Raw genomic sequence first — 230,686 nt, 5'->3', positions numbered from 1 at the left:
TTTCATGCTGGCCGTAGCCCAGGGCGAACAGGCTGGCCACCGCGCCGCCAAGATTGACCACGATCAGGAAAAAGGCCGACAGCGCGTCCAGACGGAAATGCGCGCCCAGCCAGGGCAGGCCAATGGGCAAGGTCAGCGTGACCGGCGTTCGGTCACCCAGCAGATGCGCCAGCGCCGTCCCCAGCAAGAGGATGCAGATGACCAGACTCACCCCGTAGACCTGGCGGGTGCAACCCGTCCGGCGCGATGCGGCGATCGCATGGAGACCGACGGCAAGCAGGGCCATGGCCAAGCCCAATGACAGCGACAACGGCATGGTGACGAATTCCACTCCTTCCGACCCACATCACTACGGACTGATTGAGCGGTTCAGCGCTTCAGCCGAACCCCGCGCCCGCCACCTTCGCTGGCGGCGCCCTCCCCGATCAGCTCCACGCCGGCGGCGTCGAGCGCGGTGATGAGCTTGACCAGGGAATCCACATTGCCGCGAATCGTGCCTTCGCTGGTTTCCATCCGCTGGATGGTCGGCAGGGACAAACCGGCGCTTTCGGCGAGCGTTCGCTGGTCTATACCCAACAGCGCGCGTGCCGCTTTCAACTGAGCCGCTGTGAGCATAATGAAAATCCAGGTTCCAAGACAGGCATTAATTATCACTAACGAAAAGTTTAAATGCAATAATAAATATTGCATATTGATTTATTAAACATTAGCTTCACGACGCCGTTTCAGCAGATGGGAAACCTCGAAACAGGAGATATGGCGCTCCTGTCTGACGGGTGGAATCACCGTGTCGGACCACCCCGGCGCTACGCGCCACCCCTCCTTCTCCAAGGAAGAGAGATTCCATAACCGGGATGGGAGCGCTATATATCGGATTCATGCCGTTGTTTGTTTTGTCGTTATGACAACGCGGGTAGACTTGCGCGCAGACGATGCGGCGCCTAGAGACCGATAAACTTTCAGGATTCATTTCAGTGAACGAAACAACCTTTTTTGCGGCGATTCTCTGGATACTGAACGTTCTGATTCAATTCGCCTTCATCGCGCGGGTGCTACTGAGACCGCATCGGGAGCCCGCCTCGCGCATCGCCTGGATGGTGATCATTCTGGTCCTGCCGGTGCTGGGTATTCTGGCCTATATCCTGTTTGGCGAAGTCAACATCGGCCGACGGCGCGTCGCGCGAATGCAGGCGGTGCTCGCGCAAATGCCGAAGGTGGCCGATGCGGTGGGTCTGGACGCGGCCATCCAGCGGGTCGAGGCGTCGGATCGCTACACGCACCTGTTTCGTGTCGGGCACTCCATCAGCGGTTTCGAACCGGTCGGCGGCAACCACGCCCGCCTGCTGGCGGATTCGAACGCCACCATCGACGCCATGGTGGCCGACATCGATGCCGCCAGCGAGCATGTGCATCTCCTGTTCTATATCTGGCTGCCGGACCACAATGGCCGCAAGATCATCGAGGCGCTAAAGCGCGCCGCCGCGCGCGGCGTCACCTGCCGGGCGATGGCGGACGACCTGGGCTCGCGTCTGCTGATTCATTCCAAATACTGGCCAGACATGGATCGAGCGGGGGTCCGCCTGGCCCGGGCCTTGCCCGTTGGCAATCCGTTGCTGCGGCCTCTCAAGGGGCGGATCGATCTGCGCAACCATCGAAAAATCGTCGTGATCGACGATCTCATCACCTATTGCGGCAGTCAGAACTGTGCTGATCCGGAGTTTCTCATCAAGGCCCAATACGCGCCCTGGGTGGATGCCATGATGCGTTTCGAGGGGCCGATCGCCCGTCAGAATCAACATCTGTTCGCCAGTGACTGGATGGCCCATGTGGACGATGACATCGCGGACCTGCTGCGGCGACCGATCCCACCCGCCCTGTCGGGGCTGCCGGCTCAGGTCATCGGCACGGGGCCGACCGTGCGCTACTCCGCCATGCCCGAGATGTTTGAGTCACTCATGCACACTGCTCGCCATGAGTTGATCATCTCGACCCCTTATTACGTCCCCGATGAGTCCATGCAGGGCGCCTTGTGCGCCAGCGCCCGCCGTGGCGTGGCCACGACCATTGTCTTCCCGGCCAGGAACGACTCGTGGATCGTCGGCGCGGCGAGTCGCAGCTACTACGGCGAGCTGCTCACCGCTGGAGTACGGATCTTCGAATACGTGGGCGGATTGCTACACACCAAATCGCTGACCCTGGACGGTGAAGTGACGCTGATCGGTTCCGCCAACATGGATCGCCGCAGCTTCGAACTGAACTACGAGAACAACATCCTGTTCCACGATCCGGCGCTGACCGCCGATGTCCGGCGGCGCCAGCAGGAATATATCGCCCGGTCGCGCCCGGTCGAGCTGAGCGAAGTGGCCGCTTGGCCGATGACACGTCGCCTCTGGAATAACGCCATCGCCATGCTCGGGCCGGTGCTCTAGAGCGTTGACCGGTTCAGCGTCATGGACGGCCTGGGCGGCGAGGACTTGTGCCCGATCCAGTTCTGAATCGCACAGACCCGCCGGGGGTGGTCAGTAGCACCTGGAGACATTGCCAGCGACCTTCCTGACGGTGAATCTGCTTTACCGCCGCCACCGCGCCAGATCGCGGCGGCGGACCTTGCCGTTGGCGGTGCGCGGCAGGCTATCGACGAAAATAATCTCGCGCGGGCACTTATAGCCCGCCAGATGGGCGTGGGCATGGGCCAGCAAGGGCGCGGCGTCCATCCCGTCCGGTTCGTCGGGATCGCGCGGCACCACGAAGGCGGCGATTACGCTGACGCCCTCGCGCACGGCCAGCTCAGTGACCGCCACCTCCGCCACCGCCGGATGCCGGCTCAGGCAATGTTCCACCTCCAGCGGCGACACCCGGTAGCCCATGGCGTTCATCACGTCGTCGTTGCGACCGTGGTAGATCATGTAGCCATCGGCGTCGAAGTGAACCAGATCGCCGCCGAGGAACCACTCGCCCCGGTAAACCAACTCCTCTTCTTCGGGGCGATTCCAGTAACCCAGCATCAGCCCCGGATCGCCGCGATGCACCGCCAGCAACCCGGTCTCGCCCGGTGGCAGCGGTTCCTCACCGCCTTCGACCGGCAATGCCGCCACGCAACGACCCGGCTGGGCCTTACCCGGACTGCCGGGGTTGACCGGCTCGCCCGGCGCCGAAGAAATGTAGGTCGAGCATTCGCTCATCCCCAACGCCTCGTACAGCGCCTTGCCGGTCGTCGCCCGCCACTGTTCCAGCAAAGCGGTGCTCAGCGCTTCGCCGGCGGTCAGCCCGTGGCGCAGGCTGGACAGGTCATAAGCACCCAGATCATTGTATTTCAGGATCTGTCGGTACAGCCCCGGCACCGCTGCAAACAGAGTGGCCCGGTACTTCTCCATCAGCGCCGGCCAAACCGTGACATCGCGCGGACCGTTGTAGAGTACCGCCGTCGCGCCGTTGGCCCAGGGATCGGTCAACCCCACCCCCAGGGTATAAGTCCAGTTAAATGCCCCGGCGTGCAGAATCACATCGTCCGGGCGGATGCCATACCAGCCCTGGTACATCGGTCGCCGACCCCAGGCCGAGCGCTGGGCGTGCAACACGCCCTTGGGCTGACCGGTGGTACCGGAGGTGTAGATCAGGAACGCTGGATCGTCGGCGGCGGTATCGGCATAGTCCAGCGGCTCGTGACCGGCCCGTAGCGCGGCGACCTCGGCCAAGCCCAACACTTGCACACCCGGCGGTGGCCGGATCGTCAGTTCATCCGCCATGGCCAGCAACCGGGCACCGGAATCGGCCAGCAGGAAAGCGGCCTCCTCCTCGGTCAGTTGCGCCGAGGATGGCAGCGGCACGCAACCGGCGGCGATGGCGCCGAAAAACAGCAGGGCGTAATCGCTGGTGTTGCCCATGCGGATCATCAGCCGCGCGCCTGGCGCCAGACCCAGACGGCGCAGCCCGGCCGCCGTGCGCCGCACCGCCTCATCCAGTTGCGCGTAAGTCCAGTGCTCGGCCGCTCCAACCGGCGCGTCGGCGTCGGAAACCACCACCAGCGCCACCTTGTCCGGCGTGGTCCGCGCCGCCGCCTGAAGACAGTAGCGCGCCAGGTTGAACCGGGCCGGCGGCAACTCGCCGGTGTAGCCTCGCTTTGGATTCATGATCAGCCCTTCCAGAAATCCGGATGGAACAGCAGCAACACCGGGAACACCTCCAGCCGGCCCACCACCATGGCCACCGTCATCAACACGGTGGCGGTATCGCTCAGCGGGCTGAAATTGGAAGCCGTATCGCCCAGACCCACGCCCATGTTATTCAAGCCGGCCGCCGCCGAACCGAACGCCGTCACCAAATCCAGGCCAGTCGCCACCAGTGCCAGCGACAGCGCGCAATAACAAAAGATGTAGAGATAATAAAATCCCCACACCGCCTGCATCACTCGCTCCTGTATGGGCCGGTTGCCCAGTTTGACCGCGATCTGCGCGGTGGGACGGATCAACAGGCGGATTTCGCGCACGCTCTGTTTGTACAGCAGCAGGAATCGAACCGCCTTGATACCGCCGCAGGTCGAGCCGACGCAGCCGCCGAAAAAGCTGCCCAGCAACAGCAGCAAGGGGACGAAAAATGGCCAGTCCGCCGAATAGCCGGCCGCCGTATGACCGTTACTGGTCACGATCGAAAGACTCTGGAAAAAGCCGTGAGTGAGCGACTCCTGGAGCGGAAAGGTGCCGCTGAAGTACAGGTAGGCGCAGGTGAGCGCGACAATCCCGCCGATCACCACCAGAAAAAATTGGAATTCCGCGTCATGGAACACCAGCCAGAGGCTGCGCCGGCGCCACGCCATGAAGTACAGGGCGAAATTGACCGCCGCGATCAGCGTGAAAATGCCCGAGATCAACTCGATGGTCAGACTGTGGAAATAACCGATGCTGGCGTCGTGGGTGGAAAAACCGCCCAGCGCCAAGGTGGAGAAACTGTGACAAACCGCGTCGAAGGGACTCATTCCGGCCGCCCAAAACGCCAGCGCGCAGGCGATATTCAAACCAAAGTAGATCACCCACAGGTTCTTGGCGGTCTCGGTGATGCGCGGAGTCAGCTTCTCATCCTTCATCGGCCCCGGCGTCTCGGCCTTGTAGAGCTGCATCCCACCGACGCCCAGCATCGGCAGCAAGGCCACCGCCAGCACCACCACCCCCATGCCGCCCAACAGGTTCAATTGCGCCCGATAGTAGAGGATCGCCTTGGGCAGGGCGTCCAGGTCGGACAGAATGGTGGCGCCGGTGGTGGTCAGCCCGGAGGCGGTTTCGAACACCGCGTCCACCACCCTCATGTGCGGATGTTCAGCCAGCACGAACGGAATGGCGCCCAACAGGGACAGCAGCACCCAAAACGCCACCACCACCACGAAACCGTCGCGGTTGCGCAGATCGACCTTGAACCGGCAGACCGGCAACCAGCACAGCAAGCCCAGCCCCAGGGTGGCGGCCAGGGTTTCCGCGAACGGCATCACCACCGCCATGCCGTCGTACCACCACGCCACCACGATCGGCGGCAGCAGGGTGGCGCTGAACAGGACCATCAGCACCCCGACCATGTACAGCGTCGTCTTGACCGGCGCCCGTCGCTGACGGGTTTGCCACGGGTTCCAGCCGGTTTCGGGCCGTGGCGGGGCAGGACCGGACTCGTCTTCCTCCCCCACTCGCGGCCGCGGCGTCCGTGGCGCGGTCCCGGCTTCCCGCCAGTCTTCGAGTTCGGCCGTGCCTTCACCCTGGCCCGAAATCAACTCCGACCCCGCCTCCAGGCGATCCGTTCGCTCGCTCATGCTCATTTCCAGAAGTCAGGCAGAAACAGCAACAACAGCGGGAAGATCTCCAGCCGGCCGATCACCATCGATGCCGACAGCAACCAGGTGGCGGCATCGTTCAACGGGCCAAAACCAACCGCCGTCTCGCCCAATCCCACCCCCATGTTGTTCAGGCAACCCGCCACCGAGCCGAATGCCGTCACCAGATCCACACCGGTCGTCGCCAGCGCGAAGGAGAAAAAACAGTAGCTGAGGATGTACAGGAAATAAAACCCCCACACCGCTTGCATCACCCGGTCCGGCATCGGTCGGTTACCGACCTTGACCGCGATTTGCGCGGTGGGCCGGACCAGCAATCGGGCCTCGCGCAGGCTCTGCTTGAACAGCAGCAGAAAACGGAATGCCTTGATGCCGCCACAAGTCGAACCGACGCAACCGCCGAAAAAGCTACCCAGCAACAATAGTAGCGGCACGACGAACGGCCAGTTTTCCGGATAGCCGGTGGTGACGAGACCATTGTCGGTGATGATCGAGGCGGTCTGGAAAAAACCGTGATAAATCGATTCCCACAACGGAAACTTGCCGGAGATATACAGGTAACCGCAGGTGAGCGCGATGATCCCGGCCATGACCACCATGCAGAACTGGAATTCGGCATCGCGAAACACCACTTTCAAGCTACGGGAGCGCCACGCCAGGAAAAACAGGGCGAAGTTGACCGCCGCCACCAGCGAGAAGAAGCCGGCGATCAGTTCGATCGGGGCGCTGTGAAAATAGCCGATGCTGGCGTCGTGAGTAGAAAAACCGCCCAGCGCCAGGGTGGCGAAACTATGGCAGATCGCATCGAAAAAACTCATTCCCGCCGCCCAGAACGCCAGCGTACAAACCACGTTCAGGCCCACGTAGATGAACCAGAGGTTCTTGGCGGTCTCGGTGATGCGTGGGGTCAGCTTCTCGTCCTTCATCGGCCCCGGCGTCTCCGCCTTGTAGAGCTGCATCCCGCCGATCCCCAGCATCGGCAGCAAGGCCACCGCCAGCACCACGATGCCCATGCCGCCCAGAAAATTCAGTTGCGCCCGGTAGTACAAGATCGCCTTGGGCAAGTTGTCCAAGTCGGACAGGATGGTGGCGCCGGTGGTGGTCAGACCGGAGGCGGTTTCGAACACCGCATCCACCAAGCGCATGTGCGGATGCTCCGTCAGCATGAATGGCAGCGCCCCCAGCAACGACAACAACATCCAGAACGCCACCACCACCACGAAGCCGTCGCGGTTGCGCAGATCGACCTTGAACCGGCACACCGGCAGCCAGCAGAGCAAACCCAGCGCCAGCATCGCCCCCAACGCCTTTGCAAACGGCATCACCACCGGCATGCCGTCGTACCACCACGCCACTCCCATCGGCGGCAACAGAGTCGCGCTGAACAGGATCGTCAGCAGTCCGACCATGTACAGCGCCGTTCTGACCGGCGCCCGCCGCTGACCGGCCCACCGCGCCTTTTCAGTCATCGTCAGCGGCGGTTCGCCGACGTACTCCACTTTGTCCATGCCCACTCACTTCCAGAAATCCGGCAGACATAACAGCAACAGTGGAAAGATCTCCAGCCGGCCGACCACCATCGACAGCGCCAGCAAAAAAGTAGCGGTGTCGTTCAACGGACTGAAGTTGGAGGCGGTATCCCCCAACCCCACTCCCATATTGTTCAAGCCGGCCGCCGCTGAACCGAACGCCGTCACCAGATCCACACCGGTCGCGGTCAGCGCCAGCGACAGCGCGCAGTAACAGAAGATGTAGAGATAGTAAAACCCCCACACCGCCTGCATCACTCGATCGGAAATGGGGTGACCCCCCACCTTGACCGCGATTTGCGCGGTGGGCCGGATCAGCAGCCGGGCCTCGCGCAGGCTTTGCTTGTACAGCAGCAGAAATCGGATCGCCTTGATGCCGCCGCAGGTCGAACCGACGCAGCCGCCGAAAAAACTACCCAGCAGCAACAACAACGGCACGAAAGCCGGCCAGTCGGCCGAGTAACCGGCGGTGGTCAAACCGTTACCGGTGATGATCATCACGCTCTGGAAATAGCCGTGCTGAAGTGCTTCCCACAGCGGAAACTTGTCGGTGAAATACAGGTAGGCGCAAGCGATCGCGACGATCGCGACGATCACCGTCATGAAGAAGCGGAATTCGGCGTCCCGAAAAACCATCCAAACGCTGCCTCTGCGCCATGCCAGAAAGTACAGGGCGAAATTGACCGCCGCGATCAGCGCGAAGGTCCCCGCGATCAGCTCGATGGCCGGATTCTGGTAATAGCCGATACTGGCGTCGTGGGTGGAAAAACCGCCCAGCGCGATGGTGGTGAAGGCATGACAGATCGCGTCGAACGGACTCATCCCCGCCGCCCAGAACGCCAACGCGCAGACCACGTTCAGGCCCACGTAGATGACCCAGAGATTCTTGGCGGTCTCGGTGATGCGTGGGGTCAGCTTCTCGTCCTTCATCGGCCCCGGCGTCTCCGCCTTGTACAGCTGCATCCCGCCGATCCCCAGCATCGGCAGCAAGGCCACCGCCAGCACCACGATGCCCATGCCGCCGAAAAAGTGCATTTGCGCCCGGTAGTACAAGATCGCCTTGGGCAGGGCGTCCAGGTCGGACAGGATGGTGGCGCCGGTGGTGGTCAGCCCGGAGGTGGTCTCGAACCAGGCATCCAGGAAAGAAATATCCGGTTGCTCCGCCAGCATGAACGGCAGCGTGCCCAGCAGCGACAGCAGCACCCAGAACGCCACCACCACCACAAAGCCGTCGCGGTTGCGCAGATCGACCTTGAACCGGCACACCGGCAACCAGCACAGCAAGCCCAGCCCCAAGGTGGCGGCCAGGGTCTCGGCGAACGGCATCACGACATGAAGATCGTCGTACCACCACGCCACCACGATCGGCGGCAACATGGTGGTGCTGAACAAAACCAGCAACAAGCCCACCATGTGCAGCGCCGTTCTGAACGGTGCCCGTCGCGGGTAAGCGACCGGTCGTGCGCCGTCGGGAAGTTTCGAAGAGACCGTCGCCACCGGCTGGCCGGTTTTCAGCCCTTCCTCGGCTTCGGTGCCAAGGCCATCGCCTTCCGGGAACGCGCTCCCCGTGAGTTCACCTCGCGCGCTTCGATCGCTCATGGGTCCAATAGACCTCCATCCTCTGGTGCGGAAACCACGGTCAAAACGCCGGATCGGCTCGCCAGTCAAGTACCCGCCTGGGTCGTCGCCACCACGATGGCTTCCGTGGTGGCTTCGCGGCGGAGGCGATCAATTCCATTTGCCGGCATCGCGAATTAACGTGCTATGTTGTATGCGTTATCATAGATCGATAAAAAGCAAACCCATTGCCCGGATCGTTCACGAGCCACGGCAATTCTTTAAGAACGGCGAAGACAGGTCAAGCGAATACCGCTACCTTGACCGGTCGAATGCCAGAGCAATCCCGGCTCCCGATACATCGGTCGCGCCCCTCGCCGCCGACGCGTCGATACCACTCCCGGCCACACTCTGATTGAAGGAAAGAGTGCATGAAACTGACTAGCCCCGTCTTGCGCGATCATCAACCGATCCCCGCCGAGTTCGCCTTCGGCGTTGCCGACCCCCAACAGCACGTCGTGCTTGGGTCCAACACCAACCCACCACTCCAGTGGAGTGATCTGCCGCCGGAAACCCGCTCGCTGGCGCTGGTCTGCCACGACCCGGACGTACCGACCCAGGCGGACGACGTCAACCAGGAAGGGCGGGAGGTTCCGGCCAGTCTGCCGCGTACCGATTTCCATCACTGGATACTGGTGGACCTGCCCCCCGAACCCGCGCAGATTTTGGCCGGCGAGTTCTCCGAGGGCATCGCGCCCGGCGGCAAGCCGGGGCCGGACGGCCCGCGCGGCACCCGCCAGGGCATCAATAACTATCGGGAATGGTTTGCCAGCGACCCGGCGATGGCTGGCCGCTACTTCGGTTACGACGGCCCATGCCCGCCCTGGAACGACAGCATCGTGCATCATTATATCTTCACGCTGTACGCGCTCGATGTGGAGCGCTGTCCGGTGGATGGCGAATTTACCGGCCCCGAGATGCTCGCCGCGATTGCCGGACATGTGCTGGATCAAGCCAGTTTGACGGTTACTTACAGCCTTAATCCAGCCGTACCGGCCTGAAACGCCCGACGATGAACGCCACTCTCGACCAGGCACGGTCTTTTCCTCCAACGACCTGTGCGCTCCGCGGATGCTTACCGCGAGTGGCGCAACGGCATTGCAAACAGGCCAAGAGATCGCCATGAGCCCTCCCGACCCGCCCGGAGCCGAACAGCGTCGGCTCAAACGCTGGTATCTGGTGATGTACCTGCGCGTCTACAATCAGGACGATCAAGTGTTATTGGGCCACATTGTCGATATCAACAAGGAAGGCATGCGACTGGTTAGCGACCGCCCCATCCCGGTCAACCAAATTTTCCGGTTATGGGTGGATGTTCCCAGGGAAGGCAATTCGCGACAACGCATCTCGCTGGAGGCGGAAAGCCTGTGGAGCGGTCGAGACATCAATCCCGATTTCTACGACACCGGCTTCCGCATCCAGAACATCAACATGCAGACGCTGTTGCAGATGCAGTTGTTGATCGACGAGTTCAAATTCTGAAGCCGGCCGGGTTCGCCAGCCATCGCGGATGAGAAGGTGTGGCGATGGGACGACGAGCGAGCGGTGGTGAGTTTCTGGCGCAGGCCAAAGTAAGGTCTCGGCGGGGACATTCGGGTGCAAATGCATGTAGACGGCAACCAGCATAATGGCCACGATCAACAGGTTCGTCAGGTAAAAGATCTTGTCCCCCACCACGCCCGCGAATTTCTTGTCAAAGGCGAAGAATGCCAACAGCAGCAATCCGCAGCAATCCGCTTGAAATTTTACCGGCCTGTCCGACGATGGCAGACAGTCTCGGCCAGGGCAACTGGCTTAGGGCAATCTGGTTCGCGAACAGGGTCGTGAAGGGCTCGAAGAACTTCGTCGTGCCCCCAACAACATGAAGGCGCCCAGGATAACGCCTCCAACCGGGCATTGGGCAGCGGCGTTTCGTGGCGGCGGGCGTGCTCCACATTGACCGTCTGCCAGACCACGGTCAGTTCATCCTTGTCAAAGCTCGAGTTCGCAAAAAGCTCGTGAACCAGCCCGTAGCCCTCCAGCAGTCCGGGCGCTTCGGCCATGACCGCGGGCAGGCCCGGGATCATGCCGTAGGCCTTTTTTGACTGGGATTGGGTGCCGACATGATCCAGGCTGTCGGTCGCTGTGTTTCGAAACCATTCGAGTGCGCGCTTAGCCGGCGTTCTCTCGGGATGGCTCAAGACATTGCAGCATCAAGGCCAGGGTCGGCCAGTGCGCGCACCCGCCTGAATTGAGCCCGGCTGGGGGGAGGCCAGGCTGCCTTTCTCGATAATTTGTAGCAACAGGGCGATATTGTTGAGCAGCATTATTCGGCATTTCCGGATTATCTTTCCATATTCTGTCGAGTTATCCGGCTTTGGCAAGCCGCTATATTTGTCCTATCGCCACTCAAGGAGTTACAGCCATGACCACACTGACCATCATCGCCAACATCCACGCCAACCCCGATCAGATTGACCGGGTCAAGGCCGAGCTGGAAAAGCTGGTTCCGATCACGCGGGCCGAAAAGGGCTGCCTCCAGTATGACTTGCACCGCGACAATGAGGACCCGGCGCATTTCATGTTCTTCGAGAGCTGGGAATCGCGCGAGCTGTGGCAGGCCCACATGAATGCCCCGCACCTCGCCGCCTATATGAAAGCCACGGACGGCGCCGTTGCGGAGTTCATTCTGAATGAAATGACTCCCATTCGTTGACCAACCCCACGGATCAGGAGATACCACAATGAAAGCAGTCGCCCTCACCCATTATCTTCCCATCGATAACCCGAAATCCTTTCTTGACGTGGAGCTGCCCAAGCCCACGGCGTCGGGCCGCGATCTTCTGGTCGCTGTGAAGGCCGTGTCGATCAACCCGGTCGATACCAAGGTCCGCGGCCCAAAAGACACGGTGGAAGAAACCCCTCGCGTTCTTGGCTGGGATGCCAGCGGGATCGTCGAAGCGGTCGGCGAGGACGTCACGCTCTTCAAGCCCGAAGATGAAGTCTATTATGCCGGTGACATTACCCGGTCCGGTTCCAATGCGGAATTTCAACTGGTGGATGAGCGCATTGTCGGATTCAAGCCGAAAAGCCTCGGCTTTGCCGAAGCCGCGGCGCTACCGCTGACCACGATCACCGCCTACGAGGCTTTCTTTGATCGTCTTAACATCGATCGTGATGGCGCCGACCAAGGGCAGTCGGCTCTCATCATCGGCGCGGGTGGCGGTGTCGGTTCGATCGGCATCCAATTGGCCAAGGCGGCCGGGCTGGTTGTCATCGCCACGGCCTCGCGCCCAGAGACGGAAAGCTGGGTCAAAGCGCTGGGCGCGGATCATGTGGTTAATCACCGCCAACCCATGGTTGAGCAGGTGCGTGCGCTCGGGTTTCAATATGTCGATCACATCGCGATCTTCAATGACATGCGCCATTGGGAAACGGCGGTTGAACTGATCCGGCCGCAGGGCGGGATTGTGACAATCGATGATACCCACCTGCCGATGCCGATGGCGGGCATGAAGATGAAGGCCGCCAGCCTGCACTGGGAATTCATGTTCGCCCGCGCCATGTTCGAAACACCGGACATGATCGAGCAGCACCAGTTGCTGAACTATGTGGCCCATGAAATCGACGCTGGACGAATCCGCACGACGCTCGACAAAGTGCTGAGCCCGATCAACGCCGAGAACATCCGGGCCGCCCATGCGCTCATCGAAACCGGGCAGGCCAAAGGCAAGATCGTCGTTCAATCCTTCTGAAGACGATCCCCTCGCCCGGATGGCGGGAGGCGACCTCGTCGAGGCACACCTGCCCGCATGGGCGATTAACGCGGGACGGATCAGGGCATCCAGCTGACCGTCGGCCACCGAGACCGCCTGGGCGTAAGAGTATTCTTGCACGACCATGGCCTGGCGCAGCGGCCGAACCGGCTTGAGGCACCAACCGCTCGCGAACGCTTACCGGTCGGCTTTTCAACCGTCAACCGGTATTCCGCAATCCCGCCGCCAGCGCGTTGATGGACCGCAGCAGGGGCCGCAGCCAGGTCTCCGCCTCGGGCGAATCCGCGCCCTGATCCTTAAGCGCCTGCCGGTAGCGGCGCAGCAGCGTGACCTGGATGTGATTGAGCGGGTTCAGGTAGGGGTCGCGCCGGTCCAGCGATTTGGCCAGCACCGGATTTTCCTCCAATAGCGTCGCGATCCGCGCCACCGTCAGGATCTCCTGGCAGGTCCGTTCGTATTCCACCTGAAACCGCTCGTAGATGCCGGTCCCGGTCCCGGCGTCCTCGCACAGCCGGGCGTATTCGCGGGCGATGTCCGGGTCCGCCTTGCTCAGCGACATTTGGCTATTGTTGAGCAAGGCGTGGAAGAACGGCCATTCCCGATACAGCTTTTGCAACAGCGCCAGCCGCTTGGGATCGTTGCCGCGCCAGGCCGCCAGCGCGCCGCCGATGCCGTACCAGCCGGGCAGGGTATGCCGCGCCAGGCCCCAGCCGAACATCCACGGAATCGCCCGCACCGAATATTTGGAGCGGTCGCCCTGGGCGCGGTGCGAGGGCCGCGAGCCGATGTTGAGCTGGCCGATCTCGGTGACCGGCGTGGCGGTGTAGAAATAATCGATGAAGCCGGGTGTTCGTTCGGTGAGATCGCGATAGGCGGCCTCGCCGTGTAAGGCCAGTTCGGCCATGACCGTTGCCGCTTCCGGCGGGTCGGCCGGCACGTCCTGAATCAGGTGGCGGCTGGCTTTCATCAGGCCGGTGATACCCAGCGTCAGTTCGTAAACGGCGGTTTCCAGATTCTGATACTTGAACGACAGCACTTCGCCCTGTTCAGTGATCTTGATCTGGCCGCGCACCGTGCCGGTCGGCTGGGACAGGATAGCATCGTGGACCGGGCCGCCGCCGCGTCCCACCGTACCGCCACGACCGTGGAACAGGCGGCAGTCGAAGCCGCGCGCCGCCGTCAGGGCCACCGCCTGTTGCTGCGCCTGATACAGCCCCCAGTTGGAGGCCAGGATGCCGCCGTCCTTGCAGGAATCGGAATAACCCACCATGACGTCCTGCACCCCACCAGCCGCCGCCAGCAGTTCCCGGTAGGTCGGCTGGTCCAGCAGCCGGGTCAGCAGGGTCTCGACCCGGTTCAGATCGGCGATGGTTTCGAACAGGGGAGCGACGCGGATGTCGCAGTGCCAGCCGCCGTCGGCGCGGCGTCCGACCAGTCCGGCGAAGCTGGCCAAAAACAGCACCTCCAGCACATGGCTGGCTTCGTGGGTCATGGAAATGACGTAATTGTCAAACGCGCGCGGACTGATTTCCTCGCGCGTCCGCGCCATGGTCTGGAAGACCTCCAGCGTCTCGCGGGTGGCGGGGCTGAGCGAATCGCAGTACAGCAGCGGGGTGCCCGGCCGGGCCAGCAGTTCGCCGAGCGCCCGCAAGCGTTCGTCCTCGGTCAGGGCGGCGTAGTCCGGCAGGTTGGGCGCCATGGTGAAAACTTCCGTCACCGCCGCCGTATGCCGGCCCGACTCCTGCCTCACGTCCAGCGCCGCCAGATAAAAGCCGAAGGTTTCCGCCAGCCGGATCAGATCCTTGAGTTCCCGCTCGGCGACCGCGCCGTCGCCGTGGGCGACCAGCGAATCGCGGATAATATAAAGTTCCTCAAGAAATTCCCGTTCGGAATCGTAGCCCCAGAAAGGAACCGGGATCTTGTCCGGATGGCCGTCGATGCGGGCACGAATGCGGTCGAGGTTGTGCCGCAGCCGGTGGTAAATCAGAAACAGCTTGCGCCGGTACGGTTCCTGGGCGTACTGCCGGGGCGTGTCGTGGAATAGTTCGGCCATGCGCCGCAAGTCCGCGTCCAGGCTGGCGGTGAACGGCGGCGAAGGCGTGACCAGCGAGCCGGAATAGGTCAAGCGCCGGTTCAGATCCTCGATCCGACGCAAATATTCGCGCAGGATCTCCTGCGCTTGCAGGCGCACGGCCAGCGCGGTGGTGTCGGGGGTGACGAAGGGGTTGCCGTCGCGGTCGCCGCCGATCCACGAGCCGAAGCGCAGCAGGCAGGGGATTCGCACCGTCGTCTTGCCGCCCTCGTCGCCATAGACCGCGCTCAGCGCCCGCTCCAGATTGCGGTAGAGCACCGGCAGGGCGTGAAAGATCGATTCTCGAAAGTAGTAGAGCCCGTTCTTGATTTCGTCGCGCACCTGCGGTTTGTAGGCGCGCACCTCGTCGGTATGCCACAAAACCTGAACCTGGCTGCGCAATTCCTCCAGCACTTCGTCCCGCTGGAGCGGGTTGAGCGCCGGATCGTCGAGCTGACCGTTGCTCAGGAAGATGCGGCGCTGCGCGCCGAGCAGCACCCGGCGCTTGGCTTCGGTCGGGTGAGCGGTGAACACCGGCGTGAAGCAGAGCCGGTTCAGCAGTGCCTGCAACTGGGCGGCATCGACGCCGGCGGCGCGCAGGGTGCGCAGCGTCTCGTCGAAGGAACCACGCCACAGCGGCTCGCCACGGCGGACCTGCTCGCGGCGCTGCTGGTGCTGGAACGATTCCTCGGCGATGTTGGCGAGGCTGAAGTAGGCGCTGAAGGCTCGTACCACATGGTTCAGCATCTCCGGGTTCAGCGCGGCGATGAAGCGCATCAGCCGCTCGCGAATTTCCAGCGCGGCGCCGGACTGGCGGCGCAACTCGGTGAAACCCTTGCGCAGGGTTTCCACCGCGTCCAGCACATGACGGCCTTCCCGGTCGCGCAGGGTCTCGCCCAACAAGCGACCTAGCAGTTTGACGCGGTCGCGCAGCGGTTGATCGGAGGAGGTCGGCATGGCGGTTGCTTCCTTCGGGTGAATGGAATGAGTTCGCCGCGGGTCGCGCGGGAGAGCGGGCTTCACAATGCGGTTGTTATACCAATTCTGAATAGGTTTTCGTCATTCCCGCGAATGCGGGAATCCAGGCCGCCGCTGAAAAATGGGATACCCGCTTTCGCGGGTATGACGAACAGGGTGGTTATTGGCCTCCGAAAAGAACAAAACCTATCGGGAAACGATATTAGTAGCGGAACGACGCGAGGGGTTCACTTGCCGCGGTCGCGGGGCCGCGCGATTCAACAGCCGCCCTGGCGAAAACTATAGTAACCCAAGAGTCCCGCCCGCGGCGGCGCGCGTCACCGGCCGTCCCCGACCCACACCTATCGCGAGGTCCTGCGTCAGGCCCCGCGGACCGAGGCGCGGGTCCATGCCGAACTGGCGAATGCCCAACCGCTGGAGGAACAAAGCATCAATATGTTGCAACGCGAACGGCGCTGAATAGTCGAAGCCGGGCTAATTCCATATTTCAATTCCATGGTGAAGCGATAATCCAAGCCCAACTCCAGTGGCGACCCCAAGGCTTGCGCTGGTCAATTCCTCGACCGTCCGCGCCTTCGCCCAGCCCCCTTTGGCCTGCTCCAAAAACTCACCACCGTTCGCTCGTCGCCCCATCGCCACACCTCCTCTGTTATGGAATAACTTATTGGCATCAATAATGCTTCGATCAGTTTGACGCCTATGTGTCAGTCGGCCCGAACACGGGGGTTTCGGGCCGGTTTCGATCACTCAAACCGAGGGGATGCCATCATGTCATTAGCCATTGCAGCCGACAAAACGCTGGTCTGGGACCACCAGCAAACCAGGATGGTGCAGAAAACCCGGGTAGCGGTTCAACTGGTGGGCAACCACGGCGGTATCTATCGCGAAGCGGGGCCGCTGTATGTGGAAACCGCGCAGGAAATCTTCGAGGCCACGCAACTGTTGCGGGAGCGGCTGATCAAGTCGCTGCTCTCGGGAGTCGGCTGAAGCGGGGACGACACCGTCATGATCCACCGTCTCCCCCTTCCGTATGTTCCCTACCGGCATTTCGCCGGCAAACCACCTGGCGCGGCCTGACTCGCTCGGGCCGCCGCCGCCTCGCGCCTCCCAAGCCGCCAATCGTCGCAACTTGCTCCCATAGTCCAAACCCAGCAGGATCGGATCAGTTTGAGCCGGGACCATGGCCCACTCCCAAACTGGATGGCGTTCGTTGCCGCCGCGTTCTATGCTCAAACGCAAGCTGGGCCAGAGCTATCCACCAATCGGCATGGACCCCAACCTCTCGTCTTTCATCTCCTACTTTCACTGCGGAAAAATCCATGACAACGGCAAAAAACGCACTCGGCGGCAGGTTGGAAACCTGCTGCACTTCACCCATGACCGGCTTTACCCGTACCGGCAAATGCGAAACCGGCCTCCAGGACCCAGGCATTCACGCGATCTGCGTCCAAATCAGCGCCGAGTTCCTGGCGTTTAGCCAATCGCGCGGCAACGATCTGAGCACCCCCGTACCGGCGTTCGCCTTCCCCGGCTTGCGCCCCGGCGACCGCTGGTGCCTGTGCGCCGCCCGTTGGCAGGAAGCGCTGGATGCCGGCGTGGCGCCGCGCGTGCTGTTGACGGCGACGCACGAGGCGGCGCTGGAAGTGGTCTCGCTAAAAGATCTCAAGCAATACGCGCTTGATCTGAATTGAGTTCGAACCACCCCGGCGCGCGCCGCCTCTCTTTTCCGAGCAGGGGAACCGTAAAAACCCCTGCCCGCTATTTAGCCAGCCTGATACCCGGCGCCGGCGTTTCTTCGAATATCTCCCGATAGCTGACGTAAACCGCGCAGACGGTGACCGGCCCCAGCACGAGCAAACCCAGCCCAAGCGGAATGACCGCCACCACCGCCAGCACCAGATAGATCAAACCGAACACCAGCAAGGGCAACATGTTGATCCAGCAGGCGGCAACGCTGGCCTGCACGGCGGGCCAGGCATTCTGGCCGGACAGCATGACCAGGGGAACACCGTAGAACAGCGCCATGGCGACCACCAGGCCGATGCTCATCACGACCAACAGGGCAATAAGGCCGGCACCGACGAACAGTCCGCCCATCGCCTCGGGCGGCACGCCCGCGCCCGCGCCGTTCATCATCGCGCCCATCATCATGCCGCCCCCCACGAACATCACCACCACCAGCGTCATCAGCACGTAACCGGCCACGCTGATCAAACCCAGCATCACCAGCGGCCCCATCCGCTCCTGATCCCGAAAGCCCTGGAACAGATGGCCGATTTCCAAAGTCTCGCCCCGCGCCTGCGTCGCCGCCCCATACAACATCCCGCCGACCAGCACCGGACTCAGCAGGGCCTGGGCGATCACCCCCACGAACGGGATCAGTGACAGCACCACGCTGATGGCCAGATAAATCAGCAGCATCACAATCCAGACTCCGGGTGCTTTGACGAACAGCCCCCAACCTTCGACGATCCAGCCCCAACCCCGTCCCGCCTCCACACGTATCGCAGTCATGAACCATCTTCCTCCTGGTTAAGCCATTAGATTCTTGCTGGCCAGCATAGCGCAAAGCCGCCACCGCGAGGTCGGATCAACCACCCGACCCGCCTTGAGCCGGTTACAGCACTTCGAACACCCCCGCCGCGCCCATGCCGGTGCCGATGCACATCGTCACCATGCCGTACTTGCCGCGGCGGCGGCGCATCCCATGCACCAGGGTCGCGGTGCGGATCGCACCGGTCGCGCCCAGCGGATGGCCCAATGCAATCGCCCCGCCCAGCGGGTTGACCTTGGCCGGGTCCAGGTCCAGCTCGCGCATCACCGCCAGACTCTGCGCGGCGAACGCTTCGTTCAGCTCGAACCAGTCGATATCGTCCTTATGCAACCCGGCCAGATCGAGCGCCTTCGGAATGGCGGCGATGGGGCCGATACCCATGATCCGCGCCGGCACACCCGCCACGGCATAGCTGATGAAGCGCGCCAGCGGTTTCAGGTTCAACTGATTGATCAGGCGCTCGCTCATCAGCAGCACCGCCCCGGCGCCGTCGCTCATCTGCGAGCTGTTGCCGGCGGTGACACTGCCTCTGGCCGCAAACGCGGGCTTGAGCTTGGCCAGGGCTTGCACGCTGCCATCGGGGCGCGGACCTTCGTCGTTCTCCACCACCCGCTCGCGGATTTGTACCTGCATGCTCCGATGGTCCGGCACCCGGTCCGCGACCGTGTAGGGCAGGATTTCCCGCCGGAATTCGCCGCCGGCGATGGCGGCGGATGCCCGACGATGGCTCTCCACGGCAAAAGCGTCCTGATCCTCGCGCGAGATTTTCCACTGCTCCGCCACCTTCTCCGCCGTCAAACCCATGCCGTAGGCGATGCTGATGTTCTCGTCTTTCGCGAACACCTCCGGATTGAGGGCGAGCTTGTTGCCACCCATCGGGATCATGGTCATGGTTTCCGTACCGGCGGCCAGCATCACGTCGGCCTCGCCCAGGCGGATGCGGTCGGCGGCCTGCGCCACCGCCTGCACACTGGACGCGCAGAAGCGGTTAATGGTCATGCCCGGCACGCTGTCCGGCAATCCGGCCAGCAGCAGGCCGATACGGGCCACATTCATGCCCTGCTCGCCTTCCGGCATGGCGCAACCGACGATCACGTCGTCAATCAGTTTTGGGTCCAGCCCCGGACATTGATCCACTATCCCGCGCAGCACATGGGCCAGCAGGTCGTCCGGGCGGGTGTTGCGGAACGCGCCGCGCGCCTTGCCGACCGGCGTCCGCGCGGCGGCGACGATATAAGCATCCTGGATTTGCTTGCTCATCGATCACTGCTCCCGTCAATCAGTTGCGCAACGGCTTGCCGGTCTTGAGCGTGTGCTCGATCCGGGCCTGGGTCAGCGGGGTTTGGGCCAGCTCGACGAAGTGCTTGCGCTCCAGCCCGAGCAACCATTCCTCATCCACCAGGGTATTGGCATCGACCTCGCCGCCGCACAGGGCGTGGGCGATGCTCAGTCCCAATCGGTGGTCGTGGGGGGAGATGAATCCGCCGTCGCGCAGGTTGACCAGCACCATCTGACAGGCGGCGATGCCAGCACGGCCCGCCACCCGGATCTTGCGCGGTTGCGGTGGCCGATAACCAGCCTCGGCCAGTGCCCGCGCCTGCGTCTTGGCGACGTACAACAGTTCGTGGGGATTGAACACGATCACATCGGACGCCTTCAGGTGGCCCAGTTGCCTGGCCTCCTCGGCGCTGCGCGAGACCTTGGCCATGGCCATCGCCTCGAAGTACGGACGCAAAAACGGCAATAGATCGCCGCCCTTGGCCTCGGTCATGGCGCGCAGGGCGAACTCCTTGCAGCCGCCGCCGGCCGGGATCAGCCCGACCCCGATCTCGACCAGCCCGATGTGGCTTTCCAGCGCCGCCACCACCCGGTCGCAGTGCATCAGAAACTCGCAACCGCCGCCCAGCGCCAGCCCTTGCACCGCCGCCACCACCGGCAGCGCCGCATGGCGCAGCGCGGCGGTGGTACGTTGAAACTTGGCGACGGCGTTTTCGAAGGTCACGATATCGCCGGCTTGCAGCACCGGCATCGCCTGCGCCAGATCGGCGCCGACACTGAACGGCGCCTCGGTCTGCCACAGCACCAGACCGTCGAAGCGCTGCTCGGCGATCCGCAATGCCTCCAGCACTCCATCCAGGACCTCGTCGCCGATCATGTGCAGCTTGCTCTTGAAGCTCAGCACGCCGATGTCGTCGCCACTGGTCCACAGCCGCACGCCCGCGTTCTCGAACACGGCCTCGCCGTAGCGAGGCGGCGCTTCGCCCAACACCTGCTCGGGATAAAGCTGGCGCCGATAGACCGGCAGGGTCGAACGCGGCTTGTAGGCGTCCTCCGCCGCCGAGTAGGCACCTTCGGGCCGATGCACGCCATCCACCTGCTTGACCCAGACCGGTAGCGGCGTCGGGCTCATGGCCTTACCGGTGGCAATGTCCTCCTCGATCCAGGCCGCCACCTGTTGCCAACCCACCGTCTGCCAGATCTCGAACGGCCCCATGCTCCAGCCGAAACCCCAGCGGATGGCAAAATCCACATCGCGGGCGGTATCGGCGATTTCCGCCAGCAGCACCGCGGCATAGTGGAATACGTCGCGCTGGATCGCCCACAGGAACTGGGCCTGCGGATGCTCGCTGGCGCGCAGGGCGGCAAACTTCTCGGCGGGATTTTTGATCTTGAGGAGGGCTTGCACCGTCTCGTCGGGCTGGGCACCGGCGTCCCGATAGTCGCCGGTGGCCGTATCCAGCACCTGTTTGCCTTTGTCGGCATAGATGCCGGCCCTGCTTTTCTGACCCAGCGCACCTTTTTCGACCAGTGCGCTCAGCCAGTCGGGGACGGTGAAATAGCGCCGCCACGGATCTTGTCGCAACGCCAGCGCCGAACCCCTGATCACATGGTCCATGGTATCCAACCCGACGAGATCGGCGGTGCGGTAGGTGGCGCTCCTGGGCCGGCCGATGGCTGGGCCGGTCAGTGCGTCCACCAAATCCAGCTTCAACCCCAACGCCTGGGTATGGTGCATGGCCGCCACCATGGAAAATACGCCGATGCGATTGGCAACGAAGTTCGGCGTGTCCTTGGCGCGAACCACGCCCTTGCCCAACACGCTGACCAGAAAGGTTTCCAGCAGATCGAGAATGGCCGGATCGGTGGTTTGGCAGGGAATCAGCTCCACCAATGCCATATAGCGAGGTGGATTGAAGAAATGGATGCCACAGAAACGCGGGCGCACATTCTCCGGCACCGACTCGGCCAGCAGGCTCAGCGGCAGACCGGAGGTATTGGTGGCCAGAATCGCCCGCTCGTTGAGATACGGCGTGATCCGCCGGTACAGATCGGCCTTCCAGTCCGGGCGCTCGGCGATGGCTTCGATCAGCAGGTCGCAGCTCCGCAATACCTCCAGGTGCTGATCGTAGTTGGCGGGCTGGATCAGATCAGCCCGTTCCCGGACGGTGAACGGCGCCGGACTGAGCTTGATCATGTTGGCGATGGCCTTGATCACGATCCCGTTGGGATCGCCGTCCTTGACCGGCAGATCGAACAACACCACCGGCACGTCGGCGTTGGCCAGATGAGCGGCAATCTGCGCGCCCATCACGCCCGCGCCCAGAACCGCCACCCGGCGGATCGCTGCCGCGTGACTACTCATAATGCGTTACTCATCATCGTGGATATCCTCTCGGGCTGCTGTCGAAATGCTCCCTGCTCCCAATCGCCGCCGCCATCATGGAAAGAGCGGGGCGAGCGGTCACGCTAAAAACAAAGCCGGGGACGGCAGCCCGGCTGTTTCGAATGGGCGGCATCGTCGCCGGGTCCCGGAGTGATTTGCACGATGATCGGGCACACCCATTCCAAAACGCGCAAAATCCGTTCAATCGGGCTGATGACCGCATAACAGGCGCCGGACCCCAGCCTCATCGAAAGGCCAATCCAGCTCGTTGTCGGTATCCAGGCGACGCAGGACCGGGATGCGGACACCGTAGCGTTCCAGCAACGCCGCATCGTCAACGATCTCGACCGTGTTGACCCCAGCGGTTTGCCGCCGGACCAGCACCTCGGCTTGTTCGCATAGGTGACAGCCGCTGGTCGCATACAGCACCAGGATCGGTTCGACCCGCCGAGATTTCATGCGCCTCCCTCCAAGCCAGCCAGGAAATTATCCCTCCGGCGTTCGCCACCGCGCCGGCTATTATCGTTCATAATTATATTCATCATCCGCCCACGAGATTCATTCACCTATACGCATGGCCAGACTGCTGCACGAACTTATTCTCGAACAGGCGGAACGCGCGCCCACCGCCGTCGCGGTCGTTCACCGGCAGGCCAGCCTGGACTATGCCGCGCTCGCCAGCCTGGTTCAGGCCGCGGCTCGCGGCTTTCTGGCGCTCGACTTGCACCGAGCCGAACGGGTCGCCATCTACCTGCCGAAACGCTTGGAAACCATCGCCGCCCTGTTCGGTACCGTACTGGCCGGCGGCGTGTTCGTGCCGATCAATCCCTTGCTGAAAGCCGAACAGGTAGCCTATATCCTGCGCGACTGCAACGTTCGAATCCTGATCACCGCGCGCGACCGGGTCGATCTACTGGAACCGACCCTGGCCGACTGCCCGGACCTGCACAGCCTGGTGCTGGTCGATGCGGTCCCGTCCGCCAGCCGCCACCTGCATCACACCCAGATCATCGACTGGTCCGAGCTGCTGGACGCCGATGCCCGCCAGCCGGTGGCTCGGGTCATCGACATCGACATGGCGGCCATTCTGTATACCTCGGGCAGTACCGGCAACCCCAAGGGGGTGGTGCTTTCGCATCGCAATATGTTGAGCGGTGCCTTCAGCGTCGCCGAATACCTGGGCAATCGCGCCGATGATCGTATTCTGGCGCTATTACCGTTCAGTTTCGATTATGGCCTCAGCCAGACGACCACTGCTTTCGCCACCGGTGCGCGCATCGTGCTGATGGATTATCTGCTGCCGCGCGACGTAATCAACACGGTCGCCCGCGAAGGTATCACCGGACTGGCCGCGGTGCCGCCGATGTGGGTGCAACTGGCGCTGCTGGAATGGCCGGCGACAGCGGTGAACAGCTTGCGCTATCTCACCAACTCCGGCGGCGCCATGCCGCGCGCCACGCTGGCGGCCCTACGTCGGGCCTTGCCGAAAACCACGCCTTTCCTGATGTACGGCCTGACCGAGGCGTTCCGCTCCACCTATTTGCCCCCGGCGGAAATCGAGCGCCGGCCGGACTCGATCGGCAAGGCCATCCCCAATGCCGAAGTGCTGGTGGTGCGCGAGGATGGCTCGCCCTGCGCGCCCGGCGAGCCGGGCGAACTGGTGCATCGCGGCGCGCTGGTGGCGCTGGGTTACTGGAACGATCCGATCAAAACCGTCGAACGCTTCCGCCCGGCACCCGGCCAGAACCCCGGCCTGCCCTTGACCGAACCGGCGGTCTGGTCCGGCGATACGGTACGTGCCGACGAGGAGGGTTTCCTGTACTTCATCGGCCGCAAGGACGACATGATCAAGACCTCCGGTTATCGGGTCAGTCCCACCGAAGTCGAGGAAGTGCTCTACGGCAGCGGCCAGGTCGTCGAAGCGGCGGCGCTGGGTATTCCGCACCCGATGCTCGGCCAGGCGGTGGTCGCGGTGGTCAAGCCGCTGTGCGACGATTTCAACGAAAGCGAGCTGATCGCCCGCTGCAAACGCTACCTGCCCAATTTCATGGTGCCTTTGCGGGTGATCGTCCGCCGCGGCGATCTACCGCGCAATCCCAACGGCAAGATCGACCGCAAAAGCCTGGTCGAGGAGTTCCGCGCGCTGTTTCCGGAATCAGTGATCTGAGGATCGAAAGGATATGACCGATGGGTAAAACCCGTCCCACGCACTGGCCCATGAGCCAATTTCCGGTCGTCGACGACTGCTTGCGGGTTAGCGGCATGCCGCTGACCCAACTGGCGGCGCGGGTTGGACAAACCCCGTTTTATGCCTACGAGCGCCGGCTGCTGGACCAAAGAGTGGCGCTGCTGCGCGACGCGCTGCCGCCGGCCATCGAACTGCACTACGCGGTCAAGGCCAACCCGATGCCGACGGTGGTCCAGCACATGGCCGGATTGGTGGACGGGCTGGACGTCGCCTCACTGGGCGAATTGCGCGTCGCGCTGGATGCCGGGGCGAACCCGGCCCGGATCAGTTTTGCCGGCCCCGGCAAGCGCCCGCCGGAACTGGCCGCCGCCATCGCCGCCGCCATCACCGTCAACCTGGAATCGCCCAGCGAATTGGAAACGCTGGCGCGGCTCGGGCAAGAACAGGGTCGGCGGCCCAAGGTCGCGGTGCGGATCAATCCGGATTTTGAGTTGAAAGCCTCCGGGATGAAGATGGGCGGAGGACCCAAACCGTTCGGGGTGGACGCCGAGCAGGTTCCGGCCCTGCTGCGACGGATCGGCGAGCTGGAACTGGATTTTCAGGGCTTTCACATCTTCACCGGCTCACAGAATCTGCGCGCCGAGGCCATCGTCGAGGCCCACGACCGCAGCTTCGAGCTGGCCCTGCGGCTGGCGGCCGACGCGCCGGGAGCGATGCGCCTGCTCAACATCGGCGGCGGTTTCGGCATTCCCTACTTCCCCGGCGACCGACCGCTGGATCTGGCGCCAATCGCCGCCAATCTGGAACGCTGGCTGCCGGTGGTCAAGGCGCGGCTACCCCAAGTGCAAGTGGTGCTGGAACTGGGCCGCTATCTGGTCGGCGAAGCCGGTATCTACGTGGCCGAGGTGGTGGACCGCAAAGTGTCGCGCGGCCATACCTTCCTGATCACCAATGGCGGTTTGCATCATCACTTGGCGGCATCCGGCAACTTCGGCCAGGTGATCCGCAAGAATTACCCGGTCGTGGTCGGCAACCGGGTCGTCGGCACCGAACGGGAGACGGTCTCGGTGGTCGGGCCGCTGTGCACACCACTGGATATTCTGGCTGACCGGATGGATCTGGCGAAAGCCGACATCGGTGACCTGATCGTGGTGTTCCAATCCGGTGCTTATGGGCTGACCGCCAGCCCGACCGCGTTTCTCAGTCATCCGCCCTGCCTGGAAGTGCTGGTGTGACGGGTGGCGTAAAAAAACCACGATCATTCGCTTTCCGCCAGTCACAAAGGCCATGATTTCCATCCGCTTAAACACCTTGCCGATTCCGTTGCGCCTCAATCGCTCTTGAGGCGCTCGACCGTGAAACTCCGCGGGATCGCGAGCGGCGGCCGGGCCAACCTCAGTGTGATGGATCGCCCAAGCCCCCGATGTCTTGGCCCAAGGGGCGGGCAAAAGTGTAGTTGGCGGGTTGTACGACGAGTGTCCGCGCGGCTTGTTCGGTGCTGCCATTGATCAAGGTAAGGGGCAGCCCCACCACGAAGATAGCCGTGCCGAGCACCGTCGCCACGAGGCCACCAGGTCTGGCGAGCAGGAGGTCAGCGGTCGTGGCGCCGGCGGTCGCCTCCGGGTTTGAACGATTCTCTCCAGCGCCCGTCAGGCAGGGAGTCAAGCTCAGAGTGGCCGCCAAGATAAGGACGGTGCGGCGTGGAGTGATCACGGAATTCATCGCTTGGAACCTCTCAGTACGGTTACGGGGGTGTGGGGCGCTCAGAGTCCGCCCCAAATAATGTGGCTGGATGGTGACCACGCGCCTCTACCCCACCGAAAAGCGCGGGGCGGTAAGCATAGACCCCATCAGTTACCCGTGGGGCACGGGATCGTTCGCTCAGCAAAGCCTTCTGTCCTCTCGGTTCGGTCAAGCGAGCGGCCAAGACTACCGGCCAAGCACCCACGGGCACATGGTCCCCGTTCCCAGCTAACGGGCCTGATCCCGTCATCGAACCGCTTTAGCGGTGATTATGAATAGAATGGCGAAATAGATCAGATTGCCCCGGCGGATCAATTGCGTCATCTCCTGCCGCTGTTCCGCCGCCGACTCGTCCGTGAGCGCACACAAGCGTTCGTGAACCACGCGCCGACGGTCGACGATCCGCCCCAACCGATTACTCAGGATCGTAATCAGGGTGCCCATGGCGACCAGCAGGAACGCTGGGGCAACCGAGAGCTGAATGACGCGGGTAATGTCGCTGTAACTTCTCAATAAGTCATGGCGGCCTTGGCTGACGATATTCAGTTAGAGTACCCCATCGAGTCTCCCATCCTCACCCTGGAATCACCCCCCGGCATGCCGACTCCCCCGATCCAACTCCCCGACCTCCCCGACGCGGAACGGACCCCGCTGGTCGAGCAGTTGTTGGCATTGATCGAAGCGATGGCCGAGACCATCCATCGTCAAGCAGAGACGATTCAGCAGTTGCGCGATGAGATTGCGGTGCTCAAGGGCGAGAAGCCGAAGCCGACGTTCAAGCCGAGCGGGATGGAGAAGCAAACCGATCCCAACGTGACGGACGGCCGTGACGGTGACGGTGACGGGGAATCGAAGGGCAAACGGCCGGGTTCGGCGAAGCGGCACAAGACCCAGGACTTGATCATCCACGAGGAGTGTCCGATTCCGCCCCGCGACGTGCCGGCGGGCGCCCGCTTTAAAGGGTATCGGGATTTTGTGGTGCAGGATCTGAAGATCGAGCCGCACAATACCCGCTATCGGCTGGAAGTTTGGCGGACCCCCGACGGCGAGTATCTATACGGCGAGCTGCCGCCGGCGCTGCAAGACGGGCATTTTGGTCCGGGGTTATACCGTTTCTCGATAGGTTTTACCTTCCCACACGCCTGCTGGGATTGCGCTACACTTCATCCTGGCCTACCAGTTAAAAAGTCAAAATCTACCGGGAATTGGTATTACGTGCCTACATGCTCTATCAGCACCATCAGTGTCATGTCACCCAGCCGCTGTTGCGCGAACAACTGCTGGAATGGGGCATCGACCTCTCCGCGGGGCAGATCGATGCCCTGCTGAGCGGGCACAACGAGCCGTTCTTTGCCGAAAAGGATCGGCTGCTTGCGGTGGGTCTAGCGGTGAGTTCCTTTATCTCGGTCGATGATTCGGGGGCTCGCCATCAAGGCCGCAACGGCTACGTCACGCAGATTGGCAATGATTTCTTTGCCTGGTTCTCCAGCACCGAGAGCAAGAGCCGGATCAATTTTCTGCAACTTCTACAAGCGGGCACACCGGTCTATCGGCTCAATGACGAGGCGTTGGCGTATTGGCGCGAGCAGGGGTTACCCCAGGCGCTCTGCCAAAACCTGATGGCGCATCCCACGGTGGAGGGGGTCACCACCGCGGCCTGGGAGCAACAGCTCGACGACTGGGGCCTGGTCACCGAACGGCATCGCCGCATCGCCACCGAAGGGGCCCTGGTGGGCGGGCTGTTCGCGAAAGGACTCTCGCACGACTTGGTGATCGTGAGCGACGGTGCCGGGCAGTTCGCCATTCTGCTGCATGCCTTGTGTTGGGTGCATGCTGAACGCCTGATTCACAAACTCATCCCGCTCGATGAGAACCATCGCCAGGACCAGGAACGGGTGCGCGACGAACTCTGGACGCTCTACGCCGACCTCAAGGCGTACCAGCGCGACCCCGATCCAGCGGCGATGGACGCCCTGCGCGCGCGCTTCGAGGCCCTCTTCACTCAGAAGACCTCCTTTGCGACCCTCAATAACACGCTCAAGCGTCTGTATACCCATCAGTCCGAGTTGCTCCTGGTGCTCTTGCGCCCCGACGTCCCGCTGCATACCAATGGCAGCGAGAACGACATCCGGGGGTTTGTGAAATGGCGCAAGGTCAGCGGCGGAACGCGCAGTGACTTGGGGCGACGCTGCCGCGACACCTTTGCCAGCTTGAAAAGACCTGCCGGAAACTCGGGATCTCGTTCTGGGACTACCTGAACGACCGGATCGGGCAGGTTGGTGCGATCCCCCCTTTGCCAGAGATCGTTCGAGAACGGGCGGCGGCGGCAGAGGCCGTGCCGTGAGTTATTGAGAAGTTATACCATTTATGATTAGATTTTGTTATCATACTTATTTAACCTACTTTTATTGATCCAGTCATGAGCCGCTCATTACAAGTCGAAATCCACGAATCCTCCGAAGAACTAAAGCGCATAATGAATGAACAAACTCACGCCAAGTTTCGAGAGCGATTACAAATTCTATATTGGATTAAAAGTGAGATTTTTCATTCTTTACAAGATTTAGCCGATCATTTAGGGCGATCGAAATCCGTCATTGTCAAGTGGCTCAAAGTATATCGTACCCAAGGCTTAATCGGGCTGTTGCAGTGGAATTATCATGGCGGCCGTCGTTCGAGAATTACCGAAGCTATGAGAGAGGCACTCCAGCGCCGTCTGGACGATCCGACTCATGGATTTCATAGTTACGGACAAATCCAGCAGTGGCTTCTCCAGGAATACGAGGTCGATATTCCTTATTCAACAGTGCATCAAGTCGTTCGTTATCAACTCAAAGCAAAACTTAAAGTGGCGCGGCCAACGAGCGTTCATCGCCATGAAGAGGCGGTGGTTTCTTTTAAAAAAACTTCCACGACAACTTGAATTAATTGATATTCTTCAGCAAGTTGAAAATGAAGCAGTCCGGCCTTTACGGTATTGGTGCCAAGATGAAAGTCGCTTTGGATTAAAAACGATCACCCGGCGGGTCATCACCGCACTGGGGATTAAGCCAGTTGGTCCAGTTCAATGGACCTTTCAATCATTTTGGCTCTATGGTGCCATTGAGCCACTGAGTGGCGAAAACTTCTTTTTAGAATTTTCCCATTTAGATGCTGATTGCTTTCAGTGGTTTTTGAATGAATTTTCTAAAACTTATCCGCACAGCCTCAACGTAATTCAATTGGATAACGGTCGCTTTCATTCTGCCAAAAAACTCGTAATCCCCGATAATGTCGTCTTATTATTCCAACCGCCTTACAGTCCCGATGTGAACCCCATTGAGCGTGTTTGGCAATCAATGAAAGATCAATTGTGTTGGATCAATTTAAAAACCCTAGATGAACTACGTAAAAAAGTGGATGAACTCATTCAATCGCTTCTCCCAAGCGAAGTGGTTTCTTTGACCAGTTTTGATTTTATCTTATCCGCACTAAAGTAGTAAAATCTATTAGTAATCGGTATTACATGTCGCTGAGGTGCGGTTCCATCATGCATGGGGCAAGGTCTGAAGTGGGCTCTAGCAGTCCATCACCACTCGGTCTCTCACTACAATCTCGCCTCAATCATCTCCTGACAGGCACCGTTGTTGTTGCCGATCCCGACCATCTCCACGCTTAAAAAATGAGCGTTTTCCGGTCCTTGTGCTTGGGTTTTGATTCAGACGGTGGAGCCTGAGTCGTCACAAGAAATCGGGCGGGTCCTCGACGATCCGCCGGTAGGATTTAGCTGGCTTGGCCAGAGCGACGGCGCTCTGCTCGGCTCGGCGAGGACAAGCGGGCAAGCATTTTTCCAGATACTTCAAGGCGGTTTCCCGCAGGGCTGTTCCCTTTTGCGCCGGATCGGCCAGCGCCGGATCGGTCAGGACCGCCGCCGCCCAGGGATAGAGGGGATCTCGATCAAAGCCGCTGCCCAGCACGAAGGCCAAGGCCAGGTAGCTCATCATGCCGGGTTCGGTGGTGACGCCGTAGTACTTGGCGGCTTCATAACCGGAGCGCACCACAGCGCGCAACGTCCCTTCGCCGAGCGCCTTGTACTTCTCCGGGGCCAGCGTTTGCAGCAGCAACAGTACGCGGTGGCCGAAGCTGGGCGCGTTCGGCAATCCCTCGAACACCTGCGGATGGCGCAACACGCTCAGCGTCTGCCGCAAAAACTCATTGTCCGGCCCCACCGTCCGATCCAGAAACGCCATCGCTTGCTCGTACAACGGCACGATGCGGGTATCCGGTGTTTCCGGCGGAGGCGCGGGCTCGGTTTCCTCGGGTGGCGGCACAGCGGTCGGAGCCGGAGTCGGAACCGCCTCGGCTGGAGGCGCCGCTTGTTGCGGTTCCTCGGCGGGTGGTGGTGGCGCGGGCGGTTGCAGCGGTGGCATCCAGGCGAGTTGCGGGTCCTCGTCGAATGCGCTGCCCAGCATAAACATCAGGGCGAGGTACAGGTACAGGCCGCGTTCGGTTTGCAAGCCCCGGCTTTCGGCCCGCTGCAAGCCGTAGCGCACGACCTTGCCCAACTGGGCGGTACCCAACGCGGCGGCCTGTTCTGGAAAAAAGGCTTGCAGATGAGCCAACAGGCCGGCTTCGAAGCGTTGCACCGCGACCTGCTCGAAAACCTTCATCTGCGACTTGCGTATCACCAGCATCGCTTACCCCTTCCCCGCGCTCTGGCCCGGCCCGCCTACCGCAGACCGCGCCGGCGACTCCAGTTCGACCCGCTCACTACCGAGCTGGCCGTCGGCAACCCAGAACTTCAGCAGCTTGCCTTCCTCATCCTCGCACAGCAGGCGGGAAATCGGGCCGAACAGCGTCCGCAACTCGTCGGCGTCGCAGGTCGGCAGATAAACGCGCAACACCCGGGGATCGTAGTAACGGAAATACAGCGGCTGAAAATCCGGATCGTAAGCCATGACCAACCCGCACAAATGCTCGCGCATCGGCCGCCATTCCGTCGAACTGAGGGCAAAGATGCCCCAATGTCGCCCCCAACCCTGCTGGAGCAGCCAAGCCGTAAAGGGGGACTCCCGCTCCAGGATCACCTGATACGGCGCCACCCGGGCCAGTTCGGGGATCAGCTCGCCGCGATAGAGGCACACCGCCTCCATTCGGTGCTCCCGCAACGCCCGCGGCAAATCGGGGATAGCGGCGCCGTCCAGCACCGCGTAGACCCGCGCGCCGGGATCGGCGAACAAGTGCCGAGTCAAGACATCGAGTGGATTCTGGTTAGCCATGCGTGCTGTCTCCGGCGACGATCAGTCGTTCCGGTCAATACCGGATGGAGCGCGACGCCGGAAATGGCGACGACCGGTCGGCCACCAGCAAAGCAGGGTCATGCCATCAGTCATGCGTGGTTCTCCCCCCTCGCGGCGGGGCCGGCGGCGGCTGGTAAGCCGGCTTGCCACTATCGCTGGCGTTCTGGGCCGTCTGGGCTTGCGCGGCCTGCTGCTGCGCTTGCGGCGATGGCGGCGGCGGGTTGGAGGCAGCGGCGGGCGGTGGCGCGGCCGACGATCCGCTTCCGGCCGGCAGCCCGTCATCCAACAGTTCGACGTCGCCGACGCTGGCCGAATCCAGACTTTGGCTTTGCTGCCGCGCCTGGGGTCCGGCCTGGGCATCGCTGACCTGACCGGATTCGGCGGTGGCCGCTTCCTGGGGTGCCGTGGGCGGTGACGGCGGCGACGGCGCGGCGGGCGAGCACCCGGCGCCGGAACCGGCCGCGCCACCACTGTTGATCATGACCAGCGTGCCTTGAATGAATACACCCGCCGGATTAATGTTGACGAAGTTACCGCCAACCTTGATGGTCAGCGACGCGCCGGCCTCGATCACCACGTTCATGCCGCCCTTGATGTGGACCTCCATCCCAGCGTCCACCGCGCACTTCATGCCGGCCTTCTGCTGCAAATCCATGCCGGCATCGACCGAAATCGTGCCACCGGCCTTGATGTTCTGCCGGCTGCCGACCTTGAGGTGCTGATCGCCGCCGATTTCCTCTTTCTGATCGCCGCCAATCTTCAACGAGGCCGTGCCATCGACCTTGGCTTTCTGGTCGCCATTGACGGTCAGATGTTGATTACCCTCCACTTTTTCCAGTTGGTCGGCCTTGACGATCAGATGCCGTTCGTTGCCGATCCACTCGAAGGCGTCCTTCTTGACCCGGATGTCCTGGTTGCGCTGGGCGTGGATGAACATCTGCTCGCTGTCCTTGGCGTCTTCCAGCCGGATCTCGTTGAAGCCGTTGCCGCCCTTGCTGGAATTGCTCTTGAGCGTGGACATGGTGGCCTTGGCCGGCAGACCGTAGGGCGGCATGTTGATGCCGTTGTAGACCCGACCGGTCACGATCGGCTGGTCGGGATCGCCCTCCAGAAAATCGACGATCACTTCCTGGCCGATACGCGGAATGTTCATCGCGCCCCATTGCTTGCCCGCCCACATTTGCGAGACTCGAATCCAGCAGGAACTGTTCTCGTCGGCCTGACCGTAGCGGTCCCAGTGAAACTGGCATTTCACCCGCCCGTACTGATCGGTGTGGATTTCCTCGCCGCTGGGCCCCACCACGGTGGCGGTTTGCGGCCCCTGCACCACTGGCTTGGGGGTCACGCGCGGCGCGCGATACTGCTGCTTGGCCTCAATGGCGACGATCTCGCTCCGGTGCGGTTTGCCGGAAATCCCGCCTTCCAGGAAGGATTCGAATTCGTCCGACTCGATCTGATGCATGGCGGACACGATCAGATATTCGCGGTTCTGGTCCTCACGCGAGCAGTTGCTCAGACTAAACAGGTAACCGGCCGCCAGTCCGGCGGCGTTACCCTCCCCTCGGGCGACCTCGTGCTGGGCCAGCAATTCCTCCAGCCGGATCTTGGAATAGCTGCTGCCATCGCCAGGGTCGGTATACTCGCCCGGATAATCGTAGATCTCCATGTTCGCCAGGGCGTGGCTCTTGGGCTTATTCAACACCGAGCGCAAGTTCTTGCGCGGGGCGGTAAAATCGTAATCGTTCAGGGCATAGACGCCCGGTTGCACGTTCTGGACGACATGCCATTCGTACAAGTGATCCCGCTCGCGGTGGTCGTGAGTATCCGGCGGAAAATAGGGCACGGTCTCGTATTTCGGGAACTTTTCGTGGGAACCGTAGTTGTCGGCCAGCACCAGTATGTGCTTGCCGTTTTCGTGCTTGAAAAAGCAGTATATGCCCTCCTGTTCCATCAGCCGGCAGACGAAATTGAAATCGGTCTCCCGATACTGCACGCAGTACTCCCACTCGCGGTAACTGCCACCCAGGGCGTCCTTGAAATCGGTGAAACCCTGCTCCCGGAACACGTCCTTGATGATGTCGGGCACTTTCTTGTTCTGGAAAATCCGGCAGTCGGCGGTGCGGGTCAGAAACCACGGCCAAGGGTTGAGGGTGGCGCGATAGGCCCCATAGCGCAGGCCCCGGGTCCCGATATAACTAAAACGGGTCACCAGGCCATTGAAGTAGCGGGTACCCTGTTTGTAGGGCAGTTCCAGGCGGACCGTCATGTTGGTGCCCAACACATCCGCCAGCTTGATGTCGGTTTTCTCGCTGAACAGTTCCAACTCGCACTCGAACAGCCGGCCCATTTGCTCGGTGACGGTCATGCGTCCAAACAACAGCACATCCTCGCCCAGGACGCTGTTGACGGCGATCATCCGGTGTTTTTGCGTGGCGGTAGCCATACCCTCAAACTCCACAAGCCTGCTGCGCGACGCAGCCTTGTCGTTGAGTGTAGCAGCAAAACCGGGGCAAAAAAGCGGCGAGTCACCCATCGCCAAAGCCACCAAGACCGCACTAAACTTAGCAGTATCAGTCACCGCTTCGGAGAGTCCGCGCCATGCCCGGCCGAATGGAATTTCAGTTCGAACTGCCCCGTTCCGCTTCGCGGCCCCACCGCCGCGATTCCGATACCCCGCCGCGCGTGCTGATCATGGCCGATTTCAGCGGACGGGCGCGGCGGGAGAACCCTTCCGCCCTGCTGGATCTGGCCAGCCGGCCATTGTTGGCGGCCAGCGCCGACAATGTCGACGCGGTCATGGCCCGGCTGGCGCCGAAGTTGCGGCTGGCGCTGGAGGGCGGGGCCGGCGGGGCATCACTGACGATCGGCTTCGCCCAGCTTGACGACTTTCATCCCGATGCGCTTTATCAGCGGCTGGAGCTGTTTCAGTCCCTGCGTCGCAGCCGCGCCCGCCTGCTCAATCCGGCCAGCTTCACCCAAGCCGTCGCCGAATTGAGCCCCGCGCCGCTCCAGGAACCCGCCAAACCGGAACCGGCCGCCGCGGAAGACGACTCCGCCCTGCTCGAACGCCTGCTGGGCAAAACCTCCGACCCACCGTCGACGCGGCCGGCGGCCGATGTGGGAACGGCCACCATCAACACCCTGCTGCAAGCGGTGGTCCAACCGCATATCGTGCGGACCGATCCGCGCCAGGAAGCCTGGATCGAGGCGGTGGACGCGGCGATCGGCGAGCAGTTACGGGCGATTCTGCACCAGCCGGCGTTCCAGGCCCTGGAGGCGACCTGGCGCGGCGTGCAGAGCCTGGTCGCCAACCTCGACAGCGATATGCTGCGCGTCGACCTGCTCGACGTCACCAAGCAGGAGCTGCTCGCCGACCTGCGCGCCGCCGGCGGCCAACCACGCGCCACCAGTCTTTACACGCTGCTGATCGACCGGGAAGTCCAGTTGCCCGACAGCCAGCCCTGGTCGCTGCTGGTGGGAGACTACACGTTTGGCGCCACGCCAGACGATATCGCCCTGCTGGCGGCGCTGGGATCGGTGGCCGCCCACGCCGGCGGCCCATTCCTGGCGGCGGCCGATCCCGGCGCACTGGGCTGCGCGTCCGCCGCCGATCTGGCCGACCCCACGCAATGGGCGCCGCTGCCCACCGCCACCGAACAGTACTGGCAGGCACTGCGCCGGACCGAGATCGCACCCTGGCTGGGGCTGGCGCTGCCGCGGATGCTGCTGCGGCTGCCCTACGGCCGCAAGACCGAACCGGTCGAGCAACTGGAGTTCGAGGAGATGCCGCTGGGCCGCGATCCCGATGCCTATCTATGGGGTAATCCGGCCTTCGCCTGCGCGCGGCTGATCGCGGCGGCGTTCGCGGAGAACGGCTGGGATTTCAGCCCCGGCGACGTGCTGGAACTGGAGGACCTGCCGGCACATGTGTATGGAGAAGCCGAGGAACGGCTGATGCAGCCGGGCACCGAAGTTCTATTGGGCGAACGGGCCATGCAAGCGCTGCTCGCCCGGGGCATCATGCCGTTGCTGGGTCACCGTCAGCGCAACGCGGTGCGGCTGGCGCGGTTTCAATCGCTGGCCGATCCCCCGGCGGCGCTGGCGGGAAGATGGCGGGGATAGACCGCGCGTCTCGTGGGAACGGAGGATGGGCGGGACGACCCTGACCCTGTTCGCCGCGAGCCGTCCCGGAGCTTGCCCGCCGCCTCATTGCCCCCTCTCACTACGCCCGCAATGCCTCGATCACCGGTTTCGTCTCCGGCCAGACCCCGCGCCAGAGATGGAACGACTCCGCCGCCTGCTCCACCAGCATCCCCAACCCGTCCAGGGAATGGGCGGCGCCATGCGCCCATCCCCAGCGCACGAAGGCGGTCGGCTCCTTGCCGTACATCAGGTCGTAACACCAGCCATCGGTCGCCAGCACACCGTCCGGCAACGGCGGCACGGCATCGTGCAAACCCGCCGCCGTGGCGTTCAGGATCAGATCGAACCGGCGTCCGGCCAGATCGGCGAAGCCGCCACCGGATACCCGCCCCAGGTCGCTGAAGCGCAAGGACAGTTCCACCGCCTTAGCCGCCGCGCGGTTGGCGATTGCCAGATGTGCCGGCCGTTCGGCCAGCAGCGGCTGCAACACCCCACGCGCCGCGCCGCCCGCCCCCAGTAGCAAAATCTTCTTGTCCGCCAGCGCACAGCCGTGATTGACGGTCAGGTCGCGCACCAGACCCGGTCCATCGGTATTGTCGCCGCGCACCCCGGCCGGATCGAAGATCAGCGTGTTCACCGCCCCGGCCCGTTCGGCGCGCGCGCTGAGCAGGTCGGCGAACACCCAGGCGTCCTGTTTGAACGGTACGGTCACGTTCAGTCCCTTGCCGCCGGCATCCCGGAACGCCCGCGCCGCCGCCGCGAAGCCGTCCGCTTCCGCCAGAATGGCGCGGTATTCGAGATTCTGGCCCGTCTGGGCGGCAAATAGCGCATGAATCCGCGGGGATTGACTGTGGGCGATGGGATTACCCATCACGGCATAGCGGTCCGGTAACGCAGTCATGGTCGTTCCTCGCTCTCCCGGTTATACAGCGGCGTCCGCAACCGTTGCTCGAACTTGGCCGGCGGCACGTATTGCAGCAGCGCCCCGCCATTGTCGCCGAGCAACAGGTCCAATCCCAGCGGCGGGTACAGCCAGTGCATCCCATCCTGAACGGGCAGACGTTCGGCCGGCTCGCCGAAGCGCTTGCGCACCAGATCGGCGTCGAACTTGATCACCGGCAGATAGGTGATGGCGACCACCACCGCGTCCAGCGCCGAATCGTGATCGGCTTCGCTCAGCGAATAGCGGCGGTCACCGCCGGCGGTGGGCTGGCCCGCGCCGGCATGGGCGCGGAAGGCATCCAGCCTCTCCTCGGGCCATTGCGCCGACAGCACCAGTCGGGCATTCAAACCACCGACCACCGCATCCCGAAAATAGGCTTCCAGGCTCAATCCTCGATCCCGCTCCTGAAAAATCCCCATTTCGTAGCGCCGGCCCAGTTTGTGTACCGCATCCCGCAGCGTGCTCTTGCCCAGGGTCAGGCCAAACACGGTCGAGCTTGCGCCGTTCTGGCCGATCTCCACCTGCCAGGGCAAATCCCGTCCGGGCGCGGCGGATGGGTTGCCCGGCGGGCGCATGATCGCCAGAAAAAACCCGCTCATGGCCACGCCCGTCGCAACCAGCAGCAGCATTTTCCAGTGTTTCATGCCGCCCGCAGCCAACCGGCTGCCCGACCGGCGAAATAGCTCAATATTGCGTCGGCCCCAGCCCGCTTGATCGCCAGCAACGACTCCATTGCCGCCGCCTGCTCGTCCAGCCAACCGTTGCGGGCCGCCGCCAGCAGCATGGCGTATTCGCCGCTCACCTGATACACGAAGGTGGGCACGGCGAACTGGTCCTTGACTCGACGCACGATATCCAGATAAGGCAACCCTGGCTTGATCATCACGATATCGGCGCCCTCCTCCAGATCCAGAGCTACTTCGCGCAGCGCCTCGTCGCTGTTGGCCGGGTCCATCTGATAGCTGGTTTTGTCGCCCTTGCCGAGCGCGCCAGCCGAGCCGACCGCATCGCGAAACGGTCCGTAAAAGCTGGAGGCGTACTTGGCGGAATAGGCCAAAATCCGGGTATGGATGAAATCGTTGGACTCCAATGTCTCGCGGATGGCGGCGATACGCCCGTCCATCATATCCGAAGGCGCCACGATGTCCGCGCCCGCCTCGGCGTGCGACAGCGCCTGTCGCACCAGCACCGCCACCGTTTCGTCGTTCAGCACGTAACCGGTTTCGTCCACCAGCCCGTCCTGGCCATGGCTGGTGAATGGATCCAGGGCCACGTCGGTGATCACGCCCAATTCCGGAATCGCCGCCTTGAGCGCGCGCACCACCCGCTGCGCCAGACCTTTCGGGTTATACGCCTCGGCGGCGTCCAGCGACTTGGCCTCGGGCGGCGTTACCGGAAACAACGCCACCGCCGGCACGCCAAGGGCCGCCAGCGTCTCGGCCTCGCGCAACAGTTCGTCGATGCTCAAGCGCTCCACTCCCGGCATCGAGGCGACCGGCTCGCGCCGCTTCTCGCCCTCGATCACGAACAGCGGCTGGATCAGATCGGCGGGAGTGAGAACGGTTTCCCGCACCAACCGGCGAGAGAAGTCGTCGCGACGCATCCGGCGCGGGCGAACGCCGGGAAACTGGCCGGGAATGATCTGAGCAAATCGGGACATGGGAATATCCTTCGGTACGGAGGGTCAAACGACCGTCGTGTTCATGGAGCAGAGTGCGGCATTATAGACCAACCTCACTCCCCCTCATTCTTAACCAAGAGCATGGATATCCAAGGGAGCTTTTCCATGACTGAGCTGCACCACAACGAATCCATCATCCGACTGGGCTGCTTCTTCTCCGTCCTGCTGGCGATGATGCTGTGGGAATGGCGAAAACCGCGCCGCGCCTTGAGTCTGCCGCGAGCGCGGCGCTGGCCCGCCAATCTCGGCATCATCGTGGTGGACAGCATCGTGTTGCGGCTGGTGTTCCCGGTGCTGGCGGTCGGGGCGGCCGAACTGGCGACGGCGCGGGGCTGGGGTTTGTTCCACGGGCTGGATGCGCCGTTCTGGCTGGCGTTGGTCGTTTCCCTGCTGATACTGGATCTGGCGATTTACACCCAGCATGTCGTCTTCCATAAGGTAGCGGTGCTCTGGCGGCTACACCGAATGCATCACACCGACCTGGATTTCGACGTCACCACCGCCCTGCGCTTTCATCCGCTGGAAATCGTGCTGTCGATGCTGATCAAGCTGGTGCTGGTGATGCTGCTGGGTGTGCCACCGGCGGCGGTCATGCTGTTCGAGGTGATTCTGAACGCCACCGCCCTGTTCAATCATGGCAACGTGGGATTGCCGCGACGGCTGGATCGGGCCTTGCGCTGGATCTTGGTTACGCCCGACATGCACCGGGTCCACCACTCGATTCGACCGGAGGAAACCGACAGCAACTTCGGCTTCAACCTGCCCTGGTGGGACCGGCTGTTCGGCACCTACCGCGACCAGCCGCGCGACGGTCATGCCGGCATGCGCATTGGACTGGAATACTTTCGCGACCAGCGGGCGACCCGGCTGTACGGGTTGTTGCTGCAACCGTTTCTGAATCCCGGCCAGCGAACCGAGGGCGAGTTGCCAGTCCGCTAGAACGGCGTCTCCGCCGCGATCGGCTCTCTCAGCCAAACTTCAAGCGGAAACCGGCTTTTTTCAGATAGCGCGCTTCCGCCGCCAGATCGGCCTGGGTCAGCGGATAATCGTCCAGCCAACCCGCCGGGAAACGCAAATCCAGGCGGCTTCGGCCGGCACGCAGTTCCAGCGGCGGCAACGGCTGGCGGCTGCGGCTGCGATGCAGCACCACCGCCAGTCGCAGCACCACGCCCAGGCGCTGGGTCAGTGGCGCCACCTCCTTGGGCAAGTGCTTGAACGCGCTTACCGAAAACCCCCGCCGATGACGACGGACCAGCGCCGCCAGCAGCGTCTGATCGCTGTTTGAAAATCCCGGCAGTTCGGCATGTTGCAGGATATAAGCACCGTGCTTGTGGTGGCGATCATGGGTGAGCAACAGGCCGATCTCATGCAAGCGGGCCGCCCAATCCAGATTGTGCGTCCACTCTTCCGCCGTCAGGCCCCAGCGATCCCGCAGCTGATCGAGCAGCATCCGGGCGGTCGCGCTGACCCGCTCAGCCTGTGCCTGGTCCAGGCCGTAACGGTCGATCACCGCCGCGATGCTGCGATCGCGCACGTCCTCATGGCGGATGCGGCCCAGCAGGTCGTAAATGACCCCTTCCCGCAGCGCGCCGTCGGACACCTCCATGCGGGTCACGCCCAGCGCCTCGCACAAACCGTGCAGCACCACGAAGCCACCGGTGAACACTCGGGCGCGGGCCGGTTCCAGTTGCCAGCGCGCGGCCAAGGCCGCCGTCTGTCCGCTTTCCAGCAGCGCGGCGCGCAAACGGCGCAATGCCTCCAGCGTGATCCCCTCGCGGCTCCATCCTTCCTTCATGATCACTTCGTGGATGGCCTTGATCGAACCCGAGGCGCCGGTCGCCACCTGCCAGCCCAGCGCCCGGAATTCCTCGCAAACCGGTTCCAACTTCAAGCGCACCAGCAACTCCGCCTCGCGCAGGCGGGATTCGCTGATCCGCCCGTCGTCGAAGCAGGCCCGGCTCAGACTGACGCAGCCCATCTTCAAACTGGTCAGGGACCGGGTTGCGAATTTCTCGCCGACGATCAGCTCGGTGCTACCACCACCGATATCCACCACCAGCCGCCGACCGGTGACGTCGGCGACGCTGTGCGCGACCCCCAGATAGATCAGCCGCGCCTCTTCCTGGCCGCTGATGATCTCGATATTGTGCCCCAGTACCTGCTCGGCGCGGCTCAAAAACCCGGCGCTGTTGCGCGCCTGACGCAGGGTGTTGGTCCCGACGATGCGCAATTGTTCGGGAGCAAGATGGCGCAGGCGCTGGCCAAAGCGCGCCAGACAGTCCAAAGCCCGCTGCTGCGATTCCTCGGACAGGCGGTTGCGGTTGTCCAGGCCACTGGCCAGCTGCACCATCTCGCGCAAGCGGTCCAACACCTGCACATGGCCGTTGGCGATCCGGGCGACGATCAGATGAAAGCTGTTGGAACCCAGATCGATGGCAGCGACGACATCGGTGGACATGGCGGTTTTCCTTCAATCCTGCTTGAGACCGCGCAACTGGCCGGCGGTTAACACCCAGTGCAGCACACCCTTGCCGGGCGCGACGCGGCCGGGAAATTCCAGCAGTGCCACCCCACCCTTGCGAAAGGCGATCAGCGGACAAGGTATCCCTGTCAGCAGCAGGCCGGACAACAAACCGAGATGGGGTTCGTGGCCCACCGCCGCCAGCACGGTCTCAGCCGGATACTGCCCCAACCATTCCGTCGCCGCTTCGGGCGGATGGGTGAAATCCAGTTCGGGGCGCTCCAGCACCGGCAGTTCGCCAAAAGCGCGGGCGATGATTCCGGCGGTTTCGCGCGCTCGCAGCCGCGGGCTGCACGCCAGAACATCGATCCTGTCCACTTGGGAACGCAGGCGGTTGGCGCCCTTGCGCATCTTTTTTCGACCGATTTCGGTCAACGGCCGCAGCGCGTCGGCGCCGGCGGCGGACGATTCCGCATCCTCGGCGATGGCATGACGGACCAGCAGTAATTTCATCGGACACTCCTCGGCGAAAACACCGTCAGTTTAACATCGGGCGGCGGCTCCATTGCATGCCGGCGCGACAACGGCCGGCCCCACCCGCAGTTCCCCCGGAAAATCGCAGCTAAACACGCTACCCACGCCCAATTCGCTGGTAATTCGCAACTGGCCGCCATGATTGTGCAGAACGTGCTTGACGATGGATAACCCCAGCCCGGTGCCGCCGCTGCCGCGCGAGCGGTCACGGTTGACCCGGTAGAAGCGCTCGGTCAGTCGCGGAAGGTGCTGAGGGGCAATGCCCTCGCCGTTGTCCTCCACCACCAAGTGCAGGCCGCTGGCGTCGCTAAACCAGCAAATTCGGATCCGCCCGCCCGCCGGAGTATGGCGCACCGCGTTGAACGCCAGATTGGAAAACGCGCTGCGCAATTCCTTCTCGCAACCAAGCAACCACAACGCCAAATCGGCTTCGATCTCGATCCGATGGCCCTGCTCGCCGCTGAGGGCGATGGCGTCCCCGGCGATATCCGCCAGCAGCGCCGGCACCGCGACCGGCTTGCGTGGCGGCCGTTCGCGCTGGGTTTCCAAGCGCGCCAGCATCAACAGGTCCTCGACGATGTGCAACATGCGCCTGGATTGCCGCTGCATGCCCGACAACGGCTGCCGCCATGCCGCCAGTGCCGGGCTTTCGCTGTCGAGCAGCGTCTCCAGATAGCCGCTGATCACCGTCAGCGGCGTGCGCAGTTCGTGCGAAACGTTAGCGACGAAATCGCGCCGCATCTGCTCCAACTGGCGGACCCGACTGATGTCCGCCGCCAGCAGCAGCCGCTGTTTTTTGCCGTAAGGCACGACGCGGGCGCTGAGCAGCACACCGTCATCCACCGGCGCGGGAAATTCCACGCTGTCGCGACAGCGCCGCTGCGTCAAGAACGCCACGAAACCAGGATGGCGCAGCAAGTGCGTGATCGGCAAGCCGACATCCCGGTTCGGCGACAGGCCGAGCAAGGTGTGGGCGGCGCCGTTGCACCATAACATCCGGTCGTCTTCGCTCAGCACCACGGCGGCGTCCGGCAAGGCGGCGGTGGCTTGCTGGAATTGTTTCAGCAGCCGACTGAGCTTGCGTTTGCGCTTGCGGCTCTGCCGACGCAGGCGTGCGACATGGGCGCCGATATCCGCCCACACCAGCCCGCCGAACGGCGCCGGGCCGGCGTCCCGTCCCTCGCGCAGCCAGCGATCCAGTTGCCACAGCTTCCACATCTGCCAAGCCAAACAGCCCAGCGTGGCCAGCAGCAAGGCACCCAGCGGATGACCCACCAGCCAGCCGGCCCACGCGGCGCCCAGCAGGATCGACGCTTGCCGTCGCAGCAGCGACCACCAGGAACGGGACACGCTAGATCCGGGTCGAAAACCGGTAACCGGCGCCGCGCACCGTTTGGATCAGCGCCTCGTAGCCGTAGGGCTCCAGCACCTTGCGCAACCGGCGGATATGCACGTCCACGGTGCGCTCCTCAACATAGACATTGCTGCCCCACACGCGATCCAGCAACTGGCCACGACTGTACACCCGCTCCGGATGGGACATAAAAAACTCCAGCAGCCGGTATTCGGTCGGCCCCACCTCCAGCAGCGCATCGCCGGCACTCACCCGATGGCTGGCCAGATCCAGGGACAGTCCGTTGGCGTGCAGGATTTCGTCCGCCGCCGCCGGTCCGCCCCGCCGCAGCACCGCCCGGATACGCGCCACCAACTCACGCGGAGAAAAAGGCTTGGTAATATAGTCGTCGGTACCGCTTTCCAGGCCCTGCACCTTGTCTTCCTCCTCGGCACGGGCGGTCAACATGATGATCGGCAGTTCGCGCGTCAAATCTTCCTTTTTCAAACGCCGGGCAAAATCGATGCCGCTGATGCCGGGTAGCATCCAGTCCAGCAGGATGAGATCGGGCAGGCGTTCGGAGATGGCGGCCTGCGCCTGGCGGGCGTCGCCGGCTTCCCGCACCTCGTAGCCGACCCCGGCCAAGGCAAAGGAGATCATCTCCCGGATCGGCTGCTCATCCTCCACGATTAAAATGTGCTTTGCGTTCATGAGTCCTCTTGAATTTACTCGAACCGTCCCAAGCTCCTTGCGGAGCGATCACCGCAGCTTCCTTATTAAGGAATCTTTATGACAGGAACGTGACAAGCCCGGCGCGTAAATTAGTAAATATCTATCGATACGTTTGCATGATTCAATTTCCATAATGAGCGATCCTCGCTTAAGCTACATCCCAGTTCATCGTTCCAACCTTCGACAAACCTCAAGGAGCCCTGCATATGAGCGTATTAGTCACCCAGCCCGCCCCGGACTTCACCGCCGCCGCCGCCATGCCGGACGGCTCGATCAAGGAAGATTTCAAGCTGTCCGATCTGCGCGGTAAGTATGTGGTGCTGTTCTTCTGGCCACTGGACTTTACCTTCGTCTGCCCGTCCGAGATCATCGCCCACGATCACCGCATCGCCAAGTTCAAGGAACTCGGGGTGGAAGTCGTGGGGGTCTCCATCGATTCGCAGTTTACGCACTATGCCTGGCGCAATACGCCTCCCGAAAAGGGCGGCATTGGTCCGGTACAGTTCCCCATGGTTGCCGACGTCAAGCATGAAATTACCCAGGCTTACGGCATTGAACATCCGGCCGGCGTCGCCTTGCGCGGTTCCTTCCTGATCGACAAGGCGGGCGTGGTGCAGGCACAGATCGTCAACAACCTGCCGCTCGGCCGCGAAGTGGACGAAATGGTGCGCCTGGTCGAGGCCCTGCAATTCACCGAGGAGTATGGTGAAGTCTGCCCGGCCGGCTGGAAGAAAGGCCAGAAGGGCATGAAGCCCACCGCCGATGGCGTGGCCGCCTACCTGGCCGAGAACGCCTCCGCGCTGTAAATCTCAAGGCTTTACCTCAACCCTCTCCCTCACCGGGAGAGGGTGTTTCACGGGGCAGCAGGGGTCAGGATTACCGCAGTGCCCGCACGCCAGCGCCCGACCCGGACGTTCGCGTTCCGGCATTGTCCGCCACCAACGCACGATGGGGAGACTCACCGATGAGCAGTAAAACACCCAAGCATTGCCGCCTGTTGATTCTGGGCTCCGGCCCGGCTGGCTACTCGGCGGCGGTCTATGCCGCCCGCGCCAACCTGCAACCGGTCATGGTCACCGGCCTGCAAATGGGCGGGCAATTGACCACCACCACCGAAGTGGACAACTGGCCCGGCGACGTCGAGGGCTTGCAGGGACCGGATTTGATGGACCGCATGCGCCGGCACGCCGAGCGCTTCGGCACCGAGATCATTTTCGATCACATCCACACCGCCCGCCTGGAGCAACGGCCGTTCCGGCTGAGCGGCGACGCCGGCGAGTACAGCTGCGACGCCCTGATCATCGCCACCGGCGCCTCGGCCCAGTATCTGGGGCTCCCATCGGAGCAGGCGTTCATGGGCAAGGGTGTGTCTGGCTGCGCCACCTGCGACGGTTTCTTCTACCGCAATCAGAAAGTGGCGGTGGTCGGCGGCGGCAATACCGCGGTCGAGGAAGCGCTATACCTGGCCAACATCGCCAGCGAAGTCACACTGGTGCACCGCCGCCAGCAGTTCCGCGCCGAGAAGATCATGGTCGAAAAGCTGATGGAGAAAGTGAACGCCGGCAAGATCCGGCTGCAACTGGATTGCGTGCTGGATGAAGTGCTCGGCGACGACAGCGGCGTGACCGGAATTCGCGTGCGCGACATCAACACCGACCAGACCAAGGACATCGCCCTGCAAGGACTGTTCGTCGCCATCGGCCACAAGCCGAACACCGACCTCTTTACCGGTCAGCTGGAAATGCGCAACGGCTACCTCCTGGTCAAGGGGGGCTCCGAGGGCGGCGCCACTACCGCCAGCATCCCAGGAGTGTTCGCCGCCGGCGACGTGGCCGACCATGTCTATCGCCAGGCCATCACCTCGGCCGGCAGCGGTTGCATGGCCGCGCTGGACGCCGACAAGTATCTGGACGGACTGGGGCATTAAGCCCATGGCAAGGTGGGTTTCCCCACCTTGCCCGCCTTGCCCGCCTTGCCCGCCTTAGCCACCCGCCAATCAGATCAGCGGCTTGGCCCACTCATTATTGTCGCCGTCCGCAACCGGGACGATCAGCACCGGGCGCTTCGACAGCAGGGTAATCCGACGGGTGGTCGAACCCAGCAAGTCGGCACGCACGCCGGAGCCAGTGTGCGCGCCCATGACGATCAGATCGACGTTGTGCCGGTCGGCCTCGGACAGGATCACCTCGCAAGCCAGGCCGCTGGCCACCCGAACTTCCGCAATCACCTCCGTCTGCGCGAGCGTGGCGCCGAGTTCCTCCGCGCAAAACGCATCCATCCGCTGGTGGATCTTCTCCAGCATGCCCTCGCTGGCCTGACGATGCAGATCCTTCGCCGCGTCCGGCTTCAGATAGGAGTCGATCAGAAACCGCACCGAATTACTCAGCGGCTCAACCACATGCAACAGAATGATTCTGGCCCCAAGCTGCTTGGCCAGCCCCACGGTGAACCGAAATACCGGCCGCGTGTGGCTGCCTAGGGCCGTGGTGTACAAAATGGTCTTGACTTGGGGAATCATACGCTTCGCTCCGCTCACTGAGAGTTGACACGCCTTGCGGCCCGAACCGCCGCCGTATCGGGGTCACGGCCGGTCATCGCGCAAGAGGACAAGGACAGTAGATTACGGAATTAGCGGAAAAAAAACTAATATGAACCTCTTTCTCGCCCTTGAGCGGGAAAAGACAATATAAACTTTACAGGCTTTCGGCCATGTCCCGGTTGCGCTAATCTTTGCCAAATCCTGCGGGCACTCCAAACCCGCGCACACTAAACCTCACAGGAGAACCGTTATGCCCAAATCCGCGCGTCCCCGCCGCAGCGTGCTGTATATGCCAGGCTCCAACGCCCGCGCCCTGGAGAAGGCCCGTGCCCTGCCGGCCGACGGCTTGATTCTCGATCTGGAAGACGCCGTTGCGCCCGATGCCAAGGAACAGGCGCGCAAGCAGGTGTGCGAGGCGGTCGCCGCCGGCGGTTTCGGTATGCGCGAGACCATCATCCGCGTCAATGCCCTGTCCACCCGCTGGGGCTACGAAGACATCGCCATGGCTTCCAAATCGGGCGCCGACGCCCTGCTGTTGCCCAAGGTGGAAAGCGCCGACGCCATTCACCACATGGAAGCGATCATGGTAGCCAACGGCGCGCCGGCCGGCATGACCATCTGGGCGATGATGGAAACCCCGCGCAGCATCCTCGAATCGCAGTGGATCGCCCGCGCCTCGTCGCGCATGGAATGCCTGGTGATGGGTACCTCCGATCTGGCCAAGGAACTGGACTGCGCCCATACCCACGAACGCCTGCCGTTCGTCACCTCGCTCGGGCTGTGTCTGCTGGCCGCCCGTGCCGCCGGGCTGGCCATCCTCGACGGCGTCTATCTCGATCTCAACGACGACGCCGGCTTCGAATTCGCCTGCCGTCAGGGCAGCGAGTTCGGCTTCGACGGCAAGACCCTGATTCATCCCAAGCAGGTGGGTCCCTGCAACGGGGTCTTCACCCCGAAGCCGGAAGATGTGGCCTGGTCGCGACAGATCATCGAAGCCCATGCGGCGGCGGCGGCGCGCGGCGAGGGCGTGGTGGTGGTGAACGGCCGACTGGTCGAAAACCTCCATGTCGAGAGCGCCCGCCGGGTAGTGAGCATGGCCGACGCCATCACCGCGATGGAAGCGGCGGCCAGCGCCTGAACGAGTCCCCCTCCGTAACGACCGGCGGCGCCTGCCTGGTACCGCCGGTCTCGCTCGGCCCACGCGCGCCAGCCCACTGACCTTCATAACGCCATCATGTCGAACCGCCTTTGCAGACCGCCGCGCCATCGGTGGCCAACCTGCGTCTTGCCGTTGCTGGTCGGACTGACGCTGGCCGCCTGCGACAGTGCCCCACCCGACCCCACCGTGCGCCTGACCGGCGCCACCATGGGCACCAGCTACGAAATCAAGCTGGTGCCGGCGCCTGGGCAAGTTGTCCCCACCGACCTTCAGGCACGGGTCGAGGATCTGCTGGTCCGCATCAACCGGCAAATGTCCACCTACGATCCCGATTCGGAACTGTCGCGCTTCAACCAAAATCCCCGTACCGACTGGATCGCGGTTTCTCCCGAATTGCAACAGGTGGTTGCCGAAGGATTGCGGATCAGCGAACTCAGCGGCGGCATTTTCGATCTCACCGTCGGCCCGCTGGTCAATCTCTGGGGCTTCGGACCGGAACCACGCCGCGATGAGGTTCCCTCCGCGGCCACCATCGCCCAGGCCCGCGAGCGGGTCGGCTACTGGCACTTGCACGCCCGCGCCGAGCCGCCGGCGCTAAAAAAGGATCGCGCCGACCTGTACGTCGATCTTTCCGCCATGGCCAAAGGCTACGGCGTGGATCGGATGGCCGCCTTGATCGACGCTACCGGCATCGAAAATTATCTGGCCTCGATCGGCGGCGAAATCCGCGCCCGGGGCCACAACGGTCGCGGCGAACCCTGGACCATCGCCATCGAAAAACCGGTGGCCGGCCAGCGCGCGGTCGAACGATTGATCCGACTCGGCGAGCGCGCGGTCTCCACCTCGGGCGACTACCGCAATTTTTTCGAGCAGAACGGCCAGCGCTACTCGCATGTCATCAATCCCCGCACCGGCTGGCCGGTCCCGCACACCCTGGCTTCGGTGACGGTGATCAGCGACCGCTCCATGGTGGCCGACGCCACCGCCACGACCTTGCTGGCCGCCGGCCCGGAGCTGGGGTTCCAACTGGCCGGCGAACACCATCTGGCGGCTTTTTTTATGCTGATCGGCCCCGACGGCGGCTTTCAGGAACGCTTCACCCCTGAATTCGAGCCGTATCTGCTCCCCCAGCAACTCTGATTTCCCGCCTGACTCCGAACGCACCATGACCGCTCACGCCCTGACCCTGCGCCAGTTGCGCAAGACCTACGCCAACAGCCTTGAAGCCCTGCGCGGCATCGATCTGGAGGTCGCGGAAGGCGAGTTTTTCGCCCTGCTCGGCCCCAATGGCGCCGGCAAATCCACCACCATCGGCATCATTTGCTCGCTGGTGCGCAAATCCGGCGGTTCCGTTCAGATCTTCGGGCACGACCTCGACCACGAACTGAGCGCGGCGAAAGCCTGTATCGGGCTGGTGCCGCAGGAGTTCAACTTCAACCAGTTCGAACCGGTCATCGAGATCGTCATCAACCAGGCCGGCTATTACGGCATCCCGCGCGAACTGGCTTACCAGCGAGCCGCAACCTATCTCAAGCAACTTGGTTTATGGGAAAAGCGGCGGGTGATGGCGCGAGAGCTGTCGGGCGGCATGAAGCGCCGGCTGATGATCGCCCGCGCACTGGTTCACGAGCCGAAGCTGCTGATCCTGGACGAGCCGACCGCCGGAGTGGACATCGAGATCCGCCGCTCGACCTGGGATTTCCTGCGCGCCACCAACGCTCGCGGCACCACCATCATTCTGACCACGCATTATCTGGAAGAGGCGGAAAGTCTGTGCCGGCACATCGCCATCATCGATCAAGGCCGGATCGTTGCGAACGACCGGATGAGCACCCTGATCGGCCGCCTGCATCTGGAAACCTTCGTGCTGAATCTGCGTCAGCCACTGGCCGAACCGCCAGCCGCGCCCGGCTACGTACTGCGGCGGATGGATGAGTGGACTTTGGAGGCCGACGTCTCCAAGGAACGGGGCCTGAACGGTCTGTTTCAGGATCTGTCGGCGCAGGGCATTGAGGTGGTCAGTCTGCGCAATAAGACCAACCGGCTGGAAGAACTGTTCGTGCGGCTGGTGAACAAGGGTGAACAGGCCGCCTGAACCAGCGGCGCGAAAGACTCAAAGGCGCGGTCCCGCCACCACCTTGTCCTCATGCAGCCGGGAAATCTCGGCATCGCTCATGCCGAGAATCCCCGACAGAATTTCGTCGGTGTGTTCGCCCAGCACGGCGGCCCGCTTGGGCGGAGTACGCTCGAACTCGCCGAACTCGAAGGGGGAGCCCGGCACCAGATACTCGCCGATCCCCGGCTGTTCCAGCAGGCTGAACATCGGATGCCGCGCCGACAGGTCGGGCTCCTGCTGGACGGCCTGCTTGAAGCTGCGGAACACCGACCAGGTGACCCCGCTCTCGTCGAAAGCCTGGGCAAACTCCTCCACTTTCCTGGCCCGGAACCAGGGCGCCAGCAGCGCGGTGATCTCGGCGCGGGCCTCGAAGCGATCCCCTTCCCGATGCAGATTCAAACCGAGCTTCTCGCCCAGGGCATCGAATTCCGCCTTCAGGCCGGTGATCTTGCATAGCCCATCCCACTGCCGCCGGGTCAAACCGACCACCATCACCTTGCGGCCATCGGCGGTGTCGAATTCGTTGCCGTAAGCACCGTACAGATAATTGCCGTACTTGGGCCGGTCGAAATCGTTGACCATCACCTCGCCGATGATCCCCAGGTTGCCCAGCATGGCCAGGGCCACATCCTTCAGGGCGATCTCCACCGCCTGACCCTGGCCGGTCAGGCGCCGGTGCCGCTCGGCCGCCAGCAAGCCCAGCGCCGCCATCTGGCCGGTGATGCAATCCCAGGCCGGCAGCACATGGCAAACCGGGTCGCTGGAACCCTCCGGCCCGGTGGCATGGGGAAAACCCACACCGGGGTTGATGGTGTAATCGACCGCCGGGCCGCCTTCGCGGTTGCCCAGCACGGTCAGCATGATCAGGTCTTCGCGGTGCTGCTTCAGGTGCTCGTAATCCATCCAGCCGCGCACTCGGAGATTGGTCAGAAAAATACCCGCTTCCGGCCCGGGGGCGCAGATCAACTGGGTGGCGATCTCCTGCCCGCGCGGCGTGCCCACATCCACGGCCAGGGAACGTTTGCCCTTGTTCAAGCCAGCCCAGAACAGGCTTTTGTTGTCGTGGGTGACCGGCCAGCGGTGATGGTCCAGACCGCCCCGGAGGCGGTCGAACCGGATCACATCCGCACCCATCTGCGCCAGCGTCATACCGGCCAGCGGCGCGGCCACGAAGGCGGTGCCTTCAACCACTCGCAGTCCTTCCAATATTTTCGCCATGGCATATCGTCTCAGTTGAGTAATCCCGCCAGTCTAGCCCTTTCAACCAGGGTGTGGCAGATTCTGAGCGAAGCGACGTCGATCATTTTTCCCTTGACGCTGAGGGCGCCCCGGCCCTCTTGCCGCGCGATCTCGTACTCGCGCAGCACGGTTTGCGCCCATTCAATGTCCTTGGCCGACGGGACAAAAGTATGGTTGACCGTTTCGATCTGGCTCGGGTGAATGCACCATTTGCCATCGAAGCCCATGGCCCGCCCGATTTTGCAGGCTTGCGTCAAGCCTTCGGGATTCTTGATGCCGGCGAAAGGTCCATCAATGGCGCGCTTGTTGTAGGCGCGGGCGGCGGTGACAATCGAATGCATGATGTGATGCCAGCGGTGACCGGGATACGCCGCGTCGTTTTCGTCCAGTTCCCCGATCGATTCCATCGGCATCCGCACCGACGCCGCATAATCGCCGGACCCGTACACGAATCCTTCCAGCCGGGCGGAACAGGCCGCGATTTCCCGGATGTTGACGCAGCCGGCCGCCGTCTCGATCAGCGCCTCGATGCCGATGGGGCGTGAGAATTGCCGGTAGCTCTCGATCTGCGTCAGCAGCGTTTCCACCACATAGATATCTTCGGGGCGGTTCACCTTGGGCACCACGATCAAATCGATGCTATCGCCGGCGGCTTCCACCACCTCGATCAGATCCCGATAGGCATAATGGGTGTCCAGTCCGTTGATCCGGTACATCCTCAGCTTGTTGCCGAAATCCAGTTCCTTGTATGCACGAACCACGTTGGCCCGGCTCGTCTCTTTTTCGTCCACCGTCACCGCGTCTTCCAGATCGATGCAGACCGCATCCGCGCGGGCGGCGGCGGTCTTTTGAACCATGTTCCAGTTGGAAGCCGGCACCAGTAAGATCGAACGCTCCAGTCTCTCCGCCATCGACGTTATCTCCAGGATAGGGTGGCCTGCATGCCAATATGGTTATCGGTGTTGGCCGTATATAACTCGTGGCCACCATCCGGATTGGGTCGGCCGCAAACCGACACTTGATCAAAATCGAAAAGGGGCCGTAGCGCGCGAAAGCGGTAGCTGGCCGGTTGTCGATTCGGGTTATTGCGCTTTGCCGATTCCAGCAGCAACACAGCCTGCAAGGGACCATGCACCACCAGGCCCGGATATTTTTCCACCTCGGTGGCGTATTTAATATCGTAGTGGATTTTGTGAGAATTGAAGGTCAGCGCCGAGAAGCGGAACAGCAGCACTGGATCGATGGGATATGCCTCTTGCCATTCAAGATCCTCGGGAATCGGGTTGGGAGCCGCCGGAACGAAGGTCTTGGGCATTGGTAGATAAACGATATCCTGTTGTTCCTCGATGGCGATCCCTCTGGCGGAACCGATCGTGTGCCGGACGGTGACAAACACCATGCGGCCCGCTTTACCTTCCTTTTCCGCTACCTTGAGGATCTCGGAGGTTTTCGTTACCACCTCGCCGATCCGTAAATTCTGATGAAACGTCAATTGGCCGCTGGCCCACATCCGCCGTTCCAGGGAGACCGGCGGTAAAAAGCCGCCGCGTTTCGGATGGCCGTCTGGACCTATTTCCGCGCGGGCAACCAGCGGCAAAAAATACAGCCAGTGCCAGAGTTCGGGCAGCGGATCGCCTTCCTTGCCTGCAAAATCCCGATCATTCAAGGTCAGCGCCAGCGCCTTGGCTGGCGTGGGATAAATACAATCCTGGATTTCTTCCTTTCTGCCCACCCAATCCTGCAAATTAGTGTCATTCATCGTTCATCATCCTCATAATGACTCACATTCTCACGAAATATGGAATACCTGAGAGCACAGCACCCACTATGACGAGAAGGGCGGTGCTGGAAATGAAATAAGAAACGACCATGAGAACAAGACCACAAACAAGAGGTACGACTGCTCGCTGCTTCTTGCCATACAAAAAATAGCCAAGCCCGACTGAGCCGAAAAGCACACCGAAAAGGAGCAAGGAGGTATTCACTGTTGCTTTACAGAGGGTCTAATGATGAAATTCAGCAGTTGGGCGCTTACGGGCGATCTGCTGTTAAGCATTTTGTTAGGCCATGCACATGGGGACACGGAAACAGATATTTCTCTATTGCATAGAATGCAAGCCAACCATATTTCCTTCCATATCTGCTATGAGCACAATAAACCCGTATTGCCCAATAGATATTTTTTCTTTATGAATCTGGCCTCCAGCATTCTTGGTTTTTATAGCCTCAACCCCGCAATAAAAGTAACTAAAGTAAATAATTACACTGTTGGCACCCACAGAAAAACCAGGCATTCTTACTAATGCTACAGGCGCGCTATAACCTTCTGGCCGCATTGGAAATGCTAACATCTCTATCTCAGCATTTTCCAGCTCTGAGAGTTGTAAATCGAAGACTGTTTCATAGAACGCTTTCGCGCGACCCAAATCCTCAACATAGATCTCAAACCATCCAACGGGATTATTCATGCTGACTCCTTAACCGGCGAACCCGGACAAAACGCAGTTTTGGACGGGCGAAGCCCGGTTGATCGTTGATCCGCGTGCTTGTGCGGCGCGGAGCGCCATACAACCAGCGGATGCCTATCCGTCGCCCCGTTGTCGCGGGCGCGAAGCGTCCGCGAAATGACCAAGCTCACCGGCGGCAATGGAGCGCGGCGGAATTGCCATCCGTGTGCAGCGCCTTGTTAGCTTTCTAGCCACTCATCCGTTACCGCACGGTATTTCTTAATAAGATCATCTCGACCACAAAGCCTCGGGTCAGACAGCAGTTCATACGCTCTATTGAACGCCTCACCAATTTCCTCTCGGTGAAGCTCAGTGCAGAAAACAGAAAAGAAATCTGTAAGGTCAACAATCGCCAAATCGAAAGAAAGTCGTTCAACAAATTCAATCAACTTTGCAGCCGGGTGTAGTTCAGAATCACTGCGGACATTCGATGCAAATATGACATATTTTGGCAGGCCACCTTCTGAAACTTTTTTTCCGAAATCAGCAAGTCTATTTTTCCAGTCATCTCTGACCGTAACTTCATAAGCCGCGACGAGATCATGATCCCTGAACTCCTCAATATCCCCCTTTGTTCCATCAAACTTATCAGATGCATGTGGATGATGAGTAACAACTCGATGACCAAAGCGTTTGCGGTGCACTTCAATAAATGCTGCCACAAGAAATTGCTGGATATGGCCTTCTGATGGAATTGCAATTAGCTTCTCACAAAGATACAGACTGCGTGCATATGAGAGGTAGCTTGAAGGAAGTGGAGGAAGCGCCTGAGGAACAACCCGAGAAGACTGCAATCTCCATGCAATGTGATTCACCAACGACTTCCGATCTTGTTCGGAAAGCGATTTTAAGTCGGACAAGAATTCTGAAAAGCGAGTATCTTTTGAAAGATCGAACTGACGAACAGCTCCTTTCCAACCCAAGTTCTCGCCGAATGCTGTTATACTTTTATGGAATGTGACATGCCGGAATGTTAATTCACCGGCTAAAAGCTTATCTCCGTACTTTCCTCTTACGCCCGTCGGCACCGAGGAAAAATCCCAATCGCTGTCAATGACGGAGTAAGCAGCAAGAAACGCACATGCAAGCCTAACGCTACCTCCATGAGATTCGACATGATTATCAAAAATATTTCTTATCTTTGATGACGCCGGAGCGCCAAGTGATTCCCCGTCAGTCAAGTTATCGACAAGCTCAATTAACAACCGCGCTGCTTTTTCGATATTCTCGTTTCTCACAATACAAACTCAGTTTGGATAGGCTGCGCACCCTTAATGTCGTCAAGGTAGCGAATTGTGTCGGACTTGCCATTGAGCTGAAAGTAAAGAGATCTTCCAAGAACAAAGGCGAGGTCAGGAGGCACGGCATCTCCAACTTGTTTGTATTGCGCAGATCGTTGCCCGGCAAATACTAATTCTCTAGGAAACGTCTGAATAATTGCACATTCTTCAACACTTAAACGTCTGGCTCCAGGAACCTCGCCTTCCCAAGGGGCTCCTCCCGAGCGAAGATGAGCGTGATATTCCGGTGCAACATTCTCTGTATCAATCCAGTGAGTCTTATAGCCGCCAGATGAGGCGAGAATTGTGTGGCATGGCCCATTCGGATCAATAGGACGGCCTCCTCCATTGTAGACATGACCAGCATAAGGGCTTGGCCGTAAATCAGGATATTTTGCGAACTTAACGGGGCAATTGGGGCTTTTACCAATTAGCTGCTTCCCTAATACATCTAAAGCACTTACATGCGGCATATCAGTACCGGGGCCATGAGATGGCACTGGAAACCGAAGCTGAATACTACGGGCTCCCATCACTATGAGCCGCTTTCGTTTCTGCGGCACTCCGTAATCTGCCGAATTTAAGACAGCCCAGTTGAGTCTATAGCCACACTGAGATAATTGAGACAATACTGAATCAAAATATGGTCGAGACTTCTTATAAATTAGCCCAGGGACATTTTCTATAAGAAATGCTTCTGGCTGAACTTCTTTGAGGCACCGTATGAATTCAGGAATCATATCCCTTTCATCAGCCTTTCCTTTCCGAAGCCCGCCTATAGAAAAAGGCTGACAGGGGGGGCCGCCAACGACAATATCAACTTTTCCCAGAAACTGGCTAAATGAAATTCCCCGCACATCTTCGTTGAAATGGATGGCACTTGCGTCATGGCTGGCATAAGTATCCATCGCATCCCGATTAAGCTCTACATTTGCGATCACATTAAGCCCGGAACGACGGAGTCCCAAAGAGAGCCCGCCAGGCCCGGAAAAAAGATCAATTATGTTCATTTAGGTTCTCCAAGACCCAATTGTCTCGTACCGAGGAACATTCGGAAAGCTAACGGGGCGGCGGATAAGCCGCGAGGGCGGAAAAGCCGAAGGCTTTGACGGCCGATGTCGGCTTGATCCGCGTGCTTGTGCGGCGCGGAGCGCCATACAACCAGCGGATGCCCATCCGTCGCCCCGTTTCGCGGGCGCGAAGCGTCCGCGACAACGGCAAACATAACCGGCCCTGTAAAGTTGCACGAGAAACGAGTGCGGCTTTACAGGGTCCGAGTTTATACTTTTGTTATGCGCTTTTCTTTATCGCATTTTTCATATACAAACTGTGGATCTAGATCAATACCATCAGACCATTCAATGGTGTCAAATGAAACCCTTACTTTAGAAAATACGTTTCTATCACGAATTTTTCTAAACACACCAAAATCTAGATAAGGCTCCATATTTAATACGCCACACTCATTATTATCAAATTCAATGTAAATCTGATAATTTTCCTTTGCTTCTACTTTAATCACTGAAGGATACATGACTTGATTCTCATTGAAGGGGTTGTATTTTAAATGGTTCTTCACCATTCATTACAAGATTCCAATCGGCCATCAATTCATCTTGATGTAATTCGGCCCAGGCAAGGACCAACTTGGTTTGTTTCTTTGGTATATTTCCTTCCATGATTTCACAAGTACGTATATCAACGGTTGCCTTGAACTCAGCATAATAGACATGAAAATGTGGCGGTGGATGTTCATTCGGTGCAAAATACATCCGAATGATAATTCCATAGAACATTGATATTGTGGGCATTGCTTTCTATTTCTCATTCATTTGTTACATAAAAGAGCTAGATGTTGCCTCGCATAACGGGGCGGCGGATAAGCCGCGAGGATGGAAACGCCGAAGGCGTTGACGGCTGATGTCGGCTTGATCCGCGTGGTGGTGCGGCGCGAAGCACCAAGCAACCAGCGGATTGCAATCCGCCGCCCCGTTTCGCGGGCGCGAAGCGTCCGCGAAACGCCCTGCTTCACCTGCCCCGCGTCGCGGGGTCAGGTGCAAGCCCCAGTTAGACGGGTTGATTTTTTATCCACGAAACAATTTTATTTACAAAATCATCTTTTAATAAATACTGAGGATGCGATACTACAAGCAAGCGTACAGTTCTACCATCATGCATCACTAATTCTCTATCCCACCATCTCATTTTCTTCTGGCCTATAGTTCTCGGTTGATTTGTGACTTCTTTCTGTGTTTGGACACTATTCGGATGACGCAAATAGTCATCATATTCGTAATGGGAATAAACAACTATATTTTTTGGCATAAGAACATCAATTTCCTTCCAAAAAACTCCAATCTTTTTAAGACAATTATTTTTCATGAGAACAGTCGTATAATCACTCGTAGTTCCATCAGAGTTCCTACCCTCATCATCCATAGCGTTGTTACATTTTATTAAATTAGTCATTGCGATATTATCTATAGCATCTTTTTGACCAAAAAGTCTTACAGAGATTTCTCTTGTGTAATTCCAAAATGCAGAAAAAGGGTTAGATAATGAGTCTTTTCCAAATGCAGTAGCATCAATAATTCCATGCCTTTCATAATCATTAACATTTGGATATAGCTCTCCTCTAGCTACTTTTCCAACAAAAAGCACTTTATAATTGTTATCGTGAAATTTATCCCCAACATGCCACACTGAAATAGGCTTTGAAAACCCATTTGTATTTTCTTTTTTACATTCTTGGCATATTTTATTCTTCCCTAGTTCTAGGGTCGAATACATCTTAAATATGCTTTGTGTCATCTGATTCATCTGAGAACCCCTTAATTTGGTGGCAGACACGCATAACGGGGCGGCGGATAAGCCGCGAGGGCGGAAAAGCCGAAGGCTTTAACGGCCGATGTCGGCTTGATCCGCGTGGTTGTGCGGCGCGGAGCGCCAAGCAGCCATGCGGATTGCAATCCGCCGCCCCGTTTCGCGGGCGCGAAGCGTCCGCGAAACGCCGCGCTCTGCGGCAAATTTGGAGCGCAGCGGAAAATTTGTCCGACAGCAGCGCCTTGTTATGCGAATTTTACGTCCGTGCTAAATCATGCTTTGCTGGACCGGACTTCGAGCCATGACGACAGTACTTGAACAAAGAATTTTTGGAAGTGCTGTTGCACTGCTTTCTTCACTAAAAACCACAATGCTAGGCTCTTCTGAAATAAGTTGCCTATTTAAATCAAACATTGGGTTGTTTAAGTGCTGCTTTTCATCGTAGATAACTGCCCTAGGTATTGAATAATCTTTGGCGTAACCCATTGCTAATCTGGAACCGCTATCATTTCCTATATCGTTCTTGGCGTAACTAGCAGACAATACGATTGAATTGCTAAAAAGGGCCTGTAATCTATCTCGCTCTTGATACCTGCCACTTAGCTCCATTTTGGATTTTGGCGCGGTAAGATACTCAGAAATTAATAATCCACCGCTTGCGACAATATCCTTGGCCAAATCTTTGTTCTTGGCTGGCATAATATCGTTTAGCGGGCTTGGGAGGATTGCAACTGTCTTTCCCTTGGAATCTAAAGTTTGCAGATGAGCAATGGAGTCACAACCCAACGCCAGACCACTAACTATTACAGCACCATTGGCCACCAAGTTAGCAACAAGTTTCCGTTCTATCGCTTCTATCTCTTGGGTGGGATTCAGCAGTCCTATTACAGCAATATTGTTACTTTTAGTGGATAGCAGCGAAAGATCGCCTTTATAAAATAGAAAAATCGGGCGTTCACTATTTTTCACGGAGCCGCGATGTGCGGGGAAATCATCATCTCCAATAGCGACAACGCCATCAACTGCACCCACTGACTCGGAAAGTATTCTTCGCAACATCGATTTTTTCTTGTTGAAGTCCTCAATGGTGATTGTGCCCTCTGACTTAGGGGATTGGTTTAATAGCTTAACGATAGCTTCTTCGGGCTTTGGGGTTGAAAGATTTTTAACAATCCAAGCCCGTCCAATACCTTTATAAATTCTGGCAGCCATGACATTGATGGCGTTTTCGCTACATTTCATATTAGCTTCCCATTCCTCAGAATCTTTTTGGCGTGTTACCGATCGCGTAGAACACTACCGACCTAGCCCCGTTATCAAACAAAGCTTGCACCATATCTTCATCAATGTTCACCGTTTTTGTGTAGATGTCATCAACGAGTAAGATGTCGCACCCCCTGATATGCGCTGAAAAATTGCAGGTATCTGAAGCGATGCCCCGATAGGGCATTCGACCATCGTTCTCGAATCCATCAACAGGGTTTCGCAAGTGGGTAGTTCGGGTGTTCGTATGCCGGATAATAAAATCCGATCCATCTGCAAATCCGGGGGTTGAACGAGCATATTCCCCTACCGTTGCCTTAAACAATAACTGGTCTGGACGATAAGAAGCTTCTGCCTTAGCTCTTGGGACGACGCAAACTGTCAAGGTGCTTGCCTCGACCTGCTTGATAATTTCGGGGAAATCTATACCGAGAACCGCATTCAGATCGTTGATCGCGTATCTGATATTTTGTTGGCTCCATTTGTGATGGGGATCATTCTTGAGTTTGTACAGGAAATCCGGATTTCCTGGTTGACCCGCTCCATGAAAGTCGGCATGAAAATAGCCTGGCACATTTCGGCTCAAGAACTGGTTTGCTTCCATTATGAATTTGTTCATCTTGTAATCCTGCGTACATCTATTATCTGGTCAATTCCAATGCCGCAAGCAATAGCTGACTCAATGGCCTTTTCATCATTCTCAAACACCAAAATGGACATGCTTCCTTTCGGAAGTTCAGCCATCAATTGCACGTACTTATCTCTTTGAGATTCAGCGTCTCTATAGATCTTCCGTGTGAACTTCTCGATAAGTCCGTGATGGTTGAGTAACATTTCCGCTCGACATCTGCGACTATTTGTGGCCAATACAACTTCTTTGTCTTGGGCGCGTGCAACTATTTCAATTAGTCGCGGGCTGGCCTTTGTTTCTGAAAGATATTTATGATATGTGCGCTCTTTAAGTAAGGTAATCTCTTCAAGTTGTTTGTCAGTGATGCCCGGAATAAGCTCTTCAAGTACTTCTCGCGTTATTCTGGTGCCCAGAGTGAAATCCATTTCTATTTGTGTAGATAGAACGCACATCACAGCATCCTTATACGCCAAGAAGTTGGCGTGATCGGAATCCACCAAGGTTCCGTCCAAATCAAATACGATAACTTCCGCTCGCTCAGCTTCGGCCAGCCATTCTTCACGTGCTTGACTTCCGTCAACCATGCTCCACCTCATTCGCATAACGGGGCGGCGGATAAGCCGCGAGGACGGAAAAGCCGAAGGCTTTGACGGCCGATGTCGGCTTGATCCGCGTGGTTGTGCGGCGCGAAGCGCCAAGCAACCAGCGGATTGCAATCCGCCGCCCCGTTTCGCGGGCGCGAAGCGTCCGCGAAACAAGTGATTATATGGTTTCCGTCTATCTACCAGAATCCGCCATTTTTGAAAATAATCAATTGATTTCACTGGTCTTTAATAGCTGCATAACATTCATTGCAGCCTCATGCCATCTCAGTAATGCATGACACGGCCAAGGGACGCTCCCTTGCACAAGACCTCAAGAATAGTTACATAATTATCGTTTGGTTCGGAAAAATTGCCAGTCCGAGCTAAAGGCAAAACCGCAGACAACCCCACCGGTACTGGTGACCCCGTCTCCTGCCCCGCCCTGCCCCATGCGCATTCCAACAAACCGTGTCGAACCCGTACAATTCAACCAGCACACCAACGAACACGGCGGGTTCCCATACGGGTATCCAGGGTGTTTGTTGGACGCCCTCCCTCGCCGCGCCAAGAGGTTCACCCGTCATGCTGCTCATGATCGACAACTACGACTCCTTCACCTACAACCTGGTGCAATACTTCGGCGAGCTGGGCGAAGAGGTATGGGTCTACCGCAACGACCAGATCGACCCCGACCAGATCGCCGAATTCGCCCCGGCGCGCATCGTGCTCTCGCCCGGCCCCTGCACGCCCAACGAAGCGGGCGTCTCGCTGGCCGCCATCGAACGCTTCGCCGGCCAGATCCCGATCCTCGGCGTCTGTCTGGGCCACCAAAGCATCGGCCAGGCCTTCGGCGGACACATCGTCCGCGCCGGGCAAGTGATGCATGGCAAGACCTCCGAGGTCCATCACCGGGGGCAAGGCGTGTTCGCCGACCTGCCCAGTCCGTTCACCGTGGTGCGCTATCATTCCCTGGTGATCGAAAAATCCACCGCCCCGGATTGCCTGGACATCACCGCCTGGACCCAAACCCCGGACGGCGACATCGATGAAATCATGGGCGTGCGCCACAAAACCCTGCCGGTCGAAGGCGTGCAGTTCCACCCGGAATCGATCCTGACCGAACACGGCCACACCCTGCTCCGCAATTTTCTGACCCGGCACTGAACCGCCCCGGAGAACGCCTGACATGTCCATCACCCCCCAGGAAGCCCTGCAACGCACCATCGAACACCGCGAGATCTTCTACGACGAGATGCTCTCGCTGATGCGCCAGATCATGGCCGGCGAAATTTCCCCGCTCATGACCGCCGCCGTTCTGACCGGCCTGCGGATCAAAAAGGAAACCATCGGCGAAATCACCGCCGCCGCCACGGTGATGCGCGAGCTCTCCACCAAGGTCCACGTCCCACCGCCGCACGAACATTTCGTCGATATCGTCGGCACCGGCGGCGACGGCGCGCACACCTTCAACATCTCCACCGCCACCATGTTCGTCGCCGCCGCCGCCGGCGCGCGGGTCGCCAAACACGGCAATCGCAGCGTCTCGTCCAAATCCGGCAGCGCCGACGTGCTGGAAGCGCTGGGCGCTCGTATCGACCTGCACGCCAAACAGGTGGCCGACTGCATCGCCACCACCGGCATCGGCTTCATGTTCGCGCCTAATCATCACTCGGCCATGAAGAACGTCGCGCCGGTGCGCCGCGAAATGGGCGTGCGCACCATTTTCAACATCCTCGGCCCGCTGACCAATCCCGCCGACGCGCCCAACCAACTCATGGGCGTCTTCCATCCCGATCTGGTCGGCATTCAGGTGCGGGTCATGCAGCAACTCGGCGCGCAACACGTCCTCGTGGTCTGGGGCAAGGACGGCATGGACGAGATTTCGCTGGGCGCGCCCACCCAGGTCGGCGAACTCCGGAACGGCGAGATCGTGGAATACGAGATTCACCCCGAGGATTTCGGGCTGGCCATGGTCTCCAACCGGGGACTCAGGGTCGAAAACGCCGAACAATCCAAGGCCATGCTGCTGAACGCGCTGGACAACGAACCGGGCACCCCGCGCGACATCGTCGCCTTCAACGCCGGCGCGGCGCTGTACGCGGCCAACCTCGCGCCTTCCATCGCCACCGGCATCGAACTGGCCCGCGAGACCCTGGCCAGCGGCGCGGCGCGGGTCAAGCTGGATGAATTCGTGCGCTGCACACAGTCCTTGGCGTCATGAGCGTCATGAGCGACACGCCCGACATTCTGCAAAAAATCCTGGCCCGCAAGGCCGAGGAAATCGCCGAGCGCCAGCAGATGCTGAGTTTGCGCGAACTGCGCGGGCGGATTGAGCGTCTGCCCGCTCCTCGCCCCTTCTTGGGCCAGTTGACGCGGACGATCGCGACCGGTCGCCCGGCGGTCATCGCCGAGATCAAGCGCGCCTCGCCCAGCAAGGGCCTGTTGCGCGATCCGTTCGAACCGGCCGCTATCGCGCAAAGTTATGCCGCCGCCGGGGCGGCCTGCCTGTCGGTGCTGACCGACCGCGATTTTTTTCAGGGTCACGAGGATTATCTAGAGGAAGCGCGAGCCGCTTGCGGCCTGCCGGCGCTACGCAAGGACTTCATCATCGACCCCTATCAGGTCTACGAAGCGCGGTTGATCGGCGCCGATTGCATCCTGCTGATCGTGGCCGCGCTGGACGATGCCGCACTGATCCAACTGGCGCGACTGGCGGCGGAACTGAGTCTGGATATGTTGGTGGAAGTCCACGATGCCGAGGAGCTGGAACGGGCGCTGGCCACCGGTGCGACCCTGATCGGCATCAACAACCGCAACCTGCGTACTTTCGAAACCCGGCTGGACACCACGCTCGATCTGCTGTCCCGCATTCCCGAGGACCGCACCGTGGTCACCGAAAGCGGCATTCACACCCCGGCGGACGTGGCGCTGCTGCGCGAGAACGGGGTACATGCCTTTCTGGTGGGCGAAGCTTTCATGCGCGCTCCCGACCCCGGCCTGAAACTGGCGGAGTTGTTCGGGACGTGATGCCCCCCCTGCATGGGCGGCCAACCTGGCCGCCCATGCAGGCTCTACCGCTCTATTTCCACCCGGTTGCGCCCCGCGCCCTTGGCACGATACAGCGCGCGGTCGGCCCGGCTCAACACCGACTCGCTTTTGGTGTCGGCCGACGCAAACAAGGTGATACCGATGCTGACGGTGAAGCTGATCGCGCCGGTTTCAGCGCTGGCGGGTGATTCCGCCACCAGATTCCGCAATCGCTCGGCCAGTTGCCGCGCCCCCTCTTCATCCGTGCCCGGCAGCAACGCGCCAAACTCCTCGCCGCCCAACCGGCCGATGCGATCGATCTTGCGCAGCGCCTGCCGGGCGAGCGCGGCGAAATGCCGCAACACGGCATCGCCGGTCGCGTGGCCGTAGTCGTCGTTCACCCGCTTGAAATGATCCAGATCCAGCATCAGCAGCGCCGTGGGCTTGGCATAACGATGGAACCGCGCCAATTCCAAGCTGAGCTGCTCCAGGAACCGGCGACGGTTGGCCAATCCGGTCAGCGGGTCGGTGGTGGCCAACCGGCGCAACTCGCGCTCCTGCGCCTCGCGCTCGGTGATGTCGTGGATGATCGAAAACAGGATCGGTTTCGCGTGCAGCTTGATCGGGGACGAATGAACTTCCACCACCCGGATGTCGCCGCTGGCAAGCCGGTGATGGAAAATGAAGCAGTTGTGCTGGGTTTGCAGCGCCTGCCGCCGCTGCCACGCCACCTCCTCGGACGGCAGGGTGTTGATGTCTTCAATGCTCATCGTGCGGAGTTGCCACACCGGGTAGCCGTAATAACGCACCGCCGCCTGATTCACATCCAGGATTTTCCCGCTCTCCGGCTCGATCAGCAGCATGACCGCATCGTGCTTCTCAAACATCTGATGAAAGCGCTCCTCGCTTTCCCGCACTTCGGCCGTGCGTTCCCGCACTTCGTGCTCCAAAAAACCCTCGCGGTTGCGCAGCACGCCGACAAAGGCTGTAAACACCCCAACCAGCAGTAGCCCCGCCAACCCGACCAACCAGCCGGCACGCGGGGGGTATGCGGTATCAAAGGCCGGCGTGCCTTGAATCAGGACCGCATAAGTGCGACCAAAGTCAAACAGCGGATAAATGGCCTGAAAATTGCTGGCACCGAACCGCGCGATGCCGACGGGAGTTTCGCTCCCGGAGTCGGGCGGATACATCGCCAGCAGCCTTGGTTCAAGGCGACCGGATGTCAGGCTCAGCAGGCGTATCGTGATCTCGTCTTCGACGCCAGTTCTGGCTGGCGTGATCTCGCTCAGCAAGGACTGCAAACGCAAAATGCCCACGGCGAAGCCACGCGGCCATGCGGCCAGTCGACCGGCACCCGAGTTCATTTCGCCGGTTGCGCCCAGCGCAAATAGCGGTTGCAACACCAACACCCGATACGGCCGGCCACTATCCTGGACCAGACTGATCGGTTCGGTGGCGGCAACCAAACCGGTGCGAGCCGCCGTTTCCAACGCGGCGCGCCGTAGCGGTTCGGAACCCAGATCGAATCCCTGGGCCACCTCATTGCCGAGCAGTGGCTCCACAAAATAGATCGGATAGTAATCCGCCTGGCCCTCGGCGGGAACCGGCCTGCCAGAAGCATCGCGCTGCCAAATCGCGAAATCGTCTAAACCCTCCCGCCGCGCGGCAAGCTCCACCGCTTCCTTGTCCGCCGCCGGCACCCACGCAATCCATTCGTAGGATTGGACCAGACTGGATTGCAGCATGGGTGCGACGAAAGTACGAAATTCCTCACGCTCCACCCGCTGGCTGGATTCGAAGAATCGGGCCAAGACCTCCAGGTTGGTGCGGATGTCTTGCAGGTTGCCGCGGATGTTGGCGACGCGGGCGTCGGCCAGGCGGTGAAAAATGATCCGATGCTCGCGATTTTCCACCTCGATGTTCAGCGCCGTGACCGACGCCGCCAGCAGCAGCCCCCAACCGCCGGCCAGCGCGGTTTCCAGGTGACGCCAGCGCGAGCGTCGCGCGTCCGGCAGCCGGTTGCGCCATTCAACCATGCTGACACCCGCCAGGAACGCCAGCAGCAGGATCAGGTTGCCGGCGATGACCGGCAGGCGGCCGGCGGCAATGCGGGCGTCCCATTCTTCGGCCAGCACATCCAGCCCGACCAGCATCAACACTTCGCCCGAGCGGGGGTCGAGCACCGGCGCCAGCGCCGAAACGAAGCGGCCGTAGCTGTCGGTTACCGGCCCCACCACCGCCGGCTGGCTGGTTCGCAACACCTCAAAACCCATGGAATCGGGAACGTCGTAAACCGTGCCGGGCGCCGAGGCCATCGGGTCGTCCTCGGCGTAACTTTCCGGTCCGAACACCAGGACGCCCCGGCGCAAGCTCATGCTGTAGATGCCACGCACCGGATAGATTTGCCGATAGGCGATCATCTGCTGGCGGATCCGCTCGAATACCGGCGTGCCCCGATCCGCCGCCGTGAAAGTGAGCGCCTTGGCGTACTCGGGCTTGATGGTTTTGGCGATCTCCAGCGCCTGCTCCAGCAGGCGCTGGCGGTTTTCGGCGTCGATATTATCGCCCTGCCAGGCGGCGGTGAGGCCACCCAAAGCGACCAGCAGCGCGAATCCAATGGGACGCCACCAGCGCCGGACCGGCCCATCGCGCCGTGGTTCGGGCTCACACCGCAAACGGTAGAACCATACACCGGCCAGGGCACCCAGGGCACAAGCCATGCGCGGCAACTGAACAGGGAATCCGGCGGTGGTCAGGAAGTGGTCCTGATTGAGCCAGGAGGCCGGGAAGAACGGAGCGGCGGGCGGCGCCAGGCCGACCAATACGCCATAAACCAGCAACGAACCGGCCGCCAGCCATAACCCGAAGCGCCGCTCATTCACTTCCAGCCGGGAAGCCCGCCACAGCGCCACGGCGGCCAGCACGCCGCCCGGCAAGCCGAATGCGTAACGACAGGCGGCGTTGAATCCGTTCGCGCCGCCGGACAGCGCGCCCAGCGCGACCAACCCCGCCAGCCCCAGCCACCCGCGCCAGCCGAACAGAACGCTCCTTTCAGAGGTGCCCCGCCGGCCGAATTCGAGCAGCGGCGGGAACGACACCACCAGCACTGCCAGCCGCACGCTCTGGAACTCCGGTGAATCCGCCCAGCTCAGCGCCAGCAGATCCAGCCATTCGTTCAGCCCATGCAGAAACCCGAATGCCGCCAGCCACCGCCACGGCAAGGCGCTGTCCCGATCGCCGGGCATCACGGCCATCGTGCCCAGCAACACGAACGACAGGCCATAGAGGAAAAAAACGTAGTCCAAGTTGGCGGAAAATATACTCATCGGTTCTTCCCGAGCTTCCCTGACTGACGCGCAGGATGTCATCGGCCCGTTTGCGTTCGGTAATATCCATCACGAAACCATGCCAAAGCGCACCGCCGTCGGGCAAGCGCTCGGGCACGAAACGCCCCTCGATCCAGAGCTCGCCCTTGATCGGATGCGGGATGCGGTATTCATCGTGCCACTGCGTCATGGTCCGGACCGACTCGGCGATGCTGTCCTGGACATGCCCGAGATCATGCTGATTTTACTCAACACTTCACCCAGCGCCAGCAGCAGGGCGGCGTTGTTGCTCAAAGCGGTCAGTACAGCGTGACTCATGCTTCCCTTCCCTTCCAGGCACCCCGACGGACGCCGCTCGATGTGTTTCGATAGTCGCGGATGCAGGGGTACGACGATGCGGGGAGCACGAGGCGGTACGACCCCCGCTTACATACACAGTTTCCAGGCGGCGAAGAACACCAGCATCATATCGGGACTGCGATAAGCGACGAACGCCAGCAGCGCGGCCAGCGCCAGCAGGCCGATAGCGAGCGCGCCGGAGAAGGACAGCGGCTTGCGCATTGCCGTCAGGCCGGCGCGGTGGCCGGGCGCACCGCCTGTTCGCGAATCGGCCAATTGAGCAGGGCGGCGGCGAGACTCAAGCCGATGGCGATGATCCAGACCGCGCGGTAGGAGCCGGTGGCATCGTACAGATAGCCGCCCAGCCAACCACCGAGAAACGCGCCGACCTGATGGAACAGGAACACGATGCCACCGAGCATCGACATATTCCCGACCCCGAACACCGTCGCCACCGTGCCGTTGGTCAGCGGCACCGTGCTCAACCAGAGCAGGCCCATCACCATGCCGAAGGCATAGGCGCTCCAGGCCGTGACCGGCAGCAGGATAAACGCGGTGATCACCACCGCCCGTGTCAGATAGATCCCGGTCAACAGCATCGGCTTGCGGAATTTGCCGCCACCCAACCCGGCCAGGTAGGACCCGAAAATATTGAACAGCCCGATCAGGGCGAGCACGGTGGTGCCCACCAGCGGGGACAGACCCCGGTCCATCAGAAAGGCGGGAATGTGGGTGGCGATGAACACCACCTGGAAGCCGCACACGAAAAAGCCCAGCGACAACAGCCAGAACCCCCGGTGGGTGAACGCCTCGGCCAGAATCGCCCGCAACGGCCGCGCCGGCACGGCGGAATTGCTAAACGGGCGCTCGAACAGCGCGGCCGACAACGGCGCCATGCCGATCCCCAGCAGGCCCAGCACGACCAGCGCCGCCGCCCAGCCGAATGCCCCAATCAGCCACTGGCTGCCCGGCAGCAGCACGAACTGCCCGAGCGAACCAATCGCCATGGCGATGCCCATGGCGAGGCTACGCTGTTCCGGCGGCACCGCCCGGCTGACCGCGCCGAATACCACCGGGAAAGTGGTGCCGCTCAAGCCGAGCCCGATCAGCACGCCCGCGCTCAGCGCCAAACCGAAGGTCGATGTGGATTGAGCCATCAACAGCAAACCGGCCACATACAGCAGGGTTCCGCCCAGAATCGCCCAACCGGCGCCGAAGCGATCGGCCAGCCGGCCGGCAAACGGTTGGGCGAGCCCCCAAACCAGGTTTTGCAAGGCGATGGCGAAAGCGAAGATTTCCCGGCCCCAGCCGTTGTCCAGGCTCATCGGTTGCAGGAACAGGCCGAAGGTGTGGCGGATGCCCAGCGAAACCGCCAGGATCAGCGCGCCGCACCACAGGATGACCGCTGGAGTCCGCCAGTCCTCGATCTTCACCATCCGCTACCCCTCTTGAAGCCTGACCACCGGACGTGCGCCGACGACCAAAATGGGAATGGCCGGACTCACCCCACACCAGCGCCCTTGGCCTGCAAATCGGCGTGATAGGACGAACGCACCAGCGGCGCGGAAGCGACATGGGTGAATCCCATGGCCTCGCCCAGCTCGCGCAGGTGCGCAAACTCCTCCAGCGGTGCGTAGCGCTCCACCGGCAGGTGATGGGCGCTGGGCTGGAGATACTGGCCGAGGGTCAGCATTTCCACCCGATGGGCACGCAGGTCGCGCATAACCTGTTCGATCTCCTCCGTCGTCTCGCCCAAACCCAGCATCAGCCCCGACTTGGTCGGGACATGCGGATGCCGTTCCTTGAAGCGCTGGAGCAGGGTCAGCGAATATTGATAGTCGGCGCCGGGCCGGGCCTGCCGGTACAGGCGGGGCACGGTTTCCAGGTTGTGGTTGAACACATCCGGCGGTTCCCGCCCCAGAATCTCCAAGGCCACGTCCATCCGGCCGCGAAAATCGGGGGTCAGAATTTCGATGACGATGCCCGGCCAAGCGGCGCGCATGGCTCGAATACACTCGGCGAAGTGCGCCGCGCCGCCATCACGCAGATCGTCGCGATCCACCGAGGTGACGACCACGTACTTCAGCGCCATCGCCGCGACGGTGCGCGCCAGATTTTCCGGTTCCTGGAGATCGAGCGGGTTGGGCCGGCCGTGGCCCACGTCGCAGAATGGACAGCGGCGGGTGCAGATGTCGCCCATGATCATGAAGGTGGCGGTACCGTGCCCGAAACATTCGCCCAGATTAGGGCAATTGGCTTCCTCGCACACAGTGTGCAGGCGATTCTCTCGCAAGATTCGCTTGAGCCGCTGCACTTCCGGTGTGCCGGGGAACGGGGCGCGAATCCAGGCCGGCTTGCGCAGGCGCTGGCTGGGATCGCTGGGCGCGATCTTGACCGGGATGCGGGCGACCTTGTCCTCGCCACGCAGTTTCTCACCCTGTCGCGGCGCGGTTCTGACCGTGGTGGACTGGGCGGAAGCGACTGGGGCAAGAGCGGTTTCGTCGGGAGCGGTGCGTTCGGACATGGCCTGTTCCTGGGGGGATGGAGGGCGAATTGTTGAGGGTTTGACTCAACATTATGCCGCGGGTTGCCCGGCAAATCCCGATTCGGACGATACCCGACGTTTAGGGCAAGCCCTCGACCCGTGCGAAGGCGGTGTAACCCAGATTGCGGCTCAGGTCCGCCAGCAATTCGGCGGCGGCGGCCTCGGGGGCCAGTGCGATGCCCAGATCGCGCAACTGAGTCACTCGCAGGCCGGGATAACCGCAGGGGTTGATCCGGGTGAAGGGTTCCAGGTCCATGGCCACATTGAGGCTCAGGCCATGGTAGGAGCGACCCTGGCGCAGGCGCAGGCCCAGCGAAGCGACCTTGGCGTCCCCCACGTAAACGCCCGGCGCGTCGGGTCGGGCACGACCGGCGATGCCGTGAGCGGCGAGCAAGTCGATCACCGAACGCTCCAGCACCGTCACCAAGCCGCGCACGCTCAAGCCCAGCCGTCGCACGTCCAGCAGACAGTACACCACCACCTGGCCGGGGCCGTGGTAAGTCACCTGACCGCCGCGATCTACTTGCACGACCGGGATGTCCCCCGGCGCCAGCAGGTGTTCGGCCTTGCCGGCCAGTCCCTGAGTGAAAATCGGTGGATGTTCGACGCACCACAGTTCATCCAGCGTGGCGGCGTCGCGGGCTTCGGTGAAAGCCCGCATGGCGGCGAATACCGGTTCGTACTCACGGCGGCCGAGGCCGCGCAGGCGCAGGGGTTCGCAACGGGAAACGGGCGTCGCCATGCCCGTGGTCACAGCACCATCGCAACGCCCGGATGGCTGCTGAGTTCCCGATAGATGGCGTCCAGTTGCGCGCGGCTTTGGGCGTTCACCACCACCGTCACCGACTGGTAGCGACCGGTGCGACTGTCCCGCACCTGAATCCGTGCCTCGTCCAGATCGGCGGCATGCCGGCGCACCAAATCCACCATCAGTCCCCGAAAATCGGGCGTGCCGGCACCCATGATCTTGATGGGGAACTCACATGGAAATTGCAGCGGCGATTCGTCGCTCATGCCGGACCACGCCTCAAGCCGGGTTCAATTGAACAGCGAATAGAAAAACAGCAGAATCGAGTCGATCATCCGCCCGAACCAGCCGCTCTCCGGCACCTCTTGCAACGCGACCAGCGGCGTCTTGCTGACTTCCTGTTCGCCTAGTTTGACCACGATGTCACCGAATGCTTGATCCTTCTGCACCGGCGCGACGATGGTCGGCTGCACCACGGTGGTGGTACTAACCTGGGGCGCCTGCCCCTTGGGCACGGTCACGTACAAGGGCTGAGTCACGCCCAATGGCAATTCGTTTTCCTGACCCTTCCAGATCCGCGTGGTCACAATGGGCGTATTGGCATCGTACAGCTTGCGACTTTCAAAAAAACTGAAGCCGTAGTTGAGCAGCGCCTGGCTGGCCACGAATCGGTCCCGCTCCTTGGTGGCCCCCAACACCACGCCGATCAAGCGAGTATCGTTGCGCTTGGCCGACGAAACCAGACAGTAGCCCGCCGAATCGGTATGGCCGGTCTTGACTCCATCCACCGAGGAATCGGTCAGCAGCAGGCGGTTGCGATTTTGCTGCTCGATATTGTTGTACTTGAAGCTGCGAACCGAGTAGCGGGCGTATTGTTCCGGAAAATCTCGAATCAACGCCCGGGTCAAAACGGCAATATCTCGGGCCGACATGTAATGATTGGGATCGGGCAGGCCTGGCGCATTGGTGAAATGACTGCTGCTCATCCCCAGTTGTGCCGCCTGTTCGTTCATCAATTGGGCGAACGTCTCCTCGGAGCCGGCCACATGTTCGGCCAGCGCTACCGTGGCGTCGTTGCCGGACTGTACATCCATGCCCATCAGCAGATCTTCCACCGGCACCTGGCTGCCGACCTTGACGAACATCCGAGAACCTCCGGTCCGCCAAGCTTTTTCACTGATGGTCACCTGATCGTCGTGGTGGATCTTGCCGGACTTCAGCGCCTTATAGATGACATAGCCGGCCATCAGTTTGGTGATACTGGCTGGCTCCATCCGCTCCTCGCCCTTCAAGTCCGCCAGCACGTTGCCACTCTGGTAGTCCATCAACAAATAACCCCGCACCGGGACTTGCGGCGGGGGTGGTATGGTTTCGGCGTGGACAGCGGTCCAGCCGGAACACAACACAGCGAATGTCAGCACCAGCGGCAACAACAGAGAACGAAACACTGTCGAGTACAACATGAATCGTGTAGGACTCCCGTGGTTGAAAATCATCACCCGGCGATTCTAGCCAGACACAGTCGCGAAACAAACCGCCATGCCAATGGCGCGACCCCGCAAAACGGCGCCAGCGCTAGCCCGACGTGAGGCTCAATCGGCGACGACGCGCGAATGGCTGATTCCCAAACTGGTCAGCCGCACCGCCACCTGTCGGGCCTCACTCGAATCGCGCAGCGGCACCCGCACCTGGTAACGGCTACCGGCGGTGGATTCCACCCGCACGCTACGTTGCAACTGGCTGGCCAAACGATTCTGCAACTGGCGAGGAGGATTGCCGTGCGCGCCGCTGACCGTGCCCACCAGATACAACGTACCGTTGTTCTTGCCGACCGGCGCGGCGCGGCGCTCCACCGACGCGCGCTTGCTCTTCGCGATCGGCGCGGCGGACGCCAGCCGCACGGTGGCGGCGGGTTTAGCTCGCGGTTCCGTTCTGGTGGCCGGCGTGGCGACCGCCAGCCGTTGCGCTTTCCGCTCCGCCGCCGCGGCCAACCGCTCCCGCTCCGCCGCGCGCCGAGCCGCCAGTTCCGGTAGATGCTGGTACGGCTCCAACGCGGCCACTTCCACCAGAGCGGTCCCCCGCTCCAGCATATCGAGCCGCAAGGCAGCGGCGTAGGAAAGATCGATAATCCGCCCGGAGACGAACGGGCCGCGATCGGTGACTTTGACCACGATGCTGCGGCTGTTCTCCAGATTAGTCACCCGCACGTAAGTCGGCAATGGCAGACTCTTGTGCGCGGCGGTCAGCTCGTACATATCGTACAACGGGCCGCTGGAAGTCTTGCGGCCGTGAAAATCCTCGCCGTACCAGGAGGCAGTGCCGTCCTCCCGATAGCCCTCGCTGGTTTCCCGGACCCGGTAACGCCGGCCAAAAACCACATAGCTATCGGCGTTCCCGCCACGGCTGGGAGGTTCGGCCCGCGGGATCGGCTCGTCTCCGCTTGGAGCGGTGTCGAGGCTGGTCCCGACAGACCGTATGTTTACCGGCCGATCGGGGATGGTACCGCAACCGATTAGCGTGCCCGCCAGCGATGTCAACAGCAAGGCCTGGCTCCAGGATTTCGCCATAAATTCTCCCTTGCACCGGGCAACAACTAGTCCGTGCCGAGGCCGATGCGGTTGTTTTCAGGTTATTGTCGGAAAAATTCAGTCAGCGCGAACGACGCGTTCCGGCTGAACGGCGCCGGGATAAAAGGCGTGTTGCTCGCGGATTTCCTGACCGAGCTGGTATACCGCCATGGCATACAAACGGCTGTGGTTGTAGCGGGTAATCACGTAAAAATTATCGAAACCCAGCCAGTACTCCGGGCCATCGCGCCCCTGGTACTCCAGCAGCATCGCGGCCTGCGCTCCGCTGACCGATGCCTCGGGCGCAATGCCTTGGGCTTGCAGACTGGCGACGCTGTCCCTGGGCGGGCTCAGCCGCTGACTGACCAGCGCGGGGTAGCGGGTACCGCTCACCCGTGCCGGCACCGCGACTGGCTCGCCGGCTCGCCAGCCGTGACGCTGGAAATAATGGGCGACACTGCCAATCGCATCGCGGGGATTGCGCCAGATATCGCGGTGGCTGTCGCCGTCGAAGTCCACCGCATAGGACAGGAAACTGCTCGGCATAAACTGGCCCAGTCCCATGGCCCCGGCATAGGACCCGCGCAGAGTCAGCGGATCGATGCCTTCCTGCCGGGTCAGCAGCAGGTAGTTCTCCAGTTCCTTGCGGAAATAGGCGGCGCGCCGGGGATAGTCGAACGCCAGGGTGGACAGTGCCTCCAGAACCCGGAAACTGCCCATGTTGCCGCCGTACTGGGTTTCCACGCCGATGATGGCCACCACGATTTCCGGCGGCACGCCGTAAATCCGTTCGGCCTGGGCCAGCGCCGCCGCGTTGGCCCGCCAAAACCGCACACCGCCCCGGATACGGTTGGAATTGACGAAAATATCCCGGTAGGCATACCAGGGCTTGGCCTCGCCCGGCCGGGACATGGCGGAAATGATGCTGGGTTTGACTTTGGCTCGACTGAAAACCGTCAGAAGATAATCGACATCGAAACGATGCCGGTTAGCCATTTCCTGGATAAAAGCTTGTACATCGGCCCGATTGGCCAAGGAATCCGCGGGGATCCGGACACTTGAGCTGGCCACCATCATTGGCGGGGGCACGGGCCGAGAGGCACTTGGTATCGTAACCCTCGAAACTTCCGGTAATCGGGGAATTGTCACCGCTGGCGGTGACGACGATGCACAAGCGTTCAACAACAGGGTGACACCAAGCAAAAACGGGCTCTTCACGCGCAGATCTCGTCGTTGGTCGTGGTAGCGATTACCGCGTCGGGGTCCGGCGGTGCGAATAGACGCTCATCAGGATACCGAAGCCGGCCATGATCGTCACTAGGGATGTTCCCCCATAGCTGAACAGCGGCAGCGGCAACCCCACCACCGGCAACAGGCCGGAAACCATTCCGGAGTTGACGAAGGCGTAGATGAAGAAAATCAGTGTCAGACTGCCGGCCAGCAGCCGGGTATAAGTATCCGGAGTATGGGTCGCCATATACAGGCAACGGGTGATGACGAAGAAATACAGCGTCAACAGCAGGCAGCCGCCCACCAGGCCAAACTCCTCCGAGAACGCGGCGAAGATGAAGTCGGTCGAACCTTCCGGCAGGAAATCCAGATGCGACTGGGTGCCATTCAGCCAACCCTTGCCGTAGATGCCACCCGAACCGATAGCGATCTTGGATTGAATGATGTGATAGCCGGCCCCCAGCGGGTCGCTTTCCGGATCAAGGAAGGTCAGCACCCGCTGGCGCTGGTAGTCGTGCATGGTGAAAGTCCAGAACAGCGGCACCGCGGCACCCAGCGTCGTGACCAGACCGAGCAGGATGGTCCAGCTTAGTCCGGCGAGAAACAGCACGAACGCCCCGGCGCAGCCCACCACCAGCGCCGTGCCCAGATCCGGCTGTTTGGCGATCAACAGAAACGGCACCCCGGTAATCAACACCCCGCCCAGCAAATGCCACAACCGCGGTGGCAGTGGTTTGTTGGCGAAGTACCAGCTCATCATCATCGGCACCGCCAGCTTCATGATCTCCGAGGGTTGAAACCGCAGCACGCCCAAATCCAGCCAACGCCGCGCGCCCTTGGAGACATCGCCGGCCACCATGACCGCCAGCAACAGCAGGATTCCGGTCAGATAAATCCACGGCGACCAGAAGCGGAAATAATGCGGCGGCACCTGTGCCAGGGCCAGCATGATGGCAAATCCCAGGCCCAGCCGCATGGCCTGGCCGGTCACCAGCTCCAGATCGCGCTGACCGGCGCTGTACAACACCACCAGCCCCGTGCCCGATATCGCCAACAACCCCAGCAGCAATGTCAGGTCCAGATGAATCAGCCTGAGGAACTTGCCTTCATTACTCCGATCCATCTCGCCGGGCGTCTCCCTGGGTGTCCCGTGCCCCATCGGCGGCGGGTTGGTCGTACTTATCGAGCAGATAGGCGTCCATGACCTTGCGCGCCATCGGCGCGGCGGTTTTGCTGCCACCGCCGCCGTGTTCGGCGATCACCGCCACCGCGATGCGCGGATCATCGGCCGGCGCGAAGGCCACGAACAGGGCATGATCCAGTAAATGTCGGGCCAACCGTTTGGCATTGTAACGTTCGTTCTGACCCACGGTGAATACCTGGGCGGTACCCGTCTTACCGGCGATACGATACTTGGCGCCCGCACCGATACGATGGGCGGTACCTCCTTCCACCACATGGATCATGCCAGCGATCACCGTATCCCAGAACTGGGGGTTCTTGAGCGTCACCGGCGGCAGCGACCGTGGGACTTCCGGCGTCTTGACCCGAGTACCGGGGTCTTCGGTGGCCAGCAGAACACGCGGCTTGAAATCGGTCCCTCGTTGGGAAATCACCGCCGTGGCATGCGCGAGTTGCAGCGGCGTCGTCAAAAAATAGCCCTGTCCGATCCCGACGCTGATGGTGTCGCCCGCGAACCACGCATGCTTGCGAACCCGGCGCTTCCATTCCTGAGACGGTAACAGTGCGCTCTTTTCTCCCGGCAGATCGACACCCGTCGGTCGCCCCAGATGGAATCGATCCAGAAATTCATGAATGCGATCGATGCCCAGATTGAAGGCCAGACTGTAAAAATAAACGTCGCAGGATTGAGCAATGGCCCGATCCAGGTTGACGTGGCCATGACCGCCACGTCGCCAATCGCGGAACTTGTGGCTGGAGCCAGGCAGCCGGTAGAACCCCGGACAAAACACCCCGCTATAGCGGTTGACTTCCCCGTATTCCAGCCCGGCCAGCGCCATCAGCGGCTTGATGGTGCTACCGGGCGGATAGATCCCGCGCAGGGCACGATTGAGCAGCGGCCGGTCCTTGGAGGTGTTGAGCAGGCGGTAGGAGGCGAAGTCGATGCCGTTGACGAAGGGGTTGGGATCGTAGGTCGGCTGGCTGGCCAGCGCCAGTATCTCGCCGTTGCGCGGGTCGAGGGCGACGATGGCGCCGTTGTAGTCTTCCAGCACCTTTTCCGCCACCGCCTGCAAGCGCACGTCGATGCTGAGGTAGATATGCTGACCCGGCACCGGCGGGGTACGGCTGAGAACTCGCAGCGGACGACCCTCGGCGTTGGTTTCGACCTGTTGCCAGCCGGTGCGTCCACGCAGCAACTCCTCGTAGGATCGCTCCACGCCGGTCTTGCCAATATGGGTACTGCCGCTGTACTGGCCAGGGTCGAGTCGACGCAGCTCGTTCTCGTCGATCCGCCCGACATAGCCAATGGCGTGAACGGCCAGCGGCCCGAGCGGATAGCGACGGGTCAGATCGGCCTTGATGTCCACGCCCGGCAAGCGGTACAGATCGACCGCCAACCGGGCGATTTCCTCGTCGCTCAGACGAAAGCGCAGCGGCACGCCAGTGTAGGGTGGCACGCGGCGGGCCAGCTTGCGGTAGCGCTCGATGTCGGCGTCGGTGAGCTCGATGCGCTGACGCAGTTTCACCAGAGTCGCGTCCAGATCCTTGACCTGCTCGTGGGTGATTTCCAGGTGATAGGAAGCCAGATTGTCGGCCAGCAGCACCCCGTTACGGTCGAAGATAAAGCCGCGGGTCGGCGGCAGCGGCTGCAAGCGGACCCGATTGCTATCGGACAGGGTGGTGAAGCGCTCGTGCTTGAGCACTTGCAGGTAGACCAATCGGCCCGCCACGGCCAGGAAGCCCAGAAACACCGCGAATAGCAGCACCAGGGCGCGACGGAAAAACAGCTCGCTCTCGGCGGTGTTGTCCTTTTCCCGAGCCAGCGGTTCACCGGTGGCGGGCTTGGCAAACGGTTGCCAGGTTTTCATGGTCGCCTTGCCGGGCTCTCAGGTGACTTGGAAATAACGACGAACATCGCGCAGGATCACGAACAACAGAGGCCACATCACCATGCCGCCCAGCGCGGGCGCCAAGTACCACCAGTCACGCGGCGGGTAGCCGATCACTCCACTGATCCAGAATACCAGAAGTTGTTCGACCAACAGAAAGAGCAGGATGCTGAACGCCTGCTGCCAGGGCGGCGCCACCCGGACGCGCCGGTAAGTCTGCAACGTCAGATAGGCCACGACCGCCAGGGCCAAGGCATATTGGCCCAACAGCGCGCCCCGCGCCACGTCCAGCAACAACCCGACCAGCCAACCCATTCCGAGCCCAACCCGATGCGGCAATGCCATGCACCAGTAGATCAGCACCATCGCCACCCAATCGGGCCGAAAACGATCCAACCCACCCGGCAAGGGGATGGTGGACAACAGAAACGCCAGCAGCAGGCTCAAGGCCATGATCCCACCGCCGGTGGGGCGAAGCGTGCTCATGGCGAGTGGGGTGGAGCGGAGCGTTCGGCCATGGCGGGCACAGGCGATTCCGACACGCCCGATTCGTTCTCCAGCAACATCACCTCGCGGATTCGATCCAGCGCCGCGAGCGGCCGGGCGACGATGTGGGCAAACGGACTACCGGGATCGAATTCCACTTTTACCACCTTGCCCACCGGATAACCGCGCGGAAATCGCCCGCCCAGACCGGAAGTCACCAACAGGTCACCCACTTTCACGTCTTCATTGTTGGGAATATGGGGCAGTTCCAGCTCCTGAAAGTTGCCGGTACCCAAAGCCAGGGTGCGAACCCCGGTGCGGTCAATCTGAATCGGCAGGGCGTGGTTGGGGTCGGTGATGAGGATGGCCGTGGCGGTAAAGGGATCGGCCCGGACGATCTGGCCGACGATGCCATGCTGGTCGAGTACCGGCTCGCCGACGTAAATGCCATGCTGGCGCCCGCGGTTGAGCAGAATGTGATGCCGGTACGGATCGAAATCCACCGCCAGCAGTTCGGCGATCAGCACCCGCTCCGGGGTATTGACCGCCGATTCCAGCAGGGAACGCAGTCGGCGGTTTTCCGCCTCCAGCGTGGTCAGCTTCTGCAGTTGGACGTTGAAAAACACCTGCTTTTCGCGCAGGCGGGCGTTCTCATCCAGCAAGGTGCCGCGACCGACCAGATTTTCGGCCAGCCAAGTTCTGAGGTCGCTCGGCAGGCGCGCCAGATACTGTAGCGGGTAGATCGCCGTGGCCAGGACATCGCGCGCGCCGTCGAGATAGTGATAGCGGTGATCCACCGTCATGATGACGATCGACAGCGCTACCCACAGTCCGAGCCGGAGAGTCGCCGTGGGGTTGACCGTGAACAAGTAGCGGAACCGCCTGCTGGGTTTGAGGGCGACCAACCGCTATTCGATGGCGAACGCTTCGACGGCGTGTTCGTCCTTGGCGATCAGCTCCAGCACCCGGCCGCCGCCGCGCGCCACGCAAGTGAGCGGATCCTCGGCGATCACTACGTTCAGGCCGGTCTCCTCCATGATCAGCTTGTCGATATCCCGCATCAGCGCGCCGCCACCGGTGAGCACGATACCGCGCTCGGCCACGTCGCCCGCCAGCTCCGGCGGCGTGGTCTCCAGCGCCATTTTCACCGCGCTGATGATGCCCGACAGCGGCTCCTGCAAGGCTTCGAGGATTTCGTTGCTGTTGAGGGTGAAGCTGCGCGGCACGCCCTCGGCCAGATTGCGGCCCTTAATCTCGATTTCGCGCACTTCCGAAGTGGGGTAGGCGCTGCCAATCTCATGCTTGATGCGCTCGGCGGTGGGCTCGCCGATCAGTACGCCGAAATTGCGGCGCACGTAGCTGATGATGGCTTCGTCGAAGCGGTCGCCGCCGACCCGCACCGCGCCGGCGTAGACGATGCCGTTCAGCGAGATGACCGCCACCTCCGAGGTACCGCCGCCGATGTCCAGCACCATCGCTCCGCGCGCTTCCTCGACCGGGATGCCAGCGCCGATCGCCGCCGCCATCGGCTCGGGAATCAGGTACACCACCCGCGCGCCGGCGCCCATCGCCGATTCGCGGATCGCCCGCCGCTCCACCTGGGTGGAACCGCAGGGCACGCTGATCAGGACGCGCGGACTGGGATTGAGAAACTTGCGGGAATGCACTTTGCGGATAAAGTGTTGCAGCATCTTCTCGGTGACGGTGAAATCGGCGATCACACCGTCTTTCATCGGCCGGATGGTGGAAAGATTGTTGGGTGTGCGGCCCAGCATCCGCTTGGCGTCCGTACCCACCGCCGCGATGGTGCGAATCCCTCGCACCGGGTCCTGATTGATGGCGACCACCGAGGGTTCGTTGAGGACAATGCCGCCTCCCCGAACATAAATCAACGTGTTAGCGGTCCCCAGATCGATCGAGAGATCGTTGGAGAACTTGCCCCGCAACCATTTGAACATGTTGTCGAAAGTCCTATCCGTCAGAAACGGCTAATGCTAGCAAGCGGGGGGGTTAGGAGCAAGCTGGCAAATTATGGTAGGGTTGCGCGTCCGTTTTCTTCGATCCCTTGCAAGGAGAATTCTCGCGATGTCTCTGGGACCCGCCGAAGTCGCCAAAATCGCCCATCTGGCGCGCTTGGCCATCCGCGACGAGGATGTGCCGGCCCACGCCCGCAACCTGTCCGCCATTCTTGAACTGGTGGCGCAGATGAATGCCGCCGACACGGCCGGCGTCGCGCCGATGGCGCATCCGCTGGACATGGCGCAACGCCTGCGCCCCGACGCGGTCACCGAACCCGACCAGCGCGAACATTTCCAGGCCATCGCCCCGCAAGTCGAAGCCGGGTTGTATCTGGTGCCGAAGGTGATTGAGTGAAGCTGATCTCTCGCTCCCGGCTTCGCGCCCTCGCTTCGCTCTCCCTCAGGGAGGGCGGGGAGTTTTTGGATAATGATCCCCGATCCCATTGCCATGCATGAGAAAACCATCGCCCAACTCAGCGCCGGCCTCGCCGCCGGCGAGTTCAGCAGCGAAGAGCTGACCCGTGCTTTCCTGGAGCGCGTGGAACGGTTCAACCCCCAACTGAACGCCTTTATCACCGTCACCGCCGAAGCAGCACTGGTCCGCGCGCGCGCCGCCGACCAGCGCCGCCGCCGTGGCGAAGCGGGGCCGCTGACCGGCGTCCCCATCGCCCACAAAGACATTTTCTGCACCGAGGGAGTCCGCACTTCCTGCGGCTCGCGCATGCTGGACCGCTTCATCGCGCCCTATGACGCCACCGTGGTCGAGAAACTGAACGCCGCCGGCGCGGTGATGCTGGGCAAGACCAACATGGATGAGTTCGCCATGGGTTCGTCCAACGAAACCAGCTTCCATGGTCCGGTGCGCAATCCCTGGGATCTGGAGGCGGTGCCCGGCGGCTCCTCCGGCGGGTCCGCCGCCGCCGTGGTCGGTCGGCTCGCACCCGGCGCGACGGGCACCGACACCGGCGGCTCGATCCGTCAACCGGCCGCGCTGTGCGGCATCACCGGCCTCAAGCCGACCTACGGCCGGGTCTCGCGCTGGGGGATGATCGCCTACGCCTCCAGCCTCGACCAGGGCGGACCGATGGCGCGCAGCGCCGAGGATTGCGCCCTGCTGCTGGGCGCGATGGCCGGTTTCGACCCGCGCGACTCAACCAGCGCCGACCGGCCGGTACCCGACTACGCCGCCCTGCTCGACCGGCCATTGGATGGCCTGAAGATCGGCCTGCCGAAAGAATATTTCGGCGAGGGCCTGGATGGCGCGGTGGCTCAGGTGGTGGAAGAAGCCATTGCCGAGTACCGGAGACTGGGCGCGGAGACGGTCGAAATCAGCCTGCCCAACAGCCGGCTGGCGATTCCCGCCTATTACGTGATCGCCCCGGCGGAATGTTCCTCCAACCTGGCCCGCTTCGACGGGGTGCGCTACGGTCACCGCTGCGAAAATCCGAAGGATTTGCTGGACCTGTACACCCGCTCGCGCGGCGAAGGCTTCGGCGCCGAGGTCACCCGCCGCATCCTGGTCGGCACCTTCGCGCTGTCAGCCGGTTACTATGATGCTTACTATCTGAAAGCGCAACAGATCCGCCGCTTGATCAGCGACGATTTTCAACGGGCGTTCGAACGGGTGGATGTGATCGCGGGGCCGACCTCGCCAACCGTGGCCTTCAAGCTGGGCGAGAAAGTGGACGATCCGATTACCATGTATCTGTCGGACATCTACACCATCGCGGTCAATCTGGCCGGCCTGCCCGGCCTGTCGCTACCGGTGGGCTTCGCCGCCGGGTTGCCGGTGGGCTTGCAGCTCATCGGCGACTACTTCGCCGAAGACCGCTTGTTGCATACGGCGCACCGCTACCAGCAGGCCACCGACTGGCACCTGCGCGCGCCCGCCGCCTTCGCTTGACGTTCAATTTGCAAGGTTTCGATCTTATGGAATGGGAAACTGTGATCGGGCTGGAAATCCATGCCCAGCTCGCCACCAAGAGCAAGATTTTCTCCGGGGCCTCCACCGCCTACGGCGCCGCGCCCAACACCCAGGCTTGCGCCATCGACCTTGGCCTGCCGGGGGTACTGCCGGTGCTGAACCGGGAAGCGGTACGCATGGCGGCGATGCTCGGGCTGGCCATCGGCGCCGAAGTGGCCCGCCACTCGGTGTTCGCTCGCAAGAACTACTTTTATCCCGACCTGCCGAAGGGCTACCAGATCAGCCAGTACGAACTGCCGGTGGTCCAGAAAGGCCAAACGACCATCGATCTGGAGGACGGCTCCAGCAAGGTGATCGGCATCACCCGCGCCCATCTGGAGGAAGACGCCGGCAAGTCGCTGCACGAGGATTTTCACGGTCGGTCCGGGATCGACCTGAACCGTGCCGGGACGCCGCTGCTGGAAATCGTCTCCGAGCCGGATATGCGCTCGGCCAAGGAGGCGGTGGCGTATATGAAGAAGCTGCACCAACTGGTGGTTTATCTCGGCATTTGCGACGGCAACATGCAGGAAGGTTCGTTCCGCTGCGACGCCAACGTGTCGGTGCGACCCAAGGGCGACTCGAAGTTCGGCACCCGCGCCGAGATCAAGAATCTCAATTCCTTCCGCTTTGTCGAGCGGGCGATCGAATTCGAGATCGAGCGGCAGATCGATCTGATCGAATCCGGCGGCAAGGTGGTGCAGGAAACCCGGCTCTACGACCCGGACAAGGGTGAAACCCGTTCCATGCGGAGCAAGGAGGAAGCCAACGATTACCGCTACTTCCCCGATCCCGACCTGCTGCCGCTGGTGCTGGACGACGCGTTCATCGATGCCACCCGCGCCGCGTTGCCGGAACTGCCGGACGCCAAGAAGCAACGGTTCATGGAACAGTACGGCCTGTCCGCCTACGACGCCAGCGTGCTCACCACCAGCCGCGAACTGGCCGACCACTACGAGGCGACGGTCGCGGCGCTGGGCGGCGAACCCAAACTGTGCGCCAACTGGGTGATGGGTGATTTTTCGGCGTTTCTGAACAAGGACAACCGGGACATCGCCGACAGTCCGGTCAGTGCCGCGCAACTGGCCGGCCTGCTGCGGCGGATTCAGGATCGAACCATTTCCGGCAAGATCGCCAAGGAAGTATTCGAGGCAATGTGGGCTGGCGAAGGCGATGCCGACGCGGTCATCGAACAACGTGGTCTGCGGCAGATTACCGATACTTCAGCGATTGAAAAGGTGATCGACGACGTGATCGCCGCCAATCCCGAGCAACTCGCCCAATACCGCGCCGGCAAGGACAAGCTGTTTGGCTTCTTCGTCGGTCAGGTGATGAAACTGTCCAAGGGCAAGGCCAATCCGCAGCAGGTGAATGACTTGTTGGTCGAGAAGTTGAAAGTTTAGCGCACTAGACTCGGTACCCTATAGCCACCGCCGGGAGGGTTACCGATGCGCTGCCCCGAGTGCAAACACAACCAGAAATACAAGGACGGCACCCGCTGCAAGCAGTGTCGCTATCAGTTCGTGTTTCGCAAAAAACAGGATGAGATCAGCGACTTTACCCTGCGGCAAATCATCCAGCGCCTGTCCGACAATGGGCAGCAATCGTTTACCGCCACCCAACTTGCCCTGGAAATCTGCCGGCTCTGGCGCAAAAAAACGCTGGGGCCGGTTGGCTGCGGCGTCATCGCGCTCATCGTGAGCGTGATCGCCGGGTTGATCGCATTCAATGAATGGCGCTGGTGGGGCGGAGCGCTGATCCTCGCCGTGCTTCTGCCTCTGGCGATCTGGCTGGGCCGGCGGGAAAAAAGCAAACTGCCGTTCGGCAAGGCCCGCGAGATTATCAACAAATACCATCAGGCCCATCCGATCCAGGCGCTGGCGGACGGCACGGCGTTCCGACAACAAGCCGCGACACCCGACCTGCACGATCCGCACTACGCACCCGAACGGATTCTGGTGGTGGAGCGGGACGATCTGGTGGATATGCTGATCCGCAACCGCTTCCACCTGACCGCCAAGGCGGTCGTGGTCAGCCGCACCGGCTACCCGGAACGGGTGTTCGCCGCCTGTCGGGAATTCCTGCGCAATCATCCCGACACCCCGGTGCAACTGGTCCACGATGCCTCCACGCAAGGGTTCGCGCTCGCCGCGCAACTGACCGACGAGTCGAAATGGCGGTTCGCGCGCACGCGCCTGAGCGATCTGGGTATCTCCAGGGCGGCATTGCAGCGTGGAGCCACCCTGCCCTGGCTGCCGCCGGCTCTCTCCCGATCCGACGGTGCTTTCGGCGGCAATCCGACGGAAATGCTGCGCACCGGCTATCGGCTTCCCCTGGACTACGTCGGCCCGAAACCGCTGATTGGTCTGCTGAGCGCGGCGCTGGTCGGGGGGGCGCTGTTGCTCGCGCCGGAGGTTCTGAACGCGGCAAGCAGCAGCGAGGTGGAGATCGACTATGGCTGAGCATTCCGGAAACCCTTAGCCCCATGTCCTGCCTGTTCGGCTATTGCGGGCCACCGGCGGACGGTTTGCTGGCGCGCATGGCGACGTTGCTGGCCCACCGTTGTCCGCTGGGCTGGGAACGCACGGCCAGCGAGACCGCCGGTCATCACGCCGAAATCGGCCACGGCATTGCTGCCTGGAACCAGAAATCTCAGCTTGCCCGGCGTGATCATGAGCTGCTCGGTTATGGCGGCGTGCTGTTCAATCTGGATGAATGGGCGGCGCGGAGCGATGCCGCAACCGATGGCGCGGACCGGCTGCTGGCGGCACCGAGTCTGCGTCATGCGCCCGAACCCCACCTGGAACAACTGACCGGCTGTTTCGTGCTGGCCGCAAGCTTAGGCGATGCTTTTTACCTGCTGCGCGATCATGCGGGCGTAAAGGTGCTGTACTGGACCGTCCACCAGGGCCGGCTACTGTTCGCCAGCGAGATCAAGGCGCTGTTCGCCGATCCCACCCTGCCCCGCCGGATGCGCGCCGGCGCGCTGCCGGAATACCTGACGTTCAGCTTCGTCCCCGGCGCCGGCACCATGTTCGAGGGGATCGAGGAATTGCAGCCCGGTTCCCTCCTGCGCTTCCGCCACGGCCAAGCGCGGGTACGGCGGCATTTCCGCTTCGAAAAACTGGAAACGACACCCGATTCTCCCTCACAGGACTACCCTGCCCTGACGCGCGCCGCCCTGGAGCAATCGGTGACCGAGTGCCTCGCGGTCAGCCCGAACCAACCGCCGGCGGTGTTCCTGTCGGGCGGCATCGATTCCAGCGCGGTGCTGGCGGTCGCCGCCCGGCAGTTGCCGGAGGTCCGCATCCCGACCTTTTCGGCGCATTTCGGCGCGGAGTACGCCCGGGAAAACGAGTTCGTGCAGTTGATGGTGGATCGCTACCACACCGATCACCACTGGCTGGAAATCCGTCCCGGCGGCTTCCTGGAACGGCTGCGCGAGATCGTCTGGCGGCTGGACGACCCCATCGGCGACCCGGTGACCGTGCCCAATTATCTGCTAGCGCAAGCGGCATCCCAGGTCGCGGACGTGGTCTTGAACGGCGAAGGCGGTGATCCCTGTTTCGGTGGTCCGAAAAACATCCCCATGCTACTGGCCCGGTTGTACGGTCCCCTGCCGGGCGAGCCGCCCGCCGGCTGGCTGGAGCGCAATTATCTGCGGGCGTTCCAGCGCTGCTATCAGGATTTGAGCGCCTTGCTGGACCCGGCGCTGCTGCGGGAAGCCGGCGGCGAGGAGGCGCTGATTGCCTTGCTGGACCCGTATTTCCGCGAGCCCGAACCGCGGGATTTCGTCAACAAGCTGATGAGCATCAACATCCGGCTCAAGGGCGCCAATCTGATTCTGGTTAAGGTGGAAAAGATGAGTTCGGCGCATGGCCTGCTGGCGCTGCCGCCGCTGTTCTCGCGGCGGATCATCGAAACCAGCATGGCCTGTCCGCCGGGCGCGAAACTGGCGGGCGCGGTGGAAAAAAGCGTGCTCAAGCAGGCGGTGCGGGATTGGGTGCCGGAAGCGATCATCGCCCGGCCCAAATCGGGAATGATGGTGCCGGTGCGGTTCTGGTTTCAGGGCGACATGCGCCGTTATGGGAGAAAACTGCTATCCCGTTCACAAATTCGGCGCGGCGGGCTGTTCAACCCGGACTATGTGGAACGCTTGCTGAATTACGAAATGGAAGGCGTCCCCGGTCTGCGCCACGGTTTGAAACTGTGGATGCTCGTCACCTTCCTGCTGTGGCATGAGCAGATGGTGGAAGGCTCTCTCGCCCCTTGAGGCATGGCAGCGCCGACGAACAATGCAATGGAGTATCATTCTTGAGATTTATCGAACGAGAAACGTATCCTTTTACCCCATCATTCCAGGACGATTTTACTAAAAAACAGTCACTTGAATTGTGACAATGAAGTTTGTCATGATCATGTCACGGGAGGGTGCTCCGAGCGGGGCACCGGAGGCTGACTCCCGAGGCTGTGGCCGGGCGGAGAAGGACGGCAAGCTCACTCGATCAGTCGGTTACGGTTGACCGGTTCAGGCGTTTGCTATGGCGTAGAGATTAGAGATATTTTGGGAACCTGCCTTGTGGTATAGGCAGCTTCTATTCTCCGTATATCTTGCCATGGCGCAGGATATACGGAACAACATAATCACTTGTTAGAAATACAAAGGCATGGACATAGATCAAGAAACTATTGCGAAGGGATTTTACATGTCGCTATGCACTCATGAGGAAATTGAGCGCATATTCAATGTTTGGTAGTGTCCCTCAGTTTCCGTGATGAGCTTTCCCATTTTAGTGACAAGTTGGCATTCTCGATGGCGGTCATGGTTCCATCGAGGAGGTCGGCATGGACTGGGAAACGTTGTATTGTCCGAATGAACGGTGCGAGCACTACGGAAAACCTTTTAAAACTGGTGGGTTAGTACGCAATGGCAGCAGTCGAGGCGAACCTCAGGCGCGCTGCCGGAGCTGCGGGAGTACGGTGACCTTGCGTTATGGGACGGCTTACTATGGGCTGGAAGCCGATCCGGTGCAATTTGAGACCGCCCTGCGCGCGCTGGCCGAGGGGAATTCGCTGCGGGCCACCGCGCGCATCGTCGAAGTGGATAAGGACACGGTTTGCGCTTGGCTGGATCGAGGTGCCCGGCAATGCCGGGCGGTCGTGCTGTCCTTGTGGCGAAACTTGCCGGTCACCGAATGCCAATTGGATGAATTGTGGAGCTTTATCCATACCAAACAAGAAAACTTGCCTGGCGCCAAGGAGTATGTCGAGACCTATGGCGACGCTTGGGTGTGGTTGGCGTTTGCGCCGGTCTGGCGCCTGATATTGGGGTTTGTCATCGGCAAACATGATCAAACCCAGGCCGACCGGCTGGTGGAACAAGTGGCGTCGGTGACCGATGAAACCGTGCCCTTTTTTACCAGCGATCAATGGCCTGCTTATACGCAAGCGTTGTTGAACATGTATGGGGAATGGTACTGTCCGCCCCGCTGCGGGACGCGCGGCCCGCATCCCAAACCCCGCCGGCGACCGCATGCCGATCTGCTGTATGCCCAAGTGATCAAGCATCGAAGGGGTGGGCGTATCACCGCGATCTCCACTCAAGTCGTTTTTGGGGACCGGGCGACCGTCGCGGCGCGACTGGCCCAATCGCCCGTCAGTCAAACCATCAATACCAGTTTCGTCGAGCGGGACAACCTGACCCAGCGGCAGCAGAACCGCCGCCTGACCCGTCGCACCAACGGGTTCTCCAAGAACTTGTCTTGGTTCGAAAAACAGTTGTGGTTGTCGTTGGCCTACTACCATTTGGTGTTACCCCATGACAGCTTGCGCCGCTCGTTGCCGGTCACCGAGCCGACGCGCGGATCGGGTTCTCCCCGTCGATGGTGTTCCATCACGCCTGCGATGGCGGCCGGCGTGACCCATCACATCTGGACCACCCGGGAGCTGTTATCGTATCGGGTCTCACCGCTGTATTGGGCAGAATGCCCCCATCTTGAAAAATTGTTCCCCGGTTGGCCTGAAGCTCATCACGGAAACTGAGGGACACTACCCAATGTTTCATCCGCTAGTGACTATCTACTGAAAATTAGAGCTGACGCTACTGTTGATCATGTAAGAATTTACCGTGTATTTAGGCGAAGGATGGCCGATGCAGGAGAAAGCTGGTGTTTCAATGACTATTTTGACACCAAGCCATTTGAGAACTATGTCGAACACTTAGCAGATGAAGATTACACAGCAGCAAAGGAGTTAACGGCCGGGTTTGTATTTTGCAATAAGCCGAATGGTCAAATTGAAAAGACAGAGTTTGGAAATATAATCACGATATCTGAATCATTAAGATACTTCTTGTATTTTATGAATCTAGCAATCCTAGCTCATGGTGATGCAGAAGTACCCCAAGATGTTAGAAGTGCAGCAATAAAAATTGCGATTAGAACAATGCTTCAAAGTGAAGCGCTTGATTTTGACCTAGACCCTAGAGGTGAAATACCCAAACAAGTCCACGATAACGTTCAGTATCATACTGATAGACAGTTGGAGTTTATTGTAGGGCATGATACCATTTATGATTAGATTTTGTTATCATACTCATTTAACCTACTTTTATTGATCCAGTCATGAGCCGCTCATTACAAGTCGAAATCCACGAATCCTCCGAAGAACTAAAGCGCATAATGAATGAACAAACTCACGCCAAGTTTCGAGAGCGATTACAAATTCTATATTGGATTAAAAGTGAGATTTTTCATTCTTTACAAGAGTTAGCCGATCATTTAGGGCGATCGAAATCCGTCATTGTCAAGTGGCTCAAAGTATATCGTACCCAAGGCTTAATCGGGCTGTTGCAGTGGAATTATCATGGCGGCCGTCGTTCGAGAATTACCGAAGCTATGAGAGAGGCACTCCAGCGCCGTCTGGACGATCCGACTCATGGATTTCATAGTTACGGACAAATCCAGCAGTGGCTTCTCCAGGAATACGAGGTCGATATTCCTTATTCAACAGTGCATCAAGTCGTTCGTTATCAACTCAAAGCAAAACTTAAAGTGGCGCGGCCAACGAGCGTTCATCGCCATGAAGAGGCGGTGGTTTCTTTTAAAAAAAACTTCCACGACAACTTGAATTAATTGATATCCTTCAGCAAGTTGAAAATGAAGCGGTCCGGCCTTTACGGTATTGGTGCCAAGATGAAAGTCGCTTTGGATTAAAAACGATCACCCGGCGGGTCATCACCGCACTGGGGATTAAGCCAGTTGGTCCAGTTCAATGGACCTTTCAATCATTTTGGCTCTATGGTGCCATTGAGCCACTGAGTGGCGAAAACTTCTTTTTAGAATTTTCCCATTTAGATGCTGATTGCTTTCAGTGGTTTTTGAATGAATTTTCTAAAACTTATCCGCACAGCCTCAACGTAATTTAATTGGATAACGGTCGCTTTCATTCTGCCAAAAAACTCGTAATCCCCGATAATGTCGTCTTATTATTCCAACCGCCTTACAGTCCCGATGTGAACCCCATTGAGCGTGTTTGGCAATCAATGAAAGATCAATTGTGTTGGATCAATTTAAAAACCCTAGATGAACTACGTAAAAAAGTGGATGAACTCATTCAATCGCTTCTCCCAAGCGAAGTGGTTTCTTTGACCAGTTTTGATTTTATTTTATCCGCACTAAAGTAGTAAAATCTATTAGTAATCGGTATGAGTTTGCTCATCATTTTCTTGGGCATCTGAATGATTCCAATTTGATTGAGGGGACCTATTTATCTGTCCAGGAACTGGGCAAAAAGACCCATATGTTTTTCTCATATGCCCAGCAAGATGAATTGGATGCTGACATTAGCGCAATCGAAAGGCCGGTTTACACTCCTTATATGAAAGCAGACCTTGTAAACAGAGCTTTATTCTTTTTTGTGTACTTACACATATATCAAGGGGTGAAGGATCAAATAATGCCGTCTATGGGGGGTGCAAAAACACATCCAGATCCAATAGATCGATTTCATCATATGTACAATCATTTTAAGGGTAGTGTCGAGCTGGATGAAGAGAACTTAAAAAGTCTATTGAAGTTGAGCGACATCTACAAAGAATCTTTGGTTGAAGACGTAGCTTTAAACTTTGAATCATATGAGTCATATGGCTCGATATATTGTAACTTCTCAATAACTCACGGCACGGCCTCTGCCGCCGCCGCCCGTTCTCGAACGATCTCTGGCAAAGGGGGGATCGCACCAACCTGCCCGATCCGGTCGTTCAGGTAGTCCCAGAACGAGATCCCGAGTTTCCGGCAGGTCTTTTTCAAGCTGGCAAAGGTGTCGCGGCAGCGTCGCCCCAAGTCACTGCGCGTTCCGCCGCTGACCTTGCGCCATTTCACAAACCCCCGGATGTCGTTCTCGCTGCCATTGGTATGCAGCGGGACGTCGGGGCGCAAGAGCACCAGGAGCAACTCGGACTGATGGGTATACAGACGCTTGAGCGTGTTATTGAGGGTCGCAAAGGAGGTCTTCTGAGTGAAGAGGGCCTCGAAGCGCGCGCGCAGGGCGTCCATCGCCGCTGGATCGGGGTCGCGCTGGTACGCCTTGAGGTCGGCGTAGAGCGTCCAGAGTTCGTCGCGCACCCGTTCCTGGTCCTGGCGATGGTTCTCATCGAGCGGGATGAGTTTGTGAATCAGGCGTTCAGCATGCACCCAACACAAGGCATGCAGCAGAATGGCGAACTGCCCGGCACCGTCGCTCACGATCACCAAGTCGTGCGAGAGTCCTTTCGCGAACAGCCCGCCCACCAGGGCCCCTTCGGTGGCGATGCGGCGATGCCGTTCGGTGACCAGGCCCCAGTCGTCGAGCTGTTGCTCCCAGGCCGCGGTGGTGACCCCCTCCACCGTGGGATGCGCCATCAGGTTTTGGCAGAGCGCCTGGGGTAACCCCTGCTCGCGCCAATACGCCAACGCCTCGTCATTGAGCCGATAGACCGGTGTGCCCGCTTGTAGAAGTTGCAGAAAATTGATCCGGCTCTTGCTCTCGGTGCTGGAGAACCAGGCAAAGAAATCATTGCCAATCTGCGTGACGTAGCCGTTGCGGCCTTGATGGCGAGCCCCCGAATCATCGACCGAGATAAAGGAACTCACCGCTAGACCCACCGCAAGCAGCCGATCCTTTTCGGCAAAGAACGGCTCGTTGTGCCCGCTCAGCAGGGCATCGATCTGCCCCGCGGAGAGGTCGATGCCCCATTCCAGCAGTTGTTCGCGCAACAGCGGCTGGGTGACATGACACTGATGGTGCTGATAGAGCACGTAGGCACGTAACCCCGGACCAAAATGCCCGTCTTGCAGCGCCGGCGGCAGCTCGCCGTATAGATACTCGCCGTCGGGGGTCCGCCAAACTTCCAGCCGATAGCGGGTATTGTGCGGCTCGATCTTCAGATCCTGCACCACAAAATCCCGATACCCTTTAAAGCGGGCGCCCGCCGGCACGTCGCGGGGCGGAATCGGACACTCCTCGTGGATGATCAAGTCCTGGGTCTTGTGCCGCTTCGCCGAACCCGGCCGTTTGCCCTTCGATTCCCCGTCACCGTCACCGTCACCGTCACGGCCGTCCGTCACGTTGGGATCGGTTTGCTTCTCCATCCCGCTCGGCTTGAACGTCGGCTTCGGCTTCTCGCCCTTGAGCACCGCAATCTCATCGCGCAACTGCTGAATCGTCTCTGCTTGACGATGGATGGTCTCGGCCATCGCTTCGATCAATGCCAACAACTGCTCGACCAGCGGGGTCCGTTCCGCGTCGGGGAGGTCGGGGAGTTGGATCGGGGGAGTCGGCATGCCGGGGGGTGATTCCAGGGTGAGGATGGGAGACTCGATGGGGTACTCTAACTGAATATCGTCAGCCAAGGCCGCCATGACTTATTGAGAAGTTACGATATATTTAGCACAATGGCGCGGCAAAGTGCTCATTGATCGTGTTGATTTCTAACAAGCGCATGTTGTCGGACTTGTTTTCCGCTGCGCTCCAAACCAGCCGCAAATGCGGGCGTTTCGCGGACGCTTCGCGCCCGCGAAACGGGGCGGCGGATTGCAATCCGCTGCTTGCTTGGCGCTTCGCGCCGCACAACCACGCGGATCAAGCCGACATCGGCCGTCAAAGCCTTCGGCTTTTCCGTCCTCGCGGCTTATCCGCCGCCCCGTTAAGGTGATAATGTACAACATCTTGCAGGCAACGAATCGAAGTATTGTTTCGTGCCCCCAGAGCGTCTGATCCGCGACTTCCAAGGCCAGATCGAGAGGTGAAACCATGAAAACCGTGACGCTTGAGGTTCATAGTCTTTCGGACATCATGGCCGACCTCATCCAGACCTGAAAATCTGGCAAACAGAAGTAGCTGGCGCCTCAACCACTCAGCCCAGCGGTATCACCGTCCGGTTGATCATCGGGTGATCGTCGTCGCGCGGCCCGAAATCGCTATCGGGATGCCAGGCAACCACATCCAGCGCCGCTTCCCCGGTGAAAAAAGAATGCAGGCAACCGGTCGGAATGTACCAGCCCATGCCTGGCCGCAGCGGAAACACGCCATCCGGGGTGCGGCATTCACCCGTCCCCTGCATGATGACCCCGATCCGCGCCGAGGGATGGGTATGGGGCGTCTGGTCGGTATGCGGCGGAATATGCAGGTGATTCAGACACGGCTCGCCCACGCGGGGCGGGCAAATCAACAGCGTATCGCTGCACCCGTCGATATAGCGCAAACGCCCGACGCTCTCCAAAGGCCCGCCGATCTGCCGCAAACCGCGATAGCCGGACAGGACGATAACCAAACCGGCGCCACCGCACACCGAACCCTCGTCAGGCAGCGCGAAAAACATCCCTTGGCCTAACTCACAGCCACCCCAGGGATCGCGCAGCACGGAACGGCCACGAGTCACCATGCCGTAGCCGGTCGCGCCGTCCGGCAGCGTCAAGCATTCCTCCTCCCACCCCCAAATCTGAATCGAGTCCAGATCCAGCAGCAGGCCGTGGCGAATCTCCAGCGGTGTAAACGTGCTCATGGTGTGCCCGGAAAAGCGATGGCCGCGCCGCGACGCAGGATCGGATAGCCGGCTCTCGGAAGGAGCCGCAAGGGGAATCAAGTGGGAACCGGCCTGTAAGCCGGGTTCTGTCGAGGACGATCATTCATCTGCGACGCCTGTCACCAGACGCCTGTAGCGACCTACCCAGGAGCCGCGCGGACCACGCGTGAATGCCCCTCTATTTGGTCTTGCTCCGGGTGGGGTTTACCCTGCCGCGCCTGTTGCCAGCCGCGCGGTGCGCTCTTACCGCACCATTTCACCCTTACCGGTTCTCGCGAACTTAGGCGGTGTATTTTCTGTGGCACTTTCCGTCGGCTTACGCCGCCCAGGCGTTACCTGGCACCCTGTCCTATGGAGCCCGGACTTTCCTCCATACCGCAATGCGATACAGCGACCGTCCAGCCGGTTCCCGGCTCTTAGTGTCCACCGCCGGGCGCTGCTTGGCAAGGCCGGCACGCGGATGGGAACACCTCTCAATCCAACCCCGGCCGCCTCTCCTTATTCCCCCTCCCCCTCCAGGGCAGAGGAAAGTGGGGAATCGCTCCCCAGCGCCAGCGCCAGATCGTACAGCGCCTTCTTCCGCAGACCAGTCAACTTGGCCGCCACCGCCGCCGCCCGGCTGGCGGGCAGTTCCGCCAGCAGCGCCACCAGCAAGCGGCGGGTCTCCGCCGTCTCCGCCTCGCTCGCGGCCGGCGGCGCACCCTGCACGATCACCACGAACTCGCCCTTGCGACGGTGAGGATCGGCCTCCAGCCAGACCCCCAGCTCGCTCAGGCTGGTGTTGTGAACTTCCTCGAAGCGCTTGGTCAGCTCGCGGGCGACCGTCGCCGGACGCTCCTCGCCGAACACCGCCGCCAGGTCGGCCAGAGTCTCCGCGATCCGATGACTGGCTTCCAGAAAAATCAGCGTGCGTTCCTCCCGCGCCAGCGCTTGCAGACGCTCGCGGCGGGCGGCGGATTTGGGCGGGAGAAAACCCTCGAAGGTAAAACGGTCCGTCGGCAGACCGGCTACCGACAGGGCCGCCAAAATGCTGCTGGGACCCGGCACCGGGATCACCTTCAACCCCTGCCGACGCAGCTCGCGCACCAACGGAAAGCCGGGATCGCTGATCAGCGGCGTGCCGGCATCCGACACCAGCGCCAGCGCCTGACCCTCGCGCAGACGCGCCACCACCTGTTCCAAACGAGCGCGCTCGTTGTGGTCATGCAAGGAAAACATCGGCGTATCGATGCCGAAATGCGTGAGCAACTGACCGGTATGCCGGGTATCCTCGGCGGCGATGGCCGCCACCTCGCGCAGCACCCGCAGGGCGCGCGCGCTGATATCCTCCAGATTGCCGATGGGGGTGGCGATCACGTACAACGCACCGGATTCGACGGTCATACGGCCTCTCGATCCGGCTCCGCAAACACCGGGCGCGCTTTAAACTTCCACATAACATGTCCTTCACGTTTTATCCGCAACTTCATTGTCTTGATGCCAATGACATCCATCATGTCACTGATTGCGACTAAACTCGGGATAATTTAGCATAAGCGAATCGTCAACGTATCCGATATCAATCGATTTGGAGAACAACCGATGGCTGATACAATTTTAAGTTATTGCGGTGATCGCATTACCATAAACCCCAATGTCTGCAACGGCAAACCCACATTGCGCAACAAACGCATCACCGTCCAAACGGTACTGGAGTTTCTGAGCGCGGGTGAAACGACGGACGAGATTCTACGCCAATATCCAAGCTTGGAACTCGAAGACATCAGGGCTTGCCTGCAATTTGCCGCCCGTCTGATGGAACGACATTACACTCTGAAAGCGGTTGCCTGAAATGGCGTATTTCCTGATCGATGCCAATCTGCCATACTATTTCGCGTTATGGCGCGGCGACGATTACTTACACGTATTCGACCTGAATGATGAATGCTCGGATAGCGAACTCTGGAATTATGCTAGAGAAAATAACCTTGTGATCGTTACTAAAGACGCCGATTTTTCCGACCGAATTATTTTAAACGAACCGCCTCCCCGCGTGATCCATATTCGAATCGGCAATATGAAAATGCGAGATTTTCATGGCTTCCTGCATCGCATCTGGCCTGAAATCCGCGAACTCGTCACAAGCCACAAATTGATTCGAATCTACCCGGATCACCTGGAATGTATTGGGTGAACCCATCGTGATCAGCCGCGTCGCCCAAGGCAGCGCCGCCGAGGATCTGGCCTGCCGCTATCTGGAAGCACACGGCCTGGATCTGGTGGTCCGCAATTTCCGCTGCCGGGGCGGCGAACTGGACCTGATCATGCGCGACGGCGAGCACCTGGTCTTCGTGGAAGTGCGCAGCCGCCGCCATACCCGCTACGGGACGCCGGCCGAATCGGTCACCCGAACCAAACAGCAACGCCTGCTCCGCGCCGCCGCGCTCTACCTGCAACGCCAGCGCCTCGACCTGCCCTGCCGTTTCGACGTGGTGGCGATCCTCCAGGCCGATGGCGAACCGCGGATAGAATGGATTCGGGATGCCTTCCAGCTGACTTGAAGACCCAAGCAGCCGCCAGGGTATCGGCTCCCAAGGCGAACAACCCGGCTGCCTGCTCTTCCGCCTTCTGATACCTTACAAGTATTCCATCGAAGTTGCCGAGTACCTGACCGATGACCGTTGACCGCACCACCGAACTCTCCGCCCTGCTCGCCCGCCGCATCCTGATTCTGGACGGCGCGATGGGCACCATGATCCAGGGCTACCGCCTCCAGGAAGCCGATTACCGGGGTGAGCGCTTCCGCGACTGGCCGAGCGATCTCAAGGGCAACAACGATCTGTTGGCGCTGACCCAGCCGGCGATCATCCGCGAGATCCACGCCGCCTATCTCGATGCCGGCGCCGACATTATCGAAACCAATACCTTCAATTCCACGACCGTGTCCATGCACGACTACGGCATGGAGAGCCTCGTGCCGGAGTTGAATCGGGCAGCGGCCCGGCTGGCGCGCGAAGTCGCCGACCAATACAGCACGCCCGATAAACCCCGTTTCGTCGCCGGCGTGCTTGGCCCCACCAACCGCACCGCCAGCCTGTCGCCGGATGTCAATAATCCAGGCTTCCGCAATATCACCTTCGAGGAGCTGGCCACCGCCTACACCGAGGCCGCCCAGGCGCTGGTCGAGGGTGGCGCGGATATCCTGCTGGTCGAGACCATTTTCGACACATTGAACGCCAAGGCGGCATTGTTCGCCATCCAGCAGTTTTTCGACGACAGCGGCATTCGGTTGCCGGTGATGATTTCCGGCACCATCACCGACGCTTCCGGCCGCACCCTGTCCGGGCAAACCACCGAGGCGTTCTGGAACTCGCTGTCGCACATCCGCCCGCTGTCCTTCGGCCTGAATTGCGCGCTGGGCGCGACGCAACTGCGGCCCTACGTCGCCGAACTGGCGCGCATTGCCGACACTTACCTTTCCGCTCATCCCAACGCCGGCCTGCCCAATGCCTTTGGCGAGTACGACGAAACCCCGGAGATGATGGCCGCCACCATTCGCGAGTTCGCCGAGAGCGGTTTTCTCAACATCGTTGGTGGCTGCTGCGGCACCACGCCCGCGCATGTACGCGCCATCGTCGCAGCGGTCCAGGATCTGCCGCCGCGCCCGATTCCCGCCATCGAGCCACGCTGCCGGCTGGCCGGGCTGGAACCGCTGAATATCGGCCCGGATTCGCTGTTCATCAATGTCGGCGAGCGCACCAACGTCACCGGCTCGGCGGTCTTCAAGCGGCTGATCAAATCCGGCGACTATAACGCCGCGCTGGATGTCGCTCGCCAGCAGGTGGAAAACGGCGCGCAGATCATCGACATCAACATGGACGAGGGGATGCTCGACTCCAAGGAGGCCATGGTCACCTTCCTCAATCTGATCGCCGCCGAGCCGGATATCAGCCGGGTGCCGGTGATGATCGACTCCTCCAAATGGGAGATTCTGGAAGCCGGGCTCAAGCGCATCCAGGGCAAGCCGGTGGTGAACTCGATCAGCATGAAGGAAGGCGAGGCCGAGTTCATCCGTCAGGCCCGGCTGATCCGCCGTTACGGCGCCGCCGCCATCGTCATGGCCTTCGACGAACAGGGTCAAGCCGATACCGAAGACCGCAAGTTCGCCATTTGCCAGCGCGCCTACCGGCTTCTGACCGAACAGCTCGGTTTCCCGCCGCAGGACATCATCTTCGATCCCAACATTTTCGCCGTCGCCACCGGCATCGCCGAACACAACAACTATGCGGTGGACTTCATCGAGGCTACCCGGCGGATCAAGGCGGAATTGCCTTATGCGCTGATCTCCGGCGGCGTGTCCAACGTGTCGTTCTCGTTTCGCGGCAACAACCCGGTGCGCGAGGCCATCCATTCGGTGTTCCTCTACCACGCCATCCAGGCCGGTATGGACATGGGTATCGTCAATGCCGGGCAACTGGCGATCTACGAGGAGATTCCGGCGGAATTGCGTGAACGGGTCGAAGACGTGATCCGCAACCGCCATCCGGACGCCACCGAACGGCTATTGGACATCGCGCCGCAATACCAGGCCGGCGAGGCTGCATCCGCCCCGGAGAAGGTGCGGGAATGGCGTTCCTGGCCAGTCGCCAAACGACTGGAACATGCACTGATCAAAGGCATCGACGAGTTCGTCGAGACCGACACCGAGGAAGCCCGCCAGCAGGCGGAACGGCCGTTGCACGTCATTGAAGGCCCGCTGATGGATGGCATGAACGTGGTCGGCGACCTGTTCGGCGCCGGCAAGATGTTCCTGCCGCAGGTGGTGAAATCGGCGCGGGTGATGAAAAAATCGGTGGCCTACCTGATCCCGTTTATCGAGGCGGAGCAGACCGACGGCGAACGCCGCACTAATGGCCGGATCATCATGGCCACGGTCAAGGGCGACGTGCACGACATCGGCAAGAACATCGTCGGCGTGGTGCTTCAGTGCAACAACTTCGAAGTGGTCGATCTGGGTGTCATGGTCCCAGCCCAGAAGATTCTCGACGCGGCCCGCGAGCATGGCGCGGACATGATCGGCCTGTCCGGCTTGATCACACCGTCGCTGGACGAGATGATCAATGTCGCCAAGGAGATGAAGCGGCAGGGTTTCAGCGTGCCGCTGCTGATCGGCGGCGCGACCACCTCGGTCATGCATACGGCGGTGAAGATCGACCCGCAGTACCCCGGCCCGGTGATCTACGTCAAGGACGCCTCGCGGGCGGTGGGCGTGGCGCAGAACCTGGTCAGCGTCGAGTCCAAAGCCGATTACGTGGCCAAAACCAAGGCCGACTATGTACAGAAACGCGAACAGCACGCCAACCGCCGTGAACGAGAAGCCTTGCTGCCGTTAGCCCAAGTCCGTGCCAATCGCCCAGTGCTCGACTGGTCTGCTTATACCCCGCCCAAACCGGGTTTTCTCGGCATCCGCGCGTTCGACGACTACCCGCTGGCGGAACTGGCGGAACGGATCGATTGGACACCGTTTTTCCATGCCTGGGAACTGCGCGGGCGCTATCCAGCCATTTTCGACGATCCCGCGCAGGGCGAGCACGCCCAGCACCTGTTCGCCGACGCCCAGACCATGCTGGACAAGATTCTGACGGAAAAATGGCTGACGGCGCGGGCGGTGATCGGCTTCTTTCCGGCCAACCGGACCGGCGAGGACGACATCGCGCTATACCCCGACGAAGGCCGCGAGCAGGCATTCATGACCCTGCACCACCTGCGCCAGCAGGGACCGAAGCCGGACGGCAAGCCGCATTATTGTCTGGCCGACTGGACCGCGCCGCGCGAAACCGGTGTGGCCGATTATGTGGGCGCGTTTGCCGTCACCGCCGGCATCGGCATTGACGAACGGGTGGCGGAATTCGAGCGTGCGCACGACGACTACAGCGCCATCCTGCTGAAAGCGCTGGCCGACCGGCTGGCGGAAGCCCTGGCCGAGCGACTGCACGAACGAGTACGGCGGGAGTTCTGGGGTTACGCGGCGGCGGAGACGCTGAGCAACGAGGACCTGATTGCCGAACGCTACCAGGGCATCCGCCCCGCTCCCGGCTATCCGGCCTGCCCCGACCACACCGAGAAGGGTTTGCTCTGGCAATTATTGGATGTGGCCCACAACGCCGACATCCATATCACGGAGCATTTCGCCATGACCCCGACGGCGGCGGTGAGCGGCTGGTACTTCAGCCATCCCGAGGCGCGCTATTTCGGCGTGGGCCGGCTGGATCGCGATCAGGTCGCTGATTACGCCCAGCGCAAGGGCTGGACCGTGGCGGAGGCGGAAAGATGGCTGGCGCCGAACCTGGGCTACGAGCCGGAAGAATAGAAGCCAAGCGGGCCACCGGCGGTGCCCTCGAAAGCGTCGCCCACCGGTAGCACGATCTCGACCCGCAACCCGCCATCCGGACGATTTCGCGCGTAAATGCGCCCGCCATGGGCTTCGATGGCCCGGCGAGCAATCGCCAGGCCCAAACCGAAACCGGCGGTCTTGACGCTGCCCCCGCCGCGAAAAAACGGCTCGAAAACGGCTTGCAGGTCGCTTTCGGGAACGCCGGGACCCCGATCCGAAACCATGACGACCAGGCTATCGGGCGCGGCTCGCCGTTCGATCCACACCTCGACCGCCGTGCCTTCGCGAGTGAACTTCACGGCGTTGCGGATCACGTTCTCGAAAGCGCGATGCAGCAATTCCGCGCGGATCTTGACGATGACCTCGCCCGCGCCGGAAAACAGCACCCGACGCCCGGTTGCCTCCGCCTCGAATCGCGCGTCATCGGCGATGCCCGCCACCAGTTCCACCAGGTCGATCTCTTCGTCCGCCGTGCCGCTGATGCCGGCTTCCAGCCGCGACAGGGTCAGCAGCTCCCCCACCAGTGTGTCCAGGCGGCCGGATTCGCGTTCGATGCGATCCAGCGAGCTCTCCAGCTTCTCCGGTTGCTGGCGCGCCAGGCCGATGGCGGCTTGCAAGCGCGCCAGCGGCGAGCGCAGTTCGTGCGAAACATCGTGCAGCAAGCGCCGTTGGGAGCCGAGCAGAATTTGCAGTTGCTGAGCCATGCGGTCGAAATCCCGGCCAAGATCGGCAATCTCGTCGCGCCGTCGTCCCATGCGCGATCCGATCCGCGTATCGAGCTTGCCCGCCGCCACCGCATCGAACGCGCCACGCAAGTGGCGGATCGGTTTGGAGAGATACCAGGCCAGCAACGCGCTGAAACCGAGGCTGGCCAGAATGCCGATGCTGATCGGAATCCACGGTGACGGTGGCGGGCCATGGGACGAGATCTTGCTCGCGACGGGAATGAAAAACAGATAGGCGTGCTGGGACGTTGCCTCCAACCAGGCGATGCGCGGGGTCTTCTGATCTTCGTCCGCCAAGCGACGGGCCTGCGCCAACGCCTCGGCCGAGACCACCCGGCCCAACAGCTCTCGACCCGTCTCGTCGACGACATACACCCGCGCATCGCCCTGCTGGATTCTCCATTCTTCCAGCAGATCGCGCAGCGCCTCAATCCCGCCATGCCGGAACACCATCGCCGTCGTATTCACCAAAAACGCGGTACGCGGTCCTCCCGCCAACGCATAATCATGATCTTCCAGCGTCTGTCCGTGCAGCCAGACAGTCGTACCGACGCCACCGCTCGCAATCAGCAGCGCCAACCAGAACGCGAAAAAAAACTTCCAGAACAGCCGGCCCAAGAGGCTTATTCCTTGATGAGCTGATAGCCAATGCCACGCACGGTTTGAATCGGTGAGCGCCCTTCCCCACCGCCGAGCTTGTGGCGAATGCTACTCAGATGCACGTCGATGCTGCGGTCGTAACGCGCCAGCGGGCGGCCCAGGGCCTGCTCCGACAGCTCCTTCTTGCTCACCACCCGACCCGCGTTGCGAACCAACACTTCAAGCAGATTGAATTCGGTGCTGGTGAGATCCAAGAGTGCGCCATGCCATTCCACCTCCCGCTTCTCCGGCCATATCGTGAGCGAACTGGCCGTGAGCGGGCCGGATGAGGCACTGGACACTTCCCCCAGCCGGGCGCGTCGCAGGATGGCCCGGATACGCGCGACCAGCTCACGGGGGGTACACGGCTTGGGCACGTAGTCGTCCGCGCCCAGTTCCAACCCGATGATGCGATCCACATCGTCGCCCCGGGCGGTGAGCATCAGCACCGGAATGCGACCGTCACGCGCCCGAATGCGCCGCAAGGCTTCGATGCCGTTCATGCGTGGCATCATCACGTCCAGCACCACAATCCCGTATTCGCCCGATAACGCATGGCGCACGCCCGCTTCGCCGTCGGACACGGCCGTCGCGCCGAAACCCTCGCGTTCGAGGTATTCCGTCAGCATCTCGCCCAATTCGATGTCGTCATCGACCAAGAGAACCTGGGTCATCGCCGTCAACCACTTCGCTGATCTTTCATCTTGTCCATCATAGCGGTCCACGCCCGATAGCCAACCGCATTTACCTGTTTTTTCCCATCTTTACCTTTCTTTACACCACGCTAACCCGCATTTACGAATAGGGGGGGTACAGTGGCGGCATTCTCGTAACGCCCCTGAAACTGGCTTTCCGGGGCTCCCTGTCTGTAATACCGGGAAAAGACAAGATGAACGGAAGTATTCCATGCGAACCATAAAACGCACCTTCTGGATTTACCTGCTGCTGCTCACGGGTCTCTGGTGGCTCACCGATCAGACCGTCTGGTCGAACCTGAGTGGCCTGTTCGCTTGGCGCGCGGTGTTGATGCAATACACCGGCGTGCTGGGCATCGGCGTCATGAGCCTGGCGATGCTGCTGGCCATCCGCCCCGTCGTGCTCGAACCTTACCTGGGCGGTCTCGACAAGATGTACCGCCTTCACAAGTGGCTGGGCATCTCCGGGCTGGCGCTGTCCGTGAGCCACTGGCTGATGGCCCAAGGACCCAAATGGCTGGTGGGTTGGGGTTTGCTGGCGCGCCCGGCGCGCCCGGCGCAGTCTGCCTTGCCGGCAGACTCGATCCAGCAGTTTGTTGTGAATCAACGCCATCTGGCCGAGAGCATCGGCGAATGGGCGTTCTACGCGGCGCTGGCCCTGATGGTGCTGGCCCTGATCAAACGGTTTCCGTACCGCCACTTCTTTAAAATCCATCACCTGCTGGCCGTGGCGTACCTGGCTCTGGTCTGGCACTCGGTGGTCCTGCTGAAATTCGATTACTGGAGCGGCGTGCTGGGGCCGGTCATGGCCGTGCTGATGGCCGCTGGCAGCGTGGCCGCGATCCTGGTGCTGTTTCGTCGCGTGGCGGCGAACCGCAAGGTCATGGGCGAGGTGGCGTCCATCGTCCATCACGACGCCTTGCACGTCGTGGCGGTCGGAATTCAACTCAAGGGGCGCTGGGCCGGTCACGAGTCGGGGCAATTCGCCTTTCTGACCCTGCACGAGGACGAAGGGCCGCACCCGTTCACCATTTCGTCGGCCTGGACCGGCGATGGCCGGATTCAGTTCATCATCAAAGCCCTGGGCGACTACACGCGCACCCTGGCGGATCGCCTGCGCGTCGGGGACGCGGTCAAGGTGGAAGGCCCCTACGGACGTTTCAACTTTCAGGGCGAGTCACGGCGGCAGATCTGGGTGGGCGGCGGCATCGGGATTACGCCCTTCATCGCGCGGATGAAAGCCCTGACTCGACAATCCGACGGCAAGGCGATTGACCTGTTTCACACCACGGCAGTGTACGACGACGAAGCCATCGGCCTGCTCGAACGCGACGCGCAAGCCGCCAACGTTCGCCTGCATGTGTTGTGGGACGAGCGCGACGGTCGGCTGGACGCGGAACGCATTCGCAAAGCGGTCCCCGACTGGCGCAACGCCGAGTTGTGGTTTTGCGGACCCTCGGCTTTCGGGCAGACGCTGAAGAGAGACTTGATCGCGATGGGGTTGCCCGGCGCCTGCTTCCATCAGGAACTTTTTGAGCTGCGCTGATCGCCAGCCCACGGTTCTCGCTGGCAAACTTCCCTTGCAATCAGGAACACGACTTTGAAACCAACCCTTCGCGCAATTTCCGCCCAGAGATTCGGGCGCTGCCCCGGCTTGCTGACAGCGGTCCTGCTGCTGTCGGGCTGCGCGGTGGTTGGCCCGGACTATATCGCGCCGGACCCGGCGGCGCCGGTTAGCTGGCAAGGCGCGGCGGCGGCCCAAGTCACGATATCGCCAACCACGCCGACCGATTTGGCGACCTGGTGGAAGCAACTCAACGATCCGACACTGACCACTCTGATCGAACAGGCCCTCCGTGACAGTCTCGATCTTCGTACCGCCCAGGCGAAGCTGCGCCAGGCGCGCGCCCAGCGGGCTTTGGCCGGGGCGGAGCGGTTTCCGACGATCTCAGGCTCGGCGGCGGGACAGCGGGTCAAGGCCAGCGGCGAATCCGGCGGCGGCGGAACGTTGAACTTGTTCAGTGCTGGGTTCGACGCCAGTTGGGAACCGGATGTGTTCGGCCGACTGCGGCGCGGCGAGGAAGCCGCCCAGGACGATCTCGAAGCCAGTGAAGCCAGCCTGCACGATGTCCAGGTCTCGTTGACCGCCGAAGTCGCGCTCAACTATGTGGAACTGCGCAATTTCCAGACCCGCTTGGAGATCGCCAAAGCCAACGCCGACTCCCAGATGGAAACCTTGCGGCTGACCCAATGGCGCGCCCAGGCTGGGCTGACCACCGAGTTGGACGTGGCCCAGGCCCGCTCGAATCTGGAACAGACCCGCGCCCAGATTCCCAGTCTCGACACCGGTCGCGCCGCGGCCGAGCACCGCCTGGCCATCCTGCTCGGACAACAACCCGGCACCCTGCACACGACCTTGGCGAACTCAGCCAAGATTCCCGAAATACCCGAGCGGGTGATCGTGACCATCCCCGCCGACACCCTGCGCCAGCGTCCCGACGTGCGCGCCGCCGAACGCACCCTAGCGGCGGAAACCGCCCGGATCGGCGAGGTCGAGGCCAAGCGCTATCCGAGTTTTAACCTGAGCGGTTCAATCGGCTTGGCGGCCTTGACCCTCGGCGGTTTGAACAGCGTCGATGCGACCACAAGCTCCCTATTGGGATCGATCGCCGGGCCGATTTTCGACGCCGGGCGCATCCGCCAGCAGGTCGCGATTCAAACGGCGGTGCAGGAGCAGGCATTGCTCAACTACGAATCGACGGTACTCGGCGCGTTGGAGGAAGTCGAAAACGCCCTGGTCACCCTGGCCAATACCCGTCAACGCCGGCAAAGTTTACAGAACGCCACGCGGGCGGCCCAGCTCGCGGCCCAGCTGGCCCGCTATCGCTATACCACCGGTATCATCGATTTCCAGACGGTTCTGGATACGGAACGCACCGTGCGCACGCTGGAAGACAGCCTCACGGCCAGCGAGGCTGAACATGTCTCCGCTTTGATTCAACTTTACAAGGCGCTGGGCGGCGGCTGGTCGCCGATATCCGTCGAGGCGGTCGCCAGCGCGCAAGGAAAATCGTCGTGAATTCATCCATGCAGCCCGATCCCGATCTGGCGAAAATCATCGATGCGGGAAGTTCGAACAGTCGCCTTGGCAGCCTGATACGTTGGTTGCTCGCGGCCAGCGTTCTCGCCGCATTGGGCGTCGGTGGTGTCGCGTTCCTCCGTTCCAGTGCCGAAACCCAGGCGACGCCCCGCTACCAGACCGAAACGGTCAGCCGGGGCAAGCTGCGGGTTACGGTTTCAGCGACGGGTAAACTGGCGCCGGTCAACGAAGTTGAGGTAGGCAGCGAGTTGTCCGGCACCATCGAAGCGGTGTTCGTGGACTACAACGACCGGGTGAAAAAAGGCCAAATGCTCGCTCGCCTGGATCTCGCCAAGCTCCAGGACGCCACTGCCAAAGCCAAGGCGGCGCTGGCCTCGGCCGACGCCAAGGTGTTGCAAACCGTGGCGACCGTCAAGGAAGTACGCGCCCATCTCAAACGCTTGCGGCAAGTGGCCAAACTGAGCGGCGGCAAGGTGCCTTCACCGGCGGAACTGGAGACCGCCGAGGCCACCCAGCAACGCGCCATCGCCGATGAGGCCAGCGCGCGAGCAGCCGTGAACGAAGCCCGCGCCACCCTCCGTTCCAGCGAAACCGATTTGACCAAGGCCTCCATCCGTTCGCCCATCGACGGCGTGGTGCTCGCCCGCTCGGTGGAGCCAGGGCAAACGGTGGCCGCCTCGCTGCAAGCGCCCGTGTTGTTCACGCTCGCCGAAAATCTGGCGCAAATGGAATTGCAGGTGGATGTGGACGAAGCCGACGTGGGTCAAGTACACGAAGGGCAAGCCGCGACGTTTAGCGTGGACGCCTATCCCAACCGGCGCTTTCCCGCTCGCATCAGTCTGGTGCGGTTCGGTCCCGAGACCGTGGACAACGTGGTCAGTTACAAGACCATTCTCAATGTGGATAACAGCGATCTCAGCCTGCGTCCCGGCATGACCGCCACGGCGGAAATCGTCACCGCCGAACGGGAAAACGTGCTGCTGGTTCCGAATGCGGCGTTGCGCTTCACCCCGCCAAAACCGGCGGCGAATGCGCAACCGAGCAGCGGCGGCGGTTTGTTGGCCAGCTTGCTGCCCCGGCCGCCGCGCTCGGCGGTCAAGAAATCCGTGACGGAAACCCCTGACAAAAACGCCGCGCAGCGAGTGTGGGTGTTAGGCGACGATCAGCCGATGGCGATTCCGGTGATCACCGGCCAAACTGACGGACGCACGACCGAGGTCACGGGCGCGGGTTTGGCGGCGGGCATGCCGGTGATTACCGCCCGACTGAGTGCGACGCCTTGAACGCGACCAGCGAGCGCGCCGCGCCGGAAAACGGCGCGCTGATCGAATTGCGGGATGTCACCAAAGCGTATGGGCAAGGGCCGGCGGCGTTTCTGGCGCTGCGCGGGGTCAATCTACGCATCGACGCCGGCGAGTTCGTCGCGATCATGGGTCCGAGCGGTTCCGGCAAATCCACCGCCATGAACATCCTCGGCTGCCTGGATAACCCGACTTCGGGCGCTTATCTGTTTCGCGGGATGCACGTCGAGAATCTAAGCCGTAACCAGCGCGCCTTGCTCCGCCGTTATTACCTCGGTTTCGTGTTCCAAGGCTTCAATCTATTGGCCCGCACCACCGCCCTGGAAAACGTCGAACTGCCCCTCGTGTACCGGGGCGAACCGCGCGCGGCCCGTCACGCCAAGGCCCGCGCGGCACTCGACGCGATCGGCTTGCGACAGTGGGAGCACCACACGCCCGCCGAACTGTCCGGCGGCCAACAGCAGCGTGTTGCCATCGCCCGCGCCATCGTGACCGATCCGACCATCCTGCTCGCCGATGAACCGACCGGCAACCTCGACAGCCAGCGCAGCCACGAAATCATGGATCTACTGGTCGCCCTGAATCGCGACCGGAACATCACCGTGCTGATGGTCACCCACGAACCCGACATGGCGCGCTATGCGAAGCGCGTCGTCCACTTCGTGGACGGCAAGGTGGAGTCGGATCGCTACAATGAGGAGGGATCTTGATGTTCTGGAGCAGCGTTCTACTGGCCTTACGGGCCATTCGGCGCAATTTGCTGCGGTCGTTCCTGACCATCCTCGGCATCGTGATCGGCGTCGGCGCGGTGATCACCATGGTCACGCTGGGCAATGGCGCCACCCGCGCCGTTTCGGATCAGATTTCCAGCCTCGGCAGCAATCTGGTCATCGTGCGCCCCGGTCAGCGGCTCGGTCCCGGACGGGATTCGGCGGGCGCGGCCAGATTTAAAGCCAGCGACGCGGACGCCATCGCGGCGCAGATCGGCTCGCTCAACGCGGTCGCGCCGGTCGACAATAAAAGCGTGACCGTGGTGTACGCGGCGCGCAATTGGTCCACCACCGTGACCGGCAGCACCGCCGCTTATTTCACCGTGGGCAACTGGCAACTCGCCGATGGACGGGTTTTTACCGAGGCCGAGCAGCGCGCCGGCAAGGCGGTTTGCGTGATCGGCGCCACGGTGCGCAAGGAGCTGTTCGGCGACCAACCGCCGTTGGGCGACGGGTTGCGGATCAAGAATTTCGCCTGCGAGGTGATCGGTCTGCTGCAATCCAAGGGACAGTCGGCCATGGGCACGGATCAGGACGACATCATCGTGATACCGCTGCGCACCTTGCAGCGCCGCCTGACCGGTACCCAGGATGTCAATACCTTAATGGTGTCGGCGCAAGACGGCGGGGATATCGACCGTATCATGGCGGATTTACGGTTGCTGATGCGCGAACGCCGCAAGATCACCGCCAACGAGGACGACAATTTTTCCATCCTCGATACCCGGCAGATTGCCGAGGCCATGACCGGCACCACTAAGGTATTGACCATGCTGCTGGGCGCGGTGGCCGCCGTCAGCCTGCTGGTGGGCGGCATCGGCATCATGAACATCATGCTGGTGTCGGTGACCGAGCGCACCCGCGAAATCGGTATCCGGCTGGCCATCGGCGCGCTGGAGCGGGAGGTCTTGCTGCAATTTCTGATCGAGGCGGTGGCCCTGTCGTCGCTGGGCGGCGTGGTCGGGATCACCTTGGCGACGCTGGCATCGATCGGACTGGCCAAGGTCATGCAAGTGCCGTATATCTTCGATCCCGGCATCAATCTGCTGTCGTTCGTGTTCTCGGCGGTGATCGGGGTGGTATTCGGATATTTCCCGGCCCGGCGCGCCGCGCGGCTCGATCCGATCGACGCGCTGCGGCACGAGTGAACGTCATCGGGCGGGACGAACCCGGATCATGGATGAGCACGCACCGAGCCGGGGTCGCTCAGAACAAGCGTTCGATGCTCGCCCATTCCGCCGCCGGATCGGCGCCGATGCGGACGATCTTATCTTCCAGGTCGGCCCACATGGCGTCATCGACCAGTTCGTAGCTGTGGCCCCAGAAGAAAAACACCCCGTCCGTCGTCCTAGCGCGTTCGTAACGGGGCCAGAACAGGGGATCGGCAAACCGGCAACTGACTCCGAATTCGAAGGGATCGGCCGCTGGAAACACCGGCTCGCATTCGGTCACGGTGCGGGCGTACACATGACCGGCGGCGCGCACCACCTCCTTCACCGCCGGATTGAGCCCGCCGAAGGGATAGCAAAAACCGCGCACCGGCTGCTGAAACCACTCTTGCAGAATGCGCCGGCTGTCCCGCACCTCACGTTCCAGATCGGCGGGAGACAAATCGGGCAGGTTGGGATGGCTCAGGGAATGATTGGCGATCTCGAAGCCGGCGTAGACCTCGACCAGTTCGTCGCGGCCGAGTCGCCATACCTCCTTGTCGCCATAACACCAACTTAAGGAACGCCCCGCCTGGTGCAAGCCGGGATTGAGGTTAAAGGTGGCGCTGGCCTGGTGGCGGCGCAGCAAATCCGCCAGCCGGATATCATCCACGATGCCGTCATCCCAGCTCTGAACGACTTTCATCCATCACCCGCGCATGTCGGAAATCCGGTAGTCAAATAGAGCCCGGCCAACCGCCGCACTACTACCAGGCGCTGTTGCGAACCTTATGCACCAAGGCGGACAACTCCTGGTCGGGCATATCGCCCAATCCTCGGATGATCTCGGCGAACAGCATCGGCCGTTTGACGATGACCTCAAGAATGTCGCTGGCCACCAAGTCCGCTTTGGCCAACAACAAGTCCACGTCTTCCCCCAGATCGGCCGCCAACCGCCGCATCGTCTCTTCCGCCGGTGGGTAAATTTCCCCGCGCTCGATCTTGCTGAGGTGGGTCGGTTCTACCCCGATCCGCTCGGCGGTCTGCCGTACCGAGTACCGGCGATTCACCGCTCGGCGTTGTTCGCGAAGCCACCGAAGATGAGCCCCGAAACTCTTGGCCTTCGCCTCATCGTCCTTTTCATCAGCGCTTAACAAGTACCGTTTCGGTTTTATGTCAAAACAGGTGCCCTGTACAGCGGAGAATAATTTTATAACCATCATCATCACCATTTGCCGACCAACACAAAAAACCCGCATAAAAAGTTTGGATTTTGTCTGGTTCCGATGTCTTAACGATTATTCTAACTGTAAATCATATCTTGCATGAAATACCAATAATGGGATGGCGTGCGCCTTAGTCACTCTTCTGGAAATTCTCATCCTGCTGGATGAGAATCCCGCCGGTCGGCGGTGTTCGCGCCATCGCCGACCGGCGGGAATCAACCCCGGAAACCCGGCGTCAATCCCCTCGCCGCCGCAAATCCAGCGTACACGGAAAGTTGGGGTTGGGCTCCTCGGCTGGCGCCATCATCGACCCAGGGGTGTGGCCATAAGGCCAGAATCGGGCGAAACGCCGCGCCTCGGCTTCGTTGGCATTGACGGGGAAAGTATCGGGGTTGCGACCGCCTGGATGCTGAACATGGTAGGTGCAACCGCCGATGGAACGCTGGTTCCAGGTATCCACCAGATCGAATACCAGTGGCGCGTGAACCGGGATGGTCGGGTGCAACGCCGACGGTGGTTGCCAGGCGCGGTAACGAACCCCGGCCACGAATTCGCCCGGAATCTCGGTCGGACGCAGCGGCACTCGCCGACCGTTGCAGGCCACCACATGCCGCTCGCCGACCATGCCGCGCACCTTGACCTGCATACGTTCCACCGAGGAATCGACGTAACGGGCGGTGCCGCCCAGGGCCTGCTCTTCGCCCAGCACATGCCACGGTTCCAACGCCTGGCGCAGTTCCAGATCGATGTCGCGATGAACGATGTTGCCATAGTGCGGAAAGCGGAACTCGAAGAACGGCAGAAACCAGTCGCTCGCGAACGGGTAGCCGGCATCGTTCATCTCGCCGATCACATCCTTGAAGTCTTCCCATACGTAGTGCGGCAGCATGAACTGATCGTGAATCCGTGTACCCCAGCGCGCCAGATCCCGACCCGCATAGGGCCGCTCCCAGAACCGTGCCACCAGGCCGCGCAACAGCAGCATCTGCATCAGGCTCATGCGGGCATGCGGCGGCATCTCGAAGGCGCGCATCTCCACCAGACCCAGCCGCCCGGTGGCCGAATCCGGCGAGTACAGCTTATCGATGCAGAATTCGGCGCGGTGGGTATTGCCGCTCAGGTCCACCAATAGATTGCGCAACAAGCGATCCACCAGCCACGGTTGCGGCACTTCGCCGGTCGGCATCTGCTGGAAGGCGATTTCCAACTCGTACAGGCTATCGTTGCGGGCCTCATCCACTCGCGGTGCCTGACTGGTCGGGCCGATAAACAGCCCGGAGAACAGCGTGGACAGGCTGGGATGATGCTGCCAGTAGGTGAGCAGACTGCGCAACAGATCGGGCCGGCGCAGGAACGGGCTGTCGCTCGGCGTGGCGCCGCCCAGGGTAACGTGGTTGCCACCGCCGGTGCCGGTGTGCCGCCCGTCCAGCATGAATTTTTCGGTACCGAGCCGCGCCTGACGTGCATCTTCGTACAGCACTTCGATGTTGCGCTTCAGTTCGTCCCAGTTGCCGGCGGGATGGATATTGACCTCGATCACGCCGGGATCGGGCGTGACGGCGAACTTGCGCAACCGCCAGTCGGAGGGCGGCGCGTAGCCCTCGACCAGCACCGGCATTTCCAGATCGGCGGCGGTTTGCTCGACACAGGCCAGCAGATCCAGATAGTGCTCCAATTGCCCCAGCGGCGGCATGAAGACGTAGAGGTGACCTTCACGCGGCTCCACGCACAAGGAGGTATGGATCACTGCCTGGGTATCCGCCGCTGCCGCCGGTTGTTCCTGGAAATCGCCGCGCGATGCTTCCGCTCGACCCTTCAGGAATTCGCTATAGCGACGCGTCACCTCGCCGTGGACATCGCCCAACGCGGTGCGGAACTCGAACAGCGATTGCGGATGGGGCACTTCGCGGTCGGTTTCCCCAACCTGTGGCAATGCCGCCAGCGGCAGGCGGTAACCCATCGGCGAGTCGCCGGGGATGAGATACAAATGTTCGCGGCGCAGCGCCCATGGCCCGCTCATCCATTGCCCGCCATCCGGCGCTTCGTGCCAACGAATCGGCAGCGTATAACCGGTGATAGTGTTCAGACCCCGCTCCAGCAGGATCGCCAGTCGCCGGCGCTCTTCATCGTCCTTGAGATCGTACTTCAACGGATCGACGTTGACCGGCAGCGTGCGTTCCTTCCACAGGTAGTAATACACATCCTCGTAGCCGGGAATCAGGCGCTCGTCGCTCACGCCCAGACGCCGGGTCAGTTCCCGCGCAAAGGTCAGCGCCTGCTCCGGACCGAACCCTTGCGGCGTCTCGTCGTCGGCGATCCAGCGTGGGTCATGCCACAAGGGCAGCTCGTCGCTGCGCCAGTAGCAGGACAAGGCCCAGCGCGGCAGGGATTCGCCCGGATACCATTTACCCTGACTGTAATGCAGGAAGCCGTTGGGCGCGAAGCGATCACGCAGCATCTTCAGCAGCCGGCCGGCCAGCTTGCGCTTGGTGGGACCGATGGCGGCGGTGGTCCATTCCGCGCCGTCCATGTCGTCGATGGAAACAAAGGTCGGCTCGCCGCCCATGGTCAGCCGCACGTCGCCCGACTGCAATTTCGCGTCCACGTCGTGGCCCAGCGCCTCGATGGTCCGCCACTGCTCCTCGGTGTAGGGCTTGGTGACGCGCGGGTCCTCGTGGATGCGGGTCACTTTCATCTCGAAACCGAATTCCGTTTCGCACGGATCGGTGCAGCCGGTCACCGGCGCGGCGCTGGGCGGGGTCGGGGTGCAGGCCAGCGGAATGTGGCCCTCGCCGGCGAGCAGGCCGGAGGTCGGGTCCAAGCCGATCCAGCCCGCGCCCGGCACGAAGACCTCGGCCCAGGCGTGCAGGTCGGTAAAATCAACCTCGGTGCCGGAAGGGCCATCCAGCGACTTGAGATCGGCGGTCAACTGGACCAGATAGCCGGAGACGAAGCGCGCCGCCAAACCCAGATGCCGCATGATCTGCACCAGTAGCCAGGCCGAATCGCGGCAGGAGCCACTGCGCTTGCTCAGGGTTTCCTCACTGGTCTGCACTCCCGCCTCCATGCGGATGATATAGCCAATATCCTGACCCAACCGCCGGTTGAGTTCGACCAGGAAATCGACGATCGTCTGGGGCTTGCGGTCAACGCCAGCCAGCCAGGCGTTCAGCAATGGGCCGTTTTCCCGCGTTTCCAGATAGGGCGCCAACTCCCGGCACAGCGTGGGTTCGTAGGAGAACGGATACTTCTCGGCGTAGCTTTCGACGAAGAAATCGAAAGGATTGATGACCGTCATCTCGGCCACCAGATCGACGGTCAGGCTCAGTTCCCGAACCTTTTCCGGAAATACCAGCCGGGCCTGGAAATTACCGAAGGGGTCCTGCATCCAGTTGATAAAGTGCTGGGCCGGCTCAATCTTGAGTGAGTAGGCATGGATCGGGGTGCGAGTGTGCGACGCCGGGCGCAGGCGAATCACATGCGGCGACACATTGACGGCGCGATCAAATCGATACGAGGTATGGTGGTGGAGAGCAACACGTATGGCCATGGCCTATCCTTCACAGTCGGCTACAATCGTGGCGCGCATTATGCGGGAACAATCCGGCTTGGCCAATGCCGGCGACACCCCGTCAAACGGGAGAAGATTGTTTATAATTCACTATGTTGCCCCTAATTAGTGCAGGGCGGTTTTTCATGCGCCTTTCTCGTGCATTCAGGCCGTTTTCCCATGGACCATCGTCCGTCATGCCTCCCATGCCACTGAAGGCAGCTATTGTATTTTTGTTTGTCGCACCGTCAACCAACTCCAACCATCCTGCTTTATTCCAAACTGGCTTGGATTTTGCTGCACTCAAGCGCAACAATGATCGAGCATGCCAATGCTAAGGATAACGATAGATGACAATCGAATGGCGGAATTATGCCGCGACCGGCGCATACGACGAACTCATCGACGGCGCGACTGGACCACGACCGGCGGCGAAGACTCTGTGTGAGTATCTGGCCTCGCTGAGCGATGAGGAACTGCGCGAGCGCAAGACCGCGGCCGAACTGGCCATATTGGTCATGGGCATCACCTTCACCGTCTACACCGAGGGCGGCAGCATCGACCGGGCCTGGCCGTTCGACATCGTGCCGCGCATCATCCCGAAACACGAATGGGATCGCACCGAAGCCGGCCTGAAACAACGGGTGCAGGCGCTCAACCTGTTCATCGACGATCTTTACCACGAGCAGAAGATCATCAAGGACGGCGTGTTTCCGGCCGAGGTACTAGCACAGTCGGTCAACTTCCGGCCGCAGTGCGTGGGAGTCAACCCGCGTCACGGTGTCTGGGCGCATATCTGCGGCTCGGATCTGGTGCGCGACAAGGACGGCACGGTCTACGTGCTGGAAGACAACCTGCGGGTTCCCTCCGGCGTGTCCTACATGCTGGAAAACCGGGTGGTCACCAAGCGGGTATTCCCGGAACTGTTCGAGTACCAGCGCATCCAGCCGGTGGACGACTACGCCCCACGGCTGTACGACATGCTGGCCTCGCTGTCGCCGCGCCCCGGCGACAACCCCACCGTGGTGGTGCTCACCCCCGGCATCTACAACTCGGCCTATTTCGAACACTCCTACCTTGCCCAACAGATGGGCGTGGAACTGGTGGAAGGCAGCGACCTGGAGGTCGGCGACGACGACTGCCTCTACATGCGCACCATCAAGGGGCTGGAACGGGTGGACGTGATCTACCGGCGGGTCGACGATCTGTTTCTCGATCCCGAAGCATTCCGGCCGGACTCGGCGCTGGGGGTCAAGGGTTTGATGCGGGCCTGGCGCCAAGGCAATGTGGCGCTGGCCAACGCGCCGGGCGCCGGCGTGGCCGACGACAAGGTCGTGTACACCTTCGTCCCCGACATTATCAAATACTATCTCGATCAGGACCCCCTGATCGCCAACGTGCCATCCTACCTGTGCATGCGCGAGAAGGACCGGAAGTACGTGCTGGCCAATCTGGACAAACTGGTGGTCAAGCCCGCCAACGAATCCGGCGGTTACGGCATGATGGTCGGACCGCACGCCACTTCCAGCGAGCGCAAGCGCTTCGCCGAACTGATCCAAAAGGACCCACGCAACTACATGGCCCAACCCACCCTGTCGATCTCCACCTCTCCGACCCTGTGCGACGACCAGATGGAACCCCGCCATGTGGACTTGCGGCCGTTCATCCTGTCCGGTCCCACGACCTACGTGACCACCGGCGGCCTGACCCGGGTGGCCCTCAGAAAAGGCTCGCTGGTGGTCAATTCCTCACAGGGGGGTGGTAGCAAGGACACCTGGATCGTCGATACCGAGGGCTTCTAACATGTTGTCACGCGTCGCCCAAAACATCTATTGGATGGCCCGTCAAATCGAACGGGTCGAAGACACCGCTCGCATCATCAACGTCAATAGCAACCTGCTGCTGGATCTGCCGCGCAACACCACCTTTGGCTGGCTGCCGCTGATCTTCATCGTCGGCGCCGAAAAATTGTTCTTCGAGAAGGACCCGAACCGGCTGGCTGATGAAACCACCGTGCTCAAGTTTCTGATCAGCGACCGCGATCATCCGAGTTCGATTATTTCCAGCCTGGCCGCCGCCCGCGAGAACCTGCGCACCACCCGCGACACCGTGCCGCAAGAGGTCTGGGAACAGGTCAACGGCTTATACATCTACGCCCGCGACCATATCCCCACCCGGCGCGGCCGTTTCGAATTCATGCGTCGGGTCATTCATGGCGCGCAACAGATCAACGGCATGCTGTCCGGAGCCATGAGCCGCACCGCCGCCTACGATTTTGTCCGGCTGGGCCGCTATCTGGAACGGGCCGACATGACCACCCGTATTCTGGACGTGCGCTCGGCCAACCTGCTGCCGCGCGCCGGTCAGCCGGCGACGGTCGCGGAATCCCGGCAGGAACAGGAGGCGACCGAGACCAGCCAGGCCCAGTCGCAATCCCAGGCCGTCACGCCTGAACGGCAGGAACAGGACCCTTTCGAGAACATTCAATGGATGAGCGTGTTGAAATCGCTGAGCGCCTACCAGATGTACCGCCAGCAGGTGCGGCTGCGGGTCGGCGGCCCCGACGTGCTCAAGTTCCTGTTGCAAGATGAATGTCTGCCGCGCGCCGTGGCCTATTGCCTGACGCAGTTGGAAATCTGCCTGCGGGAGTTGCCCAAGAACGCCACGCCGCTCGCCAGCATCGCCGCCCTCAGACAACGCTTGAACACGGCGGCGGTGCCGGAACTCGCCCGCGAGGGTCTGCACGAATTCATCGATGAATTGCAGATCGGCCTGGGTCAACTGCACGACCAGATCGCCACTACCTACTTCGCCTAGCGCGCGGGTTCCGGCCGGCTTCGCCCGGCCCAGGACATCCACTTCGCCAGCCTTCGGGCTGGCGTTTTTTATCGTGTCCACCGTTGCGACCCCGGCGAGCTTACCCGACAATACATCATGGACTTTGGCTGCCGGCGAAACGGGTTGGGCGCACGACATGGACTACATTTTGAGCGATCATGCTCGCAAGCGAATCCTGAAGCGGAAAATCCGTACCGAGTGGATCGAGATGACCTTGACCCATCCGACACATACCGGAAATGACGATGTGGATCCGACCTTGGCTCATGCATTGCGGCCGATCCCAGAGAAAGGTTTCCGAATGCTCCGGGTCATCTACAACGAAACGACCGATCCGGTCATCGTGGTGACGGCCTATTTCGACAACGAGGCGAGCGCCCCATGAAATTCGAGTTCGACCCCCAAGCCGACGCGGTTTATCTGGAATTGACGGAGGCCGAGGTGGAGGAATCCAAGGAAATCCAACCTGGCATCATCATGGACTACGATGCCGAAGGGCGGATTGTGGGCATCGAGGTTCTCCATGTGAGCAAGCGAACCCAACTGCCCTTGCGGAAAGCGGCTTAACATTCCGCCAAAATCCCCCGCGACTCAGGCTGTGACCCATCGCGGCTCTCGCGGGAAAGGTCCAATTGTTTGCCTGCGCGGCAGACCGTGTACGATCATTTCAGCCCGCTCTAATCCGCGTCCTCCCACCCAACGGACGCGAATCTTTCGGACAGCCTACAAGGGAATCTTCGTGGCTTACCAACACCGCTATCTGGACGGCAACCCGCTGGCACAGCCGGCCGGCAAGGTCGTCTGCATCGGCCGCAACTATCTCGACCACATCCGCGAACTCAACAACGCGGTGCCGGAAACGCCCATCCTGTTCATGAAACCGGCCACCGCGCTGATCGGGCTGGACGAAGCGATCCAGTTGCCGGCGGGACGAGGCGCTTGCCACCATGAAGTGGAACTGGCGGTGCTGGTGGGCCGGGAACTGCGCAACGCCGATGCCGTGGCCGCCCGCCAGGCCGTGGCCGGTTACGGCATCGCCCTGGATCTGACCCTGCGCGATCTCCAGAACACACTGAAGCAAAAAGGCCATCCCTGGGAAACCGCCAAAGCTTTCGATGGCGCCTGTCCACTGTCGCCGTTTCTGAAACCCGAGGCACTGCCCGAACCACAGGCAACCGAGCTGGCGCTGCGGGTCAACGGCGAATTGCGTCAACAGGGCAATACTCGCCAGATGATGGTCGGCATTTTCGAACTGCTAGCCTACATCTCCACCCACTTCACCCTGCAACCGGGCGACGTGGTGCTGACCGGCACGCCGTCCGGCGTCGGCCCGCTCGCTTCCGGCGATGCGCTGACGCTCAGCCTGGCCGGTCACGATTTCAGCGCGCGCGTAGCCTGAGCCATGATTCGAAGATGAATATCCTGCTGGTTTACGCGCACCCCAACCCGCGCAGTTTCAATCGGGCCCTTCTGGAAACGGTCGATGCCGAACTTTGCGAACGGGGACACGCGACCTGCATTCGCGATCTGTATCAGCTGCGGTTTCGCTCGGTGCTGGACGGCGAGGATCTGATCCGCAACTGGCGCGGCGACCTGCCGAATGACATTCACCAGGAACAGGAAGCCATCCGCTGGGCACAAGGACTGGTCTTTATCTATCCGATCTGGTGGTTCGGTCCCCCCGCCATTCTCAAGGGCTGGATCGACCGGGTGTTCGTGCGCAAATTCGCTTTCGACTTCACCGAAGCCGGCATGCAGGGTCTATTGACGCACGAGAAAGCCTTGATCATCAACACGCTGGGCGGCGATGAGGCCACTTACCAGCGTCTGCGCTGGCACGAATTGCTGGTGCGGCCGATGGCCGAAGGCGTGTTGGAGGCCTGCGGCGTTCGCACCGTCACCCATCGGGCGTTCTACCAGGTGCCGACCGTTTCGCCGGCCGAACGGCAAGCCATGCTGGCGGAAGCACGCGACCTGGCGGCGGCGTTTTAGCGCAACGGGACAGTTATTTGACCGGCAACTCCTTCGCGGTCGAACTCAAAACAGCGGCTTCAAGCGCGCCAGGATATCGTCGCGAGCCTGCGCCAGCAGCGATTCACGGTCCAGACTGTCGAGGATATCCTGCACCACTCGCTTCGGCCCGCCCTCGCCCCAGGACTTGCCTTGGGCGAAATACTGCTCGGCGGCCCGGCCAACCACATAGGTGCCATACCAGGCCACCGCGCCCTGCGCCCCGGCGGTCACTACCGTCGACAGCCCCAGACTGATACCCTTCAGCGCCGCCGCCGCCAGGTTCATAACCCAGACCGTGCCCATCAGAAACACCAGTTGGGTGAAGATGGTCTTGAGCAGCGCCCCCGCCTCGACCCGGTTAATCGGCAGGCCGTAAACCCGGCCGAGATGCACGACCATCGCCGCGTCGGTGGCGACCGCCGCCAGGATATCGGCAATGGGAATGGGGTTCAGCGCCACCGCCACGCCCTTGGCCAGGCAATACTTGCGCACCACCTTGTCGGCCAGGTCGCGGCGGATGGCGACGATCTCGCGGCTCAAACGGTCGGAGAAGCGGCCGGCGAACAAGCCGGCGTTGAGCGCCGCCATGGTCTTGCCCTCGGCCTTGAGGATGTCCCAGATCCGCTCGCGCAACACGGTCACGTCGGCCGTCGGCCGGCGGCGGGTCTCGGTCTCGTTGCCCTCGGCGTCCACCAGAATCACGATGCGCTCGGCCGGCTGGGCGGCGACGGTCAGAATGTCCCGCGGCTGGATCAGCCCGACGCTGCGCCGACGCAGTGTTTCCAGCAACAGCTCGCGATCGGTCGGGGTATAACGGTCGATCTTGTTCAGCACCAGCACCAGCCGCTGGGCCACGCCCTTCACCTGCCGCAGCGCCTTCAGCTCAGTATCGGTGATATCGCCGTCCACCACGAACATGACCAGATCGCTGCGACTCGCCACGTCGTGAGCAAGCTGCTCGCGGGCTTCGCCGGATACTTCGTTGATGCCGGGGGTGTCGATCAGAAACACCCCGCCGGCGTCGTATTCCTGCCAGCGGGCGTGAGTGGCGCGGGTGGTCTCGCCGTGCAGCGGGCTGGTCGAAAACCGCGTCTCGCCCAGCAGGGCGTTGAGCAGCGCCGACTTGCCGACGCTGACCCGGCCGAACACGGCGATATGGATATGGCCCTGTTCGATCTTTTCCAGCAACACTTGCAGTTGCCGGTACTCCTCCGCCAGCGCCGCGCGCACCGGCGGCGGCACCCGCTGGTCGTCCAGCAGCTCGCGCAGGCTCTCGCGGGCCAGGGCCAGATGCCCGTCGCCGTTAGCCGGTTGCGGTTCCAGCACCTTCATCGCCTCGCTGTCGCGTCCAAGCCAGTTGGAGTAAACGCTTTGCACGCGCTTCCAGATTTTCACTCAAGTCATCCTCGAACATCCGCAAGGTGGGTCCGCTCACCAGGTCGCCACGACTTTCCAGGGAGCGGGCCACCGCCTTCCCCAGGCTTTCGAATATCAATCCATAGACCACGGCGTGCAACATGCCGCCCACCACCGTACCCATCCCCGGAAACGCCTTGAACACGTTGCCGACCAGCGCCAGCAGCAGGTTGAGGCTGCGCTTGATCTGGTTGCCGGCCAGATCCAGGAAGCGCTGCATATCGACCTCGCGCGCCGGTACTTCGTACAGCGCGCACAGCTCCTTGAGCAATCGGATACCCAGATAGCCCTGGATCAATACGTCGGTCCCCGGCCCGACCGCCGCCAGCGCGCCGAACACCGCCTTGCGGGAATACCCCTGAACGATCTCCTCGGCCCGCTGGCGGCGGTGTTGGGCGACCGCCTCATCCAGCTTCTGCTGGACCAGCACGAACACCGCGGTATCGCGCAAACCGTCCAGAACTTGCGGGTCGGTATCAAGATAGCGCTGCAAGGCTCGGCGCAGATCCTCGACCCGCGGCTTGCGTTCGCGCAGGGTGGTTTCCTCGCGGCCATCGTGATAGATACGGGTGACTTCTTCCACGCCGCCGCACTGCACCGGCGCCACTTCCACCCCCTCGCCCACCCGCTCGCCCAGGCGTTCGCGCACCAACTCCAGTTCCCCGCCGATCAAGCGATCGATCTTGTTCAGCGCCAAAATCACCGGGCTGCCCAGCTCCACCAGCGTCCGCAGCGCCTGATACTGGTCGCGGGTCAGGTCGCCTTCGCAGACATAGATCACCACATGGGCGCGCAGCGCTTCGTCGCGGGCTTCCCGGTCCAGCGCGCCATCCGCTTCATTCAGGCCCGGCAGGTCGACCAGAATCAGCCGATCCCCAGCCGGGCTGGTCCAAGTGTAATTGGTCACTTCCCGGGTGGTGCCGCCGCGCACGTCGACCGCAATGTCAGTGCCCGGCAGCAAGGTGCGGATCATTGAAGATTTACCGGTACTGATCTCGCCGAACACCGCCACGATGATCTCGCCCGCCGCCCGCCGCCGCTGCAATTCTTCCAACTCGCGGCGGATGTGATCCACCGGCACGCCGTCCTTGTCGTGTTTCTCCACTTCGACGACCAGGGTCCCTTCGTCCGGCGGCTTGGTGGGCGTGGCCGGGCGGGATTTGCCAGCCGGCCGGCCCCAGCGCAACACCCGCCAGACCAGGTAGGCCCCGCCCATGCTCAACAGACCCAGCACCAGCAGGTAAATCACCCAGAACGTGGTGGGCGCCCGATGCAGGCGATCCCATACCGACAGTCCGAGATCGGTGATATACAGCACCAGCACCAGCAGCACCGCAACGCCCATGCTGGCGCCCACGGCCAGCAGCAGGCGGACCGGTAACCAGGACCGGGCGGCCGACGGTTTAAGAGACGGCGACATCGTGCGGGAACAGATCGAGGAAGGGTTGCGGCACGGGTTGAACCGCACGTTTCCGGTAGTTGAAGAATACAATGCCGGTTTTGGCTCGCGCCACTTCGCGCCCGCCGGTCCGTTCGGTCACCCGGTAGACGAAATCACAGCCATATTTATTGAAATCCACGACGGCCACCGCGATCTCCAGTATCTCGCCAGGGAACGCCTCGGATTTATAGAGGACGACGCTGTCGGTCACGACCAGGCCGAGGCCAAAGATATCCAGTTCGCCCAGTCCGTATTGCGCCAAGAACCGCGCCCGTGCCTCCTGCAACAGGCCCAGCAGGGCATCGTTGCCCACATGCCCGGCATAATTGACATCGGTGACCCGCACCCGCAGCTCGGTGACAAACGGAAAATCCGTCGGCAGGTCCAATTTGATTCGCGCCATGCGCTGCCTCGACAAAAAGTGATAATACGCTTTATAAATTATAATGTTAACCTAACCACAACTTTAAAGGAACCAGTGGTCGCGGCGGGAATTGTAAACGATTATCGCGGAAAAACGGACCATCAACCGGCCACCAAACATGGCAGGATTCACCAATAACTACAATTATTCAAGTAGCAACCAGCAAGGTGAGGCGGGCGTTCCCGCCAGGATTCCCAAACAGGCGGTCGCGTGGATTGAGTCGAACCATAAGGCGGCAACGGTGGGGAAAGAGACAACACAAGCAAGTGCCTCGGGATCACAGCGGTGGAAAAATCCATGGCTAGCCAGTTCGCCAGCCCCAACAGGGCGACACGATCCACGGTCGGCGCAACCTCCGGGTCACGCGCCACCCGCATAGTGGGTGACGACGGCATTGCGATTCAGTTTTCCGGCGCCGGTGAGGGGCAATTCGGCAACCGCTCGGATTTGCCTGGGTACCTTGTAATCGGCCAAATAGTCCCGACAAAATAGCTTAAGCTCTTCTTCCGTGACACTTCCGCCGGCATGGAAAATGACGAGCGCGACCGGCGCTTGTCCCCATTTCGGATCGGGAATACCGGCGCAAATCGCCCCGGCGATGGCGGGATGCCTGCTCAAAGCTTGCTCGATCTCTTCCGGCGAGATGTTTTCTCCCCCGGAAATGAACATGTTGTCCGCCCGCCCTTTAATGAAAACCAAGCCATCCCGATCCTGCTCGGCCAAATCGCCCGTATAAATCCAGCCTTCTCGATCGATGACCTGCTCGGTCCGTGCCGGATCATGGAGATAGCCGTCGAAGTTATGCGGGCTGCGCAGACACAATACGCCCGTTTCGCCGGGCGCCACGTCTTGTCGGGATTCCGGATCGACGATCTTGGCGTCGCAGTGAAACATGGACGTGCCGATACTGGCCGAATAGGTCAGTAATTCCTCCAGCGAATCAGAACGGGGGATGTAGGCAAAATTAGAGGGGCCGGCCTCGGTCATCCCATAGGTCTGACTGACAGGAATCCCTTTATCCAGGAAGACTTGCATGACCGCTTTCGAACAAGGCGCGGCGGCGGTGGTGATCGTTTTCAACCTGGAAAAATCGGTTTCTCCAAACTTCGGATGAGCGATCAGGAATTGCAGCATGGCTTCCACCGCGCCAAAGTTCTCGACGCGCCCTTCGTGGATCAGTTCCAGCATCAGGCCGGGATTGAATTCGCGCATCAAGATGCCGGTGATGCCCGCGTAAAACAGCGGCGTAAAGGTGTTCCATCCGCCGATGTGAAAGAAAGGAAAGGTGATCAGCACGGTTCCGTAAGCGCCGGCAAGGCCAGTGGCAAGAATATCGACCGCGTTCCAGACCATTTGCCGATGCGACACGATGCAGATTTTCGGCACGGCGGTCGTGCCGCCGGTATGGACGTAGAGGCAGCTATCGTTCATCGCCAGTGGAACGTTCACCTCTCTGGCGTCGGTCTTCAGGATGACGTTTTCGAAAAAGTTTCGCTCATCGTCGATATCGATGATTGATCGAGCCGATGTGGGCATCGACAGGGAAGCGACCGGTTCGGTGAATAAGTGCTCGTAAACGAGGGCGCTGGGCTGGAGACGCGCCAGTAAATCCTCCAGTTCCGGCTTTTTCAAACGCTGGCTCAACGGCGCCAAGATGATCCCCAGTTTTCCGCAGGCCAAATAAAGGTCGATCGCCTCGATCCGGTTGCGACAAATCAGCGCGATCACCTCTCCCTTGCGCAGTCCCAGCACGTCGCTCAGATAAGTTCCCACCCGACAAGCCCGGTCGTTCATTTCCCGAAAGGTGTAGGACTGTTGGGTGAAGGAGTCGTACAGGGCAGTCCGATTGGGCGTCAGGGTAGCACGGCGTCCCGCCCAATCGCCGACCCAGTTCATGGGCAGATCGTCGTAACTTTGAATGAATCCCATTGGAATCTCCTCCGATCGAGTACTAATCAGTTGAGTGTCGTTGCAACCGAGGTTTTCTGGGGAACGTGGTGATTGATTATAGGAGTGGAGAGACGGTTGCGAGGCGGTTTCCACGATGAGTCGGCTTGGAGCCGATTCCTTCCTCATCCAGCGGGGATGCGACTATCGCTATCCATGTCAAGCACATCGTCAACCACCTCCAATCGATATCCCGTGGTACATCGAAGTACCCACCACCAGACAATCGGTCTTCATCGTTTTGCCGTAACGCGACCAGTAACGGATCGGTGGTAAGCTGTTTGTTCGGCCGGTGGATACCGGCGCTTCCTTGGAGGCTACCATGCTGATCGACTACGACATGCCGCTCTGGCGCCCCCCCTCCGAGGCCAGCAGTTTCATCCTGCAAGCCACGCTGGGTTGCAGCTTCAACCGGTGCAGCTTCTGCTCGATGTACCGGACCAAGACTTTCGCCATCCGGCCGCCGAATGCGGTCAACGCCGACATTCAGGCCGTGGCACGGCGGTATCCCGACACCCGGCGGGTCTTTCTGGCCGACGGCGACGCGCTGGCCACGCCGACCGAACAGCTATTGGCGATCCTGCAATCCCTGCGCCTTGCCTTCCCCCAACTGGAGCGGGTGTCTAGCTATGCCCTGCCCGCCAATCTACTCAAGAAATCGATCGACGAACTGCGGCAACTACGGAATGGCGGGCTGACGCTATTGTATTACGGCATCGAAACCGGTTCGGCGGATTTGCTGAAACGAATCACCAAGGGCGCCACGCCGGAAGTGATGGTCACTGGACTGACCAAGGCCAAACAGGCGGGCTTGACCCTGTCGGCGACGATGATTCTCGGGCTGGGCGGACAAGCCTACTGGCGAGAGCACATCGACGCCACCGCCGAACTGGTCAATCGGGTCGAGCTGGATTACCTGTCCACCTTGCAGTTGATGCTCGAACCGACGATCGAGGACGAGTTTCGCCGCAAGTTTCGCGAACCGTTCCAATGGCAGGACGACTCAGCGTTGCTGGAGGAACAGGCCCGGCTGATCGAGCGGCTGGACCCACCCGCGCCGCTCACCTTCCGCTCCAACCACGCCTCCAACGCCCTGGCGCTGGCCGGCATCCTGCCGCGAGATCGGACGGCGCTGCTGGGCACGCTGGCGACGGCTCTGAGCGGTCGGCTGGCGCTAAGGCCGGACTGGCTGCGCGGCTATTGACATCGGCGCCAGTGCGCGGATTTACGGCTGTGGCGGCGCCGCGCCGCGCAAGGCGGCGACGATCCGGTCCTCCAGCTCAATGCGTTCCGCCAGATTCTCGCCCAAACGCGACAGCTCATCCTCCAGTCCGGCCAGTTCCGCGGCGGACGGCGTGCCGCCGTAGCGGTCGTGAAAGGCCAGCGCCACCTGAGTGGTGCTGGCGATGGGCGCATAAAGCTGCCGGGCCAGATCGCGGGCCGGGCAGTAAGGCGAATCGCCCGGCTGCTCTTCCAGCGCCTGATAGACCTCGAATGGCCCCAGCGCCAGGTAGTCGATCAGCGACTGGCGAAACTGGCGCAGCAGGTGCCGAACCGGCTCGGCCAGCGTGAACGGTTTCAGCGCCGCCAACTTGTTGTACAACACCAGACTTTGCTGGCGGGCCGCCAACAGCTTGCGCACCAGATCCGGCAGCGCCTTGCTGTGGAGCGGATCGACGATGGTCGCGGCATTCATGTGGCATCCTCACGATGGTGGGTCTGTTCCGTTTACTTTTTTAGAGCTTATCGACCGCGAGGCCGCTCGCGGTTCTCGCCCTATGCTAATCAACGGCGGCGTGCTTTCCAACCGATAAAATCTCTAACGGGAACTGGCGACCCGTTGGCTCACCACTTCGTTGCGCAGGTAGACCGGCAGCGCCAGATCGGGAGACACCCAGTCGGCGCGCTGGCGCGGAACGGCCGCCAGCCGCGCCACGTCGGCGGCGCGGGGATAGCGCTCCTCCAACCAGCCGCGCACCGGCAGTTGCCGGGACAAAACCGCCGCGTGAACCCGCCAGCCACCGCCGGCGCCGAACCAGCCGTCCCCCGCCGGCGCGGTCACGGCCGCCGGCGCGCACACCCGCTCCTCCCCCAGCAATTCGGCATCGTCGGCGGTAACGGCGTAGGTTCCCCAATAGACCTCGCTCATGCGGGCGTCCAGCGCCGCCGCAAGGCGGGAGTATCCGGTTTCCCGCCCCACGCCCAGCGCCAGCGCCGCCAGCGTGGATACCGGAACGACCGGCAGATCGGCGGCGAAAGCGATACCCTGCGCGATGCCGACCGCGATCCGCACCCCGGTGAAAGCGCCCGGCCCGCGCCCGAAGGCAACGACATCCAGTTGCTTTGGGCTCAGGCCGGCTTCGGCCAGCACCGACTCGATCATCGGCAGAATCAGGGCGGCGTGGCGACGCGGCGCCAGTTCGTAGCGTTCCCACACGGCGCCGTCCACCCACACGGCGGCGGAGCAGGCTTCGGTGGCGGTATCGAGAGCGAGCAGTTTCATGGGGCTCCTGGGTTACGGCGGGGTTTCGGGAAGTATTGGTCAAGGTCGCCGCCCGTATTATATTGGCCGCCATCCTCGAAACGAGCCTCGGAAACCCAAAGAATCCCGGCCCCTGGAACAGCCACCCCCATGAACCTCGAAAAAGTCATTTTCGGTTTCTTCATCGTCCTCGCCGCCACCCTGAACTTCGGCTTTTTTGTCGGCGACATCGACAATCCCGTCCATCACGACGTGTATGAGTTATTCGCCGCCATCGTGGTCAATCTGATCGCCACGGTGCTCAAGTTCGGCGACCGCACCCACATCGGCGCGATCCATCTGTCCACCAGCCTGGTGGCGGATCTGCAACTGATCGCGGCGGCGCTGGTCTGGAGCTACGGCACCCAGGTGGTCGGCGCCGACCTGACCCCGGAAACCACCGCCAAGGTGGTCTCGCTCTCCGGCGGCGCACTGTTCGCCAATATCGTGTCGATGGTGATCCTGATCGCCGAAACCATCATGCAGAAAAGATGAACCCGGACATCCAGGAAAGCACCTTTTTTTTAGCGCTGCGGCGGATGCGGGCGCCGCTGATCACGCTCATCCTGATCTATGCGGTCTCGGTGCTGGGCCTGACGCTGATCCCCGGCATCGACGCCGAAGGCCAGCCGACCCGGATGAGTTTTTTTCATGCCTTCTATTTCATCAGCTACACCGCGACCACCATCGGTTTCGGAGAAATCCCCAACGCCTTTTCGGAGTCGCAGCGACTGTGGATCATCCTCTGCATCTACCTGTCGGTGATTGGCTGGGCGTATTCGATCGGCGCCCTGCTGGCGCTGCTGCAAGACAAGAACTTCCAGAACGCCGTGCGCGTGCAGCGCTTCAATCGAGTAGTGCGGCTTCTGCGGGAACCGTTCTATCTGGTATGCGGCTACGGCGAAACCGGGCAACTGATTTGCCGTGCGCTCGACCAGCTGGGGATGCGAGCGGTGGTGGTCGAAATCGAAGAGTCCCGGGTCAGCCAACTCGATCTACACGGCCACTCCGCCGATATCCCGGCACTGGTGGCCGACGCCCGGCAGCCGGAAATCCTGAAGCTGGCGGGGCTGACCCATCGCAGCTGCCTGGGCATCATCGCCCTGACCAACGACGACCACGCCAACCGGGCCATCGCCATCTGCGCCCGCCTGCTGGCGCCCGAATTGCCCGCGCTGTGCCGGGCCGAAACCGCCGAAACGGCCACTAACATGGCGTCTTTCGGCACCCGCCACATCATCAATCCTTTTGATAAATTCGGCCACTACCTGGCGCTGGCCCTGAACGCGCCGGCGGCCTACCACCTGCTGGAATGGCTGACCGGCGTCCCCGGTACGCTGGTCGTCCCGCATCGCGATCCTCCGCGCGGTCACTGGCTGCTGTGTGGCTACGGTCGCTTCGGGAAAGCCATGGTGTCGGCTTTGGAACAGGAAGGCGTGTTGGTGACCATCATCGACCACGACCCGCCTCCGGACGACACGCAACGACATTGGGTGCGCGGCGATGGCACCGGGGTGCCCGCCCTGTTGGAAGCCGGCATTGAAAACGCCGTGGGCATCGCCGCCTGCACCTGCGAGGACATGAGCAATCTGTCGATCGTGGTCACGGCACGGGAACTGAACCCCGCGCTGTTCGTGGTGTTGCGGCAGAACCTGCAAGCCAATCAGGCGCTGTTCGACGCGTTCGAATCCGATTTCACCGTCGTGCCGAGTCAGATCATCGCCCGGGAGTGTCTGGCGATCCTCACCACGCCCCTGCTGGCGCCCTTTCTGTGGCAGATCAAGCAACGCGGCGAGTCCTGGGCCAGTACCCTGCTGGATCAGCTAACCGAACGCTTCGGCTGGCAAGCGCCAACCGTGTGGAGTGTGTGCGTGGACGCCAGCCAGTCCCCGGCGCTGTTGAACTGGCTGGCGCAGGGCCATCACGAGGCGGCGCTGGGTGACCTGCTGCGCGACCCGCACGATCGCGCCGAGGAACTGGCGTGCCGGGTTCTGTATCTGGCGCGAGACGATGGCGTTTCGGCCGTGATGCTCCCGCACCGCCACACCGCGGTCCAGGCGGGCGACCAGTTGCTGTTTGTCGGCCAGGCGACGGCGCGGCGCGCGCTCGAACTCACCCTGAACAACGAGAACGCGCTCGATTATGTACTGCGGGGTCGGGAGATTCCCGGTGGCTGGGTTTGGGAACGGCTGGCCAGGCTCCATGGCGGCACCGCGCAATCCAGCGGCGGCACAAAAACGAACCGCGCCATCGCCCGATTGCCGTGATTCGCGGTTCGCTTTGCCCTTTGGGAGCGCGATTCGGCTCTAGACCTCCTGTTCCCGCTCCCGGGCCCGCGCCCAGGCTGGACGCGCCAGCAGACGCGCGGCATAGGACTCCAGATTGTCGTGCTCCAGCGGCAGCTTGAGAGCTTGTGCCCAAGCCAGCGTGTGCGCGACCAGAATGTCGGCGGCGCTAAAGCGGTCGCCAAGCATGAACTCGCGTCGGCCGAGCCCTTCGGCCAACACCTTGGCCGCCACCGGAAACTCCCAGCGCGCGGTATCCAGCACCGCCGGCGCCCGTCGCCGTTCGGGCAGAGCGAAGGTGTGCTTGCCGATGGTCCAAAGCGGCTGCTCCAGTTCGCTCAAGACGAAGTAGCACCACTGGTTGTAGCGGGCACGTTCCCGGCCGCCGACCGGCGGGGTCAGCCCCGTGGCTGGAAACCGATCACCGATATAGGTACAAATCGCGCCCGACTCGGTCAGCACGAAGTCGCCATCGACCAGAGTGGGCACCTTGCCTCCGGCGTTGAGGGCCAGATACTCGGGCCGCCAGCCAGCGCCGGCCTTGAGATCGACATGGACATATTCGTACTCCGCGCCGACCTCCTCCAGTGCCCAGATCACCCGGCTGGAACGGGCGTTGGGAAACCCGTAAACCATGAGCATGGCTGTATCCTCCAGCGGATTCGAACCGCTTCACGAATTCTGATGGTGATCGGGACTTTTCTTTCTGGGTTTGCGCTCGGCCGGTTTGTCTTGGCCTTCCCTAAACGGTTTTTCCCGAGAACCCGAGGTTCTGGAAGCCGGCCGTCTTCGTTCCGGTTCGGCTGCATCGAGGCGGCTGATGTTCAACATACACTGCCGCACCCGGACTTTCTTGAGATGTTGGAAGATATCGGTGGGCATGCCGTCGGGCAGATCCACCGTGCTGTAGTCGTCGTGGATCTGGATACGACCGATATAGCGGCTTTCGATCCCCGCCTCGTTGGCGATGGCGCCAACGATATTCTGCGGGGTCGCGCCGTGCTGGTGGCCGACTTCGAGCCGGTAGCGCACCAGATCGGCATCGGCGGATTCTCTCGAACGTTTGCGCGGTTTGTCGGATCTCGCCGGCTCTTCCGCCTCTGACCGGACACGGGCGTTGGCGGCCTCCGCCGGATCGGCGGCTTCCTCGACCCGCAACGGGCGGTCGCGCTGAGCCAGATAGGTCAACGCCGCGGCGATGTCGTTCGGGCTGATCTCCTGCTCCTTTTCCAGTTGGGCGACCACACCGTGGAAAAAGTCCAGATCTTCCGCGGCGAGCACGTCCAGGATCTGCTGCTTGAACTGAGTCAGGCGATGGGCCGCAATCACTTTTCGAGTCGGCAACGGCATCGATTCGATGGGCTGACGGGTCGCCTTTTCGATAGCCCGCAGCATCCGCATCTCGCGCGGCGCGACGAAGAGAATGGCATTGCCCGAACGACCGGCGCGGCCGGTGCGGCCGATGCGATGAATATAGGCTTCGGTGTCGTAGGGAATGTCGTAATTGACGACGTGGCTGATGCGCGGCACGTCGAGCCCACGCGCCGCCACGTCGGTGGCGACGACGATATCGAGGCCGCCATTCTTGAGCTGTTCGATGGTGCGCTCGCGCAACACCTGGCTCATGTCACCCTGCAGGGCGGCGCAGGCGTGGCCACGCGCTTCCAGCCGCTCCGCCAGTTCGGTGGCGGCGACCTTGGTGCGCACGAACACCAGCACCGCGTCGACATCCTCCACCTCCAGGATGCGGGTCAGGGCGTCGAGCTTATGCAGGCCGCTGACCTGCCAATAGCGCTGCCGGACCGAGATGACGGTGGCGGTACTGGTCTGAATCTTCACTTCCCGCGGATCGCGTAGATGGCGGTGCGCCACCCGGCGGATCTGCTCGGGCATGGTGGCCGAGAACAGGGCGATCTGCCGCTGCGGCGGCGTGTGTTCGAGGATCCAGTCCACATCCTCGATGAAGCCCATCCGCAGCATTTCATCGGCCTCGTCCAGCACCAGGGTACGCAAGCCTTCGAGCACCAGACTCTCCCGGCGCAGGTGATCCATGATGCGGCCCGGCGTGCCGACCACCACATGCGCCCCGCGCTTGAGCTGGCGGAGCTGGTTGCTCATGCTCTGACCACCATAGATGGGCAACACATGAAAGCCGGGCAGATGGTGGGCATAGCCCTGGAAGGCTTCGGCGACCTGAATGGCCAGCTCGCGGGTGGGCGCCAGCACCAACGCCTGCGGTCGCCGCTCGGCCAGATCCAGTTTTTGCAATATCGGCAGGGCAAAGGCGGCGGTCTTGCCGGTGCCGGTTTGCGCCTGGCCCAACAGGTCGTGGCCGTCCAGCAGGTGGGGAATGGTGGCCGCCTGAATCGGCGAAGGGGCTTCGTAGCCGAGTTCTTGCAGTCTTTGCAGCAACGGCGGGGAAAGTGCCAGTTGTTCGAATTGGGTAATGGGGGATGACATACGTGAAACGATACCTTGGTTGGGGAGGCGCTGATCAAAGACGGGCTACCGTGGACGCAATAATAATGGCAAGGACTTCAGCCTGGCCAAAGCGTCTCAGCCGGAGCAGGGTGCAACCCGCCGCCGCCGCCGAAATTTGTTGACGATATACCAGCGCCAGAACAGGTGAGCGATGCAGAAGGTGAAAGTTCCCGCCACCACGCCCACGACCAGCGAGCCGACCAGCAACGGCAGGCCGATGACGCCGGCCTGTTGCAATAGCCAATGCAGCGAAAGCTCGAATGTCCAGCTTTGCGGCGGGCTACCCAGCAGCCAAGCGCCAAACCGGTAGGTGAGGTAAAAGATGAGGGGCATGGTCAGCGGATTGGTGATCCAGACCATCGCCACCGCCACCGGCAAGTTGAAGCGCAACCAAGCCGCGGCGGTGGCGGCCAGCAGCATCTGCCATGGAAAAGGAATGAAGGCGAAAAACATGCCGGCCGCCAGCCCGCGCACGGTGGGACGGCGACTGAAATGCCACAGACGGGGATCGTGCAGCAGTTCCCCGAGAAAACGGAGATTCTTATGCGCGCGCAAGTGCTGCGGATCGGGCAGGTAACGCTGCAAAAACGGTTTCATGGGCGACGACAATTCAACCAAGGCGCACACGTTGACGAAGAGCACGACTTTCGGACGCTGCAAAACTTCTGGCCGGTGGGCGATTATACGCTAACGGCCGCAACACAAACCCCTTTTTATAATGAGTCATTTGCGCCCTGCCGGCCGCCAGCACCGCCGGCCGGCAGCCTAAACCCGCTCGCGCAATCCTGGTGGGCTACTCGCGGGCGGAACGGCGGGCGCTTCGCCGCGCAATTGCGCCGTCAATCGCTGCTCGATGGCGTTGACCGGCCGGGTAAACCGCGCCAATAGATCGTATAGCACCGGGGTCAGAAACAGCGTCAGCGCGGTGGACAGCAGCAACCCGCCGATTACCACCACACCGATGGCGAGCCGGCTTTCGGCGCCGGCCCCGGTCGCCAGCGCCAGCGGCAACGCCCCCAGCACCGTGGACAGCACGGTCATCAGAATCGGTCGCAGGCGCTGGCTGGCGCCGGCCAGCACGGCAGCTCGCACGTCCAGGCCTTGCGCCCGCATCTGATTGGCGAATTCCACGATCAGAATGCCATTCTTGGCCATCAGGCCGATCAGCAACACGCAACCGATCTGGCTGTAGAGATTGATCGACTGACCGGTCAGCAGCAAGGCCAGCAAGGCGCCGGTCACCCCGACCGGCACGGTCAGCAGGATGATGAACGGATGGATGAAGCTCTCGAACTGGGCGGCCAGCACCAGAAACACGATCAGCAGCGCCAGGCCGAAGGTGAAATACAAGCCGCCCGACGTTTCCAGAAACGACTCGGCGGCACCGGTCAACGAGACACGCGCCTCCGCCGGCAGGGTTTCGGCGGCGATGCGATTGAGATCGGCAATGGCTCGGCCGAGATCGTAGTCGCCAACCAGCGAAGCATCGATGGTAACCGCCGGCAGGCGGTCGAAGCGGCGCAGGGTCAGCGCCGAGTCGTCCTCGCGCAGATCGACCACCGCGCCGAGCGGCGCCAGTTCGCCGTTCTTGTCGGCGCGCACGAAGATCCCCCGCAGATCGCCCGGCTGGCGCCGGTCGGCGGCTTGTGCCTGCAGCAACACCTCGTACTCGCGGCCCCGGTCGATGTAGGTGGTCACCTCGCGCGAGGCCAGCAGGGTCTGCAAGGTGGCGGCGATGCGCTCGACCGGGATGCCCAGTTCGTCGGCCAGGGCGCGGTTAATCTCGACCCGCAGGGTGGGCTGGTTGGCCTGATAATCGCTATCAATGGAGGTCAGCCCCGGATTGTCGCGGGCGCGGGCCATGACCGCCTCGCTCCAGGCCACCACGGTCGGATAGTCCGGCCCGCCGATCACCAGTTGCACCGCTTGCGAGCTGGCGCCGCGCCCCAGGCTGGAGCGGCTGATCGGAATGGCCCGCAGATCGGGAATCTCGCGCAAATCGCCGCGCAGCGCGTTGACGATGGCCTGCTGGCCGCGCGCGCGCTGGCTCCAGTCGGTGAGGCCGACCACCACGAACGCCCGATTGCTGTCGCCGCGGCCGATGATCGACACCAGCCGCCACGCCTCGCCGCGCTCGAACAGGGGTTGTAGCACCCGCTCGATCTTGCGCACGCCGGCATCGGTAAACGCCAGCGTCGCGCCTTCGGGCGCCTTGACGGAGATGAAGAACACCCCGCGATCCTCGCTGGGCGCCAGTTCCTGGGGTAGATCGCGATACAGCAGCAGCGCGGCGATGCTCAGCAGCGCGGCGGCGGCCAGCACCACCAGCGGCATCGCCAGCGCGCCGTTCAAGGCGGTCCGATAGCCGCGTTCCAGAGCGGCGAAGGCGCGTTCCGCCCCCCGCATGAAGCGATTGGGCGTCGCGCCGCGCCCCAGCAGTTGCGAGCACAGCATGGGGGTCAGCGACAGCGCCACGAAGGTGGAAATCGCCACCGCCGCCGCCAGTACCAGCCCGAATTCCCGAAACAGCTTGCCGATCTCGCCGCCGAGCAGCGACAGCGGCACGTAGACCGCCACCAGCACCGCGCTGGTGGCCAGCACCGCGAAGGTCACCTGGCGGGTACCGCGATAGGCCGCGACCAGCGGCGGCTCGCCGTGATCCACCCGGCGCTGGGCGTTTTCCAGCACCACGATGGCATCGTCCACCACCAGCCCGATGGCCAGGATCAGGGCCAGCAGGGTCAGCAGATTGATCGAAAACCCCAGCGCCGCCAGCAGCATGAAGGCACCGATGATCGAGACCGGGATGGTCAAGGCCGGAATCAGGGTGGCCCGTAGCGAATAGAGGAAGGCGAAGATGACCAGCACCACCACACCGACCGCGATCAAGAGCGTCACCACGACCTCGTCGATGCTGGCCTGGATGAACAGGGCGTCGTCGGTGGCGACGATCATCCGCACCCCGTCCGGCAGTTGCGGGCGGATACGCTCCAGCTCGGCGCGCACGCCGGCCGATACCGCCAGGGTATTGGCTCTGGACTGGCGGATGACCCGCAAGGTGATGGAGTTCTCGCCGTTGGTGCGCACCAGGGAACGGTCGTCCTCTACCCCCGGCTCCACCTTGGCCAGTTCGAACAGGCGGATCGGGTAACCGTCGCGCTGGGCGATGGCGAGATTGCGGAATTCCTCGATGGTTTTCAGTCGGCTATCGACCCGCACCGCCAGTTGCCGGTTGCTGGATTCCAGCCGGCCGGAGGGCAGTTCCACGTTGGCCCGGCGCAAGGCGGTCTCGACGTCGCCGACGGTCAGACCGCGCGCCGCCAAGGCCTCGCTGTCCAGCCAGACCCGGATGGCGCGGCGGCGGGCGCCGCTCACCGTCACCTCCCCCACCCCGGACACCGTGGCCAAGCGGTCCACCACCACCCGTTCGGCCAGATCGGTCAGTTCCTCGCCGGACAGGCGGTCGCTGGTCAGGGAAACCCGCATCACCGGTTGGCTGTCGCTGTCGGCCTTGACTACCCGCGGCTCGTCGGCTTCCTCCGGCAAGCGGTTGCTCACCGAACCCACCGCCTCGCGCACGTCGGCGGCGGCGCTGTCGATGTCCCGACCGGTGGTGAAGGTGATCCGGGTCTGGCCGACACCTTCGCTGGAGCCGGATTCGATGCGCTTGACCCCATCGATCCGGGCCACCGCGCCCTCGATGACTTCGGTGATCTCGGTATCGACGATGGCCGGCGCCGCGCCGGTGTAAGTGGTGGTGACGGTCACCACCGAGGCATCGACATCCGGCAGTTCGCGCACCGGCAAATCGCGCACGGCCATGACCCCGCCGACCACGATCAGCAGGCTGACGACGATGGCGAACACCGGCCGTTGGATGAACAGATCGGACAGGAACATGGCGGCGCCCCTCAGCTCCGATGCCTGTCCCACACGGGGAGAGCAGCGATTGATTTCTTGCGGATCATCAGTCCTCACCCCTGGGAGCAAGCGCGGCGGCGGTCTTCGCGCTCCCGTCGACCGGCCGCACCGGCGAGCGCTCGCGCAGCGCCTGATGGCCCTTGGTCACCACCTCGGCGCCCGGCGCCAGTCCGGTCAACACCTCGATCGCGGCGTCGCGCCGTTGCCCGGTGACGATCACGGTCCGGGTCGCGATACCCTCCGCCACCACATGGACGTAGCTCCGGCCATCCTCGCTGACCACCGCTTCCTCGGGCACCAGCACCGCGTGGTCGCGCTCGGCGACGGTCAACCGAACCGCCATGAACAGACCGTCCGGCAACAGGGCGTCGGGGTTGGGCAGTTCGGCCCGCACCCGGAAGGCGCGCGCCGAATCGATACGGGTATCCACCTCGCGCACCGCGCCACTGAAGGTTCGGCCCGGAAAAGCCGCGCTGACGGCACTGACCGTTTGTCCGGGCTTGACCGTGGCGAAATAACGCTCCGGCACCTTGAACTCCAGTTCGATGGTGTCCAGATCGTCGAGCGTGGTCAGCGCGGTATCGGTATCGACGTAAGCGCCGAGATTGACGTTGCGCAGCCCCACCACGCCGGCGAAGGGTGCCCGAACGGTTCGTTTTTCCAGCCGGCTGCGCGCGGCTTCCAGGCGGGCCTCGGCCATGTCGAGCTTGGCGCGCAGGTCGTCCAGATCGGCCGCCGACACCAGCCGTTGAGCACGCAGCGAGTCCGCGCGCCGCACTTGCAGGCGCAAGTTCGCCAGTTCGCTCTCGGCTTCGCGCACCGCCGCCCGTTCGCTGGCGCTGTCCAGTTCGACCAGCGTCGCGCCGGACTGGACCCGCTGTCCGGCCTGGAAGGCGATGCGGGTGATCCGACCCGCCGTGCTGGGCACGATCTTGACGGAACTGGTGGCGCGGGCGGTACCGACCGCCGCGACGGTTTCAGTCACCGTGCCGAGGCGTGCGGGGGTGGTTTCGACCGCCACCGCGCTGGCCGGACGCGCGCTTGGAACCTCATCGCCACGCTCGCTCTCGGCGGTCCAGTACCATCCGCCGCCGGCCGCCAGAGCGGCCAGCAGAATCACGATACCGAGTTGAGGGATCAGGCGCATTGGGTTGGGTTCACCGGGTAAGGTTGTGGCGTCATCGTCGGGTCGCTTCACTGCACAGTACAACGGCGAGCCGTCCCGCACTTATAACCATCGAGGCGGATAATCTGCCTCACCGGCAGAGCGCCTCGCACGGCACCCCATCCTTATCACGATCCAGGCGCTTGACGCCACAACGATCGAGATAAAACCGCGCCTCCTCGCAGGAGGTCATTTCCCCGCAAGTCCGTTTCGTTCCGCACCGGGACGAGGCCGACGGCGATGCCGGCGGTGACGGCTTCGAGGTTTTCCCACCGTGCCGCCAGTCCCATGGCGGGATCGGATTCGAGTCGGCCCACAGACCGCGTCGGGCCTGTTTCGCCTCCGCCTCCAACGCATACAACCGCCGTGATCGGGCATAACGGCGGTAGACCCACGCCATCCCACGCCGCACCTGTTCGGCATCGAGATCCCGACCACCCGACCGCACCGCGCCGACCGTGCGACCATAATCGTCCTCGGCTACCACCCGCACCCGCACGACCCGATTGAGCGCCAGCCCCGCCAGTGACCGGGTGGCCGCCGAGCCGTAGGGTTGATCGTGCTCCGGCGCATCGATCCCCGCCAGCCGTACCCGCACCCGCCGATTGTCGTCGGTTCGCACCGTCAAGGTATCGCCATCGCTGACGCCCACCACCCGGCCGCCGAACTCGGCGGCGTGAACCGCCAGCGGCCACAGCAGACCCGCAACGAGCAGGCTATTGCGCCAATACCCGTTCAAACGCTTACGGCTTGAACTGGGGCAGAAGCTGAATGGTGTCGTCCACCCACGCATCCACCGCGCCCAGCAAAGGCGGCAGCAGCTTCCCTTGCCACTCCTGCTGGGTGCTGGCCAGCGCGGTTTGAATCTCGGCTTCGAAGTTCTCCCGCGCCAGCAGTTCGATGCCCTCCTGAATCAGCCAGTCCACCGCCAAACCGGTGCCCGCGCCGATCACGACACCCGCCGCCGCCCCGAGCGGCCCGCCCAGACTGCCACTGGTTCCGCCGGCCGCGCCGCCGGTGACCAACAGCAGCGCCCGTTCGACAAACGGCAGGCTGAGTCGAGCGGCGATGACCGCGCCGACCTGGCTGCCCAGCACCTTGCCGGCCGCCGCGCCCAGCGTGGTCAACGTGATCCCCCGAAACGCCCCCAGCGTGGAATTGGCATCCGAAGCGATGCGGACCTTGTGCAACTGCGCCGGCCAATCCAGACGCAGTTCGGCCACCGGCTGCTGGCCGGAATCGAGATGGGTAGTGTGACGGGCGACGAAGACTTGAAAGTCCGCCTGCATCGTGGCCAACACCAACAGATAGGACTGCCGCGCCTGCTCCAGGGTATCGCGATAAAGCTGCTGCAAACGGGGATCGGTGATTTCCGGCTTCAGCACCAGCAGTTCGTAGTGTTGTTGCAGCACCCGCTCCAGATCGGCGACGACCCGCTCCTTCACGTCCCCATCGCCGAAATGACGGACGGCGGAACTCAGCGCTTCCCACAGCAGTTGATAATTGGTGCCGTAGCCGTAGTACCAGTCGGCGAACAGGGGCACGCGCTGGCGCAGATCCTGGAAAGTCGCGTCCATGCCGGCTTCGAACCGCGTTTGCAGCTGCTGGCGCAATTGCTGGCGGCTCTGTTCCAAACTCGCGGTGTGAGCGCGCACGAATTCGGAGTATTGCCCGGCGTCGGCCAGCACCCGCACCAGTTCGCCGTTCTGATTTTGGTAGGCCAGGGCGACCTTGGCCGGCACCTGGCGTTCGACCGGGGCGACCACCTCGGTTCGGTCGGGGTGAACCGGCGCGGTATCCAGCGGCGACGCCTGACGCCACAGGTAGGGACCACCCCACGCCAGCACCAGACCGAGCAGGAGACCCAGCCAAAAGCGGGAACGCCGCCAGACCGGCGGAGCCGCTTGCGTTGTGTTGATGATGATGGGCGGGAGCGTGCTCTCCCGGCGCTCACCGCCCGCAACCGGCACGGCAGACAGTTCGTTCATGGCTACTCCTTCGGGCGACTTCTCCCTCTGAAACGAGAGAGGTTCAAAAGCGGATCATGGGGATAAATCCAGAGAATGGAAGGGCGCGGGGCGGAATATTGCAGTGTCGGTCTTTCCGGAAATTGCCTTATGCGGACTCGCGCCAGTTTTCCACAACCAGGCCGCCGACTCGCTGAAACTCACCCACGTTGAACGTTACCACGATCAGCCCTCTGGCCAGCCCGCAACCGGCGATCAGGACATCGTAGGCGCCAATCGGCTGCCCCTGCCGTTGCAGGGCGGCGCGAATGCCCGCCGCCGCCTGAGCGTCAGCCGCGTCAAACGCCAACGTGGCCATGGAACTCAGGAAGGCATTGATGACGGGCGCCAGCTTCCTGGCGCGCTCCGGGTTCAACATGAGTCCCCATTCGATCTCCATCCGGGTGATGCTGGAGATCGCCACCAGGTTCGGCGCGGTCGCCTTAAGCCGAGACAGCACGCCCGGTTGTCCCTTGACGAAATCGCTGACCGTACAGGTATCGAGCAGGTACTTCATGCCAGCGGGTTCGCTGCTGGCGGCTTGAGTTGATCACGGCTGGATTCAAAGGGTGGCATCTCCGCCATCCCGGTAAAGGAGAGCACTTCGTCCGGCCATTGAGGTTGGCCATGGCGGGCCAGCCATTCGCTCACCGCCTTGCGAATCAGGGCGTTCTTCGTCTCTCCAGTCCGTTCCGCCGCCGTAACGAGCAGCCGACCGGTAAAATCATCGAGATAGACGTTGAAATTCATGACGATTCCCAATGCTATAACATGTCAACATGTTATAGCCGTTGAATCAGGGATTCAATCTCAAGTCGGTACGGGTAGTCGGCAAGGACCACCGTGAGCGAATGGCGCCGCTACCAGACGCGCGGGCGTCACGGCATCACATCCTCGCTTCTCAGGTGCGACTCCGGCAACTGCGGCCCCGGCCCGTCGAGCGGCTCGCTCACGAACAGCGGACACGGCCGGTCACTGGCCCGCCAGCGGTCGGCGAACTCGCCCCAGTGCGGCTGTGACTCGCGGTTCGCCTCCAGATAATCCAGCAGGTGTTGCACACTGGCATTGTGGCTCCGCGCGCTGAGCCGGGTGCTGAGACAGGCCCAGCGCAGGTACAGCACATAGGTATTGAGCACGTCGCCCTCGCAGTAGCGATTGATGGCGGCGTAGTCGCCGGCGGCGGCCTGCTCCGCCACCGCCGCGCCGCGGCCGTTCCACTTGCCCGGCAGGCCCAAGGCGCGGGCGGCTTCGTCCAGACCCAGCCGCGGCGAAGCCCCGAAATCGCTCAGCGCGTCCATCAGGTCGCAGTGCCAGTTGGATTCGTAGCGGTAGTCGTAACCGAAACGGGCATCGGTGCGGTGCCAGTTGTAGGCGGTCAGCCCGTGGATCAGGGAACGCTGCTTAAGCACGGCGGCATCGAAACTCCGGCCGTTCCAGGTCACCAGCCGGGGCCGCTGCTTGTCGATCATTTGCCAGAACCCGGCCAGAATCTCCCGCTCGCCGCGTTCGGCGAGGCTGGCCGCGCCCAGTTTGCGCACGCTGTAGCGCTCGTACTCGCCGTCCCGCTCGATGCGGGCCAGCAGGAAACCCAAGGTCACGATTTCATGCTGGATCGGCTTGGGGAAGGCCTCTGGGTCGCGGTCCTCCGGCAGAATGGCGGTATCGGGGCGGGTTTCGAGATCGATGACAAGCAGGTTGAGTGGATGGGCCATGGGTCGCCTGAAGGAGTCGGGATGGTGGAAAAACGAGGATTTCCGAAAAAGCCTCGCCGCATTCATCTCATGTTAGCGCACTGATTTTTCCAGCCCCATCTCTTTCCAGATCGCCGTGACCGCGCCCATGGCATGGCCTTGCAGGGAGATCGACTTGCCGGCGATTTCACGAGGTACTTGCGGATATTGCAGGTTTACCCGGATGAGATGGGCGCGCGGATGCGCGTGCACGATGCGCTCCATCGGCCAGCGGATGACGCTGGGCGTGTTGAACCCGGCGCCGATTTCCAAAACCAGCAAATCCCGCTCGTGGTTGTTGTCGAGCCATTGCTCAAGGCGTGCGGCCTGTTCCCGATACGGGTCCTCGATAAACCAGTGGCCGCCGCGCACGTTCATGATCACGTCCTCGCCGCAATTGGGACAGCGCGGCAGCACGCTGGAATCCGTCACTTTTTGGGTTGCTGGGTCGATCTTCGGCAGAATGCGCTCAATCACCGGCCAGCTCGGCCATACGGCGTTCGAGCAGGGCGTTTGACACTGCATGAGCGCGTAGTCGCCCTGAGGCGTAAACAGCCGGTCTTCGGCAAAACCATTCTTGGTAAACAGCCCATCCACGTTGGAGGTGATAACGAAATACTCTTTTTCCCGCACCAGATCCAATAACCGGGCATAGACCGGGTGCGGCGGCGCCTGGAACCGCACCTGATGCACGTTCGCCGCCAGATAGCCCCATTTCAGTTCGGGGCTCCAATCCGAATAGCCCATCAACTCGGCCCGCCGGTGGAAACCGAGTTTCACCATGCCGGGAAAATCCCGGGCGAACGATTCCGTATCCATGTAATTGATGCCGGCTTCGACGGCCAAACCGGCGCCGGCCGCGATCAGCACGGCGTTGGCCTGGCGCAACAAATCGCGGCAACGCTGGATGTCAGGATCGTTAAACATGGGCTTCCTCCGTTCCTCCGCCCCGCGGCAGGCGCTGGTAGATTTGGAAATCGTCCTGGCTGAACACGTTCAGGACAATCACATCGATCGCGCCGGGATGATCGTCCAGCCAGCCGCCGATGGCGCGCAGCGCGACCCGCGCCGCCGGCTCGCGCGGGAAGCCGAACACGCCGGTCGAAATGCCGCAGAAGGCGACCGAGCGAATGTCCGGCACCCGGCTGGCCAGATCCAGGCACGACCGGTAGCAGGCGGCCAGCAATCGTTCGTGTTCGGGCCGCAACCGGTCCGGCGCGACGATGGGACCGACCGTATGCAGGATGTATCGGGACGGCAGGTTGTAGGCGCGCGTGACCTTGGCCCAGCCCGTCCCCTCGGGGCCACCTTGGCGTTGCATGATTCGGGCGCAATCCTCGCGGACGCGGGGACCCGCCGCCGAATGGATGGCGTTGTCGATACAAGCGTGAAAAGGCTGGAAACAACCCAGCATTTGCGCGTTGGCCGCGTTGACGATCACGTCGGCGTTCAAGGTGGTGATATCGCCCCGCCACAGGATGGCGGCGGTCGCGGTGTCACGGTCGGCGCCCAGCCAATCCCGAGAAAGGCGCGGCAGATTCGCGATATCGATCAGCCCCCTGTCGAGGACCTCACGCCGCAGGAGCCGATCCAGCCGGGCATGAAACCAGTCCGGCAACGGGTCGGGACCACGCACGGTCAGCAGGGCGCGCAGTAACCGCCGCCTTTCCTCATGGGATGACAAATTCCCGCGATCGGCCCCGCCGCGTTCGGCTTGCAGGTACGCCAGAAGATCATCCACCAGAGCGGCCTGCTGCTCCGCCGCCGCCGGGGCGGGAGGAGACGCGACGAACGGTTCATCCAGGCGAACCAACGACCGGTAGTCATCCAGGTCCAGGGGAGTGACGTGGGAGGGCTCGACGCTCGAAGATGTCGCGCTAAGCCAGTCGCCGTCGGAAGCGGAAGTTGTTTTCATGGATCGCGGTTATTGGATGTGAGAATTGAATCATTGTAGCAAGCCGGTCAAGAGCAAGAAGGCGATACGGTGTAACCGTTTGCTCCCCTTGGTACCGTTGCCAATTCCAGCAGAGGTTGCCAACCAAAAGAGTGTTCAGTGAGCGTAGTATTCCCGTGAGATTCCGCACTCCATGAACAAGGGCGTGCTTGAGCGATTTCGATCTTCAGCAGCTGGACGAGCCGCAGATAAAAGGAATAGCAGCAGTGGCATTTGTGGTTGATGATGCAATTCCCTCAACTCGCGCCCGTTAGGTCTCTGCATGGAAAAACTTCGCACAGTTGTTGAGTCCGACTTCGAAATGATCCTCAAGCTCAATGAAATGGAGGTTCAACAAACAAGCCCAATGGATCTAGATCGGCTCCGCTCGCTTGTCAGAATTTCCGCTTATTGCAAGGTTGTAACTGTCCAGAAGCAGGTCGCGGCTTTTCTAATCGCACTTCGGGAAGGTGCTCCATATGAAAATGACAACTACGGGTGGTTTGCCAGACGCTTTCCGAATTTTCTGTACGTAGATCGTGTGCTCGTTGACTCGCAATTCGCTGGCCGGAGCATTGGTAGCAAGATGTACAGCAACCTGTTCGCATTCGCGCGAGCGGAAAGGATCGGAACAATTACTTGTGAGTACAATATTGATCCGCCAAATCCCGCCTCTCGCAGATTCCACGACAAGTTCGGGTTCAAGGAATTTGGAACCCAGTGGGTCGCGAGCGGTACCAAACAGGTCTCGCTTCAGACGGCGGAGACCTAACAATTCATTCAAGCCGACGCCGCTTCGCGGCTTAATTCAGATGTTATACCGATTACTAATAGATTTTACTACTTTAGTGCAGATAAAATAAAATCAAAACTGGTCAAAGAAACCACTTCGCTTGGGAGAAGCGATTGAATGAGTTCATCCACTTTTTTACGTAGTTCATCTAGGGTTTTTAAATTGATCCAACACAATTGATCTTTCATTGATTGCCAAACACGCTCAATGGGGTTCACATCGGGACTGTAAGGCGGTTGGAATAATAAGACGACATTATCGGGGATTACAAGTTTTTTGGCATAATGAAAGCGACCGTTATCCAATTGAATTACGTTGAGGCTGTGCGGATAAGTTTTAGAAAATTCATTCAAAAACCACTGAAAGCAATCAGCATCCAAATGGGAAAATTCTAAAAAGAAGTTTTCGCCACTCAGTGGCTCAATGGCACCATAGAGCCAAAATGATTGAAAGGTCCATTGAACTGGACCAACTGGCTTAATCCCCAATGCGGTGATGACCCGCCGGGTGATCGTTTTTAATCCAAAGCGACTTTCATCTTGGCACCAATACCGTAAAGGCCGGACCGCTTCATTTTCAACTTGCTGAAAAATATCAATTAATTCAAGTTGTCGTCATTGTACAGGACAAAAATAACTTGCTGAAAATTAAGATAAAAAATAACAGCTATTTTGAGGGTAGTAGGATCGCGAGGTTGCTGTTATCATAACTAATTGATTGATAACATTAATTCTAAAACAGGCGAGGTTAATTCCGTGAATTCCCCTTTTTTAATACCCGGCACTTTGCAGAAATGCTTCATCATCATTTTCACTGGAACCGAGCGCGTATCTCTTGCATCGTCTATTTAATTATCGGAATCATCCAGATGGGAACGGTCAATCTCGCAAAGATTGCTGTCACCTTTCCTGGGCGTGCGCAACCGGCCTCTCATTACAAACGCCTTCAACGACTTTTTTGTCAATTTTCTCTAGATCTGAATCAAGTCGCCCGGTTCATTGCCAGTCTCATTCCTGTGCTTCAGTTCAAATTGACACTCGATAGAACCAATTGGAAATATGGTGATGTCAATATCAATTACCTTGTTTTAGGAGTCGTCTATCGCGGATCTGCTTTTCCTATACTATGGGTTGCTTTAGATAAAAAAGGCAACTCAAATACCCAAGAAAGAATAGCATTAATGAATCGATTCCTTACGATTTTCGGCCCGCAAATGATCGCCTGCTTGTTTGCGGATCGCGAGTTTATTGGGATTCAATGGTTTGGTTATCTTATTGAAAATCAAATTAAATTCGTAATACGCATCAAAAAGAATACGCAAATCTCTAACTCCCGAGGGGTCCCCGTCTCCGCCGAAAATCTTTTTCGAGGCCTACCCCGTGGCAGCGCTCTGGTTTTATCGGGCCAACGAACCGTGTGGGGGCACTCTCTTTATGTGATTGGTCTGAAAATGGCCAACGGTGAATTCGTTATTCTCGCAACGCAAGAACAACCGGAAACCGCGTTGGAAAATTATAAGGAACGCTGGCCGATCGAAACGCTTTTCATTTGCTTAAAAACTCGGGGATTCGATCTGGAATCCACCCATATAACTGACCCCCAGCGACTTGAAAAATGGATGGCTTTTCTCGCTATTGCATTTAGTTGGGCGCATATTATTGGTGAATGGCGCCATGAAATTAAACCGATCAAGATCAAAAAACATGGCCGTCCCACCCAAAGTCTTTTTCGCTATGGATTAGATTATTTGAGAAGTTGTTTATTTCATCACCAAGAATCCGCCCGGCAATACGCTTTTCATCAGGCACTGGAGTCGCTCTTTAAACGGTTGGGATCGAGCCCTCAAAATCGCTGTTTTCTACCTCTAACCAATACGCCACCCGGCAGAATTTTAACGTAAATTCATTTGGTTAGATGATTTTGTCCTGTACAATGAGTTGTCGTGGAAGTTTTTTTTAAAAGAAACCACCGCCTCTTCATGGCGATGAACGCTCGTTGGCCGCGCCACTTTAAGTTTTGCTTTGAGTTGATAACGAACGACTTGATGCACTGTTGAATAAGGAATATCGACCTCGTATTCCTGGAGAAGCCACTGCTGGATTTGTCCGTAACTATGAAATCCATGAGTCGGATCGTCCAGACGGCGCTGGAGTGCCTCTCTCATAGCTTCGGTAATTCTCGAACGACGGCCGCCATGATAATTCCACTGCAATAGCCCGATTAAGCCTTGGGTACGATATACTTTGAGCCACTTGACAATGACGGATTTCGATCGCCCTAAATGATCGGCTAACTCTTGTAAAGAATGAAAAATCTCACTTTTAATCCAATATAGAATTTGTAATCGCTCTCGAAACTTGGCGTGAGTTTGTTCATTCATTATGCGCTTTAGTTCTTCGGAGGATTCGTGGATTTCGACTTGTAATGAGCGGCTCATGACTGGATCAATAAAAGTAGGTTAAATAAGTATGATAACAAAATCTAATCATAAATGGTATTATGTTTTGAAGAGCCTCCTTGACAAGCGCATGGAATAGCATACGCTTTTAGCCAAAGGATGGCACCACCATGACCATTCTCAATGTGAAAGAAGCACGATTAAAGCGTTACAGCCTAATTGATGAGGCTGCGGAAACTCACCGACCCATTGTAATAAAAGGAAAACGGGGGAATGCAGTTCTCGTGTCGGAAGAAAACTGGAATGCAATATCCGAAACGGTGAACTTGCTGTCCATTCCAGGTATGCGTGAGTCGATCCGGGAGGGAATGGAAACTCCATCAGCTGAGTGCATTGAAAACCTTGATTGCTGAAATGGAATCTGGTCTACACGAAGCAAGCTCAGAAGGATGCAAAGAAGCTGGTCGCATCGGGTCTCAAAGGAAAGACGCAAAGCCTGTTAGAGGTGCTTGAGGAAAATCCGTATCGAAATCCCCCACCTTACGAAAAGTTGGTCGGCAATCTCGTGGGGGCTTACTCAAAGTGTATCAATATCCAACACCGCATTGTTTATCAGATTCTGGAAAAGGAGCGCGGTTGCCGTCCGGCACGCTGTCCGAGTCACGGTAGGGTCCGGTGCTGATGCCAGCCCTTTCGCGCGGACCCTCAGACCGGCTCCCATGGCGACCACGCCCCCCATACCTGCCAGAAATGCCCGTTCTTATGCGAATGAACCTGAGAAAAATTGGTGTCTTATGCGGAATCGTAGGGCCAATACTTTGGTTGCTGCTTATCATCGTGGCGGGCACCGTGCGGCCCGAATTCAGTCACGTCGCACAGTACATCAGCGAACTTGGGGAAAGGGGAAGCTCCACAGAGTACATGATGCGATACGCTGCATTCGGGCTCACGGGCCTGTTGTACCTCAGTTTCGCTACAGCGCTGCTGGCGATCTTCCGCGGTGGAAGATTATCAGCGGTGGCTGCGGCACTCATTGGCCTCGACGGGTTGGGTCGAATTGGGGCAGGTGTTTTCGCCTGTGATCTCGGATGCGAAGGGCTATCGACCAACCAGGAATTGCATCGGCTATTCGCAACGATTGGCTTTTTATCAGGTGTTCTGGCCGCGGTGGTGTGGGGAATAACTTTCAAGCAGTATCGTTTCCTGCAACGATATGCTAACTACTCAATCTGGTCCGGAATTCTGGCGCTGGTTTTCCTCCTTCTTATGTCTTGGTCCAGCAATCCCGTGAATGCTCCCGGTCTGTTTGAACACCTCGCAACCGGTCTGCTCTCTTTGTGGATATTGGTGTTCGCTACAACATTAATGCGCACACCGGAGCAACATTTGGAGCGATCGACACTTGAGCACGGCAACTTTGGCTAACAATGCGTTCAAACCGTTCACTGCGCTCACTCGGACGGCTTCTCTCCAAAACACACAGTGCTCATGATGGAGGAAGGCACTGATCGTCGTCCAAGGGCTGTTCATTCGGGTGGGTCCAGCTCTGAACGTCCAAACAGGTTGCGTTTTAATCTAACAAGTCGGCGTGGCGGCGAAGAGAAACTGGGCTCCCGGAAAAACGCTCACCGGCTGCGCGATGCAGCTCAGCTTTGGGCGAAGTAGCGGGCCAGGAATTCATCGAACGAAATCTCGTCCGCCGCTTCGATCTCGGCCTGCTCCCGCAGCGAACGCTCGGCCGCTTCGGTGAAAACCCGTATCTGCTCCTCGGCCAGCGGCCGCGACTCGAAATGGCGGCGATGCTGTTCCGACCAGTGCCGGGCGTAATGGAAGAAGTTTTCACCGCTGGCGCGCATGGCCGCCACGATGCGGGCGGACGGGGTGCGCTCCGGCTCGGCCAGTGTCGCGCGCTGTTCGGCCAGCGCCGCCGCATAAGGCTGCCCCGCTTCACCCAGGTCGAGCAGTTCGCACACCGGTTGCAGCCGACCGAGTATTTCTTCCGCCCAGCGCCGCAGCGGCAGCGCCGGATCGCGCCGACGGCGCAACACCAGCGCCGGGTCGCGGCCGCTCAGGGCCACCGCCATCTGATTCTCGTCGATCATCGCCCGTTCCTCGGCATCGAACGGCGGGGAGTCGTTGAGCAGACAAAACAGCAGGAATGCTTCCAGAAACCGCAACTGGGTCTCGTTCGCGCCCAGCGGCTCCAGCGGGTTGATGTCCACCGAGCGCAATTCGACGTAACGCACCCCGCGCTCCCGCAGCCCCACAGTCGGTTTTTCGTTGCCTTGCGGCGGCTGCTTGGGCCGCATCGACGCGTAGTACTCATTTTCGATTTGCAGGACGTTGGCGTTGAGCTGGCGGTAGTCGCCATCCACCTTCACCCCGATCCGCTGGTAGGGCGGCCACGGAGTCGCCGTCGCTTGCGTGAGGCTGGCGATGTACGAAGGCAGCGAGTTGTAGCACACGTTGACGCCGCTTTTCTTCTCGCTGTGGTTGGTGTAGCCGACGTTGCTCATCCGCAGCGACGTGGCATACGGCCCATAACAGGTGTGTTCGTCAAACTCGGCCAGTGAGGTCGTCCGGCCGTCGAGGAACGACTTGCACACCGCCGGCGAGGCGCCGAACAGATAGAGAATCAGCCAGCCGAAGCGTTGCAGGTTGCGAATCAACCCGAAATAGGACTCGGAGCGGAAATCCTGGAGCGAACGGCGGTCGCCTTCCCTCTGTTGGAACGCCGCCCAGAATTCGTCCGGCAACGAGAAGTTGAAGTGGATGCCGGCGATCACCTGCATGGTCCGCCCGTAGCGCCACGCCAGCCCGCGCCGGTAGACGTGCTTCATGCGACCCAGATTGGAGCGACCATACTCCGCGATCGGAATGCTGGCTTCGCCGGCCAGGATGCAGGGCATGCTGGCCGACCAGAGCAGTTCATCGCCGATCCGCCGGCAGGCAAAACGGTGCGCCTCATCCAGGAAGCGTAGCGCTTCCCCAGGATCGGCCAGTGGCGGGGTAATAAATTCCAGCAGCGCTTCGGAGTAGTCGGTGGTGATCCAGGGATGGGTCAGCGCCGAACCGAGCGCGGGCGAATGGGGAACCTGCGAGATATAGCCATCCGGCGCAACCCGCAGCGCCTCCCGCTCCAGGCCCAGCAGGCGGCCGTCAAACACGGCGGGTGGACTGGCATTGAACAGCCAGGTCAAGCGCTGGTCAAGAATTCGGTACAAGATCTTCGCCTCGCGGATGCGGCGGTCCCCATTCCGGGTATCGCCGGTTCGACGAAACCGTCCTTTCCAACCGGAGAGGGCGCTCGGCACGGGCCGGGATTTTGCGCTTTTTATCGGTGAAAATCACTGGGCGGCCAATATCGCGCCGCGCTTGAGCTGAGAGAGGTTCGCATGAACGATGGTTTGTTGCCCGCCCGCACTCCCGATTGCATTCCCGTCATCCCGGTGATCGAGAGCGAGTTCGGCCCGTGGCTGGAGCGGCAGGAGGATTTTTTACGCCACTGGCTGATCGCGACCGATTTCAAGGCGAAACCAGGCAGTTTCAATTTGATCCCCGCCTCCGACGGCCAATTGCGGACGGTGGCCGCCGGGATTGCCAAGGCCGACGATCTCTGGGCGCTGGGCGGTCTGCCGGCGGCGCTGCCGGAAGGAAATTACTACCTCGACGGCGCCTTCGATCCCTGGCGGCTGGAACGGATGACTCTGGGCTGGGCGCTGGGTTCCTATCAATTCACCCGTTACAAGGCCCCGAAAAGGCCGATGGCCAAGCTGGCGCTCGATCCCGTCAGCGATGGCGACCGCATCCGCCGGCAGGTGGCGGCGGTCACGCTGGTCCGCGATCTGATCAACACGCCGGCCGAGGACATGATGCCGGAACATCTGGCCAAGGCGATGCTGGCGCTGGGCCGGGAATTCGATGCCTCGGTGGAACAAACCGTCGGCGATGAGCTGCTGGCGCGAAATTTCCCGCTCATCCACGCCGTCGGCCGGGCCAGTACGCATCCGCCCAGGTTGCTGGACCTGCGCTGGGGCGACCCGACCCATCCCAAGGTCACTCTGATCGGCAAGGGTGTTTGCTTCGACAGCGGCGGGCTGGATTTGAAGCCGTCCAGCGCCATGCGGCTGATGAAAAAGGATATGGGTGGGGCGGCGACCGTTCTGGGACTGGCGCGGCTGATCATGAGCGCTGGTCTGCCGGTGCGGCTGCGGGTACTGGTCGCAGCGGTGGAAAACGCGGTAGCGGGCAATGCCTTCCGCCCCGGCGACGTCCTGCGCTCGCGCCAGGGCTTGACGGTCGAGATTCACAACACCGACGCCGAAGGTCGGCTGGTGCTCTGCGACGCGCTGGCGGAGGCCGGTACGGAACAACCGGAGATCCTGCTGGATTTCGCCACCCTGACCGGCGCGGCGCGGGTGGCGCTGGGCACCGGGATGCCGGCGCTGTTCTGCAACGATGAGACCATGCTCTCCGGCTTGCTGGCGGCGGCGGAACATGAGCAGGACCCCTGCTGGCGGTTGCCGTTGCACACCCCTTATCGAGAGATGCTGGACAGCAGGATCGCCGATATCGCCAACGCCTCGGACTCGTCCTATGCCGGAGCGATCACCGCCGCGCTGTTCCTGCAAGAATTCGTTCCCACCGGTATTCCTTGGGCGCATTTCGATTCGATGGCCTGGAACCTGAAAACCCAGGCTGGGCGGCCGGAAGGCGGCGAGGCCATGGGGATGCGAGCCGTGTTCGGTTGGCTGGAGCAGCGCTACGGCGGTGGTTGAGGCGGGAAATAGAGGATGGAGGTGTTGATGCGCCATCCCTGGCGCGAATGCTTATCCGGGTCGGGCGTGGATCAAGCGACGGGATGACGCAGGGCCGGGTTCGGGATCGGCGGCTTGACCGAATAGTCATAAAAACCCTTGCCGGTCTTGCGACCCAGATAACCCAACTGAACCAACCGGGTCAGGGTATGCGGCGAGGACACATGCGGCTGGTGCATGTCCTGATAGATGTTCAGCGTCATCGCCTCCACCACGTCCAGCCCAATGTAGTCGGCCAGCTCGAATGGCCCCATCGGATGCGCGGCGCCCGACTTCATGGCGTGGTCGATGTCGCCGATGGTGCCGGTACCCATTTCCAGCAGGCGGATGGCGCTCAGCATGTAGGGAGTCAGCAGGCGATTGACGATGAAGCCGGTGGTATCCTGGACGATAACCGGGTCCTTGCCGAGCTTCTTGCAAAAAGTGTTCAGAGTGCTGACGACGGCGTCCGAAGTCTCGAAGCCGTGGATGATCTCGACCAGCTTCATCACCGTTGCCGGATTGAAGAAATGCAGCCCCGCCACCCGGTCGCGCTGCTTGCAAACCGCCATCATCGCCGTCACCGACAGCGTCGAGGTATTGGTGGTCAGCAGTGCCTGAGGCGAAACGATGCCTTCCAGCCGCTGGAACAGCGCTTTTTTGGTTTCCAGATCCTCAATGATGGACTCAATGATCAGATCGCAACCAGCAACATCCTCTTCCTTATTGGTCAGTTGCAGTAAACCGAGGGTGGACTCCATTTTCTCGGCGGTCATCTTGCCGCGTTCGACCATCTTGCCCAGCGATTTCTCCAACCCCGAGCGGATCTTGTCGGTCGAACCTGGCGTTGCCTTGACGGCGATGGTTGGGATACCCGCCTGCGCGCAAACCTGCGCCACGCCCAAACCCATCGCTCCGCAACCCATAACACCTACTTTTTTAATTTCCATTCTACATTCCTTCACTTAACGGGATTGTTGAACATACTGTCTTTCCGGCATCAAAACAGGCCGGCATTAACATTAATGACAATGATGAAATTCTTCGGCGGTCCGGTCAAATCTTTCGAACAGTCCAGCCAAACCACCCCATCCACCAAGCAGCTTCAACGGTGCTTGAACGCCGGTGACCGCTTACCCGCGAAGGCTTCCATCCCCTCTTTCTGATCCTCGGTGGCGAACACGGCATGGAAGGTCCGGCGTTCGAACAACAGTCCTTCGGCCAGCGTGGTCTCATAAGCGCGGCTGATACATTCCTTGGTCATCATCACCGAAGGCAGCGAATACCCGGCAATGGTCTCGGCGGTCTTGATCGCTTCCTCGATCAGTTCGGCCACCGGCACAATCCGGCTGACCAAGCCCGCTCTTTCGGCCTCCTCGACATCCATCATCCGCCCGGTCAGGCACAGTTCCATCGCCTTGGATTTCCCCACCAGCCGCGTCAGGCGCTGGGTGCCACCGGCTCCCGGCAAAATGCCGAGCTTGATTTCCGGCTGGCCGAATTTGGCGTTGTCGGCGGCCAGAATGAAATCGCACATCATCGCCAGCTCGCAGCCACCGCCTAGCGCGTAGCCGGCCACCGCCGCGATCACCGGCTTACGACAACGACTGACCCGCTCCCAGTTGCGGGTGATGAAATTACCTTTATAGGCATCCATGTAAGAGTAATCCTTCATGCCCTTGATATCGGCGCCGGCGGCGAACACTTTCGCGCCACCGGTCAGCACGATGGCACGAACGGACTCGTCCGCCTCAATCACATCCAGCGCCTGGGTCAACTCCTCCATGAGTGCGTCGGACAGGGCGTTAAAGGCCTTGGGCCGGTTCAGGGTGATCAACGCCACCGGGCCGCGGGTTTCAACCAGGAGATTCTGGTAACTCATGTGCTTATCCTCTTTATCTAAATAGTTATGGGTGGGGTCACCACGCTTTTGGTGGAAACCATCCCGGCACGGCTTGCACGAAAAAGCCTTTCACAGCCGGTGCTTGGCTAATACAAACGGCAGTATAAGCCAGAATGGAAGTCAGGATGGATTCGAGCGGAATGGATGATGAAATGGCTGTCCAACGAGGTCGGCGCATACGCGCTTTTGGCGGCGGAAATAGCCCTTCAGCCCATCGCCGCATGTACTTCTTCTATCGAGCCAGCCTGTTTGGCTGGCGCCCGCGACAGCAGGATCAACGGCGGGGCGCCCAACACTGGTCAGGATGAGACCTCAAAGAAGTCGATTCGGTGCTCTGCAAGATTGAGGGTGGAGGCGAAATGCCGGGCTACCAAATTGGCTTGGCGCCGCTGATCTTTCTGAGCAAAAGCGTACCTGGTCCACGCCAGGGCGATTTCCGCCTGTTTCTCACGAAAACTTGCTTTCGTCGCCGCAAGATCGACACGCACTTGCGCTAGCTTGGCCTCGGCCTTTGCCAAGGTCATCCGAAACGGCACGGGATCGAGCCGGACAGGAACCCCGCCTTATCGAAGAAAGGCTTCTCGATTCGGGGAAAAAGACTTGCGAAGATGGAAGATGAAGGAGCGGGACAGTAGGACGCAGGTACGACATGGTTGGCCTGTTCCATAAGCCAGGATTCGAGCAGGAATTCGATTACTGATTGGGAAGCTGATCGATTTTCTTAAGCGACACGAGCGGAGCACCGGCGGCTTGGATTTTTTCGTCGCGGGCCAGCTTTTCTCGGCTCACCAATCGTTCCACCGCCATGGGCTGAGTCTGTGACCTCTCACCCACACTCGCATCAAGAGTGGACACGTCATCAGCTTGCGGTATCTGAGTCTTTATCGGAAACCGCCACGTGATGGCGGTTTCACGCGTGACGATCGGCGGCTTCGCTGGCGCGGCCTGCCTGACCGGCGCATATACGCCAGATTTCGGTTGCTGCTCGGGTCGCTGCGGCAAAGGAATCAGATAGGACGCCATCGCCAGTAACAGAGCCAACACCAGCACAATGATCTGCTTACGATGGATCTGATGGTTCATCAACATGTACTCCAAGTCTGGCCTTATCACTCGTGATCCGATGAAAGCAAAAACAGTTCCAATAAATAAAAATAAATAACAAATAAACTTATCTATCTGAAAGATAAAATAAAAAACATAAAAAACATAAAAAACATATTAAAAACACAATTTTTACCTTGTATTTCCACAAAATCGCGGATCGTCACTTCCCTAGCGTCAACGATCCACACATGACTCCCCACAACTTTGGTCGGGTCAATTTGAACCGGTTACGCGTTCATCGCGAGTGAGAAACCGTTCTGAGCGGCAGGAAGGAAGAGTAATGTTGGCGACACTTGTCGGGGTTGTTTGACCGCATTCCGCTTAAGTGCCATATTGTCAAGTTCGATCAGCTTGGGGAACCATTCCCCTGAACCTTAAGATTCAAGCGATGAAACGAGAACCGATTAGCCCCTATTTCGATATCAAAAGCGACACCGAAGGTCATGAGTACATGGAAGTTTATCTGGAAGGCATTGCCCTGTTGCGGCTGGTCCTCAGCAACAAGGGCACGGCCTTTACCGAAGACGAGCGGGTCTCCCTGGGGCTCGACGGTCTGCTCCCGCCACAGGTCAACACACTGGAGCAGCAGGTTGAGCGGGTCTACCGCGGTTTTTTACGCGAGCCCGATCCCATCTCCAAGTATCAATACTTGCGCGCCCTGCAGGAGCGTGCCGAAACCTTGTTCTACGCCCTGCTGGAAAGGCATCTCGAAGAAATGATGCCGATCATCTACACGCCAACCGTCGGTCAGGCGGTCCAGCAATTCAGCCATCTCTACCAGAATCCGCGCGGAATCTCGTTCTCGCCGCTCAATATCGACCGCGCCGATCGAGTGGTCCGCAACTATCCCTGGAACGATGTGCGGATGATTGTCGCCACCGATTCCTCGGCCATTCTCGGCATCGGCGATCAAGGCTACGGCGGCTTGGCCATCGCCATCGGCAAGCTGGCCCTCTACACCATCGGTGGCGGCGTCAACCCCTTCCATACCATGCCGGTCAAGCTGGACGTCGGCACCGACCGGATGGAATTGCTGAACGATGAGTTCTATCTGGGTGTCCGGCACCGGCGGCTGCGCGGCGAGCGCTATCTGGTGTTTCTGGATAAGTTCGTCAAGGCTATTCACAATCGTTGGCCACGCGCCATTATCCAATGGGAAGATTTGGCCAAGGATGTGGCGTTCGCGGTCCTGGAACGTTATCGCAAGCAGATCCCCTCCTTCAACGATGACATTCAGGGTACCGGCGCGGTGGCGCTGGCTGGCCTGCTGTCGGCCAGTCGGCTCAAGGGCGAGTCGCTGCGCGACCAGCGCATCGTGATCCATGGCGCCGGCGCCGGTGGCGCCGGCGTGGCCTGGGCCATCACCGAGGGCTTGATGCGCGAGGGGCTAAGCCGCGAGGAAGCACGCGACCGGGTCTGCGTGCTCGATTCGCGCGGCCTGCTGGTGGAAGGGCGCAACGTGGAAGCATACAAACAATGTTACGTTCAGCCCCGTGAGAAGGTGGCAAACTGGCAAATTGCCAACGAAATTCCGACCCTGCTGGAAACCATCGAACACACCAAGGCCACCGCCCTGTTGGGGTTGAGTGGCCAGGCCGGCTCCTTCAACCATCCGGTGGTGCAGGCGATGGCCCGCAATACCTCGCGCCCGATCATCTTCCCGCTATCCAACCCCACTTCTGCTTGCGAGGCCCTGCCGCAGGACATCCTGGACTGGAGCGAGGGTCGAGCGCTCGTCGCCACCGGCAGCCCCTTCCCCGATGTGGTCTGCGACGGCCAGACGCATCATGTCGGCCAAGGCAACAACGCCTTCATCTTCCCTGGCCTGGGTTTCGGCTCCATCCTGGCCGAATGCCGGGAGATCACCAACGGCATGGTGCTGGAAGCCGCCTATGCATTGGCCGAATATACCGCGGCGGCACATCTAAAGTCCGGCCGGGTCTATCCGCCGGTGGGCGAGCTACGCGAGGTCAGCATCCGCGTCGCGGTGCGGGTGATCGAACAATCGCTCAGAGAAGGCGTGGCCGGCAAGACCGATCTGGCCGGACGCGACCTCGATACCTACCTGCGCGCCCGGTTCTGGAAACCGCGCTACCTGCCAATCGTGCGCGGCGACCACACCGCGATGATCGATCATCCCGGCTACTAGCCAGCCTGGAGCGACCGGTAGCCCGGCACGGGCTGGGCTGGCCCCTGACCAGCCCGTGCCCCGGGTGACAACCAGCCGGGACCGGCCGCATTACTCGACCGACACCCCGAACCCGGAATTTTCCAACTGGCCGGGCGTGATGAGGGGAACGGAGCTTTCATAGGTTCGCCGTACCCGCCCGGCGATCCGCGCCGACAAATTCGCCGAACCGGACGCGCTGTTGCGGACCACAAAGCTCAAGGTCATGCCCGTGGTTCGATAAACCTGCATCGCGCCATTCAACAACGTTTGCCGGCTCACCGTCCGCCCGACATAGCCGTTCAACACCCGCATGACCTCGGAACGATCCGCGCCGCTCAACCAGCCGTCCACGCGCACCGAACCGATCCGCCACGCCCCGGCCCGTGACGGCGGTGACGGCGGTGCGGACGACACGGATGGCGGTGCGGACGACACGGATGGCGGTGCGACCGAGGTCGTTTTTCTTTCCAGTGCCACCGGCAAAGTGACATCGCCATCGACGATCCGCACGGTCATCCGCTTCGTTTCATAGCCCGACTGGCCAACTTCCACCGTGTAGCTGCCCGGCGCCAGTTGGATGCCAGGTCGGTAAACCGGACGGATACCCAGCAGCCGGATTCGGGCATTGGCGGGATCGGCGCGCACCGTCAGCCGGTATAGAGCCGGTCGCTCCGGCTCGGGTTGCCTGGACAAAGATACCGGCACCGTCACGTCGCTGTCGGCGATCCGCACGGTCACTTCCCTGGTTTCGTAACCGGACTGGCTGACCTCCACCGTGTAGCTACCCGGCGCCAGCTGGATGCCGGGCTGGTAAACCGGACGGATACCCAGCAGCCGGATTCGGGCATTGGCGGGATCGGCGCGCACCGTCAGCCGGTATAGAGCCGGTCGCTCCGGCTCGGGTTGCCTGGACAAAGATACCGGCACCGTCACGTCGCTGTCGGCGATCCGCACGGTCACTTCCCTGGTTTCGTAACCGGACTGGCTGACCTCCACCGTGTAGCTACCCGGCGCCAGCTGGATGCCGGGCTGGTAAACCGGACGGATACCCAGCAGCCGGATTCGGGCATTGGCGGGATCGGCGCGCACCGTCAGCCGGTATAGGGTCGGTCGCTCCGGCTCGGGTTGCCTGGACAAAGATACCGGCACCGTCACGTCGCTGTCGGCGATCCGCACGGTCACTTCCCTGGTTTCGTAACCGGACTGGCTGACCTCCACCGTGTAGCTACCCGGTTTCAGTTCCATCCCAGGCCGGTATTCGGTCCTTTCATTCAGCAACCGCACCTTGGCTTGAGGGGGATCGACCTGTACGGTCAAACGATACTGAGCCGGTGGCGCCGGTTCCTGCTTGACCAGCGTCACCGGTACGGTGACTTCGCTGTCGACGATCCGCACCGGAAACTTGCGGGAGGCGTAGCCATCCCGCGTCACTTCGATCTGATAGTCGCCAGGGGCCAGTTGCACGCCGGGTTGATAGATGGTCGGGTTGTTCAACAATCGAATTTGCGCGTCCGCCGGTTCCGAACGAATGGTTAAGCCGTATTTGGCTTTTTCCAGCGCGATATTGAGCGTTACGTTGCGATCGGCGATCCGCACTGCTTCCTTGCGGGCCGCGTAGCCCGGTTGCGTCACCTCGATTTCGTAGTTGCCGGACGGCAGCCGGATGCCCGGCTGATACGGAGTCGAACTGTTCAATAGACGGACACCGGCGCCGGCTGGGTCGGTCTTGACTGTCAGGGCATAGGTCGGCGCCACCGGCGGCGGCGCCGTGATCATGGCCGCCAGTTCGTTGACCTTGATCTGAATGGTGTCGATATCCTTGCCCTGGATCTGGCCGCTGCGCAGTAGGGAAGCCGTCCTGGTATCGATCAGCCGCGCCGTAACGGTGATCAGGTCGCCCAGCTTGTACACGCCACCGGTCACCACGGCATCCACCCCATACAGCCGCCCCAGTTCGGCGGCGGTCTTGGGATCGAGTAGGCCGGTGGAGCCGAATTCCTGAGCTTTGGCGATCTTGGCCGCCGCCGACAACGGCAAGCGATCTTTCAAGGTAAAGCGGCCGGTGTTGGCGATCGCCGACATCATCAGATCGGCGATGATCGCCCCGGCCTGTTCATTCAGGCCGCCGCGCACCGCGAATTCGATCACCGTCGCCGTCATCCGTTCGGGCGGTTTATCCGCCGCCGCTAGCGCCAGTCCCGGCAACCCAATCGCCAGCACGAAAAGCAGCGCCAACATCGGCTTCAAGAGCTTGAGAATCACTCTGTCCACACTTTTTCCTCCGCCGCCGACCAAACAGCCGGCCATCGTGCTCATCATGGCTCCAGCACCAACCGGAATCCCAGATCGAATTTCCCATATTGCGGGGAAGCGGGAAACCGATAAGCGAACCGCACCAAACCCGGATAATCCGACCACGACCCCCCTCGCAACATCCGGCGCCCCACCGCCGCCGCATTCTGATCGGCGCACCGGGTCTCGCCACCCGAGTACGCGCTATCGTAATCCGAGCAGGTCCATTCGGCGGCATTACCCAGCATGTCGTGCAAACCAAAGGTGTTAGCCTCGTACTTGCCAACCGGAGCGGCCACGGCTTGGCCGTCATCGCAAGGATAATTGGCCCAGTTGAATTGCAGGGCTTGCTTGGCGGTCGCATCGTAGATGTTGGCGTAATCGCACGCTCGGTTCGAATCTTCTCCCCAGTCGCGGGAAATCGTCTTGCCGGCGCGCGCCGCATATTCCCATTCCGCCTCGGTCGGCAGGCGGAATCGCAGGGCGGTCTTTTCGGACAGCCAATCGGCATAAGCAACCGCTTCCTGCCACTTGACCCGCACCACCGGCTGCTCGGGCGCGTTCAGATCGTGAGTATCGTAGCCACCGCTGTCGTGATTGGCGTCAAAGCGCCGATACTGCTCATTGGTGACCTCGAATTCACCCATCCAGAAGCCCTTGAGACAAACTCGATGCGGCACTTCGTTGGCGCTGCGATCTTTTTCGGTTTCCGGGCTGCCCATGCCGAAACAGCCGGGCGGAACCCAGACGAACGCCATGCCGGTCTCGGGCTCGGTGTAGACCTGGCCGGGCCGCGGGTTGGCCGGCGGCTCCGGCTTGGGAGGTAAAGGCGGCTTAGCCGGCTCGGCCGGCGAACCGTTCGAGGGCGTTGACGGCCCCGTCAGCCAATACGCGATCCCGCCCCCCACCACCGCCAATATCGTCAGAATGCCGATTCCCCAACGCCATCCTGTCCATCGAGGTCGCGCCGGCGGCGACGGTTCCCGAGCCGGTTCGACCAGCGCCGGACGGGGCTTCTCGCCGCTGCGATGCAAATCGGGACGTAATGGCAGCTCCAACTTGACCGTACGCTCGCCGCTATCTTCCAGCGGGGCCTCCAAAGCTACCCGCATTTGCTCGATCGATTGGAAGCGCCTCTCCGGTCGGACCGCCATGGCCCGGTCGACCAACCGCAGCAAAGTCGGGTTGTATCGTCCAGCCGCGGCTTCCTCCGCGGGGCGCAGCGGATCGTCGAGCACTCGCGCCGGCGCCTCGATCGGCGCGGCGCCGGTCACGCAGTGATACAGCACCGCGCCCAGGGCGTAAATATCGGTCCACGGGCCGTAACCCTTCCCATCGACCAGGTATTGCTCGATCGGCGAGTAACCCGGTGAAAACACGCTGGTGACGCTTTTGCTGCGTCGGCCCAGCGCCTGACGGGCCGCGCCGAAATCGATCAGGATGGTGCGGTTATCCGAGCGGAGATAAAGATTGGCGGGTTTCAGGTCGCGATGCAGGTAGCCCTGGTCATGCACCGCCTTCAGCGCCGGCAGCACATCGTCGACCAAGCGGCGGACCCGCTCTTCCGGCAGGGTTTTTTCCCGCTGCAAAAGCTGGCTGAGCGCTTCGCCGTCTTCGTAGTCCATCACGATATAGGCGGTGCCATTCCCCTCGAAGAAGTCCCGCACCCGCACCACGCCGGGATGGTTGACCTGGGCCAGGATCCGGGCCTCGTTGAGAAACCGTTCGAGACCCCAGGCGTAGCAGGCTTCCTCGCCGACCTCGGAGGTCGGCAACGTGCCCTGGGTGTTGGCCAGGACATTGATATCGTTGCGGTCCCGGTAGGACCATTCGACCGGAAAGTATTCCTTAACCGCCGCCCGGGTTTGCAGCGCCTCATGCACGGCCTTGTAGGTGATCCCAAATCCACCCGCGCCCAGCACCGCTTCGATGCGGTACTGATGCAGGCGATAACCGACGGGTAGCGTGTTGGATTTCTTGGTCATGGCATCCTATCGTGTATCGGCGAGCACCTTCAGGCGCTTCTGGCAGAGCCGCGCGGCCCTCCCGAATATTCCAAACATTTTGAAAACGAACTGGGCGGCTTCATTCGGACCCATCGCTTTCCACAGACAATTTTACCTGTCCCTACCGCAAAGGCACACTGGATTCGCGCTCCAGCAGATCGATGGCCTGCTCGCACTCCTGGACCTGAACACGCTGGCCGGTATGTCGGGCGATGGTTCGGGCCTGCCGATAAAGCTCCAGCGCGCCGCGCGAATCGCCCTGTTCCTGGCGCACTCGCGCCAGCAGGGTCAGATCGTGCGCCAGACCGGACAGGTTTTCGGCTTCCCGATCCAGCTCGACGGCTTCCCTAAGCCAGGCATCGGCTTGACGGGTCTCGCCGCCCCACAGCGCCAGGCTGGCCCGATTGGCCAGTGCCGCCGCCAACAAGCGCTTTTCCCCGCTGGAACGCGCCAGCGCCTCGGCCTCGTCCAAGAACCGCCACGCTTCGCGTACCCCTCCCAAGCCCTTGTAAGTTAACCCCAAACCATTCAGCGCCGCCAGCACGGCGGCATTGTCCCGCTGCTCGCGCCCCTCGTCCAGCGCGTATTGGAATTCCGTCCGCGCGGCCGCGAACCGACCGCGCCGCAACTGGATCTCCGCAAGACCCAAACGCGCTTGCAACCAGCTTGCGGGATCGGGCAGCGCCGCCGCCGCCCGCAGCGCCTTTCGCAAGTTCCGTTCCGCCAGCGGCCATTCGCCCAGCGCCAGCGCGACCGCGCCCACGTTCAGGGATTGCGCCATGATCGCCGGACGGTCGTCGGCGATTTCGGCCCAGCGCAGGCTGTCCTGAAATCCCTGCAAGGCTCGCGGCAATTCGCCTCTCGCATAGTAGCGCAGCGCCCGTTCCGCGCTGCTCTGGTATTGCGACTGCAACGGTGTCAGCGCCGGGCCACCGCACGCCGCCAACCCCGTCAACAACCCACCCGCCAGCAACGCCGCGCCCCAGCCGCGCCTCAGCGCCATGTTCGCCATCCGCCGGTCACGCGCCACCATCCGGTTGCTAGCGAGACGGCACGGTGGGCGTGGACCATTCGATATCCCGAGGTGCCTCCAGCAAGCGCCGGCCCGGTTCCGCCGGGTTCAGGATTTGCAACAACGCGCTGCGCTTGATCCCGCCAACCATGTCATCCACGTCCTCGGCCACCAAGCGGCTCTTGTCGATCAATCCGGGCACCTGCGAGCTGGCCTCGGCCAGTGTGGCCGTCATTCGCTCGGTTTGTTGCAGGATCCGCTCGACCTGCTGGCCATAAACCGGCAATCGGTCGCTCAGCTTCTCCAATCCCGTCAGCACCGCCCGCAACTTGCGCGTGCTGGCCGCCACGTCGCGAGAAATCGGGCTGTTGCTGTCGGTCATGCCACCGAGCACGCCCTGACCTTCGCGGATCCGCGCGCCGACCGCGGCCAGATCCGCGGCCGAGCGGCTTGCTTCCCGGCTGACGGCCGTCAGTTCCCGCAGCAAGGGGCCGAGCTGCCCGCTCAGCTCAGCCGCATCGCGCAGGACACCATCGATCCGTTGCAGGTAACCGGACAGCCGGGTCGAAAATTCCTGCGTGACCCGGGCAAAGGCATCCAGGGTCCCCAGCAATCCGCCCTCGGGTTTCTTGAGTTCCTCCGTGATGGTTCTGACGTTGGCCAACACGACGGAAACCTGGGTCAACTGTTCCTGAGCCTGCCTCAGCAATGCATCCAGATCGGGAGAGCGCAGGAAGGGAATGTCCGCCCCATCCCGCAACACCGACCGCGCGGGGTTACCCATATTGATTTCGATATGGGCGTTACCCAGCAGGTCGGTCTTGACTTGGGCGGCTGAATCCTCGCGGATACGCGGCTGATATTCCCGGTCGAGAATCAGTTCGATGCGAATCCGGTTGTAGTCGGTGATCGCCAGATTGTATACCTCGCCGACCTTCAATCCCGCCAAGGTGACCGGGGTGGCTCTCTGGATGCTCTTGACGTTGTCGAGAAATCCGTGCAGACGGTAGGTCTGACTGAACAATCCGAATTGGCGGTTGGTCATCCACAGCATGGCGAACAGCACGCCCAGCGTGGCCAGAACCAGCAAGCCCACCGCGCGCTGGTAGAACCGGTAGCGGGCGCTGATCAGAGTCTCAAGCATGATCGAAACGCGCGAAGTGTCTGACCAGGGCATCCGGATGCCCGGCAAGGTCCACGGCCGTCCCCGCCGCCAGCAACGTCCCCTGATCCATGACCAGCAGGCCAGTCTTCGGACTCACCGGCAGCGCTTGCGGGCCGGCATCGACCATAATCGTCATCTGCATCGGCACGACTACCTCTTCGAAAAACGCCCACACTCCGTAACCCGCCACCAGGGTTTCCCGCGGCAGATAAGCGCTGACCAGCAGCAGCCTGGGCTTGATGATCAGCGCCCGCAGCAAGCCGATCCAACTGCTTTCCAACGGCGATAGTTCATTGGCGTGTCGCGCCAGGATCGTCGGCGGCAACCGACAGGACTCCACGAAAGCCGTCACATAAGCTTCGATCTCGCCATCCGGCACCAAGCGGTGGTAGCGCACCAGCAGCGCCAGATTTTCGAACACGCTCCAAGCCGGCACCAGGCCCGCATGCTCCAGCATCACCCCGATCCGGCCGCGCAGCCGCGCCCGCGCCCGCGGTCCCATTCGTTCCACGACCCGCCCGAACAATTCGATGTGGCCGGTTCGGGGCATGGCCAAACCGGCGATCGTTCGAATCAGCTCGCGGCGGCCCGAACCGACCGCGCCCACCAGCATCCATGTCTCGCCCGCCATGGCTTGAAAATCGAAGGGACGCGGCGGCGGGTGCAGATTCAGCTCCAAGCCACGCAACCGCACCAGGGTCTCAGCCATAACGCAGCAACGAAACCAACAGGGTGATGATCAGGCAACCGATGAAGGATTGCGCGAACGCGCTGGGCAGCGCCCGGGGAATATCCACATAGGCATGGACTCGAAAAGCGCGCTGGGTCTGCACCAGGACGATGTGGATACCCTGCATCACCACCATCCCGCCGGTCAGCAGCAACGACCCGTGGCTTAACCCCGACCAGCAAACCCGGAAAAAAACCGTCGGCGAGATGTTCTGATAGACGCTCAGCATGACTCCCGCCCCGACCGTTACCCCGACATTCAGCCAGAGCGTCAAAACCAGCAGCGACAACACCACGCCGATCAAACGCGGCAATACAAAAAAGCCGTATGGGTTCAACCCCATCGCGGCTAAATGCTCGATCGCCTGATTCGCCTTGAGTTCGCCCAGTTCGGCGGTGATGGCCGCGCCCGACATGCCCGCCACGAACAAGCTCGCCAGAATGGGATCGAGCTGATGATACATCATGATATGCATGATACGCCCCAGCAACTGGGGGTCGTGAATGCCGAACACGATCAGCGGTAACGCCACCAAGGCACCGATGATCAGGCCGACGACGGTGAAGATGTACGCTCTTTGCACCGCCGTAAAATAGATCTGCTGCAAGGTATGCCCGAGCAGAAACCGCCATTGCCCCCGCGTGACCAGACCCGCGCTGATCAGCATGATCGCCAGAAAATCCAACTCCTCCCGCAATCGCGCCAGGGGACCGGTCACTAACGCGCCCACACCCTCGACAATCCGCCAGAACCCACCCCGGGCGGCGGTCTTCATGATCTCTCATTCAGGTTCAGGACGGCGGCACGCTCAAGGCAGCTCGCGCACCAGGCGAAAGCCCAGAAAGTAATCCCGGAAATCGGGATCGCTGCGATGCCGTTCGGCCGAACGCACGTTGCGCGGCTCGTCGTTCCAGGAACCGCCGCGCACCACGAATGGGCGGCCCGCCGCCGGCCCCTCGCAACTCTGAACAGGTGCCTGGGAATCCTCGCTATAGAGCGAACAGGTCCATTCCAGCACGTTGCCGGCCATGTCGTGCAGGCCGAAATCGTTGTTCCGGTAACTTCCGACCGGCGCTGTATAGATCTCGCCATCATGACACTTCATGATCGTCCAGCCGACAAAAATCCGCTTGCCGTCCAAATCAGCGGCGTTGGCGTAGGTACAGCCCTGGTCGGGATCATCGCCCCAGTAGCGGCTGGTTTTCGTTCCGGCCCGCGCCGCGTACTCCCACTCCGCCTCCGTGGGCAAGCGGTAGCGCCGGCCGGTTTGCTGGGACAGCCACTCGGCGTAGGCCGCGGCATCCCGCCAGCTCACATTGAGCACCGGGCGCCGGCCGCGCCCCCAACCCTGATCGGGAGGCAACGAACGCCCCGTCGCCGTCGCGAAGCGGTCGTATTCGTGAAACATCACTTCGTATTTGCCGATGGCGAAGGATTTCGCAATCCGTACCGAATGCAACGGCTCGTCACTGTAGCGACCTTTTTCGTTGGTCGGGGAACCCATTAAAAATCCGCCAGCCGGGATGACGGTCATTTCCGGACCCTGCGAACCGTCGTTCAGCCGATCCCGGATCAACGGGTTGTTCGGGCTCAACCGAGCTAGCGCGGTCTCGGCTTCGGCCCGGTGACCGCATGCCGACGTGCAGCGGTCCAGATAGGCCCAATACGATTCGCGGGTGTTGGCACGCCGGGCAGTGGCGAAAGCGTCGGCATCCAGACCTCGAGCCTGATCCATCGCTTCGGCTTCCTCCAACCTCCGGGTCAGCTCCACCAGTTCGGGCGGGGGCGGCCGCAAGGACTCAAGCTTTTTGAACCACTTGCGAGCTTCACCCAGTTCCGAGCGATCCAGGCTAGCCCGTGCCCGCGCCATCCAAACCAGCACCACTTGCCGCCGCCCGTCCGCAATGAACGGATCGTCCGGCGCCAGTTTCGCCAGGGCGTCCAGTTGGGCCAGCGCTTGATCGCTCTGCCCACTGCCGCCTTTCTGATCCAGACCTTGAGTCAGCGATTCGAATTTTGCCTTGAGTTCACCAACTTGCTGCTGGATCTCCAAGTCCAGGATAGCCTGTCGCGCCTGCTTCTCGTAGCCGCAGCGTGGACAGCGTTGCAGGTAAAGCCGGTAAGCCAGCAGCGTGTTCACTCGTTTGGCGGCTTCGAAAGCGCGCAGATCGACCGTGCTTTCCATCTCGTGCAAGGAAGCAGCCTGGTCCTCGGCCGGTAGCGTTGCCACTCCTTGATCGGCTTCGCCGGTAGCGACCGAAGGGTGCTGGCCAGACTCAAGCACCTGCTCTTGCCGCGTGGCCAGCCAGAAAATCGCGGCGGCGGCGGCCAAGCTCAAACCCATCATCAGCATCCAACGAGGTTTCAGGATCGAATGCAGTCCTTGGCGCGTCGCCACCGTCGGCCGTTGCGCCGCATCCAGCGCGCTGATGAACGCGCCGGCCTCGGTCGGGCACAACTCGCTGGGATAGGCCAAACCCCGCCGCAGGACGCGCCAGGCATCATCCATCAATCCTGGCGGACGCGGCACTATGTTGGGCGAATCCCCTTGGGCCTCGTAGGCGCTTCGCCCGGCCAGGGCTTGGTAAACCAGCAATGCCAGGGCGTACACGTCGCGGCGGAAGGCGATATTGGCGGCGACCGATTCCACCACGCCTTCGGCGGTCGCCTCCCTCGCCGAGCCGCCGGTGTTGAACAGGACGCTGCGTGGCTCTCGCGGTTCGGTCGCCAACCCGAACCCCAACAGTTTGATTTCCTCCTGGTCACTGGAAAACACCATGTCCGCGTCCAAATGCTGGTGGGGCAGTCGATGTTCCCGCCGGGCGTAATCCAGTGCGGCCGCTACCGGGCTGAGCCATTGCAGCACCGTTTCCCAAGGTAAGCCGTTTTGATCCTGCTCTCGCAGTAATTGGCCGAACGTGCGCCCCTGCCGGTGATCGATATACTCCATCTCGGCGAACGCCCAACCATCGGCGCCGTGCCGCCAGCCTTCAATACCGGCGATATTGGGATGCGCGAGCTTCGCGGCCTGCTCCACTCGGGCCTTGACCTTGGTCAGATAGGCACGCAGGCCGACCAGATCCGCTCGCAACGCCCGTTCGTCGCGCCCGGGCTCGCGCGGGCCAGACAGAAAGCCCGCCGGCAGAAAAAGCTTGATGGCGCGAAAATCGCCGCCCGCGCCATTGCCGCTTTTGGAATCCGGAATAACGATGCGCACCAGCCATATCCGTTTGCGGCCGCTGAGATCGTGCAACAGACGGACCCGCCGCTCGGCGGGTCCAATCGCCATTCCAGTGTCCAGCGCTTCCAGTTCCTGCTCCCGCCAGAGTGGCGGTACCTGCGGATCGGGCTCGGCACCGATCATCAACCCGCCCACCGTAGACTGAACGCCATCGACGCAACCCTCCGAAACCGCTTCCCGCAATAAGGTCTCCTGACGGCGCGCCAGTTCGGTCTCGTCCAACCGACCGGTGGCATACTCTGCCGCAAGTTCTTCAAGACGCATTTCGAGATTCATAACACACTGATTCGCCATGTAATTCTGAAGATGTGTTTGAATTGGCGACTATAAACTGCATTATTGTCTAGTTTAGCAGAATGCTGAAACCAGCTGAGGCCACTCTCGAAGAGATTCCATGGGGTTCCGTCGCGCGGGGATTTAACATACCTGTAGCGATGCCCTTATCCATGACCAGCCCTGCCTATAGATGAGCACCCACACCGATCCTACCATCACGAACCCAGCCAACGCCGCCGAGCGATTGTTACCGGACAATGTAACTTTCAGAGGACTCGATTCCGAGGATCTTCCGGGGGAAACAGCCCTCCAGGACGATGCTTCGTTGGAAATCGCCGTGCGCTCGCTGCTTTCGCCGACCGGCCACGGTCGTCGCGAAAATCAGGATAATTTTCTAACCGTGGACAGCTTGGGCCAAGCCCGCTTGCTGTGGCACGAACAGGAAACCCGGCTGCGGCTGGCCGACTGGCCAGCCGGACACCGACGGCTCGCCGTACTCGACGGCATGGGCGGTCACAGCCACGGCCGGGAGGCCGCCGAAAAAGTCATCGAAGGGTTGCTTGGCTTACCAGCCGCCGCCGATCTTGTCCAGCTTTCCGAGGCCCTTAACGCCCTGCACCAGCAGCTTTATCAGGAATTCCACACGGCGGGGCTGGAAACCGGCTGCACCTTGGTGCTGCTGGAAATCCCCCCTCAAGGTTCCGCCATGCTGTTTCACGTCGGCGACTCGCGGCTGTACGCCATCGACGAGCATCGGGTCCAGTGTTTGACCGTGGATCACGTCCCGGCCACTCACCTGGCGATGCTTGGTCTGCTGAATAGCGCCCAGTGGTTCCAGCAGGTCCACATTCAAACCAGCTCCCAAATCAGTCAGGCGTTCATTCTCGGCAGTACCCTAGGCGTGCCGCACCTTTACGCGGAAACTATCGACGCCGAGCTGTACGAGTTGCATGAAGGTAATTTGCCTCTTTTTCTGCAAGGCCTGGGCGACCGTCGCATCCTGACGCTGGAACCGGGCTGGGTTTACCTGATCGCCAGCGACGGTCTCTGGCACTTGAGCAGCCCGCAGGCTTTCATTCAGCGTTGGCCGGTGCTACTGGCGCAACCGCAACGCCCTTTGGAGGAACTGATGGACGAGTTGCTCGAGGTCCTGGCCGAAACCATCCACCAGCAGCACAGCCTGCCCGACGATAACTGCACGGTTATCCTGGTCCGCAAACCCCTCCAGACCAACTGTCCGCCAAATCAATCCTGAGCTACCGCATGGAGGACCCGCGCTTGAAGATCCGGCATCTCCTGTTCTTGTTACTGGCCCTGTCGGCGATCGCCTTCATGCAACCGCTGGTCTTTTTTCTGGGCGGGCTCACCCTGTTGCTGGGTGTGGGAGCCTTGATTTATCGGGATCTGTCGCCGGCCGGTCAGGATGCCGTGGAACGCCGGGTACTTGGCTGGCTGCGGCGGACTCGCGCCGGTTCGCCGGCGGAAAACAGCTCGCCGGCGCTCTCCGTCCGGCACTTGTCGGCCGCTTTGTCCGAAGCCGGCATACCCACCGAACGGGTCCGCCGCGCTCGAACCAAAGCCGCTCGCACCGACCCAGCGGCAGCTATCCCGCCGCGAACATTCGACCCGACCGATGACCCACCAGCCATTTGATTTTCAAGGTCAGGGAAACTGATCGGATCGCCGGTCCCGCTAAAACAAGAGCGCCGAACATTGCGGCAATGCCCGGCACCCGTCGATCTCGGTGAAAAGCCTCAGATCAATGCCCGAGCCTGCGCCATCCCACGCAAAATCGTATAAATCTCGTCTTTAAGATGCAGCCTTTGCTTTTTGAGGTCTTCCGTGTAGAAATCCGAGGGTGTCTCGATCTGCAGCTCGATACGTTCCACTTCACCGTTGACTACATGATATTCGTCGTATAGCTCGGCGAACCTGGGATCGGCGGCTTTCAACTCGGCGATGCGATCCTTGTATTCGGGGAATTCGTGGAACAGATCGTGGCTCTCTCCAAACATCGGGTTGTCCTCCTGATCATGGTTTTATTGTGGACAGATGAACGTTTGATGAAAGTTGAGTATAAAAGCATCATACGCCATTCGTCAGCACTCGAAACGCGGGGAGGTTCATGCGCCGCGCGCGATCACGGCGGCAATGATCGCACCGAATTCACCCCGCCATCGCCGATAGCCCGAAGCGACCCGTAAACCAGTTGTTCGCCAGATATTCAAATACATCGAGAGATCCATCCCATGAAGCATAAACCCGCCGGGTTGATTCTGTTGTTATTTGCCGCATCCCTGTGCCTGACCGGCGCCGGTCTGAGCGGCTGCAACACCGTCAAGGGGGCCGGTCAGGATCTGAAGTCCGCCGGGCAAGCCATCGAACGCAAGGCCGAGCAGAAAAAGTCTTACTGAGCCAGCCGCGCGCTCAACCCGGTGATCTGGACTCCAAATCCTGGCTGCCCTCGATCGGGGGCAGCGGGGTGATTCATCACGCCCGCCACCAATGACTGGAGCGGCGTTGCTACCGCGCGGTACCAATGCCGCTCCACGAACATCAATCCCCCTCGTGGCAGAAGTTGATCAGGCCCAGAGTCGATGCATCGTGCCCGGCCGCCGGCCGCTCGCCCTTCAACTCCGGCAGGATGGCGTTGGCTAGTTGCTTGCCCAGCTCCACGCCCCATTGATCAAAGGAATTGATGTTCCAGATTGCTCCCTGGGTAAACACCTTATGCTCGTACAGCGCCAGCAGCGCCCCCAGTACCTGGGGGGTTAGGCGCTGGTAGAACAGGCTGGTGCTCGGCCGATTGCCGGGGAAAACCTTATAGGGCAGCAACTGCTCCAGCGCCTCGCCGCTCAGTCCCTGTTTTTCCAGTTCGGCGCGGGCCTGCGCCTCGGTCTTGCCCACCATCAGCGCCTCGGCCTGTGCCAGGCAGTTGGCCAGCAGGATCGGATGATGGTCGCCGATGGGATTTGGGCTGTGCGCGGGGGCGAGAAAATCCGCCGGCACCAGATGCGTACCCTGGTGCAGCAGTTGGTAGAACGCATGCTGACCGTTGTTCCCCAAGCCACCCCATAGAATCGGTCCGGTCTTGACCTGAACCGCCTGACCGTCCCGGTCGATGGACTTGCCGTTGCTCTCCATGTCCAGTTGTTGCAGATAGTCGGGCAGCGAGCGCAGATAATCGTCGTAAACCAGCGTCACCTGGCTGTCGGCGCCGAAAAAGTCGATGTACCAGACCCCCAGCAACGCCAGGATCATCGGCAGATTTTCCTCCGGCGGCGCGGTGCGGAAGTGCTCGTCCATCTCGTGCGCGCCTTCCAGCAGCTCCGTGAAATGCTCCACACCGAGATACACCATGATCGGCAGGCCGATAGCCGACCACAGCGAATAGCGCCCGCCGACCCAGTCCCAGAACTCGAACATGTTGGCGGTATCGATGCCGAACTTGCCCACCCCGGCGGCGTTGGTGGACACCGCCACGAAGTGCTTGGCCACCGCCGACTCCTCGCCCAGTTCCTTGATCAACCAGGCACGGGCGGTGTGCGCGTTGGTCATGGTCTCCTGGGTGGTGAAGGTCTTGGACGCGACGATGAACAGCGTGCTTTCCGGATCGCACTCGGCCAGTACGTGGCTGATGTGCGCGCCGTCCACGTTGGAGACGAAGTGCATCCGCAAGGTCGGGTCGCCGTAGGGCTCCAGCGCCTGGCAAATCATCTTCGGCCCGAGATCGGAACCGCCAATACCGATGTTGACCACATCGCGGATGCGCTTGCCGGTGTGGCCGCGCCACTTGCCGCGCCGGACCTGCTCGGAGAACTTGCGCATGTGCTCCAGCACCTCGTTCACGCCCGGCATCACGTCCTGCCCATTGACGAGGATCGGGCGGTTGCCGCGGTTGCGCAGGGCGGCGTGCAGCACGGAGCGACGTTCGGTGTGGTTGATCATCTCACCGTTGAACATCCGCTCGACCCAGGCGGGCACCCCGGCCTGGCGGGCCAGCTCAGCCAGCAGGCGCACGGTTTCCCCGGTGATGCGGTGCTTGGAAAAATCAACCAGCAGATCGCCGAACCGTCGGGAAAATTTGGCGAAACGCCCCGGGTCGGCGGCGAACAAATCACGCAGATGCAGGTCGGCGATAGCGGCATGATGGACTTTCAGTTCTTGCCAGACCGGCAGATTGCTGGGAACGGACATGGACAGCTTCCTTCATGTTAAGTGCTGACGAAACCGGATGAAGAGCCAGGCCGGGCGCCGGCCGGTGACGCGCGCCGCCGCGGGCGGGACTCCTGGCTTACTATAGTTTCCGCCAGAGTGACTGTCGAATTGCGCGGCTCCGACACGATTCCACGGATGCATCGGGCGAACCCAACACAGCGTTTCGCCACCCATCGCGAGGAGGTTAATTCGGCCGCGACGGGCGAACTTTTCCCATCGCATCCGAAGGAAGCGACTCTCATGCCCACCTCCTCCGACCCAGTGCTTTCTCTGGCGCACAAGGCTTGGCGCAGCTCATCCGAGGAGCTGGCGCGCGGACCCATCGACAGGCGGCGACATTCGATGTCGGTTTCCCCTCAGCCCCGTTTTCGCCCATACACCGTCGCCAGATAAATCCCCAGCGCGATCAAGCCGATGCCAGCGGCGTGAAAGGCGTACAGCCGCTCGCCCAGAAAGATCATCGACAGCACCGCGCCGAAGGCCGGCATCAGGTGCAGGAACTGCCCGGTACGGTTGGCGCCCAGTTCCGCCACCGCCCGGTTCCAGAAGATATAGGCGAGAATCGAGGGGAACAGCGCCAGATAGGCAATGCTGGCCACGGCCGCGGCATTCACGGCGACAAAGCGCTCGTGCGCCAGATCCCAGCCGTACAGCGGCGTCAGAATGAGCACCCCGATCACCATGGTCGCGGCCTGGAAATTCAGCGGCTTGAGTGCCGCCGGCCGCCAGCGCAGGCAGACCGAGTACAATGCCCAACTGGCCACCGCCGCCAGAATCCACAAATCGCCGGCATTGACCCGCCACGCCAGTAGCGCCCGAAGGTCGCCGCGCGCGACGATCACCAGCACACCGGTCAACGACACCAGAATCCCCAGCGCCTGCCAGCCGGTCACGGTCTGACGCAGCAGCAGAAATGACAGCGCCACGATCAACACCGGCGTCACCGACAGCATGATGACGGCGTTGGTGGCGGTGGTGAACTGGAGGCCAAGGTAGACGAAGGTGTTGAAGTTGACCACGCCGAGCACACTGAGCAGCAGCAGAACCGGCCCGTGGCGGCGCAACAGCGGCCCCTGCTCGCGCAGCGAGGTCCAGACGAACGGTAGCAGGATCGCCAGCGCCACCGCCCAGCGCCAGAACGACAGGGTGAACGGCGAGAACACGGTATGCACCGCCCGGCCCAGCACGAAATTGCCGGACCAGAACAGCGTGGTCAGCACCAGGAGCAGATAAGGCGAAGGATGCCAGGCGATCAATGACTTAAACATGGTGGACGTATTATGGTTGTTCTTGCTCGCGAATTGGCGGGCGATCGCGCCGGACGGCGATGCATGATTCGGGGGTCATTGTGCGTTCGCGGCGGTTATTTTAATTTTGCCGGGCCGATTCGGTTCAGCTCCACCCCATTCGAACCGGCAACCCAAATCATACGCAACTTTCGGATGTATCGATGTCCCAACTCATGCAACACGCACAGCCTCCATGGACCCCGGCAAGCTGGCGGAACCAGCCGGCGGCGCAACTGCCGGATTACGACGATCCTCCGGCGCTGGCCGAGGTCGAGGAACGGCTGGCGCACTCGCTGCCGCTGGTGTTCGCCGGTGAAATCGAAACCCTGCGCCAGCAACTGGCCGAAGTGGCCGCTGGTCGGGCCTTTCTGCTGCAAGGCGGCGACTGCGCCGAGAGCTTCGCCGACTTCCACGACCGCGCCATCACCGACACCTTTCGGGTGCTGCTGCAAATGGCGGTGGTTCTGACCTTCGCCGCCGCCTGTCCGGTGGTCAAGGTCGGACGGATGGCGGGCCAGTTCGCCAAGCCGCGCAGCGCCCCCACCGAAACCCGCGGCGGGGTCAGCCTGCCCAGCTACCGGGGCGACATCGTCAACGGTCTCGATTTCACCCCCGAAGCGCGCCGGCCCGACCCGCGCCGGCAACTGCGCGCCTACTCGCAATCGGCGGCAACCCTGAACCTGCTGCGGGCGCTGGCGCAGGGCGGCTTCGCCGACCTGCACCGGGTCCAGCAATGGAATCTGGATTTCCTGCGCGCCAGCCCCCAGGGCGCCCGCTACCGCGATCTCGCCGGCCGCATCAGCGAAACGCTGGCGTTCATACGTGCCTGTGGCCTGGACGCCGCCACCGACCCGCAGGTACGGCAGGTGCAGTTCTATACCTCGCATGAAGCGCTGCTGCTGGGCTACGAGCAGGCGCTGACCCGGCGCGAACCGCTGACCGGAGAATGGTACGACGGTTCGGCGCATTTACCGTGGATCGGTGAGCGCACCCGCCAACTGAACGGCGCCCACGTCGAATTCGCCCGCGGCATCGCCAACCCGCTGGGTCTCAAGCTGGGTCCGAGCACCGACCCCGATACCCTGTTGCGCCTGCTGGATGTGCTGAACCCCGACGACCGGCCGGGCCGGCTGACTCTGATCAGCCGCATGGGCGCCGACCGGATCGACACCGCCCTGCCACCGTTGATTCGCGCGGTCCAGCGCGAAGGGCGGCAAGTGATCTGGTCCTGCGATCCGATGCACGGCAACACCCTGGAGGCCAGCACCGGCTATAAAACCCGGCCCTTTGCCCGCATTCTCGACGAAGTACGGTGCTTTTTCACCATCCACCGCGCCGAGGGTAGCTATCCCGGTGGGATGCATTTCGAACTGACCGGCCAGGATGTCACCGAATGTCTGGGCGGCGCCCAGGCCATCACCGAACAGGGTCTGGCCGACCGCTATCACACCCAATGCGACCCGCGCCTGAATGCTTCGCAGAGTCTGGAACTGGCGTTCCTGATTGCTGAAATGCTGAAGGATTACCGACAAGCCACCCTGAAGGATGAACACGATGAGTGAGCTTCCCCGCCTGCTGCTGGTGATGCAGACCGCCGACGGCGGTGCCGGCCGCTGTGGCCGCAAGCTGCGCGAGCGCGGCTACCAAACCGATTATTGCTACCCGCAATCCGGCCAGCCGCTGCCGACCGGCATGGATGGCTATGCTGGAGCGATGGTGTTCGGTGGACCGATGAGTGTCAACGACGACGGCAAGCTGCCCGGCATTCGAGCGCAATTGGACTGGATTCCCACCGCACTGGCGTCCGGCCGCCCGTTTCTGGGCATTTGCCTGGGCGCGCAACTGCTGGCGCGGGCGCTGGGGGCAGCGGTCAAACCGCATCCGGCCGGACTGGCGGAAATCGGCTATTTCCCGATACAACCCACCGCCGCCGGTCAAGCCGTGTTCGAATCCCCGCTGCATGTCTATCACTGGCACCACGAAGGTTTCGAGCTGCCGGCCGGCGCCGAACTGCTGGCCGCCGGCGACCGCTTCCCGCACCAGGCCTACCGCTACGGAACCCACACCTTCGGGGTGCAGTTTCACCCGGAGGTGAACCGGAAAATTCTGGAGGTGTGGCTGGTGGAAGGAGCGAAGGAACTCGCCGCGCCCGGCGCGCAATCGGCTAGCGAACAGCGCGGCCACCACGCCCGCCACGACGCGGCGCTGGATCGCTGGTGCGATGACTTTCTGGACGGATGGCTGCGAACCGGCGGCACGGCGGAGTAGCGTAGAGAAAACCCGTCGTTCCGCATCTCCCTAAACTTATACCGTTTCTCGATAGGTTTTAGCTTCCCACGCGCCTGCTGGGATTGCGCTACGCTTCATCCTGGCCCACCAGTTAAAAAGTCAAAATCTACCGGGAATTGGTATTACCCCACGAGGATTCAGCCATGCCGCTCAAGAATTCGGCCGCCCAGTACGGCACGGTGACCCGCTTCCTGCATTGGGCGGTGTTCCTGCTGTTCGTCTGGCAGTACCTCAGCGCCAACATCATGACCCGCCTCGGCCGGGACAGCGCGTTGCTCGGCCTGAATCCGAACGACTATTACAATTGGCATAAATCCATCGGTCTGGTGCTGCTGGCGCTGGCGCTGGCGCGATGGATCTGGCGCAAGACCACGCCCCTGCCCGACTGGGCGCCGACCCTGTCGCCGGCCGAGCGGGCGATCTCCCACCGCAACGAAACGCTGCTGTATGGCTGCATGTTCCTGCTGCCGGTCAGCGGCTACCTGTTCGTGATGGCCGGCGGCTACGGGATCAAGCTATTCGGCGTTTACCCCTTGCCCGATCCCATCGGCAAGCAGGCGTGGCTCGCGATGCCGGCGCGGCTGCTTCACATCCTCGCCGGCTACGCCACGGTGGTCTTCATCGCCTGGCATGTCGGCCTTGGCCTCAAGCATCACATGTTCGACCGCGACCGTTTTCTGTACCGGATGCTGCCGTTCAGGCGGCAATGACCGGAGAGCCGCTGGGTATATAATGGTCCGAAAGGGAACACGGGAGGCCGCCATGCTCAGACCGCTCATCCCCGAGGGCGAGGCGCTGCGTCGGGCGTTTCTCTGGATCGCCGATCATGGGGGGCATTGCACACTGAAGACCGTCGAACAGGCCAGCCTGCTGTTCGATCTGACCCCGCGCGACGAGGAGTTTTTGTTGCGGCAATTCGTCCACCATCGGGGCGCAAACAGCGACACCCCCGATTCAGGGCAGTAGCGGATTCCTGAGCCGCCGGGCAAAGCCGACCAGCATGGCGGCGGTCGCTCCCCAGATAAAGCGGTTCTCGTAGGGGATCACGTAGTAGCGCCGCTGCTGGCCCTTGTAGTGCATGCTGCGATATTCGTGATTGCGAGGATCGAGCACGAACTCCAGCGGTACCTCGAAGGCCTCGGCCACTTCGAACGCATCCAGCACCAAGTCAAAGGGCGGTTCGACGAAACCCACCACCGGCGTGACCAGGAACCCGGTCACGGTTTGGTACAGATCGAGAAAACCGGCGACCTCCCTGACATGCCGGCGGTGCAAACCGATTTCTTCCTCGGCCTCGCGCAGCGCGGTCTCCACCGGGCTGCGATCATGGTCCTCGGCGCGACCGCCGGGAAAGCTGATCTGGCCGGCATGGTGCTCCAGATGCGCCGTGCGCTGGGTCAGCAGCACGGTGAACCCCTCGGGCCGCTCCACCAGCGGCACCAGCACCGCCGCCGGCATCAAGGTCCGTTTTTCGCGCTCCAACCCGGCTACCGTATGATCGCCGGTAATCGTATCCATCTGGTGGGTCGGGTGCAGGCAGCGACGAATTCGGTCGTGCAATTCCGAAACGTTCACCTTACTCCGCCTCCACCGCCACCCCGAACAGCCGGCCATAGTTGGCGGTGGTGGTCGCGGCCACCTGCTCCAACGGTTCACCACGCAAGCCGGCGACGAACTCCGCCACATGGCGGACCCAGGCCGGCTGGTTAGGTTTGCCCCGATGCGGAACCGGCGCCAGATAGGGCGAATCGGTTTCCACCAGCAGCCGTTCGGCGGGCAGGCGCCGGGCTACGTCCTGAATCTGCCGGGCGTTCTTGAAGGTAACAATGCCGGAAAACGAGACGTGAAAGTTCAAGGCCAGTGCCTGTTCCGCCATGGCCCAGTCCTCGGTGAAACAGTGCAGCACTCCACCGACCTCGGCCGCGCCCTCTTCTTCCAGAATGCGCAGGGTATCGGCGCGGGCGTCGCGAGTATGCACGATCAACGGCTTACCCAAATTCCGGGCGGCGGCGATGTGCACGCGGAACCAGTCCCGCTGACGGTCGGCGCTGTCGGCGCCGTAATAGTAATCCAGCCCGGTTTCGCCGATGGCCACCACCCGCGACTCGCGGCCCAGCGCCGTCAGCTCCGCCACCGTCGGGGCACGTCCACCGTCCTCGCTGGGGTGTACACCCACCGATAGGGCGATTTGCGGATAGGGTTCGGTCAGCCGGATCAGCGCCGGCCAGCTTTCCAGATCCGTCGCCACGCTCAACAGGCGGGTCACGCCGTGCGCCGCGGCGGTCTCCAGTACGCCGGCCAGGCCGCCGAAACGCTCCAGATCAATCCGGTCCAGATGGCAGTGGGAATCGACCAGTATCATCCGCCAACGCGCCTACATGGTGTTGGTCATTTGCTCGGCGCGGGTATAACCAGCCAGCAAAGCTTCAATCTTCTTTCGCAGGTTGGCACCCTCCACGCCACCGAACTGAATACCGACTCCCATCTGCCGACCACCCGGCGTGGTCCGGTAATTGATCCAGATCACCTTGCCGGTGATGGCAAAGCGCTCCGGGTCCTCCAGCAGAGTGAGCAGCAGAAATACCTCGTCACCCAGTTCAAAGGATTTCTCGGTCGGGATAAAAATCCCTCCTCCGTTGATAAAGGGCATATAACTGGCGTGCAGCATCGCCTTATCCTTGATGGCGAGGGAAATGACACCTTGTCGTGGACCCGCCATATCGTTCGGCCTCCGGTAAATCGCGTCGGCAAGACGCCAAGAATGATTTCAACAAGGATCCGCGCCGCCAGCGAGAAACGCTTCCAGCAGCAGCTGCGCGTTGGCTTGCGTGGTCGTGCATAAAGTGTACAACTGAATCGCCGCGTCCAAACGCCCGAACAGGACACGCGATGGGTATCGATCGGCCCAACGCCGTAACATGTCACCTAAATCGGCATTATTCAGATGCGGCGGTTCGGGATTCATCTTAAGCCGAATCAGATCGGTATGCCAACCGATCAGCCAGCGCAGATTTTCGGCCAAGCTCTCCTTCATCCAACCTTCCGCGGCCAGTATCGGGTCGGCCCGAGCGACCGATATCTGCTCATAACTTTCGGCCAGTTCCCGCCGCCGGCGCCAGTGCCCTTCGTCGGCATAGGCCAACGCCGCCAGCGGGGCGCCGCCAGCCCAATCGAGTAAGGTTTGTGGGTCGGGTCCCTCCGTCACCCGCGCGGCCAACCAGGGAACGGCCAGTGTCGGCGACGGTGTCCCGAAGCTCAGCCGCTGACAACGACTGCGCACGGTGGCGGGCAAGCGCGCCGGCCAAGCAGTCACCAATAGCAGCAGACAGGCGCCCAGCGGCTCTTCCAGTGTCTTCAGCAGGCTGTTGGCGGCATTGCCGTTGAGGCGGTCGGCCGGTTCCAGCAGGGCGATTTTGTAACCACCGTACCGCGCGGTATAACCCAGAAAGGCGCACAGTTCGCGCACCTGATCGATCTTGATGAGCTTGCCCGCTTCGAGCGGCCGCACCGGACTGTAATCGGGATGACTGCCTGCTTGAAACAGCCGGCAACTCCGGCATTGACCGCAGGATTCTCCCTCGGCGGCGGGTGCTTCGCACAACAGCGCTCGCGCCAGCCGGCGGGCGAACAAACCCTTGCCCAGCCCAGGCGGACCGACCAGCAGCAGCGCATGCGGCAGGTGGTCGGCATTGCGTCGTTGCTGAACTTGTCGCCACTGCTCGCGATGCCAGGGGAGACGCGGGTCCATCAGTCGCTCTCCAGCCACTCGGCGAGTACGGTTTCCACTTCGGCCCGCACGGTCTCGACCGATTGGCTGGCGTCCACGACTCGGCAACGGTCGGGCTCGTGGGCGGCTCGTTCCAGATACATCGCCCGAACCCGCTCAAAAAAATCCACGTCTTCCCGTTCGAAGCGATCCGCCGCGCTGCGTCGCCCAGCCCGCGTCAACCCCGTTGCCACCGGCAAATCGAGCAACAGGGTCAGATCAGGGCGCAGTGTGCCCTGCACCCACGCCTCCAACACCGCGATCCGCTCCAGGGGCAGGTGGCGACCGCCACCCTGATAGGCGTAAGTCGCGTCGGTAAAACGGTCGCATAGCACCCAGCAACCGGCGTTCAGCGCCGGCCGGACCACTTGTTCCACATGCTCGGCGCGAGCGGCGAACATCAGCAGCGTCTCCGCCGCCGTCGTCATGCCTCCGTGGCGATGCCCGAGCAGCAGGGCACGGATTTCCTCGCCCAGCGGCGTGCCACCCGGCTCCCGAGTCGTCATCACCTGGCAACCTCTCCGCTCCAGATACTCGCGCATGAACGCGATTTGGGTGGTTTTACCGGCGCCCTCACCGCCATCGACCGTCACAAATCGGCCGGGCATTTCATCTCTCCCGTAGCTGATAGCGTCTGACCGCCCGGTTGTGCTCATCCAGCGTTTTGGAAAACACATGACCGCCCTGGCCGTCAGCCACGAAATACAAGGCCTCGCCATCCGCCGGACGGACGGCGGCGGCCAGCGCGTCCGCTCCCGGCAGGGCGATCGGCGTCGGCGGCAAGCCCTTGCGAGTATAGGTATTGTAAGGCGTATCGGTGACCAGATCGCGACGGCGAAGATCGCCATCGAATGCCGCGCCCAAACCGTAAATCACCGTCGGATCGGTCTGTAACAACATTCCCTCGCGCAGGCGCCGCGCGAACACGCCGGCGATGGCGGGCCGCTCCGCCGCCAGTCCGGTTTCCTTTTCGACGATCGATGCCAGGATCAGTGCCTGATACGGATCGTCCAGCGGCAGATCGGCGGCGCGCTGGCCCCACGCCCGCGTCAAGTGCTGCTCCATCGCCACCAGCGCCCGCCGCAGAAACGCCTCGTCGGTGAAGCCAGCGGGAAAATGATAGGTATCCGGGAAAAACCAGCCCTCGGGATGCTGCCCCGGTCGATCCAGCCGCGCCATGATCTCGGCATCGTTCGCTTCCCGCAGGGTCCGCGCGATCTTGGGATGCGCCGCCAGCGCCTGTCGTAGCTGCTGGAAGGTCCAGCCCTCGACCACGGTCAACGGATATTGGATCACTTGAGCGGTCGCGATTCGTTCGAGCAAATCACGCGGAGTCATGCCCGGCGCGAGGGCGTATTCACCAATTTTGAGGCGAGGCGCCAAGCCATTGAACCGGGCGTAGACTTCCAGATAGAACGCCGAACGCAACAGGCCTGGCTGCCGCTGTAACTCTCGGGCGATCGCGCCGATCCCCATCCCCGACTTGACTTCCAGCACCAGACCGCCCGTGGGCACACCAAGAGGCGTATCGAGAAACCGGCGATAATCAGCGTGGAACCCCAGCGTCACCGCGCCGGCAACCAACGCCAGCGCCGTCAAAATCGATAATGAGGGATGAAGCCGCGCGGAAAAACGCATCCCTTACGCCCGGCCCTCGATGTACCCGCGCGCGGGAACGGTATCCAGCCTTTCCCGTCCCGAATCGGCTACGGCCGCGGGCAATGTCGCAAGAGTTTGAACAGGCCGATGGGAAAGCAACGGCAAGGCTCGCGGTCAATCCAGGGCGCGGAACGCCACCGTGCCGTTGGTGCCGCCGAAACCGAAGGAATTGGACAACGCCACCCGGACCCGCCGTTCCTGCGTCTGGTGTGGGACGTAGTTCAAATCGCAACCCGGCTCCGGTTCGTCCAGGTTGATGGTGGGCGGCGCTACCTGATCGCGGATGGCCAGCACCGAGAAAATCGCTTCCACCCCACCGGCGGCGCCCAGCAGGTGGCCGGTCATCGATTTGGTCGAACTCATCGCCAACCGATGGGCATGATCGCCAAACACCGCCTTGGCGGCATCGCTTTCGATTTTGTCGCCAGCCGGCGTGGAAGTGCCGTGGGCGTTGATGTAATCCACATCCTCTGGAGCGATTTCCGCATCGCGCAGGGCGTTGATCATCGCCCGTCGCGCACCGTCGCCGTTGGGCGATGGCAGTGTCATGTGATAGGCGTCGCCGCTCATGCCAAAACCGATCAGCTCGGCGTGGATGCGCGCGCCACGCCGCTTGGCGTGCTCGTATTCTTCCAGCATCACCACGCCGGCACCGTCGCTCAACACGAAACCGTCGCGATCCTTATCCCATGGCCGACTGGCTTTTTCCGGCTCGTCGTTGCGCATCGACAGCGCGCGCGCGGCCGCGAAGCCGCACAAACCGGTGGGCGTGGTCGCCATCTCCGCGCCACCGGCCAGCATCGCGTCGGCATCGCCGTAAGCAATCAATCGCCCGGCCAGGCCAATGCTGTGGGTACCGGTGGTGCAGGCGGTCACCACCGCCAGGTTCGGACCCTTGATCCCGTACAGGACGGACAGGTTGCCCGATATCATGTTAATGATGCTGCGCGGCACGAAAAACGGCGTCAGCCGGCGCGGACCGCCCTTCAGGAAGGCCGAATGACCTTCCTCGATACCCGGTAGACCACCGATTCCCGAACCGATAAAAGTACCCACCCGCTCGGCGTTGGCTTCGGTGATCTCCAGCCCGGAATCCTGGATCGCCTGCACCGCCGCGCCGATGCCGTAATGAATAAAGAGGTCCATCTTCTTGGCTTCCTTCAGATTCAGGTACTGTTCGACCTGAAAATCCTTCACCGGCCCACCGATGCGTACCGGAAAATGGCTGGCATCGAAAGCGGTGACCAGCCCGATCCCGCTGCGGCCAGCCAGAATGTTCGCCCAGGCGGTTTTCACGGTACTGCCGACCGGGGACACAATACCCATGCCCGTTACTACCACTCGCCGCTTGGCCACAAAGCTATCCTCTTGTACGCTGCACCGACAAAACAAAACCGCGGAACCCGGCGAGGGCAACCGCGGCGACGGATTTTGACCGGTACGGGACTGACACCTTTAACCGTTATGGGACGAGATATAGTCGATGGCCTGTTGCACCGTGGTGATTTTTTCGGCGTCCTCGTCAGGGATCTCCAGTTCGAACTCCTCTTCAAGCGCCATGACCAGTTCCACGGTATCCAGGGAATCGGCGCCGAGGTCTTCCACGAAAGAGGCTTCGTTGGTGACCTGTTCTTCCTTCACCCCCAGTTGCTCAATAATGATCTTCTTGACGCGGGCTTCGATGTTGCTGATGTCAGTCATGATAATTTGTTTCCTCGTTGTGAACCCGGACAACCATGGCATTGCCGCAGGGTATTGTATGGAAAACTCCGGCGCGGATGCCATTCATTCTAGCCCCCAGCACCGTCAGGCCATGAACATGCCGCCATTGACGTGCAGGGTCGCTCCCGTAACATAGTCCGCGTCCGCCGACGCCAGAAACGCCACCACATTGGCGACATCCCGCGGCTCGCCCGGCCGTTGCAGTGGAATCGACTCCACCAGGGCCAGACGCTGCGCTTCCGGCAGCGCCCGGGTCATATCGGTATCGATCAAACCCGGTGCCACGGCGTTGACGGTGATGTTGCGGGAACCGACCTCGCGCGCCAGCGACTTGGTGAAACCAATGATACCCGCTTTAGCCGCGGCGTAATTGGCCTGCCCGGCGCTACCGGTGGCACCGACCACCGAGGTGATGCTGATGATGCGCCCACGATGGGCTTTCATCATCCCCCGCAACACCGCCTTGCTCAGCCGGTAAACCGAAGTCAGATCAGTGTCGAGAACGCTCGTCCATTCGTCTTCCTTCATTCGCAGCAACAGATTGTCGCGCGTGATGCCGGCGTTATTGACCAGAATGGTCGGCGCACCGAATTCCTGGATCACCGCCTTGAGTGCCGCGTCCACGGCTGCCGGATCGGTGACGTCCAGACGCAAGCCGCGCCCCCCGAGGTCAAGATCGCGCAAATCCCGATCAATCGCTTCGGCACCAGCCCGCGTGGTCGCGGTACCGATCACGGTCGCGCCTCGCCGCCCCAGCTCACGGGCAACGGCTTGGCCGATACCGCGACTGGCGCCGGTCACCAGTACGATTTCGCCATCCAGTGTCGTCATCGTGAAATCTCCTTCGCGTTCAATACTTCAGCAGGACCGCGCCCCAGGTGAACCCGCCGCCGAAACCTTCCAGCAATAGGATATCGCCGCGCTGGACGCGACCATCGCGCACCGCCACATCCAGCGCCAGCGGCACCGAGGCCGCCGAGGTGTTGCCGTGCAGGCGCACGCAGTCCACCATTCGCTCTTCAGGCAAACCCAGCCGCTTGGCGGTGGCCGCCAGGATACGGCGATTGGCCTGATGCGGGATCAGCCAGTTCACGTCGGCGACCGTCATGCCGTTGGCGGTCAAAATTTGTTCGGCGATTTCTTTAAGGGTATGAACCGCTACCTTAAAGACTTCACTGCCGCGCATCTCCACGAAGGCGGCATTCCGTCGAGTCTGGTCGTAACCGCTGGACACACCGGCTGGTACCCACAACAGCTCCTTGTAACGGCCGTCGGCGTGCAGCCGGCTGTCGATGATCCCCGGTTCGTCCGTCGCTTCCAGCACCACCGCGCCGGCACCGTCGCCGAACAGGATACAAGTACCGCGATCCTGCCAGTCGATGATGCGAGTGAAGGTATCCGCCCCCACCACCAGCGCCCGCCGCGTCGCGCCGGTGGCGATGAAACGCCGGGCGATGTCCATGGCGTAAACGAAACCGGTGCAAACCGCCTGCACGTCAAAAGCGGGGCCACCGTGGCAACCCAATCGATGCTGCAACTGCGTGGCCACGCTGGGAAACACATGATCGGGCGTGGTGGTCCCCAGCACGATCAGGTCGATATCGCGTGCCTCGATACCGGCGGCCTCCAGCGCGCGGCGGGAAGCCTGCTCGGCCAAGTCGCAGGTGGTTTCCCCAGGGGCGGCGACATGGCGTTCCTCGACGCCGGTCCGCTCAACGATCCAGTCCGCCGTGGTCTCGATCATCTGTTCGAGATCGGCGTTGGTCAGTACCTTTTCCGGCAGGTAGCCACCGGTTCCGATGATTCTGGCGTGGTTCAAAGCACTTGCCTCGCGGCGTGAAGGACGGCCAGATGGGCATCGATGCGCCGCGGTACCGCCTGCTCGACTTCCAACATTGCTACCCCGATGGCGTTGGCAAACGCCAAGGCATCGGCACCGCCATGACTCTTGATCACGATACCCTGCAAGCCGAGCAGGCTGGCGCCGTTGTAGCGGCGGGGATCGATCCGGCGGCCGAAGGCGCGCAGCACTGGCAGGGCGACCAGTCCGGCCAGCCGGGTCAGCAGATTCCGTTTGAATTCCTGGGTCATATAATGGCGGATCAACCGGGCCACGCCCTCACTACTCTTCAGTGCGACATTGCCGACGAAGCCATCGCAGACCACCACGTCCACGTCCTCCAGATACACACCGTCGCCTTCCACGAAACCGATGTAATTGAGGTCGCTGGCCGCCAGCAGCCCAGCGGCTTCCCTGACCTGCTCGTTGCCCTTGATCTCTTCCTCGCCGATATTCAGCAGAGCGACGCGCGGCCGTTCGATGCCGTTAACGGTCGCCAGCACCGAACCCATCACCGCGAATTGCAGCAGGTGCTCGGCCTTGCTGTCGACGTTGGCGCCTAAATCGAGCATTCGGGTCTGGCCGCGCACGGTGGGCAATGGCGTGCAGATGGCGGGGCGGTCGATGCCGGGCAGGGTTTTGAGCACGAAGCGGGCGGTCGCCATCAGCGCGCCCGTATTGCCGGCGCTCACGCAGGCGTCGGCTTCACCCTGTTTGACCAGGTTGATCGCCACCCGCATCGAGGAATCTTTTTTGACCCGCAGGGCCTGGGCCGGCGACTCGCCCATGCTCACCAATTGCGAGGCATGGCGGATGATGATTTGAGGATGCCCTCCGGCCTTAAGCCTGAGCAGAGCGGCCGACAACACGTCTTCCTGCCCAACCAGAATCAGGCGCAATGAATCGCCGGCGGCTTCGAGCACGCGTAACGCGGCGGGCACGACCGTGTCGGGACCGACATCGCCGCCCATGCCATCCAGGGCAATGGTGAGCGGTTTGCTCATGAGCCAAGCAAGGCGGCGGAGGAATCCAGAACGCGGAACGGCACGGCGACTACGCCTCTTCGCTATCGACCGCGGCGGGCTCGCTGATGACCTTGCGGCCACGATAAAAACCCTGAGGCGTGACGTGATGGCGGCGATGCAGTTCGCCGGAGGTGCGATCCGTCGATAACGTGGCCGCGGTCAGTGCGTCGTGGGCGCGGCGCATGCCGCGCTTGGAGGGGCTTTTACGGGATTTTTGTACGGCCATGACTCAATTGCTCCTCTTGAAATCTTGCAACAGGGACGCTAGCGCCGTGAAGGCACGAGGTTGCCCGGCATCCAGCGCCGGCCCACTGGGCGGCGTATAATAACCAGCAGCCTCGCATTCGCACACATCCCGATGGCGGGGAATCTGCGGCAAAGCCAGCAATAGTTCGTCTTCCACTAGATCGGCGACGGCGAGGTCGGCGCCAGCAGCCAGCAGCGGCTCACGCTGCTCGGGCAAGCGGGCGGCATCGGCCTCGGCGCGCACCAGCGCCAAGCTGACCGCAACCTTCAACGGCAGCCGCAGCGGACCCAGGCAACGCTGGCAAATCAGTTCGACTTCGGTTTGCAACGAGCCCTCGACAAACCGCAACCCTTGCTCGTCAATCCCCGCCGCCAGCGCCACGTTGACCGTGCCATCGGCATGTTCGAGCAAAGCGGCCAACCGCGGCAGCGCCGCCAGCTTCAACTCGCCATCCAGCCGCCCGCTCCCGGCGGCCAGTTGCCAGGGATCGATCCGGTCGGGAAGCGTTGGGATTTGCATAAGGCGCGGAATAATATAGGCCTGCTTGATTTCTGTCAAAACAAAGCCGGATTCCGCATAATTACCCGGATTTCCAAACCGTTCGCCACGCCGCCACCATGATCGAAACCCTGCCCGATGGCCGTCGTCTGATTCTCGCTTCCACTTCGCCGTTCCGGCGCGAACTGCTGACGCGACTGGAGTTGCCCTTTGCCATCCGGGCGCCCGACACCGACGAAACCCGCCAACCCGACGAACCAGCGGCGACGTTGACGGCGCGGCTGGCGGAAATGAAAGCCCGCGCGGTCGCCCGTTGTGAAACGGCGGCGCTGGTGATCGGTTCGGACCAGGCGGCGGAGTTGGATGGCGAGGTCATCGGCAAACCCGGCGGCCACTCGCGGGCGGCGATGCAACTGCGGCGGGCAGCGGGGCGCACGGTCACTTTTTATACCGGGCTGTGTCTGCTGGACAGCGCCAGCGGTCAATGCCAAGTGGCGGTGGAACCGTTCCGGGTCGTATTCCGGACACTGACGACGGAGATGATCGAGGGTTATCTGCGGCGCGAACAGCCGTACCATTGCGCGGGCAGTTTCAAGTCCGAGGGCTTGGGCATCGCCCTGTTCGAACGGCTGGAAGGCAACGACCCCACCAGCCTGATCGGCCTGCCGCTGATCCAGCTTACCCGGATGCTGGAAGCGGCCGGGGTGACGGTGTTGTGAGCACGGGCGATCAAGCTTCAGGCAGTCCTGCCCCGTCGCGAAGATCCGCCAGCCGGCAACCCTACCGCCACCGCGCCGTTCCATCGAATTCCAGCACCTTCAGCAGCGCCGCGCCCAAACTGGCCTCCGCGCCATCGAACAACCGCTCCACCCAGCGGGTACGCTTGGTGTAATCCACCACGGTCTTCTCGCCGATCACTTCCTCGGCCACGTAGCGGGTACCGCCCAGCGCGTCCACCAGCCCCAGATCGACGCTCTGCTCGCCGGTCCACATCAGACCGCTGAACACCTCCGGATTATCCTTCAGACGCTCGCCTCGGCCCTGCTTGACCGCCGCGACAAACTGCTGGTGGATCGCGTCCAGCATTCCCTGTAGATGCTGGACTTCCGCCGGATTGACCGGCTTGAACGGATCGAGAAAATCCTTGTTGCTCCCCGCCGTGTAGGCCCGCCGTTCGATGCCCAGCTTGGCGATGGCGTCGGTGAAGCCAAAGCTATCCATCCGCACGCCGATGGAACCCACGATGCTGGCCTTATTGGCGTAGATGTTCTGCGCCGCCGCCGCGATGTAATAGCCACCCGAGGCACACACGTCGCTGGCCACCGCATGGACCGGAATCTTGGGATACTTCCGACGCAATCGCTGGATCTCGTCGTAAACTTCGCCCGCCTGCACCGGACTGCCGCCCGGACTGTTGATCTGCACGATCACTCCGGCCGTTTTCTCATCCTCAAACGCCTTGCGCAGTGCCTCGATCACATTTTTAGCACTAGCCTCGGTGCTACTGGCGATCAGTCCGTCAACCCGGACCAGCGCGGTGTGGCGCTTGCCGCCGCCGGTGGTGGTATCGAGGCTGTCCGGCCAGGCCAGTACCAGCAGTAGCACCAGATACGCAAAAAACAGCAGCTTGAAGAAAATCCCCCAACGCCGGGTCCGTCGCTGCTCGGTCACGGCGGCAAAAGCCAGCTTGGCTAGCACTTCGCGTGCCCAGCGCTCGTCGTCGGGTAGTTTCGGGTTCTGATTTGGGTCGGTCATGGCATGTCTCTCGCTTACCTTGCGCGCAAGTTCACCAAACGCAAGCTTTCCAGCACCCCTTTGAGATCGGCATTCAGCGGGGCGCTTACCGCGATGTCCCGACCACCCAGCGGCAGGTTCAAGCTGTGGGCATGCAGGAACAACCGGCGCAGGCCGCATTGCTCGACCATCGCCCGGTCGAACGCGGCATCGCCGTATTTCGCGTCGCCAGCCAGCGGATGACCGATGTGGGCCGCATGAACACGGATCTGATGGGTACGGCCGGTGACGATACTCGCCTCCAGCAACGAGGCCAGCTTGAACAGGCTGACCGGGCGAAACCGGGTCAGGGCTGGCTTGCCGTCGCCCACCACCTCGACCAACCGCTCGCCGCCGCGCAAGACGTTGCGGCGCAAAGGTTGGTTCACCTCGCGCGGGCCGTGGTTCCAATAACCTCGCACCAAAGCGAGATAGCGTTTCTCCACCCGCCCGGTTCGCAAGGCGTCCTGAATCAAGTGCAGCGCCGCCGGAGTCCGGGCCAGCAGCAAACAACCACTGGTGTCACGATCCAGTCGGTGCGCCAGCTCCAGAAACGGCTCTTGCGGGCGCAGGGCGCGCAAGAGTTCGATCACGCCATAATCGATCCCGCTGCCTTTATGCACCGCCAAACCGGCTGGCTTGTTGAGTACCAGCACCTCGCGATCCTCATACAGCACGGCCACCCGCAGGCGTTCCGCCCACTCTGGCGGTGGCAGGAACACCCTCTCATCCCGCTCGCCCAGTCGCACCGGTGGAATACGCAGTTTATCGCCGGCTTGCAGCCGCTGGCTCGGCTGCACCCGGCCGCCGTTCAAACGGACCTCCCCCTTGCGCAGGATTCGATAGATCAAGCTTTTGGGCGCACCCTTCAGCTCGCGCAGCAGGAAATTGTCGAGACGCTGCCCGGCATATTCCAAAGTAATTTCCAGGTGGCGTACCCCACCAGGGGACACAGAAGCAGGCATCGTTTGAAGCGTACCAGTCGGACTGTTATAGTTCGGGAAGTTGTCGCCGATTGGCCCGAAAGGCCGGCGAAACACGATTCGCACACGATATCGGTTTTCACATCCGTGCGCCAGTGACACAGGCGCGCAGGATTTGTTAAACGGGTTTATTCGCCGCTCACCCGACCTATTCTAAGCGGCTCTTGACCGCGCTCCCAGCCGACTGGTTACGACCTCGCGGCGTATCTGGGCTTGTCCGACGCACTGTACTCGATCGCCGGGCCGTTCGTTATGCCAGTTACGCCTCGGCGACAACCGCGTCGCCGCCGGTGATGGTCGAGCGCAGGGAAATCTTTGCAATGAAACGTATGCTGATCAACGCGACTCAGCAGGAAGAGTTGCGCGTGGCCCTCGTGGATGGCCAGAAACTTTACGACCTCGATATTGAAACTCCCGCTCGGGAGCAGAAAAAATCCAACGTCTATAAAGGCCGCGTCACCCGCGTCGAGCCAGGACTGGAAGCGGCGTTCGTCGATTATGGCGCCGACCGGCACGGATTTCTGCCCTTCAAGGAAATCACCCGCAACTACTTTGCCCCCCAATCCATCGCCGACGGTGGTCGGCCGAACATCCGGGAAGCCATCAAGGAAGGCCAGGACCTGGTGGTCCAAGTGGAAAAGGAAGAGCGTGGCAACAAGGGCGCGGCGCTGACCACCTTCATCAGCCTGGCCGGCCGCTATTTGGTGTTGATGCCCAACAACCCGCGCGCCGGTGGCGTGTCGCGACGGATCGAAGGCGATGATCGCCAGGAAATCCGCGAGGTGATGAGCAGCCTCGACATCCCCGACGGCATGGGTCTGATCGTCCGCACCGCCGGCGTGGGCCGCTCGCAGGAGGAATTGCAGTGGGATCTCGATTACTTGCTGCACCTGTGGCAAGCCATCGAAACCGCCTCCTCCCAGAAAAAAGCCCCGTTCCTGATCTATCAGGAAAGCAACATCATCATCCGCGCCTTGCGCGACTACCTGCGCGCCGACATCGGCGAGATCCTGGTGGACAACCCCAGCGTCCACCGCCAGGCGCAAGATTTCATGCAGCAGGTGATGCCGCACAACCTGAACAAGCTCAAGCTGTATCAGGACAACGTACCCCTGTTCACCCGCTACCAGATCGAATCGCAGATCGAAACCGCTTATCTGCGCGAGGTCAGCCTGCCCTCGGGCGGTGGGATCGTCATCGACTATACCGAAGCGTTGGTGTCCATCGACATCAACTCGGCCCGTGCCACGCGGGGCGCCGATATTGAGGAAACGGCGCTCACCACCAACCTGGAAGCCGCCGAGGAAATCACCCGGCAATTGCGGCTGCGCGATCTGGGCGGTTTGATCGTCATCGATTTCATCGACATGAACATCGCCCGCAACCAGCGCGAGGTGGAAACCCGGATGCGCGAGGCGTTGAAAATGGATCGTGCCCGCGTACAGGTCGGCCGGATTTCCCGGTTTGGCTTGCTGGAAATGTCGCGGCAGCGGTTGAGCCCGTCGCTGGATGAGGCCAGTCACATGATCTGCCCCCGCTGCAATGGTCAGGGTACCATCCGCAACATCGATTCGCTGGCGCTCAGCGTGCTGCGGCTGATCCAGGAAGAAGCGATGAAGGACAAGACCGGCCGGGTCGTGGTGCAGTTGCCGGTCAAGGTCGCCACCTTCCTGCTCAACGAAAAGCGGGAGGCGATCCGCGCCATTGAGCAGCGCCATCGGGTCGGCGTCATGCTGGTGCCGAACGAGTCGCTGGAAACCCCACACTTCAAGCTCAATCGGCTGCGGGTGGACGAACTGTCGGAAACCCAGTTGCTGTCCTACACCCTGGCCGAAGACTTCGAAGAACAATTCGAGCCGGCGGTAGGTACCGCGGAGCGGAGCGCGGACGAGGAACCGGCGGTCAAGAGCGTCGCGCCGACCACTCCGGCTCCGCTTCCCCCACCCGCGCCGACACCCAAGCCCGAAGTGAGCCCGAGCTTCTTCCGCTGGCTATGGAGCAATCTCTTCCAGCACGCCCCACAACAACAATCTCAGCCAGAGCGGACCGGTCGGCCGGGAGGAGGAACCCGTCCCGCCAAACCGGAGCGGCAGCGCCGCGACCGCGCCGGCCGGCGGCCCGAGACGGAGCCTGCCGTGGAACCCGCCGCCAGTAAGAGCAACGGCGCACCGGCCGTTTCCGCACCGCCTCCAATCGTAATTGCGCCACCGGCCGAGGATTTGCGGCCAGAACCCAGCGTCGAAGCCGAAGCGCCGGCGGCACTCCTCCCCGGCGAACCGGCTGGCGAACAGACCATCAGCCCTGAGACCGAAGAAGAAAGTTCCGGTGCGCGCAATCGACGGGGTCGACGCGGCGGCCGACGGCGGCGGCGTGGCGAAGCGGCAACCCCAGCAGATGCGACCCCGGCCAGCGTCGATTCCGGCGGCGAAGCCGATGAATCTGATCAAGCGGCCACACCCGGCTCTCGCGACACGGAATCGCACGACGTGAGCGGAACCGCCGCCGCGCCGCCCTCTCCAAGCCCAAATCCGGTCGAGGCGCCACCAGCCACGCCGCAGCGGCGCATCCGCAGCGGCCGCCCTCGCCTGTCCCAGGGAGCCGCCGCCGTCGTTAAGACCCGCTCCACGGGCGCCGTGCCACCACCGACATCCGTATCCGAAGCGCTGATCCCACCGTCACCTCTACTTATGGAATATCCAGTGGCTGAGGAAGAGGCGGAACAGCCAGGGAACGATCACGAAACGGCCTCGTCTCTGGCGCAGGCCGAACCGCCGGCGACGGAACCCCCGCCGCCCTCAGCCAAACTGATCGAAACTTCCGAACCAGCGGCTACCACGATGGAAACAGCGGCTGTATCGGCCATTCCCGATTCCGTATCGACCCTGCTTGAACCATCCACCCCGGCGGTTTTTAGTGAAGTGGCGATAGATCAGCCAGCGCCCACTGCCGTGGAGCCCACCGCCAGTGAAGTGGAGCCCACCGCCAGTGAAGTGGAGCCCACCGCCAGTGAAGTGGAGCCCACCGCCAGTGAAGTGGAGCCCACCGCCAGTGAAGTGGAGCCCATTGCCAGCGAAGTGGAGCCCATTGCCAGTGAAAGCGGGTATGTCGTGGTCGCGCCAGCCCCCACCGAAAACGAAGCCGCTGTCGCACCTATCACCGAGGATGCAACGGTATCTTCATCTGAAGCGCCCGAACCCTGCCCTCCAGCGCCCGACACGACGATCCTCGCTGTAGCCACGACCGCCGTCGAGGACATGCCAGCCACATCGCCGCCCCATGCGATCGCGGAGATCGAACCCGAAGCGCCGGACACAACCACCCAAGAGGAGGCCACCCCTTCCATGCCGGAAGGCGATCCGGTCACCGCATCGCCTTCCCAAGAAAATATGATTTCGGTCGAGGTCGAGGGCGAAGTCGTGGTGGCAACACTCGCCGCGGCCGATGACATCGGGCAGACGGAACCCGCCTCGAACGAACCGCCATCCGTCGGCTCGACCGATTCGCCACAGTCTGGACCCGACGCCGATCGGAAACCGACACCTGATTGACCGATGAAAAAAGCGGGGCTGGATGACAGCCCCGCTTTGCCCCGGATAAGCGCTTGGCTACCGCCGCTCAAATCCGATAGCGTTCGCGCAAATGAAGCAGCAGGCCCTGGGCGCCTTCCTCAACCAGATCCATGACCCGTTCGAAGCCGGTCGGACCGCCGTAATAGGGATCCGGTACTTCCCGTTCCGGCAAGGCGGGGGCGAAGTCCATGAACAAGCGAATGCGGGACCGTAGTTCCGCATCCTGGCACGCGGCCAGCAGATCCTGGTAATTGGCGCGATCCATCGCCAGCAGGTAATCGAACTCGACAAAATCGGCCGCCACCACCCGTCTGGCGCGGAGGTCGCGCAAATCCACACCCCGGCTCAGCGCGGTGGCTTGACCGCGGCTATCGGGCGGCGCACCGATGTGGTAGGAATGGGTGCCGGCCGAATCGACATAGACCTGTTCAACGAGACCAACCCCTTCCAGCATGCGCCGGAATACCCCCTCCGCCATCGGAGAGCGACAAATATTACCCATGCACACGAACAATACTTTAACCATCGCCTTCGACCTCGCCGCCTCCAAGCGCCGCGGGGAACCGAACACCGCGCGCATCGTTTGCATTACTTTGAATTTGATCATGTTGGCCGCCGACCATGCTTCGGATTGATCCCGAAAAACTGAAAAAATTACTGGGTCAGGTCCTGCTTTACCAAGGCCGTGCCTGTCAGGTCATCGAAATCCTGAGCGAGGAGCCGGCGGTGGTATTGCGCGACCACCAGGATCGCAAGGTCCTGCAAGCCAACCAATACGGTCATGCCAGCGGCTGGGCGCCGCAAACCTTCACCGTTGCCTTATTGGATGCGCGTCGCGACCATCTCAATCCCGATCTACCCGAACTGGCCACCCTCGACCTGCTGATCTGAGCGTTCGAACTCCGCCACCACCCGCGCCAGGTCGGCTTCGGTGTCGATTCCGGGCGGCGGGGCTTCGGTGGCCTCGACGACGTGAATGCGGATGCCATGCCACAGGGCGCGCAATTGCTCCAGCGATTCGGCCCGTTCGGCCGGCGCCGGCGCCAGACGGGGATAGCGGCGCAACACCGCCGCCCGGTAGGCGTAAATCCCGATATGGCGGTAATAAACGACACCATCGTCCGGTAGCTCGGCCAAACCGCCCACGCCGGTCGCAAAGGTCTCGCGGTGCCAGGGAATCGGAGCGCGGCTGAAGTACGACGCATCGTTCCGTGCGTCCCGCACCACCTTGACCACGTTCGGGTCAAACACTTCCTCCAGCCGCTGGATCCGGACGCAGGCCGTGGCGATACCGGCTTCGGGACATGCCTCCAGCGCCGCCGCCACCTGTCGGACCAGCGCGGCCGGCATCTGCGGTTCGTCGCCCTGAAGATTGACGATGATATCGTCATCCGGCCAACCGCGCCGGTTCGCCACTTCCGCCAGCCGGTCGGTGCCGGATGGGTGTTCGGACGCGGTCATGCACACCGTTGCACCGAACCCTTCGGCCGCGACGCGGATACGGGGATCGTCGGTGGCAATCACCACCTCCAGGGCGCCGCTGGCCAAGGCCCGTTGGTAAACATATTGGAGCAAGGGCTGCCCGGCCAGCAACCGTAGCGGCTTGCCCGGCAGACGGGTCGAAGCGTAACGGGCCGGAATGGCCACGCGAAACCGGGGACCGCCCTCACTCACCCGGGCCGACCTCGTCATCCGCCAAACGCCGGGCCTCGGCTTCCAGCATGACCGGAATGCCGTCGCGCACAGGATAGGCCAGACGACTCTCCCGGCAGATCAATTCCTGCCGCGCCTTATCGTAAATCAGCGGTGCCTTGCTGACCGGGCAAAGCAAAATTTCCAGCAGTTTCTTGTCCATCTCGTTCACCTTAGCCTTAAGAAATACGGGGCTGGGAACGCACGCCAACCCCTCGGTCCGTTTTGCCCCGTTCGCGTTGTATGCCCTTGGCTAGGGCAATCGCCGCCAGCCGCTTGAGAAAGTGTTCCTCGAAATCCGGATCGAGCCTGGCATCCACCGGAATATACCAGCACCCCTCGGCCGCGAACGCCCGACATTTGATGGCGTCCTTCTCGGTCATCAGTACCGGCAAATCCTGTCGAAAATGCAGGTCTTCGGGTTTAAAGCAATGATGGTCCGAAAAGGGATGCTCGATCAGTCGCAACCGGGCGTGCCGCAAGTGATCGAAGAACCGCCCCGGATCGCCGATGCCGGCCACCGCGTGAACGGTGCCGTGACGGAACCCGGTCAGCGCGCTGCTGACGCAGGGATCGTTGAGATTCACCGCGGTTTCGCCGCGCAGGGACATCAAATATTCCCCGCCGCGAGCCGCGCCGTTGCCGATTACGAAATCAACCTCGCGCAAGCGGGAGGGCGGTTCCCGCAGTGGTCCGGCGGGCAAGCAGGCCTCGTTGCCCAGCCGACGGGAACCGCAGACCACCGCAATTTCGATATCGCGCCGCAGGCGATAATGCTGCAAGCCATCATCGCTCAGGACCACGTTGCAATCGTAAGTTTCGAGCAGGGTCCGCGCCGCCGTGACTCGATCGGGATCGACCACCACCGGGCACCGGCAGCGCCGGGCCAACATGACCGGTTCGTCGCCCACCTGGCTCGGGTCGCTGTCAGCCGTGACGTGGCGCGGCCATTCGGCGGATTGGCCGCCGTAACCGCGACTGACGATGCCGGGTTTGTAGCCGGTTTCCCGCAGCAGTTCCACCAGGCGGGCCACCAATGGCGTCTTGCCGGTGCCACCGACGCTGATGTTGCCCACCACAACCACCGGCGCGGCGACCGCTTCGCTGTGCAGGAAGCCGTGCTTGTACAACAGTCGCCGCCCGCGCACCGTCGCCCCGAACAACAGGCTGAACGGCCACAACAGCACGGCGACCAGATTCAGGGAGTAACCATGGCGATCCAACCAGTTCATATCAGGGTGTCGGCGTTGGGTTGGCGGCGTTGGGTGGTGGCGCGATAGTGGGCGCGGCGTTCATGGTGGCGATATCCACCTGCCTCAAACCCAGTTGGCCAGCGACTTCCAGCACCGTCACCACCGCCTGGTGCGGGGTTTGGCCATCGGCGCTGATTTTCAATGGCAGCTCCCGCCCGCCAGAGGCTTTCAGCAGCCCTTCCCGCAACATCGCCACATCGGTCGTCGCGTCCAGCAGCCGCCCCTTGATGCCATGGATGGAATAACGGCCCGCCGCATCGATGCTCACTTCCAGCGACGCCAGACTGTCCGGCAACGACTTGCCCGATGATGCCTCCGGCAACCGGATCTCCAGTTCCGACTCGTGCCGCAGGCTGGTGGCGATCATGAAAAAAATCAACAGCACCAACACCACATCGATCATCGGCACCAGGTTGAGTTCAGGATCGTCACGGCGGCGGGGACGCAGGTTCATGACCGCTGCTCCCTTGCCTCTGTCCCGCTATCCAGCAAATCGATCAATTGCAGGGTTTCCTGTTCCATGCGCACCACCAGCTCATCCACCCGGCCCTGGAAATAGCGGTAGAACAACAAACTGGGAATAGCGACGGTCAACCCGGCGGCGGTCGTTACCAGCGCCTCGGCGATCCCCACCGACAGCAGGCTGAAATTACTGTTGCCCTGTACGGAAACCACCTGAAAGATCTTGATCATGCCGGCCACGGTGCCCAGAAGACCCAGCAGAGGACTGATGGCGGCGATGGTACCCAGGGTATTGAGAAACCGCTCCAACTCATGCACCACATGGCGGCCAGTGTCTTCGATCCGTTCCCGCAAAACTTCGCGGGAGCGGCCGCGGTTGGCCAAACCCGCCGCCACGATCCGGCCCAGCGGCGAAGCCAGCGGCAGCGTTTGCATTTCCTGCGGGTCGATCGCTCCGAGGGTCATCCAGTGTTGGAGAATCGCCATCAACCGCCCTGGCAGCACCCGCGCCCGCCGCAACGCCAGCAGGCGCTCGAAGATGATGATCGCCGCCACCAGCGAGCAGACCAGAATCGGCACGATCAGCCAACCGCCGGCCTTGATCAATTCAGGCATGCCATCATCTCCATCCCGCTTTGCATCGTCACTTTGTCCCAATCTCGTAGTAGGCGTTCAATCATACTGGATTTAGCGGATTTATCGCAGGCTCGCCCCAGTCAGGGCGCGGTCCAGTAGCGACGGTGGTCACGTCGGTATCGCTCCGGTGCCAATGGCCGCCCCGGTTCCAACCGGAAGGTAAGTGCCCCTTCGTAAGAAGCGTCGAGTAGCGTGGCGCCAGTCGCTCGATAGCGTGCCAGGGTTTCCGGGCGAGGGTAGCCGAACCGGTTGCGGTAGCCGGTCGAAAACAGGATATAACGCGGCTGTACCGCAGCCAAAAACGCGGACACCGACAGATTGCGCCGGCCCTGATGCGGCGCGACCAGTACCTCGGCGGCCAGTTCGGCACCGTGGGTCGTGGCCAGGGCGGTTTCGGCGCCGGCTTCGATATCCCCCGGCAACAACACGCGACCGATCGATCCGATCACCTGGAGCACGCAGGAAGCTTCGTTGCCAACAAACCCCGTTTCTGGTGGATGCAGCAGCCGAAACCGCACACCATCCCACTCCCAGTCCTGGCCCGCCCGGCAAAGTTCGGCCCCATCGATCGGTGTCTGTTCCAGCGATGAGGTCAGAATGCGCTCGACCGGCATCTGCTCTCGCAACGAACGCACACCGCCGGTATGCTGCTTGTCGGCGTGGCTAACGATCAGCATATCCAGCTTGACCACGCCTTGCTGGCGCAAAAAGGGCGCGATCACGGCTCGACCGGCATCCAGCGTTTCTCCCAAGCGCGGCCCGGTATCGTAAACCAGCACATGATTCCGGGTCCGCACCACCGCCGCCAGCCCTGGCCCCACATCCAATAGGGTGAACCAGACCCCACCCAACAGCGGAATGGCGGCGGGCGGCCACAACAAGGGCAGACACAGCGGCAGGCCCAGCCAGCGACCCGGCAGGCCGCGAGGCCCCAGCAGTAGCGCCACGCCCGGCAGGGCAAACGCCAGCGCCCACAGCGGTGGCTCCGGCCGGTACCACACCAGACCCGGCCACTGATCCAGCCAGCGCAGAATCCGCCAAAGCCCCTCCAGGGTCAGCGCCGCCCCCTCCAGCAACGGCACTTGCACAGCGGGGCCGATCCAGCCCGCCAGCACCGCCAATAAAGTCAAGGGCAGCACCGTGCAACCCACCCAGGGAATGGCAATCAGGTTGGCCAACGGCGAAAGCAGCGGGAATCGCTGGAAAAAAAGCAGCAACAACGGCAACAAAGCCAAGGTGATGCTCAACTGTAAGTGGATCGTCTGGCCGAGCGGCCGGTGCTCACGCCAGCGCCCGCCGACGCTATGGAGAATCGCCACCACCGCGCCGAATGACAGCCAAAACCCTATCAGCAAGGGTGCTTCGGGATCGACGACCAGCACCGCCAGCAGCGCTAGGGCCAGAATGCGGCCGGGCGCGGCGGCCCGCAGGAAGATCAACGCGGCCATCGCCACCGCCAGCATGAGGAAGGAACGCCGCGCCGGCACCGACAGGCCGGACAATAGTGCGTAGCCACCCGCTCCGACCAAGGCGGCCAGCGCCGCCGCCCGTGTGGCTGGCCAACGCAAGGCCAACGCCGGAATTCGGCTCCAGAATCCCCAGACCAGCGCGAATACCATGCCGGCGATCAAGCCGATATGCGAACCGGAAATGGACATCAGGTGGCCAACGCCGGTGCGGTTGAATACCTCCCATTGCCAGGGTGTGATGCCGCCTCGCTCGCCCACCGCCAGCGCGGTCAATATCCCGGTTTGCGGGTTACCGGGCAGCAGGCGCTCGAAGGCTTCGGCCACCCGCTGGCGGTACCGATCCAACGGATAGCGTTCGGCCTCGGCCAGCAGATGGGGAAGCGGATGGGAACGGATGGCGCCAGTTGCGACGATGCCTCTGGCGTACAGCCAGCGTTCATAGTCGAAACCGCCAGGATTGAGCAGGCCATGCGGCCTCTTTAGCCGTACCGCAAAGCCCCAACGGTCGCCAACCCGCAAGGAAGGAACTGCTTTCGCCTTATTTTTGATGCCAGTGGAGTCGCTCCACCACGATAACCGCACACGTTGGCCAATGAGGACAGCGGACGCCTTTCCTTGCGTCAGCACCTGATCGATCACGAATTCAAATCGGGTGCTGCGTCTCTCACGATCGGGGATGGCGGCGATCCAGCCCTCCACCCACATATCGACGCCTTCCAGTTCCGCCGGTAACAGGGCAGGCGGCGGCGCCAACCACAGCGCCCACAGAAATCCGGCCGCACCCCAAGCCGGCAACCGCCAGCGAGGCGCGAACACCAGCACCGCCAACACACCGGGCAACCCCAAGATCCAGACGCGACCCGGTAGTTCCGGCAACGCCTGCAAGACCAGAATCCCCAGCAAAAAAGCGACGGCTCCCAAGCGCATGGGCGATCACCGCCGTCTCAGCATTCTCGCGCCAACACTCCATCCGCCAATCGCCACACTGCATCCATGCGAGTTGCCAACACCGGATCGTGGGTGACCACCACGAAACTGGTGCCAAGATCGCGATTCAGTTCGAGCATCAGTTCGAATACCTGTTCGGCGCTATGCCGATCAAGGTTACCGGTCGGTTCGTCGGCCAGCACGCAGGCCGGTTCGGTGATCAAGGCTCGCGCCACCGCCGCCCGCTGGCGCTCGCCACCCGACAGTTCGCCCGGCTTGTGCTGCAATCGCTGAGCCAGCCCGACCCGTTCCAGCAGCCTCACCGCCCGCCCGGCCGCCTCAGCCGGCGTCTCGCCGCGGATCAGCAACGGCATCGCCACATTCTCCAGGGCCGTAAACTCCGACAGTAGATGGTGGAATTGATAGACGAATCCCAACCAACGATTGCGCAATCGCCCCCGATTGGCATCGCCCAGCCGGCTCAGCTCCCGCCCCGCCACCCATACCGAACCCGCGGTCGGCGTATCCAGACCACCCAGCAGGTGCAACAAGGTGCTCTTACCCGATCCGGAACTGCCGACAATGGCCAACCGTTCGCCGCGCCGAATCTGAAAATCGACCTCCCGCAGCACCTCCAGCCGCTCGCTGCCCTGCCGGAACGCCTTGGCCAACTGGCGGCATTCCAACACCATCGTTCCATCGTCCGCCGCGCCCATCGCCTCGGCCTTATTCATAACGCAGGGCCTCCGCCGGCTGGGTCCGCGCCGCGCGCCAGGCGGGATACAGCGTCGCCAGCGTGGCCAGTCCGAATGCCAACAGACCGATGGTCGTGACATCGCCCCATTGGACCTGCGAGGGTAAGTCGCTGATCAGATACACGTCCGGGGCCAGGAATTTGACACCGAATAACCGCTCGATAAATGGCACCACTACATCGACATGGGTCGCCAGCGCCACTCCACCGGCCAAACCCAGCAGGGTACCGACCAGACCAATGGTAATGCCTTGCACGATGAAGATGCCCATGATGCTGAGCGGCGTTGCGCCCAGTGTACGCAAGATGGCGATATCGGCCTGTTTGTCGGTCACCACCATCACCAGGGCGGACACGATATTGAAGGCCGCTACCGCCACGATCAAGGTCAGGATCACGAACATCGCGGTTTTTTCGATCTGCACCGCCCGGAAAAAACTGGCGTGATCCTGGGTCCAGTCGCGAGCCAGATAACCGTCCGGCAAGCGATCAGCGAGCTGGCGGGCCAACCGCGGCGCCTGGAACAGATCGCGCAACTTCAAGCGCAAGCCGTTGACCGCTCCATCCGGATACTGGAATAGCTTGCCGGCATCCGCGACATGCACCAACGCCAAACCACGGTCGTACTCATACATACCGGCCTTGAAGATCCCAACTACATCGAAACGCTTGAGCCGGGGTAACACTCCGGCTGGAGTCACGGTGGCTTGCGGGGTAATGACCGTCACCTTGTCACCCACCATCAGCCCCAGGGCATTGGCCAGTTCCTTACCGAGAATGATGCCGAAACCGCCGGGGCGCAGATCGTCCAGAGAACCTTGCACCATCTTGCCGCCGATATCGGAAACCTGTCGCTCTTCATCCGGCAAAATCCCCTGGATCAGCGCACCGCTAACCAGCGAAGCATTATTCAGCATCGCCTCACCGCGGATAAACGGGGCTCCACCCTGGACCTCGGGATTTTGCAGCACCTGCTCTCGCACCGCCCGCCAATTTTCCAGCGGCCCGCTCCAGCGACTGATCGTGGCATGGGCGGTCATGGCCAGAATGCGTCCGCGTAGCTCCTGCTGAAACCCATTCATCACCGACAACACGGTGATCAGAGCGGTAATCCCCAAGGCAATGCCTAGCATCGAAGTCAGGGAAATGAAGGAAATGAAGTGATTACGACGCTTGGCGCGGGTGTAGCGCAAGCCAATGAATAATTCCAGGGGACGAAACATGAACACGATCCCGATCATGAGTTACGGCGGCTGCCGGGAAACGCGTCATTATAGGACGTTGGCCGCCCAAGGGGCGGCCAATATTGACTTCTCGATAAATTTAAGACCGCGCGATGATTACTGCTTGGCTGGCTCAACCGGCGTCGCTGGCATGGCGGCCTTTGGCACTTCGGGCATCTTCGGCGTCGCTGGCATGGCGGCCTTTGGCACTTCGGGCATCTTCGGCGTCGCTGGCATGGCGGCCTTTGGCACTTCGGGCATCTTCGGCGTCGCTGGCATGGCGGCCTCGCCGACCATCAACATATCCTTATTGGCGGTCACTGTCTTTGCACCAACACCAGACACCTTACTCAAATCCTCCACGGACTTGAAAGGGCCGTTGGCCTCCCGATACTTCACAATTTCGGCGGCTTTCTTCGGGCCGATCCCCTTCAATCCCTCCAGCTGCCCGGCGGTTGCCGTATTGATATCGATCGCTTGCGCGAACGCCACCGCGGAACAGAAAGCCAGCAACAAACCAAAGATCACATTTGTCAATCTCATCAGCATCCTCCCAAAATATGAAATTGGAAATAGTGTTCTGCTAGTGCGCCTACACCAGCACCTTATAAACATAGACAATAAAAATACGAATGCAACTTGTATGGAGCTTATTGCGGCAAAAAGGCTGGAAATGATGCAAGACGCGTTTTCAACTGACAGAGATTCGACAGTTTGTACCGCCACAATAAGATCTGCTAGGCACTGGTTTTCATCACCAAGTCGGGTATCGGCTTGATCGTGCTCCACTGCAGGCAACTGGGGCAACACCAGTGCAGGGATTTGACGACGAAACCGCAGTTATTGCAGCGGTAACGGGCGGCATTGTTAAGCATCTGAGTGCTAATACAGTGCAAGGCTTTCAAGTCAGCGTATTCCGTGCCCTCGCCCCGCCCCAACTTAATCTCGACTAATCGGCGCAGTCCGAGCAGGGTCGGATACTCCCGTAGTTCTCGTTCGAGAAACCGCAGCGCCGCCGCCTCGCCTTCCTGTCGCAGCAACCATTCGGCCAACGCATCCGTGATCCGGCCGCCGTGGTCCCGTTGCTGGACATCGCGCAGGTAGCTCACCCATTGATCGAGATGGCCCAACGTACCGTAGCACTGACCAAGAGGCGCGATCACTTCCGGAAAATAGCCGCGATCCTGCCGTTCGACCGCCTGAAAAGCCAGGATCGCGGCCTGATGGTCGCCCGCGCACATCGCCAAATTACCCAGCAGCAGGTTGGCCCGAGTGCAATCCGGATCGCGCGCCAGCGCGTCGAGCAGCCACTTTTTTACTTCGGCAAGCTCGTTGCGCGAATTCGCTTCCTCGGCCAATTCACAGCAGAAATGCGCGGTCTGCCGTCGCCTGGATTCACCGCCGATCCGCTCCAAGCGATCACAATAGGTGATCGCCTGGCGCCAGTCTTTTTCCTGCTGCAAGATGTGGATCAAGCGGGACAGCGCTACCTCCATGTGATCGGGCTGGTCCACCAACTCCTGAAACAAGGCCTCGGCCCGGTCGAACAAGCCAGCGCGCAAATAATCTTCGCCCAGCTCCAACATGGCCCGGCGGCGCTGGTCGTCGGTCAGGTTGGTTCGCGCGATCAGGCTGCCGTGGATATGGATCGCCCGATCCACTTCACCACGACGGCGGAACAGGTTCCCCAAAGCCAGGTGCGTTTCGGCGGTATCCTGATCCACATCGGCCATGCGGGTAAAAACCTCGATGGCTTGATCCGGCTTGTCGTCGATCAGATAATTCAAGCCCTTGAAATACTCGGCGCTGCGCACGGCCACATCGCTCCGCCGCGCGCGGTCGTGCCGGGCCACCCACCAGCCGGAGGCAGCGGCAACAGGCAATAGCAGCCACAGTAATTCCATCATGGCCCAGCGGAGCAGCGCCGGTCGCTCAACGCATTTCCCGACCTGCTTTCCTGACCAGCAAGTTGATTTCCTGCTCCTTGCCGGATACGGCCTGACGCAACCGGGCCACCTGCCAGCGCAGTGGCAACACGATGAAAGTTCCAATCAGCGCGGTCACCAATACGCCGGCGGCGAAAGCACACACCACCACCAGCGCCAGCGATACTTTTGTCTCGCCCTCGCCTAACAGGTATTTGACGGTCACTTCATCGGCGTTGAGCGTGGAAAATTCCACCCCCAACAGCAACACGACCAGCAAAATGGCAGCAATCAGAATAAATTTGATCCAGAACATCAGCTTCCCCCACCGCCGGAGCGGCTTGAAATCGATAGAACGAAAAAGCCTATTGATTTTCGAGCATTTTTCCAGACTCTCAACAAAAAACCCACTCTATACCGTGGGTTTTTGAACGGCCAATGACAGCCGACCATCTGCCGGACCGATGGAGATATTACAAAAACCCATCGCCACCGTCATGATAAGCGTGGTAGTCGTTGACTCGTTCGCGCAACTCCTTACCCGGTTTGAAGTGTGGCACATATTTACCGGTCAGCGTCACGGCATCGCCGGTTTTAGGGTTGCGGCCGATCCGCGGGGGGCGAAAATGCAGCGAAAAACTCCCAAAGCCACGAATTTCGATCCGCTCGCCACCCGCCAGCGATTCGCTCATCTGCTCCAACATGGTCTTGACCGCCTGTTCCACATCCTTATAGGGAACATCGCCGCGTTTACGCGCGAGAATTTCGATTAACTCCGATTTCGTCATGAAGTCCCCCATCGAAAAAATACCTACGCCCTCCCTCCCTTGCGGGAGAGAGGAGATTGTTACAGGCCTTATTCGTCTTGCGCGCCCATCTGCTCCTTGAAAATATCTCCCAAGGTCGCGCCGGTACTGGATTTTCGGCTGTAATCCTGCAGAACCTCCGCTTCATCGGCCATATCCTTGGCCTTGATCGACAAGGTAATGGTACGGTTCTTGCGATCGACACCGATGAATTTCGCCTCGATTTCCTCGCCTTCCTTCAACAGCGAGCGAGCATCATCAACCCGCTCACGCGACAGTTCGGAAGCGCGCAGCGTCCCCTCGACACCATGCCCCAAATCGACCATGGCTCCCTTGGAATCCACCGAGACGACATGGCCCATGATCACGCTGCCCTTGGGATGATCGGCGACAAAATTGGAGAAAGGATCCTTGTCGAGTTGCTTGATACCCAGCGAGATGCGCTCGCGCTCGGGATCGACCGCCAGCACCACCGCCTCGACTTCCTGGCTCTTCTTGTAGTGACGCACCGCTTCCTCACCGGGCATGTTCCAGGAAATATCGGACAGATGAACCAAACCGTCGATGCCGCCATCCAGACCGATAAAGATGCCAAAATCGGTAATCGACTTGATCTTGCCGGAGACGTGGTCACCTTTGGCGTGGCCTTGGTCGAACTCTTCCCAGGGATTCTGCTGGCACTGTTTCATGCCCAGCGAAATGCGGCGGCGGTCTTCGTCGATGTCGAGCACCATCACCTCAACTTCATCGCCCAGCGCCACCACCTTGTTCGGGTTCACATTCTTGTTGGTCCAGTCCATCTCGGAAACGTGAACCAAACCTTCGACGCCTTCTTCGATCTCCACGAAGCAACCATAGTCGGCGATGTTGGTCACCTTGCCGAACACTCGTGTCCCAACTGGATAACGGCGGGCCAACGCGATCCAGGGATCGTCGCCCAACTGCTTGAGGCCCAGCGAAACGCGGTTGCGCTCGCGGTCGAACTTGAGCACCTTGACCTGGATGTGATCGCCGACGGCAACTACCTCGGAAGGATGTTTGACCCGTCGCCAGGCCATGTCGGTGATGTGCAACAGGCCATCGATACCGCCGAGGTCGAGGAAGGCGCCATAGTCGGTGAGATTTTTGACCACGCCTTCGACAATCTGGCCTTCCTGTAGATTTTGCAGCAGAGCCTCGCGTTCGGCGCTGTATTCCTGTTCCACCACCGCTCGGCGCGAAACCACCACGTTGTTGCGGCGACGGTCCAGCTTGATAACCTTGAACTCCTGTTCCTTACCCTCCAGATAGGCAGCGTCCCGCACCGGCCGCACATCCACCAGCGAACCGGGTAGAAAGGCGCGGATCTCACCGATATCCACAGTGAAGCCGCCCTTGACCTTGCCGCTGATCAGGCCCTTGATGATTTCCTCGCCTTCGAATGCCTTTTCCAGGGCACTCCAGACACGGGCGCGCTTAGCCTTTTCGCGGGAGAGCCGAGTTTCTCCGAAGCCGTCCTCAAGCGCGTCCAAGGCGACCTCAACCTCGTCTCCGACCTTGATTTCAAGCACGCCCTCCTCGTTGTAAAACTGTTCGAGCGGAATCAGTCCTTCCGATTTCAGGCCGGCGTTAACCACCACGGTATCCGCCCGGATTTCCACCACCAATCCCTGGACAATGGCGCCGGGCTGCATCTGCTTATCGACCAGGCTCTGTTCAAACAGTTCGGCAAAACTTTCGGTCATGGGTTATAGCTCAAAAACCGGCGGCACGGGCCGCCACGGGTTGGTTTGCATGAGGTTCGGCAACGACGGGGCGCCCGAACCGGCTTCGAGTGACTGCGTTTCCGCTATCGCGGAAACCTTCAGGGCTTGCGCCCAGAGCGCCCAGTCGCGGCGCTCGGCTCATTCGGTAACGTCAAAGTATAGTTAGTAACGTCAAAGCGTAGCCAAGGGCGCCGCCAACGTAAAGGCTGAAACTCTAGGGGATTACCGTTACCGCCAGCCGTTGAACCGCAAGCGCCAGCGCCCACTCGCAAACCTCGGTCACGCCTAGTTGGGTAGTATCCAGCATTTCCACATCGGCGGCAGGCCTGAGCGGCGCCACCGCACGGCAGGCGTCGCGAGCATCTCGTTCGGCAATCTCTTCGATAAGACTGTTAAGGTTAGCATCCATGCCTTTTTCAATCAACTGCTTATACCGTCGACGGGCACGCTCTTCGGCGCTGGCGTTCAGGAACAGTTTAAGTTCGGCGTGCGGAAACACCACCGTGCCCATATCCCGGCCGTCGGCGATCAGACCGGGGGGGCGGCGGAAATTCCGTTGCCGTTGCAACAGCGCGGCGCGCACCGCCGGCAGCGCCGCTACCCGAGACGCGGCATTACCGGCGGCTTCGCCGCGCAGGATGTCGCCCACTTCCGCACCGTCCAGCAATACCCGTGAAGTGCCCGCAACGTCGGCCACGAAAACCGCATCCAGCGCAATAGCCACCGCCGCCACCTGGGCTTCGTCCTCCAACGGCAAGCCCCGGCGCTGTGCCGCCAGCGCGGTCAGGCGGTACAGCGCGCCGCTGTCGAGCAGATGCCAGCCCAACCGCGCCGCCAGCCATTGGCAGAGCGTGCCCTTGCCAACCCCGCTCGGTCCATCAATGGCGATCACCGGCACTTCGCCACTCATACGCCCCCCCGCTCGGCCAGATTCAAGCCGGCGATGCGCGCCAAAGCCATAAAATCAGGAAAGGAGGTGTTGACATTGGCGCAATCGCGGATCGAAACCGGATCGCGGGATCGCAGCGCGGCCATGGCGAAACTCATGGCGATACGGTGATCGCCGTGGCTGTCGACCGTGCCTCCAGACGGCGCGCCGCCCCGGATGACGATACCGTCCGTGGTCGGCCCAGCAGCGATGCCCAGTGCCGTCAAACCGTCGGCCATCACCTGGATACGGTCGCTTTCCTTGACTCGCAACTCCTCGGCGCCGGTCAGCACGGTGATGCCCTCGGCGCAGGCGGCGGCGATAAACAACGCCGGAAATTCGTCGATGGCCAACGGCACCAGGTACTCGGGAATTTGAACGCCATGCAGCGGCGCGTGGCGCACTCGCAGATCGGCCACTGGCTCGCCGCCGGCCAGCCGCGGGTTCAACACCTCAATATCAGCCCCCATCAAGCGCAGGATGTCGAGCACCCCGGTGCGGGTCGGGTTGACGCCCACATGCTTCAGCAGTAGATCGGAACCTGGCGCGATGCTGGCGCCGACCAGGAAGAAGGCCGCCGAGGAGATGTCGGCTGGCACATCGATTTCGGTTCCCGCAAGCTTCCCGCCACCGGTAATCGCGATGGTGTGGTCGCCCTCGCGCACCAGCGGATAACCAAACCCTTCCAGCATGCGTTCGGTATGGTCGCGGGTCGGCGCTGGCTCGGTGATCCGGGTGACGCCCGCGGCGTAGAGCCCGGCCAGCAGCAGGCAGGACTTGATCTGAGCGCTAGCTACCGGCAGTGGGTAGTCGATACCGATCAAGTGCCGGCCGCCGTGAATCCGCAGCGGCGCGGCGCCGGTTTCGCTCGTCTCGATCCAGGCGCCCATCCGCGTCAGGGGTTCGGTCACCCGCCGCATGGGCCGGCGGTTGAGCGAAGCATCGCCAGCCAGCGCTGTATCGAAAGCCTGTCCGGCCAGAATGCCGCTCATCAAGCGCATTGAGGTACCGGAATTGCCCATGTCCAGCGGCTCGGTCGGCGCGTGCAGCCCGTGCCGGCCAACGCCATGCACGGTCACACGACCCTGATCCGGGCCGTCGATGCGCACGCCCATGGCGCGGAACGCCCGCAGCGTCGCCAGACAGTCCTCGCCTTCCAGAAAGCCGGTCACGGCGGTTGTCCCTTCGGCCAGCGCGCCGAGCATGATGGCACGGTGGGAAATCGATTTATCGCCGGGCACCCGTAAACGCCCGCGTAGAGCGCCACCAGGTTCGATGGTGAAGGTCAAGTCGGTCATGGGGAAGATCAGTCGAGATAGAGATTATCGCGAGCGCGTTTGGCTCGCTGGAACAGGGCGAGAACAGCGGCGCGATCGTCGGCGCGGATCGCCTCGGCCAACCGCGTCAGATCGGCGCTGAACAGGGCGATCATCTCCAGCAACTGCTCACGATTGGCCGCACAGATATCGTGCCACATTTTCGGGTCGCTGGATGCAATGCGGCTGAAGTCGCGGAAACCGCCAGCGGCGTAGCGGAAAATCTCCGCCCGGTCGTCGAGCCGCGCCAGGGTATCGACCAGAGTGTAGGCCAGCATGTGCGGCAAGTGGCTGGTGGCGGCCAACACCGCGTCGTGATGGCGCACGCCCATGTCCACCACTTCGGCGCCGGTCAGCTCCCACATCCGCTTGATCAGACCGTGCGAAGCGGCGGCGGTTTCCGCCAATGGAGTCAGGATCACCCGCCGGCCTTGAAACAGGGTGGCGAACGAAGCCTCCACTCCGCTCTGTTCGGTGCCGGCGATGGGATGGCCGGGTACGAAATGCGGTGGAATATGGCCGTAAATCCGCTCGACGTCCGCCACCACGCTGCCCTTGGCACTGCCGACATCGGTCACCACCGCGGCGGAGGTCAAATGTGGAACGATGGCGCGCAATACCGGCTCCATGGCCCCCAGCGGCACGGCGACGACCACCACATCGGCGCCGGCCACCGCGCGAGTCGGATCGGTATCATAGCGGTCTATCACGCCCAACCGCACGGCGGCGCGCAGATTATCCTCGCCGCGCCCGGAACCGATCACCTCACCCACTTCGCCCGCCTGCCTGAGCGCGCGGGCCAGCGAGCCTCCGATCAGGCCGACACCGATCACGCACAAGCGCTGGATCAATGGTTGCTCCGCCGCCATATCAACCTCGCAATATGTCGTGCATGGCCTCGATCCAGCGGGCGTTTTCCGCTTCGGTACCGATGCTGATCCGCAGATAGCGCGGCAAGCCGTAGTTGTCCACCGGACGGGCGATGACGCCGCGCTTCAGCAATGCCACGAATACCTCCCGGCCCGGCCGGCCCATGTTCACGCACAGAAAATTGCCGGCCGATGGCAACCACGTCAGGTCCCATTGGCGGCAAGCGTCCCGCAACTGTCTCATGCCGGCGCGGTTGGTCGCCCGACTGTGCTCCAAGTGCTCGACATCATCCAGCGCCGCCGCCGCCGCGACCAGCGCCAGGCTGTTGACGTTGAACGGCTGGCGCACCCGGTTTAACAGATCGGCCACCTGAGGATGGGAGACCGCATACCCGACCCGCAGCCCGGCCAAACCGTAAGCCTTGGAAAAGGTCCGGGTGACGATGAGATTGGGGAAACGGTCGAGCCAGCGCAGGGCGCTGGGACAGTCCGCCTCGGTCTCGACGTATTCGCTATACGCCTCGTCCACCACCACGATGACCCGCGTGGGCACGGCTTCCAGCAAAGCTTCCAGTTCCGCCGTTTTCAGCCAGGTGCCGGTGGGATTGTTGGGATTGGCGATGAACATCACCCGGGTACGGTCGTCGATCGATGCCAACAGGGCCGCCGGATCGTGGCCATGGGGTATGGCATGGTCGGGTGGATTGGCCTTGGCGATACGAGCGGTCGCGCCGATGGCTTGGGTGACAATGGGATAGACGGCGAAAGCATGTTCGGAAAATATCGCGGCGTGCTCCGGCGTCAGAAAGGCTCGCGCCACCAGTTCCAGCACGTCGTTGGAACCGTTGCCGAGCGTCAGCATCGAGGTGGAGATACCGAGCTTGGCGGACAGCGCCGATTTAAGCTCGAAACCGTTGCCGTCGGGGTAGCGGGCCAGCCCACCCAGCGCTTCCCGCACGGCGGTCATGGCCCTGGGGCTGGGACCGAGCGGATTCTCGTTGGAGGCCAGCTTGACGATGTCGCTTAGACCGTATTCCCGGCGCAATTCGCTCTCCGGCTTGCCGGGCTGGTAGGGTTGCAGGGTGCGCACGCCGGGGGCGGCGAGGGAGAGGAAATCGCAGGACATGGAAAATGAGTTCCTTTGAATTTGAAGATCGCTTCTCATATCAAGGCAATGGGACACCACCGCGTTCAAACCACCTCGACGCTAAACGCCGATCCCCCCTTAATCCAGGGAGGAAAAATTCCGCCCGCCACCCATCGACCTCAAAGCACGCCCTTGGGATACGAGCCCAGCACCCGGAACAGGCTGGCCTGCTCGCGCAGTTCGGTCAGCGTACTGGCCACTGGTTCGTCCTGAGCGTGACCATCCAGATCGATGAAGAACACGTAATCCCACATGCCGCGCCGCGAGGGCCGCGATTCGATGCGGCTCATGCTCACATTGTTCCGGGCCAGTGGTTCCAGCAGCTTGAACAGCGCGCCGGACCGGTTGAGCGAAGCCACCAGCAGCGCGGTCTTGTCGTCGCCAGACGGCGCAATCGGCTGGGTGCCGATAATCAGGAAGCGGGTGGTGTTGTTCGGCTCGTCCTCGATATTGCGCACCAGGGTCGGCAATCGATAGATGTCCGCCGCGCACTGGCCGGCGATCGCCGCCGCGTCCGCCTCGTCGCGCACCCGCAGCGCCGCCTCGCCGTTGCTGCTCGCCTCGACCTGTTCGACCCGAGGCAAATTCGCATCCAGCCATTCGCGGCACTGCGCCAGCGACTGCCGGTGGGAATAGATGCGGCGGATGGCCATCAGATCGACGGCGCGGGTGATCAGATGATGGTTGATGCGGATCTGCACCTCGCCGCAAATCCGCAGCGGCGATTGCAGAAACATGTCCAGAGTATGGTTGACCACCCCTTCGGTGGAATTCTCCACCGGCACCACGCCGTAGTCGGCGGAGCCGGCCTCGACCTCGCGGAACACCTCATCGATGGCCCGCAAGGGGATGCTGTGAATGGACTTGCCGAAGTGCTTGAGCGCCGCCGCCTGGGTAAAGGTCCCTTCCGGGCCGAGAAAGGCGATGCGGAGTGGCTCTTCCAGCGCCAGACAGGCCGACATGATCTCGCGGAACAGCCGGGCCATTTCCTCGCTGCTCAGCGGCCCTGGATTGGTTTCGATCACCCGCCGTAACACCTGTGCCTCGCGTTCGGGGCGGTAAAAATTGCCGGTGGCGCCAGCGGCCTGCTTGATCGCGCCCACCTGCTGCGCGCAGCTCGCCCGCTCGGAGATCAATGTCTGGATTTGTCGGTCCAGCGCATCGATGCGCTCACGCAGCGCACGCAGGCTGTCCGCCTCGCTCATGCCGCCGGCTCCTCGTCATCCTGGGCGTCTTCCGGCGGCGCGCTTTCGTCATCGACCGATACATCGTTGGGAACGTCCACCTCGCCGATGCTTTCGATTTTCTCGACTCCGACCAGCTTCTCATCGCCTTGCAGGCTGATCAGCTTCACCCCCTGGGTGTTGCGACTCACCAGTGAAATCTCTTCGACCCGGGTGCGCACCAGCGTACCCCCGTCGGTAATCAGCATGATGTCGTGGTCGCTCTCGACCTGCACCGCGCCGGTGACCCGGCCGTTACGCTCGGAGGTCTGAATGGAAATGACGCCCTGGCCACCCCGGCCCCGGCGTGGGTAGTCATCGACCGGCGTGCGCTTGCCGTAACCGTTTTCGGTGACGGTCAGCACCGTGCCTTCACCCACCACGATCAGGGCGATGACCTTCTGCTCGGCGCCCAGGCGGATACCGCGCACCCCACAGGCGGAGCGACCCATGTCGCGCACCTCGGTCTCGGCAAAACGCAACACCTTGCCGGCGTCGGTGAACAGCATCACATCGCTCTGACCGTGGGTCAGCGCCACGTTGACCAACTGGTCGCCCTCGCGCAGGTCGATGGCGATGATGCCACTGGGACGCGGCCGGGAATAGGCCGATAGCGGCGTCTTCTTGACCGTGCCGTTGGCGGTGGCGAAGAACACATCATGATCATCGCTGAACTCGCGCACCGCCAATACCGCGTTGATCCGTTCGCCCTCTTCCAGCGGCAGCAGGTTGACGATGGGGCGACCGCGCGCGGTCCGGCTGGCCTGCGGCAGCTCGTAGACTTTCTTCCAGTACACCTTGCCGTAGTTGGAGAAACAAAGGATGGTGTCGTGGGTGCTAGCGACAAACAGTTTATCGACAAAATCCTCTTCCTTGAAGGTGGTGGCCGCCCGGCCGCGCCCGCCGCGTTTTTGCGCCCGATACAAGGACAAAGGCTGCGACTTGACGTAGCCGGCGTGCGACAGCGTGACCACCATGGCCTCTTCATTGATCAGGTCTTCGAGATTCAGATTCTGTTCGTCGGGCAGGATCTGGGTGCGGCGGGCGTCGCTGTACTGGGCGCGCAGCTCCAGCAGTTCGGCGCGAATCACCGCCGTCAAGCGTTCCGGCACGGTGAGGATCTCCAGGTAGTCCTGGATGCGGGATAGCAAATCCTGATACTCGTCCAGCAGTTTGCGCTGTTCCAACCCGGTCAGCCGATGCAGTCGCAAATCCAGAATCGCCTGCGCCTGGGCCGGCGACAACCGGTAGCCGACTTCACTCAGGCCACATTCCGCCGGCAGATCCTCCGGCCGCGACGCCGCCGCGCCGGAGCGGGCCAACAGATCGGTGACCGCACCCGGCATCCATGCCTGCTCCAGCAGCGCGACGCGGGCGGTGGCGGGATCGGCGGCGGCGCGGATCAGCGCGATCAGGGGATCGAGGTTGGCCAGCGCCACCGCCAATCCTTCGACGATGTGAGCCCGCTCGCGGGCCTTGCGCAGATCGAAGACGGTGCGCCGCACCACCACTTCGCGGCGGTGCGCCAGGAAGGCTTCCAGAATCTGCTTGAGGTTGAGCAGGCGCGGCTGGCCTTCGACCAGCGCCACCATGTTGATGCCGAACACGCATTGCAGCGAGGTGTGCAGAAACAGGTTGTTCAGCACGACCTCGGCGGCCTCGCCGCGTCGCAATTCGATATAGATGCGCAAGCCGTCCTTGTCGGATTCGTCGCGCAGTTCGGTGATGCCCTCCAGTTTGCGGTCCTTGACCAGCTCCGCGATTTTTTCAATCAGCCGAGCCTTATTCACCTGATAGGGCAGCTCGGTGACGATGATCGCCTGCCGGTTGCGCAGCTCGTCGGTTTCGATTTCGGTCCTGGCGCGCATTCGCACCCGGCCGCGACCGGTCTCGTAGGCTTCGCGGATGCCGCTGGCGCCGTTGATCAGCGCGGCGGTGGGGAAATCCGGCCCCGGAATGTAGCGCATCAGCTCGGCGATATTCAGCAACGGGTCGTCGATCAGCGCCATGCAGGCATCCACCACCTCGGTCAGATTATGCGGCGGGATATTGGTGGCCATGCCGACGGCGATGCCGGAGGAGCCGTTGACCAGCAGGTTGGGCAAGCGGGTCGGGAAGACCGACGGCTCGCGCTCCGATTCGTCGTAATTGGGGACGAAATCGACCGTTTCCTTGTCGAGATCGGCCAGCAGTTCGTGGGCGACGCGGGCCATGCGCACTTCGGTGTAGCGCATCGCGGCCGGGGCGTCGCCGTCGATGCTGCCGAAGTTGCCCTGCCCGTCCACCAGCATGTAGCGCAGGGAAAAGGGCTGCGCCATGCGCACGATGGTGTCGTAGACCGCGGAATCACCGTGTGGGTGGTACTTACCGATCACGTCACCGACCACGCGGGCGGATTTCTTGTACGGTTTGTTCCAGTCGTTGCCCAGTTCGCTCATGGCGAACAACACCCGCCGATGCACCGGCTTCAGTCCGTCGCGCACGTCCGGCAGCGCCCGCCCGACGATCACGCTCATGGCGTAATCGAGGTAGGACTGCCGCATTTCGTCTTCCAGATTGACCGGCAGGATTTCTTTGGCGATATCAGTCATGCGGAACCCTCGTCAGCACCCAACCCGGCCGCTAAGGGCAGCCGTGAGACGATGGATTTTAGCACAGCCAGGGGTCGGAGTTCGGACGGCGTCATGACCCTTGGCACAGGCAAGAGCACCGTGAAAATTCCCAATGCACTGACGCGGATGGGCCATGAATACAAGTGGGCCTGGGACCATTGAATTATTGAGCAAATGCCGCCATGTCACCGTCACCGACCGGCCTATCGCAAGCCGCCAGCCATCATGGCCAACCAGTACCTGAATCCACGGCGCGGCGGGCAACCATGAGAGTTGGCGAGACAGGCTCGCGTCTTTCGTGTATAAAAATTGGGTGTTGCCCCTGACGTCAAAGACCCTTTGCTGAACCGTTCGCGTTGAACCGTTCGCGTTGGGAAACGGTCAATAGCATTAGCTCATCAATCCTTGGGAGGTTCGATTTACGATGTTGCAGAAAAACGATGTTCTGGCCAAGGCGCCCTTCACGCTGACGCTGGATAAGCCGGCCGTCGGCAACAAGGTCCTGCGCAATACCTACCTGCTGCTATCGATGACTCTACTATTCAGCGCGGTTACCGCCGGCATCGCCATGGCTGCCAACGCCGCGCCGCTGCACTGGCTGATCACGCTGGGCGGTTATTTTGGCTTATTGTTCGTGGTCACCCGGTTGCGCGACAGCGTCTGGGGTCTGGCCGCGGTGTTCGCCCTGACCGGCTTCCTTGGCTACACGCTGGGACCGATTCTCAATTTTTACCTCAGCTTACCGAACGGCTCGCAGGTGGTGATGACCGCGCTGGGCGGTACTGGCGCGATCTTCCTGGCGCTGTCCGGCTACGCGGTGGTCAGCCGCAAGGACTTCAGCTTTATGGGGTCCTTCCTGATGGTGGGTATCCTGGTCGCGTTCCTGGCCGGGCTGGGCGCGATGCTGTTCAACATCCCGACCCTGTCGCTGGCGGTATCGGGGATGTTCATTCTGCTGATGTCGGGCATGATCCTCTGGCAGACCAGTGAAATCATCCACGGCGGCGAAACCAACTACATCATGGCCACCGTCAGCCTGTACATCACCATCTTCAACCTGCTGCTGAGCCTGCTGCAGATTCTGGGTGTCGTGTCCGGCGACGACTGATCGCACGCCGGTCCACCGATCCGTATCGAACCCCGCTCACGCGGGGTTTTTGCCATGAATGACTAGCGTGAATTGGCCTGCCCGTTCACGATCACGAAATTCTGGTGGGATTCGGACCAGCGCACGGCAATGTCATTGCCGGTGACTGGAAAATTCGGCAGGACAAACTCGCCGCTGACTCCTTGCAGATACTCCACGCCCAAGCTGGTCACGGTAAAGTTGACGTTGGCGAATTCCACACCGTCGGCGAAGGCCCGCAAGTTGTGGCTACCGTTGCCCAGCCGGTTCCAGTTGAAGGTGTAACCAAAGCCGTTGTCGGCGTCACCGCAAATTTCGACCGTGTCGGGCCGCGCGGTGCCGTAAGCCACTTGCCGCCGCGCGCCGCCATCGATCTGGATTTCCACCGTGCCGGCTTGGCAGATCCAACCCCGGATCAGGCCGATCCCGCTTTCGAAGGAGCCTTGTTGGGGGCTTTCCAGATAGGCGGGGAATTGCGCCAGCGGGACGGTCATGGTCAGCTGTGGATCGGTCAGATTTCGGTTGGCATCGACCATCATGAAATTCTGATGAGGCTCGGACCAGCGCACGGCAATGTCATTGCCGGTGACTGGAAAATTCGGCAGGACAAACTCGCCGCTGACCCCTTGCAGATACTCCATGCCCAAGCTGGTCACGGTAAAGTTGACGTTGGCGAATTCCACACCGTCGGCGAAGGCCCGCAAGTTGTGGCTACCGTTGCCCAGCCGGTTCCAGTTGAAGGTGTAGCCAAAGCCGTTGTCGGCGTCACCGCAAATTTCGACCGTGTCGAGCCGCGCGGTGCCGTAAGCCACTTGCCGCCACGCGCCATTGTCGATCCGCACCTCCACGGTATTGGCTTGGCAAACCCAACCCCGGATCAGGCCGATCCCACTCTCGAAGGAACCTTGTGTCGGGCTTTCCAGACTGGCGTTTGGCGAAGTAGCCAACGCTGGGTAGTGGACTTCGTTGGAGAAATCGCTTCTGATCGTCTGGGTCGTATCGTAGGCGGTAATCGCAAAATAGTAAGTCGTTCCCGCCTCAAGGTCCGTCAAGGTATATTGGGTCTGATCACCAACATCGATGCTGTCGGTGTAGTTCCGGCTGGCATGACCATAGTACAACGCGATGTTCGACTTTTTCGAGGAGAGATGAGGGCAGACCGATGCGGCATGACGGTGCGAGCTAAGCTGAGAGGAACCAACCACCTCAACCGCACGGAGAGACCGCCATGCCGCTTGAAGACTTTATCATCACGGTGTTTTGCTGGGTAGAAGAACACCTGGAAGCCCTGCTGGGGGATCATCGCTTGCGCCAGCGTGGTTTTGCCCCGAAGTTGGCGGACAGCGAAGTGATCACCATGGAGGTGGTGGGTGAGTTTCTGGGTTTGGATACCGATGTGGGCATCTGGAAGTATTTCCGTCGTCATTGGCCGTCGTGGTTTCCAAGACTCGGATCGCGAACCACGTTTGCCCAGCAAGCGGCCAATCTCTGGGTCGTCAAACAGCGGCTGCATCGGCATCTGCTGATCGACTTGGGGGCGGTGACGGACCCTATTCACCTCGTCGATGGCTGCCCCATGCCGGTGTGTATGCTGACCCGTGCCCCGCAATGCCGATGTTTTCCCGAGGCGGCCGGCTTCGGCTATTGCGCGGCAAAAAAGCAGTATTATTATGGACTTCATGGTCACTTGATGATCACATTCGATGGCGTGATCACGGCGTGGACGGTGACCCCCGCCGCCGGTGATGAACGCGAAGCGCTTTGGGATTTGACGGACGGCGTTCACGGCTTGGTCATTGGCGACAAGGGATACCTGAGCGCCTGTCTTCAGGCGGAACTGGCAACCACGGGGATCGATTTGCAAACCCCCTTGCGGGCGAACATGGCCGATTCCCGTGCGCCTTGGATCATCCAACAACTGACGAGAACCCGCCGCCTCGTGGAAACCGTCATCGGTCAACTGACCGAGCAGTTTCATTTTGAGAAAATCCGGGCGCGGGATGTTTGGCACTTGACGAGTCGGATCGCCCGAAAAATCTTGGCGCACACCTTGGGTATTTTCATGAACCGGCAAATCGGTCGGTCAGACCTGCAGTTTGAGAGCCTGATCGCCTGAAAAGTCGAACATCGCGTTAGTACAGAACATATCCTCCCACATTCGGAGACGTACTCGGGTCCCATGCCAAGGTGATTTGAGCCGCTTGGGCAACGGAAACACTGGGCCAATATCCTAATACTCCCGCCAGCGCCATCAAGCCGAGAATTTTCACGGTGGTCTACCTCTGCTTGTCGATAACCCACCCACCACCCGCGGACTCCGGGAAACCTGAAGTCAAATCGCTGGGTACCTCTTACAAGAAATTTCTTTTGGCCAAGCCACACAGCACCTCGAATAGAATCTCTGAAATTAAAATAATCGCCGGATTAGCTTATTTTTCAAAAATACTATAATAATATCAATGCGTTAATTTTTGCACAGCTCCTCTGGACGCCCAGTATCTCGAATCAGTGGTCGAGAGCGGAGCGACCGATAAGCTGAATTGGCTGGTTAGGCCGGCACTGTAAGTTTAAGACCGACAATACCCGCAATGATGAACGCTACACTTATGAGGCGAGCCGTATTGGCCGGCTCTCCAAACAGTACGATTCCGAGGATCACGGTGCCGACAGCACCCACACCGACCCATACACTATAGGCTGTGCCGACCGGGAGTGTCTTCATAGCAATCCCCAGTAGCCACAGACTAATAACCATCGCCAGAATCGTCCATAAAGTCGGCCACAACCGGGCGAATCCATCCGTGTATTTCAGCCCAATAGCCCATCCCGTTTCAAACAGTCCCGCAAGAAAAAGCATAGCCCAAGTCATAATTCTTCCCTTTCCAGTCGTGGGGTCGTCCCCGGTAAATATTGGAGCGGCATGGTTAGGCATTGATTGATCGAAGCTCTGTGGTGGCGGCACCCAATACAAACAGTGCTGACCGAAGGAAGAGGCCGGCTAGCGCCAAGCCAACCAGAATGTCTGGCCAACCGGAGCCAGTGAGGGGCGGCGGTGACGCGAGTACGGGACGACGAAGTCGCCCCGAAGCGGTGACGCTCCAATGAAGGTTCGACGGCGCGAAGCGCCGAGAATCTGATGTTGGAGTCAATGCTTGCAAGTTTCGTGATAACAACAACTCGAATCAGCCTGTCAGTGAATCAGACCAGACCAGACGCCAGCAATTGCATCATCAACGCCAATGCCACTGCCGCCCTCCATGTCAACTATTCTAGTCGCTAGGATTCGGACATTCAGTCAGAAGCCATGTTCTCGCATCAAGCCAATTCCGCCAGCCAGGTCCGCGCCTGTGCCGTCGCCGCGCGCACTCGGTTCGGCGCGGTGCCGCCCAATACATCGCGGGCCGCCACCGACCCCTCCAGCGACAGCACCACGAACACGTCGTCCTCGATCAATGGCGAGAACCGTTGCAGTTCCACCAGCGTCATGTCCGCCAAATCGCGGTCGGTCTCGATTCCCAAGCGTACCGCCTTGCCGACGACCTCATGCGCGTCGCGGAATGGCACGCCCTTACGCACCAGATAGTCGGCCAGATCGGTGGCGGTGGCGAAACCGCGCCGGGCGGCCTGAAACATATTCTCGCGCTTGGGACGCAAAGCCGGCACCATGTCGGCGAAAGCACGCAGACAACCCAGCACGGTATCGACCGTATCGAACAGCGGCTCCTTGTCTTCCTGGTTATCCTTGTTATAAGCCAAGGGCTGGCTCTTCATCAGCGTCAGCAACGCCACCAGATGGCCGTTGACCCGCCCGACCTTGCCGCGCACCAGTTCCGGCACGTCGGGATTCTTCTTCTGCGGCATGATCGAGGAACCGGTACAGAACCGATCCGGCAGATCGATGAAATCGAACTGCGCCGACGACCATAGCACCAACTCCTCCGACATCCGCGACAAATGAGTCATCAGGATCGCGGCGGCGGCGGTCAATTCGATGGCGAAGTCGCGGTCGCTGACCGCATCCAGGGAATTGGCGCAGGGCGCATCGAAATCCAGCAGTTGCGCGGTGTAATGCCGATCCAGCGGATAACTGGTGCCCGCCAGCGCCGCCGCGCCCAGCGGCATAATGTTGACCCGTTTGCGACAGTCCATCAGTCGCTCGTAATCCCGCTTGAGCATCTCGAACCAAGCCAGCAGATGATGGCCGAAGGTCACCGGTTGTGCGACTTGCAGATGGGTGAAACCGGGCATGATGGTATCGGTCTCGCGGGTCGCCAGATCCGCCAAGCCACCCAGCAAGCGGCGCAGTTCGGCTTGAATCGCGTCGATGGCATCGCGCAGGTACAGCCGGATATCGGTGGCGACCTGATCGTTGCGCGAACGACCGGTATGCAGTCGCTTGCCGGCGTCGCCGATCCGCTCGATCAGCCGTGCCTCGATATTCATATGTACATCTTCCAGCGCCAGCGACCATTCGAACTCGCCGCGCTCGATCTCGGCGCGAATCTCCTCCAAGCCGCGCACGATGGCCGCGCAATCCTCCCGCGACAGCACCCCCACCCGTGCCAGCATCCGGGCGTGGGCCATCGAAGCATTGATATCCTGGCGGTACATCCGCCGGTCAAACTCGACCGAAGCGGTAAACGCCGCCACGAACGCATCGGTGCTCTCGGTAAATCGTCCGCCCCAAGTCTGATTGGTCTGTGTGTCGCTCATGAGATATTCTGTATGTTAAATAAAGAGAAGCCATAGCTTAGCAAAATCATGCCCTCCGATATCCTGCGCATCGCTACCCGCAAAAGTCCGCTCGCCCTCTGGCAGGCCGAACACGTCGCCGCGCGCCTGCGCCAACTGCATCCCGGCCTGCGGGTTGAATTGGTCGGCATGGTCACCCGTGGCGACCAGATTCTCGATAGCCCGCTGGCCAAGATCGGCGGCAAGGGCCTGTTCGTCAAGGAACTGGAACAGGGTCTGCTGGACGGTCGCGCCGATCTCGCCGTCCACTCCATGAAAGACGTGCCGGTGGATTTCCCCGCCGGTTTGGGTCTGCCGGTGATTCTGGCGCGCGAGGACCCGCGTGATGCCTTCGTTGCCAACGCTTATCCCCACCCCGACGCCCTGCCGACCGACGCGCGGATCGGCACCTCCAGCTTGCGCCGGCAATGCCAGTTGGCGGCCCGCTATCCCGGCTGGCGGATTCGCGGCCTGCGCGGCAACGTCAACAGCCGACTGGCGAAGCTGGACGCGGGCGAATTCGATGCCATCATTCTGGCTGCCGCTGGCCTGAAACGGCTGGGCTTGGAAGAACGCATCACCGTCGCCCTGGAGCCGGAATTCAGCCTGCCGGCTATCGGCCAGGGAGCGATCGGGGTGGAATGCCGGCTGGACGACACTCGAACCCGGACGCTGATCGCCCCGCTTGACGACGACGCCACCCACACCCGGATTGCGGCGGAACGGGGCTTCAACGCCCGCCTGCAAGGCGGTTGTCAGGTGCCGATCGCCGGTCATGCCCTGCTGGAACAGGAGCGGATCTGGCTACGCGGTCTGGTCGGCGAACCTAACGGCAGCCGGATCGTGGCGGGCGAAATTCGAGGTCCGGCCACCGACACCCGCGCGCTCGGGGTCGCGCTGGCCGAGGAGCTGCTCGGGCGTGGCGCCGGCGAAATCCTGCAACGACTGTTATGAAAGCGCGATGGGCACACCCCTAGATCTGCGTGGTCTCGGCGTGCTGGTCACTCGGCCGAAACACCAGGCCGAACCGCTGTGCCGACTGATCGAAGGCCATGGCGGCATCGCCATTCGCTGGCCGACTCTGATCATCGCCGCACCGCGCGACCCCGCGCCGGCCCTGGCCCTGTTCGACCGCTTGGTCACTTACGATCTGGCAATTTTTACCAGTGCCAATGCCGTGGAGCGGGCGTTGCCGGCAATCCGCGAGCGCGGCGGCATTCCCGATCGACTGGATATCGCCGCCATCGGCCAAGCCAGCGGCCGGGCACTGGCCCGTCATGGTATCGACCGCTGCCTGCAACCCGGCGGCGATTTCAGCAGCGAAGGATTGCTGGCGTTGCCACGCCTGAGGGAGGTGGCTGGCCAGCGCATCGCCCTTATCTGCGGCGAAGACGGCCGGGAACTGCTGGTCGAAACCCTGAGCGCTCGCGGGGCATGGGTGGACCGCGCCGAAGTCTACCGGCGCGAGCGGCCGGCGACCGCTAATATCGAGGGACTGCTGGCACGCTGGAAGCGCGGCGAAATCGGTGCCGTGACAGTCACCAGCGGTGAAAACCTGCGGAATCTGTTTGATATGCTTGGCGTAGCCGGGCAAGATTATTTGTGTGATACACCTCTGATCGTGGTCAGTGCCCGCATCCGGCGGATCGCCGCGGAATACGGCTGCCGCCGCCTTTTGCTCGCCCGGGAGGCCGGCGACGACGCCATCGCCGCCGCGCTACTCGACCTAACGACAAATTCCCTCTCACCCGCTCGGTAAATATGACATGACAGACAAAGCAACCGATCCCGGAACCACCAACGCCGCGCCCGCCGCGCCCGAAACCCCAATCACTCCACAGCTCGCCAAAACCGCCCCACCCGCTCCGGCGCCCGCGCCCGCGTCCAAGAGCGGCCGAGGGCTGGCGGCGTTCGCTTTACTGGTCGCGCTGGGTGCCGGCGGCGGCAGCGGTTATCTCTGGTACCAGGGACAGCAGGATCAGGCGGCCCAGACCACCCGGCTGGACCAGGCGGTCAAACAGGCCATCGCCCAGCGCGACCCCGAATTTCAGGCGCTGAAGAACCAGATCCAGCAACTGCAAGCGCTCAAGGGTGGGCTCGATCAGTTGCGCGCCGACAATCAGGCGCTCAAGGAGCAACTGCTGGGCCTGACTGGCGACTTGCAACCACTGAAAAACGCCGCGGAGCTGAGCAAGGGCGAGGTCGAGGTCGTCAAGAATGAAATCAAGCTGCTGCGGGAAGGTCAGGACACCCACAAAACCACCGTCCAGCAACAGAAAGAACAACTCGACGCCGCGCTGCGGGAGCAGGAGACCCGCCTAGGCAAACTGAGCGAGCATATCCAGAACCTGCAACTCAGCCATAATGGCTTGTCGGAAAATCTGGAAACGGTTAAGACCGTGGCCGCGCAAGGTGGCGATGTCAATGCCTTCCCATTGGCGGAAGCGGACTTCCTGCTGCGCTTGGCCGACACCAAGCTCAAGTTGGAACGCAATGTTCCCGCCGCCCAACTGGCACTGGAAACCGCTCAGAAGCGGCTCAAGACCGTCAAGGAAAATGGGCTCGCTCCACTGCGGACCATGCTCGGCGAGGCCATCGCCAGCCTGCGCGGCGTCAAGCTGCCCAATTTCTCCGGCCTGGCGCACAAGGTGCTGGAGCTGGAAAAGGAAGCCGATGCACTGCCGCTGAAAATCGACTCGGGCGTACCCGACATCAAGAACCGGGTCAAGCCGGCCGCCAGCGCCACCGTGAGCGACGACGCTGACCGCCCCTGGTGGGACCGTGCCACCGAAGCAATCTGGAATCAATTCAAGGATATCGTGGTGATCCGGCGCGAGCGCAACGAAGCGCCGCCGCTGATCGCCCGCGAAGCGGAGTACTTCCTGCGCCAGAACCTGCAACTGGCACTGGAAAGCATGCGAATGGCGCTGTTGGGTGACGATGCCCAAGCCTTTCAGGATTCCAACCAACAAATTCGCGATTGGGTCGAAAAGTATTTCGATACCCAAGACTCGCGGGTCACCGCGTTCCTCGCGGAGTTGCAAGCCCTGCGGGCGGTGCGGTTCAATCCCTACATCCCGGACCTGACCAGTCTGAACCGGGCATTCAACGACTTCATGACCCAACGGCAACCGATTCGCGCCGTGCGGCAGGTTCCGGTGACCTCGACGGTCGTACCGGCGGCGGCCCCAACGGCGGCTGAGAGGGAACAACCATGAGGCTATTGATCGGCGTTATCGTCACTTTGTTCGTCTCGGTCTGGATGGCGCTGTCGCTCCGCCAGGATCCCGGCTATGCCATGTTCAGCATGGGCCAGTGGACCGTCGAAACCAGTCTTGCCTTCTTCGTTATTTTCCTGGTGATTGCCTTCTTCGTGTTTTATCTGCTGGTACGGTTGGCGGTCCGGCTGTGGCAGACGCCGGGACAAACCTTGCATGCCAATCAGCGCCGACTGAACAAGAAGGCGCGGCGCTTGCTGGACCTCGGCAACCGACAACTGGCGGCTGGTCAGTGGCTAACGGCCGAGAAAACCCTGCTGAAAGGCGCGGAGTACAGCGAAACCCCCGCCCTACACTATTTGGGCGCGGCGCGCGCCATTCACCATCTCAACGACGTCAGGTGGCGCCGCGACTTGCATGTGCGCCGGGCCGAGGATTCGCCGGACGCCGACAAACTGACGGTGCAATTGACCCGCGCGGAGTTCCTGCTGGACGACGGGAACGCCGAGCAGGCTCGCATCATCCTGGAGTCGCTGCACAATCTCAACCCGCGCCATCCGGGCGTACTGCAATGGCTGGCCAAAACCTACCAGCAACTGTGCGCCTGGGAACCATTGCAAAAACTGCTGCCGGAGGCGCAGAAACAAAAGGCGCTGAGCGCCGAATCGTTTGCCGAGTTGCAAAGCCAGACTTATCGAGCGTTATTGGAAAGCGCCGCCGCCAGCGGCTCGCTGGACCGGTTGCGGGCGCTATGGAAACAGGCGCCGGCGACACTGCGCGAGGAAGACGAAGCATTCCTGGTCGATTACGCCATTGCCCTATGTGATTGCGAGGCGATCGACGATGCCGAGGCACTACTGCGCGAGGCGATCGACCGGCGCTGGAGTGTGAAGCTGGTGGTCGGTTACGGGATGCTGGGGCGCGGCAATGCCACCGCGCAACTGGCCGCCGCCGAAGGCTGGCTGGCCAAGCACGGCGACGACCCGTATTTGCTGCTGACGCTGGGTCGGCTGGCCAAGCGCTGCCAGCAGAATGGCAAGGCCCGCGACTACCTGGAGCGCAGCATCCGGCTGATGCCAACACCGGACGCCTATCAGGAACTGGGCGAACTGCTGCAATCCCTGCATGAACTCACCTACGCCGGCCAGTGCTTCCACGCTGGCTTGCGGCTGCTGGTCGGCAAGCCGCAGGAAAAACAGGGTGCGATGCTGCCCGTCGGCGAACCCGTGCAACAGCTTGAGGGACCGGCGGACCAAACACCCGCGCCGGCGACGGCGGGCTAAACCGGGCTAAACCTGGCCAAACCGGCGGGTGGTTGCGAAGACCGCCCGCCAGTATTTCCAGGAGCATCAGCTACTGCCAGCTATGCTCTGCCATAGCCTAGCGTAAAAACCGCGAGGATAAACGAAGTGGCACTGATCGAGGGGTTTCGCGTACAAAATTACCGCGCGCTACGAGACGTAACGCTCGGTAAACTCTCCGGTCAACCAAAAATTGATTCGCTAACCCCCTTCACAGTGGTGATTGGAAAAAACGGCACAGGTAAAAGCACGCTTTTCGATGCCTTCGGTTTTGTCGCTGATTGTTTGACGCTGGATATAGAAACCGCTTGTGATCAAAAACAGCGTGGTGGTTTCGAGCGTCTACGTTCGATGGGATCAAAAGAAGCCATCCGCTTCGAAATCCATTACCGCGAAGCGACTAACGAACGACCTATTACCTATGAACTAGCAATTGCGTTGGATGACTTTGGAAGACCATTTGTCGAGTCCGAGGTCTTGAAACAACGCCGCAAAGGGCAAAAGTACGGTCGACCTTATCCTTTTTTGCGCCTCCACCACGGCAGGGGTATGGTGTGGGCTGGTGAGGATGCGGTAGAAGATGATGCAAGAACCGAGAACGAGGAGGACCGTGCCCAGGAAACAGTTGAATTGACTGATCCACGCCAACTCGGCATCGCCACACTCGGGACGCTCAGAGAACATCCTCGCATCAAGCGCTTCCGCGATTTTCTAAAAGGCTGGTACCTATCTTATTTCCACCCGGACGCTGCACGTAGTCTTCCTAGTGCGGGTCCGCAAAAACACTTAAACGTGCACGGAGACAATATCGGCAACGTCGTGCAATTTATGGAGCGGGAACACAAAGCGCGATTCAAAACTATTCTGGAACGCATTGCAGCCAAAATCCCAGGAGTTACCAGTATCGACACTCATGTAACTGAGGATAAGCGAGTGCTGCTTCGTTTCAATGATGGCGCTTTCAAAGACCCTTTTTTTGCCCAACAAATGTCTGATGGCACATTGAAAATTTTCGCTTACTTGTTGCTGCTGGAAGACCCAGATCCTCCACCATTCATTTGCATTGAAGAACCAGAAAATGGTCTGTATCACAAGTTACTGGAAACATTAGCTGAAGAGTTCCGCTCCCACGCAACCGGAAAAAAAAATGCGTCACAGATTTTCGTGACTACACATCAGCCGTATTTTGTCGACGCTCTAACACCAAAAGAGGTTTGGACCCTGGAGAAGGAAAAAGATGGTTACTCTACCGTTCATCGTGCCTCCGACCTAGAAATCGTGAAAAATCTGGTTGCTGAGGGATTACCACTGGGGGGATTGTGGTACAGCGATTATCTCGATGTGAGGTGAGTATGCACATCGAGATTCTGGTCGAAGATCAATCGGGGAAAAAATTGTTGGAAACGCTGCTGCCACAACTACTGGGATCACAGGGCGAACCTCATACTTGGCGCCTATTCGCCTACAAAGGCATTGGCCGCATCCCTCAAGGATTATCTACGAAAGGCGACTCTTCCAAACGGATTCTGCTCGATCAATTGCCGAAACTGTTGCGTGGCTATGGGAAAACACCTGGAATTGATGCGGTTGTGGTGATATTGGATGTAGACAAACGCAATTGCATTGAATTTTTGCACGAGCTGCAAGTCGTGACTGAATCTTGTCACCCTCATGCACCAAAAACCTTGTTCCGACTAGCCATTGAAGAGATGGAAGCTTGGTATCTTGGCAATCAACAAGCCTTGATGGAGGCTTATCCACGCGCCAAGCGGAAAGTGCTGGACAGCTATATACAAGATAGCGCCTGTGGGACTTGGGAGCTACTCGCGGACGCAATATATCCAGGAGGCTCGGCAGCCATCAAAAAAGCCGGATGGCCATTGCCGGGACAGGTGAAGTACGGATGGGCTGAAAAAATCGGGCCGCTAATGGACCCGGAGCAAAATACATCACCCAGTTTTTGCAAACTGCGCGATGGCTTACGTCGACTGGTCGCGAGCGCAAGCTAAAGTAAAATCAGGAGTCATCTTCACCCATTTGGGAGCATTTGCATCTCATGCATCCGGTTTTTATCGCGTCGAAAACTCGAAAGAATCATAGAACAGCTGTTCGACCGGTAATCCTCGGGCGGCGAATGCCGGCTTGGCGGCTTCAATCATCGGCGGCGGGCCACTCATGTAGACGTCATGGCCGCTCAGGTCGGGATAATCCGCCGCGACTGCCTCATGCACCCAACCGGTACGCCCTTGCCAATCGTCCTCTGGACGCGGCTCCGACAGCACCGGCGTATAGCGGAAATTCGCATGTTCCGCCGCCCATCGACGCGGCAGCGCATCCAGATACAGATCCACCTTTGCCCGCGCGCCCCAGTACAAGTGCAGCGGCCGGTCCAGCCCGATGTGAAAGGCGTGATCCAGCATACCTTTCAACGGCGCGAAGCCGGTGCCGCCGCCGATCAGGATGATCGGCCGTGGCGAGTCCTCGCGCAGAAAGAAGGTCCCCAGCGGCCCCTGAAACCGCAGCAGCGCCTTGTCCTTCATCCGCTCGAATACGTGATCGGTAAAAAACCCGCCCGGCACATGGCGCACATGCAGTTCCAGCAGATCGTCGGCATGAGGCGGGTTGGCCAGCGAAAACCCGCGCCGCCGCCCATCGGCCAGCAGGATATCCACGTATTGACCAGCCAGAAATTGCAAACGCTCGACGCTCGGCGGCCGTAGATAAAGCCGCATGACGTCCGGCGCCAGCAATTCCCGCCGCTCCACCCGGCAGGGTAAAGTTCGAACCACGATATCGGCCACACCCTTGACTTCACGCGCCTCGATCACCAGATTCGAACGCGGTCGGGCCTGACACAGCAGCACTTTACCGGCATTCTGCTCGGCTTCGCTCAAGGCCGGCGGGCGGCCATCGGGATAGCTGACCTCGCCGGACAGCATCGTCGCCATGCAAGACCCACAAGTTCCATTGCGGCAACCGTAGGGCAATACATTGCCCTTCTCGCGCAGGGCGGCGTCCAGCACCGACTCATCGTTCCCGACCTGAAATTCATGGCCGCTCGGCTGGAGGGTGACGTGATAAGACATCATCGATTTCGTCTCTCTATTTTTTATTGGGCGCGGGCTGTTTAGAAGCGGATTCACCCGCGCGGTTCGCCGGCACTACAATCCCAGCTCATCCCACAACGCATCCACCCGCTGTTTTACCACCGGACTCATCGCAATCGGCCGACCCCATTCACGCGTGGTTTCACCCGGCCATTTATTCGTCGCGTCGAAGCCGATCTTTGAACCCAATCCCGACACCGGCGAGGCAAAATCCAGATAATCGATCGGGGTATTTTCGATCATGACCGTATCCCGCGCCGGGTCCATCCGTGTGGTCATGGCCCAGATGACATCCTTCCAGTCGCGGGCGTTCACATCCTCGTCCACCACGATCACGAACTTGGTATACATAAACTGGCGCAGGAACGACCAGACCCCCAGCATTACCCGTTTAGCGTGCCCCGGATACTGCTTGCGCATCGCCACCACCGCCAACCGGTAGGAACAGCCCTCCGGCGGCAGATAAAAATCGATGATCTCGGGAAACTGCTTTTGCAGGATCGGCACAAACACTTCGTTCAAGGCCACGCCGAGAATCGCCGGCTCGTCCGGCGGACGGCCGGTGTAGGTACTGTGATAAATCGGATTCTCGCGGTGGGTGATGCGCTCGATGGTGAATACCGGAAACCGGTCCGTCTCGTTGTAGTAGCCGGTGTGGTCGCCGAATGGCCCCTCCAGCGCGGTTTCCTCGGGGGCGATGTGCCCCTCCAGCACGAACTCGGCGCTGGCCGGCACCTGCAACTCGCTGCCCAGACATTGCGCCAGTTCGGTGCGCGAGCCGCGCAGCAGCCCGGCGAAGGCGTATTCCGACAGGGTATCCGGCACTGGCGTCACCGCCGCCAAAATGGTCGCCGGATCGGCGCCCAGCGCCACCGTGATGGGAAACGGCTCGCCGGGTCGGGCCTGCCGCCAGTCGCGAAAATCCAGCGCCCCGCCGCGGTGGGCCAGCCAGCGCATGATCACTTTATTCCGCCCGATCACCTGCTGGCGGTAGATACCCAGATTCTGGCGCGACTTGTGCGGCCCCCGAGTTACCACCAGACCCCAGGTAATCAATGGCCCGGCGTCCTCCGGCCAGCAGTGCTGCACCGGCAGTCGCGCCAAATCCACATCGGCCGCTTCGATCACCCTCGCCTGACAAGGCGGCCGACCGATCTTCTTCGGCGCCATATCCAGCACTTTCCTGAAGATCGGCAGCTTCTCCCAAGCATCGCGCATGCCCTTGGGTGGGTCCGGCTCCTTGAGAAAAGCCAGCAGTTTGCCGACCTCGCGCAACGCTTCCATGTCGTCCGCGCCCATACCCAGCGCCACCCGACGCGGCGTGCCGAACAGGTTGCCCAGCACCGGAATCGCATGACCCTTGGGATTCTCGAATAGCAGCGCCGGCCCACCGGCCCGCAGCACCCGATCACAAATCTCGGTCATCTCCAGATGAGGATCGACGGCAACCCGGACCCGCTTCAGCTCGCCGAGCCGTTCCAATTGAGCGATAAAGTCGCGCAGATCCTGATAATGCATGGCTGCCTCCCCCGGCATCGGTCCGCATGGGCCAAGAATGAATGGTGCCGATATCCAAATGCACCAATCAGCACATTTTACCGTCGAACACCCGAATAGTGCTCTTAAAGTGACCATGAAGCGCCACAACGAATTGATTTATTAGCCATGCCGTGGCATCTCCAACCCCAACAGCTACACTTTTCATTTCGATCACGGACGGATCGGAAACCACGCCGCTAGCCGGCACCGCTTTCCGCTGCCCCGCGCCCGATCCCGAGGAGAGCGCATGAAATCCCTGCTTCGCATCGCGGCATTCATCGACGCATTGAATACGGCGATCGGCCACTGGATGACTTGGCTCATCCTGTTCTGCACCCTGACCAGCGCCACCGCCGCCACCCTGCGCTACGCCTTTGACTGGGGCTCGAACGCTCTGCTGGAGGCGCAATGGTTCATGTTCGGCCTGGTGTTCCTGTTCTGCTCGGCCTGGACCCTGCGGGAGGGCGGCCACGTTCGCATCGACATCCTGTCCTCCCGGCTGCCACCGGTGGTCCGGGTGTGGATCGATATTTTCGGAACGCTGCTGTTTCTGCTGCCGGTCTGCCTGTTGATCGTGGCCGACTCCTGGAATTTTTTCCTGCTCTCCTTTCACACCCGCGAAGCCTCGCCCGATCCCGGCGGGCTGGCGTGGTGACCGCTCAAGTTCGCCATCCCGGCGGCTTTCGCCCTGCTCAGCCTGCAAGGTCTGTCCGAGATCATTAAGAACGTGGCGGTGCTGACCGGCAACCGGCCGATGCCCGAGTTCCGGGGAGGGCACTGACATGGCCGAATTTCTGATTGCCTACATGGCGCCGATCATGTTCACGGCGCTGATGGTGTTCCTGCTGATCGGCTATCCGGTGGCCTTCTCGCTGGCGGCGGTCGGCATGGCTTTCGGCCTGGTCGGCATCGAACTCGGCCTGCTCACCCCCAACCTGCTCCAAGCCCTGCCGGATCGCGTGTTCGGGATCATGAAAAACGAGATCCTGCTGGCCATCCCGTTTTTCACCTTTATGGGCCTGGTGCTGGAACGCAGCGGCATGGCCGAGGATCTGCTGGACACCATCGGCCAGTTGTTCGGCAACGTCCGCGGCGGGTTGGCGTTCGCGGTCATCTTCGTCGGTGCCCTACTGGCGGCCACCACCGGCGTGGTCGCCGCCTCGGTGATCGCCATGGGGCTGATCTCGCTGCCGATCATGCTGCGTTATGGCTACGATAAATCGCTGGCGTGCGGAGTGATCGCCGCCTCTGGAACGCTGGCGCAGATCATCCCGCCTTCGCTGGTATTGATCGTGATGGCCGACGTGCTGGGCCGCTCGGTGGGCGATATGTACAAGGGCGCGGTGTTGCCCGGCCTGATCCTTGGCGGGCTCTACGTCGGCTGGGTGCTGATCAACACCCTGTTCCGCCCGCGGCTCGTTCCAGCCCTGCCACCGGAAGCCCGCACCCTGCGTGGTTGGGGGCTGGCCCGACGGGTGGCGATCACGATGCTTCCGCCGCTGGTGCTGATCTTCCTGGTGCTGGGAACCATCTTCATCGGCTGGGCCACCCCGACCGAGGGCGGCGCGATGGGTGCGATCGGGGCCCTGCTGCTGGCGCTGTCCAAGGGCAAGCTGAACCGGCTGATGTTGACCGAGTCCCTGCGCTCCACCGCCAAGATCGCCAGCTTCGTGATCTTCATCCTGATCGGTTCCAGTGTATTCAGCCTGGTGTTTCGCGGGGTCAACGGCGACCTGTGGGTCGAACACCTGCTGCTCGATCTGCCCGGCGGGGCAATGGGGTTCCTGATCTTCGTCAATATCCTGGTCTTTTTTCTGGCTTTTTTTCTCGACTTTTTCGAGATCAGCTTCATTATCCTGCCGCTGCTGGCGCCGGTGGCCGATAAGCTCGGCATCGACCTGGTTTGGTTCGGCATCCTGATGGGGGTGAACATGCAGACCTCGTTCATGCATCCACCGTTCGGTTTCGCGCTGTTCTACCTGCGCAGCGTGGCGCCGCCGGAGATCCGCACCAGCGATATCTACTGGGGCGCGGTGCCGTTCGTGGTCATTCAGGTCATCATGGTGGTACTGATCATCTCCTTCCCCTCGCTGGTCACGATAGGTTTGGATCGCCCCACGCACACCGGCCAGCCAGCCCCAATTCAATTGCTCATGCCGCAGGACAATCGGGGCGGCGTCAACCGGGACGACGCCGCCGACCTGTTCCGGCAGCTCCAGCCCTCGGGGCAGTGAGCGCGCCTTCCCTTCCTTGAATCCCTTTCCTGAGAAAGGAGAGGAGCGCATGACGATGGCGCGCTGGCTATTTGCCGGAGCGCAACATGGCCTGCATGAAGTTGGCCAAGGTGCCTTCCGGCAATCCAGCCCAGATGTCGGATGCCCGCTGGAAGGCGCGCATCGAGTCATACAGCTTCTTGAAATCCGGATTCTTCGCCGACTCCTCGGCGTAGATCTTCTGTGCCGTCTCATAGGCCGCCTTCATCACGTCGTCCGGATAGCGACGCAATTGCGTGCCGTTTTGCACCAGTCGCTGGATCGCCAGTGGGTTCTTGGTATCGTAGGCCGCCAACATGCCGACATTGGCCTCGGCCGCCGCCGCCTCGAACGCCGCCTGATAGGGCTTGGGCAACTTGTCCCACTGTTCCTTGTTGACGTAGAACGACAGCACCGGACCCGGCTCCCACCAACCGGGGTAATAGTAGAATTTGGCAACCTTGTAGAAGCCGAGCTTTTCGTCGTCGTAGGGGCCAACCCATTCGGCGGCGTCGATGGCGCCTCGCTCCAACGCCGGATACACTTCGCCGCCCGGCAGCGACTGCGGCACCGCTCCCAACGCCGAAAACACCTCCGCGCCGAAACCGGGAATCCGGATCTTCAGGCCCTTCAGATCCGCCAGTGAATTGATTTCCTTTCGGAACCAGCCACCCATCTGCGTGCCGGTATCGCCACCAAGGAAATTCACCACGTTGTACTTGGCGAAAAACTCCCGCAGCAGAGGACCACCTTCGCCATGATAATTCCAGGCGAACATCTGCCGGGCGGTGAGGCCAAACGGCACCGAACAGTCGAGCGCGAATGCCTTGTTTTTGCCGTGAAAGTAGTACGAGGCAGTGTGGCAGAGTTCGACCGTATTCTGCTGCACCGCGTCCAGCACCCCGAACGGCGGCACGATCTCGCCACCGGCAAACACCCGAATTTCGAATTTCCCTTCGGTGATTTCCGACAGCCGTCTGGCCAACACCTCGCCCCCGCCATAGATCGTGTCCAGACTCTTGGGGAAGCTCGACGCCATCCGCCACTTGATGGTGGGCAAAGCCGCGGTCTGCGCCATCGCGGGAACGGCGGCCGTACCAGCGGCGGCCGCCAAACCCAAACCGGTTTTCTTAATAAAATCACGACGCTCCATCACTATCCTCCACAGGGTTTATTGGTATGAAATGCTGTTTCAGGGTCCTGGATACTGGACAAAAATCGCCAGTCCCGACAGGGATAACTCTATCAGACCCAAGCCGGATTGCACCCGTGCATCACGGCGGGTTTTCGGTTTCGTCGCGCTTGCCGCCAGCATACGGATTTTTGACAACCCTCCAGAATATTCGCATAATTTAATTGTAGTCTTTACAGTACGCTCTCGGATTTTCACGGGACGCCCCATAGCGTCCCAACGCGCGGAAGGTGAACGACATGCTCGCACAAGAACAGATCCCCATGTGACGCCTTCCGTGCGGCCTCCGGAAGGCGCTGCCCGTCTTCCGAGTCTGCATCCCCCGCAACTTTGAAAAACCCTGGATGCCCCCCACATCCAGGGTTTCTTGCTGGGGAATCAGACCACGCATCACCATCGAGAACCCATCATGCCGATCCAGCAAATCCTGACCGGGGGCAAGGTCCCGGTCAAAATCTATACCGACGACGTGGACCCCAAGGCGCTGATCCAACTGAACAACATCGCCTGCTTGCCGTTCGTCCACAGCCATGTCGCGGCGATGCCCGATGTCCATGTCGGCATTGGCGCGACCGTGGGCGCGGTCATCCCCACCAAGGGTGCGATTATCCCGGCGGCGGTCGGGGTCGATATTGGCTGCGGGATGAACGCCGTCCGCCTCAGCCTCAAGGCCGGGCAGTTGCCGGACAACCTGCGGCCCCTGCGCCACGTCGTGGAAGCGGCGGTGCCGGTCGGTTTCGACATGCACCCCGAAGGGCGCGGCGCGCCGGCCTCGACCGTGCGGACCCTGTCCGGCGGGCTGGAGCGCATCGCCAAGCAGCATCCCGGCATTCTGAAAATGCAGAAGAACGTCGAACGAAGCTGGATGCGGCAACTCGGCACCCTGGGCGGCGGCAACCACTTCATCGAACTGTGCCTGGACGAAAACCAGGATGTATGGGTAATGCTGCACTCCGGCAGCCGCGGCATCGGCAACATCATCGGTCGCTACTTCATCGAACTGGCCCGCAAGGACATGGGCAAACACTTGGCCAACCTGCCGGACCGTGACCTGGCTTATTTGCGGGAGGGCGCCGAACATTTCGACGATTACGTGGACGCCGTGCACTGGGCGCAAGACTACGCCATGACCAATCGCCGCGAGATGATGCGGCTGATCCTGGAGGCGCTGGCCCGGCAACTGCCGCCGTTCACTCCGACCAGGGAGGCGATCAACTGCCACCACAATTACGTGGCGGTGGAGCATCATTTTGGGAAAGATTTGTTCGTCACCCGCAAGGGCGCCATCCGCGCCGGCGAAGGCGATTTGGGTATCATTCCCGGCAGCATGGGCGCCAAGTCCTACATCGTCCGCGGCAAGGGCGAACCGCAGTCGTTCTGCTCCTGCTCGCACGGCGCCGGCCGACGAATGAGCCGGAGTAAAGCCAAGAAGGCGTTTAATCCACAGGATCTGATCGACCAGACCGCCGGGGTGGAATGCCGCAAGGATGCCGGCGTCCTGGACGAAATTCCGGGCGCCTACAAGGATATCGACGCGGTGATGGCCAATCAGTCGGACCTGGTCGAGGTGGTGCATACCCTCAAGCAGGTGATGTGCGTCAAGGGTTGATCGCCAGCTTGCCCCCGCCAAATCCGCTACCAGCGCAACAGCACCCAGGCCGGGATCGCCAAATTGCTTTCCAGGTCGTTGAAGCGGGTTTCCAGGCTACCGTCGCCGTCGCTATCCACCAGATAGTAGGCAGCACCCTTGGCGGGATTGACCTTGACCATATACAGCACCCCACCGGCCCGGTACTCCTCAATCGTGCCCTCGTCGCCGCGACGGCGGATGGTCACTTCCGGTGCCGGGACGTTTTGCTCGGCGCTCCCGGTCGGCGAGCCATCGGGAATGGGTTCCAGACCGGCGGGCTGTGAAGCGTCCTGAGCCCAAACCAGGCCCGGCACCAGCCACAAGAGAATCAAAAAGCGAGCACGCATGGTTATTCCTTTCAAGAAGGGTTGGGTGAGTGAATGCGCCGGCGGGTCCGTTCGAACCCGTGGACCTGCACACTTCGAAGCCGTTCGCTTCATGGGCCAGGTTCGGCAATTGGGCCGGTCTCCGGCATTTCGTTTCCGGCACGCGCCTGGAGGTTGTCGATGAAGCGTCGGATGTGCGGTACGTGGCTGCCCTCCCAATACAACTGGCCGCACTCGCCGCATTCCCAAAACGCTTCGATGTAGCGGCGGGTTTCCGGTAGCAGCCGTTCCCAAACTTGCTGCTTGGGCACTACCGCCAGCAGGCCGTTGCAACGGGCGCAACGCTGGAGCGGCCGGATCGTGCGGTACAAATCCAACCGATCCACCACCTCCTCGACCTGCCGGCGCGGTTCGACCGCGCGCACGTAGTAGCCGTGGGTCACCACCGCCCGTTTCAGCAGATCGCGGTCGCGGGTCAGCAAAATCCGCCGTTCGGCGCTGGCCAACCGCGCCAGTTCGGCATCTTCGTAGTCGTTACGGTACAGGGTATCGAACCCCAGCAAGCGCAGGTAACGCGCCAGCTTGCCCAGATGCACGTCCAGCACGAAGCGACTGACCCGCAGCGGGCGCGGGTGAACCCGAATCAGTGGCTGGATATCGAACGTCTCGAACAGTGGATAGACGCTGATGTGGTCGCCATCCCGGACGATATGGCTAAAATCCACGGATTGGCCGTTGACCAAAATCAGATCGATTTCCGTATGCGGCACACCGAGCGCCTCGATCATGTCCTTGATCGAGGCGCGGCGCTGGAATTCGTGAATGAAACGGACCTTGCGGCGCGCGGGCGGCAAAAAGTCGTTTAGTTCCTCGTAAAACCGCATCTGACACTTACTTTTCAACAACTTTCAGCCACCTCGAAAACCGGCGCGGCGCGGTCGTGGAAGCCAGGGATTCGCCGAACCTCTCTTCCTGAATAATAGTTCAGCATGCTGCTGATGCCGCATTCCGTCCCAACCGACGAAATGCGGCATCAGCAGCATGGCGCATCGCTCGGATATTGGCGACCGGCCAGGGTCTCCGGGCTGGTCAGGGCGAGATAGAGATCCACATCCTCATCCATGCCACGCAGCAACTCGAAAACCTGCTTGCGCGTAGCCACCTGTCTGCGAATCACTTTGAACAGATCAGACTGACGCACGAAAGCGTTGCGACTATTCCAGTGCATGCGCAGAAAATCCGGGAGGCTTTCGCTACCCAATCGCCCCACCATGTTTTCCCAACGATCTTCCAGATTCTTGAGTTCGTACTCGTGTTCC

208 protein-coding genes, 1 other RNA gene and 7 pseudogenes (2 of these 216 only partly in view) are annotated in these 230,686 nt (G+C 61.4%); 78 read left to right on the top strand and 138 right to left on the bottom strand.

Annotation, left to right across the window (positions count from 1 at the left end; all coding sequences use genetic code 11):
* Both hyfB and IPM89_05200 read right to left on the bottom strand, forming a co-directional pair.
* A protein-coding gene (gene hyfB / locus IPM89_05205) for a hydrogenase 4 subunit B (GenBank protein QQS55210.1) crosses the window boundary here: on the bottom strand, positions 1 to 316 show its beginning. Its footprint begins 1,697 nt before the window's first position; only the first 316 of its 2,013 coding nucleotides appear in the window; its start codon is at positions 314 to 316; its stop codon lies off the left edge, out of view.
* Between the two features lie 53 nt (positions 317 to 369).
* Positions 370 to 615, bottom strand: coding sequence for a helix-turn-helix transcriptional regulator (locus IPM89_05200; GenBank protein ID QQS55209.1), 246 nt, complete (start codon positions 613 to 615; stop codon positions 370 to 372).
* A gap of 317 nt (positions 616 to 932) precedes the next feature.
* On the opposite strand from IPM89_05200, the gene cls reads away from it, so the two are divergent.
* A complete protein-coding gene (cls, locus tag IPM89_05195) occupies positions 933 to 2,429 on the top strand; it encodes a cardiolipin synthase (protein ID QQS55208.1) in 1,497 nt (498 codons plus the stop codon).
* A gap of 141 nt (positions 2,430 to 2,570) precedes the next feature.
* Here the strand turns inward: cls and IPM89_05190 are convergent, their stop codons facing one another.
* From IPM89_05190 to IPM89_05175, 4 genes are all read right to left on the bottom strand, one after another.
* Positions 2,571 to 4,130 carry an acyl-CoA synthetase gene (locus IPM89_05190; protein ID QQS55207.1) on the bottom strand — a complete coding sequence of 520 codons (1,560 nt, stop codon included), beginning with the start codon at positions 4,128 to 4,130 and terminating at the stop codon, positions 2,571 to 2,573.
* Between the two features lie 2 nt (positions 4,131 to 4,132).
* Positions 4,133 to 5,563, bottom strand: a complete 1,431-nt coding sequence (locus IPM89_05185; GenBank protein QQS55801.1) for a potassium transporter — start codon at positions 5,561 to 5,563, stop codon at positions 4,133 to 4,135.
* A gap of 230 nt (positions 5,564 to 5,793) precedes the next feature.
* Positions 5,794 to 7,221, bottom strand: a complete 1,428-nt coding sequence (locus IPM89_05180; GenBank protein ID QQS55800.1) for a potassium transporter — start codon at positions 7,219 to 7,221, stop codon at positions 5,794 to 5,796.
* A gap of 105 nt (positions 7,222 to 7,326) precedes the next feature.
* Positions 7,327 to 8,754, bottom strand: coding sequence for a potassium transporter (locus tag IPM89_05175; GenBank protein QQS55799.1), 1,428 nt, complete (start codon positions 8,752 to 8,754; stop codon positions 7,327 to 7,329).
* A gap of 575 nt (positions 8,755 to 9,329) precedes the next feature.
* Between IPM89_05175 and IPM89_05170 the strand changes: the two genes are divergently transcribed.
* Together IPM89_05170 and IPM89_05165 are read left to right on the top strand one after the other, a co-directional pair.
* Entirely contained in the window at positions 9,330 to 9,959 is a 630-nt protein-coding gene (locus IPM89_05170; GenBank protein QQS55206.1) for a YbhB/YbcL family Raf kinase inhibitor-like protein, read from the top strand.
* Positions 9,960 to 10,080: 121 nt separating this feature from the next.
* The gene (locus tag IPM89_05165) at positions 10,081 to 10,440 is read left to right on the top strand and encodes a PilZ domain-containing protein (protein QQS55205.1); all 360 of its coding nucleotides are present in this window, start codon (positions 10,081 to 10,083) and stop codon (positions 10,438 to 10,440) included.
* 395 nt (positions 10,441 to 10,835) lie between these two features.
* Here IPM89_05165 and IPM89_05160 read toward each other — a convergent pair.
* A pseudogene (locus IPM89_05160) lies at positions 10,836 to 11,069 on the bottom strand (carboxymuconolactone decarboxylase family protein).
* Positions 11,070 to 11,362: 293 nt separating this feature from the next.
* On the opposite strand from IPM89_05160, the gene IPM89_05155 reads away from it, so the two are divergent.
* Together IPM89_05155 and IPM89_05150 are read left to right on the top strand one after the other, a co-directional pair.
* Positions 11,363 to 11,653, top strand: a complete 291-nt coding sequence (locus IPM89_05155; GenBank protein QQS55204.1) for an antibiotic biosynthesis monooxygenase — start codon at positions 11,363 to 11,365, stop codon at positions 11,651 to 11,653.
* Between the two features lie 28 nt (positions 11,654 to 11,681).
* The gene (locus tag IPM89_05150; GenBank protein ID QQS55203.1) at positions 11,682 to 12,692 is read left to right on the top strand and encodes a zinc-binding alcohol dehydrogenase family protein; all 1,011 of its coding nucleotides are present in this window, start codon (positions 11,682 to 11,684) and stop codon (positions 12,690 to 12,692) included.
* 220 nt (positions 12,693 to 12,912) lie between these two features.
* Here IPM89_05150 and ppc read toward each other — a convergent pair whose 3' ends face one another.
* Positions 12,913 to 15,741: a phosphoenolpyruvate carboxylase gene (ppc, locus tag IPM89_05145; protein QQS55202.1), complete on the bottom strand. Its 2,829-nt coding sequence runs from the start codon at positions 15,739 to 15,741 to the stop codon at positions 12,913 to 12,915.
* Between the two features lie 789 nt (positions 15,742 to 16,530).
* On the opposite strand from ppc, the gene IPM89_05140 reads away from it, so the two are divergent.
* Positions 16,531 to 16,749: a hypothetical protein gene (locus IPM89_05140; GenBank protein QQS55201.1), complete on the top strand. Its 219-nt coding sequence runs from the start codon at positions 16,531 to 16,533 to the stop codon at positions 16,747 to 16,749.
* Between the two features lie 332 nt (positions 16,750 to 17,081).
* Positions 17,082 to 17,453, top strand: coding sequence for a DUF2237 domain-containing protein (locus IPM89_05135; protein ID QQS55200.1), 372 nt, complete (start codon positions 17,082 to 17,084; stop codon positions 17,451 to 17,453).
* Between the two features lie 67 nt (positions 17,454 to 17,520).
* Here the strand turns inward: IPM89_05135 and IPM89_05130 are convergent, their stop codons facing one another.
* The 4 genes from IPM89_05130 to IPM89_05115 form a co-directional block, all read right to left on the bottom strand.
* Positions 17,521 to 18,276 (bottom strand): hypothetical protein, encoded by a 756-nt coding sequence (locus tag IPM89_05130; protein ID QQS55199.1) that lies wholly within the window; start codon positions 18,274 to 18,276, stop codon positions 17,521 to 17,523.
* 103 nt (positions 18,277 to 18,379) lie between these two features.
* Positions 18,380 to 19,576, bottom strand: a complete 1,197-nt coding sequence (locus tag IPM89_05125; GenBank protein ID QQS55198.1) for an acetyl-CoA C-acyltransferase — start codon at positions 19,574 to 19,576, stop codon at positions 18,380 to 18,382.
* 19 nt (positions 19,577 to 19,595) lie between these two features.
* A complete protein-coding gene (locus tag IPM89_05120; protein ID QQS55197.1) occupies positions 19,596 to 21,959 on the bottom strand; it encodes a 3-hydroxyacyl-CoA dehydrogenase/enoyl-CoA hydratase family protein in 2,364 nt (787 codons plus the stop codon).
* Between the two features lie 222 nt (positions 21,960 to 22,181).
* Positions 22,182 to 22,439, bottom strand: a complete 258-nt coding sequence (locus IPM89_05115) for a glutaredoxin family protein (GenBank protein ID QQS55196.1) — start codon at positions 22,437 to 22,439, stop codon at positions 22,182 to 22,184.
* Between the two features lie 115 nt (positions 22,440 to 22,554).
* Between IPM89_05115 and IPM89_05110 the strand changes: the two genes are divergently transcribed.
* Positions 22,555 to 24,147 (top strand): acyl-CoA ligase (AMP-forming), exosortase A system-associated, encoded by a 1,593-nt coding sequence (locus IPM89_05110; protein QQS55195.1) that lies wholly within the window; start codon positions 22,555 to 22,557, stop codon positions 24,145 to 24,147.
* A 20-nt stretch (positions 24,148 to 24,167) separates the two neighbouring features.
* Positions 24,168 to 25,403, top strand: coding sequence for a pyridoxal-dependent decarboxylase, exosortase A system-associated (locus IPM89_05105; GenBank protein QQS55194.1), 1,236 nt, complete (start codon positions 24,168 to 24,170; stop codon positions 25,401 to 25,403).
* A gap of 160 nt (positions 25,404 to 25,563) precedes the next feature.
* Here the strand turns inward: IPM89_05105 and IPM89_05100 are convergent, their stop codons facing one another.
* Complete coding sequence (locus IPM89_05100) at positions 25,564 to 25,890, bottom strand: hypothetical protein (protein ID QQS55193.1); 327 nt, start codon at positions 25,888 to 25,890, stop codon at positions 25,564 to 25,566.
* Between the two features lie 267 nt (positions 25,891 to 26,157).
* Positions 26,158 to 26,424, bottom strand: coding sequence for a DUF2721 domain-containing protein (locus tag IPM89_05095; protein ID QQS55192.1), 267 nt, complete (start codon positions 26,422 to 26,424; stop codon positions 26,158 to 26,160).
* Between the two features lie 6 nt (positions 26,425 to 26,430).
* Between IPM89_05095 and IPM89_05090 the strand changes: the two genes are divergently transcribed.
* The 3 genes and pseudogenes from IPM89_05090 to IPM89_05080 all read left to right on the top strand — a co-directional run bounded on the left by IPM89_05090 (position 26,431) and on the right by IPM89_05080 (position 29,390).
* A complete protein-coding gene (locus IPM89_05090; protein QQS55191.1) occupies positions 26,431 to 27,240 on the top strand; it encodes a hypothetical protein in 810 nt (269 codons plus the stop codon).
* Positions 27,135 to 28,255, top strand: a pseudogene (locus IPM89_05085) (transposase). Before IPM89_05090 ends, IPM89_05085 begins: the two are co-directional and overlap by 106 nt.
* A gap of 75 nt (positions 28,256 to 28,330) precedes the next feature.
* Positions 28,331 to 29,390 (top strand): annotated as a pseudogene (locus IPM89_05080) (IS630 family transposase).
* Between the two features lie 240 nt (positions 29,391 to 29,630).
* On the opposite strand, the gene IPM89_05075 reads toward IPM89_05080, so the two are convergent.
* From IPM89_05075 to tssI, 3 genes and pseudogenes are all read right to left on the bottom strand, one after another.
* Positions 29,631 to 30,584, bottom strand: a complete 954-nt coding sequence (locus IPM89_05075; protein QQS55190.1) for a hypothetical protein — start codon at positions 30,582 to 30,584, stop codon at positions 29,631 to 29,633.
* Positions 30,585 to 30,587: 3 nt separating this feature from the next.
* On the bottom strand, positions 30,588 to 31,169 hold the full coding sequence (locus IPM89_05070; protein ID QQS55189.1) for a DUF4123 domain-containing protein: 582 nt from the start codon (positions 31,167 to 31,169) through the stop codon (positions 30,588 to 30,590).
* A gap of 367 nt (positions 31,170 to 31,536) precedes the next feature.
* Positions 31,537 to 33,633: pseudogene (gene tssI / locus IPM89_05065) on the bottom strand (type VI secretion system tip protein VgrG).
* 155 nt (positions 33,634 to 33,788) lie between these two features.
* On the opposite strand from tssI, the gene IPM89_05060 reads away from it, so the two are divergent.
* Positions 33,789 to 35,312 carry a type VI secretion system contractile sheath large subunit gene (locus IPM89_05060; GenBank protein QQS55188.1) on the top strand — a complete coding sequence of 508 codons (1,524 nt, stop codon included), beginning with the start codon at positions 33,789 to 33,791 and terminating at the stop codon, positions 35,310 to 35,312.
* Between the two features lie 100 nt (positions 35,313 to 35,412).
* On the opposite strand, the gene aroE is transcribed toward IPM89_05060, so the two are convergent.
* Genes aroE through hemB form a run of 3 tightly spaced genes read right to left on the bottom strand, consistent with a single transcriptional unit; the run spans position 35,413 to position 37,936 of the window.
* On the bottom strand, positions 35,413 to 36,234 hold the full coding sequence (aroE, locus tag IPM89_05055) for a shikimate dehydrogenase (protein QQS55187.1): 822 nt from the start codon (positions 36,232 to 36,234) through the stop codon (positions 35,413 to 35,415).
* A complete protein-coding gene (locus tag IPM89_05050; GenBank protein QQS55186.1) occupies positions 36,231 to 36,920 on the bottom strand; it encodes a hypothetical protein in 690 nt (229 codons plus the stop codon). Before IPM89_05050 ends, aroE begins: the two co-directional genes overlap by 4 nt.
* A complete protein-coding gene (gene hemB, locus IPM89_05045) occupies positions 36,917 to 37,936 on the bottom strand; it encodes a porphobilinogen synthase (protein QQS55185.1) in 1,020 nt (339 codons plus the stop codon). Before hemB ends, IPM89_05050 begins: the two co-directional genes overlap by 4 nt.
* A 126-nt stretch (positions 37,937 to 38,062) precedes the next feature.
* On the opposite strand from hemB, the gene IPM89_05040 reads away from it, so the two are divergent.
* Positions 38,063 to 38,896, top strand: a complete 834-nt coding sequence (locus IPM89_05040) for a sterol desaturase family protein (protein ID QQS55184.1) — start codon at positions 38,063 to 38,065, stop codon at positions 38,894 to 38,896.
* Positions 38,897 to 38,924: 28 nt separating this feature from the next.
* Here the strand turns inward: IPM89_05040 and ppx are convergent, their stop codons facing one another.
* From ppx to phoB, 4 genes are read right to left on the bottom strand one after another with little or no spacing between them, the layout of a single operon-like run.
* Positions 38,925 to 40,415 (bottom strand): exopolyphosphatase, encoded by a 1,491-nt coding sequence (gene ppx, locus IPM89_05035; GenBank protein ID QQS55183.1) that lies wholly within the window; start codon positions 40,413 to 40,415, stop codon positions 38,925 to 38,927.
* Between the two features lie 12 nt (positions 40,416 to 40,427).
* The gene (locus IPM89_05030) at positions 40,428 to 40,931 is read right to left on the bottom strand and encodes a histidine phosphatase family protein (protein QQS55182.1); all 504 of its coding nucleotides are present in this window, start codon (positions 40,929 to 40,931) and stop codon (positions 40,428 to 40,430) included.
* Between the two features lie 30 nt (positions 40,932 to 40,961).
* On the bottom strand, positions 40,962 to 42,302 hold the full coding sequence (gene phoR, locus IPM89_05025; protein QQS55181.1) for a phosphate regulon sensor histidine kinase PhoR: 1,341 nt from the start codon (positions 42,300 to 42,302) through the stop codon (positions 40,962 to 40,964).
* Position 42,303: 1 nt separating this feature from the next.
* A complete protein-coding gene (gene phoB / locus IPM89_05020) occupies positions 42,304 to 42,996 on the bottom strand; it encodes a phosphate regulon transcriptional regulator PhoB (protein ID QQS55180.1) in 693 nt (230 codons plus the stop codon).
* 227 nt (positions 42,997 to 43,223) lie between these two features.
* Between phoB and IPM89_05015 the strand changes: the two genes are divergently transcribed.
* Positions 43,224 to 43,823 carry a peroxiredoxin gene (locus IPM89_05015; GenBank protein ID QQS55179.1) on the top strand — a complete coding sequence of 200 codons (600 nt, stop codon included), beginning with the start codon at positions 43,224 to 43,226 and terminating at the stop codon, positions 43,821 to 43,823.
* 158 nt (positions 43,824 to 43,981) lie between these two features.
* Positions 43,982 to 44,944: a thioredoxin-disulfide reductase gene (gene trxB / locus IPM89_05010; protein QQS55178.1), complete on the top strand. Its 963-nt coding sequence runs from the start codon at positions 43,982 to 43,984 to the stop codon at positions 44,942 to 44,944.
* A gap of 69 nt (positions 44,945 to 45,013) precedes the next feature.
* On the opposite strand, the gene IPM89_05005 is transcribed toward trxB, so the two are convergent.
* Positions 45,014 to 45,535, bottom strand: coding sequence for a universal stress protein (locus IPM89_05005; protein QQS55177.1), 522 nt, complete (start codon positions 45,533 to 45,535; stop codon positions 45,014 to 45,016).
* 271 nt (positions 45,536 to 45,806) lie between these two features.
* Here IPM89_05005 and IPM89_05000 point away from each other — a divergent pair, with 271 nt between their 5' ends.
* From IPM89_05000 to IPM89_04990, 3 genes are all read left to right on the top strand, one after another.
* Positions 45,807 to 46,694, top strand: coding sequence for a CoA ester lyase (locus tag IPM89_05000; protein ID QQS55176.1), 888 nt, complete (start codon positions 45,807 to 45,809; stop codon positions 46,692 to 46,694).
* 96 nt (positions 46,695 to 46,790) lie between these two features.
* Positions 46,791 to 47,855: an FAD:protein FMN transferase gene (locus IPM89_04995; protein ID QQS55175.1), complete on the top strand. Its 1,065-nt coding sequence runs from the start codon at positions 46,791 to 46,793 to the stop codon at positions 47,853 to 47,855.
* 25 nt (positions 47,856 to 47,880) lie between these two features.
* On the top strand, positions 47,881 to 48,810 hold the full coding sequence (locus IPM89_04990; protein QQS55174.1) for an ABC transporter ATP-binding protein: 930 nt from the start codon (positions 47,881 to 47,883) through the stop codon (positions 48,808 to 48,810).
* An 18-nt stretch (positions 48,811 to 48,828) separates the two neighbouring features.
* Here IPM89_04990 and IPM89_04985 read toward each other — a convergent pair whose 3' ends face one another.
* The 12 genes from IPM89_04985 to IPM89_04930 form a co-directional block, all read right to left on the bottom strand.
* On the bottom strand, positions 48,829 to 50,049 hold the full coding sequence (locus IPM89_04985) for a CoA transferase (protein ID QQS55173.1): 1,221 nt from the start codon (positions 50,047 to 50,049) through the stop codon (positions 48,829 to 48,831).
* An 11-nt stretch (positions 50,050 to 50,060) separates the two neighbouring features.
* Positions 50,061 to 50,981 (bottom strand): CoA ester lyase, encoded by a 921-nt coding sequence (locus tag IPM89_04980; GenBank protein QQS55172.1) that lies wholly within the window; start codon positions 50,979 to 50,981, stop codon positions 50,061 to 50,063.
* Between the two features lie 5 nt (positions 50,982 to 50,986).
* A complete protein-coding gene (locus IPM89_04975) occupies positions 50,987 to 51,829 on the bottom strand; it encodes a MaoC family dehydratase N-terminal domain-containing protein (GenBank protein ID QQS55171.1) in 843 nt (280 codons plus the stop codon).
* Positions 51,830 to 52,169: 340 nt separating this feature from the next.
* Entirely contained in the window at positions 52,170 to 52,538 is a 369-nt protein-coding gene (locus tag IPM89_04970; protein ID QQS55170.1) for a VOC family protein, read from the bottom strand.
* A gap of 218 nt (positions 52,539 to 52,756) precedes the next feature.
* Complete coding sequence (locus IPM89_04965) at positions 52,757 to 53,815, bottom strand: hypothetical protein (protein ID QQS55169.1); 1,059 nt, start codon at positions 53,813 to 53,815, stop codon at positions 52,757 to 52,759.
* Positions 53,812 to 54,867: a DNA (cytosine-5-)-methyltransferase gene (gene dcm / locus IPM89_04960; GenBank protein QQS55168.1), complete on the bottom strand. Its 1,056-nt coding sequence runs from the start codon at positions 54,865 to 54,867 to the stop codon at positions 53,812 to 53,814. The genes IPM89_04965 and dcm overlap by 4 nt, the downstream gene beginning before the upstream one ends.
* Positions 54,868 to 55,136: 269 nt before the next feature.
* Positions 55,137 to 55,391 (bottom strand): DUF2442 domain-containing protein, encoded by a 255-nt coding sequence (locus IPM89_04955; GenBank protein ID QQS55167.1) that lies wholly within the window; start codon positions 55,389 to 55,391, stop codon positions 55,137 to 55,139.
* Positions 55,392 to 55,401: 10 nt separating this feature from the next.
* A complete protein-coding gene (locus tag IPM89_04950) occupies positions 55,402 to 55,668 on the bottom strand; it encodes a DUF4160 domain-containing protein (GenBank protein ID QQS55166.1) in 267 nt (88 codons plus the stop codon).
* A gap of 256 nt (positions 55,669 to 55,924) precedes the next feature.
* On the bottom strand, positions 55,925 to 56,677 hold the full coding sequence (locus IPM89_04945; GenBank protein ID QQS55165.1) for a hypothetical protein: 753 nt from the start codon (positions 56,675 to 56,677) through the stop codon (positions 55,925 to 55,927).
* Positions 56,678 to 56,947: 270 nt separating this feature from the next.
* Positions 56,948 to 57,922 carry a DNA-processing protein DprA gene (locus IPM89_04940; GenBank protein ID QQS55164.1) on the bottom strand — a complete coding sequence of 325 codons (975 nt, stop codon included), beginning with the start codon at positions 57,920 to 57,922 and terminating at the stop codon, positions 56,948 to 56,950.
* A 16-nt stretch (positions 57,923 to 57,938) separates the two neighbouring features.
* Positions 57,939 to 58,562 carry an amidophosphoribosyltransferase gene (locus IPM89_04935; GenBank protein QQS55163.1) on the bottom strand — a complete coding sequence of 208 codons (624 nt, stop codon included), beginning with the start codon at positions 58,560 to 58,562 and terminating at the stop codon, positions 57,939 to 57,941.
* Complete coding sequence (locus tag IPM89_04930) at positions 58,559 to 59,158, bottom strand: HAD family phosphatase (protein QQS55162.1); 600 nt, start codon at positions 59,156 to 59,158, stop codon at positions 58,559 to 58,561. The genes IPM89_04935 and IPM89_04930 overlap by 4 nt, the downstream gene beginning before the upstream one ends.
* Before the next feature lie 62 nt (positions 59,159 to 59,220).
* On the opposite strand from IPM89_04930, the gene IPM89_04925 reads away from it, so the two are divergent.
* From IPM89_04925 to trpC, 4 genes are all read left to right on the top strand, one after another.
* A complete protein-coding gene (locus IPM89_04925) occupies positions 59,221 to 59,457 on the top strand; it encodes a hypothetical protein (protein ID QQS55161.1) in 237 nt (78 codons plus the stop codon).
* A 283-nt stretch (positions 59,458 to 59,740) separates the two neighbouring features.
* Complete coding sequence (locus IPM89_04920) at positions 59,741 to 60,322, top strand: aminodeoxychorismate/anthranilate synthase component II (protein QQS55160.1); 582 nt, start codon at positions 59,741 to 59,743, stop codon at positions 60,320 to 60,322.
* A gap of 22 nt (positions 60,323 to 60,344) precedes the next feature.
* Positions 60,345 to 61,379: an anthranilate phosphoribosyltransferase gene (trpD, locus tag IPM89_04915; protein ID QQS55159.1), complete on the top strand. Its 1,035-nt coding sequence runs from the start codon at positions 60,345 to 60,347 to the stop codon at positions 61,377 to 61,379.
* 5 nt (positions 61,380 to 61,384) lie between these two features.
* Positions 61,385 to 62,185 carry an indole-3-glycerol phosphate synthase TrpC gene (trpC, locus tag IPM89_04910; GenBank protein ID QQS55158.1) on the top strand — a complete coding sequence of 267 codons (801 nt, stop codon included), beginning with the start codon at positions 61,385 to 61,387 and terminating at the stop codon, positions 62,183 to 62,185.
* Between the two features lie 44 nt (positions 62,186 to 62,229).
* Here trpC and IPM89_04905 read toward each other — a convergent pair whose 3' ends face one another.
* Positions 62,230 to 65,514, bottom strand: a complete 3,285-nt coding sequence (locus IPM89_04905) for a diguanylate cyclase (protein ID QQS55157.1) — start codon at positions 65,512 to 65,514, stop codon at positions 62,230 to 62,232.
* 79 nt (positions 65,515 to 65,593) lie between these two features.
* On the opposite strand from IPM89_04905, the gene IPM89_04900 reads away from it, so the two are divergent.
* Positions 65,594 to 65,827: a hypothetical protein gene (locus IPM89_04900; GenBank protein ID QQS55156.1), complete on the top strand. Its 234-nt coding sequence runs from the start codon at positions 65,594 to 65,596 to the stop codon at positions 65,825 to 65,827.
* A 253-nt stretch (positions 65,828 to 66,080) separates the two neighbouring features.
* On the opposite strand, the gene IPM89_04895 is transcribed toward IPM89_04900, so the two are convergent.
* The 12 genes from IPM89_04895 to IPM89_04840 form a co-directional block, all read right to left on the bottom strand.
* Positions 66,081 to 67,289, bottom strand: coding sequence for an MFS transporter (locus IPM89_04895; protein ID QQS55155.1), 1,209 nt, complete (start codon positions 67,287 to 67,289; stop codon positions 66,081 to 66,083).
* 65 nt (positions 67,290 to 67,354) lie between these two features.
* Positions 67,355 to 68,377, bottom strand: coding sequence for a lipoyl synthase (lipA, locus tag IPM89_04890; protein QQS55154.1), 1,023 nt, complete (start codon positions 68,375 to 68,377; stop codon positions 67,355 to 67,357).
* 100 nt (positions 68,378 to 68,477) lie between these two features.
* Entirely contained in the window at positions 68,478 to 69,140 is a 663-nt protein-coding gene (gene lipB, locus IPM89_04885; protein ID QQS55153.1) for a lipoyl(octanoyl) transferase LipB, read from the bottom strand.
* Positions 69,141 to 69,148: 8 nt separating this feature from the next.
* Entirely contained in the window at positions 69,149 to 69,412 is a 264-nt protein-coding gene (locus tag IPM89_04880) for a DUF493 domain-containing protein (GenBank protein QQS55152.1), read from the bottom strand.
* Between the two features lie 24 nt (positions 69,413 to 69,436).
* The gene (locus tag IPM89_04875; GenBank protein ID QQS55151.1) at positions 69,437 to 70,609 is read right to left on the bottom strand and encodes a D-alanyl-D-alanine carboxypeptidase; all 1,173 of its coding nucleotides are present in this window, start codon (positions 70,607 to 70,609) and stop codon (positions 69,437 to 69,439) included.
* Between the two features lie 129 nt (positions 70,610 to 70,738).
* On the bottom strand, positions 70,739 to 71,713 hold the full coding sequence (locus tag IPM89_04870) for a septal ring lytic transglycosylase RlpA family protein (GenBank protein QQS55150.1): 975 nt from the start codon (positions 71,711 to 71,713) through the stop codon (positions 70,739 to 70,741).
* 78 nt (positions 71,714 to 71,791) lie between these two features.
* Complete coding sequence (mltB, locus tag IPM89_04865) at positions 71,792 to 72,790, bottom strand: lytic murein transglycosylase B (GenBank protein ID QQS55149.1); 999 nt, start codon at positions 72,788 to 72,790, stop codon at positions 71,792 to 71,794.
* A gap of 172 nt (positions 72,791 to 72,962) precedes the next feature.
* Positions 72,963 to 74,066 carry a rod shape-determining protein RodA gene (gene rodA / locus IPM89_04860; protein QQS55148.1) on the bottom strand — a complete coding sequence of 368 codons (1,104 nt, stop codon included), beginning with the start codon at positions 74,064 to 74,066 and terminating at the stop codon, positions 72,963 to 72,965.
* Entirely contained in the window at positions 74,053 to 75,993 is a 1,941-nt protein-coding gene (gene mrdA / locus IPM89_04855; GenBank protein ID QQS55147.1) for a penicillin-binding protein 2, read from the bottom strand. The genes rodA and mrdA overlap by 14 nt, the downstream gene beginning before the upstream one ends.
* A gap of 18 nt (positions 75,994 to 76,011) precedes the next feature.
* Complete coding sequence (gene mreD, locus IPM89_04850; protein QQS55146.1) at positions 76,012 to 76,500, bottom strand: rod shape-determining protein MreD; 489 nt, start codon at positions 76,498 to 76,500, stop codon at positions 76,012 to 76,014.
* Positions 76,497 to 77,369 (bottom strand): rod shape-determining protein MreC, encoded by an 873-nt coding sequence (gene mreC / locus IPM89_04845; GenBank protein QQS55798.1) that lies wholly within the window; start codon positions 77,367 to 77,369, stop codon positions 76,497 to 76,499. Before mreC ends, mreD begins: the two co-directional genes overlap by 4 nt.
* Positions 77,370 to 77,408: 39 nt before the next feature.
* A complete protein-coding gene (locus IPM89_04840) occupies positions 77,409 to 78,458 on the bottom strand; it encodes a rod shape-determining protein (protein QQS55145.1) in 1,050 nt (349 codons plus the stop codon).
* Positions 78,459 to 78,585: 127 nt separating this feature from the next.
* Between IPM89_04840 and gatC the strand changes: the two genes are divergently transcribed.
* The 8 genes and pseudogenes from gatC to IPM89_04800 all read left to right on the top strand — a co-directional run bounded on the left by gatC (position 78,586) and on the right by IPM89_04800 (position 88,165).
* The gene (gene gatC, locus IPM89_04835) at positions 78,586 to 78,873 is read left to right on the top strand and encodes an Asp-tRNA(Asn)/Glu-tRNA(Gln) amidotransferase subunit GatC (protein QQS55144.1); all 288 of its coding nucleotides are present in this window, start codon (positions 78,586 to 78,588) and stop codon (positions 78,871 to 78,873) included.
* Positions 78,874 to 78,966: 93 nt separating this feature from the next.
* Positions 78,967 to 80,421, top strand: coding sequence for an Asp-tRNA(Asn)/Glu-tRNA(Gln) amidotransferase subunit GatA (gatA, locus tag IPM89_04830; GenBank protein QQS55797.1), 1,455 nt, complete (start codon positions 78,967 to 78,969; stop codon positions 80,419 to 80,421).
* A 26-nt stretch (positions 80,422 to 80,447) separates the two neighbouring features.
* Positions 80,448 to 81,884: an Asp-tRNA(Asn)/Glu-tRNA(Gln) amidotransferase subunit GatB gene (gene gatB / locus IPM89_04825; GenBank protein QQS55143.1), complete on the top strand. Its 1,437-nt coding sequence runs from the start codon at positions 80,448 to 80,450 to the stop codon at positions 81,882 to 81,884.
* A gap of 45 nt (positions 81,885 to 81,929) precedes the next feature.
* On the top strand, positions 81,930 to 82,943 hold the full coding sequence (locus IPM89_04820; protein QQS55142.1) for a hypothetical protein: 1,014 nt from the start codon (positions 81,930 to 81,932) through the stop codon (positions 82,941 to 82,943).
* A gap of 23 nt (positions 82,944 to 82,966) precedes the next feature.
* A complete protein-coding gene (locus IPM89_04815; GenBank protein QQS55141.1) occupies positions 82,967 to 84,754 on the top strand; it encodes an asparagine synthase in 1,788 nt (595 codons plus the stop codon).
* Between the two features lie 707 nt (positions 84,755 to 85,461).
* Positions 85,462 to 86,523, top strand: coding sequence for a helix-turn-helix domain-containing protein (locus tag IPM89_04810; protein ID QQS55140.1), 1,062 nt, complete (start codon positions 85,462 to 85,464; stop codon positions 86,521 to 86,523).
* A gap of 102 nt (positions 86,524 to 86,625) precedes the next feature.
* Positions 86,626 to 87,060, top strand: coding sequence for a hypothetical protein (locus IPM89_04805; GenBank protein QQS55139.1), 435 nt, complete (start codon positions 86,626 to 86,628; stop codon positions 87,058 to 87,060).
* Between the two features lie 44 nt (positions 87,061 to 87,104).
* Positions 87,105 to 88,165, top strand: a pseudogene (locus IPM89_04800) (IS630 family transposase).
* Positions 88,166 to 88,655: 490 nt separating this feature from the next.
* Here the strand turns inward: IPM89_04800 and IPM89_04795 are convergent.
* The 4 genes from IPM89_04795 to rsmI form a co-directional block, all read right to left on the bottom strand.
* A complete protein-coding gene (locus IPM89_04795) occupies positions 88,656 to 90,302 on the bottom strand; it encodes a transposase (GenBank protein QQS55796.1) in 1,647 nt (548 codons plus the stop codon).
* 572 nt (positions 90,303 to 90,874) lie between these two features.
* Positions 90,875 to 91,522, bottom strand: a complete 648-nt coding sequence (locus tag IPM89_04790; protein QQS55138.1) for a cupin domain-containing protein — start codon at positions 91,520 to 91,522, stop codon at positions 90,875 to 90,877.
* A gap of 80 nt (positions 91,523 to 91,602) precedes the next feature.
* Positions 91,603 to 91,953: RNase P RNA component class A (gene rnpB / locus IPM89_04785), an RNA gene on the bottom strand.
* Positions 91,954 to 92,041: 88 nt separating this feature from the next.
* Entirely contained in the window at positions 92,042 to 92,926 is an 885-nt protein-coding gene (gene rsmI / locus IPM89_04780; GenBank protein QQS55137.1) for a 16S rRNA (cytidine(1402)-2'-O)-methyltransferase, read from the bottom strand.
* Positions 92,927 to 93,124: 198 nt separating this feature from the next.
* On the opposite strand from rsmI, the gene IPM89_04775 reads away from it, so the two are divergent.
* The 4 genes from IPM89_04775 to metH all read left to right on the top strand — a co-directional run bounded on the left by IPM89_04775 (position 93,125) and on the right by metH (position 97,892).
* Complete coding sequence (locus IPM89_04775) at positions 93,125 to 93,373, top strand: DUF433 domain-containing protein (protein QQS55136.1); 249 nt, start codon at positions 93,125 to 93,127, stop codon at positions 93,371 to 93,373.
* A gap of 1 nt (position 93,374) precedes the next feature.
* Positions 93,375 to 93,716, top strand: a complete 342-nt coding sequence (locus tag IPM89_04770; GenBank protein QQS55135.1) for a DUF5615 family PIN-like protein — start codon at positions 93,375 to 93,377, stop codon at positions 93,714 to 93,716.
* 4 nt (positions 93,717 to 93,720) lie between these two features.
* Positions 93,721 to 94,083 carry a YraN family protein gene (locus IPM89_04765; GenBank protein QQS55795.1) on the top strand — a complete coding sequence of 121 codons (363 nt, stop codon included), beginning with the start codon at positions 93,721 to 93,723 and terminating at the stop codon, positions 94,081 to 94,083.
* Between the two features lie 113 nt (positions 94,084 to 94,196).
* Entirely contained in the window at positions 94,197 to 97,892 is a 3,696-nt protein-coding gene (gene metH / locus IPM89_04760; GenBank protein QQS55134.1) for a methionine synthase, read from the top strand.
* Here metH and IPM89_04755 read toward each other — a convergent pair.
* Together IPM89_04755 and IPM89_04750 are read right to left on the bottom strand one after the other, a co-directional pair.
* Entirely contained in the window at positions 97,874 to 99,259 is a 1,386-nt protein-coding gene (locus IPM89_04755; protein ID QQS55133.1) for a HAMP domain-containing protein, read from the bottom strand. The two genes, metH and IPM89_04755, sit on opposite strands and share 19 nt — an antisense overlap.
* A gap of 5 nt (positions 99,260 to 99,264) precedes the next feature.
* A complete protein-coding gene (locus IPM89_04750) occupies positions 99,265 to 99,954 on the bottom strand; it encodes a response regulator transcription factor (protein QQS55132.1) in 690 nt (229 codons plus the stop codon).
* Between the two features lie 232 nt (positions 99,955 to 100,186).
* On the opposite strand from IPM89_04750, the gene IPM89_04745 reads away from it, so the two are divergent.
* From IPM89_04745 to IPM89_04725, 5 genes are all read left to right on the top strand, one after another.
* Positions 100,187 to 101,521, top strand: a complete 1,335-nt coding sequence (locus IPM89_04745; protein QQS55131.1) for a ferric reductase-like transmembrane domain-containing protein — start codon at positions 100,187 to 100,189, stop codon at positions 101,519 to 101,521.
* A gap of 108 nt (positions 101,522 to 101,629) precedes the next feature.
* Positions 101,630 to 103,054, top strand: coding sequence for an efflux transporter outer membrane subunit (locus IPM89_04740; protein ID QQS55130.1), 1,425 nt, complete (start codon positions 101,630 to 101,632; stop codon positions 103,052 to 103,054).
* A gap of 8 nt (positions 103,055 to 103,062) precedes the next feature.
* Positions 103,063 to 104,358: an efflux RND transporter periplasmic adaptor subunit gene (locus tag IPM89_04735; GenBank protein ID QQS55794.1), complete on the top strand. Its 1,296-nt coding sequence runs from the start codon at positions 103,063 to 103,065 to the stop codon at positions 104,356 to 104,358.
* Entirely contained in the window at positions 104,355 to 105,086 is a 732-nt protein-coding gene (locus tag IPM89_04730) for an ABC transporter ATP-binding protein (protein ID QQS55129.1), read from the top strand. The genes IPM89_04735 and IPM89_04730 overlap by 4 nt, the downstream gene beginning before the upstream one ends.
* Positions 105,086 to 106,294 carry an ABC transporter permease gene (locus tag IPM89_04725; GenBank protein ID QQS55128.1) on the top strand — a complete coding sequence of 403 codons (1,209 nt, stop codon included), beginning with the start codon at positions 105,086 to 105,088 and terminating at the stop codon, positions 106,292 to 106,294. The genes IPM89_04730 and IPM89_04725 overlap by 1 nt, the downstream gene beginning before the upstream one ends.
* Before the next feature lie 58 nt (positions 106,295 to 106,352).
* On the opposite strand, the gene IPM89_04720 is transcribed toward IPM89_04725, so the two are convergent.
* The 3 genes from IPM89_04720 to IPM89_04710 form a co-directional block, all read right to left on the bottom strand.
* Positions 106,353 to 107,000, bottom strand: coding sequence for a polysaccharide deacetylase family protein (locus IPM89_04720; GenBank protein QQS55127.1), 648 nt, complete (start codon positions 106,998 to 107,000; stop codon positions 106,353 to 106,355).
* Positions 107,001 to 107,061: 61 nt separating this feature from the next.
* Complete coding sequence (locus IPM89_04715) at positions 107,062 to 107,451, bottom strand: helix-turn-helix domain-containing protein (GenBank protein QQS55126.1); 390 nt, start codon at positions 107,449 to 107,451, stop codon at positions 107,062 to 107,064.
* A gap of 304 nt (positions 107,452 to 107,755) precedes the next feature.
* Positions 107,756 to 111,070: a transglutaminase family protein gene (locus IPM89_04710; GenBank protein ID QQS55125.1), complete on the bottom strand. Its 3,315-nt coding sequence runs from the start codon at positions 111,068 to 111,070 to the stop codon at positions 107,756 to 107,758.
* A 350-nt stretch (positions 111,071 to 111,420) separates the two neighbouring features.
* Here IPM89_04710 and IPM89_04705 point away from each other — a divergent pair, with 350 nt between their 5' ends.
* The 6 genes from IPM89_04705 (at position 111,421) to IPM89_04680 (ending at position 115,900) form a co-directional block, all read left to right on the top strand.
* The gene (locus IPM89_04705; GenBank protein QQS55124.1) at positions 111,421 to 112,872 is read left to right on the top strand and encodes a circularly permuted type 2 ATP-grasp protein; all 1,452 of its coding nucleotides are present in this window, start codon (positions 111,421 to 111,423) and stop codon (positions 112,870 to 112,872) included.
* Between the two features lies 1 nt (position 112,873).
* Positions 112,874 to 113,887, top strand: a complete 1,014-nt coding sequence (locus tag IPM89_04700) for an alpha-E domain-containing protein (protein ID QQS55123.1) — start codon at positions 112,874 to 112,876, stop codon at positions 113,885 to 113,887.
* A 73-nt stretch (positions 113,888 to 113,960) separates the two neighbouring features.
* Positions 113,961 to 114,293, top strand: a complete 333-nt coding sequence (locus tag IPM89_04695; protein QQS55122.1) for a DUF4258 domain-containing protein — start codon at positions 113,961 to 113,963, stop codon at positions 114,291 to 114,293.
* Entirely contained in the window at positions 114,290 to 114,475 is a 186-nt protein-coding gene (locus IPM89_04690) for a DUF2283 domain-containing protein (GenBank protein ID QQS55121.1), read from the top strand. Before IPM89_04695 ends, IPM89_04690 begins: the two co-directional genes overlap by 4 nt.
* Before the next feature lie 172 nt (positions 114,476 to 114,647).
* Positions 114,648 to 115,307, top strand: coding sequence for a fumarylacetoacetate hydrolase family protein (locus IPM89_04685; GenBank protein ID QQS55120.1), 660 nt, complete (start codon positions 114,648 to 114,650; stop codon positions 115,305 to 115,307).
* 14 nt (positions 115,308 to 115,321) lie between these two features.
* The gene (locus IPM89_04680; GenBank protein ID QQS55119.1) at positions 115,322 to 115,900 is read left to right on the top strand and encodes an NAD(P)H-dependent oxidoreductase; all 579 of its coding nucleotides are present in this window, start codon (positions 115,322 to 115,324) and stop codon (positions 115,898 to 115,900) included.
* Between the two features lie 45 nt (positions 115,901 to 115,945).
* Here IPM89_04680 and IPM89_04675 read toward each other — a convergent pair whose 3' ends face one another.
* The 4 genes from IPM89_04675 to IPM89_04660 all read right to left on the bottom strand — a co-directional run bounded on the left by IPM89_04675 (position 115,946) and on the right by IPM89_04660 (position 121,131).
* Entirely contained in the window at positions 115,946 to 117,253 is a 1,308-nt protein-coding gene (locus IPM89_04675) for a GTP-binding protein (protein ID QQS55793.1), read from the bottom strand.
* The gene (locus IPM89_04670) at positions 117,225 to 118,757 is read right to left on the bottom strand and encodes a 50S ribosome-binding GTPase (protein QQS55118.1); all 1,533 of its coding nucleotides are present in this window, start codon (positions 118,755 to 118,757) and stop codon (positions 117,225 to 117,227) included. The genes IPM89_04675 and IPM89_04670 overlap by 29 nt, the downstream gene beginning before the upstream one ends.
* A complete protein-coding gene (locus IPM89_04665) occupies positions 118,741 to 119,181 on the bottom strand; it encodes a thioesterase family protein (GenBank protein QQS55117.1) in 441 nt (146 codons plus the stop codon). Before IPM89_04665 ends, IPM89_04670 begins: the two co-directional genes overlap by 17 nt.
* A 381-nt stretch (positions 119,182 to 119,562) precedes the next feature.
* On the bottom strand, positions 119,563 to 121,131 hold the full coding sequence (locus tag IPM89_04660) for an AMP-binding protein (GenBank protein QQS55116.1): 1,569 nt from the start codon (positions 121,129 to 121,131) through the stop codon (positions 119,563 to 119,565).
* A gap of 340 nt (positions 121,132 to 121,471) precedes the next feature.
* On the opposite strand from IPM89_04660, the gene IPM89_04655 reads away from it, so the two are divergent.
* The gene (locus IPM89_04655; protein QQS55115.1) at positions 121,472 to 122,353 is read left to right on the top strand and encodes a radical SAM protein; all 882 of its coding nucleotides are present in this window, start codon (positions 121,472 to 121,474) and stop codon (positions 122,351 to 122,353) included.
* Between the two features lie 21 nt (positions 122,354 to 122,374).
* Here IPM89_04655 and IPM89_04650 read toward each other — a convergent pair whose 3' ends face one another.
* Positions 122,375 to 122,845, bottom strand: coding sequence for an Rsd/AlgQ family anti-sigma factor (locus IPM89_04650; protein QQS55114.1), 471 nt, complete (start codon positions 122,843 to 122,845; stop codon positions 122,375 to 122,377).
* 123 nt (positions 122,846 to 122,968) lie between these two features.
* Entirely contained in the window at positions 122,969 to 123,652 is a 684-nt protein-coding gene (tsaB, locus tag IPM89_04645; GenBank protein ID QQS55113.1) for a tRNA (adenosine(37)-N6)-threonylcarbamoyltransferase complex dimerization subunit type 1 TsaB, read from the bottom strand.
* Positions 123,653 to 123,781: 129 nt separating this feature from the next.
* On the opposite strand from tsaB, the gene IPM89_04640 reads away from it, so the two are divergent.
* Positions 123,782 to 124,165 carry a hypothetical protein gene (locus IPM89_04640; GenBank protein ID QQS55112.1) on the top strand — a complete coding sequence of 128 codons (384 nt, stop codon included), beginning with the start codon at positions 123,782 to 123,784 and terminating at the stop codon, positions 124,163 to 124,165.
* Entirely contained in the window at positions 124,162 to 125,937 is a 1,776-nt protein-coding gene (locus IPM89_04635) for an NAD-binding protein (GenBank protein QQS55111.1), read from the top strand. The genes IPM89_04640 and IPM89_04635 overlap by 4 nt, the downstream gene beginning before the upstream one ends.
* Positions 125,938 to 125,976: 39 nt before the next feature.
* On the opposite strand, the gene IPM89_04630 is transcribed toward IPM89_04635, so the two are convergent.
* From IPM89_04630 to IPM89_04575, 12 genes are all read right to left on the bottom strand, one after another.
* Positions 125,977 to 126,597 carry a glutathione S-transferase family protein gene (locus IPM89_04630; GenBank protein ID QQS55110.1) on the bottom strand — a complete coding sequence of 207 codons (621 nt, stop codon included), beginning with the start codon at positions 126,595 to 126,597 and terminating at the stop codon, positions 125,977 to 125,979.
* Positions 126,598 to 126,627: 30 nt separating this feature from the next.
* A complete protein-coding gene (locus tag IPM89_04625) occupies positions 126,628 to 128,415 on the bottom strand; it encodes a DEAD/DEAH box helicase (protein ID QQS55109.1) in 1,788 nt (595 codons plus the stop codon).
* A gap of 96 nt (positions 128,416 to 128,511) precedes the next feature.
* The gene (locus tag IPM89_04620) at positions 128,512 to 129,033 is read right to left on the bottom strand and encodes a DUF2062 domain-containing protein (protein QQS55108.1); all 522 of its coding nucleotides are present in this window, start codon (positions 129,031 to 129,033) and stop codon (positions 128,512 to 128,514) included.
* Between the two features lie 168 nt (positions 129,034 to 129,201).
* On the bottom strand, positions 129,202 to 132,336 hold the full coding sequence (locus IPM89_04615; protein QQS55107.1) for an efflux RND transporter permease subunit: 3,135 nt from the start codon (positions 132,334 to 132,336) through the stop codon (positions 129,202 to 129,204).
* A 67-nt stretch (positions 132,337 to 132,403) separates the two neighbouring features.
* Complete coding sequence (locus IPM89_04610; protein ID QQS55106.1) at positions 132,404 to 133,504, bottom strand: efflux RND transporter periplasmic adaptor subunit; 1,101 nt, start codon at positions 133,502 to 133,504, stop codon at positions 132,404 to 132,406.
* Between the two features lie 109 nt (positions 133,505 to 133,613).
* On the bottom strand, positions 133,614 to 134,315 hold the full coding sequence (locus tag IPM89_04605) for a thermonuclease family protein (GenBank protein ID QQS55105.1): 702 nt from the start codon (positions 134,313 to 134,315) through the stop codon (positions 133,614 to 133,616).
* Complete coding sequence (locus IPM89_04600; GenBank protein QQS55104.1) at positions 134,266 to 135,510, bottom strand: hypothetical protein; 1,245 nt, start codon at positions 135,508 to 135,510, stop codon at positions 134,266 to 134,268. The genes IPM89_04605 and IPM89_04600 overlap by 50 nt, the downstream gene beginning before the upstream one ends.
* Before the next feature lie 127 nt (positions 135,511 to 135,637).
* The gene (locus IPM89_04595; GenBank protein QQS55103.1) at positions 135,638 to 136,045 is read right to left on the bottom strand and encodes a type II toxin-antitoxin system VapC family toxin; all 408 of its coding nucleotides are present in this window, start codon (positions 136,043 to 136,045) and stop codon (positions 135,638 to 135,640) included.
* Complete coding sequence (locus tag IPM89_04590; protein ID QQS55102.1) at positions 136,042 to 136,278, bottom strand: hypothetical protein; 237 nt, start codon at positions 136,276 to 136,278, stop codon at positions 136,042 to 136,044. The genes IPM89_04595 and IPM89_04590 overlap by 4 nt, the downstream gene beginning before the upstream one ends.
* Before the next feature lie 128 nt (positions 136,279 to 136,406).
* Positions 136,407 to 137,240, bottom strand: a complete 834-nt coding sequence (locus IPM89_04585) for a ribonuclease H-like domain-containing protein (GenBank protein QQS55101.1) — start codon at positions 137,238 to 137,240, stop codon at positions 136,407 to 136,409.
* A 72-nt stretch (positions 137,241 to 137,312) separates the two neighbouring features.
* Positions 137,313 to 138,185: an NAD-dependent protein deacetylase of SIR2 family gene (locus IPM89_04580; GenBank protein ID QQS55100.1), complete on the bottom strand. Its 873-nt coding sequence runs from the start codon at positions 138,183 to 138,185 to the stop codon at positions 137,313 to 137,315.
* A complete protein-coding gene (locus IPM89_04575; protein QQS55099.1) occupies positions 138,178 to 139,173 on the bottom strand; it encodes a protein-ADP-ribose hydrolase in 996 nt (331 codons plus the stop codon). The genes IPM89_04580 and IPM89_04575 overlap by 8 nt, the downstream gene beginning before the upstream one ends.
* A 301-nt stretch (positions 139,174 to 139,474) precedes the next feature.
* Here IPM89_04575 and IPM89_04570 point away from each other — a divergent pair, with 301 nt between their 5' ends.
* Positions 139,475 to 139,963 carry a GNAT family N-acetyltransferase gene (locus IPM89_04570; GenBank protein QQS55098.1) on the top strand — a complete coding sequence of 163 codons (489 nt, stop codon included), beginning with the start codon at positions 139,475 to 139,477 and terminating at the stop codon, positions 139,961 to 139,963.
* Positions 139,964 to 140,031: 68 nt separating this feature from the next.
* Here IPM89_04570 and IPM89_04565 read toward each other — a convergent pair whose 3' ends face one another.
* Complete coding sequence (locus tag IPM89_04565; GenBank protein ID QQS55792.1) at positions 140,032 to 140,583, bottom strand: IS630 family transposase; 552 nt, start codon at positions 140,581 to 140,583, stop codon at positions 140,032 to 140,034.
* 194 nt (positions 140,584 to 140,777) lie between these two features.
* On the opposite strand from IPM89_04565, the gene IPM89_04560 reads away from it, so the two are divergent.
* Positions 140,778 to 141,884 (top strand): IS4 family transposase, encoded by a 1,107-nt coding sequence (locus IPM89_04560; GenBank protein QQS55097.1) that lies wholly within the window; start codon positions 140,778 to 140,780, stop codon positions 141,882 to 141,884.
* On the opposite strand, the gene IPM89_04555 is transcribed toward IPM89_04560, so the two are convergent.
* Positions 141,876 to 142,421 (bottom strand): helix-turn-helix domain-containing protein, encoded by a 546-nt coding sequence (locus tag IPM89_04555; protein ID QQS55096.1) that lies wholly within the window; start codon positions 142,419 to 142,421, stop codon positions 141,876 to 141,878. The genes IPM89_04560 and IPM89_04555 overlap by 9 nt on opposite strands.
* Before the next feature lie 131 nt (positions 142,422 to 142,552).
* Here IPM89_04555 and IPM89_04550 point away from each other — a divergent pair, with 131 nt between their 5' ends.
* From IPM89_04550 to IPM89_04540, 3 genes are all read left to right on the top strand, one after another.
* On the top strand, positions 142,553 to 142,795 hold the full coding sequence (locus IPM89_04550) for a type II toxin-antitoxin system Phd/YefM family antitoxin (GenBank protein QQS55095.1): 243 nt from the start codon (positions 142,553 to 142,555) through the stop codon (positions 142,793 to 142,795).
* On the top strand, positions 142,792 to 143,064 hold the full coding sequence (locus tag IPM89_04545; GenBank protein ID QQS55791.1) for a Txe/YoeB family addiction module toxin: 273 nt from the start codon (positions 142,792 to 142,794) through the stop codon (positions 143,062 to 143,064). The genes IPM89_04550 and IPM89_04545 overlap by 4 nt, the downstream gene beginning before the upstream one ends.
* Before the next feature lie 86 nt (positions 143,065 to 143,150).
* Entirely contained in the window at positions 143,151 to 143,807 is a 657-nt protein-coding gene (locus IPM89_04540; GenBank protein ID QQS55790.1) for a DUF998 domain-containing protein, read from the top strand.
* A 221-nt stretch (positions 143,808 to 144,028) separates the two neighbouring features.
* On the opposite strand, the gene IPM89_04535 is transcribed toward IPM89_04540, so the two are convergent.
* Positions 144,029 to 145,606 (bottom strand): glutamate--cysteine ligase, encoded by a 1,578-nt coding sequence (locus tag IPM89_04535; protein ID QQS55094.1) that lies wholly within the window; start codon positions 145,604 to 145,606, stop codon positions 144,029 to 144,031.
* Positions 145,607 to 145,777: 171 nt separating this feature from the next.
* Between IPM89_04535 and IPM89_04530 the strand changes: the two genes are divergently transcribed.
* Positions 145,778 to 147,160 carry a leucyl aminopeptidase family protein gene (locus tag IPM89_04530; protein QQS55093.1) on the top strand — a complete coding sequence of 461 codons (1,383 nt, stop codon included), beginning with the start codon at positions 145,778 to 145,780 and terminating at the stop codon, positions 147,158 to 147,160.
* A 71-nt stretch (positions 147,161 to 147,231) separates the two neighbouring features.
* On the opposite strand, the gene IPM89_04525 is transcribed toward IPM89_04530, so the two are convergent.
* The 4 genes from IPM89_04525 to IPM89_04510 form a co-directional block, all read right to left on the bottom strand.
* A complete protein-coding gene (locus IPM89_04525; GenBank protein ID QQS55092.1) occupies positions 147,232 to 148,128 on the bottom strand; it encodes a 3-hydroxyacyl-CoA dehydrogenase family protein in 897 nt (298 codons plus the stop codon).
* A gap of 155 nt (positions 148,129 to 148,283) precedes the next feature.
* Entirely contained in the window at positions 148,284 to 149,060 is a 777-nt protein-coding gene (locus tag IPM89_04520; protein ID QQS55091.1) for an enoyl-CoA hydratase, read from the bottom strand.
* A 320-nt stretch (positions 149,061 to 149,380) separates the two neighbouring features.
* Positions 149,381 to 149,599, bottom strand: coding sequence for a hypothetical protein (locus IPM89_04515; protein ID QQS55090.1), 219 nt, complete (start codon positions 149,597 to 149,599; stop codon positions 149,381 to 149,383).
* Positions 149,600 to 149,774: 175 nt separating this feature from the next.
* A complete protein-coding gene (locus IPM89_04510) occupies positions 149,775 to 150,164 on the bottom strand; it encodes a hypothetical protein (GenBank protein QQS55089.1) in 390 nt (129 codons plus the stop codon).
* A gap of 412 nt (positions 150,165 to 150,576) precedes the next feature.
* Between IPM89_04510 and IPM89_04505 the strand changes: the two genes are divergently transcribed.
* Positions 150,577 to 152,337, top strand: coding sequence for an NAD-dependent malic enzyme (locus IPM89_04505; protein QQS55088.1), 1,761 nt, complete (start codon positions 150,577 to 150,579; stop codon positions 152,335 to 152,337).
* 90 nt (positions 152,338 to 152,427) lie between these two features.
* On the opposite strand, the gene IPM89_04500 is transcribed toward IPM89_04505, so the two are convergent.
* From IPM89_04500 to IPM89_04470, 7 genes are all read right to left on the bottom strand, one after another.
* Positions 152,428 to 154,629, bottom strand: coding sequence for a PEGA domain-containing protein (locus tag IPM89_04500; GenBank protein ID QQS55087.1), 2,202 nt, complete (start codon positions 154,627 to 154,629; stop codon positions 152,428 to 152,430).
* Positions 154,630 to 154,673: 44 nt separating this feature from the next.
* Positions 154,674 to 156,635, bottom strand: a complete 1,962-nt coding sequence (locus IPM89_04495; protein QQS55086.1) for an SUMF1/EgtB/PvdO family nonheme iron enzyme — start codon at positions 156,633 to 156,635, stop codon at positions 154,674 to 154,676.
* 142 nt (positions 156,636 to 156,777) lie between these two features.
* On the bottom strand, positions 156,778 to 157,659 hold the full coding sequence (locus IPM89_04490; GenBank protein QQS55085.1) for a hypothetical protein: 882 nt from the start codon (positions 157,657 to 157,659) through the stop codon (positions 156,778 to 156,780).
* 37 nt (positions 157,660 to 157,696) lie between these two features.
* Entirely contained in the window at positions 157,697 to 158,812 is a 1,116-nt protein-coding gene (locus IPM89_04485; protein ID QQS55084.1) for an MCE family protein, read from the bottom strand.
* Complete coding sequence (locus IPM89_04480) at positions 158,805 to 159,542, bottom strand: ATP-binding cassette domain-containing protein (protein ID QQS55083.1); 738 nt, start codon at positions 159,540 to 159,542, stop codon at positions 158,805 to 158,807. Before IPM89_04480 ends, IPM89_04485 begins: the two co-directional genes overlap by 8 nt.
* Positions 159,535 to 160,338, bottom strand: a complete 804-nt coding sequence (locus IPM89_04475; protein QQS55082.1) for an ABC transporter permease — start codon at positions 160,336 to 160,338, stop codon at positions 159,535 to 159,537. The genes IPM89_04480 and IPM89_04475 overlap by 8 nt, the downstream gene beginning before the upstream one ends.
* 33 nt (positions 160,339 to 160,371) lie before the next feature.
* Positions 160,372 to 163,068, bottom strand: coding sequence for an SUMF1/EgtB/PvdO family nonheme iron enzyme (locus IPM89_04470; GenBank protein QQS55081.1), 2,697 nt, complete (start codon positions 163,066 to 163,068; stop codon positions 160,372 to 160,374).
* A gap of 202 nt (positions 163,069 to 163,270) precedes the next feature.
* On the opposite strand from IPM89_04470, the gene IPM89_04465 reads away from it, so the two are divergent.
* Positions 163,271 to 164,335, top strand: coding sequence for a SpoIIE family protein phosphatase (locus IPM89_04465; protein ID QQS55080.1), 1,065 nt, complete (start codon positions 163,271 to 163,273; stop codon positions 164,333 to 164,335).
* A gap of 23 nt (positions 164,336 to 164,358) precedes the next feature.
* Positions 164,359 to 164,733: a hypothetical protein gene (locus tag IPM89_04460; GenBank protein QQS55079.1), complete on the top strand. Its 375-nt coding sequence runs from the start codon at positions 164,359 to 164,361 to the stop codon at positions 164,731 to 164,733.
* Positions 164,734 to 164,834: 101 nt separating this feature from the next.
* Here IPM89_04460 and IPM89_04455 read toward each other — a convergent pair whose 3' ends face one another.
* The gene (locus IPM89_04455) at positions 164,835 to 165,095 is read right to left on the bottom strand and encodes a YdcH family protein (protein ID QQS55078.1); all 261 of its coding nucleotides are present in this window, start codon (positions 165,093 to 165,095) and stop codon (positions 164,835 to 164,837) included.
* A gap of 234 nt (positions 165,096 to 165,329) precedes the next feature.
* On the opposite strand from IPM89_04455, the gene IPM89_04450 reads away from it, so the two are divergent.
* The gene (locus tag IPM89_04450; protein QQS55077.1) at positions 165,330 to 165,494 is read left to right on the top strand and encodes an entericidin A/B family lipoprotein; all 165 of its coding nucleotides are present in this window, start codon (positions 165,330 to 165,332) and stop codon (positions 165,492 to 165,494) included.
* Positions 165,495 to 165,636: 142 nt separating this feature from the next.
* On the opposite strand, the gene pgi is transcribed toward IPM89_04450, so the two are convergent.
* Positions 165,637 to 167,277: a glucose-6-phosphate isomerase gene (gene pgi, locus IPM89_04445; GenBank protein ID QQS55076.1), complete on the bottom strand. Its 1,641-nt coding sequence runs from the start codon at positions 167,275 to 167,277 to the stop codon at positions 165,637 to 165,639.
* A 377-nt stretch (positions 167,278 to 167,654) separates the two neighbouring features.
* Complete coding sequence (locus tag IPM89_04440) at positions 167,655 to 168,566, bottom strand: DMT family transporter (GenBank protein ID QQS55075.1); 912 nt, start codon at positions 168,564 to 168,566, stop codon at positions 167,655 to 167,657.
* 194 nt (positions 168,567 to 168,760) lie between these two features.
* Here IPM89_04440 and IPM89_04435 point away from each other — a divergent pair, with 194 nt between their 5' ends.
* The 4 genes from IPM89_04435 to IPM89_04420 all read left to right on the top strand — a co-directional run bounded on the left by IPM89_04435 (position 168,761) and on the right by IPM89_04420 (position 171,842).
* A complete protein-coding gene (locus IPM89_04435) occupies positions 168,761 to 170,149 on the top strand; it encodes a 3-deoxy-7-phosphoheptulonate synthase class II (GenBank protein QQS55789.1) in 1,389 nt (462 codons plus the stop codon).
* Positions 170,150 to 170,171: 22 nt separating this feature from the next.
* On the top strand, positions 170,172 to 170,855 hold the full coding sequence (locus IPM89_04430; protein QQS55788.1) for a glutamine amidotransferase: 684 nt from the start codon (positions 170,172 to 170,174) through the stop codon (positions 170,853 to 170,855).
* A 164-nt stretch (positions 170,856 to 171,019) separates the two neighbouring features.
* The gene (locus tag IPM89_04425; GenBank protein QQS55074.1) at positions 171,020 to 171,586 is read left to right on the top strand and encodes a cytochrome b; all 567 of its coding nucleotides are present in this window, start codon (positions 171,020 to 171,022) and stop codon (positions 171,584 to 171,586) included.
* A gap of 52 nt (positions 171,587 to 171,638) precedes the next feature.
* Entirely contained in the window at positions 171,639 to 171,842 is a 204-nt protein-coding gene (locus IPM89_04420) for a hypothetical protein (GenBank protein QQS55073.1), read from the top strand.
* Here IPM89_04420 and IPM89_04415 read toward each other — a convergent pair.
* The 13 genes from IPM89_04415 to IPM89_04355 form a co-directional block, all read right to left on the bottom strand.
* On the bottom strand, positions 171,831 to 172,394 hold the full coding sequence (locus tag IPM89_04415; protein ID QQS55787.1) for a CoA pyrophosphatase: 564 nt from the start codon (positions 172,392 to 172,394) through the stop codon (positions 171,831 to 171,833). The genes IPM89_04420 and IPM89_04415 overlap by 12 nt on opposite strands.
* Positions 172,395 to 172,452: 58 nt before the next feature.
* Positions 172,453 to 173,235 (bottom strand): TatD family hydrolase, encoded by a 783-nt coding sequence (locus IPM89_04410; protein QQS55786.1) that lies wholly within the window; start codon positions 173,233 to 173,235, stop codon positions 172,453 to 172,455.
* A 15-nt stretch (positions 173,236 to 173,250) separates the two neighbouring features.
* Entirely contained in the window at positions 173,251 to 173,595 is a 345-nt protein-coding gene (locus IPM89_04405; protein QQS55072.1) for a PilZ domain-containing protein, read from the bottom strand.
* 48 nt (positions 173,596 to 173,643) lie between these two features.
* Positions 173,644 to 174,624, bottom strand: a complete 981-nt coding sequence (locus tag IPM89_04400; GenBank protein ID QQS55071.1) for a DNA polymerase III subunit delta' — start codon at positions 174,622 to 174,624, stop codon at positions 173,644 to 173,646.
* Positions 174,624 to 175,250, bottom strand: coding sequence for a dTMP kinase (locus IPM89_04395; protein QQS55070.1), 627 nt, complete (start codon positions 175,248 to 175,250; stop codon positions 174,624 to 174,626). The genes IPM89_04400 and IPM89_04395 overlap by 1 nt, the downstream gene beginning before the upstream one ends.
* Position 175,251: 1 nt before the next feature.
* Positions 175,252 to 176,280: an endolytic transglycosylase MltG gene (gene mltG / locus IPM89_04390; protein ID QQS55069.1), complete on the bottom strand. Its 1,029-nt coding sequence runs from the start codon at positions 176,278 to 176,280 to the stop codon at positions 175,252 to 175,254.
* 135 nt (positions 176,281 to 176,415) lie between these two features.
* Positions 176,416 to 177,657 carry a beta-ketoacyl-ACP synthase II gene (fabF, locus tag IPM89_04385; protein QQS55068.1) on the bottom strand — a complete coding sequence of 414 codons (1,242 nt, stop codon included), beginning with the start codon at positions 177,655 to 177,657 and terminating at the stop codon, positions 176,416 to 176,418.
* 99 nt (positions 177,658 to 177,756) lie between these two features.
* Positions 177,757 to 177,993, bottom strand: a complete 237-nt coding sequence (acpP, locus tag IPM89_04380) for an acyl carrier protein (GenBank protein ID QQS55785.1) — start codon at positions 177,991 to 177,993, stop codon at positions 177,757 to 177,759.
* Positions 177,994 to 178,107: 114 nt separating this feature from the next.
* Positions 178,108 to 178,854 (bottom strand): 3-oxoacyl-ACP reductase FabG, encoded by a 747-nt coding sequence (gene fabG / locus IPM89_04375; GenBank protein ID QQS55067.1) that lies wholly within the window; start codon positions 178,852 to 178,854, stop codon positions 178,108 to 178,110.
* Between the two features lie 19 nt (positions 178,855 to 178,873).
* Positions 178,874 to 179,842 (bottom strand): ketoacyl-ACP synthase III, encoded by a 969-nt coding sequence (locus IPM89_04370; GenBank protein QQS55066.1) that lies wholly within the window; start codon positions 179,840 to 179,842, stop codon positions 178,874 to 178,876.
* Positions 179,839 to 180,867 (bottom strand): phosphate acyltransferase PlsX, encoded by a 1,029-nt coding sequence (plsX, locus tag IPM89_04365; GenBank protein QQS55065.1) that lies wholly within the window; start codon positions 180,865 to 180,867, stop codon positions 179,839 to 179,841. Before plsX ends, IPM89_04370 begins: the two co-directional genes overlap by 4 nt.
* Before the next feature lie 49 nt (positions 180,868 to 180,916).
* Positions 180,917 to 181,114 (bottom strand): 50S ribosomal protein L32, encoded by a 198-nt coding sequence (rpmF, locus tag IPM89_04360; protein ID QQS55064.1) that lies wholly within the window; start codon positions 181,112 to 181,114, stop codon positions 180,917 to 180,919.
* A 3-nt stretch (positions 181,115 to 181,117) separates the two neighbouring features.
* Positions 181,118 to 181,654 carry a DUF177 domain-containing protein gene (locus IPM89_04355; GenBank protein QQS55063.1) on the bottom strand — a complete coding sequence of 179 codons (537 nt, stop codon included), beginning with the start codon at positions 181,652 to 181,654 and terminating at the stop codon, positions 181,118 to 181,120.
* 98 nt (positions 181,655 to 181,752) lie between these two features.
* On the opposite strand from IPM89_04355, the gene maf reads away from it, so the two are divergent.
* Entirely contained in the window at positions 181,753 to 182,352 is a 600-nt protein-coding gene (maf, locus tag IPM89_04350; protein ID QQS55062.1) for a septum formation inhibitor Maf, read from the top strand.
* A gap of 61 nt (positions 182,353 to 182,413) precedes the next feature.
* On the opposite strand, the gene sppA is transcribed toward maf, so the two are convergent.
* Both sppA and IPM89_04340 read right to left on the bottom strand, forming a co-directional pair.
* Positions 182,414 to 183,388 carry a signal peptide peptidase SppA gene (gene sppA / locus IPM89_04345; protein ID QQS55061.1) on the bottom strand — a complete coding sequence of 325 codons (975 nt, stop codon included), beginning with the start codon at positions 183,386 to 183,388 and terminating at the stop codon, positions 182,414 to 182,416.
* Positions 183,389 to 183,402: 14 nt separating this feature from the next.
* Entirely contained in the window at positions 183,403 to 184,371 is a 969-nt protein-coding gene (locus IPM89_04340; GenBank protein ID QQS55060.1) for an RluA family pseudouridine synthase, read from the bottom strand.
* Positions 184,372 to 184,709: 338 nt separating this feature from the next.
* Here IPM89_04340 and IPM89_04335 point away from each other — a divergent pair, with 338 nt between their 5' ends.
* The gene (locus tag IPM89_04335; protein QQS55059.1) at positions 184,710 to 187,937 is read left to right on the top strand and encodes an Rne/Rng family ribonuclease; all 3,228 of its coding nucleotides are present in this window, start codon (positions 184,710 to 184,712) and stop codon (positions 187,935 to 187,937) included.
* A gap of 67 nt (positions 187,938 to 188,004) precedes the next feature.
* Here IPM89_04335 and IPM89_04330 read toward each other — a convergent pair whose 3' ends face one another.
* Positions 188,005 to 188,484, bottom strand: coding sequence for a low molecular weight phosphotyrosine protein phosphatase (locus IPM89_04330; protein ID QQS55058.1), 480 nt, complete (start codon positions 188,482 to 188,484; stop codon positions 188,005 to 188,007).
* 95 nt (positions 188,485 to 188,579) lie between these two features.
* Here IPM89_04330 and IPM89_04325 point away from each other — a divergent pair, with 95 nt between their 5' ends.
* Positions 188,580 to 188,849 (top strand): hypothetical protein, encoded by a 270-nt coding sequence (locus IPM89_04325; GenBank protein QQS55057.1) that lies wholly within the window; start codon positions 188,580 to 188,582, stop codon positions 188,847 to 188,849.
* Here IPM89_04325 and kdsB read toward each other — a convergent pair.
* The 19 genes from kdsB to gyrA all read right to left on the bottom strand — a co-directional run bounded on the left by kdsB (position 188,814) and on the right by gyrA (position 208,924).
* A complete protein-coding gene (gene kdsB, locus IPM89_04320; GenBank protein QQS55056.1) occupies positions 188,814 to 189,650 on the bottom strand; it encodes a 3-deoxy-manno-octulosonate cytidylyltransferase in 837 nt (278 codons plus the stop codon). The genes IPM89_04325 and kdsB overlap by 36 nt on opposite strands.
* Positions 189,625 to 189,813 carry a Trm112 family protein gene (locus tag IPM89_04315; GenBank protein QQS55055.1) on the bottom strand — a complete coding sequence of 63 codons (189 nt, stop codon included), beginning with the start codon at positions 189,811 to 189,813 and terminating at the stop codon, positions 189,625 to 189,627. The genes kdsB and IPM89_04315 overlap by 26 nt, the downstream gene beginning before the upstream one ends.
* Positions 189,814 to 189,829: 16 nt before the next feature.
* A complete protein-coding gene (locus IPM89_04310; protein ID QQS55054.1) occupies positions 189,830 to 190,882 on the bottom strand; it encodes a tetraacyldisaccharide 4'-kinase in 1,053 nt (350 codons plus the stop codon).
* A gap of 1 nt (position 190,883) precedes the next feature.
* Positions 190,884 to 191,357: a biopolymer transporter ExbD gene (locus IPM89_04305; protein QQS55053.1), complete on the bottom strand. Its 474-nt coding sequence runs from the start codon at positions 191,355 to 191,357 to the stop codon at positions 190,884 to 190,886.
* Positions 191,354 to 191,980, bottom strand: coding sequence for a MotA/TolQ/ExbB proton channel family protein (locus IPM89_04300; GenBank protein QQS55052.1), 627 nt, complete (start codon positions 191,978 to 191,980; stop codon positions 191,354 to 191,356). The genes IPM89_04305 and IPM89_04300 overlap by 4 nt, the downstream gene beginning before the upstream one ends.
* Before the next feature lie 101 nt (positions 191,981 to 192,081).
* Positions 192,082 to 194,397 (bottom strand): DNA internalization-related competence protein ComEC/Rec2, encoded by a 2,316-nt coding sequence (locus IPM89_04295; GenBank protein QQS55051.1) that lies wholly within the window; start codon positions 194,395 to 194,397, stop codon positions 192,082 to 192,084.
* A gap of 17 nt (positions 194,398 to 194,414) precedes the next feature.
* Positions 194,415 to 195,131 carry a lipoprotein-releasing ABC transporter ATP-binding protein LolD gene (lolD, locus tag IPM89_04290; GenBank protein ID QQS55050.1) on the bottom strand — a complete coding sequence of 239 codons (717 nt, stop codon included), beginning with the start codon at positions 195,129 to 195,131 and terminating at the stop codon, positions 194,415 to 194,417.
* The gene (locus tag IPM89_04285; GenBank protein QQS55049.1) at positions 195,124 to 196,374 is read right to left on the bottom strand and encodes a lipoprotein-releasing ABC transporter permease subunit; all 1,251 of its coding nucleotides are present in this window, start codon (positions 196,372 to 196,374) and stop codon (positions 195,124 to 195,126) included. The genes lolD and IPM89_04285 overlap by 8 nt, the downstream gene beginning before the upstream one ends.
* Positions 196,375 to 196,491: 117 nt before the next feature.
* The gene (locus IPM89_04280; GenBank protein ID QQS55048.1) at positions 196,492 to 196,917 is read right to left on the bottom strand and encodes a helix-hairpin-helix domain-containing protein; all 426 of its coding nucleotides are present in this window, start codon (positions 196,915 to 196,917) and stop codon (positions 196,492 to 196,494) included.
* 194 nt (positions 196,918 to 197,111) lie between these two features.
* Complete coding sequence (gene lapB, locus IPM89_04275) at positions 197,112 to 198,281, bottom strand: lipopolysaccharide assembly protein LapB (protein QQS55047.1); 1,170 nt, start codon at positions 198,279 to 198,281, stop codon at positions 197,112 to 197,114.
* Positions 198,282 to 198,306: 25 nt separating this feature from the next.
* On the bottom strand, positions 198,307 to 198,615 hold the full coding sequence (locus IPM89_04270) for a LapA family protein (GenBank protein QQS55046.1): 309 nt from the start codon (positions 198,613 to 198,615) through the stop codon (positions 198,307 to 198,309).
* Between the two features lie 157 nt (positions 198,616 to 198,772).
* Positions 198,773 to 199,087, bottom strand: coding sequence for an integration host factor subunit beta (locus tag IPM89_04265; protein ID QQS55045.1), 315 nt, complete (start codon positions 199,085 to 199,087; stop codon positions 198,773 to 198,775).
* 68 nt (positions 199,088 to 199,155) lie between these two features.
* The gene (gene rpsA, locus IPM89_04260) at positions 199,156 to 200,829 is read right to left on the bottom strand and encodes a 30S ribosomal protein S1 (GenBank protein QQS55044.1); all 1,674 of its coding nucleotides are present in this window, start codon (positions 200,827 to 200,829) and stop codon (positions 199,156 to 199,158) included.
* Positions 200,830 to 201,064: 235 nt separating this feature from the next.
* Positions 201,065 to 201,760 (bottom strand): (d)CMP kinase, encoded by a 696-nt coding sequence (locus tag IPM89_04255; GenBank protein ID QQS55043.1) that lies wholly within the window; start codon positions 201,758 to 201,760, stop codon positions 201,065 to 201,067.
* Positions 201,757 to 203,076, bottom strand: coding sequence for a 3-phosphoshikimate 1-carboxyvinyltransferase (gene aroA, locus IPM89_04250; GenBank protein QQS55042.1), 1,320 nt, complete (start codon positions 203,074 to 203,076; stop codon positions 201,757 to 201,759). The genes IPM89_04255 and aroA overlap by 4 nt, the downstream gene beginning before the upstream one ends.
* Positions 203,077 to 203,084: 8 nt before the next feature.
* Entirely contained in the window at positions 203,085 to 203,945 is an 861-nt protein-coding gene (locus IPM89_04245; GenBank protein QQS55784.1) for a prephenate dehydrogenase/arogenate dehydrogenase family protein, read from the bottom strand.
* A gap of 19 nt (positions 203,946 to 203,964) precedes the next feature.
* A complete protein-coding gene (locus IPM89_04240; protein QQS55041.1) occupies positions 203,965 to 205,089 on the bottom strand; it encodes a histidinol-phosphate transaminase in 1,125 nt (374 codons plus the stop codon).
* Positions 205,090 to 205,229: 140 nt separating this feature from the next.
* Positions 205,230 to 206,315 (bottom strand): prephenate dehydratase, encoded by a 1,086-nt coding sequence (gene pheA / locus IPM89_04235; protein QQS55040.1) that lies wholly within the window; start codon positions 206,313 to 206,315, stop codon positions 205,230 to 205,232.
* Complete coding sequence (gene gyrA, locus IPM89_04230; GenBank protein QQS55039.1) at positions 206,312 to 208,924, bottom strand: DNA gyrase subunit A; 2,613 nt, start codon at positions 208,922 to 208,924, stop codon at positions 206,312 to 206,314. The genes pheA and gyrA overlap by 4 nt, the downstream gene beginning before the upstream one ends.
* A 445-nt stretch (positions 208,925 to 209,369) precedes the next feature.
* Between gyrA and IPM89_04225 the strand changes: the two genes are divergently transcribed.
* On the top strand, positions 209,370 to 210,053 hold the full coding sequence (locus tag IPM89_04225; protein QQS55038.1) for a Bax inhibitor-1/YccA family protein: 684 nt from the start codon (positions 209,370 to 209,372) through the stop codon (positions 210,051 to 210,053).
* A gap of 62 nt (positions 210,054 to 210,115) precedes the next feature.
* Here IPM89_04225 and IPM89_04220 read toward each other — a convergent pair whose 3' ends face one another.
* Complete coding sequence (locus IPM89_04220; protein ID QQS55037.1) at positions 210,116 to 211,192, bottom strand: fibronectin type III domain-containing protein; 1,077 nt, start codon at positions 211,190 to 211,192, stop codon at positions 210,116 to 210,118.
* Between the two features lie 107 nt (positions 211,193 to 211,299).
* Here IPM89_04220 and IPM89_04215 point away from each other — a divergent pair, with 107 nt between their 5' ends.
* The gene (locus IPM89_04215; protein ID QQS55036.1) at positions 211,300 to 212,187 is read left to right on the top strand and encodes an IS982 family transposase; all 888 of its coding nucleotides are present in this window, start codon (positions 211,300 to 211,302) and stop codon (positions 212,185 to 212,187) included.
* Between the two features lie 432 nt (positions 212,188 to 212,619).
* Here IPM89_04215 and sugE read toward each other — a convergent pair whose 3' ends face one another.
* On the bottom strand, positions 212,620 to 212,940 hold the full coding sequence (gene sugE, locus IPM89_04210; protein QQS55035.1) for a quaternary ammonium compound efflux SMR transporter SugE: 321 nt from the start codon (positions 212,938 to 212,940) through the stop codon (positions 212,620 to 212,622).
* 446 nt (positions 212,941 to 213,386) lie between these two features.
* Positions 213,387 to 214,784 (bottom strand): argininosuccinate lyase, encoded by a 1,398-nt coding sequence (gene argH, locus IPM89_04205; protein ID QQS55034.1) that lies wholly within the window; start codon positions 214,782 to 214,784, stop codon positions 213,387 to 213,389.
* A 48-nt stretch (positions 214,785 to 214,832) separates the two neighbouring features.
* Here argH and hemC point away from each other — a divergent pair, with 48 nt between their 5' ends.
* The 6 genes from hemC (at position 214,833) to IPM89_04175 (ending at position 221,330) form a co-directional block, all read left to right on the top strand.
* On the top strand, positions 214,833 to 215,756 hold the full coding sequence (hemC, locus tag IPM89_04200; GenBank protein ID QQS55033.1) for a hydroxymethylbilane synthase: 924 nt from the start codon (positions 214,833 to 214,835) through the stop codon (positions 215,754 to 215,756).
* Positions 215,757 to 215,763: 7 nt separating this feature from the next.
* A complete protein-coding gene (locus IPM89_04195) occupies positions 215,764 to 216,561 on the top strand; it encodes a uroporphyrinogen-III synthase (GenBank protein QQS55032.1) in 798 nt (265 codons plus the stop codon).
* 7 nt (positions 216,562 to 216,568) lie between these two features.
* Positions 216,569 to 218,020, top strand: a complete 1,452-nt coding sequence (locus IPM89_04190; protein ID QQS55031.1) for a uroporphyrinogen-III C-methyltransferase — start codon at positions 216,569 to 216,571, stop codon at positions 218,018 to 218,020.
* Positions 218,017 to 219,303: a hypothetical protein gene (locus IPM89_04185; GenBank protein ID QQS55030.1), complete on the top strand. Its 1,287-nt coding sequence runs from the start codon at positions 218,017 to 218,019 to the stop codon at positions 219,301 to 219,303. Before IPM89_04190 ends, IPM89_04185 begins: the two co-directional genes overlap by 4 nt.
* A 126-nt stretch (positions 219,304 to 219,429) precedes the next feature.
* Positions 219,430 to 220,671, top strand: coding sequence for an AAA family ATPase (locus IPM89_04180; protein QQS55029.1), 1,242 nt, complete (start codon positions 219,430 to 219,432; stop codon positions 220,669 to 220,671).
* Between the two features lie 2 nt (positions 220,672 to 220,673).
* Positions 220,674 to 221,330, top strand: coding sequence for a DUF4276 family protein (locus IPM89_04175; GenBank protein QQS55028.1), 657 nt, complete (start codon positions 220,674 to 220,676; stop codon positions 221,328 to 221,330).
* A 60-nt stretch (positions 221,331 to 221,390) separates the two neighbouring features.
* Here the strand turns inward: IPM89_04175 and IPM89_04170 are convergent, their stop codons facing one another.
* Both IPM89_04170 and ubiD read right to left on the bottom strand, forming a co-directional pair.
* Positions 221,391 to 222,407: a CDP-6-deoxy-delta-3,4-glucoseen reductase gene (locus IPM89_04170; protein ID QQS55783.1), complete on the bottom strand. Its 1,017-nt coding sequence runs from the start codon at positions 222,405 to 222,407 to the stop codon at positions 221,391 to 221,393.
* 75 nt (positions 222,408 to 222,482) lie between these two features.
* Positions 222,483 to 223,946 (bottom strand): 4-hydroxy-3-polyprenylbenzoate decarboxylase, encoded by a 1,464-nt coding sequence (ubiD, locus tag IPM89_04165; protein ID QQS55027.1) that lies wholly within the window; start codon positions 223,944 to 223,946, stop codon positions 222,483 to 222,485.
* Between the two features lie 268 nt (positions 223,947 to 224,214).
* Here ubiD and IPM89_04160 point away from each other — a divergent pair.
* A pseudogene (locus IPM89_04160) lies at positions 224,215 to 224,748 on the top strand (TRAP transporter small permease subunit).
* Between the two features lies 1 nt (position 224,749).
* Positions 224,750 to 226,201, top strand: a complete 1,452-nt coding sequence (locus tag IPM89_04155; protein ID QQS55026.1) for a TRAP transporter large permease subunit — start codon at positions 224,750 to 224,752, stop codon at positions 226,199 to 226,201.
* Positions 226,202 to 226,268: 67 nt separating this feature from the next.
* Here IPM89_04155 and IPM89_04150 read toward each other — a convergent pair whose 3' ends face one another.
* Entirely contained in the window at positions 226,269 to 227,372 is a 1,104-nt protein-coding gene (locus tag IPM89_04150; GenBank protein ID QQS55025.1) for a TRAP transporter substrate-binding protein, read from the bottom strand.
* A 448-nt stretch (positions 227,373 to 227,820) separates the two neighbouring features.
* Between IPM89_04150 and IPM89_04145 the strand changes: the two genes are divergently transcribed.
* Positions 227,821 to 229,020, top strand: a complete 1,200-nt coding sequence (locus IPM89_04145) for an RtcB family protein (GenBank protein QQS55024.1) — start codon at positions 227,821 to 227,823, stop codon at positions 229,018 to 229,020.
* A gap of 26 nt (positions 229,021 to 229,046) precedes the next feature.
* Here IPM89_04145 and IPM89_04140 read toward each other — a convergent pair whose 3' ends face one another.
* The 3 genes and pseudogenes from IPM89_04140 to IPM89_04130 form a co-directional block, all read right to left on the bottom strand.
* A complete protein-coding gene (locus IPM89_04140; GenBank protein ID QQS55023.1) occupies positions 229,047 to 229,388 on the bottom strand; it encodes a DUF2782 domain-containing protein in 342 nt (113 codons plus the stop codon).
* An 89-nt stretch (positions 229,389 to 229,477) separates the two neighbouring features.
* A complete protein-coding gene (locus IPM89_04135) occupies positions 229,478 to 230,251 on the bottom strand; it encodes a Mut7-C ubiquitin/RNAse domain-containing protein (GenBank protein QQS55782.1) in 774 nt (257 codons plus the stop codon).
* A 194-nt stretch (positions 230,252 to 230,445) separates the two neighbouring features.
* Positions 230,446 to 230,686, bottom strand: a pseudogene (locus IPM89_04130) (DUF262 domain-containing protein) (it continues 125 nt past the right edge of the window).

This window comes from Candidatus Competibacteraceae bacterium (genome assembly GCA_016699715.1).
Lineage (GTDB): Bacteria > Pseudomonadota > Gammaproteobacteria > Competibacterales > Competibacteraceae > Competibacter.
The sequence above is the reverse complement of the archived record's forward strand: the minus strand, read 5'-3'. Positions and strand labels throughout refer to the sequence as shown.

Excerpts from the sequence above, each read along its gene's own strand:
- IPM89_04840 (QQS55145.1), bottom strand. The coding sequence starts at position 78,458 with ATGTTCAAATGGTTGCGGGGCAAGTTCTCCAACGATCTCTCGATCGAT.
- IPM89_04750 (QQS55132.1), bottom strand. The coding sequence starts at position 99,954 with ATGACCCAGGTTCTCTTGGTCGATGACGACATCGAATTGGGCGAGATG.
- maf (QQS55062.1), top strand. The coding sequence starts at position 181,753 with ATGATCGAAACCCTGCCCGATGGCCGTCGTCTGATTCTCGCTTCCACT.
- IPM89_04900 (QQS55156.1), top strand. The coding sequence starts at position 65,594 with ATGCCAAAGCGCACCGCCGTCGGGCAAGCGCTCGGGCACGAAACGCCC.
- pgi (QQS55076.1), bottom strand. The coding sequence starts at position 167,277 with ATGTCCGTTCCCAGCAATCTGCCGGTCTGGCAAGAACTGAAAGTCCAT.
- IPM89_04140 (QQS55023.1), bottom strand. The coding sequence starts at position 229,388 with ATGCGTGCTCGCTTTTTGATTCTCTTGTGGCTGGTGCCGGGCCTGGTT.
- IPM89_04505 (QQS55088.1), top strand. The coding sequence starts at position 150,577 with ATGAAACGAGAACCGATTAGCCCCTATTTCGATATCAAAAGCGACACC.
- IPM89_04480 (QQS55083.1), bottom strand. The coding sequence starts at position 159,542 with ATGGCTGAGACCCTGGTGCGGTTGCGTGGCTTGGAGCTGAATCTGCAC.
- IPM89_04620 (QQS55108.1), bottom strand. The coding sequence starts at position 129,033 with ATGAAACCGTTTTTGCAGCGTTACCTGCCCGATCCGCAGCACTTGCGC.
- IPM89_04630 (QQS55110.1), bottom strand. The coding sequence starts at position 126,597 with ATGCTCATGGTTTACGGGTTTCCCAACGCCCGTTCCAGCCGGGTGATC.
- IPM89_04355 (QQS55063.1), bottom strand. The coding sequence starts at position 181,654 with ATGCAAATCCCAACGCTTCCCGACCGGATCGATCCCTGGCAACTGGCC.
- IPM89_04720 (QQS55127.1), bottom strand. The coding sequence starts at position 107,000 with ATGAAAGTCGTTCAGAGCTGGGATGACGGCATCGTGGATGATATCCGG.
- IPM89_04795 (QQS55796.1), bottom strand. The coding sequence starts at position 90,302 with ATGCCGACTCCCCCGATCCAACTCCCCGACCTCCCCGACGCGGAACGG.
- IPM89_05155 (QQS55204.1), top strand. The coding sequence starts at position 11,363 with ATGACCACACTGACCATCATCGCCAACATCCACGCCAACCCCGATCAG.
- IPM89_04430 (QQS55788.1), top strand. The coding sequence starts at position 170,172 with ATGCAGACCGCCGACGGCGGTGCCGGCCGCTGTGGCCGCAAGCTGCGC.
- IPM89_04145 (QQS55024.1), top strand. The coding sequence starts at position 227,821 with ATGCCGATCCAGCAAATCCTGACCGGGGGCAAGGTCCCGGTCAAAATC.
- sugE (QQS55035.1), bottom strand. The coding sequence starts at position 212,940 with ATGACTTGGGCTATGCTTTTTCTTGCGGGACTGTTTGAAACGGGATGG.
- IPM89_04585 (QQS55101.1), bottom strand. The coding sequence starts at position 137,240 with ATGGCCCATCCACTCAACCTGCTTGTCATCGATCTCGAAACCCGCCCC.
- trpD (QQS55159.1), top strand. The coding sequence starts at position 60,345 with ATGTCCATCACCCCCCAGGAAGCCCTGCAACGCACCATCGAACACCGC.
- IPM89_04655 (QQS55115.1), top strand. The coding sequence starts at position 121,472 with ATGCTGATCGACTACGACATGCCGCTCTGGCGCCCCCCCTCCGAGGCC.
- ppx (QQS55183.1), bottom strand. The coding sequence starts at position 40,415 with ATGTCCACCGATGTCGTCGCTGCCATCGATCTGGGTTCCAACAGCTTT.
- IPM89_05005 (QQS55177.1), bottom strand. The coding sequence starts at position 45,535 with ATGATTCCCCAAGTCAAGACCATTTTGTACACCACGGCCCTAGGCAGC.
- IPM89_04335 (QQS55059.1), top strand. The coding sequence starts at position 184,710 with ATGAAACGTATGCTGATCAACGCGACTCAGCAGGAAGAGTTGCGCGTG.
- IPM89_04285 (QQS55049.1), bottom strand. The coding sequence starts at position 196,374 with ATGTTTCGTCCCCTGGAATTATTCATTGGCTTGCGCTACACCCGCGCC.
- IPM89_04310 (QQS55054.1), bottom strand. The coding sequence starts at position 190,882 with ATGAACTGGTTGGATCGCCATGGTTACTCCCTGAATCTGGTCGCCGTG.
- IPM89_04400 (QQS55071.1), bottom strand. The coding sequence starts at position 174,624 with ATGGACCCGCGTCTCCCCTGGCATCGCGAGCAGTGGCGACAAGTTCAG.
- IPM89_04705 (QQS55124.1), top strand. The coding sequence starts at position 111,421 with ATGACAATCGAATGGCGGAATTATGCCGCGACCGGCGCATACGACGAA.
- trpC (QQS55158.1), top strand. The coding sequence starts at position 61,385 with ATGAGCGACACGCCCGACATTCTGCAAAAAATCCTGGCCCGCAAGGCC.
- IPM89_05105 (QQS55194.1), top strand. The coding sequence starts at position 24,168 with ATGGGTAAAACCCGTCCCACGCACTGGCCCATGAGCCAATTTCCGGTC.
- IPM89_05050 (QQS55186.1), bottom strand. The coding sequence starts at position 36,920 with ATGAAACACTGGAAAATGCTGCTGCTGGTTGCGACGGGCGTGGCCATG.
- IPM89_05100 (QQS55193.1), bottom strand. The coding sequence starts at position 25,890 with ATGAATTCCGTGATCACTCCACGCCGCACCGTCCTTATCTTGGCGGCC.
- IPM89_05060 (QQS55188.1), top strand. The coding sequence starts at position 33,789 with ATGCCCGGCCGAATGGAATTTCAGTTCGAACTGCCCCGTTCCGCTTCG.
- IPM89_05135 (QQS55200.1), top strand. The coding sequence starts at position 17,082 with ATGACAACGGCAAAAAACGCACTCGGCGGCAGGTTGGAAACCTGCTGC.
- IPM89_04955 (QQS55167.1), bottom strand. The coding sequence starts at position 55,391 with ATGTATCCTTCAGTGATTAAAGTAGAAGCAAAGGAAAATTATCAGATT.
- IPM89_04465 (QQS55080.1), top strand. The coding sequence starts at position 163,271 with ATGAGCACCCACACCGATCCTACCATCACGAACCCAGCCAACGCCGCC.
- IPM89_04935 (QQS55163.1), bottom strand. The coding sequence starts at position 58,562 with ATGAACAAATTCATAATGGAAGCAAACCAGTTCTTGAGCCGAAATGTG.
- IPM89_04330 (QQS55058.1), bottom strand. The coding sequence starts at position 188,484 with ATGGTTAAAGTATTGTTCGTGTGCATGGGTAATATTTGTCGCTCTCCG.
- IPM89_04590 (QQS55102.1), bottom strand. The coding sequence starts at position 136,278 with ATGAATTTCAACGTCTATCTCGATGATTTTACCGGTCGGCTGCTCGTT.
- IPM89_04570 (QQS55098.1), top strand. The coding sequence starts at position 139,475 with ATGGAAAAACTTCGCACAGTTGTTGAGTCCGACTTCGAAATGATCCTC.
- IPM89_04485 (QQS55084.1), bottom strand. The coding sequence starts at position 158,812 with ATGCTTGAGACTCTGATCAGCGCCCGCTACCGGTTCTACCAGCGCGCG.
- IPM89_04985 (QQS55173.1), bottom strand. The coding sequence starts at position 50,049 with ATGGCGAAAATATTGGAAGGACTGCGAGTGGTTGAAGGCACCGCCTTC.
- IPM89_05200 (QQS55209.1), bottom strand. The coding sequence starts at position 615 with ATGCTCACAGCGGCTCAGTTGAAAGCGGCACGCGCGCTGTTGGGTATA.
- IPM89_04265 (QQS55045.1), bottom strand. The coding sequence starts at position 199,087 with ATGACGAAATCGGAGTTAATCGAAATTCTCGCGCGTAAACGCGGCGAT.
- IPM89_05040 (QQS55184.1), top strand. The coding sequence starts at position 38,063 with ATGACTGAGCTGCACCACAACGAATCCATCATCCGACTGGGCTGCTTC.
- IPM89_04975 (QQS55171.1), bottom strand. The coding sequence starts at position 51,829 with ATGAATGACACTAATTTGCAGGATTGGGTGGGCAGAAAGGAAGAAATC.
- IPM89_04475 (QQS55082.1), bottom strand. The coding sequence starts at position 160,338 with ATGAAGACCGCCGCCCGGGGTGGGTTCTGGCGGATTGTCGAGGGTGTG.
- mrdA (QQS55147.1), bottom strand. The coding sequence starts at position 75,993 with ATGAAAACCTGGCAACCGTTTGCCAAGCCCGCCACCGGTGAACCGCTG.
- IPM89_04700 (QQS55123.1), top strand. The coding sequence starts at position 112,874 with ATGTTGTCACGCGTCGCCCAAAACATCTATTGGATGGCCCGTCAAATC.
- IPM89_04490 (QQS55085.1), bottom strand. The coding sequence starts at position 157,659 with ATGGCGCTGAGGCGCGGCTGGGGCGCGGCGTTGCTGGCGGGTGGGTTG.
- IPM89_04735 (QQS55794.1), top strand. The coding sequence starts at position 103,063 with ATGCAGCCCGATCCCGATCTGGCGAAAATCATCGATGCGGGAAGTTCG.
- IPM89_04950 (QQS55166.1), bottom strand. The coding sequence starts at position 55,668 with ATGCCCACAATATCAATGTTCTATGGAATTATCATTCGGATGTATTTT.
- IPM89_04610 (QQS55106.1), bottom strand. The coding sequence starts at position 133,504 with ATGCGCCTGATCCCTCAACTCGGTATCGTGATTCTGCTGGCCGCTCTG.
- ubiD (QQS55027.1), bottom strand. The coding sequence starts at position 223,946 with ATGCATTATCAGGATCTGCGCGACTTTATCGCTCAATTGGAACGGCTC.
- IPM89_04690 (QQS55121.1), top strand. The coding sequence starts at position 114,290 with ATGAAATTCGAGTTCGACCCCCAAGCCGACGCGGTTTATCTGGAATTG.
- tsaB (QQS55113.1), bottom strand. The coding sequence starts at position 123,652 with ATGAAACTGCTCGCTCTCGATACCGCCACCGAAGCCTGCTCCGCCGCC.
- aroE (QQS55187.1), bottom strand. The coding sequence starts at position 36,234 with ATGACTGCGTTACCGGACCGCTATGCCGTGATGGGTAATCCCATCGCC.
- IPM89_04175 (QQS55028.1), top strand. The coding sequence starts at position 220,674 with ATGCACATCGAGATTCTGGTCGAAGATCAATCGGGGAAAAAATTGTTG.
- gatB (QQS55143.1), top strand. The coding sequence starts at position 80,448 with ATGGAATGGGAAACTGTGATCGGGCTGGAAATCCATGCCCAGCTCGCC.
- IPM89_04135 (QQS55782.1), bottom strand. The coding sequence starts at position 230,251 with ATGCGGTTTTACGAGGAACTAAACGACTTTTTGCCGCCCGCGCGCCGC.
- IPM89_04295 (QQS55051.1), bottom strand. The coding sequence starts at position 194,397 with ATGCGCTTGGGAGCCGTCGCTTTTTTGCTGGGGATTCTGGTCTTGCAG.
- IPM89_04980 (QQS55172.1), bottom strand. The coding sequence starts at position 50,981 with ATGGCGGAGAGACTGGAGCGTTCGATCTTACTGGTGCCGGCTTCCAAC.
- IPM89_04405 (QQS55072.1), bottom strand. The coding sequence starts at position 173,595 with ATGGCGGGTCCACGACAAGGTGTCATTTCCCTCGCCATCAAGGATAAG.
- IPM89_04920 (QQS55160.1), top strand. The coding sequence starts at position 59,741 with ATGCTGCTCATGATCGACAACTACGACTCCTTCACCTACAACCTGGTG.
- IPM89_04190 (QQS55031.1), top strand. The coding sequence starts at position 216,569 with ATGACAGACAAAGCAACCGATCCCGGAACCACCAACGCCGCGCCCGCC.
- IPM89_04970 (QQS55170.1), bottom strand. The coding sequence starts at position 52,538 with ATGAATAATCCCGTTGGATGGTTTGAGATCTATGTTGAGGATTTGGGT.
- IPM89_04605 (QQS55105.1), bottom strand. The coding sequence starts at position 134,315 with ATGCGTGGGTGGACGACACCATTCAGCTTCTGCCCCAGTTCAAGCCGT.
- IPM89_05165 (QQS55205.1), top strand. The coding sequence starts at position 10,081 with ATGAGCCCTCCCGACCCGCCCGGAGCCGAACAGCGTCGGCTCAAACGC.
- dcm (QQS55168.1), bottom strand. The coding sequence starts at position 54,867 with ATGAACATAATTGATCTTTTTTCCGGGCCTGGCGGGCTCTCTTTGGGA.
- rodA (QQS55148.1), bottom strand. The coding sequence starts at position 74,066 with ATGGATCGGAGTAATGAAGGCAAGTTCCTCAGGCTGATTCATCTGGAC.
- IPM89_04635 (QQS55111.1), top strand. The coding sequence starts at position 124,162 with ATGAACCCGGACATCCAGGAAAGCACCTTTTTTTTAGCGCTGCGGCGG.
- IPM89_04680 (QQS55119.1), top strand. The coding sequence starts at position 115,322 with ATGAATATCCTGCTGGTTTACGCGCACCCCAACCCGCGCAGTTTCAAT.
- plsX (QQS55065.1), bottom strand. The coding sequence starts at position 180,867 with ATGAGCAAACCGCTCACCATTGCCCTGGATGGCATGGGCGGCGATGTC.
- IPM89_04300 (QQS55052.1), bottom strand. The coding sequence starts at position 191,980 with ATGCCTGAATTGATCAAGGCCGGCGGTTGGCTGATCGTGCCGATTCTG.
- IPM89_04520 (QQS55091.1), bottom strand. The coding sequence starts at position 149,060 with ATGAGTTACCAGAATCTCCTGGTTGAAACCCGCGGCCCGGTGGCGTTG.
- IPM89_04170 (QQS55783.1), bottom strand. The coding sequence starts at position 222,407 with ATGTCTTATCACGTCACCCTCCAGCCGAGCGGCCATGAATTTCAGGTC.
- IPM89_04640 (QQS55112.1), top strand. The coding sequence starts at position 123,782 with ATGAACCTCGAAAAAGTCATTTTCGGTTTCTTCATCGTCCTCGCCGCC.
- sppA (QQS55061.1), bottom strand. The coding sequence starts at position 183,388 with ATGACCGACCCAAATCAGAACCCGAAACTACCCGACGACGAGCGCTGG.
- IPM89_04945 (QQS55165.1), bottom strand. The coding sequence starts at position 56,677 with ATGAATCAGATGACACAAAGCATATTTAAGATGTATTCGACCCTAGAA.
- IPM89_04280 (QQS55048.1), bottom strand. The coding sequence starts at position 196,917 with ATGAGATTGACAAATGTGATCTTTGGTTTGTTGCTGGCTTTCTGTTCC.
- IPM89_05115 (QQS55196.1), bottom strand. The coding sequence starts at position 22,439 with ATGAAATCTCGGCGGGTCGAACCGATCCTGGTGCTGTATGCGACCAGC.
- IPM89_04420 (QQS55073.1), top strand. The coding sequence starts at position 171,639 with ATGCTCAGACCGCTCATCCCCGAGGGCGAGGCGCTGCGTCGGGCGTTT.
- IPM89_05190 (QQS55207.1), bottom strand. The coding sequence starts at position 4,130 with ATGAATCCAAAGCGAGGCTACACCGGCGAGTTGCCGCCGGCCCGGTTC.
- IPM89_04595 (QQS55103.1), bottom strand. The coding sequence starts at position 136,045 with ATGAAGTACCTGCTCGATACCTGTACGGTCAGCGATTTCGTCAAGGGA.
- IPM89_04770 (QQS55135.1), top strand. The coding sequence starts at position 93,375 with ATGGCGTATTTCCTGATCGATGCCAATCTGCCATACTATTTCGCGTTA.
- gyrA (QQS55039.1), bottom strand. The coding sequence starts at position 208,924 with ATGACTGATATCGCCAAAGAAATCCTGCCGGTCAATCTGGAAGACGAA.
- IPM89_04340 (QQS55060.1), bottom strand. The coding sequence starts at position 184,371 with ATGCCTGCTTCTGTGTCCCCTGGTGGGGTACGCCACCTGGAAATTACT.
- IPM89_04790 (QQS55138.1), bottom strand. The coding sequence starts at position 91,522 with ATGAGCACGTTTACACCGCTGGAGATTCGCCACGGCCTGCTGCTGGAT.
- IPM89_04905 (QQS55157.1), bottom strand. The coding sequence starts at position 65,514 with ATGAGTATATTTTCCGCCAACTTGGACTACGTTTTTTTCCTCTATGGC.
- IPM89_04550 (QQS55095.1), top strand. The coding sequence starts at position 142,553 with ATGACCATTCTCAATGTGAAAGAAGCACGATTAAAGCGTTACAGCCTA.
- IPM89_04600 (QQS55104.1), bottom strand. The coding sequence starts at position 135,510 with ATGAACGAACTGTCTGCCGTGCCGGTTGCGGGCGGTGAGCGCCGGGAG.
- IPM89_05180 (QQS55800.1), bottom strand. The coding sequence starts at position 7,221 with ATGGTCGGACTGCTGACGATCCTGTTCAGCGCGACTCTGTTGCCGCCG.
- IPM89_05185 (QQS55801.1), bottom strand. The coding sequence starts at position 5,563 with ATGGTCGGGGTGCTGATGGTCCTGTTCAGCGCCACCCTGCTGCCGCCG.
- IPM89_04815 (QQS55141.1), top strand. The coding sequence starts at position 82,967 with ATGTCCTGCCTGTTCGGCTATTGCGGGCCACCGGCGGACGGTTTGCTG.
- IPM89_05150 (QQS55203.1), top strand. The coding sequence starts at position 11,682 with ATGAAAGCAGTCGCCCTCACCCATTATCTTCCCATCGATAACCCGAAA.
- IPM89_05110 (QQS55195.1), top strand. The coding sequence starts at position 22,555 with ATGGCCAGACTGCTGCACGAACTTATTCTCGAACAGGCGGAACGCGCG.
- lipA (QQS55154.1), bottom strand. The coding sequence starts at position 68,377 with ATGTCCGAACGCACCGCTCCCGACGAAACCGCTCTTGCCCCAGTCGCT.
- mreD (QQS55146.1), bottom strand. The coding sequence starts at position 76,500 with ATGAGCACGCTTCGCCCCACCGGCGGTGGGATCATGGCCTTGAGCCTG.
- IPM89_04615 (QQS55107.1), bottom strand. The coding sequence starts at position 132,336 with ATGTTCCTGTCCGATCTGTTCATCCAACGGCCGGTGTTCGCCATCGTC.
- IPM89_04240 (QQS55041.1), bottom strand. The coding sequence starts at position 205,089 with ATGTCCTGCGATTTCCTCTCCCTCGCCGCCCCCGGCGTGCGCACCCTG.
- IPM89_04195 (QQS55032.1), top strand. The coding sequence starts at position 215,764 with ATGGGCACACCCCTAGATCTGCGTGGTCTCGGCGTGCTGGTCACTCGG.
- IPM89_05125 (QQS55198.1), bottom strand. The coding sequence starts at position 19,576 with ATGAGCAAGCAAATCCAGGATGCTTATATCGTCGCCGCCGCGCGGACG.
- IPM89_04450 (QQS55077.1), top strand. The coding sequence starts at position 165,330 with ATGAAGCATAAACCCGCCGGGTTGATTCTGTTGTTATTTGCCGCATCC.
- IPM89_04455 (QQS55078.1), bottom strand. The coding sequence starts at position 165,095 with ATGTTTGGAGAGAGCCACGATCTGTTCCACGAATTCCCCGAATACAAG.
- rpmF (QQS55064.1), bottom strand. The coding sequence starts at position 181,114 with ATGGCCGTACAAAAATCCCGTAAAAGCCCCTCCAAGCGCGGCATGCGC.
- IPM89_04675 (QQS55793.1), bottom strand. The coding sequence starts at position 117,253 with ATGAAGGTGCTGGAACCGCAACCGGCTAACGGCGACGGGCATCTGGCC.
- IPM89_04555 (QQS55096.1), bottom strand. The coding sequence starts at position 142,421 with ATGAGCCGCTCATTACAAGTCGAAATCCACGAATCCTCCGAAGAACTA.
- hemC (QQS55033.1), top strand. The coding sequence starts at position 214,833 with ATGCCCTCCGATATCCTGCGCATCGCTACCCGCAAAAGTCCGCTCGCC.
- hemB (QQS55185.1), bottom strand. The coding sequence starts at position 37,936 with ATGTCCCGATTTGCTCAGATCATTCCCGGCCAGTTTCCCGGCGTTCGC.
- IPM89_04155 (QQS55026.1), top strand. The coding sequence starts at position 224,750 with ATGGCCGAATTTCTGATTGCCTACATGGCGCCGATCATGTTCACGGCG.
- IPM89_04255 (QQS55043.1), bottom strand. The coding sequence starts at position 201,760 with ATGAGTGGCGAAGTGCCGGTGATCGCCATTGATGGACCGAGCGGGGTT.
- IPM89_04395 (QQS55070.1), bottom strand. The coding sequence starts at position 175,250 with ATGCCCGGCCGATTTGTGACGGTCGATGGCGGTGAGGGCGCCGGTAAA.
- IPM89_04415 (QQS55787.1), bottom strand. The coding sequence starts at position 172,394 with ATGGATACGATTACCGGCGATCATACGGTAGCCGGGTTGGAGCGCGAA.
- metH (QQS55134.1), top strand. The coding sequence starts at position 94,197 with ATGACCGTTGACCGCACCACCGAACTCTCCGCCCTGCTCGCCCGCCGC.
- IPM89_05090 (QQS55191.1), top strand. The coding sequence starts at position 26,431 with ATGGCGGCCTTGGCTGACGATATTCAGTTAGAGTACCCCATCGAGTCT.
- IPM89_04805 (QQS55139.1), top strand. The coding sequence starts at position 86,626 with ATGGCCGATGCAGGAGAAAGCTGGTGTTTCAATGACTATTTTGACACC.
- IPM89_05030 (QQS55182.1), bottom strand. The coding sequence starts at position 40,931 with ATGAAATTACTGCTGGTCCGTCATGCCATCGCCGAGGATGCGGAATCG.
- IPM89_04995 (QQS55175.1), top strand. The coding sequence starts at position 46,791 with ATGTCGAACCGCCTTTGCAGACCGCCGCGCCATCGGTGGCCAACCTGC.
- IPM89_04150 (QQS55025.1), bottom strand. The coding sequence starts at position 227,372 with ATGGAGCGTCGTGATTTTATTAAGAAAACCGGTTTGGGTTTGGCGGCC.
- IPM89_04875 (QQS55151.1), bottom strand. The coding sequence starts at position 70,609 with ATGTTGTACTCGACAGTGTTTCGTTCTCTGTTGTTGCCGCTGGTGCTG.
- IPM89_04870 (QQS55150.1), bottom strand. The coding sequence starts at position 71,713 with ATGGCGAAATCCTGGAGCCAGGCCTTGCTGTTGACATCGCTGGCGGGC.
- IPM89_05140 (QQS55201.1), top strand. The coding sequence starts at position 16,531 with ATGTCATTAGCCATTGCAGCCGACAAAACGCTGGTCTGGGACCACCAG.
- rsmI (QQS55137.1), bottom strand. The coding sequence starts at position 92,926 with ATGACCGTCGAATCCGGTGCGTTGTACGTGATCGCCACCCCCATCGGC.
- pheA (QQS55040.1), bottom strand. The coding sequence starts at position 206,315 with ATGAGCGAGGCGGACAGCCTGCGTGCGCTGCGTGAGCGCATCGATGCG.
- IPM89_05075 (QQS55190.1), bottom strand. The coding sequence starts at position 30,584 with ATGCTGGTGATACGCAAGTCGCAGATGAAGGTTTTCGAGCAGGTCGCG.
- IPM89_04710 (QQS55125.1), bottom strand. The coding sequence starts at position 111,070 with ATGGCCATACGTGTTGCTCTCCACCACCATACCTCGTATCGATTTGAT.
- IPM89_04575 (QQS55099.1), bottom strand. The coding sequence starts at position 139,173 with ATGAAAACAACTTCCGCTTCCGACGGCGACTGGCTTAGCGCGACATCT.
- IPM89_04440 (QQS55075.1), bottom strand. The coding sequence starts at position 168,566 with ATGTTTAAGTCATTGATCGCCTGGCATCCTTCGCCTTATCTGCTCCTG.
- IPM89_04540 (QQS55790.1), top strand. The coding sequence starts at position 143,151 with ATGAACCTGAGAAAAATTGGTGTCTTATGCGGAATCGTAGGGCCAATA.
- aroA (QQS55042.1), bottom strand. The coding sequence starts at position 203,076 with ATGACCGACTTGACCTTCACCATCGAACCTGGTGGCGCTCTACGCGGG.
- IPM89_04725 (QQS55128.1), top strand. The coding sequence starts at position 105,086 with ATGTTCTGGAGCAGCGTTCTACTGGCCTTACGGGCCATTCGGCGCAAT.
- IPM89_04530 (QQS55093.1), top strand. The coding sequence starts at position 145,778 with ATGAACGATGGTTTGTTGCCCGCCCGCACTCCCGATTGCATTCCCGTC.
- IPM89_04665 (QQS55117.1), bottom strand. The coding sequence starts at position 119,181 with ATGGCGCGAATCAAATTGGACCTGCCGACGGATTTTCCGTTTGTCACC.
- IPM89_04435 (QQS55789.1), top strand. The coding sequence starts at position 168,761 with ATGCAACACGCACAGCCTCCATGGACCCCGGCAAGCTGGCGGAACCAG.
- lolD (QQS55050.1), bottom strand. The coding sequence starts at position 195,131 with ATGAATAAGGCCGAGGCGATGGGCGCGGCGGACGATGGAACGATGGTG.
- phoB (QQS55180.1), bottom strand. The coding sequence starts at position 42,996 with ATGAACGCAAAGCACATTTTAATCGTGGAGGATGAGCAGCCGATCCGG.
- IPM89_04270 (QQS55046.1), bottom strand. The coding sequence starts at position 198,615 with ATGTTCTGGATCAAATTTATTCTGATTGCTGCCATTTTGCTGGTCGTG.
- IPM89_04580 (QQS55100.1), bottom strand. The coding sequence starts at position 138,185 with ATGTTTAACGATCCTGACATCCAGCGTTGCCGCGATTTGTTGCGCCAG.
- IPM89_04820 (QQS55142.1), top strand. The coding sequence starts at position 81,930 with ATGCGCTGCCCCGAGTGCAAACACAACCAGAAATACAAGGACGGCACC.
- IPM89_04650 (QQS55114.1), bottom strand. The coding sequence starts at position 122,845 with ATGAATGCCGCGACCATCGTCGATCCGCTCCACAGCAAGGCGCTGCCG.
- IPM89_04560 (QQS55097.1), top strand. The coding sequence starts at position 140,778 with ATGCTTCATCATCATTTTCACTGGAACCGAGCGCGTATCTCTTGCATC.
- IPM89_04185 (QQS55030.1), top strand. The coding sequence starts at position 218,017 with ATGAGGCTATTGATCGGCGTTATCGTCACTTTGTTCGTCTCGGTCTGG.
- IPM89_04880 (QQS55152.1), bottom strand. The coding sequence starts at position 69,412 with ATGAGCGACGAATCGCCGCTGCAATTTCCATGTGAGTTCCCCATCAAG.
- fabG (QQS55067.1), bottom strand. The coding sequence starts at position 178,854 with ATGACGACACTGGATGGCGAAATCGTACTGGTGACCGGCGCCAGTCGC.
- ppc (QQS55202.1), bottom strand. The coding sequence starts at position 15,741 with ATGCCGACCTCCTCCGATCAACCGCTGCGCGACCGCGTCAAACTGCTA.
- IPM89_04305 (QQS55053.1), bottom strand. The coding sequence starts at position 191,357 with ATGAACCTGCGTCCCCGCCGCCGTGACGATCCTGAACTCAACCTGGTG.
- IPM89_04495 (QQS55086.1), bottom strand. The coding sequence starts at position 156,635 with ATGACCAAGAAATCCAACACGCTACCCGTCGGTTATCGCCTGCATCAG.
- IPM89_04315 (QQS55055.1), bottom strand. The coding sequence starts at position 189,813 with ATGGACAAGAAACTGCTGGAAATTTTGCTTTGCCCGGTCAGCAAGGCA.
- IPM89_04225 (QQS55038.1), top strand. The coding sequence starts at position 209,370 with ATGTTGCAGAAAAACGATGTTCTGGCCAAGGCGCCCTTCACGCTGACG.
- IPM89_04325 (QQS55057.1), top strand. The coding sequence starts at position 188,580 with ATGCTTCGGATTGATCCCGAAAAACTGAAAAAATTACTGGGTCAGGTC.
- lipB (QQS55153.1), bottom strand. The coding sequence starts at position 69,140 with ATGGCGACGCCCGTTTCCCGTTGCGAACCCCTGCGCCTGCGCGGCCTC.
- IPM89_04775 (QQS55136.1), top strand. The coding sequence starts at position 93,125 with ATGGCTGATACAATTTTAAGTTATTGCGGTGATCGCATTACCATAAAC.
- IPM89_05000 (QQS55176.1), top strand. The coding sequence starts at position 45,807 with ATGCCCAAATCCGCGCGTCCCCGCCGCAGCGTGCTGTATATGCCAGGC.
- IPM89_04660 (QQS55116.1), bottom strand. The coding sequence starts at position 121,131 with ATGGGATTCATTCAAAGTTACGACGATCTGCCCATGAACTGGGTCGGC.
- IPM89_04990 (QQS55174.1), top strand. The coding sequence starts at position 47,881 with ATGACCGCTCACGCCCTGACCCTGCGCCAGTTGCGCAAGACCTACGCC.
- argH (QQS55034.1), bottom strand. The coding sequence starts at position 214,784 with ATGAGCGACACACAGACCAATCAGACTTGGGGCGGACGATTTACCGAG.
- IPM89_04745 (QQS55131.1), top strand. The coding sequence starts at position 100,187 with ATGCGAACCATAAAACGCACCTTCTGGATTTACCTGCTGCTGCTCACG.
- IPM89_04215 (QQS55036.1), top strand. The coding sequence starts at position 211,300 with ATGCCGCTTGAAGACTTTATCATCACGGTGTTTTGCTGGGTAGAAGAA.
- gatA (QQS55797.1), top strand. The coding sequence starts at position 78,967 with ATGCATGAGAAAACCATCGCCCAACTCAGCGCCGGCCTCGCCGCCGGC.
- IPM89_05175 (QQS55799.1), bottom strand. The coding sequence starts at position 8,754 with ATGGTGGGCTTGTTGCTGGTTTTGTTCAGCACCACCATGTTGCCGCCG.
- gatC (QQS55144.1), top strand. The coding sequence starts at position 78,586 with ATGTCTCTGGGACCCGCCGAAGTCGCCAAAATCGCCCATCTGGCGCGC.
- IPM89_04930 (QQS55162.1), bottom strand. The coding sequence starts at position 59,158 with ATGGTTGACGGAAGTCAAGCACGTGAAGAATGGCTGGCCGAAGCTGAG.
- kdsB (QQS55056.1), bottom strand. The coding sequence starts at position 189,650 with ATGACGAGGTCGGCCCGGGTGAGTGAGGGCGGTCCCCGGTTTCGCGTG.
- IPM89_05170 (QQS55206.1), top strand. The coding sequence starts at position 9,330 with ATGAAACTGACTAGCCCCGTCTTGCGCGATCATCAACCGATCCCCGCC.
- lapB (QQS55047.1), bottom strand. The coding sequence starts at position 198,281 with ATGATGGAATTACTGTGGCTGCTATTGCCTGTTGCCGCTGCCTCCGGC.
- IPM89_05015 (QQS55179.1), top strand. The coding sequence starts at position 43,224 with ATGAGCGTATTAGTCACCCAGCCCGCCCCGGACTTCACCGCCGCCGCC.
- IPM89_04510 (QQS55089.1), bottom strand. The coding sequence starts at position 150,164 with ATGAACCATCAGATCCATCGTAAGCAGATCATTGTGCTGGTGTTGGCT.
- IPM89_05120 (QQS55197.1), bottom strand. The coding sequence starts at position 21,959 with ATGAGTAGTCACGCGGCAGCGATCCGCCGGGTGGCGGTTCTGGGCGCG.
- mltB (QQS55149.1), bottom strand. The coding sequence starts at position 72,790 with ATGATGGTGGCCAGCTCAAGTGTCCGGATCCCCGCGGATTCCTTGGCC.
- IPM89_04425 (QQS55074.1), top strand. The coding sequence starts at position 171,020 with ATGCCGCTCAAGAATTCGGCCGCCCAGTACGGCACGGTGACCCGCTTC.
- IPM89_05130 (QQS55199.1), bottom strand. The coding sequence starts at position 18,276 with ATGACTGCGATACGTGTGGAGGCGGGACGGGGTTGGGGCTGGATCGTC.
- IPM89_04625 (QQS55109.1), bottom strand. The coding sequence starts at position 128,415 with ATGTCATCCCCCATTACCCAATTCGAACAACTGGCACTTTCCCCGCCG.
- IPM89_04525 (QQS55092.1), bottom strand. The coding sequence starts at position 148,128 with ATGGAAATTAAAAAAGTAGGTGTTATGGGTTGCGGAGCGATGGGTTTG.
- IPM89_05070 (QQS55189.1), bottom strand. The coding sequence starts at position 31,169 with ATGGCTAACCAGAATCCACTCGATGTCTTGACTCGGCACTTGTTCGCC.
- mltG (QQS55069.1), bottom strand. The coding sequence starts at position 176,280 with ATGCGTTTTTCCGCGCGGCTTCATCCCTCATTATCGATTTTGACGGCG.
- IPM89_04470 (QQS55081.1), bottom strand. The coding sequence starts at position 163,068 with ATGCGTCTTGAAGAACTTGCGGCAGAGTATGCCACCGGTCGGTTGGAC.
- IPM89_04895 (QQS55155.1), bottom strand. The coding sequence starts at position 67,289 with ATGGTGAAGATCGAGGACTGGCGGACTCCAGCGGTCATCCTGTGGTGC.
- IPM89_04670 (QQS55118.1), bottom strand. The coding sequence starts at position 118,757 with ATGTCGCCGTCTCTTAAACCGTCGGCCGCCCGGTCCTGGTTACCGGTC.
- cls (QQS55208.1), top strand. The coding sequence starts at position 933 with ATGCGGCGCCTAGAGACCGATAAACTTTCAGGATTCATTTCAGTGAAC.
- trxB (QQS55178.1), top strand. The coding sequence starts at position 43,982 with ATGAGCAGTAAAACACCCAAGCATTGCCGCCTGTTGATTCTGGGCTCC.
- IPM89_04940 (QQS55164.1), bottom strand. The coding sequence starts at position 57,922 with ATGAAATGTAGCGAAAACGCCATCAATGTCATGGCTGCCAGAATTTAT.
- rpsA (QQS55044.1), bottom strand. The coding sequence starts at position 200,829 with ATGACCGAAAGTTTTGCCGAACTGTTTGAACAGAGCCTGGTCGATAAG.